Origin of the sequence: Meiothermus sp. QL-1 (genome assembly GCF_003351145.1) — a bacterium.
In the GTDB taxonomy this organism is placed as follows: Bacteria; Deinococcota; Deinococci; order Deinococcales; family Thermaceae; genus Meiothermus.
Genome location: NZ_QQSV01000001.1, coordinates 164452 through 387110, shown reverse-complemented (window position 1 = coordinate 387110; position 222659 = coordinate 164452). Strand labels below are relative to the sequence as shown.

The following is a 222659-nucleotide window of genomic DNA, read 5'->3' as shown; positions in this document are numbered from 1 at the left end:
TGCCCCTCGAGCTCCACCGGCTCGAAAGGGCTCCCCGAGGCCACCAGGGCCCTGCCCCCCGTCCAGCGCAGGAGGTCCTCAGGTATGGCCTCCGAAGCGCTGGTAGGGTTGGACAGAGGAAAAATAATAGGCCGCTCGGTGTGGGCCTGCATGGCCTCCACGATGGGCCTTGTGAACGAGCCGGGCTGCCCCGAGAGGCCCAGCAGCACCGTGGCCCTGGCCCCCACCACGGTCTCGTAGAGGCTGGGCACCTCCCCCGCCACCGACCAGCCCTGGATGCGCGCGGGATCCTGGGCAAAACCCTCCTTGTAGGCCTCCATCCTCCGCCCCCGCAGCAAAAGCCCTTTGGAGTCCAGCACGAAGATGCGCTCCTGCGCCTCTTCCCGCGATAGGCCCTCTCGGAGCAGGCCGTCGAGGAGCGCCTGGGCCACCCCTATCCCCCCTGCGCCCGCCCCGTAAATCACGATGCGCTGATCGGCAAGGCGCTCTCCTTTCAGGCGGCAGGCCGCCATTACCCCGGCCAGCGTGACCGCCCCGGTGCCCTGGATGTCGTCGTTGAAGGAGGGCAGCACCTTGCGGTAGCGCTCGAGCACTGCAAAGGCGGTGTCCTTGCCGAAGTCCTCCCACTGCATCACCGCATTGGGGTAGCGCTTGCGGAAGGCCTCCACGAAGCGGTCCATAAAGGCAAAGTACTCCTCGCCCGTTAGCCGGCGGTGGCGCACCCCCAGGTAGAGGGGATCGTTGATCAGGTCGGCCCGGTTGGTGCCCACGTCCAGCTCGATGGGCAGGGCCTTGTCCGGGCCAAGCCCCCCTGCTGCGGTGTAGATGGTGAGCTTGCCGATGGAGATGGCCAGCCCGCCAAAGCCCTGGTCGCCGATGCCCAGAATGGCCGAGGAATCGGTGGCCACCGCCAAGCGCACGTCGTTCAAAGGCACGTTCTGCAGGGCCTCCTCGATGGCGTGAATGTTGTCGGTGGAGGCGGTAAAGCCCCGGGGAAAGCGATAGATGTAGGAGAACTGCTTGACCGCCTCGCCCACCGTGGGGGTGTAGAGAATGGGCAGCATCTCGGCCATGTGCTCGACCAAAAGAGCGTAGAAAAGCACCTCGTTGCGGTCCTGCAGGTTGCGCAGAAAGATGTGCTTCTCCAGATCGTTCTCGATAAGGCGGTAACGCCGGTAGTTGCGCTCCTTCTGCTCCTCCATGGTGGTCACATGGGGGGGCAGCAGCCCCTCCAACCCAAGCATCCGCCGTTCCTCGTGGGTGAAGGCGGTCCCCTTATTCAAAAGCGGCAGGCCCAAGAGGAGCGGGCCGGTCACAAAAGGCTCCAAGTAGCGCTTGCCGCGCTCATCCCGTTTGACGTCGTAGTAGCGGCTGACGGTCATATGCGACATGCTAAAGCCTAAAAGCCCCGAGGACAAAATCGCTTGTTTTTACCCCCGGGGGGTGCTAGGCTACTTTCGGTTCTTTGCCCTGGGGCAAGGCGAGGAGGCACCGTGGATGTGAGGGTCGAGGATTCAGCCCGGTGCCCCCCACCGGCTAGTTCTCGGCAACCGTGTGCGGAGCTTCCTTCCGCGATTCGGCAAGGGCCGAACACCGAAGGAGGCCTTCCATGTACGAGAGCGCAACCCCGGCTGAGCTCGAGGCACTCAAAAACGCCCTGGCTGAAAGCGATGCCTTCAAGGTCAAAGCCGCCTTGGAGGAGCTCTACCCCGCCCAGATTCTGGAGCACTGGTCCGAACTGGCCCCTGAGCATCGGCTGCCCATCCTGACCCTGCTCTCCCCCGCCGATGCGGCCGAGGTCTTCAGCCACCTGAGTGAGGCCGAGCAGGCGGAGCTTCTGGAGGCCCTACCTCCCTGGAGGGTCAAGGAGATTCTGGAAGAACTCTCCTTGGACGACCTGGCCGACGCCATCAACGCCGTAGAAGAGGAGAAGAGCCCTGAGGCGGCCGAGGCCCTCCTGCGCCAGCTCGACCCCAAGACCCGGGCCGAGGTGGAGGAGCTCACCGAGTACGAGGAGGACCAGGCCGGGGGCATCATGACCCCGGAGTACATCGCGGTGCGGGACACCATGCGGGTGGAGGAGGTCTTCCGCTTCCTGCGCCGCGAGGCCCCCGACGCTGAGCAAATCTACGTGATCTACGTGGTAGACGGCGAGGAGCACCTCAAAGGGGTGCTCACCCTGCGCGACCTGATCGTGGCCGACCCCAAGACCAAGGTTTCGGAGATCATGAACCCGGATGTGATCTACGTGCGGGACGACACCGACCAGGAGGAAGTCGCGCGCATCATGGCCGACTACAACTTCACCGTGCTGCCGGTGGTGGACGAGGAAAAAAAGCTGGTGGGTATCGTCACCATTGACGACGTGGTGGACGTCATCGAGGAGGAAGCCACCGAGGACATCTACCGGCTGGGGGCGGTGGAGTCGCCCGAGCTGGTCTACAGCCAGTCCGGCGTCCTGGCCCTTTGGAGCGCGCGGATACGCTGGCTCATCATCCTCATCCTGACCGGCAGCATCACCAGCAGCATCCTGCAAGGCTTTGAGTCGGTGCTGGAAGCGGCGACCGCCCTGGCCTTTTACGTGCCGGTGCTGGTGGGCACCGGCGGCAACACCGGCAACCAGTCCAGCACGCTGATCGTGCGGGCGCTGGCCACCCGCGACGTGGGGCTTTCCGACTGGGTGCGGATTCTGCGCAAGGAAGTGGGGGTGGGGATGCTCCTTGGGCTCACCCTGGCGCTTTTGCTCGCCCTTAAGGTTTTGCTGGACGGGCAGGCCCACCTCCTGCTGGTGGTGGGGGTTTCGCTGGGCCTGGTGGTCCTGCTGGCCAACGTGGTGGGGGCCATGCTACCTCTTCTGCTACGCCGGCTTCGGCTCGACCCGGCCCTCATCTCCAACCCCCTCATCGCCACCATCACCGATGTCACCGGGCTCATCGTGTACCTGAGCGTGGCCAGGCTACTCTTGAACCTATGAGGCTTCGCATGATTGTGGAGTGGAGCCTGGGCAGCCCCCAGCGCTTTCACTGGGACGGCCAGAAGCTGGTGCCGCACGACCCCCCCTGGCAACCCGGGTGGGGCCTACCCCCGGTGAACTACGGCCTGGTGCCGGAGTACCACAACCCGGCCGACAACGCCGAGCTGGACGCGGTCTGGGCTGGCCAGGTGGCCATCCCCGCAGGAACGGTGCTCACCGGGGAGGTGCTGGGTATGGTCTGGCTCGAGGACGGCGACCACAAGCTAATCCTGGGCGAGCCAGCGCAGCCGTGGGAGATGGATCTCGAGGGGCTTTTGGCCTGGTTCGCTGGGCGCGGGCCCCGCCTGGCCAGCAAGGAAGAGGCCGTAGGTTTCGTTCAAAGCCTGCCCCGCCGCCCTACGGCCCCTCCAGGGCTAAGGCGTTGAAAAGGTCGAAGAGCAGAAGCCAGGCCCCCTGCACCACCACCGCCCAGCCCGCCCCCTGGCGGGTGGGGTCTGGTTGGGAGGCCAGCCAGAGCCCCCCAGCGATGTAGAGCAGGTCCAGCCCGGCGTTCAGGTAGAGCAGCTCGCGGAGCTGGGCCTTGCTGGGCTCGGGCGCCAGAAGCCCCGCCAGGGCGACCCCGCTGTTGACCGAGGTCCAGGCCGCGCTGGTAAGCCAAAAACCCCGCGTCCAGGGGTCCTGGCTGGCAAGGCCCATCACAGCGCCCGTCAGCGTCCAGGGCACGCTCCAGGCCAGAAGCCGGGTGGAGAGGGCCAGCCCCCGGTAGCCCTCGGGAGCTGGACCAAAGAGGAGGCGCTCCCAGGAGGGCTTTTCCGCGGCCCATGCCCCGCTTGAAAAGGCCCGTTCCTCATTCCAAGCGGGTGCCTGCCCCAAGGCCCCTCCCGAAAGGAGCAAAAGCAGCAGAAGAAGATGCCCGCGCACCCCTCCAGCATCGGCGCCTAGCCTGGCCTCGAGTGCGGCTCGGGCAACACTTTCCCCGGGTTGAAAAGGCCCTCGGGGTCGAAGGCGCGCTTGACCTGCCAGAAGGCCGCCAGGGTCTCTGCATCGAGGGCCTCGAGCATGAAGTCGCGCTTCAAAAGGCCAATCCCGTGCTCCCCCGAGAGCACCCCCCCGTGGCGCAGGGCGACCCGGGCAATCTCGTGCAGCAACGACCAGACCCGCTCTTCCGAGTCCACCCTAGGGTCAAAGAGCACGTTGGGGTGCAGGTTGCCATCACCTATGTGGCCGAACTGCACCACCCTCAGGCCGTACTCCCGGGCCAGGGCCTCGATGGCCCGCACCACCGCGGGAAGGCTCGAGCGCGGCACGGCAATGTCCTCGTTGAGCCGCTTGGGCTTGATGGCCCCGATGGCCGGGGAGATGGCCCGCCGGGCCCGCCAAAGCGCCTCGCGCTCGGCCTCATCCCGGGCTACCCTCACCCGCCCCCCATGCTGCCGGCAGGCCTCGGCCACCCACTCGAGCTCCTCCTCTACCACCAAAGGGTCGTCGCCGTCGGTCTCCACCAGCAAAATCGCCGCTGCTTCGCGGGGCAGCCCCAGCCCCAGATAGTCCTCCACCGCCTGGATGCAGCCCTGGTCCATGAACTCGAGCTTGGCCGGAACCGCCCCTGCCGCGATGGCCGCCGAGACCGCCTCCGCTGCCCGGCCCACCTCGTCGAAGGCGGCCATCAGGGCGCGGGCGTAGCGGGGGGCGGGCACCAGGCGTAGCTGGGCCTCGGTGATGAGGCCCAGCGTTCCCTCCGAACCCACCAGAAGCCCCACCAGATCGTAGGCCTTCCGCTCCACCCGGTGCACCCGCCCCTCAAAGTCCACAAACTCCAGCCCCTCCACATAGTCCCCCGTCACCCCCCACTTGAAGCACATGGGCCCGCCGGCGTTCTCGGCCAGGTTGCCCCCCAGGGTGCTGGTGCGGAAGGAGGCCGGGTCGGGAGGATAGGTGAGGCCGTAGGGCCTGGCCGCCTCGGCCAGCCGGGCTGTGACCACCCCAGGCTGAACCACCGCCCGGCGGGCTTGGGGGTCGATCCGAAAACCGGTCATGCGGGTGAAGGCAACCACGATGGAGGCCCCCAGGGGCACCGCACCCCCGGAAAGCCCGCTGGCGGCCCCCCGGGCCACCAGGGGAAGCCCCACCTGCCGGGCAAAACGCACCACCTCCACCACCTCAGCGGTGCTCCTGGGCAGCACCACCAAGGCCGGGATGGCCCCTACGACGATGCCGTCGTAGGCGTAGTTGCGCCGCTCAGCCAGCCCTAAAAGCACCCGGTCTTTTCCCAGGCGGCGCTGAAGCTCCAGGGCACTATGGGCAGGCTCGGTGTATGCTTTGCGCAGGACAGGTTTGAGGGGCTTTCGGAAGTTAAACGTCACGCCCTCAGCATAACAACTAAGGCAGAGCCCTTATGCGCGTCTTCGCCATCGCCGACATCCACCTCTCTAAGGCCCAGCCCAAGCCCATGAACATCTTTGGACCGGAGTGGGCCGGCCACCCCGAGGCGGTCTTCGAGGAGTGGCGCAGGGTGGTGGGCGAGGACGACCTGGTGATTGTGGCAGGGGACATCTCCTGGGCCATGAAGCTGCCTGAGGCCATGGCCGACCTGGAGGACCTGGCCCGGCTTCCTGGGCGCAAGGTCCTGCTGCGCGGCAACCACGACTACTGGTGGCCCTCCATCAGCCGTTTGCGCCAGGCCCTCCCCCCCCGGATGCATGCCCTGCAGAACGACGCTCTGGTCATCGGGAACCTGGCTGTGGCCGGCAGCCGCGGCTGGGATACCCCGGGCAGCTACCACTTCACCCCGGAGGACGAAAAAATCTACAAGCGCGAGGTAGAAAGGCTGCAACTTTCGCTCAAAAGCCTCAAAAACCAGCACTACGACCACCTGGTGCTGGCCATGCACTACCCCCCCTTTGGCCCCACCGGCGGCCCCACCGGCTTCACCGAGCTCATCGAACGCTACCGGCCCACCTGCGTGGTCTACGGACACCTGCATGGGGCCGACCCCACCCGGCTTCCTCCGAGCTGGGACGGCATTCCCCTGCACTTCGTCGCTGCCGATGCGCTGCGCTTCAGGCCCAAGCTCGTTTTGGAGACCGCCCACAACCCCCAGGGCTAGGGGTATCATCCAGGCATGATCACCGCGTTCGTGCTTATCCAGACCAGCCGCGAGTCCACCGCCGAGACCGCCGAGGCAGTGGCCGAAATCCCCGGGGTGGCGGAGGTCTACTCGGTCACCGGCGAGTGGGACCTGGTGGCCATTCTGCGCTTCAAAGACTTCGAACAGCTCGACGATATCGTGACCCTGGGGCTGCGCAAGCTTAAGGGCATCGAGCGCACCCAGACCCTGCTGGCCTTCCGGGCCTACTCGCGCAGGCTGCTCGAGCAGGGCTTTAATATCGGCAACGGAGGACTTTGAGGCCCCTGTATGTTCCGCCTCATGCTCCTCGTCCAGGGCGGGCTGCTGGGCTTTGGCGCGCTCTGGATGGGGCTGGCCGGCTACCCTTTCCTGCGAAGCCCCGATCCTTTACGCGACAGCCTGGCCTTCTTGCTGCTTTTTTACGCCCTGATGGGCCTGGAGGCCGCCTTTGCTCGGCTTTTCCCCAAGAGTTTCCGCGCCTCCGAGGCCCTGCACGCCCAGCTCGGCCTGCTGATGCGCAGCCAGGGCATCACCCACCACCAGGCGCTGGTGCTGGCCCTGGCCTCGGGGGTGGCCGAGGAGGTCTTCTTCCGAGGCGCTGTTCAAAACGTGCTCTTCGGCGGCTGGATGGGGGTGGTTTTGCAAGCCGCGGTCTTCGCCGCCTTCCACCCGGTGCCCGACCGCAAGGCCTGGGTCTATCCCCTCTTCATTTTCTGCGGGGGGCTTCTGTTCGGGGCGGCCTACCACCTCACCGGCAGCCTGATCCCGGGCATCCTGGCCCACTACCTGCACAACGCCCGAGGCTTCTACCAGCTCCTGGACCGTCCCCGCTGAATCAGCCTTCCAGCCGCAAAATGCCCCGCTCGAGCGCCACCGTCACCGCGGCGGTGCGGTCGTCGACCCCCAGCTTGCTGAAGGTGTGGAGCAGATGGGTCTTGACCGTGGCCTCGCTGATCTTGAGCTTTCGGGCAATCTCCTTGTTGGAAAGCCCCTTGGCCACCAAGGAGAGCACCTCGATCTCCCGCACCGAAAGGTTCTCCTCCACAGGCCCCCGCATCCGACCCAGCAGGCGCGCGGCCACCGGGGGCGAGAGCACCGACTCCCCTCGAGCGCAAAGCCGCACCGCCCGGAAAAGCTCCTCGCGGGGAACGTCCTTGAGGAGGTAGCCGGTAGCCCCGGCCTCGATGGCCCGCAGAATGTCGCGGTCGGTGTCGTAGGTGGTGAGCACCAGCACCTCCACCTGGGGAAAGCGGGCCCGGATCTGCCGGATGGCGCTCACCCCGTCGAGCCGGGGCATCCGCAAGTCCATCAGCACCACCCGGGGCGCAAGCCGCTCCACCGCCTCCAGCACCTCCTGTCCATCGGCCGCCTCCCCCACCACCTCAAAATCGGGCTGGGAGGAGAGGAGCCCCAAAAGCCCAGCCCGCACCACCGGATGGTCATCAGCCAAGAGGATGCGAATCCGGTTCATACCAGCTCCGCCTGCTCGGTCCGGGGAAAGAGCGGAAGGCAGAAGGCCAGGGTGGTGCCGTGGCCCGGCTCGCTCTCCACCGTCATCTGACCCCCCAGCGCCTCCACCCGTTCCCGCATGAAGCGTAGGCCAAACCCCCCCGCCGAGGCGGGCAGCAGGCCCACCCCATCGTCCTGCACGTCCAGCAGAACCATGTCCCCCAGGTACGACAGCGTCATGGTGACCTGGCGGGCCTGGGCGTGTTTGCGAACATTCGCCAGCGCCTCCTGGGCGATGCGCAGCAGACTCACCTCCAGCGCGGAGGGAAGGGCCTTGGGCTCCCCGGAGAAGTTGAACTGGGCCCTAATACCGCTCTCCTGCTCAAAGCGCCGCACCAGGCGGTGAAGGGCCTCGAGCAAGGTGCTGTTCTCCAGGATCTCCGGGCGCAGGGCATGGACCATGCGGCGGGCCTCGGAAAGCCCCTCGCGGGCCGCAGCCTGGGCCTGCTCGAGGTAGGGGCGCACGGGGGCCTCCCGCTCGGTGGCCATCTCGGCGGCCTCGAGCTGCAACACGATGCTGGCGAACCCCTGGGCCAGGGTATCGTGAATCTCGCGGGCCAGCCGCTGGCGCTCCTCTAGAACCCCCGCCTGGCGCGAGGCCTCCTCCAGCTCCCGTCGGGTGCGCTCCAGCTCCTCCCGGGCCCGGGTCTCCCGAATGAGCATCTCCAGGGTGAAGAGGGCGTACCCCGCATACAGAAGGGTGATGAAGACGAAAAAAGCCAGGGCCAGGTTGGGGTACTCCGCCGGGGTCTGCACCGCGCTCCAAGCCGCATTGCCCTGGGGCCCTTCGCTCGAGAGAATCTCGAAGGTAATCTGCAAGGGCTCGTGCCGGGCCCACCAGACCGAAAACCCCACCAACCCCAGCACCAACCCCATCACCGCCCACAAGGGCAGCCAGTACCGGGCCACCACCGGGATGAGGCCCAGAGCCAGGAAGGGCAGGTAGTTCTGGCTAAGCCAGACCACCACCAAAAGCCCCACCCCTCCCAAAAGCAGCCCCTCGCCCAGCGTGCGCCGCCCCGGGCGCAGGGCCCAAAGCACCAGGCCCATCAGCCCCAGCGCCGCCCCCACCCGCCAGGCCACCTGAACCGGGTCCTGCCAGGGCAGCTCCGGGGGCAGGGTGATGGGGCGTGGGGGCACCAGCAGGGTGAAGATGAGAACCGTGAGCAGGTTAAGCGCGGTCAGCACCGCCACGGTGCGGGCTACCGGGCGGTCGGCCCAGAGGCGGAACAACCCCGCGCGCATTGCGTAAATTGTAGCCCAGCTTGATGAGGAGGAAGCATGTCCAAGGTTACCCTAGCCCACCGCTACACCGCTGCCAACGCTCGGTTCAAAGCTGCTGCCATCGAAGCTGGCTGGCTTTCCTTCCAAAACAGGGCCGTCACCATCCGGCTCTACCTGCCGCGGCTTACCCGGCTCGAGCAGAGCTTCCTGATGCGCGAATGGCTTCTGGCCCTGGGCCTGGTTGGACTCTTTGTGGGCTTTACCAGCCTCCTTCTGCGCTCGCTGGGCTGGCTCGACCTGCCGGCGCTGCTGCGGCTCAGCCCAGGGCTTTTGGAGTATGGCGCGCTGCTGGTTGGGGGTCTGGCCCTTCTGGCCTACTTCCTCTTCCCCATCCGGGTGCTCTACCTCTACGACGGCCACAGCAACCCGCTTTTGGTGACGGGCAGCCGCAAGGCCATCGAGGAGCTGGGCCAGACCCTGTGGCGCCACCTCGAGGCCTTGCGCAAGGAGGGCAGCCTACATGTTCTCGATTAGGGCCCGGCCAAACTCGCTGCACTTCAGAAGGGTCGCCGGCCGCCCCTCGGCCTGCATCAGCCGGTGGAAGTCATAGGTCACCCGGCCCTGGGCGATGGTCTTGGTCATGGCCTGGATGATAAGGTCGGCGGCCTCGGTCCAGCCCAAGTAGCGCAGCATCATCTCGCCGGAGAGAATTACCGAACTCGGGTTAACCTGGTCCTTGCCGGCGTACTTGGGGGCCGTGCCGTGGGTGGCCTCGAAGACCGCATGCCCGGTGGCATAGTTGATGTTGGCCCCAGGGGCGATGCCAATCCCCCCCACCTGCGCGGCCAGGGCATCGGAGATGTAGTCCCCGTTCAGGTTCAGGGTGGCAATCACGCTGTACTCGGCCGGGCGGAGCAGAATCTGCTGCAGGAAGTTGTCGGCAATCATGTCTTTTACCACGATCTGCCTCCCGGTCTTAGGGTTGGTGAAGGTCTGCCACGGCCCCCCGTCCAGGTCCACCGCCCCGAACTTGCGCCTGGCCACCCCATAGCCCCAGTCGCGGAAGGCCCCTTCGGTGAACTTCATGATGTTGCCCTTGTGCACCAGGGTAACCGAGGGCAGGTCGTTGTCCACCGCATACTGCAAGGCCGCCTCTACAAGCCGCTCGGTGCCCTCCTGCGAGACCGGTTTCACCCCAATACCCGAGGTCCCGGGGAAGCGTATCTTTTCGAATTCCTTGGGGAACTCGGCCCTAAACCACTCCAAAAAGCGCTTTACCTCCGGGCTGTCCTTGGGAAACTCGATGCCCGCGTAGATGTCCTCGGTGTTCTCGCGGAAGATGACCATGTTGACCAGCTCCGGATGGCGCACCGGGCTTGGCACCCCCTCGAACCACTGCACCGGCCGCACGCAGGCGTAAAGGTCGAGCTCCTGCCGCAAGGCCACATTGATGGAGCGAATCCCGCCCCCCACCGGGGTGGTCAGGGGCCCCTTGATGGCCACCAGGTACTCCTGAATGAACTCGAGGGTCTCCTCTGGCAGCCAGATGGGCTCCCCGTAGACCTGGTTGGCCTTCTCGCCTGCATAAATTTCCGTCCAGGCAATTCGCCGTCGACCCCCGTAGGCCTTGGCTACCGCCGCATCGAGCACCGGCTGGGCTGCTCGCCAGATATCCGGTCCGGTTCCATCGCCCTCGATGAAGCCGATGACGGGCTGGTCAGGCACCTGGAGTTTGCCGTTTTGGATGGTGATCCTCTCGCCCCTTGCTACCTCAATCTTCCTGTAGGCCATAGCTTCCAAAGCATAACAAAAGGCCACAAGAGGAAGGAAACGCCCCGCACGAGGAGCTATGCTTGGGGTATGCGCCACTGGCTCATCAAGTCAGAACCCCACACCTACAGCATCCATGACCTTGAAAAGGAGGGCACCGCCCTTTGGGACGGGGTGCGCAACTACCAGGCCCGCAATTACCTGCGGGCCATGCAGGTGGGCGACCTGGCCTTCTTCTACCACTCAAACGCCCATCCCCCCGGGATCGCGGGGCTCTGCCGGGTGGTGGAGACCGGCCTGCCCGACCCCAGCCAGTTCGACCCCGCCTCGCCCTACTTCGACCCCAAGAGTCCACCGGAAAGCCCGCGCTGGTGGACGGTGCGGGTGGCCTTCCTGGAAAAGTTCGAGCCCCTCATCCCCCTGGCACGGCTGCGAGAGCAGTTCACCCCCGAGGAGCTTCCCATCCTGCGCCGGGGCAACCGCCTTTCGGTGATACCGGTGGAAGCCCGGGTGGCTGAGCAAATCCGGCGGATGGTCCAGGGGGGCTAGGTACATTTATCCGCCCGCTTTCTGGCATACTACCGAAAAGTATGGAGCCTCTCCGACCAATTTGGCTGCTACTCGGCTTCTCCTTCGCTGGCCTCGGTTTCCTGGGCGCCGCGGTACCGGGCATGCCCTCCACGGTCTTCTTCATACTGGCCGCCTACTTCTTTTCCAAAAGCAGCCCCCGCTTCCTCAACTGGGTCCTGAACCTGCCCAAGGTAGGGCCCATGGTGCGCGACTACCGCGCAGGCCTTGGAATGCCGCGAAAAGCCAAGGTGCTGGCCCTTTGCATGCTGAGCTTCTTCGCCCTTACCAGCGCCATCTTCCTCGTGCCGGTGTTCTGGGTCAAGGTGGTGGTGCTGGTGGTGGGGGCCGTGGGCTTTTGGTTCATCCACAGCCGGATTCCCACCAAGGAGCTGGTGCTGGCCCAGCACAAGGGCAACGCCTAGCGCGGCACCACAAAGGTATCCGCCACCATATCGTGCAGGGCCTGCCGGTCGCGGTCCCAGAACATAAGCAAAAGCCCCAGGTTCAGCACCATGGCGTTGAGCCAGCGGCCCAGGCTCTCCCGCAAAAAGGCCTGGGCAAAGGTAGGGTTCTGCCGGCGGTAGTTGACCACCCGCAGGCCCAGCATCTCTTTGCCTATGGTGGCCCCGGTGCGCACCAGGGGCAAAACCGCGTAGGTGAACCAGGCCAGGGGCGAAAAAATACCGAACAGAATGAGTCCTTCTATGGAGAAGTGATGGCCGGGGTAGCTGGGAGGAAAAAGGGCGTTGATCGAGCGGACCAGGCCAAACTGCAGCCCGGCCATCACCACCAGGTCCACCACCCCCGCCATCAGCCGGCGACCAAAATAGCTCAGGGAAGGATACACGCCACTTTTAATCTAGCGCCTTGGGGCTAGGCTGGCAGTGTGCCGAACCGCCTAATTCACGAGACCAGCCCCTACCTGCTGCAGCACGCCCACAACCCGGTGGACTGGTACCCCTGGGGGGAGGAGGCCTTTGCCAAGGCCAGGGCCGAGCACAAGCCCATCTTCCTCTCGGTAGGCTATGCCACCTGCCACTGGTGCCACGTAATGGAGCGGGAGAGCTTTGAGGACCCGGAGATCGCCCAGATGCTCAACGCCCACTTCGTGCCCATCAAGGTGGACCGAGAGGAGCGGCCCGACGTGGACCAGGTCTACATGACCGCCCTGCAGGCCATGACCGGCTCGGGCGGCTGGCCGATGAGCATGTTTTTGCTTCCTGACCTGCGCCCGTTCTTCGGCGGCACCTACTGGCCGCCCGAGGACCGGCATGGTCTGCCGAGCTTCCGCCGGGTGCTCATGGGCATCCACCAAGCCTGGCTGCACCAGCAGAAGGAGGTGCTGGAGAACGCCGAGCAGCTTACGGCTTTCCTGCAGGGCCAGCTCAGGCCCAAGGCGGGGCCCCTGCCGGAGGGCCTACACGGGGAGGCTCTGGCCCGGCTGCTCCAGGCCGCCGACCCGGTGCACGGAGGGTTCGGCGGGGCCCCCAAGTTCCCCCAGGCCCCTCTTCTGCTCTACCTGCTCAGCCTGGCCTGGCTGGGCCACTCCCCTGCCAGGAGCCACCTGAAACTCACCTTAGACAGAATGGCCCAGGGCGGGCTTTACGACCAGGTGGGGGGTGGGTTCCACCGCTACGCGGTGGATGCCATCTGGCGGGTGCCCCACTTTGAAAAAATGCTCTACGACAACGCCCAGCTAGCCCGGCTTTACGCTGCGGCCAGCCTGTTTTTCGGAGGGGAGGAGGGCCGGTTTTACCGGCGGATTGCCTGCGAGACCCTGGAGTATGCGCTGCGCGAACTGCAGGGGCCCGGGGGCGGCTTCTATGCCGCGCAGGACGCTGACTCGGAAGGGGTCGAAGGACGGTTCTACGTCTGGTCGCTTTCGGAGTTCCGCGAGGTGCTGGGGGCCGAGGCCGAGGCGGCGGCCCGGCTCTTCGGGGTCTCTGAAGCAGGCAACTGGGAAGGGACGAACGTGCTCGAGCGCCGCTACCCCGAGGCCGTGCTGCGACAGGAGCTGGGGCTAGGGGAAGCGGCCTATGAGGCCTGGGTCGAGGAGGTACGCCGAAGGCTGTTCGAGGCCCGCCGGCGGCGCGTGCCCCCCCTCACCGATGACAAGGTGCTGGCCGACTGGAACGGGCTCATGCTGCGCGCGCTGGCCGAGGCGGGGCGCTGGCTCGAGGAGCCCCGCTACCTCGAGGCTGCCCGCCAAAACGCCCGGTTCGTGCTGCGCGAGATGTGGCAGGACGGGCTGCTGCGCCATAGCTGGCGCCAGGGCAGGCTCAGGCCCCAGGCCTACCTGAGCGACCAGGCCCACTATGGGCTGGGTCTTCTGGCGCTTTTCGAAGCCACCGGGGAGGTCGAGTGGCTCGAGGCCGCCCGCCGGCTGGCCGAGGCCATCCTGGGCCACTTCCGGGAAACGGGGGGCGGGTTCTACGACTCGCTGGACGACACCCTGCCGGTGCGGGCCAAAGACCTCCACGACGGGCCCTACCCCTCGGGCACCGCGGCCGCGGCCGAGCTTTTGCTCCGCCTCTCGGCCCTCTACGAGGAGCCGGGCTGGGCCGAGGAGGCTATGCGGGCCATAGAGCTTTGCGCCCAGAACCTCCTGCGCTACCCCCTGGGCCATGCCGCTCTGCTCCAGGCCCACCTGGTGGGCAGCCAGGGTTCGGAGCTGGCCGTCGTGCTGCCCTCGCACCTGGCCGGGGCCCGGCGCTGGTTCCTGCCCCTGACCACCCTGGCCTTTGGGCCGCCCGGGGCCCTGCCCGTCCTTCGGGGCCGCCAGCCCGGGCTGGCCTACCTCTGCCGCCGGGGGGCCTGCCGCCTGCCCACCGAGGACGAGGCCAGCCTGAGGGAGGAGCTGCAGGCCCTCTACCCGAAAAGCCAACCGGTATCATAGGGCTCGGCCCTATGCGCTACTTCAGCACCCGCGACCCGCAAAAAACCCCCCTCAGCTTCGAAGAGGCCCTGCTGGGGGGCCTGGCCCCCGACGGGGGCCTCTACCTGCCCGAGGCCATCCCGCGCCTTTCGGGCCCCTGGCGCCGGGCCGCCTCTTTGGCCGAGCTGGGGGTGGAGGTCCTGAAGGGGTGGCTCCAGGACCCCCCCCTGGCCGAACTCGAGCCCCTGGTGCGGGAGGCCCTGGACTTTCCCGCCCCCCTGGTGAGGCTCGAAGAGGGCCTCTACGTGCTCGAGCTCTTCCACGGCCCCACCCTTTCCTTCAAGGACTTCGGGGCCCGCACCATGGCCCGCCTGATGCAGCACTTCCTGCGAAAACGCGGCGAGCGCCGCATCATCCTGGTGGCCACCTCGGGCGACACCGGCAGCGCAGTGGCCGACGGTTTCGCCGGGCAGGAAAACATCGAGGTGGTGCTCCTTTACCCCAAGGGCCTGGTGAGCGAGGTGCAGGAGCGCCAGCTCATCGTAAAGCGGCCCGGGGTGCGCACCTTTGCCGTGGAGGGCACCTTTGACGACTGCCAGCGGCTGGTCAAGAGCGCCTTCACCGACCCCGAGCTGAAGCACCTGCCGCTGAGCAGCGCCAACTCCATCAACATCGGCCGGCTTCTCCCCCAGGCCCTCTACTATCTGTGGGCCGCGGCCCAAGGCCACCTGGAAGCGGCCAACTTCTGCGTGCCGAGCGGCAATTTGGGCAACCTCACGGGTGGGGTGCTGGCGGCCCTCATGGGGCTGAGGGTCCCCCGCTTCCTCGCCGCCCACAACGCCAACCCCTATTTCCCCGACTTCCTTGCAGGCCGGGCCGAGCCCTTCCGCTTCCCTCCCACCGTTCCCACCCTGTCGAACGCCATGGACGTGGGGGCCCCCAGCAACTTCGAGCGGCTTTACCACCTTTTAGGCCCAGAGCGGCTGCGGGAATGGGTCTGGGGCACCACGGTGAGCGACCCAGCCACGCTGGAGCGCATGCAGCGCACCTACGAACAATACGGCTACCTGGCCTGCCCTCACACCGCGGTGGGCCTCGAGGCCGTCCACCGCTACCGCATGTACACCGGCGACCCCACCCCCATTGTGGCCCTCTCCACCGCCCACCCGGCCAAGTTTCCCGACGCGGTACGAAAGGCCTTGGGCATAGAGCCCCCCCAGGAGGCCCGCCTCGAGGCCCTCAAGGACCGGCCCGTCCAGGTAGAACCGCTACCCCCCCGGCTGGAGGCCCTCAAGGCCCGCTTGCTCTAGGTATTATTGAAGGGGTGCCGCATGGAAAAAAGCAAGGGAAAACCAAACAAGGAACCCTTTCCCGGGGCCTACTTCCTGGGCCTCGCCATCACGCTGGGGCTGCTGCTGGTGGTGGTGGCGGTGGGGGCCGGGCTCTCCCCCGCCCTCTCGGGCTTCCTGGTGGCCCTGATGCTGGGGCTCACCGTCAACCCGAAATACGCCATCGGCTTCCTCTGCGCCGGGGTCTTCGCCGCCCTGATGGGCTTCGCCGGGCAGGAGCCACAGGTGGCCTGGGGGGGGCTGGGGCTCATACTGGCCAGCCTCCTGGTCTGGCGCTTTGTGAAGGGGTAGGATGCAAGGCCGCCTGGCCCCCGACCGCCTGGCCCGCACCCTGATATACGCGGGCATTGCCGGCTTCGTGTGGTTTTTCTTCTTCCAGCCCAGCCACTTCGGGGCCACCCTGAGCGTAACCGCCATGGTGGGGGCCGGGATGGTGCAGTACCAGCCCAAGCCCCTGGTCATCCCCCTATACGCCTTCGTGCTGGCGGCCTTGGTATTGCTGCAGTTCGTGGCCCAGGCCCTGGGCATAGGAGGCGAGCCCACCGCAGCCCTGCTCGGAAGCCTTCTGGGGCTGGGCCTGCCCTATCTCTCCTACCGCATCAGGCCATGAGAGTCGCCCTGCTGCACCTCACCACCCGCGAGAGCCCAGAGGCCACCTTGGAGAAGGCCCTGGAGCTCTTAGAAGAAGCCCGCCGGCAAAAGGCCCACCTGGCCGTGCTGCCGGAACTCTTCCCCAGCGGCTACCGCTACGAGCTGGCCCCGCGCACCCCCTGGGTCCTGGCCGAGCTGGAAAGGTTCTGCGGCCAAAGCGGCCTGCGGGTGCTGGCAGGGGTGCTGGAGGTCGCCGGGGAGCGCTACGCCAACCGGGCCCACCTCATAGGGCCGGATGGCCTCCAGGCCACCTACACCAAGACCCACCTCATCCCGGCCTTCAACGAGCCGGCCACCATGACCCCCGGGCAAAGCCTGGTGCGGCTGGGGTTGGAAGGCTTCCAGGCCGGGCTGGCCATCTGCTTCGACCTGCGCTTCCCCGAGGTCTTCCGGGCCTACGCGGTGGAGGGGGTGGACCTCTTCCTGGTCCCCTCGGCCTGGCCCAGGGCCCGGGCCTACGCCTGGGAGCTCTTCTGCAAGGCCCGGGCTGCTGAGAACCAGGCCTATCTGGTGGCCGTCAACCACGCCGAGGCCCCTTTCGGCGCGCCCAGCCTGGCGGTAGACCCCCTGGGCCAGGAGATGCTTCGGCTCGAGGCCGAGGAGGTGGGGGTGGTGGAGCTCGAGCCCGGCTACCCCACCCGGCTGCGGCAGGAGTTTCCGGTCTTCCCCCAGCGCCGCCCGGAGCTTTACGCAGGCCTTCTGAAAAGCCCCACCAACAGGTAGAGCAAGGCCCCCAGCATCAGGCCCTCGCCCCAGGCTGGAAAATAAGGGCCTAGGAGGGAGAAGTTGAAGCGCCCCAGGAGAAGAAGCGGCCAGGGCAGGAGGGCCCAGGCCAGGCCGTACTGGCGGTATCCTGCGGCCAGCACAAAGAAAAGCCCCACCCCCCGCAGGTAAGCAAGCCAGCCCTGGCCCCACTCGTTTTGGTAGACGAACCAGGCCAGGTTGAGCCAGACCCCCACCGCCCCCCAGCCCAGGCGCCGGGCCAGGCCCAGGCCGGCCAGGGCCATGCCCGCCCCCACCAACACGTCGAGCCAGGCCATAAGGAGGCTTCAGAGCCCCGCACCCTTCTCGATGTGGGCCGAGACCTCCCCGGTCTCCTCGGCCTCGCGGCGCAGGATGGCGGCCTTGATGCGCTTGAGGGTGGTGACCTCCTCCAAGGCCCGCTGGTCGAGGGTGTCGGTGATGAACTTGATCTGCTCGTTGATCTCGGGAATCGAGATCTGCTCTAAAGCGTTCACCCGGCGGTTGGTCTTCTTGATCTCCTCGCCAATTTTGCGCAGCCGGTTCTCGGTGTTGGCCACCGCGATGATGGCCTCGGCCAGCGCGCGAAAGGCTGCGGCAGCCTCCAAGGTCTTGGCCCCCACCCCAATGGGGCTGAAGGCCAGCGCCCCGTTGCGCTCGGGCGGTTGGATGCGGGGCACCTTGACCCCGTACAGGCTCTCCACCTGTATCTGGACCTCGAGGGGGCTCCCCGAAAGCGACTCCACCGCCTCCGGGGTGTCGAAGGCCTTGGCGATGAGCAGGCTGAAGTAGGCCTCTTTGGCCGCCTGTTCCAAAGCCTCGCGCGCCTTCAGGGAGTCCTGCACCAGCGCGAAGAACTCTGCAATCAAGGCGTCGCGCTTGTTCTTCAAAAGCTCCACCCCCTGCAAGGCCAGGCGCCGCTGGTCGCGCTTGGCCAAGAGGGTGGAGCGGGTCGGCGAAACGGGCTCAGCCACGGGCACCCCCCTAGGCCCCCACCAGCTCCTCCAGCCGGCCCGTCTTCTGGTGGTACTGCTCGATGTACTCCCGGCGGATGCGCTTGAGCTCGGAGGCGGGGAAGTCCGCGAGCAGCGCCCAGCCCAGGTTCAGGCTCTCCTCAATGGAGCGCTCCTGCTGCCCTTGGTGGATGAACTTCTTCTCGAAGTTGTCGGCAAAGCGCAGGTATTTCTTGTCCATCTCGGTGAGGGCGTCCTCGCCGGTAATCGCCACCAAGCGGCGCAGGCTCACCCCGCGGGCGTAGGCGCTGAAGAGCTGGTCGGCCAGCTCCTTGTGGTCGGCCCGGGTCTTGCCCTTGCCGATGCCGTTGTTCATGAGCCGGGAAAGCGAGGGCTGCACGTTGATGGGGGGGAAGATGCCCTGCTGAGCCAGCTCACGGGAGATAAAGATCTGGCCCTCGGTAATGTAGCCGGTGAGGTCGGGGATGGGGTGGGTGATGTCGTCGCCCGGCATGGAGAGGATGGGAATCTGGGTCACCGAGCCCTTCTTGCCGTGCACCACGCCCGCGCGCTCGTAGAGCGAGGCCAGGTCGGTGTACATGTAGCCAGGGTAGCCCCGGCGGCCTGGGATCTCCTCGCGGGCCCCACCGATCTCGCGCAGGGCCTCGCAGTAGTTGGTCATGTCGGTCAGGATGACCAGCACGTGGTAGTCGTGCTCAAAGGCCAGGTACTCGGCCGCGGTGAGGGCCATGCGGGGGGTGAGGAGGCGCTCCACGGTGGGGTCGTCGGCCTTGTTCAGGAAGAGCACCGAGCGGGAGAGGGCCCCGGTGCGCTCGAACTCCTGCATGAAGTAGGAGACCTCGCGCTGGGTGATGCCCATGGCGGCAAAGACCACCGCGAACCCCTCGGCCTTGCCCAGCACCTTGGCCTGGCGGGCAATCTGGGCCGCTAGCTCGTTGTGGGGCAGCCCCGAGCCCGAGAAGATGGGCAGCTTCTGGCCGCGCACCAGGGTCATGTTCACGTCAATGGCGCTGATGCCGGTCTGGATGAACTCCTCGGGTTTCTCCCGGGCCACGGGGTTGATGGGCGCGCCGTTGATGGGCAGGCGCTTGTCGGCCACCACCGGAGGCAGGCCGTCGATGGGGCGGCCGGCCCCGTTGAAGATGCGGCCCACCATCTCCTTGGAGACCCCAAGCCGGGCCACATCCTCCACCAGCGAAACGGTGGTGTGCTCGAGGTTGAGGCCGCTGGTCTCCTCGAAGACCTGCAGCACGGTGTACTGGTCAGAAACCTCGATCACCTGGCCCCCGCGGATCCGACCGGTGCCGTCGTCGATGTTCACGATGGCGCCGTAGGCCAGGTCAGAGGCCCCCTCGAGGAACAGGAGAGGCCCCGAGATGTAGGTTACGGCGTTGTACTCCTTCTTGAGCATCCCAACCTCCTTACGCCCTGACCGTCCCCAGGAAGGCTGTCTTGATCATCTCGTCAAACTCGGCCTTGTAGGCGGGGAACTCTTCCTCGGGCACATAGCGGGCCCGGCCGATCTTCTCGATCACCGGGTCCGAGAGGAAATCGGCAATGGTAGCCCCTTTGGAAAGGGCCAGCTCTGCTTGCCGGTAAGCGGCCAGAATCATCTGCATGATGCCGTAGGCCTTGGCCATAGAGCAGCTCGCGTCCACAGGGTCAAAGCCGTTCTGCTGCAGGAAGTCCTCGCGGGTGATGCGGCCAATCTCCAGCGCCAGCCGCTCGTTGTCCTGCAGGGCATCGGGGCCCACGAGCTGCACCACCTGCTGCAGCTCGGCCTCGCGTTGCAGAATGGCGACAATCTGGGCGCGCACCTCGGGGTAGTCGGGGGCCACATTCTGGCGGTACCAGGGTTCCAGGATATTCAAGAAAAGCGAGTAGGAGCGGGCCCAGTTGATGGCGGGGAAGTGCCGGGCCCGGGCCAGCTGGGCATCCAGGGCCCAAAAGCCCCCGGTGATGCGCAGGGTGGACTGGGTCACGGGCTCGGAGAAGTCGCCGCCCGCGGGCGAAACCGCTCCAATCACCGAGACCGCCCCCTGCTCCCCGGCCAGGGTGATCACCTTGCCGGCCCGTTCGTAGAAGCTGGAGAGCCTCGAGGCCAGGTAAGGGGGGTAGCCCTCCTCGGCGGGCATCTCCTCCAGGCGGGAGGCAATCTCGCGCAGCGCCTCGGCCCAGCGGCTGGTGGAGTCGGCCATCAGGGAGACCTTGTAGCCCTGGTCGCGGAAGTACTCGGCCAGGGTAATCCCGGTGTAGAGGCTGGCCTCCCGGGCCGCCACGGGCATGTTGGAGGTGTTGGCCACCAGGATGGTGCGCTCCATCAGCGGGCGGCCGGTCTGGGGGTCTTCCAGCTCGGGGAACTCCACCAGCACGTCGGTCATCTCGTTGCCGCGCTCGCCGCAACCCACATAAACCACGATGTTGGCATCGCCGTACTTGGCAATGGACTGCTGGGTCACGGTCTTGCCCGAGCCAAAGGGTCCCGGAATGGCCGCCGTACCCCCCGCCGCCAGGGGAAAAAGCACGTCGAGAATGCGCATTCCAGTAAGGAAGGGCTCGTTGGGGTCGAGCTTCTTCAGGAAGGGCCGGGGTTTGCGCACCGGCCAGTAGTGGGCCAGGCGGAGCTTGGTGCCGTCCTCGAGCTCGGCGATGGTGTCGTCGATGGTGTACTGGCCCGGGCCCACGATGTGCTTGATGCGCCCCTTCTTGTCAGGGGGCACCAGGATCTTGTGGGTGAAGCCGAACTCAGGCACGGTACCCAGGATCTCCCCCCCTCTCACCTCGTCCCCCACCTTCTTCACAGGGGTGAAGTCCCACTTGCGGGTGCGGTCGAGGGAGGAAACCTCGATGCCGCGGCTGATGAAAATACCCGATACAGCCTGGATTTTATCCAGGGGACGGAGAATCCCGTCGAAAATGCCGTTCAGAAGACCTGGGCCCAGCTCCAGCGCCAGCGGCAGCCCGGTGGTCTCCACCGGCTCGCCCACCTTGAGGCCGTTGGTATCCTCGTAGACCTGAATAAAGCAGGTGTTGCCGTCCAGCCGGATAATCTCCCCTACCAGTCTTTCGTGCCCCACGCGCACGATGTCGTACATTTTCGCGCCCTGCAGGTTTTCAGCGATTACCGCCGGGCCTGCGATTTTTTTGATGGTTCCCATCCACCCTCCTTTGGGCTCAGACCTTTACATCAAAACCTATGGTATCGCGCACCAGCCGGCGCATGTAGGCCCGCGCATCCCCCCCTCCGCCGAGGGTATCCTGCAGGTTGGGCAGGGAAAGGAGCACCGGGACGCTGCGCCCCCGCATGACCCGTTCAGCGGCCTTGTTGGGGTCCTTGAGCAAACGCTCATCCACCGCAATCAGGGCGTAGCGGCCCGACTGGATCATCTCCACCAGCTTGCGCGCGGCCTCCTCGGGCGAAGCCACCTCGGCCTCCAGGCCCACCAGGCGAAAGCCCGAGGCCACCTCAGCATCGGTCAGCACGCCTATTCTCATGCCACCTCCCTGGCTACCGCCTCGGCCGGCAGGTTGAAGTAGGCCCGCCGGGCCAGCAGACGCACCCGGCTGGCCTCCCACTGCTTGCGCAGGATGTAGTCCAAGGCCAATCCTCCTCCCAGGCTATCCGTAGACCCTGCCGCGGCCTTTTCCAGCAGAATCTTGCGGGATTCCCGCTCGAGCTCGCCCAGGGTGCGCACCCCTACCAAAGGGGCCAGGGGGGTACCGTTCAGGGCCTCCATAGCAGCCAGGTCGCCCGCAGCTATGCGTTCAAAGACGGCGCGGGTGAGGTGCTTACCTCCAGGAATGAAGTACTCCTCCGCGCTGGGCTGGGATACCCCCAAGGCCTGGAGCTTGAACGCGGTGGCCAGGTTGGTCACATCCGCCTCCAGGGCGTAGTAAGCGGCCACCCGTCCCTGCCTGAGCCTCTTGGCCTTCTCAAAGCAAAGGCGGAAGAACTCCCGCTCGAGGGCAACCTCCAGCTCGAGGGGGCTCGGGTTCCCCACCAAAGCCTGGCGCAGGGCCCGCGCCAGGGGGTGGCCGGGTAGCTGGAGGAGCTGGGCCACGCTCTGCGCATCGGGGGCCTGCAACATAGCGTTGAGCAGGGTCTCCGGCAGGGTCCCCCCCACCAGGCTCCCCCGCACCTCCTCAGCCGGCCTGCCGGTGTGCTTGGCCCGCAGGATGGACTTCAGGTTCAAAAGGTCTGCCCGCAAAAGCGGCAGGCGCACCAGCTCCCGCAGCTCCCCGCTGACCAAAGTAGGGAGGTCGCCCACGGTCCGGGCCAGGTGGCGGGCCACCGCCCGGTCCACATCCTCCAGGCCCTCCCCCACCAGGTCGGGGCCGTAGACCGTCTCTCCCAACAGGCGCACGAAGTCAGGAAAGGAAAGCCCCAGGGCCTGCTGGAAAAACGACTCCGGCAGCATCTGGCTTCGCCGGGCGCGCAGGCGGGCGTTGAGGTAGGCAAAGGCGCCGCGCGACACGGCTACCCCCAGATGGCCCGCACAGCCTTGGCTGAAAGGGCGTCCCAGGCCCGCTCGAGCCGCTCGCTCAGGGCGTTCTCCACGAAGGCCCTGCCCCCTGCAGCCACCAGGCGCACCCCATTGCGAATGGCCGGGTCGGTGCGGAGCTCCAGGCCCTTGCTCTGGGCCCATTCGGCCAGCAGGGGGGCGTGGGCCGGGTTCACCACCACGGCCTCGGCTCCCCCCATGCCGGACAGCGCCTCCTCGGCGAGCTTTACTAACACCTCGCCAAACTGGGGCTGGCCCGTGAGCTCCTCCAAGGCGCGCAGGGCCTGGGCCCGCACCTCCTCCACCACCCTGCCCCGGGCCGCGATGCGCGACTGGTTCACCAGAAGCTCGGCCGCGCTCTCGGCCCGGCGCAAGGCCGCGGCGTGCTCGGCCTCGAGGGCCCGCTGCCGGTTGGCCTTCAAGGCCTCGGCCTGGGCTTGGGCGGCCTCGAGGATGGCCTTGGCCTTGGCCTCAGCCTCGGCGGCAATGGCCGCAATCTCGGCCGCCACCTCATTCTGCAAGATATCCTCTAGCTTCGACATTCGGCCTCCCCGCCAAGCACGGCGGCTTCAGTTGATAAGGAACGAGAAGGCCAGACCGAAGATGGCAAGGGTTTCAGGGATCAGGAAGAAGATCAGGGCTGTACCAAAGTTGCGGCGATCCTCGGCCACCGCGCCCACCGCGGCCGCCCCAATGGCGCTTTGGGCCATACCGGTACCCAAAAGACCCAGACCGATTGCCAGCCCCTTGCCAATGGGGGCCAAAGAAGCGACCGTAGCCCCTTCCTCGGCAGCGAAAGCAAGGGTAGCCATTACCACCACAGCGACAATCAAAGCAGCCTTGAACAGCTTGGCGTTCTTCATGGTTCCTCTCCTTATTCCAAGTGCCATAAAGCACACTTTGGACCAAGACCTAGGACTTTACCGACTTGAAGGGTTTGTAAGGACGGCCGCTTTCCTCGAAAAAGCCAAAGTTGGTGGAGAACTCAATCCAAAGAAGACGGATGGGCTGAATCACGTGACCCAGCGTTGTGATGATGATGATGGCGGCGATGAGCACCAACCCTACCAGGAAGCCGAACACACCGCCGACAAACCCGAAACGTTCGGCCAGGCTGAAGCCAACCTGGTTGGCTAGGCTGGCCAGCACACCTCCTGCCACGCCCACCGCATAAAGACGGATGTAACTCAAAATCTGCCCGCCTTTGCCTGGCAACTCAGCGATCATCAATAGCTCGCGGGAAAAGAAAACCCCCACCAGGAAAAGCGCCATGCCTACCGCGAATACACCGTTGAGAAGCGGGCTGTTGGCCTGGGTGAGGAAGTTGTAGGCGAAAGCCACCAGCCCCACCAGGCCCGAAAGGTAGCCAAACCCCTCCCAGAAATGCTTCATGTGGCCATGCTGAAGCCCCAGACGCATGCGCAGGAAAAAGGCGTAGAGCACCTGGATCACGCCGAAGGCGATGGCGAAGACCATGAGCCCGCTTGCCGTTTGGGAAAAGTCCAGGCGGTTGATGAGAATAGGGAAAAGCCCGTAGTACTTCTCCGGGTCGTATGCGGGGCCGGTGGGGTAGAACACCCGCCAGCCATCCTTGAGACCGAAAACACCGGGCAAGCGCAGCTTTTCCAGGAAGGTTCCGAAGAATTCGCCGTACAGAAAACCCCAGAAGACGGCCCAGCCTGCCATCCACTTGCCCACCACGGCCAGCTTGCCCAGCACATCCGGGCCAAAGGCTGCCCCTAGGAAATCGATCCGCAGGGTCTCGCCCCGGCGCGACTTGCCTGCCAGCCAGAGCGCAACCAGCAAGAAAAGCAGGCCGATCCCAATATCCCCCACCACAATCCCAAAGAAGAGGGGGAAGAAGACCGCAATCATCAGGGTGGGGTCGTAGCTGCCGTAGCGGGGGGTGTTGAGGAAGCCGTGGAGCAGCTCAAAGGGCCTGGCCCAGGCCGGGTTCTCCAGAGTGACCGGCACCTGGTGCCCCTCGTGGTGCTCATCCACCGGCTCAAAGGTGTAGACGACCTGGTCGCGCAACCGGGCCAGCGCCTCCTCCACCCGGCCCTTGGCCTTCTGGGGCACCCAGCCCATAAGGGCCACGCCGTAGCGGCCTGCCGCCAGGTCGGAGGCCGCCTTGTAGCGGGCCACCTCGTCCTTGGCCCGGGTCCAAAGCTCCGCCAGCACCCCTTTGGCCTCCCGGGCCAGCTTCTCTACCTCCTCGCGGATGCCCAGCAGCTCCTCGGGGGCCAGCTTGGCCCGCTCCTTCATCCGGGCCGCTGCCGCACCGATGGACAGGCTACCGTAGACCCCAGGGAAGCGCAGCTCGGCCAGGCCCAGGCGGGAGAGAACCGACCGGGCCGCCTCGAGCTCCGCCCGCCGGACCACCACCGCGGCCACCAGTTGGTTCGCCAGCGGCTCGGCCTCGAGCACGTACCGCCCCGGCAGAGCCTGCTCCAAAGCCTTGCGCACCGGCTCCAACTCTTCAGGCCTGGCCAAAAGGAAAGGAAGGACCGCCAGCCAGCGGCTTTGGTCCAGCCCCTGGACCAGCCCCGCCAGCCTCTCCGCTACCGGCCCGAAGAGCTCGATGGCCTGGATTTCTTCCTCCAAAAGGGCCCGCTCTTTGCCCAGGATGAGCGCGCGCTCGGCGATGGGGCGGAGGGTGGCCTCGGCCTCTTCCAGCGAGCCGGCGAAGGCCTCGGCCCCGGGGCCCACCGGCAGGCCGAGCACCGACATGGACTGCTCGGCCTGGGAGGCCACCGCCTCCCAGCGCCTGAGTTCGGCTTCCTCAGCAGGGGAGAGGCGGTACTCACCCAGCTCCTCGGGGCGCAAGGGGTCGATGTGCACCACCCCGGCCTTTTGCAGCTCGGCCAGAAGCGTCCGGGCCAGGCGCTTGGGGCCGGCCACGATGAGCTTCTCCATGGGGGCAATCAAGGCAGAACCTCCCGCAGGACCACCCCTACCGCCTCGGCCACCCGGGCCCGCGCAGCCTCCTCAATGGCCTGCGCCTCGGCCTCGGCCCGGGCCCGGGCTTCCTGCTCAATGCGGGCCACCGCCTCGGCCGTGCGGGCCCGGTACTCCGCTTCCATCGCCCGCACCGCTTGCTGGGCCTCTTCCAGAATTTGGGCGGCCTTGGCCTGGGCCTCCTGAACCCTGGCCTCGGCGGATAGCCTAGCCTCCTCGAGCTGCTTGGCCAGCGCCCGCTCACGCTCCGCCAGGCTCTTGATGAGTCCTAAACCAGCCACTTCCCCTCCTTTCCGCAAACGGCAGCAGAGCAAGTGAAAACTTGCTCAAAGTGAACCCTAAGAATCATAGCGGTTCCTCAAGATTCATGTCAACGCGAACCAGCATACACTACAAAGCCCCCCCTAGGGCTACAGGTGATAAACTCTCGGGGTGAAGGTGCTCATCTCCGCCCGGGGCGCGGGCCGGCTCATGGCCCGGCACCCCTGGGTTTACAAAAGCGACGTGGTCGAAGGGCCCCCGGCACCCGGGCTCTACCCGGTGGCGGGGCCCAAGGGAACCCTGGGGCTCGCCCTCTACAACCCCGCTTCCGAGATCAGCGTCCGGGTCTTCAGCTTTGAGGAGCTGGGCTCGCCCGAGGAGACCCTCTTGCATAACCTCCGCCAGGCCATCGCCCGGCGCAAGGCTGCTATCGCCGCCGAGCCTGAAGGGGCTTTCCGCCTGGTCCATGCCGAGGGCGACCTGCTGCCTGGGCTGGTGCTCGACTACTACGCCGGGCACGGGGTGCTGCAGGTGGGCTCTGCCGCGCTGGAGCCCATGACCGCGCTTTTGGCCAAGGCCATCCGGAACGAGCTGCCCCTGCAGGGTCTGCTGGCCAAGAACAATCAAAAATCCCGCGCGCTGGAGGGCCTGCCCCTGGAGGTCCGGCCCCTTTGGGGAAGGGTGCCGGAGCGGGTGGAGGTACGGGAGGGCCCCGTTCGCTACCAGGTGGACCTATGGGAGGGACAGAAGACGGGTGCGTATATCGACCAGCGCGACAACCGCCTGCGGCTCAGGGCTTTCCAGGGGAACATCGCTTTGGACGTTTTCAGCTACCACGGCTCCTTCGCTTTGCACCTGGCGCAGAGGTTCGAACAGGTGGTGGCTGTGGACAGCTCGGCTGCAGCCCTCAAAAGGGCTGAGGAAAACGCCCGGGCCAACGGGCTGGACAACCTGGTCACCCTCGAGGCCAACGCCTTTGAGTTTCTGCGCGCTGAGGAAAAGCGCCGAGCCCGCTACGACCTGATTGTGCTCGACCCCCCCGCCTTCGCCAAGGGCAAGCGGGACCTCGAGCGGGCCTACGCGGCCTACAAGGAGATCAACCTGCGGGCGCTCAAACTGCTACCCAGGGGGGGCATCCTGGCCACAGCCTCCTGCAGCCACCACCTCACCGAGCCCCTGTTCTACCAGATGCTAAGCGAGGCCGCGGCCGACGCGCACAAAAGCGTACGGGTGGTGGAGCGGCGGGGCCAGGGCTGGGACCATCCGGTGCTGCTCAACGTGCCCGAGACCCACTACCTCAAGTTCGCCATCCTGGAGGTGCTCTGAAGCTACCCGCTGATTCCCGCCATGAGCAGGCCAAGCCGCTCTTCGCTGGCCTCGTGGGGCATCAGCTCGCCTACCAGGCGCCCCTCAAACATCACCAAGATGCGGTCGGAAAGCGAGCGAACCTCGTTCAGGTCGGCCGAGACCAGCAGCACGGCCAGGCCCGCATCCCGAGCCTTCACAATGCTTTCGTGGATGAACTCGATGGCCCCGATATCCACCCCTCGAGTGGGCTGGGCGGCGATGAGGAGCCTGGGTCCTCGGCTCAGCTCCCGCCCCACCACGATCTTCTGCGCGTTGCCCCCCGAGTAGCGCCGCGCGGCCAGCTCGGTGTTGCGGGGACGCACGTCAAAGGCCTCCACCACCTGCTGGGCGTGGGCCTCCATCGCACCGGCATCCAAAAAGCCCAGAAAACCCGCGTAGGGCTTTCGGTAGTGGTCGCCCAAAATCAGGTTCTCGCGGGTGGTGAAGTCCAGCACCAGCCCTCGGGTGTTGCGGTCCTCAGGGATGTGGGAAACCCCCCACTCGCGCACCGCCCGGGCACTGGGCGGAAGGGGCTGGCCGCCATAGAGGATACGGCCCTGGTAGCTCCTAAGACCGGCGAGGGCCTCCACCAGCTCGGTCTGACCGTTGCCCTCCACCCCAGCGATGCCCACAATCTCCCCAGCGCGCACCTCGAAGCTGACCTTGTCCAGGCGGTGCTTCCTGTCCTTGCTGGGCACCGTCAGGTTCTCTACCCTAAGGACCACCTCCCTAGGCCGGGGCTCGCTCTTGCTCACCGAGAGAATCACCTCGCGCCCCACCATCATGCGCGCCAGCTCGGCCACGCTGGTCTCGGCGGTGTTCACCGTTCCCACCAGCCGGCCATCGCGGATTACCGTAACCCGGTGGGAAAGCTGCATCACCTCGGCCAGTTTGTGGCTGATGAAGATGACCGCGTTGCCCTGGGCCACATAGCGGCGCAAAAAGGCGAAAAGCTCCTCGGCCTCCTGGGGGGTGAGCACGGCGGTGGGCTCGTCCAGGATAAGAACCCGGGCCCGGCGATAGAGGGCCTTCAGAATCTCCACCCGCTGCTGTAGCCCCACCGGCAGCTCCTCGACCGGGGTGTCAAGGGGGAGGTCGAACTCGAGCTCCCGCATCAGGGCCTCTACCTCGGCCCGGGCCCGTGCCAGGTCGAGGCTGGCCCCCTGCCTGGGCTCGGCCCCCAGGACGATGTTCTCCAAGACCGTGAAGGGGTCTATCAGCATGAAGTGCTGGTGCACCATGCCAATCCCCAGGGCAATCGCGTCGGCCGGCCCGCTTATCTGCACCCGCTGGCCGTTGAACCGAATCTCCCCCTGGTCTGGCCTAACCAGACCGTAGACGATCTTCATCAGGGTGGACTTTCCCGCCCCGTTCTCCCCCACCACCGCCAGCACCTCGCCCCAGCGCACATCCAAAGAGATGCGGTCGTTGGCCAGCACCAGCGGATAGCGCTTGGTAATGCCTTTGAGCTCGAGGGCCACCGCGCCCTTTTCCGTGGGGAGGCTTGCCGTCTCCATGCCCCCCATCATACCGAAGCGCCCGGGGCGACCCCCGGGCGCGAGCAAAAGGGCTATTAGCGCCTGTCGGGCACCCTGAGGGCCCCGGAGATAATCTGGCTCCGAATCACCGCCAGCCGGTCAACCACGGCCTGGGGGATGAGGGCCCGGTTGTACTCGTCCAGGGCGTAGCCCACCCCGTCGTTGCTCAGGCCGAACTCGCGCACCCCACCCTTGAAGGTGCCCTCCTTGACCGACTTAATCACCTCGTAGGTGGCCACATCCACCCGCTTGAGCATGGAGGTCAGGACGTGGTTCAGGGTGCGAGGGTTGTTGTCGGTGTCGCCCAGGTAGTTCTGGTTGGCGTCCACGCCAATCATGAACATGGGCCGGGTGGTGTTGGCCGGGCAGGTCCGCTCGTAGCCGGCGTAGCGGGGCACGTTTGCGCCGTTGTTGGAGATGAAGCGCACGCCGGCGGGCAGCTCGTTTTGCCGGAGGCAGCGCTGCTGCTTCACGAAGTCCAGCACCCCAAGCCCCGAGGCCCCCGCCGCGGCGTAGATGATGTCGGCCCCCTGCTTGGCCTGGGCGCTGGCAATCTCCTTGGCCCTGCCGGGGTCGTTCCAGGCGGCTGGGGTGTTGCCCACATAGTTGATGAGCACCCGCGGGTTGTTGATGCCGCGCTCGCGCATGCCGGCGATGGCCCCGGCCCGGTAGCCCTGCTCGAACTTGTGGATGAGGGGGATGTCCATCCCACCCACGAAGCCCACCACCCCGGTGTTGGTCAGCCGGCCGGCGATGTAGCCCACCAGGTAGCTGCCCTCGTGCTCCCGGAAGACCAGGCCCACCGCGTTGTCGCACCTCCCCTCACAGGGCACCGAGTCGATCACAGCGAACTTGATATCCCTGAACTCGCGGGCGTTGCGGGTAATGGAGGGCTCGTTGGCAAAGCCCACCCCGATGATGAGGTCGAAGCCCTCCTCGGCGAAGCGGCGGATGCCCTGGCCCACCTGGCCCGGGTCGGCCGGCTCGAAGTCAAAGACCCGGACCCCAAGCTCCCGGGCGGCCCGCTGGGCCCCCTCAAAGGTGGACTGGTTGAAGCTGCGATCGTTCTTGCCGCCCGCATCGAAGGCCATACCCACGCGGATCTGTTGGGCGAGGCCAAAACCCAAGGCAAGGGCGGTCATGCCGAGCACTGCGAGTCTTCTCATCGAACTGCCTCCTCGGATGGCACTTAGCCTCCGGCATTATATTCCACCGGCTGCAGGGCTTGTAGCCGCCAGGGTGATAGCATCTCGGTATGTCGCCCAAGCAGCGCATTCTGGAGCTTAGGGAGCAGATCCGCTACCACAACTACCGCTACTACGTGCTCGACGACCCCGAGATCTCCGATGCCGAATTCGACCGGCTGATGCAGGAGCTGAAGGCGCTGGAAGCAGAGCACCCCGAACTCATCACCCCCGACTCCCCCACCCAGACCGTGGGCAGCAGCATCCTGGAACCCCCCTTCACCCCCGTGCCCCATCCCACCCGAATGTACTCTCTGGGGAACGCCTTCTCCCAGCAGGATATCGCCGAGTTTGAGGCCAGTATCGCCCGCTTTCTGGGGCGGGAAGGGCCTTTTGCGTACGTGCTCGAGTACAAGATTGACGGCCTTTCGGTCAACCTGGTCTACGAGGAGGGGGTGCTGGTGCGGGGCCTGACCCGGGGGGACGGAGTGGTGGGGGAGGACGTGACCCCCAACCTGCTGGCCATCCCCGACTTCCCCCGGCGGCTGCCCGAAGCCTGGGACCTGGAGGTCCGGGGCGAGGTCTACCTGCCCCTCCAGACCTTTCTGGAGCTCAACGCCAGGCTGGAGGAAGAGGGGGAGGTGCCCTTCAAAAACCCTCGCAACGCTGCTGCAGGAAGCCTGCGGCAAAAAGACCCCAAGATAAGCGCCCGCCGGGGGCTGCGGGGGCTTTTCTACGGGGTGGGGCGGCCCGAGACCCTGGGGGTGAGGACCCAGCAGGCCCTGCTGGAACGGCTGGCCGAGCTCGGCTTCGCGGTGGAGCCCCACCACCGCCTGGTCTCAGGGGTAGAGGGGGTGGAGGCGGGCTACCGGGCGATGCTCGAGCAGCGGCGCGCCCTGCCCTTCGAAGCCGATGGGATAACCGTCAAGCTCAACGAGCTCTCCCTTTGGGATGAGCTCGGCTACACCGCCAAGACCCCCCGCTTCGCCATCGCCTACAAGTTCCCCGCCGAGGAGAGGCCCACCCGGGTGCGGCAGGTGGTCTTCCAGGTGGGGCGCACCGGAAGGGTGACCCCAGTGGCGGAGCTCGAGCCCATCCTGCTGGAGGGCTCTACCGTGAGCCGGGTCACCCTGCACAACGAAAGCTACGTGCAGGAGCTGGGCCTCCGGGTGGGCGACACCGTGCTGGTGCACAAGGCGGGCGGGGTAATCCCCGAGGTGCTCAGGGTCCTCACCGAGGCCCCCCGGGGGCAGACCCCGGTGGTATGGCCCAGCCGCTGCCCCGAGTGCGCAAGTGAGCTGGTGCTTTCAGGCAAGATCCACCTCTGCCCCAACCCCCTTTGCCCGGCCAAAGCCTTCGAGGCCATCCGCCACTATGCCAGCCGGCGGGCTATGGACATCCAGGGCCTGGGGGAGAAGCTCATCGAGCAGCTTCTAGCGAGCGGAAAGGTGCGGGACGCAGCCGACTTATACCAGCTCAAAAAAGAGGACCTCGTCCCCCTCGAGCGCATGGGGGAAAAAAGCGCGCAGAACCTGCTAAACCAGATTGAAGCCAGCAAAAACCGGGGACTAGAACGGCTCCTTTTCGCCCTGGGCATTCCCCAGGTGGGCGAGAGCACCGCGCGAGCCCTGGCCCGCCGCTTCGGCCACCTAGACCGCATCCTGGAGGCGAGCGTGGAGGAGCTCGACGCGGTGCCGGATATCGCCGAGGCCACCGCCTCTGCCATCCACCAGGCCCTATCGCGGCCTGAGATGCGCCGCTTCATCGAGCGCCTGCGCGCAGCAGGGATGCGCTTTGAGGCCAGGGAAAAGCAGAAAAGCCAGGCGCTGGAGGGCCTGACCTTCGTCCTCACCGGCGAGCTTTCCCTACCCCGAGAGGAAGTAGCCCGGTGGCTGGAGGCCCACGGGGCCCGGGTGGCCAGCTCGGTGAGCAGGAAAACCCACTACGTGGTGGCCGGCGCGGGGGCAGGCTCTAAGCTGGCCAAGGCCCAGGAGCTGGGCATTCCCGTTCTGGACGAGCAAGGCTTGAGGGCCCTGCTGCGCGAAAAAGTGGGCCAGGAGCCGTAGGCTACCGGCAAAGCTCGCTGCGGCAGATGTCCAGCACCGCCCACTCGCGGCCCGCCCGCACCACCAGCTTGACCCAGAGCATCCCCCCTTCGCTCCAGTAGCGCTCCCCCGGGCTGGCCTCGAACTCGGCCCGGCTGCTGGCCTGCAGGAGCCGGTTGCGGTTGTCGATCCAGTAATCGCGGTAGATGTAGGGCTCGCCACTGTAGGGCAGGCCCACCAGCACGAAATCGCCGGGCTCGCTGTCGTCTAAGCGCAGCTTGAGCCGGGCCGGAATGCCCCCGGCGGCCTCCAGGGTGTAGCGGCGGCCCTTGATTACGGTGGCGCCGAAGAAGTTCAGGTTGTTGGGCGCTCCCCACATGCGGAAGACCGGGCGGGAGGCGTCCTCGCGGGTGAGGGCCACCGGGGCAATGCGCCCCCCGCTCTCGTTGAGGATGTGCAGCCGGGCATAGCCGTAGTTGCAAACCCCTGCGTTCCACTCCGCCCGCACCTCGCAGGCCGCGTCCAGCAGGAAGGGATGGTTGAGCACCACCGCATGGCCCCGCCGGCCGCTCACCGAGCCGTCCAGGTCCACAAACACGCTGCCCCTGTAGCCGTCCGCATTGCGGTTGCTGGCCACCTCCTCCGGGGTGGGCTCGCCCCGGGGGGGCAGGTAGACCGGCTTGGCGTTGGTGAACCTAGCACCTTCGGCAAAGTTGCGGCTGTCGATGTCGAAATCGGTGAAGCGCAGATAGCTCAGGGCCCCGGCCTCGCGGGTAGCGCGCTGGGTGCCCTGGGCGTTCTGCACCTGCAGGGGCTGGAAGTTGACGAACTCCACGTTGCGGAAACCAACCTTGCCGTCGTAGAACTCAAAGCCGCGAATAGGGAAGTTGTCCTGGATGGCCCCATTGCTGTTGGCCCAGGGCCTGGGCAGGCTGCGCCCGTCCACCCCACGGAACTCCCAGTCGCGCGGCCAGCCCTTGTTGTCGCTGTCGCCCACGACCAGGGAGTCCTCCAGGGTGGTGGCCCGCGAGGCGAAGGTCACCCCGATGGCGTTGTCGGCCAGCCGGGCCCCCACCACCTTGTGGTTGAGCCCTCTGAGCCAGATGGCGTTGCCGCGGTGCTTGTAGGCAGTAAAGTTCCGGAATTCGGCCACCACCGGTGGATTGCGGTTGTCGTTGTAGGCGTTTTGGGTATCAGACGGGTTGCTGCGGGGGTTGTAGACGGTGGCCTCGGGCTCGAGGGTGTCCGCCCTGGGGCCCCGGTCGACCATCAGGCCATCAAAGCTCGAGTGCGAGACGTTGCCGGAGAACTCCCCCAAAGGGGTGCGGCGGGGCCAGATGGTGGGGGTGGCCGAAGGGCCGGTGGGGTTCTCGGGCAGGGCGTACCAGAAGCCGATGCCGTCCGAACCGGCGGCCACGTTGTTGCGCACGATGTTATCGGGGTGGGCAATCCAGAAGGTGGCCGGGCTCCGGTCGGTGGGAATGACCGGCTGCTCCCCCCGGTTGGCGTCGGGACGGCGGGTCAGGAGGCCCAGGTTGCCCTCCAGAAGGTTCTTGTACTCGGCCCCGTCCTCCAAAAAGTAGCAGTGCCCCACCGCATCGTAGGCCACGTTCCCCACCACCTCCAGCCGCTGGGTGCCGTGAACGGTCACGCAGCGGTTGAAGCTCTCGTGGATGGAGGAGTGGCGGATGTACTGCCCTGCCGCATCACCCACCAGGTGCCAGTGAACGGGGTAGCGGGCCAGCCGGTTGCGCTGGCCCATGCGGTAGAGCTCCACCCCCGAAAGGCGCATCTGGCTGCCCGCCATGGCCATGATGTGCCCCCCCAGGCCGGTGCTGGCCGAGCTCTCATCGCCGCGAACCACCACGTTGCGCGAGAGCAGCCCCACCTCGCCGCGCTGGTCCACCCCGTAGGTTATCTCGCCGAAATGGGGGAACTGCAGCGGGCGGTCCAGGGTCAGGGTGTTGCCCGAAATAGCGGTGATGGTGCGGACCTCGGCCTGGCGGGGGTCGTAGTCGGTCGAGGCCAGCACAATGCGGTCCCCCACCCGCCAGCCGCTGGCCTCGAGCACGGTGATCTGCGTGGCACCCCGGGGAGCGGTCTGGGCCAGCTTGGTCCAGCCCTTGCGGGGCTCCCCGTGCAGCTCCAAAACCCCTCCCATCACCCCCAGCACCTTGGTGCCCATCCCCATCTGGTCCTCTTCGGGGTTGTTGCCGGTGAGGGTGATGATCGCCCGGTGGCGGAAGGGGTCCTGGGGGGTGCCCACCTCGAGCCGGCCGTGCACCATAATCCAGTCGGCCCGAAGCTCCAGGTCCTTGCGGTCAAAGCGCAGAACGCCGTAGATGTTGAGGCCCTTCAGGGGAGGCGGACTCACATCCAGCACCACCCCCAGGTCCCTCGGAATGTTCACCACCTCGTGGGCCCGGGGCACCTGGCCGCTGGGCCAGGTCCTGGGGTCCGACCAAGCGCCAAAGCGGGTGGGGCTGGGCCCTTCAGACGAAACAGGCCCGCTGGAACAGCCCAACACACCCCCCAGAAGAATAGGCCAGAGTACTCGAGGCCAGCCCTGCACAGTTGCACCCTACCCAAAAGAACCGGCAAGGCCCGTTGGGCCAGGGTTAAGGGGCCTTAACTTAACGGAAAGCCCCCCTCGCGGCCTGGCGAAGGCCGGTTCTGTTAGGATTTGGAGGGTATGCCGAGCTACGAGGAGATCCAAGCCGCGGTAAAGCACATCCAAAGCCAGACCGACTTCACGCCCGAGGTGGGCCTGGTGCTGGGCTCGGGCCTGGGCCCCCTGGCCGACGAGATAGAAACGGTAGCCAGCTTCCCCTACGCCGAGCTGCCGCACTTTCCCCGTTCCACCGCCCCCAGCCACGAAGGAAAGCTCATCCTAGGAAGGCTGGAAGGCAAAAACGTGCTGGCCTACAAGGGCCGGGTGCACGTCTACGAGGGCTACACCCCTGCCCAGGTGGTCTTCCCCTTGCGGGTGGGTTTCTTTCTAGGGGCGCGCACCTTCATCGTGACCTCGGCCGCCGGGGGGCTCAACCCCGCCTGGAACGCTGGGGAACTGATGCTGCACAGCGATTACATCAACTACGCGGCCCTCTCTCCCCTCACCGGTCCCAACGACGAGCGGCTGGGCCCCCGCTTCCCGGTGACCTTCGATGCCTACGACCCCACTCTGCGCGCGCTGGCCCACAAGGTGGCCCGGGCCCAAGACTTCCTTCTGCGCGAGGGGGTGTACGCCTGGTGGCCCGGACCGCAGTTCGCCACCCGGGCAGAACTGAAGGTGCTGCGCAGCCTGGGGGCCGACGCCATCGGGATGTCCACCGTTCCGGAGGTCATCGCCCTGCGCCACCTGGGTGCTAGGGTGCTGGGGCTTTCCACCATCACCGACATGGCCGTCCCGGAGCGCGACCACCACGCCACCGAGGCCGAGGTTCTGGCCACCGCGGCCCAAAGCGGGGCCCTCTTCCGCCGCTTTGTAAGGGGGATTCTGGCGGCCCTATGAGCCTCCCCGCCGTGCTAGCCCGCATCGAGCAGGCCTGCCAGCGCGCAGGGCGGGACCCCAGGGGGGTGCGGCTGGTGGTGGTGACCAAGGAGCACCCCGTGGCCGAGATTGAGGAGAAGGTCCTGCGCTACGGCCCATTTCCTCTGGGCGAGTCGCGCATCCAGGAAGCCCTGCCCAAGCTGGAGGCCCTGCAGGCCGAGTGGCACTTCATCGGTCCTTTGCAGCGCAATAAGGCCAAGTTCGCGGTGCGCTTTGAGCTCATTCACTCCATTGACTCCCTGCGCCTGGCCGAGGCCGTGGCCCGCAAGGCCCGCGAGGCAGGCAAGGTGCAGCGGGTGCTGCTCGAGGTCAACCTGGGGCGGGAACCCCAGAAGCACGGCTTTCTGGAGGAGGAGCTGGGCGAGGCCCTGGCCCGAATACGAGCGCTGGAGGGGCTTTCGGTGGAAGGCCTGATGACCGTGCCCCCCTACAGCGAAGACCCCGAGGCGGCGCGGCCCCTTTTCGCCCGGCTGGCCCACCTGGCCGACCGGTATCAGCTGCCCGAGCGCAGCATGGGGATGTCGGGCGACTTCGAGGTGGCGGTGGAGGAAGGGGCCACGCTGGTGCGGGTGGGCCGGGCAGTCTTTGAGCCCGAGTGAGGTTTTGGTAGTAGTCTAAGGCCTGTGGAAGACCGCAAGACGGGCGAGTTTCGCGCTGCCGGCGACCTGACCCCTCTGGATATCCGCTACCAGGAGTTCCGCCAGGGGCTGAGGGGCTACGTGGTGGCCGAGGTGCGGGAGTATCTAGCCCGCGTGGCCGATATCCAAAGCGCCCTGATTGAGGAAAACGAGCGCCTGCGGAACCAGATCCGGGCGCTCGAGGCCGAGCTGGCCAAGGCCCGGGAGGGGGAGGCCGAGCTCAAGCGGGCCGTGGTGGCTGCCGAGCGCATTGCCCGCGAGATCAAGGCCCAGGCCGAGCGGGAGGCCGAGCTTATCCGGCGTGAGACCGAGTCCGAGCGCCAGGCCGCGCTGCAGGAGCTTATCGAGCAGATGAAGCGCATGCGCGGCGAGATCGAACAGATACGCAACGAGCGCGACCTGTTTGTGAGCCAGTTCCGAGCTTTGCTGGAAAGCTATCTGGCCTCGCTGGACCGCTTCAAGCGCTAGGGCCTAGCAGGCGCAGCGAGAGGTACAGCAAGCGGCCAGGTCGTCGGCCCACATCCCGCGCGCCCTGTAGGGCTCCAGCGGCCCAGAATCGACCCCCAGGCGCTCAGCAATGGCGCTGGCCACCAGCGGGAGGCGGCCCCGGAACTTGTAGATGAAGCAAAAGGCCGTCCCCCGGTGCCGCACCCCAGGGCCTGCCAGAAAAAGACCCGGGGTGCGGGTGGACTCGTCGGCCGCCTCGCTTAGGATGGGGTGGCCCTTCTGCCAGGCAAAAAGCTGCTCTACTGGCCCAAGGCCCCCGCCAAACCCTGTGGCTAGGATGGGCGGGGTGGGGCTTTCCACCGCCCCCTTGGTGTGGTGGAGTATGAAGCTCCCCCCTTTTGCCTCCACCCTCCGCACCGCAGCGCGCACCAGCTCGAGCCGCCCCGTCGCCAACGCCTGCTGCAGCCGCTCCAGGGTGTAGGGCGAAACATCCACGCTGGGCTCGCCGGTGGCGCGGGCCCAGGGGGCCTTGGGGTCGAAGACCTGGACGCGCTTCCCCAGGGCCACCAGGTTGCAGGCCGCATCCAACCCGGACTCATACCCCCCCACCACCACAAAGCGCTCCCCCGGCAGCCGGGCCCAGCTTCGCACCTGCCCGTAGTGGAGCCCGGGCAGGGCCTGGCGAGGAAACTGGAACTCCCCCGTGGCCCAGACCAGGAAGCAGGCCTCCAGGGGACCCTGGGAAGTGGTGAGGCGGAAGCCCTCTTCTAGGGGCTGAACCTTCTCCACCGCCGTGCGGGTGGCCACCGGCAGGGCGTAATGCCGGACCAGGGCTTGGAGGTAGCGGGCGTAGTCCGGGCCACTGGGGTGCTCCTTGCGCAGGGTGAAGGCCGGCGAGGTCTCCGGGGAGACCGCGTTTAGGTCGGGCAGGCCAAAGGCGTTGGCGGTGAAGCTGGGGGTGATGAAGCGGGTCTCGGCCGGCCAGCGCCGGAAGGAGGCCCCCACGGTGTGGCGCTCCAGGATGCGGAAGCCAACGCCCAGCCGCTTGAGGGCCAGACCCACCCCAACCCCCGCCGGGCCGGCCCCCACGATGGCCACGTCCACCCGCTCCATGCCCGCTCAGTGCCGCTCCCCTTCCACCCAGAGCCAGGCCAGGCTGGCCGGAGCCCCGCCCAGGCTGAAACGGCGTTTTACCTGCAAGGGCTCCAGGGCAATCTCCAGCACCTCCCCGCTCGCAGGCAGGGCCACAAAGGCCAGACCGTCCCCCAGGGCCAGACCCGGTCGCAAGGCCCCCTCGCCCGTGGCGGCGATGGGCCCGCTCACCTGCAGGCTGGCCTGCACCCGGCCTGAGGCGGGCTCGAGGGTATGCAGGTAGCCGTCGGCGGTGAGCACCACCAGCACCCCGTCTTTATCAAAGCCGAATCGCACCGGGTTGGCCGGCAAAGGGATGGGGCGGATGGCCTCGTCAATCCGGGCCAGTCCCTGGCCAAAGTTCCCTATGAAGAAGGGGTGCTTGGCATGGGCCACCAGGGTACCCACCCGGGCCCCAGCAGCCCCGGCGGGGTTGCTGAGCTTACGGGCGACGAAGCCGCTGCCCCGCTGCTCCAGCAGCAGCACCCCATCCGCGCAACCAAACGCGATGGTGGAGCCCCGCACCGCCTGGCCGTGCAGCCTGGGGCAGCCGGCGAACTCCGCCACCTTGCGCCCTCCGTGGGTATAAACCTCTACAACCCCCCGGTTGAGGCTGCCGGCCAGCACAACTTGAGGCAGGGCCAAAGGGGCCCCGTGGTCGGGCGCACCGGTGGCAATCTCGCGAAACTCAGGCAAAAGCCCCAGCTTCCTGGCATCAAAGACCGCAACGGTGCCGTCGCCGTCGTTGTATATGGCCACCCAGTCGCCGTGGGCCTTGAAGTGAGTGGGCTTGGGGCCGGTGGTCACCGTGGCCCAGACGTAGGGGGTCTGGAGCACCAGGTCCTTGTGGTCGCCGTGGTCCTCCAACCCCAGGCCGCTATAGACGATGCTCACCCGATTCTGCTCGCGGTGGAGGGCAAAGGCATACTGCCCCCCCGGCGCGGGGTATACCTGGGCGGGCCCCGGGGCGGTAAACCGACCCACAACTTCCCCTTTTTCCAGGTCGATCACCTGTAGAAAGCCGCTTTTTCCGTCGGCCACCACCAGCCGCCCGGGGTGCTTTTCCCCGTGGGCCAGGGCTAGGCTGCCTAGGGCCAAAACCAGGAGTCCAACTGTGCGTTTCAGCATGGCTCTGCCTCCTAAAGATATTGATAAATCATTATCTTCTCAAGGGCAATCCCTCATCCCCGAAAGGCCTCGCACAGGGCGCGCCCGTTGTGCCGGAGCAGGGCCAGGTAGGTGGGGACCTCCCGGGTCAGGGTGTCGGAAAAGAGGGTCACCACCCGGGCCCCCGTGGCCTCGGCCAGCGCCCGGGCCTCGCGGGGGGCAAACTGCGGCTCAGCAGCGATAACCCGCACCCCAAGCTGCCGCATCTGCCGGGCCAGCTCCTCCAGGGCCCGGGGCCCCCGCTGCTGCCCGGCAAAGCTGGCCAGGCTCCCCACCACGCTAAAGCCGTAGTAGCGCGCCGCGTAGCGGAAGGCATCGTGCTGCACCACCAGCCGGCGCTGGGCCGGGGGAACAGCCTCGAGGCAGGCCCTCACCTCCTGGTCTACGGCTGCGAGCCGGCGCAGAAAATCCGCCCTGCGCTGGGCGTAGTAGGCCCTGCCCCTCGGGTCGAGCCCGGCCAGGGTGGCCTCGATGCGCTCCACATAAAGGCGGGCGTAGGTGGGCTCGAGCCACAGGTGGGGGTCGCAGGGACCGTGCCGGTGAACCTCGAGCCCCCGGGCCCGCTCGGCCCTCAGCTCCGCCTCGCTAAAACAGATGAGGTCCGGAGCCCCCTCGGCCAGAAGCACCGTGCGGGCTCCCGGAGGCAGGCCGGCCTGCAGCTTGGGCAAGAAGGTCTCCAAACCAAGCCCATTGGCAAAAAGCACCCGCGCGCCGCTCAGGGCCCGCAGCGTGGAGGGGCGGGGCTCAAAGCTGTGGGGGTCCGCCCCCATGGGCACCACCTGGGCCAGCCGCACCCGTTCGCCCCCCACCTCCCGCACCAGATCGGCCAGAATGGGGGTGGTGGCGGCCACCGGCAGGCCCTGCGCCAGCCCGGGAAGGAAGCCCATCAACAGCAGGAAAAACCAACCGCGCATAGCTTATTGATAGTCCTCTATCAAAAGAGGTGCGTTTGTGCTCCAGGCTGCATTGGCTCCACGGCACCCCGGGCTTTGGCTAAAATACCTCCCAATGGACGAGGTCTGGGCGATGCTTTGCGAGCCCTTTGCCGAGGAAGCCTTGGGCTGGCGGATAGAGGGCTTTTCGCGGGATAGAAAACGGGCCCTCGTGGCCCGCTGCGCCACGGTGGAGGCCGTGCTCGAGCGGCTGGACGAGGTGGTGGGCCCCCAGGGCTGGCAGGACAGCTACGAGCTCTTGCCCTCCAAAGAACGCCACGCGGTCAAATGCCGGCTCACCATCCTGGGGGTCTCCAAGGAGGCCTTGGGCGAGGGCGAGACCCTGCAGGCGGCCTTTGCCGACGCGCTGCGCCAGGCAGCGGCCAAGTTCGGCATAGGGCGGGTGCCAGCAGAGCGGCGCTGGGTGGAGCTCGACCCCGAGTCGGGCCAGCCCAGCCTGGGCAGGGGCGAGGAGGAAGCGGCGGCCAAGCCCGAGGCCCAGGTGCTCATAGACCGGCTGATGGAGCGCCTGAAGGCCGCCGGGCTGGGCAAACAGGCCGCGCAAATTGTGCTCAAGTACGGCGGCTATGGCCGGCACCCCGAGGAAACCCGTAAACTCTATGGCGAGCTCAGGGCCTTGCTCAAGGGGCACGTCTCGTGAAGGGTATGGTGTGATCAAGGTAATCGCAATCGGAGACCTGCACGCCGAGTTCCCCAAGCTCTGGCGGGCGCTAAAAAACTCGTACGCGGTAGGAGAGGACTGGCTGCCCTCCGACCCTTTGCGGCGCGGGGTCTACCGGGTGGTCTTGATGGGCGATCTGGTGCACCCCAAGCTGCTGGCCGACTACCGCCGGCTCACCGGGCTGGAGGACTACGACCCCGACAACCCCGAACACCTGCGCATAGCGGCCAAGGCCCAGATACGCGAGCTTCGGCGCATCAAGCGTTTCCAGGAGGCGGCCCCGGAGCACATCACCATCCTCATGGGCAACCACGACCATGCGGTCCTCACTGGGGAGATGGTCCTGGGCAACGCCCAGCTCGAGCACAAGGAGTTCCACCCCGAGCTGGGGGGCATCGAGCTGCCCGAGGAGCTCCGCGCCTGGTTCCGAACTTTCCCCAAGGAGATCAACCTCTACGGCGTCAACTTTGCCCACGTGGGCCCGGTACCCTGGCTCCAGACCTACGACGAGATGTTCTACAGCAGCCGCGAGGCCAAGGAGTGGTGGCTCTACAACGCCGATTACGTGGAGCGGATGGGGCACCGCTTTGGGGTGTATGGGCACACAGTGATGAAGAACGGCATCCTGGTCAAGGACCGCCTGGCCCTGATCGATGCCCTGGACCAGGAGCAGTACCTCGAGCTCATCCTGGACGAGGACCGGCTGGACTGGGAAATCGTCCAGATTCCCCCGGTGGGCGCTACCCTGTGAACCTGGCCTCGGCCAAGGTGGTGCGCGAACTCCTGCAGCGCTACGGCCTTTGGGCCGAAAAGCGCCTGGGGCAGAACTTTCTGGTCGAGCCTGCCTACTTAAATCGCCTGGTGGCAGCCCTGGAGCTGCGCCCGGGTGAGACCGTCTGGGAGGTGGGCCCCGGCCTCGGCACCCTGACCCGGGCGCTGGTCGAGGCTGGGGCCCGGGTGGTGGCGGTGGAAATGGACCGACGGCTGGCCCCCCTGCACGCCGAGACCCTGGGGGGGCTGCCGGTGGAGGTCATCTGGGGCGACGCCCTGCGCTTTGACTGGACAGAGGTCCCGCCCCAAAGCCTCTTCGCCGCCAACCTGCCCTACAACATCGCCACTCCCTTAATAACTGAAATCCTACGGGTGGGCCGCTTCCGCCAGATGGTGGTGCTGGTGCAAAAGGAGGTGGCCCTGCGCATGACCGCCCTGCCCGGCACCCCCGAGTACGGCCTTCTTTCCCTGCGGGTGCGCTACCATGCCCGGGCTGAGCGGCTCTTCGACCTGCCCCCCGGCGCTTTCTTCCCTCCCCCTAAGGTAACCAGCTCGGCGGTGTGCCTCTGGCCCAACACCAAACCCGACTGCCCCCCTTTGTTCCGCCTGGTGGAGGCGGCTTTTGCCCATAGGCGCAAGACCCTGGCCAATGCCCTGAAGGCCGCGGGCTATGACCCTAAGCGGGTGGGCCAGGCCCTGGAGGAACTGGGCCTGGCGGCCGGGGTGCGGGGTGAGGCCTTAGAGCTGGCCCACTTCGAGGCACTCCTGGCTAAAATCAGCTAGACTGCTTTGGTAGCGATTTCTCATGCTGCTGGGGTAGCCTGGCGTAAACCACCAACATGCCGATAAACTTAGAAACAATCCTGCGTGAAAGGGCTTGGAGGCCAAGATGCGCTTTTTCGTTGTAGGGGACGTGTCGGTTGATCTAATTTATTTCCTCGAGCGAATCCCCGAGACCGGCGAAGAGGTGCCTGCCCAGCGGGCCCTAATGAAGCCGGGGGGGGCTGGAGGGACCCTGGCAGCCCATCTGGCCAGCCTGGGCAACAAGGTCTACCTGGCCAGCCGGGTGGGCAACGACCCCTTCCGCAGCGTGGCCCTCTCGCAACTGGAAAAGGTGGGGGTGGACCTCAAATACCTGCAAACGGACCCCGAGCAGACCACCTCCTCGGTGCTGATCCTGCTTTTGCCGGGGGGCGAGCGCTCCATGGTCTCGGCGGGCGGGGCCAGCCGTTACCTGGACGCTGCCGAGTTCAAAAGCCGGATGCTCGACCCCATCGATGCGGTGGTGCTTTCGGCCTACGCCTTTGTGGGCGGCCCCCAGCGGCAGTACGCTATCAACGTCCTGGACGCGGCTCGCAAGCGCGAACTGCCCATCTTCGCCGACTTGGGCACCGGAGCGGTGCGGGCGGCCGGCCGGGCCCTGCTAGACCTGCTGCGGGGCGTGCCCTACCTCCTCATGAACCAGGTGGAGCTCCTCACCCTCACCGGCGCCAGCTCCATTAGCGAGGGGGTACAACGGTTGAAGGCCTTTGACCTCGAGACGGTGGTGGTCAAGGTGGGGGCTTTGGGCTCGATCGTGGTCACCCCCAGCCGCCAGGAACTCATCGAGCCTTACCCGCTGGAGGAGGTGGTGGACACCACCGGCTCGGGCGATGCCTTCACCGCCGCCTTCGCCCACGCCATCCTCCAGGGCAAGGACCCCTTTACCGCGGCGCGGCTTGGCAACCTGGCCGGCTCGCTGGCCGCCACCGCAGTAGGGGGCCAGGGCCGGCTGGTCACCGAAGAAGACCTGATGCAGGCTCAGCGGTAAAAGCCCGGTTCGAACAAGCGGGCATACTCGTCCAGGGCGAAGCGGTCGGTCATGCCGGCGATGTAGTCGCAGGCCGCGCGGTGGATACCCTCTTCCTGTGCGGCTTTTTGCACCTCTCGTGGGAGAACCCTGGGCTCCTGGGTGTAAGCAGCGAAAAGCCGCTCCAACACAAAGCGGGACTTGCCTACCTGCCGCACCACGTAGGGGTGCTGGTAGAAGTTCTCGTACAAAAAAGCCCGGAGGTGCTCTAGCTGCTGGGTGAGGCCGGGGGAGTAGCCGGCCAGGGGGCCCGGGTGGTGGCGGACGGCCTCCGGGCTTTCGATCCGGTGGGCCTGCAGAATTTGGTGGGTGGCATGGATGGTGTCGGTGATGAGCAGGCCCAAAAGCTCCCGGATGAAGACCCGCCGGCCCAGCTCCTCCAGCCCCTCGGGCCGCAGGCCCAGCTCGCCCAAAAGATCGCGCAAAAGCTCCACCTCACCAAGCTGAGGGGGGCGCAGCAGCCCCGAGCGCAGGCCATCGTCCAGGTCGTGGGCGTAGTAGGCGATCTCGTCGGCCAGGTTAACAATCTGGGCCTCGAGGCTCGGGCGCAGGTGGGGCTCGTACCCCTCGGCCTCGGGCAGCGTATAGCGGGTCTCGTGCTTGATGATGCCCTCACGGCTCTCCCAGCACAGGTTGAGTCCGCGGAAGCCGGGGTAGCGCTTTTCCAGGTGGGTCACGATGCGCAAGGACTGCTTGTTGTGGTCAAAACCCCCGTGCTCACGCATCAGCTCGTTCAGCACCGCCTCGCCCGCGTGGCCAAAGGGGGGGTGGCCCAGGTCGTGGGCCAGGGCAATGGTCTCGGTGAGGTCGGGGTTGAGCCCCAAGGCGCGGGCGATGGAGCGGGCCACCTGGGCCACCTCCAGGGTATGGGTAAGCCGGGTACGGTAGTAGTCGCCCTCGAAGTTCACGAACACCTGGGTCTTGTACTGCAGCCGGCGGAAGGCGGTGGTGTGGTTGACCCGGTCGCGGTCCTTCTGGAAGGGGGTGCGGTAGCGGGACTCGGGCTCGGGGTAGGCCCGCCCCCGGGTCTGGCTCGAGCGAACCGCGTAGGGGGCCAGATGGCCGTCTTCCTGGGCCAGAAGGTCTTGGCGCGCGAAGAGCATGAGCCCAGTCTACGCACCTTGGGTAAGAACTCATGCATTTTGCCCCGGCTTGAGGTATCACCCTCTTTGGATGAGGCTGCTTTGGCTCCTCCCTCTTCTGCTCTCGGCCTGCGCCCCAGCCCTGGGCGAACCCCGCCGCTTCGACCTATTGGTGCAAAACCAGTGCACCGGGCCCAACCAGGCGGTCTTCTTCTACATCAACGGGGAGTTTGCCGGCATCGTGCGGGGCACCCGGGTCTTCCCCAGCCTGCGGGAGGGCCGCTACGAGCTTCGCGCCGAAGGTACCCAGCCCGGCCAGCCCGGGCACCTGCGCTTCGCGCGCACCCTGCACCTGAACCGCGACACGGTCTGGACGCTTTGCCCCTGAGAGAACCCCTATGATGGGGGTGTGGAGACCGACCTCACCCTGCGGCCCCGCAGCCTGGATGAGTACGTGGGCCAGACCCGGCTCAAGGAGAAGCTCCGGGTTTACCTGGAGGCAGCCCGGAACCGGAAGGAAGCCCTCGACCACCTCCTGCTCTTCGGGCCGCCGGGGCTGGGCAAGACCACCCTGGCCCATGTGGTGGCCTACGAGCTGGGGGTAAACATCCGTGTGACCAGCGGCCCGGCCATCGAGAAGCCCGGCGACCTGGCCGCCATCCTCACCAACAGCCTGGAGGAGGGCGATATCCTGTTCATCGACGAGATTCACCGCCTCTCCAAAGCCGCCGAGGAGCACCTGTACCCGGCGCTGGAGGACTTCAAAATCGACATCGTCATCGGCTCGGGCCCTGCGGCCCGTACCCTCCGCCTGGACCTGCCCCGCTTCACCCTGATTGGGGCCACCACCCGCCCCGGCCTCATCTCGGGGCCCCTGCGCAGCCGCTTCGGCATCATCGAACACCTGGAGTTCTACAGCGAGGAGGAGCTGGCCCTGGGGGTTACGCGCGACGCGGCCCTTCTGGGGCTGGAGATCGAGCCCGAGGCGGCCTTGGAGATAGGCCGGCGCAGCCGGGGGACCATGCGCATCGCCAAGCGGCTATTCCGGCGGGTGCGCGACTTCGCCGAGGTGGCCGGGGAGCGGGTGGTCGGGCTGGAGCGGACCCGCCAGGCCCTGGACGCTTTAGGGCTCGATGCTTTGGGCCTGGAGGCCCGCGACCGGCAGATCCTCACCACCCTCATCACCCGCTTCGCCGGGGGGCCGGTGGGCCTCGAGACCCTGGCCACGGCCCTGGCCGAGGACCCCGAGACCCTGGAGGAGGTGCACGAGCCCTTCCTTATTCAACTTGGCCTGCTTAAGCGCACCCCTCGAGGCCGCCAGGCCACCGAGCGGGCCTACCTCCACCTGGGATACCCCCTCCCCGAGCAAAGCCGCCTGCTGGAGTAGACGTTTGGGCGGCAAGGGAGGCCAGCGGATGATCCGGGCCAGGCTGGGCGAGGTCGAGCTGGGGGATCTGCTCAGGGCCCTGGAAGGGGCGCGCAAAAGCGCGGTGGTAAGCCTGGACTGCCCCCACCTAAAGGGGCGCATCTATATGCGCGAGGGCCAGATCGTCTACGTGCAGACCCAGCCCGGACCTCACCTGGGAGAGTACCTGGTGCGCTTCGACTACCTGACACTGGAAGAAGTCCAGGGGTTGGTGGGGCAGCAGGCCCGGGAAAACCCCGGTACCCCCCTAGGGGCGCTGGCCCTGCGGCAGGGCCTGCTTAGCGAGGAGGAGCTCAACCAGGCGCTGCACGCCCAGCTTCTGGAAGGCCTGGCCACCCTGCTGGCCCAGAGCGAAGGGGAGCTTCTGGCCACGCCGCTTCCCCTCGAGGCCTCCCAGGTCCTCCTGCCAGGCCTCAGCGACACCCGCACCCTTCTGATGGAGGCCCTGCGCCGGCTCGATGAGTGGCGGCGGGGGCAGGTAGACCCGGAGGCGGTGCTACGGCTGGTGGGGGATCCCACCCGCCATCCCCTTTCGCCCGAGGCCTGGGCGGTGCTCGAGGCGGTGGACGGGGTTAGGCGGGCCCGCTCGGTGGCCCTGGCCTGCGACCTACCCGAGGAACAGGTCTACCACCTGCTCTTCGAGCTCGAGAGCCGGGGGATTCTGGCCAGGGCCGAGGTGTGCCCGCAGGACCCCCTTCTTCTGGTGCTGGCCGACTCCGACCTCATCCGGCGGCTTCTGCTGGTGGCCCTCGAACGCCACCGCTACCGGGTGCTGCTGCCCTACGACTTAGAAAGCGCCCTGCGCATGCTAGCGCAGCACCGGGTCAGCGGAATCCTCTTGGAAGGGGAGCACCTGGCCCACAAGGTGCAGCAGATAAGAAGCACACCGGGGGGCCGCTTCCCCCCTATCTGGCTCATCGCTGAGGAGGCCCCCCGCGGTCTTTGGGTTCGAAGGGCCCGGGTGGGGCATGTTCCCAAACCCTTCGGCGAGGGCGAGCTGCTCAGGGCCCTTTCGGTCATCCGCCGACCCATCTGAGGGGCCTCGACAGGCGCCGGATAAGGGGTATACTCATTTGGTAGTGATTATTATTTCCAAATTTAGGAAATGGACGGGCAGCCCTCACCTCCCCGGCTGGCCGGCCCTCTTCCAGCACAACGAGGTGGCCCGCGGCTTCCTGCTCACCGGCCTCACCCTCGTCGGGACGGTGGGCGGCTTCATCCTCCCCGGGGTGTGGCTCCTGGCCTACCTCGCCGGAGGGGTGCCATCGGCCCTCAAGGCCGCTCGAAGCCTGTTTCAGGCGCGTAAGCTGGACGTGGACCTGCTGATGGTGGTGGCAGCCCTGGGGGCGGCCTCGGTGGGACGGGCGGGGGACGGGGCCATCCTGCTCTTCCTCTTCAGCCTCTCCAACACCCTGCAAAGCTGGGCCCTGCAGCGCACCCGGCAGGCCATCGAGGCCCTGATGCGCCTGCACCCGGAGGGGGCCACCGTGCTCTTGCCGGACGGGCAGGAGGTGTGGCGGCCCCTCGAGGCCCTAAGACCGGGGGATGTGCTGCTGGTGCGCCCGGGCGAGCGTTTTGCCGCTGACGGCACGGTGCTGGAGGGGTTTACCGAGGTGGACGAAAGCGCCCTCACCGGCGAGAGCCTGCCGGTGGACAAGGCACCGGGGGACGCGGTCAAAAGCGGCACCCTGAACGGGCACGGGGTGGTGCGGGTGCGGGTCGAGCGCCCCGCCGGCGAGAGCACCCTGGCCCAGCTTATTCGGCTGGTGGAGAGCGCCCGGGCCAGCAAAAGCCGCACCGAGCGCTTTGCCGAACGCTTTGAGGGGCCCTACACCCTGGCCGTCCTGCTCTCGGCCCCGGTCATCTTCCTGGTAACCCAGCTGGGCCTGGGTCTGGAGAGCGCGGAGGCCTGGTACCGGGCCATGACCTTCCTGGTGGTGGCCAGCCCCTGCGCGGTGGTCATCGCCACCCCGGCCGCAGTGCTCTCGGCCATGGCCGCAGGCGCACGGGCCGGAGCGCTCTTCAAGAGCGGGGCTGCCCTGGAAGCGCTGGCCCGGGCCCGCATCTTTGTCTTCGACAAGACCGGCACCCTCACCGAGGGGCGGATGCGCCTGGCCAGCCTCCAGGTGCTGAAGGGCAGCGAAGAGGAGGCGCTGGCCCTGGCCGCAGGCCTCGAGCGCTACAGCGAGCACCCGATTGCCCGCGCCATCGTGGAGGCCTGCTCGGGCCCCCTGCCCGAGATGCGCGAGGTGCGGGCCCTGCGAGGACGCGGGGTGGTGGGGCTGCTGAGCGACGGTCGGCAGGTCTGGATGGGCAACCGCCGGCTGGTGCAAGAGCTGGGGCTCGAGCTATCCCCGGGGGTCCAGCAGAAGATGGAAGCGCTGGAACAGGAGGGGCAGACCACCGCCGTGCTGGGGGTAGAGGGGCGGGTGGTGGCCCTCCTGGGCGTCGCCGATGCCCCCCGGCCCGAGGCGGCCCAGTCCATCGCGCAGCTCAAGGCGGGGGGCGCTCGGGTCATCATGCTGACGGGCGACCGCCTCGCTGCAGCCCGGCACCTGGCCGCCCGGCTCGGCATCGAGGAGGTGGAGGCCGAACTCCTGCCCGAGCAAAAGCTGGCGCGCATCAGGCAACTGGTGGAAGAGGGAACCGTGGTGATGGTGGGCGACGGGCTCAACGACGCCCCGGCGCTGAACGCGGCCCATGTGGGGGTCTCAATGGCCAGCGGTGCGGATGTTTCGCTCGAGAGCGCCGACTTGGTGCTGGTGCGAAACGACCTTTCGCGCCTGGTGGGGGCCTGGCGCCTGGCCCGGGCCACCGCCCGCACGGTCTACTTCAACCTGGCCTTCGCCCTGAGCATAATCGGGGTGGTAGGGGCTTTTGCCCTGGCCGGCTGGGTGCCGCTACCTCTGGGGGTGGTGGCCCACGAGGGGGGCACCCTGTTCGTGGTGCTGATGGGGCTGCGCCTGCTGGCCCACCGGGTGCAGGGGCAATAAAGGAACCGGGGCCTTACGGCCCCGGTCTTTTTGGTGGAGCTGAGGGGACTCGAACCCCTGACCTTCTGAATGCCATTCAGACGCGCTCCCAACTGCGCCACAGCCCCGAAGGCAGCCTAAAGTATAGGGGTCCGACCCTGGCTCGTCAAGCCCTGTTCTTCGTTGACACCCTCTTTTCGGCAAGCCTATAATCGCAGGGTAAAAAAGGTTTCTCCCGGGAGGGGTGTTGCGTTGAAAGGAGCCAGGATGGAGTACAAGGTGACGCTCTCCACCGAAGAAATCGTGCGCGGCCTCAAGCACTATCGGCGCATCGCCAAGCAGGATGTTCTTCGGGCCCCGGAGACGCCCAATCCAGAGGTTTTTCGCCTGCACGCTGAGGCCCGGCGCGAGGTTTACGCCAAGCTGGCCGAGGTGGCCGAGAACGAGGGGCCCGAAGCGGTGGTAAGCCGGGCCCTGGAGATGTACCAGCAGCTCCCCTTCGTCACCGGCACCGCCGAGGATGCCCATCCGGTCATCAAGGGGCAGGAGAACGCCCTGGAAAACTTCTTCCTGATGATTGGTCTCGACCCCAAAGTCCGCCGCGAGGCCCGCAAAGCCCGCAAGCCCATTGAGGAGTAGGGGCCGGACCCAACCATGACCCTCGAGCTGCTCGCAGCGCAGGCCCAGGCCTGCACCGCCTGTGGTCTATCCAAAAGCCGGACCCACGTGGTCTTCGGGGAGGGCAACCCCGATGCCCGGTTGATGATTGTGGGCGAGGGACCGGGCGAGGAGGAGGACCTGCAAGGCCGGCCCTTCGTGGGCCGTAGCGGACAGCTACTGGACAAAATCCTGGAGGCTGCCGGCATACCCCGCCAGAGCGTCTACATCGCCAACATCGTCAAGTGCCGGCCGCCGCAGAACCGGGTGCCAGAGCCCCTCGAGGCCAAAACCTGCACCTCGCTTTGGCTCATCCGGCAGATTCAGCTCGTCCAACCCCAGATCATCATCCCCCTAGGGGCCACCGCCCTGGAGTTCTTCGCCGGGGAGAAGCTCTCCATCACCAAGGCCCGGGGCAAATTTTTCGAGTGGCAGGGCATCCGGGTCTTCCCCATGTTCCACCCCGCCTACCTCCTGCGCAACCCCTCGCGCGCACCCGGCAGCCCCAAGCACCTCACCTGGCTGGACATCCAGCTTGTGAAGAAAACCCTCGATGAGCTGGGGCCCAAGCAGCGGGTAGAGATTAAAACCGTGAGCCAAGGAAGCCTGTTTTGAGCCCTTCCCTCTCCCGCACCGGCCTACTCCACCTGCTGGTGGTCTACTTGGTCTGGAGCAGCACCTACCTCGCCTTCAAGGTGGGGGTGAGCAACGGCTTTGCCCCTTTCTGGATGGGGGCCACCCGCTTTATACCCGCAGCCCTGCTCCTCCTCCTCTACGCCCGCTGGCAGGGTCTCCGCACACAGCTGAGCCCCGCCGAGGTAGGGGGGCTGGTCCTCTCAGGGACCCTGCTTTGGGTAGGCGGCAACGGCCTCATTCTGGTGGCCAGCCAGCACGTGCCCTCCGGCTACGTGGCCCTGATGATCGCCACCACCCCCATCTGGGCTGCTGCTCTGGAGGGCTTGCTGGAGCGGCGCTCGCCCCCCAGGCTTCTGCTCCTGGGGCTTTTTGCAGGCCTGGCGGGTATTCTCGTCCTGAACCTACCTGAGCTGCGCGCAACCTCCCCCGACCACCTGCTGGCCTTCGGGCTGCTGCTCGTCTCCCCCATGCTGTGGGCCAGCGGCACCCTCTACACCCAGCGCAGAAGCCCTCACCTGCCCCCAGAGGTGGTCTCGGGCTACCAGCAGCTTTTCGGAGGGCTGGGCTTCCTCGCCCTCTCCCTCTTCTTCGGCGAGCCCTGGGACACCCCCAACGCCCTGGCCTGGGCCGCCAACCTCTATCTTGTGGTCTTCGGTTCGCTTATCGCCTACACCTCTTACATCCTGGCTGTGCGGCTCCTGCCGCTGAGCCTGGTCACCACCTACGCCTACGTGAACCCGGTGCTGGCGCTCTTCCTGGGCTGGCTCTTCCTCGGCGAGCAGATTGGCATCTGGACCTTTCTGGGAGCTCTGCTGGTGCTTTTGGGGGTGGGGCTGGTCTTCAAAAGCCAGGCCGCCCTCGCCGGAAGCAGCGCCAAGCCCTGAGCCCGTTTCAGTGCTTGAAGTGGCGCGACCCGGTAAAGACCATGGCGATGCCGTGCCGGTTGCAGGCCGCAATCACCTCGGTATCGCGCTTGGCCCCCCCGGGCTGCACGATGGCGCTCACCCCCGCGGCCGCCGCTGCATGGACCACATCGTCGAAGGGAAAGAAGGCCTCGGAAGCCAAAACCGCCCCCCGCGCTCTTTCCCCTGCGTTCTGAATGGCCCGCTCCGCAGCCCAGATGCGGCTTACCGCCCCGGTGCCGATGCCCACCGTAACCCCTCCCCGGGCCAGCACGATGCTGTTGGAGCGGGCATGCTTGGCCACGTACCAGGCAAACTTAAGGTCGAGCAGCTCGGCTGGGGTGGGAACCCGCTCGGTCACGTAGGTCAGCTCGAGCTCCTCCCACCGCCGGGTATCCTGGTCCTGAAGCAAAAACCCCCCTCTCAGGAAGCGGTACTCCAGGGTGTCCGTCTGTTCCTGGACCGCCACCAGCACCCTGAGGTCGGGTTTTTTGGCCCGGAACCAGTCCAGCGCCTCGGGGCTCACCCCAGGGGCCACCAGCACCTCAAGAAAAGTCCCCCGGGTGGCCTGGGCCGTCGCCAGGTCCACCGGGCGGTTGAAGGCCACCACCCCCCCATACACCGATAAGGCATCGGCGTCCCGGGCCCGCTCCCAAGCGGTCTTGGGGTCGTCGGCCAAAGCCACCCCGCAAGGGTTGGCGTGCTTGACGGCCACACAGGCTGGCCGCTCGAACTCCCGCACCAGACCCCAGGCCGCCTCGGCATCGGCATAGTTGTTGAAGCCCATGGGCTTGCCCGCAAGGAGCTGTCCGTGAAGCACCGCCCCCCTCTGGCCCGAAAGGGCGTACAGCGCTGCCTCCTGGTGGGGGTTCTCCCCGTAGCGCAGCTCCACCCCTGGCAACCGCTCCAGCGCCAGAACCCGGGTCGGGGGAAACTTCTCCGAAGCCAAAAACTCGGCAATCGCGGCGTCGTAGGCCGCAGTGTGGGCGAAGACCTTTTGGGCCAGGCGTCTGCGAAACTCGCTGCTGATGCCGGTGCGGAGGGCCGCCAGAACCGCGCCGTAGTCAGCCGGGTCACAGACCGGGAGCACCGCTTCGTGGTTCTTGGCAGCGGCGCGCAGCATGGCTGGCCCCCCGATGTCAATCTGCTCGAGGCACTCCTCGAACGAAGACCCCCGGGCCAGGGTCTTCTGGAAGGGGTATAGGTTGACGCAGAGCAGGTCTATGCGGGGCAGACCGTGGGCCTCGAGCTCCGCCTCGTGCGCGGGGGTCTTGGCCGCTAGCAGCCCGGCGTGCACCCGGGGGTGAAGGGTCTTGACCCGCCCTCCCAATATCTCAGGAAAGCCCGTGAAGGCCGAAACAGGAAGCACCGGCAACCCGGCGGCCTCGAGGGCCTGCTGGGTGCCACCGGTGGAGACCAGCTCAAACCCCAGCTCAAAAAGCCCCCGGGCAAACTCCACCAGGCCGGTCTTGTCGGACACAGACAGCAGCGCGCGCATACCCGGCCCATCATACGCGCTAGACTGGAAGAATGAGCACCTCAATCTACGAAGCCATCAAAAAGGAGATCGTAGAGGCCATGAAACGCGGCGATGTCCAGAGCCGCGACTACGCCCGGGTGGTCAAGGCCGAGCTGGACCGCAAGGGGGACGGCCGCCCCTTGCCGGATGCCGAGGCGGTCAAAATCCTGAAGGCCCTGCGGGCCACCGCCGAGGAGAACCAGAACGCCTTCGAGATGGCCTTTCTGGACCGCTACCTGCCCCGCGAGATGAGCGAGGAGGAAATCGAGGCCTGGATCCGAGCCCACGTCGACTTCAGCCAGCTCAAGTCCCCCATGGCAGCCATCGGACTGGTGACCAGGGCCCTGGGGCCCTCGGCCCCTGGTGAGCGGGTGCGGCAGGTGGTGGAGCGCATGACCAGGGGCGCTTGAGGTAAAATAAAACCTGTGGGAAGGGGGCACGGTCGCGGGCGGTTGCGCCTGAGGAAAGTCCGGGCACCACAGGGCAGGATGCCAGCTAACGGCTGGGCGGGGTAACCCGACGGAAAGTGCAACAGAAAGCAGACCGCCGGGCTCACCGCTACGCGATGGGTCCGGTAAGGGTGAAACGGTGCGGTAAGAGCGCACCAGTCCCTCTGGTAACAGGGGGAGCTAGGCAAACCCCATCCGGTGCAAGTCCCGTAAGCCCAGCAGGGAGGGTTGGCCCGACCCGAAGGCACCGCTGGCAGGGACGCTTGAGGTGGCTGGTGACAGCCATCCCAGAGAGATGACCGTGGAAAACAGAACCCGGCTTACACCCCTTCCCACCCTCAGGGCCCGCCCCCAGGCGGGCCCTAATTTCATTAAGGGCATCTTCATGTACGTAAAAAACAAAGAACTTCTGCTCACAGCATAGAAAGACCCAGCCCAGCAATTCCAAAATTCGCCCATGGGGAAGGGAATTTCCCGGCCTACCCCCTGAAGTGGGAAATCGGCCCACTTTTTCCACCGAAGGTGGGAAAAAGTGGGAGCAGGGTGGGAACCGGTGGTAAAAAGTGGGAAATTCGTGGTAGATTACACTCCAGAGCGGCCCCTTGGGTGGGAAAGGGTTTCGAAAGCGGTTCAGTTTTACCCAGGAGCTTTCGCGATGCCCTTCGGTGAGTACCAGTATAGCCTCGACGAAAAGGGAAGGGTGGTTATTCCGCCACCCTTTCGCGCCTTCATCGAGGATGGCGTGGTGATCACCCGGGGCCTCGAGGGCTGCTTGTACCTCTACCCCCTCCACACCTGGAGCAACATCGAGCGCCAGCTCCAGAACGTCCCTCTCATCGACCGACCGGCCCAGCTGCTGGTGCGCTTCCTCTACTCGGGGGCCCACAAAACCCAGATGGACAGCGCCTCCCGCATCACCATCCCCCCCACCCTGCGCAAGTTTGCAGGCCTCGAGGAGTCGGGCGAGGCGGTGGTGGTGGGGGCCCCCACCCGGCTGGAGCTGTGGAGCGAGCCGCGCTGGTGGGAGAGCATCAACAAATTCCTGGAAAACCCCACCACCCCCGAGGCCCTGCGCGGCCTGATTGGATGAGGTATGCCTGCGACCATGGCCCACACCCCGGTGCTCTACCAAGAAGCGCTTTACTGGCTCGACGTTCGGCCGGGTGGGGTGTACGTGGACGCCACCCTGGGCGGGGCAGGTCACACCCGGGGCATCCTGGAGCGGGGGGGGCAGGTGGTGGCCTTCGACCGGGACCCCCAGGCCATTGCCCGGGCGCGGGCCCTGAACCTGCCCCGGCTCACCCTGGTCGAGGCCAACTTCCGCGGCCTGGTCGGTGCCCTAGAGCGGCTAGGCCTGGCGCAGGTGGACGGAATCCTGGCCGACCTGGGGGTTTCGAGCTTCCACCTGGACGACCCCTCGCGGGGCTTCAGCTACCAGCTCGAGGGCCCCCTCGACATGCGCATGGGCCCGGAGGGCCCCAGCGCCGAGGAGGTGGTGAACACCTACAGCGAGGAGGACATCGCCCAGATTCTCTACCGCTACGGGGAGGAGCCCCAGGCCCGGCGCATTGCGCGCTACATCGTGCAAAACCGCCCCATCAAGACCACCACCCAGCTGGCCGAGGTCATCCGCCGGGCCACCGGCTACCGCGCCGCGGGCCACCCCGCCCGGCGGAGCTTCCAGGCCCTGCGCATCTACGTAAACGACGAGCTGGGCGCCCTGGAGGAGCTGCTCAGGGGCGCCGAGCAGGTGCTGAGGCCGGGCGGGCGGCTGGTGGTAATCAGCTTCCACTCGCTGGAAGACCGGCTGGTCAAGCACTTCCTGCGCGCATCAACGGCGCTTGTAACCCTGACCAAGAAGCCCGTTGCTCCCTCCGAAGACGAAGCGCGCCGGAACCCCCGGGCCCGCAGCGCCAAGCTGCGGGCGGCCGAGCGCGGAGGTGGGCCATGAAAAGCGCCTTCCGTTGGGCCACGGTCTACATCGTCCTGCTGGTCGGCCTCACGGCCCTGGGACACTACAACCAGCGGCAGGCTGCTCATCTGCAGGCCTTGCTCAGCCAGGAAGCCGAGCTGGAGCAAAAAGAGCTGCGGCTTACCCAGGAACACTACCGCCTCACCGCTCCCCTGGCCCTCCTGGAGTGGGCCGAGGCCCGGGGCTATCTGCCCATGAGCCTGGGCCGCTGGGCCCCTCCGGAAAGGAGCGCCCCATGACCCCCTCCACCACCGCCACCCTGAGCCGGGGATGGGCCGTGCTGCTGGCCCTGCTGCTCTTTGCTGGGGGCCTGGGCTACGGCTTTTACCTGCTCTGGCACAACGCCCCCAGCCTGCGGCTGCGCCCACCGGCTGCCGAGTCCCCCCCTTTGCGGGGCCGGCTCGAGGCCGCCGACGGCACCCCTCTGGCCCTGAGCACCCCGAGCGAGGTCCGGCTCTACCCCCTAGGCCTCTCGGCCAGCCAGCTCGTGGGCTTCGGGGAGCGGGGGAGCGGGCGGGGGCTGGCGGGGCTCGAGTTCGACCTAGAACCCATTCTGGCCCAGGGCCAGAACCTGCGCCTGACCCTGCTGCCCCAGGTGCAGGCCCTGAGCGAGCGGGCCCTTTGGAAGGGGCTTCAAGCTGCCCGTGCCGACTGGGGGGCGGCCCTGGTGATGGAGACGGCCACCGGCCGTCTTTTGGCAGTGGCCAACGGCCCTCCCTTCGACCCCACCGCCCCCCGCCGACCCGCGGAGGAGGACATTGCCTGGCGCAACCACGCCTTCACCCAGGCCATAGAACCCGGCTCCACCATCAAGTCCCTCACCGCTGCGGTGCTGCTGGAGGAGGGGGTAGCCCGGCTCGACACCCGGGTCCACGCCCCGATGCAGCGGCGGGTGGGCGGGTGGACCATTGGGGATGCAGTCCCCCATCCCGAGACCCTCACCCTGGCCGAGGTGCTCAGGTACTCCTCCAACGTGGGCATCAGCACCCTGGCCGAGCGCCTGCCCCGCGCCACCCTCTACCAGTACTTCGAGCGCATGCACCTGATGGACCCGCGCCCCCTGCCCCCAGCCGCTGGCTATCCCCGGGGAAGCGCCCAGGTAACCGCGCCGGTGGTCCGTCCACTAAACCGCTGGGGGCCTGCCGAGTACGCCAACGCCACCTTTGGCCAGGGGTTCCTGATCACCCCCCTGCACCTGACCGCCGCCTACAACACCCTGGCTGCCGACGGCGTCTACCGCCCGCCCCTGCTATTCGAGGGCAGCAGCGGCCAGAGCTCCCGCGTCTTCCGGCCCGAGGTGGCCCAGCAAATCCGCCTTGCCCTGGCCCAGGGCCTGGTCGAGACCGCCCGGCTCAGGGGCTACACCCTGGCCGGCAAAACCGGCACCGCCCAGGTGGTGGTAAACGGACGCTACAGCCAAAGCGTCTTCACCGCGCTCTTTGCCGGCTTCGTTCCCGCCGACAAGCCGCGGGCCACGGTGGTGGTGGTGCTCTTCCACCCAAAAGGCCGCATCCACGGCGCCCAGGTGGCGGCCCCCATCTACCGGGAGATTGCTGCCGGTCTTCTGGCCCTGTGGGGCCTCCCACCCCGTCTGGAGGCTGAGGGGAGTAAACTGGTGAACCGGTGAGTAGGTTGTGTAAGTTGAGGATTATGCTCATTTGAAGCCATGGCCGCGCGGAAGACCAAGGAGCTAAGCGCAGAGTGGGTAGCCAGCCTCGTCGGGGGCAGGCTGCACCCCCCCACGGCCCCAGCCCACGACCTGCACTGGGACTCGAGGCAGGTGGGGCCAGGGGTGGCCTTCTTCGCCCTGCCCGGGGCCCGGACCCACGGCCGGCTCTTCGCCCAGGAAGCCCTGGCCAAAGGCGCCTCTTTCGTGGTGAGCGACCAGCCCCACCCCGGCACGGTCCAGGTCGGCCGGCCTGAACGGGCGCTGGTGGCCCTGGGGCGGGCCCTGCGCGAGGCCTTCAGCGGCCTGGTGCTGGCGGTGGGGGGCAGCTCGGGCAAGACCACCACCAAGGCCTGCATCGCCCAGGCCTTAGGCTGGCCCGCGCCCGAGGGCAACCTCAACAACGCCCCCGGCCTTACCCGGTTCTTCTTTCACCTGGAGGGGGCCGAGGGCTGCGTGGTGGAGCTGGGCATCGACCGCCTGCTGGAGATGGCCGAGCTGGCCTACCTGGCCAGGCCCGACTTCGCCGTGCTGACCGGCCTGGGGGCCGAACACCTGGAGGGGCTTGGGAGCCTGGAGAATGTCGTGAGGGAGGAAAGCTGGCTGCTTTGGGTGAGCCCCCTGCGCCTTGCCAGCGCACAGGCCGCCGAGCGGCTGGGCTGGCCGGGGCTCAAGACCTACGGCATCGGGACGGGCGACTTCCGGGCCGAAGGGCTGGAGCTTGGCCTGGACTACAGCCGCTTCCGCTACGCCCAGCACCGGGTCCACCTGCCCTACCCCGGCTACGGAGCCGTGCTGGGGGGGCTGGCCGCGCTGGCGGTGTGCGAGATGCTGGGCCGGCCCCTGAGCGAGGCCATCGAGCGGCTGGCCGAGCTTCGGCTGCCTCCGGGCCGGATGCAGCGGCTTCGGCGAGGCGGGATTGAGTTCATCCACGACGCCTACAACGCTAACCCTCTTTCTCTCAGGGCGGGGCTCGAGTTCCTCAAAACCCAGCCCGGCCGCAAGTGGCTGGTGTTGGGCCCCATGGCCGAGCTGGGGGAGGCGGCGCTGGCCTACCACCTCGAGGCAGCCCGCTTGGCCGCCCAGGTAAGCCCCCACCGCATCTTCATCGGTCCGCTGGCCCGGGCCCAGGCCGCCGAGGCCGGAGGCGAAGCCTTCGAGAGCCTGGAGGAGGCCGGGCAGTTCCTGGAACAAAAAGCCCAGCCGGGCGACCTGATCTACCTCAAGGCCTCGCGCAGCGCGGGCCTGGAGCGAATTCTGGAGCGCTGGCCCAAGGAGGGGGAATGCGAAGAGGTCTTCTGATGCTGGGCCTGGGCCTGGCGGCCTGCGCCCCCCAGCCGCAGGCCCCAGCGCCAGGGCCACCCCTGCTAATTGAGGGCGGGGTGGTGGTGGGGCGAACGGTGCGGGCCGCTGGCCTAACCCTGGCCCTGCCTGGCCCTCCCCAAGCCGTGGCCCGCAACGGTCCGACCCTTCTCGTGGCCTACCCCTTCCAGCTCCTCATCTACCAGGACGGCTTCCTAAGGGAAAGCCTGCCCCTGCCCGGGGTGCCCTCCTTCGTGCGGGCCAGACCCCTCCCCCTGGTCGGCCTTCCCGACCGCCTCTTCGCCCCGGGCCTAGGCACCCTCCCCTACCGGGCCAAGGACGCTTTGCGCACCACCCTCGGGGTCTACTGGCTGGGCGAGGAGGGGGTCTACCTGGAGCGCCGGCTCTTGCGCCAGGGCCGCTTCTCGTTCCTGGCCGCCAGCGAGTCGTACGTATACGCCTTTGGCGCGGAGGGCTGGCGGCTGCCGGATGGCCTGCGCATTCCCCTGCCCGGCCCTGTGCGGGCGGCGGTGGTGCTCGACGAGCTGTACGTGCTCGGTCCGGAAGGCCTCTACCGCCTCAGCCTGGAGGGGCTGAGGCTTGGCTTCCTCCCTGGAGGCTTCGAGGGCCTGGAAAGCGATGGCGACTACCTCTACACCCTTCAAGAAGGCCGCCTGCTGGTCCTGCGGCGCGACCTTTCCCTGGAGACCCCATGAACGTCCTGGCCGCCGCCCTTCTAAGCTGGTTCCTCACCGGAATCTGGATCACCCTGATGCAGGCCTTAGGGCTTGGCAAGCGGGTGCGGGCCGAAGGCCCCCAGAGCCACCAGTCCAAGGCGGGCACCCCCAGCATGGGGGGGGTGGCCTTCCTGCTGGCGGCGGCGGTGGTCTACGCCTTGGCCGGGGGGGACCGGTGGGCCGGGCTTTGGCTGCTGGTGCTGGGGATGGCCCTTCTGGGTCTGGCGGACGACCTGGCCGGCTCGCTGCGCCGGCCGCTGCGGGCACGGGAAAAGCTGGCGGTGCAGGCCCTGATGAGCCTGGTCTTTGCTCTGTGGGCCGTCCGGCAGGTGCAGTACACCCCCTACCCCTTGCTGGATGTCCTTCTCTTCACCCTGGTGGTGATAGCCGCCTGCAATGCCTTCAACTTCACCGACGGGGTAGACGGGCTTCTAGCCAGCATCACCGCGGTAATCCTGCTGCCTTTCCTGGGCCTGCCGCTGGCCCAGACCAACTTGGGAGCGCTGCTCGGCTTCCTATGGTACAACGCCCCACGGGCCACAGTCTTCATGGGGGACACCGGAAGCATGGCCCTGGGGGCCCTGGTGGCAGGGCTCTTCATCCTGGAAGGCCGGCTCTTTTGGCTTCCGCTGGTGGCCCTGGTCCCGGTGTTGGAGGTGCTCTCGGTGGTGGTGCAGGTGGCCTACTTCCGCCGCACCGGCCGGCGGCTTCTCAAGATGAGCCCCCTGCACCACCACTTCGAGCTTTCGGGGTGGAGTGAGGCCAAGGTGGTCTTCCGCTTTACCGGGCTCACCGCGCTCTGCACCGCCCTGGCGGCGCACCTTTGGGGAGGGGGAGGATGAGGCGGCTGGTCTACGGCCTGGGGCGCAGCGGGCTCGGGGTGCTGGGCTACCTCAAGCGGCACGGGCTGGAGGCCCGTTTCTACGACGATGCGCCCAAACCCGAGGAGGTGGCCCAGGCCCGGGCCCTGGGCTTCATCCAGGAGCCCCACCCCACCCCGGGACAGTACGACCAGGTGATCGCGGCCCCTGGGGTCCCCCTCGCGCACCCCCGTCTCAGGGCCCTGGAGGAGGGGGGGGCCGAGATTATCGGCGAGGCGGAGCTGGTCTACCGCCACTCCAGGACCCCCCTGATCGGCATCACCGGTACTGCGGGCAAGACCAGTTGCACCCTTTTCACCGCCCATTTCCTGCGGGCCCTGGGCTTCAAGGCGCGGGAGGGGGGCAACATCGACCCCCCCCTAGCGAGCGTGGTGGACGAGGCCGAGGTGGTGGCGACGGAGCTTTCCAGTTTCCAGCTCGAGCGCACCCACCGGTTCCGCCCTCGGGTGGCGGTCCTCCTCCTGCTGGGGGTGGACCACCTGGACCGGCACGGAAGCCTGGAGGCGTACCACGCGGCCAAGCTCCGGCTCATTCAGAACCTCACCCCCGAGGACGCCTTGGTCTACAACGCCCGCGACGAGAAAATCCGGGCAGCAGCGGCCCGAAGCCCAGCCCGGCTCTACCCCTTCGAGCCCGCGGCCACCCCCCGCGAGACCAACCTCAACGCCGCCTTGCAAGCGGCCCTGGCCTATGCCCATATCGTTTTGCGGGAAGACCCAGGCCGCCCCTGGCCCTTCGCCCCCACCCCAGAAAACCTCTGGCCCTTCCGCAAAAGCGCCCCTTGGCCCGAGGCCCGCTACCAGGTCTTCGCCCGGATTGGAGAAGTGGAGTTCATCGACGACTCCATCGCCACCCGGCTCGAGGCGGTGCGCACAGCCCTGGAAGCCGCGCCTGCCCCGGTGGCCTGGGTGCTGGGCGGGGTGGACAAGGGGGCCCCGGCCGAGGAGCTGGAGGAGGTGGTCGGGCGCAAGGTGGCCCTCATCCTGGCCATCGGCAGGGATGGCCCCAAGCTGGCCGCCCCATTCCAGCGGCTGGTTGAGGTGGTGGAAATCCGCGAGCCCGACGGGCGAAAGGCCCTGGAGCAAGCGGTGCAAATAGCCCTCGCCCGACTTTCGAGAGGAAGCGTGCTGCTGGCCCCGCTGGCCGCTTCCTTCGACCAGTTCAAAGACTACAAGGAGCGCTCCCGAATTTTTCGGGAGGTGGTACGCGCCCTGGAGGGAGGCCATGGATAGCATTCTCCTGCTGGTCCAGCTCCTTCTTTTCGCCCTTTCGGCCCTGGGGGTGGCCGCCTCCGACGGGATGCGGGGGGCAAGGGAGGCCCACAGCCTGGAGAACCTGCGCAACATACTCCTTTCCCTGAGCCTAACCCTCCTGGTGGCCCGGCTGCACCCCCGCTGGGCGCTCTGGGCGGCCAGACCCCTCTTTTTCCTGGCCCTGGTCCTGCTGGGGCTCAACCTGGTCTTCGGCTTCGGCCCGAGCGGCGAGCGGCGCTTTCTGGACCTGCCCTTTGTTCCCTTCAACCTCCAGCCCTCCGAGCTGGCCAAGCTCGCGGTTCCCCTTTATCTGGCCGCCTTCTTCCACCAGAAGCCCGCCGACTACCCCATCATCGGTCCGGTAATGGCCATCGTGCTGGCCTCGGGGCTGATCCTCATCTCGCCCGACCTGGACACCGCCTTGTTCCTGCTCTTCCTGGCGGGGTTTTTGCTCCTCACCATCGGCGTGCCGGCCCGACGCCTGCTGGCCATCATGCTCTCGGGGGGCCTGGTCTTGCTGGCCTTTTCGGGCGCCTTCCTGGAGCGCTTGCAGAAGGCCCGCGACCGCTTTGAAAGCTGGCAAACCTACGTAAGCGGCCGGGTGAACGAGCTAAGCCCGGAGCTTTTGCGGGGGCCCCTGTACCAGATTACCCAGGCCCACAAGGCCATCGTGAATGCCGGTCCCCTGGGCCAGGGCCTCAGCGCCCGCATGCCCCACATACCAGAGTCGCACAACGACTTCATCCTGGCCTCCATCCTCTGGGCTGGGGGATGGCTGGCCGGCGCCGTGCTGCTTCTGGCCTGGTGGCTATTGCTCGCCCGGGGCCTGCAGATCGCGGCCCACCTCGAGGGGGCCTACAGCGTGCTGGCCGTGGGCCTCACCCTTTACCTCACCCTACAAGCGGCCCTCAACATCGCCGCGGTGCTGGGGGTGATTCCCATCGGGGGCTCTCCCCTGCCCCTGGTCAGCGTGGGGGGCAACGCCATGCTTATGGCCGGGGTGGCCATGGGGCTGCTGCACGCCCTGGCCCGCGAGGCCTTCAAAAAGGAGGTGCGGCCGTGAAGACCGCTGGAGGGGGTCTATGGTGATCGTGACAGGGGGCGGGACCGGCGGCCACCTCTACCCGGGGCTGGCGGTAGCCCGGGCTCTTCGGGATTGCGGCCAGGCTGTGGCCTATGTGGGGGCCTACGGGGGCCTGGAGGAGCGGGTCCTGCCCAGTAGCGGCCTGCCCTACCGCCTTATTCCCGCCGGCAAGCTCAGCCGCGACGCCCTGCGCCCGGCCGAAGGGTTCAGGGTGCTACGGGGGCTGGGCGCGGCCCGGCAGGTGCTCCGCCAGCTCAGGCCCAGGGCGGTGCTCAGCATGGGTGGGTACGCCGGGTTTCCGCTGGCCTGGATGGCCGCTTTGGAGGGGGTTCCCCTGGTCATTCACGAGCAGAATGCCCGGCTGGGGCTGGCCAACCGGGTCCTGGCCCAACTGGCCCGGCGGGTGGCCCTGGCCACCCCCCTGGCCCTGCCCCCCCATCTGGCGGCCAAAAGCCAGGTGGTGGGCTACCCGGTGCGGGAGGAGCGCTATTCGCCCGAGGAGGCCCGCCTGCGGCTGGGGCTGGACCCCCACCGGCCCACCCTTCTGGTGCTGGGGGGCAGCCAGGGGAGCCTCGAGCTCAACCGGGAGCTGCCCGAGCGGCTTTACCCGCTGCTCTCCCACTGGCAGGTGCTGCACCAGTGCGGGCTGCGCTGGGAGGCCGAGATGAAGCCCAGGGAAAAACCCCACTACCACATCCGGGGCTACGTGGAGGGGCCCCTGGCCTGGAGCGCCGCCGACCTGGCCATCACCCGGGGGGGTGCGGGCACCCTGGCCGAGGCCGCCTACCACCGGGTACCGGTGCTGGGGGTGCCCCTGCCGCGGCACCTGGACGGGGGGGCCCAGTGGGCCAACGTGGGCTTCTACGCCGAGCGGGGCGCAGCCCGGCGGCTGGCCTCCTGGGGGGATTTTGAAAGGGAGCTTAATGCTTTGCTCGAGCCCTCCACCCGTGAGCAAATCCGCGCTAGACTTGAGGGGTTGTCCCCTGCCGGGGCTGCCCGGCGGTTGGTCCAGGTCTTGTTGGAGGTGATGTGAAGCACTATCACCTGATGGGCATCGGGGGTATCGGAATGAGCGGCCTGGCCCGCCTGCTGCGCAAGGATGGCCATCTCGTGAGCGGCTGCGACCGTCATCTCTCCGAGGTAACCCGGGCCCTGGAACGGGAGGGCATCCGGGTCTACCAGGGCCACAGCCCCGACCATCTGAAGGGTGTGGACGTGCTGGTGGCCTCCACCGCCATCGCCGAAAGCGAGCCCGAGCTGGCCGCCGCCCGCAGCCTGGGCCTTCCGGTCTGGCGGCGCATCCAGCTGGTGGCCGAGCTCCTCAAGGGGGGCCACAGCCTGGGGGTAACGGGCTCCCACGGCAAGACCAGCACCACCGCCATGCTCTCCAGCATCTTCCTGGCAGCCCATACCGACCCCACCGTGCTCCTGGGGGCGGAGTACAAACCCCTGGGGGGCAGCGTCCGGGCCGGTCGGGGGGCCTACCGGATTGCCGAGGTGGACGAGTCCGACCCCCTGTTCGGCCTCCTAGAGCTCGATGTGGCGGTGATCACCAACCTCGAGGCCGACCATGTGGCCCCCGATGGCCGGCCCCGCCCCAACTACTACCCCTCCTTTGCGGCCCTGCAGGAGACCATGCGGGCCTTTGCCCGCCGGGCCCGGCACGTGGTCTACCCCAGCGACCCCCGCTGGCGGATACTGGAAGAGCTGACCCAAGGCTGCCCCCGCAGCCGCTTTGGGCTGCTGGAGGGGGATTGCCACACCGAGGGGCTCGAGCTGGAGCCCTTCGGCAGCCGCTTCAGCCTGGTCTGGCGGGGGGAGACCCTGGGGCCCATAACGCTCCAGGTGCCCGGCGAGCACAACGTGGCCAACGCCCTGGCCGCCGCCACGGCAGCGCTGGTGGCGGGGCTCCCCTTCACCGCGGTCCAGCAGGGGCTGGCCGGCTACACCGGGGCCGCGCGCCGGTTCGAGCGGGTGGGCGAGCTCAACGGGGCCTTGGTGGTGGATGACTACGCCCACAACGCCACCAAGCTCCTGGCCCTGCTCAAGGCCGCACGCCGCACCGGGCTCAGGGTGCGGGCGGTCTTCCAGCCCCACCGCTACGGTCGCAGCGAACAGGAGTGGCCCCTCTACGCCCAGGCCCTGGCGCTGGCCGACGAGGCCATCGTGCTCGACGTGTACAGCGCCGAAGAACATCCCTTGCACCTCAGCGCTGCCCAAATCGCCCAGCGCATCGTGGAGCAGCTCAAAGCCAAAGGCCACACCGCCAGCCACTTAGGCTGGGAGGAGGCCCTAGCCTACCTGCGCCAGAGCGCCGCCCCAGGCGAGCTCATCCTGACCATTGGGGCTGGAAACATCTCCCGGCTGGGCCGGCTTTTGGTGGGACAGAAGGAGGCGGTATGAGGGTCGAGCACCTGCCTTTGGCCCGGCTCACCACCCTGGGGGTGGGCGGTATGGCCGAGGTCTGGACGGTGGAGAACCTGGAAGACCTGAAAAAGGCCACCCAGGCCCCCTACAGGGTGCTGGGAAACGGCTCCAACCTGCTGGTCTCGGACAAAGGGGTGCGCGAGCGGGTAATCCGGCTTTCGGGCGAGTTTGCCGCCTGGAGTCCCGACCTTTCGGGCTGGGTGGGGGCCGGGGCCCTGCTGCCCAGCCTGCTCCAGGCCGCAGCCCGGCTGGGCCTCAGCGGGCTGGAAGGGCTCTATGGGATTCCGGCCCAGGTGGGGGGTGCGGTGCGGATGAACGCGGGCACCCGCTTCGGCGAGATGAAAGACGCTCTGGAAGCGGTGGAGGTCTTCCACGATGGGGCCCTGCACCTCTACCAGCCCCACGAGCTGGGCTTTGGCTACCGGCGCTCGGCCCTGCCGCCCGGGGGCATCGTCACGCGGGTGCGCTTCCGCCTGAGCCCTACCTCCCCCGAGGCGGTGCAGGCCCGGATGGCCCTGGTAGACGGGGCCCGCAAGGGCCAGCCCAAGAGGAAAAGCGCCGGCTGCGCCTTCAAAAACCCACCGGGCGACTCGGCCGGACGGCTCATAGACGCCATGGGCCTCAAGGGCACCCGGGTGGGCAGGGCCATGATCAGCCACGAGCACGGCAACTTCCTGGTCAACCTGGGAGGGGCCACGGCCGCCGAGCTATTCGCCCTGGTCAAGCGGGTACAGTCCGTGCTTCCGCTGGAGCTCGAGTGGGAGGTCTGGGGCGAGGTAGAGGCGCCGGAGGTGAGCGTATGAGGGCTGTCCGTCTGGTTCTCGCCTCCCTGCTGCTGGCCTCGCTTGGGGTGGCCTCCTGGGTGGCCCTGCCGGTCCAGGCGGTGGAGGTGGTGGGCCACCGCCACCTCTCCCCCAGCTACGTGCAGGAGGTCACCGGCCTCAAGCCGGGCTCCCCCTGGCTGTGGGCCTGGCCCCACCGCCTGAAGCCCCTCCTGCAAAACCCCTGGGTTAGGGAAGCGCGGCTCGAGCGCCCCGCTTGGGGCCAGTTGCGCATCGTGCTGGAAGAGCGCACGCCCATCGCCAGCCTGGTTCAAAACAGCCGGCGCTACGGCCTTAGCGCCGATGGGGTACTCCTCCCCGGGGCCCCGCCCCGGACCCCCCAGATTCGGGGGCTGGGCGAGGCCCCGCTGGCCGAGCTCGTCCGCCTGGTGGAGCTTTTCCCGAAGGCCCAGGAGATCCGCTACGGCGTGGGGGGTTACCAGGTCAGGCTGGAGGGCCTTTGGGTCTGGGGCCAAAGTGTCAGGGAGTTGCAAGGTTGGGCCGAACTGCGCAGAATAGGCCCAAGTGCCTCCGGCAATCCTTTGGGTGCAGAACGCGTCTACGTGTATTCTTGGGGGGTGAGTGCTCGCCGATGATTCTCGTAGGCTTGGATGTTGGAACCACCAAGGTGACCGCCGTCATCGGTGAACTCTCGCCGGATGGCATCCTGGACATCATCGGCGAGGGCACCGTGCCTTCCCAGGGGCTCAGGCGAGGGGTGGTGACGAACCTCGAGCGCACCACCGAGTCGATCCGCCAGGCCGTCTTCCAGGCCGAACGGGTGGCCGGGGTCAAGGTCGAGCGGGTCTGGGTGGGGGTGGCCGGAGCCCACGTGCGCAGCGTCACCAGCCATGGCCTGGCCGCCATCCGCCGGGGTCAGCAAATTACCGCTGCCGACGTGGAGCGGGCCATCGAGCAGGCCAAAGCCTACCCCTTCGAGGGCGACTTCGAGCTCATCCACGCCCTGCCCCTCGACTTTCGGGTAGACGGCCAGGAGGGCATCCGCGACCCCATCGGCATGGCTGGGGTGCGGCTGGAGGTGGACGTGCACCTGGTGGCAGGGGCCAAGGGCCCCCTCACCAACCTGCGCAAGGCGGTGGAGGACGCGGGGCTCGAGGTCGAGGGCCTGGTCCTTCAGGCCTACGCCTCGGGGCTGGCGGTGCTCTCCCCCGAAGAGCTCTCCATGACCGTGATGCTGGTGGACATCGGCGGGGGAACCACCGACGTAGCGGTCTTCCGTCACGGCCGGCTGGCCCACTCGGCCGTGCTCCCCCTGGGGGGCGACCACGTCTCCCAGGACATCGCTAAACTCCTGCAAATCCCGGTGGAAGAGGCCGAACGGGTAGCCAAGAAGTACGGCGCCGCCCTGCCTGAGCTGGCCGACCCCGAGCTGGTGCTGGAGGTAAGCCAGGAGGGCGCCACCCAGGTCTCCTACCAGGCCCCCGAGCTGGCCCGCATCATCCGGCCTCGCCTGCGCGAAATCCTGCACCTGGCGCGCCAAAGCGTGGACGAGGCCCTGGGACCCCTGGAAATCATCGTGGGCAAGGTTGTTCTCACCGGAGGGGCCAGCATGGTAAGAGGGCTGGAGGAGCTGGCCCGCAAGCAGTTCAACCTGCCGGTCCGCCTGGGCAGGCCCCTAGGGGTGCAGGGGCTGACCGATGTGGTGGCAGCCCCCACCCACGCCACCGCGGTGGGGCTGGTGCGGCACGCCGCCAACCTGGCCCTTCAAGCCCCCCCCAAGGGGCACCGCTCTTTGCGCAAATCTTCCTCGAGCAAGCCCGCCGATGGCGGCGGCAACACAGCCAGCGGGCTATGGGAACGCATCAAGGGCATGTTCAAGAATTTCTTCTAGGGAGCTTATATGGGCGAGGTGCAGATCAAGGTCATCGGGCTGGGCGGTGCTGGCAACAACGCGGTCAACCGCATGATTGAGTCCGGGCTTACCGGGGTGGAGTTCATCGCCGCCAATACCGACGCACAGGTGCTGGCCACCAGCCTGGCCGAGGTGCGCATCCAGCTCGGCGAAAAGCTCACCCGGGGGCTTGGCGCGGGCGCCAACCCCGAGATTGGCGAGAAAGCTGCAGAGGAGGCAGAGGAGCTCATCGGCGAGTACCTGGAGGGCGCAGACATGGTCTTCATCACCGCGGGGATGGGCGGTGGGACCGGGACCGGCAGCGCCCCCATCGTGGCCCGCATCGCCCGGGGCCTGGGGGCCCTTACCGTGGGGGTGGTCACCCGCCCCTTTAGCTGGGAAGGCCCCCGCCGGATGCGGGCTGCGGAGGAGGGCATCAAGCGCCTGCGCGAGCAGGTGGACGCCATGGTGGTGATTTCCAACGACCGCCTGCTCTCCGCTCTGGACAAAAAGGTCTCCGCCAAAGATGCCTTCATGATCGCTGACCGGGTGCTCTACCACGGGGTGAAGGGCATCACCGACGTCATCAACCTGCCCGGTCAGATCAACCTGGACTTCGCCGACGTGCGCACCCTGCTCAAGGACGCGGGCCAGGTGCTGATGGGCATTGGGGCAGGTCGGGGCGAGAACAAGGTGGAGGAGGCCGCCCAGTCCGCCATCCAGAGCCCCCTGCTGGAGCGCTCGATCGACGGGGCCCGCAAGCTCCTCGTCAACGTGGTAGGGGACGAGGACATCTCGCTTCTGGAAGCCTCCTCCGTAGTGGAGCGCATCCGCGAGGCCACCGGGATGGAGGATGTGGACGTGCTCTACGGCCTCACCTACGACAACCGGGCCCAGGACGAGATGCGGGTCATCCTGATCGCCGCTGGCTTCAACGAGAGCGCGGTGGTGGCCAAACCGGGAGGTCGCCCCCTGCTGGACTTCCCCACCAACAACGTGGACCTGAGCAACTTCGAAATTCCTGCCTTCATCCGCTACGGCGATGGGGACTACCCCCCCAAGCGGGGCAACTAGCCGCCTCATGGTTGTACTCGGCGTCGACCCCGGCATTACCAACCTGGGGCTGGGGGTCGTGGAGCAGGTGGGGAAGAGGGCCCAGATGCTCCACGCCGAGGTGGTGCAGACCCGACCCGATGAACCCCCCCCTCAGCGGGTGGGGCGGCTTTACCAGAGGGTCTACCAGGTAGCCGCCACCTACCGGCCCAGCGCCATCGCAGTGGAAGAGCAGTTCTTCTACCGGCAAAACGAGCTGGCCTACAAGGTGGGCTGGGCCATGGGGGTGGTCTTGCTGGTGGCCGACCAGATGGGCATCCCCGTATACGGCTACGGCCCGCCCCAGGTCAAGCAGGCCCTGGTGGGCACCGGCCGGGCCGAAAAGGCGCAGGTGGCCTATATGGTGCGGGTCCTCCTGGGCCTCAAGACCCTGCCCCAGCCCTCCCACCTGGCCGACGCGCTGGCCATCGCCTTGGCGCACTGCTTCCATCACTCTGGGGCAAATAAACCGCTGAGCTAAAAAAGCCCGTGTAGAATCAGTGCGGCTATGCGCAGGACGTGGATCACCAGCGTTTTCGTTTTGCTAAGCAGTCTCTCGATGGCCCAAGGCGTGCGCAGCCTGGGCATGGGAGGTCTGGTGCTACCTGGCCCAGGGGCCGCCTATCTCAACCCCGCCTATGCCGCTTACCCAGCGGGCACCTATGGCTCGGACACGGGGTTTCAGCTCCCTATAGGCTTGCTGGGGATTCTGCTAAGGCAGGATAGCAACCCCATCCCCATCCTTCGCAACCCCCAAAGCCTCTCCGACCCCAACAACCCCTTCGACTTCCTGAGCTTCTACGACCAGCTTAGCCATCTCGACAGCTTCCTCTTCAACCCTGCCTCCTCCACAGCCTTCACCAACCCCAACACCGGCTACCCCGAGATCCAGATCAGCATAGCGGCCGGGCGCGTCCAGGTGACCGACTATCAGGGCCGGCCGCTCAACCTGGACCTGGGGTTTGGCACCCCCCGGGGGCTGGCTTCGAGCAAGGCCCTCACCCCTGCTCCCCTCCTTCGCCTGCCGCTGGTGCAGGAGGGGGGGCTTTTCGTGGAGCTGGGCTACTATGCAGGGGGCTTCGGCCTGAGCCTGAACCCCAACAGCGCCCTGCGCCAGGCCCTGGCTGGCGACCCGCTCCAGCCCAACACCGAGTACAGCGTGGTGCTGAACGGCAGCGCCCAAACTGGGCTAAGCCTGGGCTTCGGCTACGCCACCCGTCTGCCCGGGGTGCCCCTGCCCCAGGGGGGCCAGGTGCAGCTTTACGTGGGCGGCCGGGGCGAGGGGTTTTACGGTCTTGCCTACGCCGAAAGCGACCTGAGCGTGGGGGTGCGGACCGATGCCCAGGGCCAGATCGACCCCAACCAGCCCCCCATCTACCGCGGCAGCCTCTTCTACGCCCACCCTGGGGGCGGGAGCGGCTTTGGGCTGCGGGCCGACCTAGGGGTGGTGGCCGAGGTGCAGGGGGTGACGGTGGGCCTGGGCGTGCGCAACGCCCTGGGATACGCCCGCTGGAGCGGAACCGAGCTGCGCTTTAGCGGCAACGCCAACTTCACCTCGAGCCCAGCAGAACGAAGCAGCTTCGGGTTCGTACCCGCCTTTTTCCTCAACGCCGCCACCAAGCTGGACCTGGAGACGGGCAGCCTTATCGTGGGGGGCGACCTAGGCTACGACACCGCCCTATACGGCCACCTGGGTGGAGAGTATAGCCTGGGTCCGGGCCGCTTCCGCGCCGGGCTTGGCTTCGACAATGGCCTGCGCTTGGGCCTGGGCGCAGGCCTCGTGGGCCCGGGCTTCAGCGTGGATGCTGCCCTCACCACCCATCGGGCCCCCATCGTGGGCCACACCGTCTATGGCCTTGCTTTGAGCCTGGGCTTTAACTTCTAAAGGAGAGGACCCATGCGCAAGCTGCTCTTCCTGCCCCTGCTGCTGCTGGCGGCCTGCAGCGCCGCCACCCGCTACAACGTCAACGTGGATGTGCTGAGCTTTGTACCACAGAATCAGCGGACCCTTTCCATTCCCAGCGGGAGCTTCACCGGTTTTGCTCCCGGGAGCAACTTTGAGGGCCAGGCCGTATCGGTTCCTGTGGCCCTGGACATCGTGGAACGGGGCCGGATTCTGCTCCAGGCCAGCGTGACCAACACCGGGGCCACGCCCATGACCGGCAGCGTAGAGCTGCGGCTGGCCCCTGCGAGCGACACCAATCTGGTGGACAACAACGGGGGGGATATAGGGCTGGGAAACACCAACGTTAACATTCCCCCTGGCCAGACCCAAACCCTGGTCATAGACCTCACCCTGAGCTCTAGCCAAAACCAGAACGCCTTCAACATCGTCAAGACCGGCAACTTCCGGGTGGGCGTGCGGGCCGGCTTCAACAGCAACGGGGGCAACCTGGTGCTGAACGAGGCCAGAATCATCCTGACCGGCCGGCCCTTCGCCTTCTTGCGCTAAACTTGGGGTGTGGAAGCAGGCGTCAAGACCCGCAAGGCGTCCAAAACAGCGCCCCGCACCCCCCCTATGTACAAGGTGCTACTTTTGAACGACGACTACACCCCCATGGATTTCGTGGTGGAGGTGCTGATGCGCTACTTCCGCAAAAGCGAGCCAGAAGCGGTCCGCATCATGCTCCAGGTGCACCACGCCGGGGTGGGGGTAGCCGGGGTGTACCCTTTTGAGATTGCCGAGACCAAAGTCCAGCAGGTAGTGCAGGCCGCAAGGCGCGAGGGGCACCCTTTGCAGTGCACCCTCGAGCCCGAATGAGGCTGCCTTCGCAGTATCCACAGTGCCGGGCGTACAAACAGCCCCTCCAAGCCAGGATAGATTGGGGCGATGTACGCAGCACCCCACGCCCAATACTGGTACCGGGTGGCCTTCTGGCTTGCCGTTTTGACTGTGGTCTACAACCTGCTGGAAGGCCTGGTCTCGGTGGGGTTTGGACTCGCCGATGAGTCGCTCACCCTGTTCGGCTTCGGCCTCGACAGCTTCGTGGAGATGGTCTCGGGGCTGGGCATCCTGGCCATGGTGGTGCGCATCTGGCGCCACCCCACCGCTCCCACCAGCCGTTTCGAGAAGACCGCTTTGCGCATTACCGGCAGCGGGTTCTATGCCCTGGTGGGAATCCTGGGCGCCATGGGCGTTTACAACCTGGCCACCGGCCACCGGCCCGAAACCACCCTGGCCGGGGTGGTCATTGCCCTTATCTCCATCTCGCTCATGTGGCTCCTCATCCACTACAAGACCAAGGCCGGCCTGGCCCTGGGCTCGGAGGCCATCCTGGCCGATGCCAAGTGCGCGCGGGTCTGCATGTATATGTCGGGTTTACTGCTGGCCTCGAGCCTCATCTACGCGGTGAGTGGCATCTGGTTCGTGGATAGCCTGGGGGCTTTGGGCCTGGCCTACCTCTCCTACACCGAGGGCAGGGAGGCCTTTGCCAAAGCCAACGGCGTGACCTGCCACTGCCACGCCGGGTAGGTTTCCGCACACTCCCCCAGCCCCTCCTGCTACACTCGAGGTGCGGATGGAGACGCCCCTCACCCCAAGCCTGGAAAAGTCCATTCGGCGGGCGCTGGAGCTGGCCCTTTCAAACGAGCACGAATACGCAGGGCTGGAACACCTGCTTTTGGCCCTGCTGGATGACCCCGATGCCAAGCGGGTTCTCCTGAGCGTGGGGGTGGACCTCGCCCACCTGCGGATGATGCTGGAGGAGTCGCTGCGCCAGTTCGAGCGCATCCCCGGGGCCCGGCCCGAACCCACCACCGCCTTCCAGCGGGTCATCCAGCGGGCGGTGCTGCAGATGCGCTCGGCCGGACGCGACCAGGCCAACGGGGCCAACGTGCTGGTGGCCCTGATGGACGAGCGGCAATCGGCCGCCTGCGCCCTGCTGGAGGAGATGGGCGTGAGCCGGCTCGACCTGACCGCGGCCATCGCCCGAGGAGCCCTGCCCCGGGGCACCCGGGAGCCCGCCCCGCCGGTGCAGGTGGGTGAGGAGGAAGCGCAGGTGGCGCAGAACCCCCTCGAGGCCTACTGCACCAACCTGACCGAACGGGCCCGCCAGGGGCAGCTCGACCCCCTAATTGGGCGCGAGGCCGAGCTGGTGCGCATCCTCACCATTCTTTCTCGCCGCCAGAAAAACAACCCCCTCCTGGTGGGCGACCCCGGGGTGGGCAAGACCGCCATCGTGGAGGGGCTGGCCCAGCTCATCGTAGCTGGGGGTAGCCCCAGGCTGCCCCTGCCCGAGCGGCTCCAGGGGGCCGAGGTCTTCGCCTTGGACATGGGCAGCCTGCTGGCCGGCACCCGCTACCGGGGGGACTTTGAGGAACGGGTCAAGGCGGTGATGAAGGCCCTGGAGGAGCACCCCAACGCCATCCTCTTCATCGACGAGATTCACACCATCGTGGGGGCCGGGTCCACCACCGGCTCGGTGGTGGACGCCAGCAACCTGCTAAAACCTGCCCTCACCGGAAGGCTTCGCTGCATCGGGGCCACCACTTTTGCTGAGTACAAGCACTTTGAAAAAGACCGGGCCATCGCCCGCCGCTTCCAGAAGATCGACATCCTAGAGCCCTCCCCTGCCGAGGCGGTGAAGATTCTAGAAGGCCTTCGGCCCCGGCTCGAGGCCCATCACCGCCTCACCTACACCCGCGCTGCGCTCGAGCGGGCGGTGGAGCTCTCGGCCCGTCACCTCACCGACCGCCGGCTGCCCGACTCGGCCCTGGACGTGCTGGACGAGGCCGGGGCAGCCCAGGCCCTTCTGCCCCCCGCTAGGCGCAAAAGCCGCATCGGCGCGGCCGAGGTGGAGGCCACCGTGGCCCGCATGGCCCGCATCCCCCCCAAAAACCTGAGCCGCAGCGACGAGACGGTGCTGGCCAACCTGGAAAAGGAACTCAAGGCGGTTGTATTCGGGCAAGACCGGGCAGTAGAGGAGGTAGCGAGCGCCATCAAGCTGGCCCGGGCCGGTCTGCGCGACCCCCAGAAGCCCATCGGCTGCTACCTGTTCGCCGGGCCCACCGGGGTGGGCAAGACCGAGCTGGCCCGGCAGCTCGCGGCCTCGCTGGGGGTGCCCCTGCTGCGCTTCGACATGTCGGAGTACATGGAGAAGCACTCGGTCTCGCGGCTCATCGGGGCCCCGCCGGGCTATGTGGGCTTTGACCAAGGTGGCCTGCTCACCGATGCGGTGCTGCAAAACCCCCATGCGGTGCTGCTGCTAGACGAGATAGAAAAGGCCCACCCCGACCTCTTCGCCATTCTGCTCCAGGTGATGGACTACGGGCGGCTCACCGACCACAACGGCCGGAGCGTGGACTTCCGCAGCGTGGTGCTCATCATGACCACCAACGCCGGGGCCGCCGAGGCCAGCGAACGGCGGGTGGGCTTTATGGGCGGTACCCGCGAGGAGGCCAGCGAAGAGGCCCTGCGGCGCACCTTCACCCCCGAGTTCCGCAACCGCCTGGACGCCATCGTGCGCTTCAACCCTCTATCCCCAGCAATCATGACCCAGATTGTGCACAAGTTCCTGCGCCAGCTCGAGGCCCAGCTCAAAGAGCGCAGGGTCCGCCTCGAGGCCACCCCCGAGGCGGTGGCCTGGCTGGCCGAGAAGGGCTACGACCCCCTGATGGGGGCCCGCCCGCTGGCCCGGCTCATCCAGGAAACCCTCAAGAAACCGCTGGCCGACCTGCTCCTCTTCGGCCCCCTCAAGCAGGGCGGAACCCTGCGGGTGGTGCGCCAGGGGGAGGGGGTGGGGCTCGAGGTGGTTCAGCCGTAGCCCCGCCGGTTTTCCAGAGCCCGGGCCAGGGTCACCTCGTCGGCGTACTCCAGGCTGCCCCCCACCGGCAACCCGTAGGCCAGCCGGGTGGAGCGCACCCCATGGGCGGCCAGCCGCTCGGCCAGGTAGGCCGCGGTGGCCTCGCCCTCCACGGTCATCCCGGTGGCCAGGATTACCTCCCGCACCCCTTCCAACCGCTCAAAGAGCTTTTCCAAAAAAAGCTGCTCCGGGCCCACCCCTTCCAGGGGGTTGAGCGCCCCCCCGAGGACGTGGTAAAGGCCGCTGTACTCCCCGCTGCGCTCGATGGCCATCAGGTCGGCAACGCTCTCCACCACGCAAATCACCCCCCGGTCCCGCTCGGCATCGGCGCAAACAGGGCAAAGGGCCTCCTCGGCCAGGTTGCCACATAGCGGACAGGGGCGAAGGACCTCGGCCGCCTCCAGGCTGCCCTGAAGGGCCAGGCGCGCCTCGGGGTGCTGAACCAGATAAAGCCCCAGCTTCTGGGCCGTCTTGGGACCGATGCCCGGCAAGGTCGCCAGGGCCCGCACCAGCCTGAGGAGCTTTTCCGGGTAGCGCATGCTTCAAAGCATCTTCCCCAACAGGCTGCCAATGCCCCCCAGCTCGCGGCTCATCTCCTTCTCCGAAAGCTCGTGGGCTTTCTTCTGTGCGTCCTGAACGGCTGCCAGAATCAGGTCTTCCAGCGCCTCGAGGTCCCCCTGGCCCACCGCCTCGGGCTTCAGCTTGACCCCCAGGATCTGGCCGTGGCCGTTGGCCGTGGCCTCGACCAGCCCACCCCCTGCGCTGCCCACCACGGTCATCTGGCCGAGCCGCTCCTGCACCTCGGCCGCCTTGCGCTGGGCCTTCTGCGCCTCCTTCATGATTTTTTGCAGGTTCATCGTTTCCTCCCCGACAACGCCCTATTATTGCACGGCCTAGCGGGCCTCCTCCGCCATCCGCCGCGGGATGCCCCCCCGGAGGTAGACCACCACCACAACCGAAAAGACCGCCACCCCAGACCAGTACAGCACCGCCAGAACGCCCAGCCGGGGCTCGAGCAAGCCCGCCAGAAGGGTGCCCATCAGCACTGCACTTTGCATGGTGGCGCTGAAACCCGCCATCACCCGACCCCGCAGACCGGGCGGGGCAGCCAGCTGGATGATGGAGCGGGCCGGCACGATGAACAGGGTGTTGAGGAGGCCGAACATGAGCATGGCCACCCCCGCCCAGAGGGGATGGGGAAAGAGCCCAAGGGAGGCCAAGAAGAGGCCAAAAAGCCCTAGCGCAGCCAGGAAGAGGCTCTCCCGCGAGAAGCGCCGGATGAGGGGGGCGACCCCGAAAAGGCCTAAAAGGGCCCCTGCAGCGGTGAGGGCCTCCAGCAGCCCAAACCCCTGCACCCCAACCCCCAGGGCCTTCACCGCGTACACGATGCCCAAAGTCGCCTCCACCGAGCCAAAAGCCGCGGCCAGGGCCAGGGTGCCCACGGTGCGGGCCAGCACCGGGTTTTGCCACAAAGCGCGCAGCCCCGCCGCCACCGCGGCAAAGTAGCCTTCCTTTCCCGCCTTGCCCCGCAAGGGCGGCAGAAAGCCCAGCAGGGCCGCCGAGACCAGGTAGGTGGTGGCATCGATCCAGAAAGCCGGGGCCGGACCCACGTTGGCCACCAGCATCCCGGCCAGGGCCACAAAGGCCACGTCAGCAAAGCGGGCGGCGAAGGTCACCAGTCCGTTGGCGCTGTCCAGCGCCGAGGTGGGCACCAGCTCGGGAACCGAGCTTTGGCTGGCCGAGTGGTGCAGGGCCTCCAGCGCTGCCATGGCGAAGGCGATGAGCATCAGAAGCGGCATGAAGTACATGGCGAAAAGGGGAATACAGGCCACCAACACCCCCCGCAGCAGGTCGGCCAGAATCATGAGCGTCCGGCGGTCGTGGCGGTCGACCAGCGGGCCCAGCAGGGGCCCGACAAAAGCGCTGGCCACGAACTGGGCCCCCAGGATGAGGGAGACCCAGACCGCATTCTGGGTCTCCTGGTAGGCCACGAAGAGCAGGGCTATCCGGTGGATTTTGCTCCCCACCAGGGAAATCAGGTTGGCCGCGAATAACCAGCGGAATTCACGGTGGGCCAATGCTTGCCACATAGATGGCCCAATCATAAGCCCTTCAGGGCGGGCCCAGATATACCTCCAGCCTAGGCTTGAGGAAGAATGGTGACCAGGCGATAGGCCACCCGGGCCCCCTCGCGGGCCAGCACCAGCCCCCCTTCAGGCACCACCCAAACCAGAAGGTCGGTCAGCTTGCGGGGCATCAGGCCAGGGGCCGATACGTAGACCGCATCGTTTTGGTAGCGCAGAGAAAGCACCGTGCTCCCTGAGCGGACGGTGCTCGGGCCATCGCCTACGGTTAAGGAGCCCACCCCCTCCCCCAGGGTATCGCGCGAAGGAGGGCTGAAGCCCAGCCACTCCGAAAGCTCCAGGTGCAGCACCCGGGCGTAGTCCTCCAGCCCCAGGGCCTGGGCCACCTCGGCCAGGTAGGCGGCCCAGCCGGAGTTCTCCTCGATGCGCTTGCGCACCACCTCGAGCCCCTTGCGGGCAAAGTCTTGCAGGTTGTCCACCGGGGCTTCGGCGTACTTGCTGGCCGAGTCGGGCTGGAAATGGCCGTAGTGAACCGGCCCCTTGCAGCGCGCCGAAAACGCGCGTAAAAGCCGCAGGTAGGCGTAGTGGTTTTCCGGCCACAGCATATGGGCCAGAATCCGCCCCTCAGCCAGCAGGCTGCTCAGGGTAGCCGCCTGGCGGGGCTCGAGCCGCAGGTGGAGGTAGTCCTGGTAGCGCACCCCATGCAGCTCGGCATCGGAAAGGGGTAGGCTGAAGGCCGCCCCCTCCTCCAAGGTGCGCTCCTGCCCGTCCACCGCCAGCCCAAAGACCCGGCCTGCCTGGGTGATGGCAATCTCATAGCCCCCCAGGGTAAAGCGCAGGGGCATCAGGCGCAGGTTCAGCATCCGGGCATCGGGCGAAACCTGGGCGAGGGCATAGCGGGGGTCCGAACTGCCCAGGATTTTCTGGGGCATCTGGGGCCAGTTCCCCTCCCCTCTGGGGCTCGGCAGATAGCGGCTGAGCAGGGCGAAGACGCGCTCGAGCGCCGCCAGGAAACGGGTGCGGTCCTCCTCCACCACCAAAGCCAGCCGGCGCTCCTCTGCCGCCGCGGCTTGAAGCCGCTCCTCCAGGGTCCGGATTTCCTGGGGGCCGAGACCTTGCCGCCGCGCTTCCTCCAAAGCGCTGCGCAGGCTCTCCACGCTAGGCCCTCGCGAGGGAACGCGGAAGGCCCCCTCGCTTTCCAGAACCCGCCGGGCGAAGCGCCTCAGGTAGGGGAGGGTCTCCTCTGGGGGCAGCCTGAGTTTTTCCGCGATCGAGAAGGCCTCGCGGAAAAACTCCAGCAGAAGCCCTTTGGCCGTGGAGAAATCCTCCAGGTGCACCCTGGGGTCGGAGACCGTGGGGATAGGATGGGCCAGGGTAAAGCGGGATAGGTTGTAGTCCTGGGTAAAGAAGGGGGTTTTGGCGTAGGCCTCGAGGTTTTGCAAAAGGGTGTAGATGAGCCGCAGCTCGTCCCGCTTGCCCTGGTTGAGGGTCCTGGCCACCCGGTCCAGCTCGCGCTCGAGCCAGGCCCAGTAAAAAGCCTCGGTCAACCTCTCCAGCACCCGCTGCTCGGGGCTCTCCTCCTGGGGCTCCTCTTCCAGCAGGATGCTCCCCAGATCGGCGCCAGCCTCCTCCTCCACCACGGTGCGGTAGCCTGGGCGGTGGGCCTTGAAGCGGGCATCGATGTCGCGGAACTTCTTGGCCAGAGGGCCTGGCAGGTTGGCCTGGATCAGGGCCTGGCGCAGCCGGTTCAGCCCGGCCATCCCCCCCTTGGGTTCCTGCCCGGCCACCAGGTCGTCCACCTTGTACTCGTAGAGTTCGAGTAATTCAACCAAGCCCGGCTTCATTCAGGGGGTATTATAAGGTGTCATGCGGTTGGCCCGGCTTGAAATTGCCACAGAGTCCAACATTGGTCGGCGGCGGCGAACCAATGAGGACTTTCACCGGGTAGCCGTGCACCCCACGCCAGCGGGCAACCTGGTCCTGCTGGCAGTGGCCGACGGCATGGGCGGTGCCGAGGCAGGGGAGCTGGCCAGCAAGCTGGCCATCGAGGGGGTCAGTATGGCCGCTAAGTCCTACGCCGAACACGCTGCCACAGGCCGGCCGGGGGTGGGGCTCTCGCTGGTGATGGACAAGGCCTTCAAGCTATCCCAGCGACGCATCCTGCAGGAAAGCGAGCGGGTGCCCTCACGCAAGGGCATGGGCACCACCCTGACCGCCGTCTTGCTCACCGAGTGGAACCGCCAGGCGGTGATCGGCCACGTAGGGGACACCCGGGCCTACCGCTACTCCTCGGGGCGTTGGACCCTGCTTACCCAGGACCACTCCTGGGTGGCCCAGCAGGTACGGCAGGGGGTGCTGACCGCCGACCAGGCCGAAGACCACCCCTGGAAGCACATGCTCACCCAGGCCCTGGGCCTGGCCGACGTGCGCTACGACATCTTCTCGGTGAACTTCGCCCCAGGCGAGGTGTTGGTGCTGGCCACCGACGGCCTCTATGGGCTGGTGCCGCCTGAGGAGTGGACGATTGGCAACGACCTTCAGTCATCCCTCGAGAACTGGGTGGGCAAGGCCCTGATGCGGGGCGGAACCGACAACATCACGGTGGTTGCGGCGAGGTTCCGATGAGCTACCTCATTGCCCTTTTGCTGGTGGGAATCACCACAGCCCTTTTGCTACGCACCGGCCTCAACTGGGTGGCGGGTCTCCTGATGAGCGTTGTTCTGGGGGGGCTTTGGGCCCTGGGGGCCGTGCCTTGGGTCCTGGCAGTCCCGCTGCTTCTGGGGCTGGGGGCGATGTGGCTGCCCGACAGCGCCCAGGCGGGCTTCAAACCCCGCCCCAGACCGGCCAAAAAAGCCACCAAAGCCAAAGCAACCCCTAAGGCCTCGCTAAACAACGTGACGGGCCTCGAGGCCCTCTACGAGATCCAGGAAAAGGTGGGCATCGGGGGAATGGCCACAGTCTACAAGGCCCGCAGCAAGAAGGACGGCCGGTTGGTGGCGCTCAAAATCCCCCAGGAAAAGTACGTGGGCGACCCCCGCTTCGTGCGCCGCTTTCACCGCGAAGCCGAGCTTTTGGCCCACCTCGACCACCCCAACATCGTCAAGGTCTATGACCACGGCAACCAGGGCGAGACCCATTACATCGCCATGGAGTTCTTGGAAGGCGAGGGCCTGGACCGCCTCATCGAAAGCAGGCGCCTTTCCATCCGCAGCACCGTGGAGGTGATGATCCGGGTGGCCGAGGCCCTGCAGCACATCCACGCCCAGGGCATCATCCACCGCGATATCAAACCCGGGAACATCATGGTCCTTCGGAACGCCATCCGCCAGGACGGCAGCGTGGACCCTCGAGGGGTGCGGCTGATGGACTTCGGCATCGCCTCTGGCAAGGTCCTGACCCGCCTGACCATCACCGGGGCCCGCATCGGCACCCCGGTCTATATGAGCCCCGAACAGGCCAAGGGGCAGCGCATCGACCACAAGTCCGACATCTACAGCCTGGGGGTGGTCTTCTACGAGGCTCTGTGCGGCCAGCCCCCTTTTCAGGGGGCCTACGAGGCGGTCATCCACCAGCAAATCACCCAGATGCCACCCCCACCCAAGCAGGTTAACCCCGAGGTGCCCCAGGTGCTCTCCGACCTGGTCTACCGCATGCTGGAGAAGAACCCAGAGAAGCGGCCCGGGCTGGAGAGCGTACTGGAGGTGCTTCGGGGCCGGTGGCAGGAAGACCCCGGCCTGACCGCACCGCTTTACCTGGCCCTGGCGGTAGAAACCAAGAAGGGGACCTTGCGCCTGATGGACCCCAACGGCACCCTGGTGCGGATGTGGAGCGGGGTGGGCAGCGGGCGCGGCATGTTCCCCTCTCCTCCCCTGACGGTGGCGGTGGACGGCACGGGGGGGTTCTGGATCAGCCTGTTCGAGTACGGCGGGGGTGCGGTCCGGCTGGTGCATCGCTTCGACGTGGAGGGAGAGATCACCCACTCCATCGGACCCTACGGCATGAAGCTGGGGGAGCTGCTCTACCCCGTGGCCCTGGCCCCGCTCTCCGACAGCCTGCTAGTGCTGGACGGCGAGGCCTGCACCATTACCCGCTTCGACTGGGAGGGCCGTCCCATAGCCCGCTTTGGAGGGGCAGGGCAGGGCCGGGGCACCTTCGACACGCCCCGGGCCCTGCTGGCCAGCTCCCAATACCTCTTCGTGCTCGACTACGGCAACCGCCAGGTGCAGCGCCTTTCCCACGAGGGCCAGTACCTCTCGCGCTATGCCTTCCGCAAAAGCCGCGATTCGCAGGAGCTGCGCGTCCTGGGGGGCATCGGCCTCACCCCCAATGAGCAGCTTCTCATCTACGACGCGGACAGCCAAAAAATTCGCCACCTCTCCATAGAAGGCGAGGTGCTGTCCTCGCTGCCGCTGCCCGTAGCCGAAGGGGAGGATGCGAGCAGCCAGGTGGACATGGTGGTGCTGGAGGAGACCATCTACGCCATCCGCCGGGGCAGCAGCAAGATTCACCGGCTTCGCCTCGACGGGCAGAGCCTGCCGAGCCTCGAGGTCTATGCCCCCCTGCGCGGCATTGCCCTCTGGCGCAACACCCTGCTGACCGGGCAGAGCGAGAGCACCGGTCTTTCGGCCCAGGCCTTCGACTAAATTCTGCCCGGCGGCACACCCGCGAGGGGGGCTTTTTTTCATACTAAGGCCCATGCGACTCAAACCCGGCGACCCCGCGCCCCTCCTTCAGCTCCAAGATGCCCGCGGCCAGACCGTGGACCTGGCCGAGCTGGTGCGGCAGGGCTACTACGTGGTGCTGTGGTTCTACCCCAAGGCCAACTCCCCAGGTTGCAGCGCCCAGGGCAAACGCTACGCCGAGCTTTACGATGAGTTCACCAGGCTCGGGGCCCTGGTGTTCGGGGTAAGCCGGGACAGCGAAGAGGCCCAGTGCGGCTTCATGGAGCGACTGGCCCTGAAGGGGGGGATGATCCCCGACCGCTCGGGGGCTCTGGGCCGGGCCTTTGGGGTGGGCGGGTTTTTAGGGCTGGGCGGCCTGCTGGGCCTTTACAGCCGGGATACTGTCCTCATCAACCCCGAGGGGAGGGTGGAACAGGTCTGGCGCAACGTCAATCCCTTCCGGGACGCCCAGGTGGTGCTGGAGTACCTGAAGCGCCGCACCTGAAGCCTGGCCCACAGCTACCCGGGCAGGTTTGGGGCAGGCTATAGGCATGCGCCTCCTCTTTTGCCTCGTTTTCCTTCTTCCGCCCGCCTGGGCCCTGGGCCCGGGGGACCCGGTCAACCTGCCGCGGGTGCAGGACTCGTACGGCCAGCCGGTAGACCTGGCGGCCCTGGCCCGGGAGGGGCGGTACCTGCTGTTCTGGTTCTATCCAAAGGCCAGCTCCCCGGGCTGCACGGCCCAGGGTAAGCGCTACGCCGAGCTGTACCCGGAGTTCGAACGGCTAGGGGTGGCCATCTTCGGGGTGAGCGCCGACCCTGCTTCCGAGCAGTGCGCCTTCATCGAGCAGATGAACCTCAAAGGGGCCATGCTCCCCGACAAGGACGGCAGCCTGGCCCGGCTTTTCCGGGTAGGGGGCTTCCTGGGCTTCTACAACCGCGACACCATTCTGGTCAACCCAAAGGGCCGCATCGAGCGGATCTGGCGGAATGTCAACCCGTTCCGCGACGCCGACGAGGTGCTGGCCTACATACGAGCCCTCAGGCGCTAGCCATGCGCGCGGTGATCATAGGGGCAGGGGTGGGCGGCCTGACCACGGCCGCCCTGCTGGCCCGCGCCGGACTGGAGGTGGTGGTCCTCGAGCACCACACCTACCCTGGGGGCACCGCGGGGACCTTTTTCCACCGGGGCTTCCGTTTCGACGCCGGGGCTACCTTGCTGGCCGGCTTCGACGAGGCAGGGGTATTCACCCGGCTCGAGCGGGCTTTGGGGGTGCAGTTCCCGGTCCGGCAGCTCCGCCCAGGCGAGACGCTGATGGAAGTCTGGCTGCCGGAGGGCCGGGTGGTGCCCCGCCCTGTGGGAAGGGGCTTTGAGCTGGAGGCCCAGACCGAGGCCTTTGGCCCCAAAGTGAAGCCGTTCTGGCGCTGGCAGGCCCGGCGGGCCGAGGCTCTGTGGCGCCTGGCTCCGGGCCTGCCCTTTCCCCCTGCCGACGGGCGGGAACTGTGGGGGCTTCTGCAGACCGGCCTGCGCCGGACGCGCTGGGCCGAGCTACCCGGCCTCCTGGCCGACCTGGCAAGGCCTGCCGTAGCCCACACCCCCGACGACCCTCTCTTCCGCCGCTTCCTGGATGCGCAGCTCCTAATAGCAGCCCAGGCCGAGGCCCGGCGTACCTACGCACTGTTCGCCGCTGCGGCCCTGGACCTGCCCCACCGGGGGGCGGTCCTGCCCCTGGGGGGCATGGGGGTAGTGGCCGAGACCCTGGCCGAGGCCGTCCGCAAGCACGGAGGCCAGGTGCTCTACCGCCACCGAGCGGAAAGGCTTCGCGTAGCCGAAGGAAGGGTGCGGGCAGTGGAGATAGCCCTGGGGGGCCGCCGGCGGGGCGAGCGGGAGGTCTTGGAGGCCGAGGTCTTCGTGGCCAACCTGACCCCGCCCGACCTGGCCGCCCTGCTGCCAGGGCCGCAGGCTGCTCCACCCGCCGACGGCTGGGGGGCCTTCACGCTCTATGCTGCGCTGCCCGAGGCCGCCCTACCCCCCGGGGCCCCCTACCGCCAGTGGGCCGGGGAGGGCCCTTGGGTCTTCGTGAGCCTATCCGCCCCCGGTGACCCGCGCCGGGGCCCGCCGGGTTACCGGGCGGTCTCGGTCTCGGTCCACACCCCTCTGGCAGAGTGGCAGGGGCTCGACCGAGAAAGCTACCAGGCCAAAAAGGCCCGCTGGCAGGCCTGGCTGGCGGGCCAGGTGGAGAGGCTTATCCCCGGTTTTCAGGAAGCGGCCCTCTTCCTCCTGGGGGCCACGCCCCACACCTTCGCCTTTTACACCCGGCGAAAGGAAGGCTGGGTGGGCGGGTATCCGCAGGTGCATCCGCTGCGTACCCTGAGCCCCAAGACCCCCTTTCCCAACCTCTTTCGCGTGGGTGAGACGGTCTTCCCCGGCCAGTCGGTGCCGGCGGTGGCCATGGGGGGTGAGCGGGTGGCTGCGCTGGTGCTCTCCCGGCTAGGCGCTAGCGCGACGCCAGTTCCGAGCCTAGCCTCCAGTATGCGGCCATGACCTTGCGCACCGCCGGGAGGGCCACCCCGCTCCCCTCACCGCCGTTCTCGAAAAAGGCCACCACCACCAGCGGCGGCCGGGGGTCCGCAGGGTCGTAGGGCCCGTAGCCCATGTACCAGGCGTGCTCGAGGCCGGGGGTGAGGGTCTCATTCTGGGCGGTGCCGGTCTTGCCCGCGGTGGCCACTGGGAAGTCGCCCAGCACATGGCGCGCAGTACCCTGGGTAACCGTCTGCCGCAGTCCCTCCTTGAGCTCCCTCCAGTAGCGCCCTGGCACCTTGCTGGTGGGCCGTTTGACCTCCTTGTCGCCAATCCGGCGCACCAGATGAAGCTCGGGCTGCTGGCCGTCTTGGGCGATGGTGGCCAGCATCCGGGCAATCTGCACCGGGGTGGCTTTGTTGTAGCCCTGCCCGATCACTATAGAAAGCGTCTCCCCCGGCCACCAGCGGGGGTCATTGGGGATGTTCTCCCGCTTCCACTCCCGAGAAGGTACAACGCCCACCTGCTCCCCAATCTCCAGCCCGGTGGGGCGGCCCAGGCCGAGCTCGAGGGCCCGCCGGTGGAGCCGGTCCACCATCCCAATAGGGTCGAGCAGGGCCATCTGGTAGTACCAGGTATTGCAGCTTTGGGCGATGGCCTCCTTTACGGTCATGGGGCCCATGTCGTAGCGGGCCCAGTTGCGCCGAATGCCCCCGTAAACGATGTAGGGGCTGCAGCGAAAGGTGGTGCTCGGATTAACATACCCTGCCTCCAGCGCCAGGCTCGAGCTCACCAGCTTGTAGGTCGAACCCGGGGGGTAGGCGTTTATCGCGCGGTTGAGGGTGGGGCGATCCCTATCGGTGAAGAGTTCGCGAATTCTATCGCTGGGACGCGGGCGGCGACCAAACAGGTTGGGGTCGAAAGCCGGCGCAGTGGCCATGGCCAAAACCTCGCCGTTGCGCGGGTCCACCGCTACGATGGCCCCTTTGGCCCGGCGCACCAGGGGGAGCCCATTGCGCTGGCGGATTCGGTTAATGTCCACCACGGCCTCCTCCAAGGCCCGCTCAGCGGCCCGCTGAAGGGAAAGGTCAAGGGTAAGGTAAACGTCGCTCCCCGCCTGGGGCTCGCGGAGCTCCTGGTAGCGGACCCGCTGGCCCCGGGCGTTCACCTCGGCCAGCACCACCCCTTTAATGCCCCGCAGATGGCTCTCCAAAGCGGCCTCGAGGCCCGACACCCCCACCAGCTCTTCAGGGTCATAGCCCGCCCTGATCTGCTCCTGGTTGGGCAAAGCGGTGTAGCCCATCACCGGCCCTGAGACGGGGTTGGGGTAGACCCTTTCGATGCGCTCAACAAGCCTCAGGTTGGGTTCTATCGCCACCAGCTCGGCCAGGGTGGGCACCAGCGCCTCGGGTAGGTTGGCCATGAGCTCCACCGGCTCCCGCTCCACCCTGGGCAGCTCCTTCAACCCAAGCAGGGCCAAAAGGCGCTCCTTGAAGTGTAGCTGACCGCCCAAATAAATCAGGTCCACCGCCAGCCGGTTGGTGGCAAGAACCTGGCCGTTGCGGTCCAGGATTCGCCCCCTGGGGGCCAAGATGGTCTCGGTGCGCAGGTAGTTGCCCTGGCTGCGGGTGGCATACTGCTCGTACTGCAACACCTGGAGCTGCCAAAGCCGCCCCACGAAGACTAAAAGGAGCAGATAGAAAAGCCCCAGAAGAACCCAGACCCGGCTGTTCACCCTCCTCCCCCCTACGGCTGCGGCGCCCAACGCTGGCCAAGCCGGATGAACAGCGGGGCCACCAGCAGGGTAAGAAGCATCTCCGGCAGGATAACCGGCCAGAGGGTGAGAGGGTTGAAGACCTCCAGCCTGAGCCAGAAGGCCACCAGGAGGATGCCCAGCCACTTGGCGATGAAGCTGCCCCCCAGGATCACCACCTGGCCCACCAACTCCTCCCAGTGGACCAAACGCGAAAGCCGGTAGTAGGCGTAGGCCGCGAATAGAAGCCCCACCGCGTGCAGCCCAGGGTAACCGGCCGAGAGCAGGTCCTGCAGAAGGCCTAGGGCAAAGGCCAGGGGCAGCCCGGCCAGAGGATGGCTGCGGGCAGCCAGGAACAGCGCCCCTAAGTAGATGAAATCGGGCGGGGGAAGTTTGTCGCCCAGAAGCCCGGAGAAAAGGCCCTGCATAAGGAAGGCCAGCCCCACCATCCAAAGAGCGCGCATAAGCATCGGCTGCCGCCCCTGGAGGACTATAGGGGCTTCAGCACCTGCACCTCCTCCAAAAGGGAGAACTGCACCGCGGGCCGCACCAGCAAAACCTTCTTCAAAGCCCCCGGCGGGGTAGGTAGCACCTGCTCCACCACCCCCACGGTGATGCCCGCCGGGTAGAGTCCCTGCAGCGCCCCGGTGACCACCCTGTCCCCAGGCTTGACGCTCGTATCGGGGGCCATCTCCACCCGCAACCAGCGGGGTGGAGCCCCATAGGCAACGCCCCGCCCCGGCGCACTGGCCAGCCGCACCCCCACCCGCGACTCGGGGTCCAGGATGGTGCGCACCACCGCCTGGTTGGGGGCCACTTCGGTGATGATGCCCACCAGGCCGCCCGGGGTGGTCACCGGCATCCCTACCCGCAGGCCCTGGGCCGACCCCGCGCCCAGGAAAAGCCTCCGGTAGAGGCCCGAGACGTCCTCATCGATGACTGGGGCCACCGTAAGGACCGCCAAACCCTGGCCGGCCTGCACCCGCAAGGTGGCCTGGAGGCGCCGGTTTTCCAAAAGAAGCCGCTGGTTCTCCTGCCGCAACTCCTCCAGCTCGGCCCGCACCCTGCGCAGCTCAGCCCGCAGATCGCGCCGGTCGAGAAGGGCGGTCAGGCTGGCCCGCAGGTTCTGCCCCAAGCGAAAGGAAAAGCCGAAGAGGGGGGCCACGCGGGCTGAGAACTCCCCTGGCAGGGTGGGAGCAGCCTGTCGGGTGACGGTGGCCAGCACGATTCCCAAGAAGAAAAGCCCCACCAGCACTACTCGGCGCAACAGGGTCTCGCTCATCTCCCACCTGAAAAGTAGCCGAGCTCGATGAGGCACTGCCAAACCCGGCTCACCGGCAGGCCCATCACGGTGTAAAAATCGCCCTGAAGGCTCTTCAGGAAAACCATTCCCCGCCCCTGGGCCCCGTAGCCTCCGGCTTTGTCCAGCCCTTCCCCGCTTTGCAAATACCACTCGAGCTCCCAGGGGAAAAGCTGGCGAAAGGTCACCTGGGCCTCGGCCACCTCGCTGTGAAGCCTTCCCCCGGGCTGCACGATGGCAAAGGCAGTGTAAACGGTGTGGGTCCGCCCAGATAGGCGCTTTAGGAAGGCCCGGTTCTCCTCCAGATCCCGCGGCTTGCCCAGCGCCCGCCCGCCCAGAGCCACCACCGTGTCGGCGGCCAGCACCCACCGCCCCTCTGCCCTTACCGCCTGGGCCTTGGCCTCGGCCAGGGCCCGGGCCATCTGGAGGGGGGGCAGATGGGCCAGGCCCCCCTCGTCCAGGTGGGCCGGGCGCACCTCGAAGGGCAGGCCCAGCCGGGCTAAAAGCTCGGCCCGGCGGGGGCTCTGCGAGGCTAGCACTAGGGGAGGAAGCCCAGGGGCCTTCCCATACGCCATACCCGCTCCACCTCCTCCCGGTACCGCTCCGCCAGGTCCGCATCCTCCAGAATCAGCAAGTTCTCGTTGTTGCGCCCAAATGCGGAGTTGGTGAAGTTGTAGCTGCCCGTGATTACCCAGGTTTGGTCGATGACCATCACCTTGTGGTGCATGGTGTGGGGGTTGCCATCCTGGCGCACCTCCACCCCGGCCTGGGCTAGCGGCCCTAGATGGGAGTTGCGCAGGTTGCGGGTTTCCACCAACACCCGCACCGAGAGACCCCTCCGGTGGGCCGCCACCAGCGCCTCCACAACGCGGGCATCGGTCAGCACGAAGGCCGCCACCCACACCTCCTTGCGGGCCTCCTCGAGCCGCCGCAGGATAGCCTCCCGGCCCAGGCGCCCCCCCGCAGGGCTGAAGTAGACGGTGCCCCAAAGGCGGCCTATCTGGAAGCGGGCCGGGCGGCCCAGCCCTGTTTCCTGACCCGAGAAAATCGCATCGAACTCCGCCCGGTAGGCCTCGACCAGACCCGGCACCGGCAGCCAGAGGCTGTTCTCATCGTTGCGCTCGAAGGCATTCCAGGTCAGGTTGGTGCTGCCCGTCCAGACCCCCAGGTCGTCCACCAACACGAACTTGTGGTGCATTAGGGCGTTTTCGCGGGTATCGTAGCAAACCTCTACCCGGGCCAGATTCTCACAGCGGGCCTGGCTCTGGCTGCGCACCCCCAGGCTCTCGCGCAGCTCGCGGCGGTAGTCGGACTCGCCAAAAAACCGCACCCGCACCCCCCGCTGGGCGGCCTCGAGGAGGGCCCGTCCAATCTCGCGGTCCTCCAGCTCCAGCGCGGCCACCTCTACCCGGCGCTCGGCAGAACCAATCAGCTCGATCAGGCGCTGCTTGGCCTGCTGCCCCTGGAGAGGCATGAAGTAGACCTCCAGCCCCCCCTCCGAGCGGTACACCGGAGGCAGTGGGCGGAAGTAGTTCTGCCACAGGGTGTAGCCCAGCAGGATCAGGGCAAAAACAAGCCAGCCCAGCGAAACCGGCCGGTTTCGCCTGCGGCGGGGTCTGCGCAGCGGTCTCATGCCAGGTGTCTACTTTACAACGCTCCCGCCTAAAAACGTCTGATATGCTTTCAGGCGGCTATGGAGCGACCTTTGATGGTATTTAGTGGACAGTCCAATCCCGCGCTGGCCCGGGAGATTGCCGAGAACCTGGGGATTCCCCTGGGCAAAAGCACCACCGAGCGCTTTGCCAACGACTGCCTCTTCGTGCGCTATGAGCAGAGCCTGCGCGAGGGCGACATCTTCATCATCCAGTCCCTCACCCCCCCTGTGCAGGACCACCTGGTCGAGCTTCTGATGATGATCGACGCGGCCAAGAGCAGCAGCGCGGCCCGGGTCACCGCGGTGATCCCCTACTACGCCTACGCCCGCAGCGACAAAAAGGACGCCCCCCGCATCTCAATCGCCGCCCGGCTGGTGGCCGACCTCATCCAGACCGCTGGGGCCGACCGGGTACTGACCATGACGCTGCACTCGGCCCAGGTGCACGGCTTCTTCAAGGTGCCGGTCGATCACCTTTCGGCCGAGCCGGTCATCGCCAACTACTTCGCCACCCGGGTGGAGCGCCTGGAGAATGCGGTGGTGGTGGCCCCTGATGCCGGCGACCTCAAGCGGGCCAGCTCGCTGGCCCGCCGGCTGGCCCTGCCCATCGCCTTCATCGACAAGCAACGGCTTTCGGATACCGAGGTAACCTCGAGGGGCCTGGTGGGGGACGTGCGGGGCAAGACCGCCTTGATCGTGGACGACGAGGTCTCCACCGCCGGTACCCTGGCCCAGGCTGCGGAGATGCTGATGCAAAACGGGGCCGAGGCGGTCTACGCGGCCTTCACCCACGGGGTTTATGTGGGGCCGGCCATCGAGCGTATCGAGAAAGCCCCCATCGTGGAGGTGGCCGCCACCAACACCTGCACCTACCGGGCCCAGCCCAGCCAGAAAATCAAGCAGCTAAGCGTGGGGCCTCTCTTTGCCGAGGCCATCTGGCGCATCCACCGGGGGGAGTCGGTCTCCGCCCTCTTCACCTAGTTCCAGCCGGGGCGGCCTCCAAGCCCTCTGCTCGGGCCGGTTCAGGGGCCGGCTGGATGGCCTCCAGCACGAAGGCCCACAGCACCCCCAAAGTCAGCCCCAAAAAGGCCGCGATCAGGGTGAAGAGGGCGGGGCGGGGAAAGCTGGGGCGCAGGGGCTCGGCCGGGGGCACCAGCACCTGGACCAAAAGGGCCTGGCTGATGAGCCGGTTGATGGAATCGGGCTGCTGTAAAAGGCCGCTCAGGGTGGCGATGCGGGCCTCGAGCTGGGCGATCTGCGAGCGCAGGCGCGACTCGTCCAGGCTCAGGCTGGTGTAGGCTGGGTTGGAGGCCCGGGCCGCCTGGGGGTCGCTGCCCCGGGCCTCGAGGGCCGCTGCCAGCACGGGGTCCAGGCTGATCCGGTCCGGGGCCTCCTTGAGCTGGACCTGGATGCCCGCAAGCCCGTCGCGGGCCACCTGCAGGTCGAGCTGGGCCTGGGTCAAAGCGGCCCGCAGGTTGGCCTGGGCCCCTTCCAGCAGGTTGCGCTCCAGATAGCTGCGGGCCACCTGGAGAATCTGCTCGGCCCGCTGGTGGGCCTCCTCGGGGGTGCGCCCCTGGGCGGTGAGGGAGAGGAGGCCCCGCTTCTCGTCGAAGCGGGCCCGGTAGTAGCGGGTGGGGTCGTCCACCCCAAGCTGGTCGGCCAGCAGCCGGGTCTGCTGCAGGTCCACGAAGCCCTGGGCCAGGCCCGGAAGGGAGGGTAGGTTGTTGAGCAACCCCTGGTTCGACTGGTTGGAGAGCGAGAGGCTTACGACCACCTGGCTGGTGTAGGTCTTGGGCCAAAGGAGGCTCGCCGCCAGAGTGGCCAGGGCTAGGCCCAAGGTCAGGCCCAGAATCAGGCGGCTGCGGCGCTTGAGCACCAGGTAGATATCCCGGAGTGAGACCTCGTCCGTGGCCTGCGCTGCGTTCGACATCACCTAGACACTCTACTACAGTTTAAAGTGAGAGGGGTCGAAGAGCGTGGTAGACTCGAGCCCGAGCATGTCCCCCTTTGAGCTGTTCGAGCGGCACATCAACCCTGGCTTAGCCGGCCTCCTGCGCTTCACCGGGCTCGACCGGGTGGAGTCCCACGCCGAAGGGGTCTACGTGTGGGACACCGAAGGCAAGCGCTATCTGGACTTCCTGGGCCTCTACGGCACCCTCTCGCTGGGCCACCGGCACCCTAGGGTGGTGGAAGCGGTCAGACGGCAGCTCGAGCGCATGCCCATGTCGGTGCGGGTGCTGGTCTCCGAGCCCACCGCCCGGCTGGCCGCCCGGCTGGCGGAGCTGGCCCCGGGGCCGCTCTCCATGGTCTATTTCGGCAACTCAGGGGCCGAGGGGGTGGAGGCTGCGCTCAAGTTTGCCCGCTTCTACACCGGCCGGCCGGGCTTCGTCACCACCCAGGGGGGCTACCACGGCAAGACCCTTGGGGCCCTATCCGTCACCCCACGCGAAAACTACCAGGCCCCGGCCCGGCCCCTTCTGCCCGGGGTGACGGTGGTGCCCTTCGGCGACACAGAGGCCCTCGAGGCGGCCGTCGGCCCCGAGACCGCAGCGGTCATCATAGAGCCCATCCAGGGGGAAGGGGGAATCCGGGTCCCCCCTGAAGGCTACCTGCGCGAGGCGCGGCGCATCACCCAGGAGCGAGGGGCGCTTTTGATCGCTGATGAGGTGCAGACCGGCCTGGGCCGCACCGGGAGGCTCTGGGCGGTGAACTGGGAGGCCGTAGAGCCCGACATCCTGGTGAGCGCCAAGGCCTTAGGGGGCGGGGTGATGCCCATCTCGGCCACCCTGGCCCGGCCGGAGATCCTCGCCATCTACAAAACTGAACCCCTGGTCCACTCCTCCACCTTCGGCGGCAACCCCTTGGCCGCGGCGGCGGCCCTGGCGGCCCTGGAGGTGATTGTGGACGAGGACCTGCCGGGGCGGGCCCTGGAGATGGGGGCCTACCTCATGCGGGGCCTGCAGGAGCTGCAAAGGGCCTTCCCCGAGCTCATCGCGGAGGTGCGGGGCCGGGGGCTTATGCTGGGGCTGGAGTTCACCGACGCCGACATCGGGGCGGTGGCGGTGGCCGAGCTGGCCGCCCGAGGGGTCATCACCGCTTTCGGCCTCAACAACCCCAAGGTGGTGCGGCTGGAGCCCCCTCTGATCGTGGAAAAAGCCCACCTCGAGGAGGCCCTGGAGGCCCTCCAGGGCGCCCTGGAGGCTACCCGAGAGGCCTTTGAGGGGGTACTCTGAGGCAGGGCCGCCCCTATGCTCGAGCAGCGGATCTACGAGTTCCTGAAAAAACAGCCCAAGAAACGCTTCAGCCTGCGCGAGGTGGTGCGGGGGCTTCGGCTGGACAAGGACGAGGCCAAGGAAGCCCTGGCCATGCTGGTGGCCGAGGGCAAGGTGCTGGAGCCCCGCCGCAAGCTCTACGAGCTGCCCGAGGCCCAGACCGAAAAGGGCTTTGTGGGCCACCTGCAGGCCCATCCCGCTGGCTTTGCCTTCGTCGTCCCCACAAACCCGGCCCTGCCCGACCTCTACATCCCCAAAGGGCACCTGGGGGGGTCCTGGCACGGCGACCGGGTGCGGGCCGAGACCCGCCCCCCCGGGAAGGACGGCCGGCCCTGGGGGGTGGTGGTGGAGGTGCTGGAGCGGGCACTCCACCAGGTGGTGGGGCGGCTTTACTTCAAGAAGGGCTACGCCTGGCTCAAGCCCGACGACCCCCGCCTGCCCGCCCTCAAGCTCAAACCAGAGGGGCTGGAGGGCCTAGAGGCCGGGGCCCGGCTGCTGGCCCGGGTGGTCTTTCCCCCCAAAGGGGAGCCCTACGGCGAGGTGCAGGCCTACCTGGGCCAGGGGGAGGGCCCAGAGGTGGAGACCGAGGCCATCATCGCCAAGTACGGCCTGCAAAGCAGCTTCTCCCCTGAGGCTTTGGCCGAGGCCGAACGGGTGGCCCACCTGGACCCAGCCGAGGTGGCCCGGCGGGAGGACTTCCGCAGCCTGCGGGTCTTTACCATCGATGGGGCCGATGCCAAAGACTTCGACGACGCCATCCACATTGAGGTCCTGCCCAACGGAAACTACCGCGTGGGTATCCACATCGCCGACGTCTCTCACTACGTGCGCGAGGGCAGCCCCCTCGACCAGGAGGCCTATGCGCGGGCCACCAGCGTCTACCTGCCGGGGCGGGTGCTCCCCATGCTGCCCGAAGCCCTCTCCAACGGAATCTGCTCGCTCAAACCAGGGGAGGACCGGCTGGTGCTTTCGGTGCTGGTCGAGCTGTCGCCTGAGGGCAAGGTCCGGGGCTACCGCTTTGCCGAAGGGGTAATCCGCAGCGTGGCCCGGCTCACCTACGAGGCGGTGGAGGCCTTTGCCGAGGCAAAAGAGAAGGGTACTCCCCTACCCGAGGAAGCCATACCCCCCCTTTTGCACCCCGACCTATCCCTCCTTCTGGAATTGACCCAAACCCTGAAGGCCCGGCGCCTCGAGCAGGGCGCGCTCGACTTCAACTTCAGCGAGGTGCGCGTAGAGGTGGACCCTGAAGGCAACCTGCACCTCATCCCCCTGCGCGAGCCCCGGGCCCGCAGCCTCATAGAAGAGCTAATGCTTCTGGCCAACCGCATCGTGGCCAAGCACCTGGCCGAGCGCAACATCCCGGCCCTCTTCCGGGTGCACGAGGACCCCAGCCAGGAGGCCTACACCAAGCTGGTTAACGCCCTGGAGAAGCTCGGCTACCGCCTGCCCGGTGGCGAACCCAGCCCCAAGGCCTTGCAGGCCGTGCTGAAACAGGCCGAGGGCAGGCCCGAGGCCCCGGTGGTCTCCACCCTGCTTTTGCGCTCGCTGCGGCTGGCCCGCTATGCTGCCGAAAACCTGGGCCACTTTGGCCTGGCAGCGGAGCACTACCTGCACTTCACCAGCCCCATACGGCGCTACCCCGACCTGGTGGTACACCGGGTGCTGCGAACCCTGCTGCGGCGCCGCGCCACCAAGGCTCGCAAGGAGGCCTGGGCCCAGCGCTTTCCCCTGATGGCCCAGCACGTCTCCGAGCGGGAGCGGGCCGCCGAGAGCGCTGAGCGGGAGCTAAGCCGCTACTACCAGTGCCTCTGGGCTTTGCGCCACAGGGGGGAGGTCTACACCGGCACGGTCTCGGGGGTCACCAACTTTGGGGTCTTCGTTACCCTGCCCAACGGCGTGGAAGGCCTGGTGCGGCTTGCGGCCCTGCGCGACGATCTGTACCACTATCATGAAGAGCTGCTGGCCCTAGAGGGCCTGAAGACCAAACGCCGGATTCGCATAGGAGACGAGATGGAAGTGAAGATTGAGGGCGCCAACCCTTCCGCCCGGCAGATTGACCTCGAGCCTGCCGAAGCCAAGCCAAAAGACAAAAAGCCCAAGCGTAAAGTGGGGGCCAGCGAACCCAAGAGCCCCCCACCCCACGCCCGGGCCCGTCCCAAGCGGGTGGTCGGCCCCCCAGAGGAGCGGCGGGGCTTTGTCAAACCGGTCAAGGTGCGGCTGCAAAAGGTCTATTTCGGTGCCTGGGGCGAGAACAACCCGGTGGGAGACGCCAAAACCCCAAGCGGCAAGAAGCGCCGCAAGCGGCGGAAGAAGGCCCAGGTCGCCCCTGCCTGAGTCACAGGCCAAACCAGGTGAAGGGGTAGTAGGCCTCGAGCTCCTGGCGGTAGGCCTCGACCAAGCGCACATTGGCCGGAGGGGCCTCTGGCTTTTCCAGCGCCACCCGCGGGTTGAAGTCCCGGGCAGCTATCTGGCGGAGGACCTCGTTGGGGTCAAGCTGGGGTAGGCCCAGCCCCAAAGCCGCATAGACCTGCCGCCTGACCCAGGCGTACTCCTCACGAGAAAACCCCTCCTGGTTCAGCGCCTCCACCTGAAGGCGCTTGGCCTCCACCATAAGGGCGCTGGAGTCGCGGAAAAGGTCCAGGACAGCGCGGTAGTCCAGGTTGGGCAGCCCTGCTTGCTGGCGAGCGAGCTGGTTCAAGCGGGCCTCAACCTGGCGGTAGCGCTCCCCCAACCCCTCCCGCACCCGCTGCTGCACCCGCAGCAGACGCTCCACCTGGAGCTGGCTGAGCTGCTGATCAGCAGGCGGCCGGTAGGGGGTTTGGTTCTGGATACCCTCGTCCAAAACGATGATCTGGCGCAACTCCCCTACCAGATTCTGGGCTGGGCGGATCAGGAAGATATAAGCCCCCCAACCCGCAAACCCCAGAAAAAGGAGGAGCCCCAAAAGCCCGTAGACAAGCCACCGTGCCATAAAAAGAAGCATGGCACAAGGCCGGCCCCTGCGCAATCGGGGCTACTCCTCAGCATCGAGCCGCTTCAAAAGTTCCCTAAGCCGCTGCTTCTCTGCGCCTTCCTCCAAGCCATCGGCCAGCTTCTCAATGGCCAGGCGGACCACCTCCGACTTGGAGACCAGCTGCTCAGGGCTGGAGAGCTCGTAGGCCAGGCGGGTCAGCAACGCATCCTGCTCGTCGCTGATTACTACCTGGAGGCGTTTTTTCTCTTTCTTGGGCATATCCGCTGCGGCTGGGCTGCCGTTTGCGCTTCACCTCCAACTTTAGCACGGTATGCCTTTACTTGACAACACTTCTCTGACTAACTATCCTCATATTGAGTATTGTGTGTAAAGCGCGCAAGGCTGTAGAAAGCCGGAGGCAGACCCAGGTATGGACCGAACCCTCGTGATTCGCGGTGGCAAGCCCCTCCAGGGGGAGCTGCGCGTGCTCCCCGCCAAGAACTCTGCCCTCAAGCTGATGACCGCCAGCCTCCTTACCCCAGAGCCGGTCACGCTTCTGGAGGTACCGCGCCTGCGAGATATCGATGTTTTGCTCGAGCTTTTGGGCCACCTGGGGACCCGCCACGCCTGGGAAGGGCGTACCCTGCACCTGCATACCCCGGAGATCACCTCCACCCAAGCCCCCTTCGAGCTGGTCAGCCGGATGCGGGCCAGCTTCAACGTGCTGGGGGCCCTGGCGGCCCGTGCGGGCGAGGCCACCGTACCCCTACCGGGGGGGTGCACCTTTGCCGAACGACCGGTGGACCAGCACATCAAGGCCCTGCGGGCTTTGGGCTTCGAGGTGAGCCACCAAATTACCGAGCAGGGGGTGGCCTACACCGCCCGCCGCCTAAGGCCCGCCTCTGGCCGGGTGTTCTACGACCTGCCCACCCTGGGCGGCACTGAGCAGGCCCTGATGGCCGCGGCTTTGGGGGGCGAGGCGGTGTTGGTCAACACCCCGCAGGAGCCCGAAATCGTCGACCTGTGCAATTTTCTCGTGCAGATGGGGGCCGAGATCCAAGGCATTGGCAGCAGCACCCTGCACATCAAGGGAAAGCCCTACCTGCAGGGGGTACGCTACCGGCCGATTCCCGACCGCATAGAGGCCGGCACCTACCTGCTGGCCGCCGCTGCCACCCGGGGCAGCATCACCCTCACCCAGGTGGAGCCCTTTCACATGGATGCTCTCCTGGACAAGCTGGCCTATTCGGGCCACCGCATCACCACCGGCAAGGACTGGATTCACCTGGACTCCACCCCCCAGCCCCAGCCCTTCAACCTCGAGGCCCGCGAGTACCCCGGCTTCGTCACCGACCTGCAGCCCCCGGCCAGCGCCTACCTCTGCACCGTGCCCGGCACCTCTTTGGTCTCCGACCGCATCTACCCCGACCGCTTCACCCATGCCAGCGAGCTGGCCCGGATGGGGGCCGATATCACCCTCAAAGACCGCACCCTCATCATCCAGGGCCGCCCGCTCAGCGGGGCTGCGGTGGAGGCCCGCGACATCCGGGCTGGCGGCGGCCTGATCATCGCAGCCCTCGCCGCTGAGGGGGAAAGCCACATCAGCGGCCTGGAGCACATCGAGCGGGGCTACGAGGACATCGAGAACCGCCTGAGAAGCCTGGGCGCCCAGGTGGGCCTGCAAAGACCCGATCTAGCCCTGGCGGCCGACTAGATGGGAAAAGAGGCGGGCCCCCGCCCTACAGGGGCAGGGGCTTCGCAGGAGAGAGCCTAGCGCTTGCTGTACTGCGGCGACCGGCGGGCTTTGTGCTTGCCGTACTTCTTCCGCTCTACTTCGCGGGGGTCGCGGGAAAGCAGACCAGCGGGTTTCAGCTTGGCCCTGAGGTCGCTGTCGTAGTTCACCAGCGCCCGGGCAAGGCCGAGCTTGATGGCATCGATCTGCCCCGACTTGCCCCCGCCCCTTACCGTAATGTAGGCGTCGAAGCGGTGGGCGACGTCCACCCGGCGCAAGGGCTCGAGGGCCGAGACCGCCTTCACCAGGCCGCCGAAATAATCGGAAAAGGGCATGCGGTTGACCTCAATCTTGCCGCTTCCCGGGCGAAGGAACACCCGGGCCACGCTGGTCTTCCTGCGGCCCGTGCCGTAGTACTGCTCCATTACCCGACCTCCATCTTGACCGGTTTCTGGGCTGCATGGGGGTGCTGGGGCCCGGCGTACACCTTGAGCCGGCGGAACATCACCCGCCCCAATGGTCCCTTGGGCAGCATGCCCTTGACCGCGTGCTCCACCACCCTGACCGGCTTTTCGGCCAGCATCACGGCGGCCGGAATGCGCTTCAGGCCGCCCGGGTAGCCGGAGTAGCGGGTGTAGACCTTGGTGCGGGGCTTGGAGCCCTTGAGCACCACCTTATCAGCGTTGATGACCACCACGCAGTCCCCCACGGCCATGTTGGGGGTGAAGTGGGGCTTGTGCTTACCGCGCAGGATAGCGGCGATCCTCGAGGCCAACCGCCCGACGGGCTGGCCCGCCGCATCAATCAGAACCCAACCGGGCTCCTGGGGTTCGGGAACATAGGTCTTGAACACAGCCGTCTCCATTGGGCGAAGGCGCCTACCACCGCCTTCGCAGGGCACTTTCTGCTTTTATTGGGCCGGCTCGGGGCCACCGGTCCAAAAAAGCGCCAACGCGGAGTATAGCACGGCCCTTCCCCCCCTTGCAACATCAGCGGCAACGGTAGTCCGAGGCCCGGCCCTCGGGCACCTGAACCCACACCAGCCGATGGGTAGGCACCTCCGGGCCTGCTAAACATCCAGTAGCCCGGTCCAGCGCCAGGCTTTGGTACACAGCGGCATCGGCCACCGTTGGACCGAGCCGGCCCACATAGGTGGGCGGCGGGGCCTCGCGCAGCACCGCCGCTGGGCTCTGGGCCTGAACCCGCTCTGCCTGGCCGGCCGGGAAAAGAGCCACCACCCCGCTGGAACTCGGATTCCCGGTAAGCAGGTCGAAGCTGGCGGCCACTAACCCCGGCGGCTGGGGGAAGTCGCCCGCCGGACGGCCCCGCAAAGCCTCCTCCACGAAGTCGCGCCAAATGGGCGGATTGACCACCGAACTGCTGGGCTCTACCCCCCCCATACGCTGGGGCTTGTGGTCGTCGCGTCCCACCCAGACGGTGGCCACTAGACCCCGGGTGGCCCCAGCAAACCACAGGTCAATGGCCTCATCGCTGGTACCAGTCTTGCCCCCCACCACCCGTCCTGGAATCTGGGCCTGCCAAGCCAGGCTGCTGCGGAAACCTGGGGGTATGTCGTAGACGTAGCCCTTGAGCATGTCCCAGATCTGGTAGGCCACCTGGGGCGTCCAAAGCTGCACCTTTCGGGTTTCAGGCTGGTAGATAACACGGCCCTCGGCATCCTCAACCCTGAGCACCAAGCGCGGCTCTACCCAGTAGCCGCCGTTTACAAAGCTGGCGTAGGCAGCGGCCAAGCCCATGGGTGTAATTTCGGCGCCCCCGCCGATAGCGTTGGCCAGCACAGCCATGTTGCCCGTAAGACGAAAGCCGGCCGCCCGCAGCTTATCGCCCAGGCGCTGGATGCCAATGGCCTCCGCCGTGCGGATGGCCGGCAGGTTGAGCGAGCGATCGAAGGCATAGCGGATGCTCACAGGGCGATCCAGGTACTTGCCGTCGAAGTTCTTGGGCCGCCAGACCCCCCGAGGGGTGCGGTACTCGACGGGGGCATCCAGCACGGTGGTGGCCTGGGTCCAGCCCGCCTCCAGGGCCACCCCGTAGGTAAAGGGCTTGATGGCCGAACCAGGGCTGCGCCAGGCCTGGGTGGCCCGGTTGAACTCCCCTTCCGTGCCTGGCCGGGCCCCTACCATGGCCAGCACCTCCCCTGAGTTGGGCTCGAGGGCCACCAGGGCAAGCTGGGCCTGGTCGGGCAGCCGGCGCCCAGCAACAGCCTTCTCGGCGGCCGCCTGCATCCTCAGGTCGAGGGTGGTCACGATGCGCAGCCCCCCCTGGTTCCTGAGCTTGTCGACGCCGATCTTTTCCCTGAGGTAGCGTTGAACCTCGTAGACGAAGTAGGGAGCCAGCCGCACGTTGCGCTCAGGAATGACCCGCACGCTGGGGTCCACCAGCCTGGCCTCCTTCAGATTGCCCTCATCATCGTAGCTCACCTCCCACCCCCGCGGCACCAGCCTGTACCGCCAGGCTGCCTCGGCCTCGGCCGGACTCACCCAACCCTCGGCCACCATGTTGTTGAGCAAGACGCGCATGCGGCGGCGGGTGGCAGGGTAGTCGAGATAGCGGGTATTGGGCGCCGGTATTAGGGTTGCCAGGTAGGCCCCCTCGGCCAAATTGAGCTCGGAGGGGTCCTTGCCAAAGTAGGCCTGGGCCGCAGCCCATATCCCCTGGGCATTCCCCCCCCAGGGCACCACGTTCAGGTACAGCTCCAAGATTTCTTCCTTGGAGTAGCGCCGCTCGATCTGGATGGCCAGCGGGAATTCCTTGAGTTTGCGCTCGAGGCCGCTGATGCCCCGGCGCTCCAAAGCCAGCTCGCGCAGCAGGGTGTTCTTGACCACCTGGGTGGTAATGGTGGAACCACCCTGAAGATCGCCCCGCAAGGTGTAGTAAAGCCCCCCCAAAAGGCGGACCGGGTCAACGCCGTAGTGGCGGAAGAAGCGCTGGTCTTCCGAAACCACCACCGCTGCGATTGCTGCCGGCGAGACATCGCTCAAGCGCACCAACTGCCGGGCAATGGCCCGCCCATCCTCCACCGAGGCCAGGTCGGCGATGGGAACACCGTCGCGGGTGTAAAAGGTGGAGGTAGCGGTAAAGCGCAGGTTGTCCAGGGCCTCCAGGCTGGGTAGGTCCCGCAGCAAAAGCCAGACCACGTAGCCCCCCCCTGCCGCAGCGCCCACGAAAGCGGCGAGCAGCGCCACCCGCAGAATTCTGAATAGCCCTCGCACAAAGCCAGTCTAGCAGGCCAGGATTAGAGGGGCGCAGCAGATTCTCACCTCTGGATCGGCTGCTGCTGGGGCAAACTGCGAAGAATCTGTGCAAAGGCCTTTCGATCCAGAGGTTTGGAAAGCACGTGCTCTACCCGGGTAAACTCGGCGGTCAGCTTGGTGCGGTCATCGTTGTCGCTCAAAAGGAGCACCACCGGCACCTCCCGCAGGCGGCGGCTCATCTTGAGCCGGGTGGCGATGGAGAAGGGATCGATTTCTACAACGTCGTCCAGCACAATGGCCCGCGGCGTGTGGTTTTTCAAAAACTCCAACCCCTGCTGGGCCTTCTCATAAAAGACACCCTCCAGACCCTCCTCCTCCAAGGAAAGCTCCAGAAGGGCCCGCAGGGCTGGGCTGGGGGTAATCACCAGGATTTTTTCGCTTCTGAGCGCATCTGCCATATTGGCCCTGATATTACCAAACCCACCCCCCAGCCCCCCCGTAAAAAGTCACAGAAATCCCCCGGGCTAAACCGGGGGAGTTGGCTGGGGCACGTGGACTCGAACCACGACCGGCGGTTCCAAAGACCGCTGTCCTGCCATTAGACGATGCCCCAGCAGCAGGCAGCAAGGGTATTTTAGGGGGCCTGCTCTGCCCTGTCAAACTACAGGTCGTACCAGGGCGGAACCCCCCGGTAAAGCTCCAAAGGCTCTCCGAAGACCTCCTCCCGGCTGGCCTCGGTCAGGGTAATTACCTGAGGCGGGCAGCTCTCCACGCAGGCCCCGCAGCCCGTGCAGGCCGAGACCTCGAGCCTCAGCACGTACTCCTCCCCTCCCGGCGCGCGCTCGCGTTCCACCGCCTTGGTAGGGCACACATTGGTGCAGACCGGACAGAGCGTGCAGCCCTCCCCTACAGCAATCCTAGGCCAGCGCACCGCTTGTGCCCGGTAGGCCGCCACCCGGCGCAGGCGCAGTTCCGCAGGCCGTTCGGCGCGCTTCTCCTGGTAGGGCTCATCCGGCAACAACGGGAGGTTAGGCACCAGCTCCGCAGCCGAGCGCTTAGCTCCTCCCAAAAGGGCTCCAAAGAACTCTCGCCGGCCCACCTCAGCCCCCCGCAGAGGGGCTTGCTGGAGGTGCACCTCGAGCCCAGGGAAGTAGCGCCGCCCCTCCTCCACGGCCCACTGGACCCGCTCGAGCACACTGCTCCCCCCAATCCGGCAAGTAGCGCAGTCGCCGTGGGCCAGGGTAAGGGGGCCGAAGCGGGCCCCTGCCTCGGCCAGAAGCCCAGGGGTGAGCTGGCCTAGGCAGTGCACCTCGTCCCCCGCCCCCGGGGCCCGGGAACAGCGGAGCTGCCCCTTGCCCCGGTGTAGCTTCTCCTGGATGGAGCCCAAAGGGAACTCCAGGGCGAGGCCAGGGCAGGCCGCGGTACACAGACCGCAGCTTGTGCAGCGTACCTCGTCTATCTCAACGGTGAAGTTCTGCAGGGTGATGGCCTGATGGGGGCAGACCTGCTGGCACTTGTCGCATCCCCCCACGCTGTTGCGCTCTAGAAGACAGCGCGGCCCGGTGTAGTCGGGCGTGGGGTCGGTGAGCTTGAGAAAAGCCCCTACCAGGTTATCGAAGAGTCCCACGTTTAAGAGCCTACAGGGGCTGGGGCCGCCTGAACAATCAGACCCTCGCCACCCGGGGCATCAGGTCCTCGATGGCCCGCAGGAACTGCTCGAACTGGGCGAAGTCGAGCTGCTGCTCGTTATCGGAAAGGGCCACCTTGGGGTTGGGGTGCACCTCCACGTGCACCCCATCCAGCCCGGCCGCCAAAGCAGCCCGGGCCAGCGGGGCCAGCAGATCGCGCCGTCCGGCTGCGTGGGTCACGTCCACAATCACCGGCAGATGGGTGAGCTGCTTGGCCAGCACCGCGGCCGAGAGGTCCAGGGTGTTGCGGGTCCACTTCTCGTAGGTTCGGATACCCCGCTCGCACAGAATTACCTCCGCGTTCCCCTGCGAGAGGATGTACTCGGCGCTGTAGAACCACTCCTCAATGGTCTGGGCAAAGCCTCGCTTGAGCAAAACAGGCTTGCCAGCCCGCCCTACCTCGCGCAGAAGGGCGAAGTTCTGGGCATTGCGCGTACCTACCTGGAGGATGTCGGCGTACTGGGCCACCAGCTCCACATCCCGGGTGTCCATCACCTCGGTCACAAAAGCCATGCCGTAGGCGTCCGCGGCCTGGCGCCCCAGCTTGAGGCCCGGCTCACCCAGGCCCTGGAAGCCGTAGGGGGAGGTCCGGGGCTTGTAGGCCCCTCCGCGCAGCACCTTCACCCCATGCCCGGCCAGAAAACGCGCGGTGGAAAATACCTGCTCCTCCGACTCAATGGCGCAGGGCCCCGCCACCAGCACCTTGCCCTCGCCAAAGACCACCTCCTTGACCCGCACCTTGGTGTCCTCGGGTTTGACCTGGCGCGAGTAGAGGAACTTCTGCTTATCCTGGCGTTCTTCCAGGTCGAGGGAGGCCTTGAAAATCTCCTTGAAAAGCCGTCGGATGGTCTCGCTTGGGAAAGGCCCTGGGTTTTCCTGGGTCAGGTAGGCCAGCATCTCCTCCTCCCGCTTGGGGTCGTAGTGGGGCAGGCCGAGCTCGGTCTGCACCCGCCCAATCTCGCTGACCAACCGGCCCCGCTCGGAAAGGAGGCGGAGAATCTCGCGGTTGACGCGGTCTACTTCTTTGCGCAGCTCCAGAATGCGTTGGTCCATGACCATGGTATACCAAGCCGGCCGCCCCAAGGCAAGCCCGCGGCCTCAGGCCGGGCTGGCCTCCGCCTCTTTGGGTCGGCCGCGCTCAGCCCACTTGACCAGCAGAATGGAGATGCCGTAGAGCACCATCAAGGGCACCGAGACCAGGCTGAGGTTGACCACGTCAACCGTGGGGGTAATGATGGCCGCCAGGGTAACCAGCAGCACCACGGCTATGCGCCAGTTATCGGCCAGGAAGCGGCTGGTAAGAAGGCCCAGCCTGGCCAGCAGGTAGCTCACCACCGGCATCTCGAAGAGGATGCCCATCAGGGCCATAAAGGTGACCACCTGGCCCATGTACATCCCTATGGAGATCTGCGGGGTGATTACGTCGCCCAGGAATCCAAGCAGGAAAGGGACCGCGAAGGGCAGCAGCACGAAGTAGGCGAAGGTTACGCCCACCGCAAAGCTGAAGCCGGCCCCCAGGATGAAGGGCACCGCCAGGCGCCGCTCGTGGTCGTAGAGGCCCGGGGCGATAAAGGCCCAGATCTGGTAAACGATAAAGGGCAAGGCCAAGACCAGCCCGCCAAAGGCCGCCACCTTGAGGGCGGTGAGGAAGGGCTCGGTGATGTTCAAAACGATGAGCTCAGCCTTGACGGAGGCATCCTGGTTGTAGACGTCCAAAGGCCGCTTCAGGGCCTCCAGAATCTGCACGCGAAAGGAAAAGGCTACAGCGGTCATCACCGCCCAGGCCACGATGGACCAAATCAGGCGGTTGCGTAGCTCCTCGAGGTGTTCCATCAACGGGGCTTCCCGCATGGTGCACCCCTCCTAGGATTTGGCCTCGGGCTTCTTCTCCTCCAGCGGCTTGCTCAGCTCCTCTTTGATCTCCTTGAACTCCTTCACGTCCGCGGCCTTTTCAAACTCCTCGCGCACGTTCCGCACTCCCCGCTGAAATTCCCGGATGCTCTGGCCTAGGCTGCGGCCCAGCTCCGGCAGCTTGCGCGGACCGAAGAGCAAAAGGGCGATGAGCAGAATGATTAGAATCTCAGGCATTCCCAGGTTCATGGCACGCTCCTCACCCTTAGTTTACTCCCCAAGCTGAAACCGAACTGAAAGCCCAGGCTAGCCAGCCCCAGAGGTCTCCTGCTCGCGCCTGCGCCGGTAGCCCTCGATGTTTCGTTGGCGCTCACGCGCGATGGCCAAGGCCTCCGCCGGCACATCCTGGTTGATAGCGCTGCCCCCCGCCACAAAAGCCCCATCCCCCAGGGTCACAGGGGCTATGAGGACGCTGTTGGAACCCACGAAGGCCCGCTTGCCGATGGTGGTCTTGTGCTTGCGCACCCCGTCGTAGTTGGCGGTGATGACCCCCGCCCCGATGTTGGACTCCTCCCCCACCTCGGCATCGCCCAAGTAGGCCAGGTGCCCGGCCTTGGCCCGCCGCCCCAGGCGGGCATTCTTGACCTCGACGAAGTTGCCCACATGCGCCTCCTGCTCCAAATAGGCCCCCGGGCGCAGCCGGGCAAAGGGCCCCGCATCGGCTCCCTGCTCGATGTAGGCCCCCTCGCAGACGCTGTGGGACTTCACCTTGGCGTAGGGCTCCACGGTGGTGTCGGTGAGCACCGCGTAGGCACCCACCTCCACCCCCTCCCCCAGGCGGGTCTGGCCCCGCAAGACGACGCCCGGCCAAAGGACCACATCCGGGGCCAGCTCCACGCTGGGCTCGAGGTAGACCGTCTCCGGCAGCACCATCCGCACCCCCTGGGCCATCCAGTGGGCCCGCAGGCGACCGAGCAGCACCGCCTCCACCTGGGCGAGCTGGGCCCTGGAGTTGACCCCCAGGAGCTCCTCTGGGTCTTTGGCCTCGAGGGAGGCCACTTTCTGCCCTGCCGCGCGGTAGATTTGGATGAGGTCGGGCAGGTAGTACTCGCCCGCTGCGTTTTGGTTATCCACCCGCCGGAGCATTGCCCAAAGTGAGGCGTCAAAGCAGTATACCCCTGGGTTGATTTCCTGGATGGCCAGTTCCTCAGGGCGGGCGTCCTTTTGCTCCACATTGCGCAAAATCTCTCCCTTTTCGTCCCGCACAATGCGCCCATAGCCGGTGGGGTCGGGAAGCCTCATGGTGAGAAGGGCCATCCCGGCCTGCTCCCGCCTCAGCACCTCCACCAAACCCTTCAGGGTCTCGGGGCGGGTGAGCGGGGTGTCGCCCTGGGTAACCACGATGGGTCCGGGGAAGTCGGCCAGCACCGCCTCGGCCTGGGCCAGAGCGTGGGCGGTGCCGAGCTGCTCTTTTTGTTCCACAAAGACCAGCCGGGGATGGCTGGCAAAAGCCTGCCGCACCTGCTCGGCCCCGTGGCCCACCACCACCACCACCCGTTCGGCCCCACTTTGGAAGGCCGCATCGATGCAGTAGCCCACCAGGGGTTTCCCCAGCAGGGGGTGGAGCACCTTGGGCAGCTTGGACTTCATCCGGGTGCCCAGACCGGCCGCGAGGATTACCACCGCATGCGCCATAACCTAACCGATTGTATTGCGCCTTGAGAAGAAAAGCATAGGGCGCGCTTATGAACCCGCTGGCTGGGCGGGAGGGGGTTGGGGTAACATGCAGCTATGCTACAGTACGACCAACTAGCCCTAGGCGCCCCGCTGATTGACGCTGAGCTTCCCGACCTCGACGGCAAGCCTCGACGGCTTTCGGAGTTTTCCGAGCCCGTACTGGTGGTGCTATTCATGTGCAACCACTGCCCCTACGTGAAGGGCTCCATCAAGGAAATCGTGGACCTGGCGAAGAAGTACCAGGGGCAGGTGGCCTTCGTGGGCATAAACCCCAACGACTACACCCGCTACCCCGAGGATTCCCCGGAGGGCATGCGGACCTTCGCCAAGGAGCACGGCATCCCTTTCCCCTATCTTCTAGACGAAAGCCAGACCACCGCCAAAGCCTACAAGGCCCTGCGCACCCCCGAGGCCTTCGTATTCGACTCGGAGCGCAGGCTCCGCTACCACGGCCGGGTCAACGACCAGCCTAAAAACCCCGAAGGGGTGAGCGAGCATACGCTGGCGCTGGTGCTGGAGGCCCTTACCCAGGGGGCCGAGCCTCCTTTTACCCGGGCCGACGCGATTGGGTGCACCATCAAATGGAAACCCGGCAATGAGCCCACTGTAACCATCGGCCAGGGATAGCCCTTACTCCTGCTCGAGGCCGTAGGTCTCGAGGGCGTCGCCCCAGGCCTTGCTCATGCGGAAGCCCTCCCAAATCACCTTGACCGGGCACCTGGGCTGGGGGCGGCTGATGATCAGGCGGGCTGGGCGCTCGTTGCGCTGGGGGTACTGGGGAAGTTTGGAAGCGGGCTGCGCAGTGGTGAGAATGCTTTCCATAGCCCCTAGGGTAGGTGAATTTGTGTGGGCTTGTTCTAAGCTAGACCTCGCATCTCTACACCCAGCAATGCAGGTATACCAAATGGGTTACACCAGTGGGTTTGTACCTTTGAATGGGCTACACAATCTCAAAGGTAGGCTGGTGTAGAAAAGCTTGTAGCTATACCGCCTAAAAGAAAAAACCCGGGCCCGCCGGGTTTTTGGTGGAGCCGAGGGGACTCGAACCCCCGACCTCTTGAGTGCGATTCAAGCGCGCTCCCAACTGCGCCACGGCCCCAGGCATCGCTTAGTCTATGCCAGGAGCCAGCCGATGTCTAGCCTTCCTTTATCCGCACCTCGATACGCCCCCGCTGGTCGCGCACCTCGAGCTTGGCCTTGGCCTTGCCGCGGCGGTACTCGGCTTTGTAGCGCCCCTCCTCGGCCTGATACTTGACCCGGACCCACCCCCGGGCCACCAGGTCGCGGTGATGGTGCTCGTAAACCTCGGCCGCGCGGCTGCTCCGATAGACCACCAGAATTCCCTGGGGCTCGGGCACCCTTTCCACCACAACAACCCCCGGCACCAGCGTGACCCGCAGCTCAGCGCTCAGGGTTAGGGTAGGGGGAGGGAGCGTCTCCACGCTAACGCGAATCTGGGCCAGTGCCAACGAGGATACCAGCGCGAGGGCAAAAAGCCATTTCATACCGCCAACTCTAGGGCTAGGAAGGGGTTGAAACATGTGAAACAGCTAAAGAAAGCCTGCAGATAATCCCGCAGGAGCCCTAGCTCACAGCCCCCGCAAGCTGCACCACTCTGCAAAGCCAGGGTCTAGAACCTCCCCGCCATCTTGGCCAGAAGCTCCACCGCCTTCTCCAAAAGCAGGTCGCGTCCCTCTGCCAGCGCTCCCCAGTCCTCGGCCAGGCTCAGGTCGGGGATGACCCGGTCTTGGTAGTAGCTCCCGTCCCTGCGCTGGGCCTTGGCGGTGGTGACCTGCAGGCCCGAGCCGTCAAAAAGGCGCAGGAAGATGGTGGTGGTGTTGCCCACCCCGGCGGTAGGCTGCCCGATCACCGGGATTTTGCGCCCTTCCTGCAGGTCGAAGGTGAAGAACTCTGCGCAGGAAGCGGTGCGCTCGTTGACCAGCACCACCACCGGGCCCGTCCAGCGGGCAGGCTGCACCAGGTACTGCGGACGCTCTTGGCCACCCGAGCGGAAGTAGTAGTAGCCGTTTTTGTACCCCTGCTCGCTTGGGCGCAGGTTGTCCTCCAGCCGCCGGTAGGTCTCCTCCACAAAGGCCCCGGCCCCCACCAGGCACTCGCTCAGGAGGCCTCCCCCGTTGTTGCGCAGGTCCACGACCATGCCCCAGGCCCCCCCTGCCTGGGCCTGGCGCACCAGCTCATGGATGCGCGGCCCCACCTGCTGGTAACCGCTGAAGGAGGGGATGCGCAGCACCGCCACCCCATCGGGGCGCAGCACCAGGCTGGGAAGCTGGCGCAGCGAAATGACGCGGGGCTGCACCACCACCTCCAGGCGCCTTTGGGCCCGCTCTATGGTGAGGCTAAGGGGAAGCTCGCCCACCCGCTCGCGCAGGAACGCAAGGCGCTCCGACTCGGCCTCCGGAAGAGGCTCGCCGTTTATTGCCAGAATGCGGTCGCCCCGGCGCAGCCCGGCCTCCTCGGCAGGGCTTTCGCTCAGCACCTCCACCACCACAAGCCCAGCCAGCCCCGGCACCACCTGGAGCTGCACCCCAAGCTGGGGACGGCTGCTTTGCCCACCCGACAGCCGCCGCTGAATCTCGGCGTACTCCTCCGGGGTAAAAAAGCGGGTGTGGCGGTCACCCACCTCGGCCACCAGAGCCTGGATTACCGGGTGGGCCTTCTGGGTGGGGCAGGTTGCCTCCTGGGCGCAGGCCTTCTCCAGCTCCTGCTGGTACTTCTGCCTGAGCTCCTCAATCCTGAGTTGGGCAAAGCCCCCATAGTAGCTGGACAAAAGTCGGCTGGCCTCGTTGAACAGGTCCTGGGCCGGGCTGGCCAGCGCCAGCCCGAGGAGGAGGACCAGCCCCCACAACCCCCGTTTGAGCATGCTTCATTCTTACCCCTCGGGGCCTTTTTTTGGGTTGTCCAGGTCACATCAGGGCAACCGGAAGGTCTCGGGCCCCAGGGGAGGGTTGACCAGGGCCTCCCGCACCCTTACCTCGGCAAACAAAACCCCCTCGCTGTAAAGACGGGCGCGGAAGGGAATGCGAACCCCACCTACCACCCGCCAGTCGGCGTACAGGACCGTGAGCTGGCCTTGCTGGCTCTCGTAGCGCTCAGCTAGAAGGCGGTTTTGCCGGTCTACCAGGTAGGTGGTCTGGCTGCCCTGGGTGCGCACCACAAGGGCCCAGCCGGTGAGGTCGCCAAAGGTGCGCTGGCCCAGGAGCTGGGCCATCTCCCGCCCGCTGCCGCCCAGCCGCAGGCCATACCAGGTCTGGTGGAGGCCGCGGCGCAACTCCCGGGCGAAATCGGGCTCGAGCCGCCGCCTTCCCCCCTCCATGCTCCAGCTCTCCCCCCCCGAGGGCGTGACCTGGAGTATCTGGATGGGCCTGGTTCCATCCCGGTACTCCAGGCGCAGCCAGCCCCGGGTGAAGTCCACGTAGGAAACCACGGTCAGGCTCCGCTCCGGCGCTGGACCGGCAAAGGTGGTGAGGGTGGCGGTCTCCTGGTAGGTGCGCAAGCCCGCCAGCGCCGCCCCCCCGTGGGCCAGGCGCATCCTGTCCAGCATTCGAGCGGCCTCCGGCGCCACCTGGGCCTGGGCCCAGCTTCCCGCCAGCAGGAGCACCATCCCGTACCAACCGACTCGTCCCATGCGGCTAGGATAGCGCGGGAGTCTTTAGCCCGGGTAAGGCCGTGGCTCTAGTAGCATGGGGCCATGCGGATGGGGGTCCTGCTCACCCCAGGCTTTTTGGAGGCTGAGGCCGCGCTGGCCCTAGAGGTGGCCCGACTTCTGCAGTGGGAGGGCTTCACCCTGGCCCGCAGCCGCGCCTCCTTGGAGGGAAATGCCGGGGCGGTCTGGACACCCAAGTACACCCTGGCAGCCCGCCCCGGGCTCGAGCTGCTGGTAATCCCAGGGGGGTCCCAGATGCGCAGGCTGGGCCGGGAGGCAGAGCACCGGGCCTGGCTGGAGGAGGTTTGGGAAGGGCTTCAGGCAGTCTGGACCGGGGCCAACGGGGCCTTGTTCTTGCTCGAGGCCGGCCATCTCTCGGGCAAAGCCGCTGCCCATCCGCTGGCTCACGAGGCCCTTCGTGCAGCCCACCTGGAGCCGGTGGCGGCCCCCTATCACTGGCAGGGGAAGCTCTGCACCACCCAGGGCTACCTTGCCCTGCTGCAGGCCCTCTTGGACTGGGCCAACCCTGCAGCAAGCATCTGGACCCACCTGGGCCTTCAACCCACCAGGTAGAGCACCTCGCTCAAGGCCTGCACCACCCCGCGCCCCTGCAACCCCTTCTTGGGAATGCGGAAGCCCGGGGGATACTGGGTGGGCTCCACCCGGAAGGGCAGCTCGCGCAGGGCCTTGGCGTCGTAGTCGAAACCCGGCTTGGCAAAGGCAATCTGCAGGTAGATCAGGTCCTCGGTGATGGAAACCACCCCCCGCCCCTCGGCCAGAAGGCGCAGGCGGGTGAGGGCCAGGAAGTTCTCCACCTCCTCGGGGGCCGGGCCGTAGCGCTCCTTCAGCTCTTTGACCAGCCGGGAGAGCTGGGCCAGGTTCTTGCACTCGGCCAGCCGGCCGTAGTAGCGGCTGCGGGCTGCGGGGCTGGGGATGTACTCCGGGGTGAGGCGGGCCGAGAGCTGTAGGTCGAGGGTAACGTGCCGTTCGGGTTCCATTTCCTCGCCCCTGAGCTTGCGGATGGCCTCCTCGAGCAGCTCGGTGTAAACCTCCAGGCTCACCGCGCGGATGTGCCCATGCTGCTCAGGGCCCAGAAGGTTTCCCACCCCCCTTATCTCCATGTCCTTCTCGGCCAGAAGATGGCCCGAGCCCAGGTCCGAGAGGTCGGCCAGGGCGGCAAGCCGCCGCTCGGCCCCCTCGGTGAGGCGAAGGGGGTGGAAGAGGTAGGCCCAGGCCTCCTGGTCGCGCCGGCCCACCCGCCCCCTGAGCTGGTAGAGCGCGGCCAGGCCCAGCTTGTCCGCCCTTTCCACCAGGATGGTGTTGGCTTCGGGGATGTCGAGGCCCGACTCGATGATGGTGGTGGCCAAAAGCACATCGAAGGCCCCCTCGGCGAAGGCCAGCATGGTCTCCTCCACCTCGGCCTCGCCCATCTGCCCGTGCACCACCCCGATGCGGGCCTCGGGCACCAGGGTCTCTAGGTATTTGCGCCGGGCCGGAATGGTGGCCACCCGGTCGTGCACGTAAAAGACCTTGCCGCCCCGCTCGAGCTCGTCCATGATACCCTGCCGCACCAAAGCAGGGTCGAAGGGGGCGAGCACGGTGCGGATGGGCTTGCGGCCTGGGGGTGGGGTCTGGATGCTGGAGAGGTCCCTGAGGCCCACCAGCGCACTGTAGAGGCTGCGGGGAATGGGGGTGGCGGAGAGGTACAGGGTGTCCACCGCCTCCTTGAGCTCGCGGATGCGCTCCTTCTGGGCCACCCCAAAGCGGTGCTCCTCGTCCACCACCAAAAGGCCCAGGTCCTTGAAGCGCACGTCGGGCGAAAGAAGCCGGTGGGTGCCGATAACGATGTCCACCGTGCCTGCTTCCAACCCTTTCAGAATCTCGCGCACCTCCCGCTCGGGGGTAAAGCGCGAAAGCGCCGCCACCCGCACCGGAAGCCCTGCCAGGCGACTTTGGAAGGTTTCCCGGTGCTGCTCGGCCAGAAGGGTGGTGGGCACCAGAAGGGCCACCTGGGCCCCATGCCCCACCACCCGGAAGGCTGCGCGGAGGGCCACCTCGGTCTTGCCAAAACCCACGTCGCCCGAGATGAGCCGGTCCATGGGGCGGGGGGCCTCGAGGTCGCGCAGGGTCTCCTCCAAAGCCCTCTTCTGGTCGGGGGTGAGGGTGTGGGGGAAATTGCGCTCGACCAGGGGGTCCCACTCCGGCAGAGGGCCAAAGGCGCGGCCCGGGGTGGCCTCGCGCTTGGCGTGCAGCACCAGCAGGCGCTGGGCAAGCTCTAAAGCGTCCTTGGCCGCCCGCTCCCGGCGCCTTTTCCACTCGCCCTTACCTAGGGAGGAGAGAGCAGGCGGGTCGTCGGTGGTGCCGGGGTGGCGTTTGAGGAAGGGTAGCTGCTCGACCGGCAAATACAGCCGGGCCTCCCCCGCGTAGCGCAGCACCAGGTAGTCCCGCTTGGCCCCCAGCACCTCGCGGGTCTCTAGCCCCAGGTACTGCCCGATGCCGTGTTCGGGGTGGATCAGGTAATCGCCCACGGCCAAAGCCCCAGGATCGGCCACCTCACCCCCCACCACCCGGCGCCGCAGGGCCTCGCCCCCCCCGAAGGCGTAGAGGTGGGCCTCGCTCAGGTAGACCGTGCGGGCCTCCGGGTCCAAAAAGGCCCCCTCGAAGGGCGCAGGCACCAGGCTGAGGCTCCCTGGGCGGAGCTCGAGGACCGAGAGCGTCCGCAGCGGCAAGCCCGCCAGCTTCTGGCGCAGGTAACCCAGGCTTTTGGAGTGGCGGTAGAATAAGACCACCGCGTAGCCTTCCCCAAGCCAGCGCCCCACGTCCTCCACGAACCTCGAGACCCGCGCCCGGTAGGGAGGCAGGGGCTGGTAGGGCAGGTGCAAGGGGGGAAGCTCGGGCCCCCCCAGGCCAAAGCTGACCAGCGCCCGCCCCTCCAGAAGGGGCCACAGCTCGGCAGGGGCCAGGGCCGGGGTATCCAGGAAGACCGTTCCCGGAAAGTGGCGCAGCTTGTGGGATCCCCACCCTTCGGCCTTGCCCGGCCGGGGGGTGAGGAGATGGCGCGGCCGGGCCTCCCCTGCCACCCACAGGCCCTCCAGCTCATCGCCGTAGAACTCCAAGCGCACCTCCCCCAGCTCCAAAACCTCCCCCCGCACCTCGAAGTCCTCCCCCCGCACATACCCCATGCGGGCCAGCTGCTCCAGCAGGGCCTCGCGCAGGTAGCGCTGGCCCACCTGAAGGCCCAAGCGCCAGGCCGCGGGGTCCTCGGGAAAGGGGGCCAGGGCCTCCTCGTAGCTCATCACCACCACCTGGGCCTCGCCCCAGGCCTCCAGACCAGGGTTCACATAGGCCGGAACCCCCAAGGCCGAGAGGTCCTGGTAAAGGGCAAGCCGCTCGGGAGGGCACAGAAGCAGGCGGGAACCATTTGCTCGGGCAAAGAGCAGGGCCCGGGCCACCTGGGGCAGGCCGGGCAGGTAGCGGTTCAACAGTTCAGGCTCGGTAAGCGTCATGCCAACAGACTGGGCCCCTAGGGGCCCAAGGCCCTAGTCTACTCCACCCGGGCTTGACCTTTTGGTATACCAAAGTCTATACTCAGGCTTGATGTCGCACCGAGCAAAGCCACGCCGTCTAGGCTCCTAGGAGGGGTCCAGGCAGCGTGGAGCGGGACCCCGGGGCCTCTCTGGGGTCTCTCGGCATCCAGGAGAGCAAGATGGGAAAAAGCCTGTACGAGAAAGTCTGGGAGGCCCACGCCCTCCGCACCCTGCCCAACGGACAAACCCAGCTCTTCATCGACGTTCACCTGATCCACGAGGTCACCAGCCCGCAGGCCTTCGGCATGCTGCGCGACCTGGGGCTCAAGGTGCGCTACCCCGAGCGCACCTTCGCCACCGTGGACCACATCGTGCCCACCCACTCGCTTTTAGAGCCCTTCGAGGACCCCCAGGCCGACGAGATGATCCGCGAGCTGCGCAAGAACGTGGCCGAGCACGGGATCACCTTCTTCGATGTGGATTCGGGGCGGCAGGGCATCGTGCACGTAATCGGCCCCGAAAACGGCATCACCCAGCCCGGCATGACCATCGCCTGCGGCGACTCCCACACCTCGACCCACGGGGCCTTCGGGGCCATCGCCTTTGGCATCGGGACCACCCAGGTGCGCGACGTCCTGGCCACCCAGACCATGGCGGTGAGCAAGCTCAAGGTCCGGCGCATCAACGTGAACGGCCGGCTGGGCCCCGGGGTCTACGCCAAAGATGTGATCCTGCACATCATCCGCACCCTCGGGGTCAACGGGGGGCTGGGCTACGCCTACGAGTACGGCGGGGAGGTCTTCGAGCGCTTCAGCATGGAGGAGCGGATGACGGTCTGCAACATGAGCATCGAGGGGGGCGCCCGCATCGGCTATGTCAACCCCGACGAGACCACCTTCGCCTACCTGAAGGGCCGGCCCTACGCGCCCAAAGGGGAGGAGTGGGACAAGGCGGTGGCCCGCTGGCGGGCGCTGGCCTCGGACCCCGATGCCCACTACGACGACGTGGTGAACATCCGCGCCGAAGACATCGCCCCCACCGTGACCTGGGGCATCAACCCCGGCCAGGGCTGCGCCATCGACGAGCGGGTGCCGGACCCCGCCCACTACCCCGAGGCCCAGCGGGCGGCCATCGAGGAGGCTTTGGCCCACATGAAGCTGAAGCCGGGCCAGCCCATCAAGGGCGTGAAGGTGGACGTGGCCTTCCTGGGAAGCTGCACCAACGGGCGCATCTCCGACTTCCGCGAGGCGGCCAAATACCTCAAGGGCCGCAAGGTGGCCCCGGGGGTGCGGGCCATCGCGGTGCCGGGCTCGCAGCAGGTCGCCCGGCAGTGCGAGGAGGAGGGCATCGCCGAGATATTCCGCCAGGCTGGGTTTGAGTGGCGCGGGGCCGGGTGCAGCATGTGCCTGGCTATGAACCCCGACCGGCTGGTGGGGGACGAGCTTTGCGCCTCCTCCTCCAACCGCAACTTCAAGGGCCGCCAGGGCAGCCCCACCGGCCGCACCGTCCTGATGAGCCCGGTGATGGTGGTGGCCGCCGCGGTTACCGGCCGCATTAGCGACGCGCGGGAGGTCTTCGGGGCCGAGCTGGTAGGGGCCTAGGCCCCCTGTGCTAGCCTGGGGATATGGGAAACACACGCCCAGGAGGTGGGCTTGGCACCTAGGAAGCTGCTCTTGGGGGTGGCGCTGATGGCCCTCTCGGTCCTGCTCTCCATCGCCACCCTGGGGGTTTGGCTGGGCAACCTGGAAGCAAACCCCACCGCGGCCTGGCTGGTCTTTACCCTGGGCTTTGCCCTCTCGGCGGCCGCCGCCATCGTGGGCATCTGGAACATCATGGCTTTTTTCAGGGACAAGGAGGAGTAATGCTAGAACCCATCCGGCAAGTGAGGGGACGCGCCGTATACGTCCCCGGCGACGACATAGACACCGACCGCATTACCCCAGCCCGTTACTTGAAGGTGGTCACCTTTGACGGGCTGGGCGAGGCTTTGTTTCGCGACGAGCGCTACAACCCCGACGGCAGCCCCAAGCCCCACCCCCTGAACGACCCCCGCTTCCAGGGGGCCTCGATCATGCTGGTGGGGGCCAACTTCGGCTGCGGCTCCTCGCGCGAGCACGCCCCCCAGGCCATCTACCGGGCGGGCTTCCGCGCTTTGGTGGGCGAGAGCTTCGCTGAGATCTTCTTCGGCAACGCCACCACCCTCTCCATGCCCTGCGTGCGGGCAGCCAAGGCCGACATCCAGGCCCTGGCCCAGGCCATCGAGGCGGACCCCAGCCTGGAGGTCACGGTGGACCTCGAGCGGCTCGAGGTGCGCTATGCCGACCGCGCCTTCCCCGTCGAGATGCCCCCTGCCGCCAGGAAAGCCCTGGTGGAGGGCCGCTGGGACCCCATCGCCGACCTGCTGGAGGCTGCCGAGCTGATCGAGGAGGCCCACGCCCGGCTGCCCAAGGCCAGCCTCGGCTGAAAGGAGCGCCATGCCCAAGATCGCCCTGCTGCCCGGGGACGGTATTGGCCCTGAGGTGACCCACGCGGCGGTGGAGGTGCTCAAGGCCGCCGACGGGGTGTTCGGCCTGGGGCTGGAGTTCGAGACCTTTCCCTTTGGGGGCAACGCCATCGACGCCCACGGTGAACCCTTTCCCGAGATAACCCGCAAGGGCTGCTTAGAGGCCGACGCCATCCTGCTGGGGGCCATTGGCGGCCCCAAGTGGGACAACGTGCCCCGCCCCATCCGGCCCGAGACCGGCCTCCTGGCGCTGCGCAAGGCCCACGGGCTTTACGCCAACCTCCGGCCCGCCAAGGTGCTGCCGGGCCTGGAGCACCTCTCCCCCCTCAAGCCCGAGATTGCCCGGGGGGTGGACGTGCTGGTAATTCGCGAGCTCACCGGCGGCATCTACTTCGGCGAGCCCCGGGGCATGAGCGAGGCCGAGGCCTGGAATACCGAGCGCTACAGCAAGCCCGAGGTGGAGCGCATCGCCCGGGTGGCCTTCGAGGCCGCCCGCAAGCGGCGGGGCCAGGTCTGCAGCGTGGACAAGGCCAACGTGCTCGAGGTGGGCGAGTTCTGGCGCAAGACCGTGGACGAGGTGCACCAAGACTACCCCGACGTGGCCCTGGAGCACCAGTACGTGGACGCCATGGCCATGCACCTGGTCACCCGGCCCAGCCGCTTCGATGTGGTGGTGACCGGCAACATCTTCGGCGACATCCTCTCCGACCTCGCAAGCGTGCTGCCGGGCTCGCTGGGCCTGCTGCCCTCGGCCAGCCTGGGCGAGAAGACCCCCCTCTTCGAGCCTGTCCACGGCTCAGCCCCTGACATCGCCGGCAAGGGCATCGCCAACCCCACCGCGGCCATCCTCTCGGCGGCCATGCTGCTCACCTATGCGCTGAACCGCCCCGAAGCGGCCCGGGCCATAGAGGCGGCGGTGGCTCAGGCCCTGCGGCAAAACCCCACCCCCGACCTGGGCGGCACCGCCCGCACCGAGGCCTTCACCCGGCAGGTCGTTGCTGCCTTAGCCCAGGCAAGGGTGGGCTGATTCCCCGAGGTGACCATGCGCTCCGACATCATCAAAAAAGGCCCCAAGCAAGCCCCAGCCCGGGCCATGCTCCGGGCGGTGGGCATTGGCGACGAGGAGTTCAAGCTCCCCTGGGTGGGCATCGTCAACACCTGGACCGAGGGGATGCCCTGCAACTTCCACCTGCGGGAGCTGGCCGCCGACCTCAAGGCGGCCGCCCGGGAAGCGGGCTTCCAAACCTTTGAGTTCGGCGCCCCGGCCATCTCCGACGGCATCAGCATGGGCACGGTGGGCATGCGGGCCTCCTTGATAAGCCGCGAGGTCATAGCTGATTCCATCGAGCTCATCGCCCAGGGCTACCTCTACGACGGGATGGTGGCCCTGGTGGCCTGCGACAAGACCAACCCCGGGGGCATGATGGGGGTGATCCGGGCCAACGTGCCCAGCCTGGTGCTCTATGGAGGCTCGATTGCCCCCGGAGTCCTCCGCGGCAAGAAGCAGACCATCGTCTCGGTTTTCGAGGCGGTGGGCGAGTATGCCGCAGGAAAAATCAGCGAGGAGGAGCTTTTGGAGGTGGAGCGCACCGCGGTTCCCGGCCCTGGGGCCTGCGGAGGGCAGTACACCGCCAACACCATGGCCATGGTGCTGGAGGTGATGGGCTTCTCCCCCATCGGCTACAACGCCATCCCTGCCGTAGCCCCGGAGAAAAAGGAGGCCGGGCGCCGGGCCATGCGGATTCTGGCCGATGCCATTCGGCATGGCCGCACACCCAAAAGCTTCCTCACCAAGAAGTCCTTCACCAACGCCATCGCAGCGGTGGCCGCCACTGGGGGCTCCACCAACGCGGTGCTGCACCTTCTGGCCGTGGCCCGGGAGGCCGGCATCAAGCTCACTTTGGAGGAGTTCGATAAGATCTCGCGCAAGACCCCCGTTATCGCTGACATGCGCCCCTGGGGGCAGTACACCGCCTGGGAGCTTTGGGAGGCTGGGGGTATTCCCCTGGTCATTCGGCGGCTTATAGAAGGCGGGCTCATCGATGGCGACCAGATGACCATAAGCGGCAAGACCCTGTGGGAAGAGACCAAGGACGCCCAGGAGACCCCCGGGCAAAAAGTGGTCGCCACCGCCCAGAACCCCTTCAAGCCCGAGGGCGGCCTGCGGGTGCTGAAGGGCACGCTGGCCCCGGAGGGGGCTGTGCTCAAACTGGTCGGCACCGAGACCAAAGTCTTCCGCGGCCCGGCCCGGGTCTTCGACGGCGAGGAGGCGGCCATGAAGGCCGTGTTGAAGAAAAAGATCAAGCCCGGGGACGTGGTGGTCATCCGCTACGAGGGGCCCAAGGGAGCCCCGGGGATGCCCGAGATGCTCTCGGTGACCTCGGCCCTGGTGGGCGAGGGGCTTGGCCCCTATGTGGCGCTGGTAACGGATGGACGTTTCTCGGGGGGCACGAGGGGGTTGATGATTGGCCACGTGGCCCCCGAGGCCCAGGTGGGCGGCCCCATCGCCCTGGTCGAGGAAGGGGATATCATATCCATCGACTGCGACCGGGGAATTCTGGACCTCGAGGTCTCCCCAAAAGAGCTCGCCAAGCGGGCCAGGGCCTGGAAGCCGCCCAAGCCCCACTACAAAACCGGCCTGTTCGCCCGCTACGCTGCTCTGGTGAGCAGTGCTCGAGAGGGGGCGGTGCTCCTGAGGCCCGAGTAGGCGTAGGCTAGGGCCGATGGACTGGCTCAGAAACATCCGCGTCGTGCTGGTAGGCAGCCAGGAGCCCATGAACGTGGGGGCTGTGGCGCGGGCCATGCAGAACTTCGGCCTGGAGGACCTCTGGCTGGTAGCCCCCGAGCCCAGGGTGCTGGAGGACCTGGAAAAACCCCCCAAGGACTCCCTAGCCTACCGTTTGGCGGTGCACGCCGAGGAGGTGCTGGCGGGCCTGAAGGTGGCGACGCGGCTGCCCGAGGCAGTGGCCGAGGCCCGGCTGGTGGTAGGCACCACCGTGCGCGAGCGGGAGATATACACCGGCCCCCTGGTGGGGCCCAGGCCCATGGCTGAGGCAGTGGCCCGCGTAGCACCACAAGGGGTGGTGGCGCTGGTCTTCGGCCGAGAGACCTCGGGCCTTACCAAGGAGGAGATCGACCTTTCCCAGCTTATCGTGCGCATCCCTACCTCGCCCAAGCAGCCCAGCCTCAACCTGGCCCAGGCGGTGCTCATCCTGTGCTACGAGGTCTTCTGCCTGGCCCAGACCCCGCCCCCGCCCCTCCCCGACCCCCTGGCCGAGCGGGAGGCCCTGGAGCGCCTCTTCGAGGACCTGAGGGAGTACGTCTTGCGCATCGGCTTCACCGACGAGCGCCGGCTGCCCTACACCATGCGCCGATTCCGCCGCCTGCTGCACAAGGCCCACCTGACCCCGGGCGAGGTGCAGTTTCTGCGCGGCTTCCTCCACCAAAGCCGCTGGTACGCCGCCCACGGACGGCGCAAGACCGACCCCGAGGCCTAGGGTAAGCTCGAGCCATGCAAGCGGTGCCGAGCCTGTACCGGCTCATCCGGCTGTACCGGCTGGTGCTGCCGCTGGCCATTGTGCTGGTGGTGGTGCTGTTCGAGCTCTCCCTGGGGCCCTACGAGGGGCAGCCCGCGGCCTTCTGGCTGCGCCTGGGATTCTACGGCCTGGTGGGGCCTCTGGTTACCTGGATGACCCTGGAGTGGATCGCCCAGCAGGTACAGGAGCGCGAGGAGGCGCAGCGGGCGCTGGAGGAGGTCAACCGGCGGCTTCTTACAGCGGGCAACATCCTGCGGCGGGCCTCGGCTGCAGACAACCTGGAGCAGGCCCTGTCGGCCGCAGCCCAGGAGGTGGCCCGGGCCCTGGGGCGCGAGGTGGCCATCTCGCTCGAGGGGGTGCGGGCCACCTCGGCGGGCTTCGTTCCCACCCAGGTCTACGAGATGCCCCTGCCGGGGATGGCGGGGCGGCTCGAGGTCGCCCTTCCCCCACCCCTCTCCGCAGACGAGAAGAACTTCCTGGGGGTGCTGGCCACCGAGGTGGCCGGGGCGCTGGAGTCGGCCCGTTCCCGCAGCCGGGACCTGCTCACCCTTTACGAGGTCGACCAGGCGCTGCGGGCCGAGGCCAACCTGGAGAGGCTTTTGGAAAGACTTCTGGAGCGCATCCTGGACTGGGCCCAGGCTGGGGGCGGAGGGGTGCTGCTTTTGGACGAGGAGGGCTTTTTGCAGCCCCAGGCCATGCGCAACCTATCCCTCTCGCCCCACGCCTTCCTCCCCCAAGGCCCCTGGAAGGAGGCCCTGGAGGCCCCGGTCTTCGTGGAGACACAGCTTCTGGCCGTGCCGCTCAGGGAAAAAAGCGTGGTGGGCCTCCTGCTGATCCAGGGCGAGGCCGAGAACCTGCGCCAGCGGCTGCCCTTCCTGCGCTTCCTGGCTGCCCAGGTTACGCTGGCCGTGCGCAACGCCCAGGCCTACCTGAGGGCCGAGGAGCTGGCCCTGACCGAGGAGCGCAACCGCATCGCCCGCGAAATCCACGACGGGGTGGCGCAGGCCCTGGCCTTCATGGCCCTCAAGCTCGACCTGGCCGAGCGCCTGCTGGAAAGCGACCCCAGCCGGGCGCGGGAAGAGCTGCAGCAGGTCAAGGACACCCTGCGCGCCCAGATCCGCGAGGTGCGGCGGAGCATCTTTGCTTTGAGGCCCATTGACCTCGAGCGCTACGGCTTCCTGGAGTCGGTGCGGCGCTACGCCCAGGCCTTTGCCGAGCAGGCCGGTTTTCGCATCCGGCTCAGCCTACCGGAGAAAATCGGGCTTTCCCAGGCCTCGGAGCTGGTCCTTTTTCGGGTTTTGCAGGAGGCCCTGGCCAACGCGGCCAAGCACGGCAGGCCTAGCCTGGTCCAGATCACCCTCACGCCCCTGGGCGAACGGGGCGGGGTGCTGGAGGTGCGCGACAATGGCAAGGGGTTCAGGGCAGACCACACCCCAAACAGCATGGGCGGCTTCGGCCTGATGCAGATGCGCGAGCGGGTCGAGGCTCGAGGAGGGCAGTTTTGGGTGGAGTCCCTCGAGGGACAGGGAACCCTGGTGCGGGCCGAGCTGCCCTTCTGACCCTAGGGCGCCAAGGCAAAGCGGCCCTCCAGACCTGCTAAATCGGCCTCCAAAAAGCGCAGCACGACCGCCGCGTTCAGGGGCAGGGGCTGGGAGAGGGCTACCTGGGCGGTGAGGGCCAACTCCGGTAGGAGGAAAACCCCCTGTCCACCCCGCTTTTCCACCAAGACCCCCGGCCCCTCATAGCCCCTTTCCTTCAGGTAGAGGAGGGTCCAGTGGAGCTTGCTCTTGCGCTCCGCCTCCCGCACCAGATCGGCCACCGCCTCCGCCGCCCCCACCCGCTCCAGAAGCTCCCCTTGGGAAAGGGGCCTTGCCCCCTTGAGCCAGGCCCTGAGCTGCTGGTGGGCCACCAGGTCCAGGTAGCGCCTTAGGGGGCTCGTCACCTGGGCGTAAAGGGGCAGGCCAAGCCCCTTGTGGGGGGCGGGAACCGCCTTGAGCTGGGCCCGCCTTAGGGCCTTGCGCTGCTCCCACATGGCAGCCAGGCCCTCCCCCTCCACCCGGCGGCTTGGGGCCTCCTGGGTGGCGAAGGGGAAGGGAAGCCCCTCCCGCAGGGCCAGGTGCGCGGCGGCATACCCCGCCAGGAGCATGGCCTCCCGCACCCAGAGGCGGCTCTCGTAAGGGGGCAGGGGCGTGAGGCGCACCTCGCTCTCCTCCACCCGCACCTTCACCTCGGGAAGCTGGATGTCCAGGGCCCCTTGGGCAAGCCGCTTGCGGTAAAAGGCCTGGGCCACCGCCCTTAGGGGGGAAAGCGCAGGCACCCCCAGGGCCTCCCCGTAGGTGAGCCTTTGCACCCGCACCCAGCTCAGGTAAAGCCTTTCCTCCAGGAGCTCCCCCGCCTCCGAGACCCAAAGCTCAAAGGTGAGGGCGGGGGAAACCTCCCCCAGCCCCAGGCCCAAGGCCTGGGTGACGGCCAAGGGGAGCATGGGCACCGTGCCCTCGGGCAGGTAGAGGTTGGCCCCCCGGCGCATGGCCTCCTCGTCCAGGGGGCTTCCCGGGGGCGCCAGGGCGGCCACATCGGCCACGTGCACCAGGAGGCGGAACCCCTCCGCCACCTTCTCGGCAAAGAGGGCGTCGTCCGGGTCCTGGCTCCCCTCGTCGTCTATGGCGAAGGCGGGAAGGTGGGTGAGGTCCACCCGGTCCTCCTGGGGCAAGGGGGGCACGGGAAGCTCTGGGGGCGTGAGGGGAAGGCCCAGCCGGCGCGGATGGGGGTTTTCCCGAAGCCAAAGGCCAAGCCGGAGGAGGAGCCCGTGGGCGGCCTCCGGGGTCTCGGGCTGGCCCAGGGCCTTGAGCACCCGGCTTTCCCGCTTCTCCCCCAGGGCCAGGGCCTCCACCTCGGCGAGGAAGGGGCGGTCCTCGGGGAGAAAACGGCCGGTGCGAAAGCGCTCCAGGGCCTCCTGGAAGGCCCTCTCCCGCTCCTCCTTGCGCTTTCTGGCCTCCTCCAGGGCCAGGACCTCCTCCCGGGTGCGGACCCGCACCCCCTCCCCTTCTAGCACGAAGCGCTCCCCCGCCTGGGCCAGGAGGAAGGCCCCGTAGGCAGCCTCCGGGGTGAAGGCCCCATAGACCAGCTCAGCCAGCTCCCGAAGACTTACCCGCTCCCCCTGCAGAAGCTCCCAGGCGGCCTCGGCCTCCCCCTGGGGCACCTTCAGGTCCAGGGAAGCAGGCCCTGGGTGGAGGAGGAGCACGTCCTTGGGGCGAACCCTGGCCCGGCCCCCATCGGGGAGGAGGAGCTCCAGCTTGTCGCCTTTTTCCTCTGCCAGGGCAGGCCGGCCTTTGTAGATGACGAGCGCAGCCACGCCCCTAAGGATACCCCTAGGGTCTAATACCCATGGAGAAGCCCAAGCCGCTTGGCCCGGCCCACCGCTCGGCGGAAGAGGAAAAGCCCCAGGGCCAGGTAGAAGAGGCCGTTCAGGAAGGCAGGAAGGAGGGCGGTGGCCTCCAGGGGAGCGCCTCCTGCCAGCATCTCCCGGGCCAGGGCGGCCCCCGGGGCCAGGGGCAACAAGGAGAAGGGGAAGCCCCCTGGGGCCTGCAGGAGAAAGAGGAGGAGGAACTGGGAGAGGCCCAGAAGCTGCCCGATGCGCTTGTAGAGGAGGGCGAGGGCCCCCATGGCGAAGCCCAGCCCGTACCCCCCCAGGAGCACCGCCAAAAAGGGCAGGACCACCAGGGGGGCGAAGGAGAGCCGGGCCCCGGTGAGGGCCATGAGCACCAGGGCGATGAGGAAGACCAGAATCCCCTGGGCGAAAAGCCCCGCCAGGTTGCGCACCAGGAAGAGGGGGATGGGGCCATAGGGGGTGAGGAAGACCTGCTCCAGGGTGCCCGTCTGGGACTCCTCCATGAGGCCGAAGGAGAGGCTGTTGTAGGCGAAGAGGGTGAAGGTCCAGAGGAGGTAGCCCACCAAGACCGCTTCCAGCCTGCCGCCGAACTCCGCCCCAGGCCCGGCCAGGAAGCGGGCCCCCAGGAAGAGGAGGTAGAAGATGAGGCTCAGGGTGACCACCCCGCCCAAAAGCTCCATGGGGTAGCGGCGCAGGCTCAGGAGGTTTCGCCAGAATTCCGCCAGGAAAAGCTCAAGCATGGCCCACCACCTTCAAGAAGACCTCCAGAAGGTCCGCTTCCGCCCGGGCCACCCGCTTGAGGGGCAGGGGCCTTAGGGCTTCCAGCACCTGCCACAGGGCCTCCCCGTCCCCCCGGAAGAGGAAGGGCCCTTCCCCCTCCACCCCCAGGGCCCGGAGCCGGGCCAGGACCGCGGGAGGGGGAGGGGACTCCAGCTCCAGCACGTAGTGGTTCCCGGCGAAGCGGGCCAGGAGGCGTTCCTTGTCCTCCACCAGCACCACCTCCCCCCGGTGGATGATGGCCACCCGGTCGGCCAGGGCCTCGGCCACCTCCAGCTGGTGGGTGGTGAGGAGGAGGGCCTTGCCCGCCCGGGCCAGGGCCCGCACCTTCTCCTGCACCAAAAGGGCGGTTTCCACGTCCAGGCCCAGGGTGGGTTCGTCCAGGAGGAGCACCTCGGGGTCGTGGATGAGGGCCTGGAGGAGGGCCAGCTTCTGCTGCATGCCCCGGGAGAGGTGGCGCACCTCCACCTGGGCTTTGTCCAAAAGGCCGTACTCCTCCAGAAGGGCCAGGGCCCGCTTCCGGGCCGAGGCCAGGCGCAACCCCCGGGCCACCCCGAAGTAGACCAGGTTCTCCAGGGGGGTAAGCCGCCAGTACACGTTGCGGTTCCCCTCCAGCACCGCCCCCAGGTGGCGCAGAGCCCAGGGGTCCTTGAAGGGGTCTTTCCCCAGGAGGCGCACCTCCCCCCGGTCGGGAAGGAGGAGGCTGGAGAGGATCTTCACCGTGGTGGTCTTGCCGGCCCCGTTCTTGCCCAAGAAGGCCAGGACCTCCCCGGGGCGGAGGGCAAGGCTTACGTTCTTCACCGCCTCCAGGGCCCCAAACCGCTTGTGAAGCCCGTGGGCCTCGAGGAGGGCATTGTCCATGGGCTCATTCTAAGGGGCGCACCGGCCCGTGCCCGGGATACACCCACTTTGCCCCCCGGGCCCGCAGGAGGGCCCAGCTCTGGAGGGCCAGGGGGTTGTCCCAGGCCCCCTCCTCAGGAGGGAGGTCGCCGGTGAAGGCCCGGCCATCGTCCAGAAGCAGGCTTACGCAGTGCGCCGTGTGCCCGGGGGTGGGGAGGATCTCCCCGGGGATGCCCAAGGCCTCCAAAAAGGCCCGGCTTTCCCCAAAGCCCAAAATCCGGTTCCCCTGGGGCCGGATCTCCCGGTAGCCGTCCTGGGGCTTGGTCCAGCGCTTCATCTCGGGGATGGCCGCCACCTGGGTTTCCATGACCAAAAGGGTCATGCCCGCCTCCTTAAGCTCCTGGGCCAGGCCGGCATGGTCTATGTGGTAATGGGTGGCCAGGCCGTAGCCCACCGCCTCCAGGCCCACCCCGGCCCGGCGCAGGGCCATCCTCAGGGCCCCCAGGGTGCCGGGCCAGCCCAGGTCCACCAGGAGGCGCTTGGGACCCTCCCCCACCAGCCAGTAGTTGGTGGAGCGGTAGCCCACGTTCAGCACCGGCAGGGGCTTCATTCTTTTTTCGTCCAGCGCCCGCTATCCCGGGAGCGGTACTTGGCCATGGCCTTCAGGAAGGCCTCCTCCAGGTCAATCCCCTCCCGGTTGGCCAGGGAGAGGAGGACGAAGAGGAGGTCGGCCAGCTCCATGCTCAAGTCCCCTTCCTCCTCCCCGGGTTTGGGCTTCTTGCCGTGGCGGTGGGCCAGGACCCGGGCCACCTCCCCCAGCTCCTCGGTGAGGCGGGCCAGCATGAGGAGGGGAGGGAAGTAGCCCTCCTTGAACTGGCCAATCCATTCGTCCACCAGCCGCTGGGCTTCCTTGAAGGTGAGGCTGCCTTCCATGCCCACCCCCTAAAGCCGGGCCACGTAGGCAGCCAGAAGCCGCACCGCCCGCTCCACGTCCTTGAAGTCCACCATCTCCACCGGGGAGTGCATGTAGCGCAGGGGGATGGAGAGGATGCCCGTGGGGATACCCTCCCGCACCTTGGCCACCTCGTCTGCATCGGTGCCGGAGAAGCGCCCGTGGGCGTGGAGCACATAGGGGATGCCCTCCGCCTCCGCCGCCCGCCTTAGGCCCAGGAAGACCTCCCGGTCCACGAAGGGGCCGGTGTCCAGCACCACCCCCTTGCCCAGGGCCGCCTCCCCCACCCGGGCCTTGTCCATCCCGGGGGTGGTGCCGTCGTGGTGCACGTCCACCACCAGGGCCAGGTCGGGGGCCTCGCGGAAGGCGGCGGTGCGGGCCCCGAAGGCCCCGATCTCCTCCTGCACCGTGGCCACCGCCACCACCTCCGCCTGGGTGCGCCCCTGGAGGAGGCGGAGGGCCTCCAGCACCACGAAGGCCCCCAGGCGGTTGTCCAGGGCCTTGGAGACCAGCCTCTCCCCCAGAAGCCACTGGGGGGCCTGGTCCAGGACGCCCACCGCCCCCACCTCGAGGTGGGCCAGGGCCTCCTCCCGGTCCTTTGCCCCGATGTCCGCGAAGAGGTCCTCCAGGGCCACCGCCTCCTTGCGCTCCCTTTCCTTGAGCACGTGCACCGCCTTGCGGCCCACCACCCCCAGCACGTGCCCCCGTTTGCCCAAAAACCTGAGGCGCTGGCCCACCAGGACCTGGGGGTCCCAGCCCCCCAGGGGCTTGAGGCGCAGGAAGCCCCCCTCCTCCACGTGGCTCACGATTACCCCAATCTCGTCCATGTGCCCCAGGAGGAGCACCTTGGGCCTGCCCCCGGGGTTGAGGCGGGCGTAGGCGTTGCCGTGCCGGTCCCTTTCGGCCTGGGCGAAGGTCTTGGCCTTCTCCAGGAAGACCTCCGCCGCCTCCTCCTCAAACCCCGAGGGGCCCACGGCCAGAAGGAGGTTTTCCAGAAAGGCTAGGTCGGGCGCGTAGTCCATGGGGAGAGCATACAATCTCCCCATGAAGGCCCTGGCCCTCATCGCCCACGATGCCAAGAAGGCGGAGATGGTGGCTTTCTGCCAGCGCCACCGGGACCTTTTGGCCCGCTTCCCCCTGCTGGCCACGGGCACCACGGGGGAGCGCATCGCCGAGGCCACGGGGCTTCCTGTGGAGCGGGTGCTCTCGGGGCCTCTGGGGGGCGACCAGCAGATCGGGGCCCGGGTGGCGGAGGGACGGGTGCTGGCCGTCCTCTTCTTCCGCGACCCCCTCACCGCCCAGCCCCATGAGCCCGACGTCCAGGCCCTCCTCCGGGTCTGCGACGTCCACGGGGTGCCCCTGGCCACCAACCGGGGGGCGGCGGAGGCCCTCATCCCCTGGCTGGCGGCCCAGGTTCCCGGATAGCCCCTGGGGGAGGGCGGACCAGCGGCACCCCTTTCCGGTCCACCCCTTAATGTTGACCAAATGTGGTCATAACTTTTATCCTAGGGGGGTCTTCACCATGCCCAAGCCCAAGCATCTGGGAAAAAAGCTGGTCAGCATCGCCGAGGCCAAGGCCCAGCTCTCCCGGTTGATCGCCCGGGTTGAGCGGGGGGAGGAGATATGGATCGGCCGGTATGGCCGGGTGGTGGCCAAGCTGGTGCCGCCTGGGGCCCCCACCAAGCCCAAGCGGGTGCCTGGGGTTTGGAAAGGGAAGGTCTGGATGGCCCCGGACTTTGATGAACCCAATGCCGAGATGGCCCGGATGATGGAGGAGGGCTCGGTTGAACCTGCTTCTGGATAGCCACATCGTGCTGTGGTGGCTTTCTGATGACAAAAGACTCTCCCCCAGGGCCCGCAGGCTGATTGAGCGGGCCGATGAGGTTTTTGTAAGCGCTGCCACCACCTGGGAGCTGGCGCTAAAGGTTTCCCTGGGTAAGCTACGGATGCCGGAGGGTTTTCTGGAGGTGGTGGAGGAGCAGGGTTTTGTCCACCTACCCATCACCCCGGTCCACGCCATGGCCGTGCGGGATCTGCCCCGGCACCACCGCGACCCCTTTGACTGCATCCTGCTGGCCCAGGCCATGGTGGAGGGATTGAGGCTGGTGAGCGCAGACAGAGCCTTGGCCCCTTATGGCCGCCTAGTGGTTAGGGTCTGAGGGCAAGAACGGTTTGGTCCCTCCCTAGGAGCGGTAGGGCTCGGCCTGCAGCCGCCAAAGCTCGGCGTAGGGACCGCCCCGCTCTAGAAGGGCCTGGTGGGTTCCCTCCTCCACCAGCCGCCCCTGGCGGAGCACCAGAATCCGGTCGGCCATCTGCACCGAGCCCAGGCGGTGGGTAATGAGGAGCACCGTTTTGCCCCGGGCCAGCTCGGCAAAACGCCCGTAGAGGTGGGCCTCCTCCTTGGGGTCCAGGGAGGCCGTGGGCTCGTCCAGGATGAGAAGCTCTGCCTGACGGAAGAAAGCACGCGAAAGGGCCACCCGCTGCCACTCCCCCAAGGAGAGCTCGGTGCCCCCAAAGGAGCGGGAAAGGAGGGCCCCAAGGCCCAGCCGCTCCACCAACGCCCAGGCCCCACCGGCCTTGGCGGCCTCCTCCAGGCGCTGGGGGTCGGAGGGGTGTTCGGGGTCGGCGAGGGCGATGTTCTCCTCCAGGGTGAGGGCGTAGCGACCGAAGTCTTGGAAGACGGCGGCCACCTGCCGGCGCCAGGCCTTTAGATCCAGTTCCCGAAGATCCACCCCGTCCACCAGGATGCGGCCTTCGCCGAGGTCGTAGAAGCGGAGCAAGAGCTTGACCAAGGTGGTCTTGCCCGCCCCGTTCTCGCCTACCAGGGCCAGCCGCTCCCCTTTGCGCAAGGTGAAGGAGACCCCCTCCAGCGCTCGCCGGCCATCGGGGTAGCAGAACCCCACCCCCTCAAAACGGATCTCGGCAAACCCCGACACCGCCTGGGCGCTCTCGGACACCGCCAGGGTGGTAGGCCGGGCCAGAAACCCCTCGAGCCGTTCAAAGTACAAGAGGCTCTCGTAGAGCATCCCCCCGTCCTGAACCAGGCCATACAGGCTCTGCTGTAGGCTCCCCACCGACTGCAACAGGAGCACCAGGCTGCCCAGCCCGCTCGTTCCCAGAAGAACCTGGCGCAGCCCCAGGAAAAGCGCCAGGGCGGTGAAGAGGGCGCTCAGCAACACCAAAAGGCTGGCCCCCAGGGCCTGGCGGGTTCGGGCGCGGCGCAGGGTCTGGTAGAGGGTGTGGAAGGCCTCGAGGTAGCGCCCACGAAAGAAAGGCAACAGGCCAAAGAGCCGCACCTCCTTGGCCCCATCGGGGCTCAGGAGCACCTCGGCGAAGTAGCGCATCCGTCGGGCCTCCGGCGCCCCAAAAAGCAGAGCCTCCCATACCCCCTTCTGGAGCCGGAAGGTGAGCCAGGCCTGGGGCAGGGTGGCCAGCAGCAGCAGCAGAGGGAAGAAGGGGGCTAGGGTGAAGAGTAAAAACAGCACCCCGGCCACGGTGAGGCCTCCCCGAAAGGCGTTGCCCAGAAAGACCAGCAGGTTGAGGGGCTGGTAGGGGGCCTGGTCGCGCAGCACCTGGAGTTCGTCGTGGAAGCGGGGGTCTTCAAAGGGGGTGAGATCCGGTGTGCTGGCTACCTTCTCCATCAAGAGCAGGTGCACCCGGGCCGTGAGCTTCTCGTTCACCGAGCCCTGTAGGTAGGCCACCCAGGGTGTGAGGAGGAAGTCCAGGGCAAACAGCAGGGCTAGCCCTGCCAGTGGCCAGAGAAGGGCTGGAGTCAGGGAGCCGCCCCCCAGGGCAGCCACCAGGGTGTCCACCAGCAGGCGGGTCAGACCCAGCACCGCCACCGGCACCAACCCCCCCAGGGCCAGGAGGAGCAGCAGGAGGGTGCTTTCCCCGGGGGCGGCGCGAAAGATGTGCCGCAATGCCGGGAGCAACAGGGGCCAAAGGGGGCGTCTATCCAGTTGGAACCACCCTCCCCTCGAGATCGATGCTCACCACCTGGTCGAAGAGGGAATGAACGGCTTCTGGAACCACCCGCATATTTCCTGCGGTACGCTGCATGCTGAGTTGCATAACGACACCGGGGGTCTCGTGGGTCAGCAGGGGGGCAGAGATTCTTCCAGAGCGGCGAGGGTTTCGCCCTCACCCAGCGCCGGCAGGGTTAGGACGGTCGTCATTGCACCCCCCGCCTGGGCCTGCACGAGGACCTCGCTATAGCAGCCTCACCCCTATAGGGCGTCCATGAGGGGAGTATAGCAAGCTGCACGAGCTTTGAGAACGAATGCTGGGCTTTCGCTTGGTGCGGTTGTTGCGGGAACATGAACAACCAAGTTTGCCGAGACCCGCATCGGCAAAGTGGAACATTTCAAACCGTGGTACGATCGAGGCATGAAACACCCCGCGGTTCAGCAGGCTGTACAGCTAGGAGTCAAGGGCCGTCTGGTGCTGCCCGCTGAGGTGCGCCGGGTTCTGCGGCTGCGGGAGGGGGATCGCCTGCTGCTGCGGCTGCGGGACGATGGGGTGATCGAGCTGGTCAAGGCGGAGGAAGTTGTGATGGGGAATAAGGGCCTCTTGCAGCGCCTCTATCCGGCCCTGAAAGGGAAAGCCCTGGCCGAGGAGCTGATTCAGGAACGGCGCAGGGAGGCCCTGCAGGAATGAGCGTGGTGCTGGATGCCTCGGCCTTGCTGGCCTACCTCAACCAGGAGGCGGGGGCCGAGGCAGTGGCTGGGCAGATGGTCGGGGGTGGCTTCATTAGCGCCGTCAATCTGGCCGAGGTCTACAGCAAGGTGGCCGATTGGCGCCAGGACGCACGTCTGCTGGAGCAAGCCCTGGTGGAGCAGGGTTTGCTGGGGGGTGTGCTGGAGGTGGTGCCCTTCGGCCCCGAGGATGCCCTGCGGGTGGCTGCCCTACGCCCTTTGACTAAAGCCCATGGGCTATCCCTGGGGGATCGGGTCTGTCTGGCCCTGGCCATGCGGCTAAAACTGCCAGCCCTCACCACCGACACCGCCTGGAGCAACCTGGACGTGGGGGTTGAGGTGCGGGTGGTGCGTTAAGGCATACCCCGCCGGTAGGTCAGCGCCTCGGCCAGGTGCTCCTCTTGGATGTGTTCGGAGCCCGCCAGATCGGCGATGGTGCGCGCCACCCGGAGGATGCGGTCGTAGGCGCGGGCGCTGAGGGCCAGGCGCTTGGCGGCCGCCTGCAGGAGGGCCTGGGAGGCGGGGGAAAGGGCGGTGTGCTGGCGCAGGGCGCGGCCGAAGAGCTCCCCGTTGGGCCTGCCCTGGCGGGAGAGCATACGTTCCCGGGCGGCCAGTACCCGTTCCCGCACCACTGCGGTGGACTCCCCCTCCGGGGCGCGGGCGAGCTCCTCCGGGGTGAGCCGGGGAACCTCCACCACCAGGTCGAAGCGGTCCAGGAGAGGGCCAGAGATGCGGCCGGCGTAGCGCTGGCGGGTGCCGGGGGTGCAGGTGCAGGGGCGTTCGGGGTCCCCGTGCCAGCCGCAGGGGCAGGGGTTCATGGCCGCCACCAGGAGGAAGCGGGCGGGGAAGGTGAGGCTGGCCCGGGCCCGGGCGATGGTCACCACCCCGTCCTCCAGGGGCTGGCGCAGGGCCTCGAGGGCATCCCGGGAAAACTCGGGAAACTCGTCCAGGAAGAGCACCCCCCGGTGGGCTAAGGAGACCTCCCCCGGTTTGGGGATGGCCCCGCCCCCGATGAGGCCGGCGTAGCTCACCGTGTGGTGGGGGGCGCGGAAGGGAGGGGTGCGCATGAGCCCCTTTAGGGCCTGGCCGGCGGCGGAGTGGATGCGGGTGACCTCTAAGGCCGCCTCCTGGGCCAGGGGGGGCATGAGGTGGGGGAGGCGCCGGGCCAGCATGGTCTTGCCCGAGCCCGGGCTTCCCACCAGGAGGAGGTGGTGGTGGCCGCTGGCGGCGATCTCCAGGGCCCGCTTGGCCTTGGCCTGGCCCTTCACGTCCCGCAGGTCCAAGAGAGGGGCTTCCTCCAGAGGGTCCCCGGGCTTGGCCTGCTCCAGGGCCTCCTCCCCCCGCAGGAAGGCCACGGCCTCCCGCAGGTCCTTTGCCCCGTACACCGCCACCCCCTCCACCAGGGCCCCTTCCTGGGCGCTTTCCATGGGTAGGAGGAGCCCGCGCCCCTCCGCCAGGGCCCCCAGGGCCAGGTTCACCGCCCCAGGCACCGGGCGCAGGCTCCCGTCCAGGCCCAGCTCCCCGGCCACGGCCAAGGGGGCGAGGGCCTCGAGGGGCACCACCCCCTGGGCCGCCAGGAGGCCTAGGGCGATGGCCAGGTCAAAGTGGCTCCCCTCCTTGCGGAGCTCCGCCGGGGCCAGGTTCACCACCACCCGGGCCTGGGGGTAGGGGAAGCCGGCGTTCTTCAGGGCGGCCCGCACCCTTTCCCGGCTCTCCTCCACCGCCTTGTCCGGCAGGCCCACCAGGGCGTAGGAGGGCATGCCCTTTGAGATATCGACCTCCACCGTGATCGGCAGGGCCTCCAGACCAAACAGGCTGTAGGTGCGCACCTGGGCCAGCATACAGCCCCCCTAGCTTACTGCCTCGGGCTGCTATGCTTAGGAGCGATGCTGGAGGAAGCCCCCCCAAAGCGGCAGTTGGGCGAGGTGACCTACGCGCTGCTACTCTCCGCGCCGCGGCTGGTGGCCGAGGGTATTAGGGCCCGGCTGGAACAGAAGGGCATCCCGGTCCATCTCGAAACCCCCTTTCTGGGCCTTCCTGAAGCCTACCTGGGCGTCTACACCGGGCAGGTAGGGCTGTGGATACCCGAGGCCTTCTACCGGGAGGCGGTGCTCATCCTCGAGCGCGACGCACAAGGAGAAACACCATGAGCGTAGTGGGCATCGACCTAGGCGGGACCAAGATTCTGGCCGGGGTGCTCAAAGATGGGGCCATCCGCTCCCGAGTGACCGTACCCACCCCTGAGGAGGGGGGCAACGCTGTCGTCCAGGCCATGGCCGAGGCCGCCCGGCAGGCCATCGAGGCCAGCGGGGAGACAGTGAAGGCCATTGGCCTCGGTACCCCAGGCCCCCTAGACTTCAAGCGGGGCCGGGTCAAGTTCACCCCCAACATCGCCAACTTTACCGATTTTCCTCTGGTAGAGCGCCTGGAGGAGGCCACCGGCTACAGGGTCTACGTAGAAAACGACGCTAATGCCGCAGCCCTGGCCGAGCACCTGCTGGGCGCGGCCCGAGGGGCCGAGAGCAGCCTCTTCATGACCGTCTCCACCGGGGTGGGCGGCGGCTTTGTGTGGGGCAATCGGGTGCTGCGCGGCGCCCATGGTCAGGGGGGCGAGATTGGGCACATCACCGTGCTGCCCGGGGGCCCAACCTGCGGCTGTGGGCTGGATGGGTGCCTGGAGGCCCTGGCCACCGGGCCGGCCATGGAACGCATGGCCCTGGCCAGCTTCAAGCGCGAGGTGAGCACCTACGAGCTGTTCGCCCGCTTTCAGCAGGGCGACCGCCAGGCCGCCCGCATCGTCCTTCAGGCAGCGAGCTGGGTGGGAATTGCCCTGGCCTCACTGGTCAAGTGTTACGACCCCGAGGTGGTGGTGCTGGGCGGAGGAATCGCCCTCAACGCAGGGCCTGCCTATTTAGAAGAGGTTGAGCGCAGCTACCGACGCTACATGGAAAACTGGATTGCCCCGCCCATCCGCCTAGCCCAACTGGGCGGCGAGGCTGGCCTCCTGGGGGCAGCCCTTACCGCGGCGCTTGAGGTGGGCGAGGTCTGAGGCTCCTGCTATACTCCCCTTGGGTATGATCGTGCTGTATACCACCGCCTGGTGTCCCGACTGCCGTGCAGCCAAACAGGCCCTCGCCAACCTAGGCCTGCCCTTTACCGAGATAGACATCGAGCGCGAACCCGAGGCGGCTGAGCGGGTGATGCAGCTCAACCAGGGCAAGCGCAGCGTGCCCACCCTGGTCTATGGTCCCCACGCCATCTCCCTGAGCCGCTTTTCCCCGGCAAGGCTCAGGGGTTGGCTCGAGGAGGTGGGCCTGCACCCCCAGCCGAAGTAGCCTTAGGTCCGCCGCGCGGCTTCTACCGCACTACGAAAAAACTCGTACACCTCCACCACCGGGGCCGAGATAGCCTGGCTGGGCGGAGCAATGCGGTAGGAGATGGCCTCTAGGTCGATCAGGGCGCTCTCGGCGCTGCTGGTCAGGCGGAGGCTGGCCCCAGCCGGCACCCGGAACCAGACATCCACCTCCTCCGGGAGGGGTAGAAGCAGCGCGTTGTCGGCCAAGGCCCCGGCCCTCACCCCGGAGAGGAAGATGACCCGGGCCTCGCGGGGCTCCTGGATCTCGAGCATAAGGGGCGCAGCCCGACCCGAGATGCCTACCCCCAAAGGGTTCTCCACATAGGCGTGCCCCTTGAGGTGCAGGAGCGAGGGCTCATCGTGGCTGGCCCAGATGATGCCGGAGGCGGTGCCCATGGAAGGGGTGCGCACCCAGCGCACACGGCGGCCCTCGACCTCAAAACCGGGCCCAAAGCGGGCCTCTTCCAAAAGGGCCAGCTCAGCGCCCCGCGGCACCAGGCTGAGACCCGGCTCCGCCGAAAGGGGTTCATGCATGCCCAGCCAGGCCTTGAGCCCGTGGCGAGTCCAGCCCGGCAAAGCGTTTACAAAGCTGCCCCAGTCGGCGGTGTCGCCGGCCATCAGGCGGTGGTAGGCTTCGGCCATGCGCTGCTCCTCCATGGCGCACTGCAGCGCAGCCTGGCGGTGGTACTGCTGGCGGCGGCCTGGCTGAAGCCCCAAGTAGAGCACCCGGCGGCTGGCGTCATCGGAGAACTGCCACTGGCCGTTGTACACGAGCCAGCCGCGGCGCTCTAGCTCATCCAGATAAGGCGTGGCCTCCAGCGCATCCAGCAAACCCTGGCTGTAAGGGCCCGGGTGCACCGAGAGCCGCTCCAGCGCCAGCCTGGCTTCCAGCGAAAGCATGCGGGCCTCGAGCTGCACCTGGGCCCGCACCCGCTGGGGCAAGGGCGTCTCCCGCCCATTCTGGGGCACCGCTAAAAGCTCCCGCAGATGGCCGGGAGACCCCCCCGAGGCCAGGTAAAGCCGGGCAGCCTGGGCGAAGGGCAGGGTGGCCAGCAGGGAAGCCCGGGCCTCGGCCCAGGACAAGGGCGGTAGGGTGATGTAGCGGGTGCGCTCGGCCGGGTAGTGGCTCCTGAGCTCCAAAACCAGCCGGGGGTCCTCCCCATAGGCTGAGCGCTCCACCACCCAAAGCCCCTCCCGGTCGGTCAGGATGCGCTCAATAGAGACATCGTTGTAGGGGGGGCGAAGGTAGTGCAGGACCCGGCCTCCCCCCCGCGGCCCCTCCAGAAAAGGCATGCTCAGGGCCTTGGCCAAAGCCTGGGCAAAAGCCGTGCGGCCAGAGCCAGGGCGGCCCATCAGGATGAGCACCGCAGGCAGGGTGAGCTGCGCGGCTATCTCTTGCACCAGCCGCTCGCGGCCCACGGTACCGGAGCTGCTGGCCATAAGCTGTGAGCGTTGGCCCTCGAGCCAGGCCCTAAACTCCACCGAAAGCTCCTCCAGCCCCTCCATAGGCACCCCCGGCCCCGGCGTGCGGTCGAGGGTGATGAAGGGCGGAAGCTGCAGCGGGTCCTCCCCTGGCTTGAACAGGGTGTAGCCCAGCGGGGCCAGGGCCTGACCCAGGCGGTGCAACTCAACCCGCAGGTTCTGCGAGGCCGCCGAGTGGCCCCAGAGCAGGTCGGCCAGCACCTCGCGCCGGGTGGCACCCTCCAGGGCCAGGTAGTACAGGATGGCCAAGCCCTTGCGCTGCAGCTTGATCTCCCGGCCCTGGTACTCTAGCCGGGCCGGCCCCCAAAGCTTAAGCTGGATGGGACCTCCTCTCATAACGCACACTCCCTCCGAAATCCCTATAGGGCAGCCTGGCCGAAGCACCCCAAAGAACATCTCCCCCGGCCGGCTCCCCGGCAGAAAGACAAGCGAACAGGTTGGGCTTGCGTACTGGCTTTATCCAAACGTGAACTCCTCCGTTACACTAGGGTGAGGGTAACACACCCGCGCTCACACACCTGTGCAAAATGCACACCCCACCCGAAGGCTTTTCGCTTTGGGGCTTTGGCCTTAGGCTATATCTCGTGCCGGGAATCGCTATCATCGGGGCCCAGTGGGGCGACGAAGGAAAAGGTAAGGTGACCGACGCCCTGGCCGAAAGCGCCGACTTCGTGGTGCGCTACCAGGGAGGGGCCAACGCGGGCCACACCGTGGTAGCCCAGGGCAAGACCTTCAAGCTCAACCTCCTGCCCACCGGGGTCATCCACCCCCAAGCGGTGAACATCCTGGGCGATGGCATGGTGATCGACGCCTTTCGCTTCGCCGAGGAGCTGGAAAGCATCCGGGCCGAGGGACTGGAACCCAAAGTGCTGGTCTCCGAAAAAGCCCACCTGGTGCTACCCCACCACAAGCACGTGGAGTCGCGCAACAACTTCGTGGGCACCACCCGAAGGGGCATCGGACCGGCCTACTCCGACCGGGCCCGGCGGGTGGGCATCCGGGTGGGGGACCTCCTGAACGAGGCCGTCCTCGAGGAGCGGGTCGAGACCCTTTTGGCGGAGAAGCCCAACTCCACCCGCGAAGCAGGCTGGGATACCCCTGCGAAGGCCCTGGCCGACCTTCACCGCATGCGCGAGATCCTGGCCCCCCACATCGCCGACACCGGCCGCCTGCTGCGGGAAGCCATCAAGCACGGCAAGAGGGTGCTTTTCGAGGGGGCCCAGGCCACCATGCTCGACCTCAACTACGGCGACTACCCCTACGTGACCAGCTCCCACCCCACCGTGGGGGGCATCCTGGTCGGGGCCGGGGTCAACCACAAGGCCATCAACAAGGTCTACGGGGTGGCCAAGGCCTACGCCACCCGGGTGGGCAACGGCCCTTTCCCCACCGAACTGCACGGCGAGGAAGATGAACTCTTACGGCAAAAAGGCGGCGAGTTCGGCGTGACCACCGGCCGCGCCCGGCGCACCGGCTGGCTCGACCTGGTACTGCTCAAGTACGCCTGCGAGGTCAACGGCTTCGACGGCCTGGTCATCACCAAGCTGGACGTGCTTTCGGGCTTCCCGGTGGTCAAGGTGGGCATCGAGCACAGGGAGGACGGCAGCGTGAAGTATGTGGAAATCCCCGGCTGGGGCGACCTTTCGGGAATCAGAAGCCGCGAACAGCTGCCCAAAAGCGTCAAGCAGTTCATCGCCCTGATAGAGGACTACACCGAGACCCCGGTGGTGATGTTCTCCACCAGCCCACGCCGGGAGGACACCTTTGGCGCGGTGAGCTGGGTCTAGCGCAGAACCTCCCCCGGCTTCACCCGCAAAGCCCGCCACAAGGGCAAAAGCGAGGCCAGCAGCACCACCAGGAGGCTCATGGCGGAAACCCAGACGAAGTCTCCCGCCCTGATCTCCACCGGCAGGCGGGTGAGGAAGTAGAGCTCGCCCGGTATCTCGACCGGGCGCCAGGCGAAGTAGCGCGAAAGACCGTAGCCCAGCAGGTTGCCAAGGATAATCCCCAGCGTGCCCAGCACCAGCCCCTCCAGGGCGAACACCCCGGCCACCTGGGCGGCCCGGGCCCCCATCACCCGCAGAAGGGCAATCTCCGGGGTCTTCTCGATCACTGTGAGCACCAGCACGCTGGCCATACCCAGGGCAGCCACCACCACGATCAAAAAGACCACAATCCCAATCACCCGTTTTTGCAGGGCTAGTTGTTCAATGAGGGTACGGTTGCTGGCCTGCCAGGTCTGGGGAAAGTAGTGGCGGCCCGCCAGGGCCATCCCCACCTCGGGGGCTTTTTCGGGGTCGCGCAGGCGGAGCTGGTAGCCCGAGAGGGCTGCAGGGGCTTCCATCAGCGCGCGGGTATCCTCCAGGGTGGTGAAGGCAAAGCCTGCGTCGAGGAGGTAGTTTCCGGTCTGAAAGGTGCCCACCACCTCCAGCTCTATGCGCTTCTGGTTGATGGAGACCAAAAAGAGCCGGTCGCCCGGGTAGGCCCCCAGGCTCCGGGCCAGGGCACTGCCCAGCACGATGGTCCCGGGCCTGAGCCGCTTTAGCTCGAGCTCAGGGTAAACGCCTGCCCCCCCCGCCCCCAGGCCGATCAAGGTGGCGAAATCGGCCCCCGCGCCGCGGCCCGCCTCGGCCCGGCGGGTCAAGAGGGCCTTGGTGAGGAGTACTGGGGCCTGCGCCACCACCTCGGGGTGGGGTGAAGGCGGGGGGCTGTGCTCGGGGTCCAGGCTCTGCAGGTAGAGGTGGGGCACGGCCTTGAGGGTGGCCTCCACCAGCCCTTTGATAAAGCCGTTGGTGAGCGATAGGGCCGTGGTGAGAACCATGATGCCCACCGCCACCCCCAGGAGGCTGATGAGGCTCTGGGTGCGGCGGTGGCGCAGGTGGCGGAGGGCAAGAAACCAGACGAAGCGCATAGGGGGTTGGCTACACCCCCACCATCCTACCCCCGGCCCCGCTGAATTACGGTTACCCGCACGTTGCGCACCCCAAAGCGAATGGCGGTGCTGCGGTCGGGCAGCCACACGTCGATCTGCTCGCGCTTGCGGGGGTGCATGGTGTCCTCCACGACGAAGACCCGGTCGCGAAACAGGTAGTTGAAGCGCCCCCGACCCTTGCCGCTGGGGGTACCCAGGTCCTCGAGCATCACCTTAGAGCCGTAGGGCAACTCCCGCAGCATATCCCGGCTTACCGCGATGATGCCGATGCGGGTGCGCGCACCGGTGGCGGTGATGAAGGGGGTGCTATCGGTCTCACGCACCGAAGAGGTATAGGCCGTGGCCTTGAGCACGAACACCTTGGGGGCCTGGGCCCAACCCGCGCCAAAAATCAAAACAAGCCCCAGCAAAGCAGGAATGAACCAGCGAAATGCGCCTTTCATAACTCCCCAACAAGGGTAGGGGGGGTGTTCCCGGCTTCCCTTAGAAAGGGAGGCAACGATTCTCATTTTCTTCCCCGCCCCGCCCCGTACATAACCGCGGGGCGCGCCGACATCCCTGAAAGAACGGGCCTCGATTGAGGCCCAGGTTTATGAAAAATAACTAAAGCGTTCCTTTGAGTTTCTCATCATTCCTCTGACTGCCCCCTGACGCAACCCAAAGGGGGTCGTCCCTTACCCGACGAGAAAATTCCCGCGGAACACGCCTTTCTCAATCACGTCCGGGCACGCCAAATGCAACGCCGACGGGCCCCGGCAAGGGATGCCTGCCCGTCGGCAAAGGGCAGAGCGGACGCGGGCTCTGCTCAGCCCAGGCCTACTCCAAAACGGCCAGGTAGTCGTAAAGGTCGGGCGCGCCGGGGTGCACCTCGAGGCTATAGGCGGGGAAGGCCTCGGCCAAGCGCCGGGTCAGGGCTTCCAGGGCTTCTTTGGTTACCGCAGGTCCATAAAACAGGGTAAGAAGCTCAAAATCCCCATCCTGGGCGGCCAGATGGACCATATCGAAGAGAGCTTCCTCCGGGGTCGCAGCAGCCAAAGCCAGCTTGTCGTCGCGCAGGCCGATGGGTTGTCCCTCTGCCACGCTTACCCCCCCAATCTCCACGCTGCGGCTTGCGCGGGTGACCTCGAGCGTCACCACCCGCCTCGCCGCCTCCTCCATCTCAGGCAGGAGCTCCGCTGCCGGGCGCTCGGCCTGGTAAAGCACCGAGGCCGCGAGCCCCTGGCCCAGGGTGCGGGTGGGAATCACGTGGACCACCTTCCCCTGGGACAGCCGGGCTGCTTGCTCAGCCGACATAATCACGTTGCTATTGTTCGGCAGCACGATCACCTGCGGATTGGGAAGGCTCCTGATCGCGTCCAGAATATCCTGCACGCTGGGGTTGGCGGTCTGTCCCCCTGCCACCACGCGGGCCCCGAAGCCCCGGAAAGCCTTGACCAACCCCCAGCCGTTGGCCACCGCCACCAGGCCTGTGGGCGGAGGGGGCTCATCGGCAGCCCCGGCCATGGCGAGGATCTCGCTGTGCTGCTGCGACATATCCTCCACCTTGGTGCGGAGCATCCGGCCGTAACGGGCCACCCGGGCCAAGAGGCCGTCGGGGTCGTTGGTGTGGATGTGGCCCTTCACGTACCCCTCGGCCCCCACCACCAGCAGGGAATCGCCAAACGCGGCCACCTCCGCCCGAATCTTCTCGATGGGCTCCTGCACCCCATCCATCAAAAACTCGGTGCAGTAGCCAAAGTTCTCCTCCTCGAAGACGGTCTGGGCGTACCGCTCCACCTTGGGAGGCTCTGGCAAAGGTTTTTGCAGCAGATAGCCCTGCAGCCCCTCCAAGAAGCGCAGCAGACCCACCCCCCCCGCGTCCACCACCCCGGCCTGCTTCAGCACCGGCAGCAGCTCGGGGGTGCGGTCGGAGGCCTCGCGCCCCTGGCGCAAAGCCTGCTCCAGCACCTCCTCCAGGGTCTCGGCCCCCGCCTCCACCGCCTGGCGGGCCCCCTCGGCCACCGCCCGGGAGACGGTGAGGATGGTGCCCTCCACCGGCTTCATCACCGCCTTGTAGCCGGTGCGGGAGCCCTCCTCCAAAGCTTTGGACAGCAAATTGGGGGAGATCGCCTGGGCCTCCTTGATGGCATCGGCAAAACCTTTCAGGATCTGCGAGGTGATCACCCCCGAGTTGCCTCGAGCCCCGAGGAGCGAGCCGTAGCTGATGGCCCGGGCCACCTCCCCCATCTTCTGGGTGTCCACCAGGTCCAGCTCCCGCCGCACCGATTGGAGGGTGAGGTGCATGTTGGTGCCGGTATCGCCGTCGGGCACCGGGTAGACGTTGAGGGCATTGATCTCTTCCAGATAAACCGCAAACCAATCGGTGGCGTAACGGAAGGCCTGCGCCAGCTCGGCAGGCAGAAGCGCCCTAGCCACGGCTCACCCCCACCACGTGCACCCGCACCGAGGAGAGCTCGGCACCGGCTAGGCTCCTGGCCGCCCAGCGCACCCGCTCGGCAATGCTGTCCACCACAGCGGGTATGCGGGCCCCAAAGGCCACCACCACGTACAGGTCTACCTGATACCTACCGGGTTCGGCAGGGTCGGGCTTGACCACCACCCCCTCGCTGGCCTCGCTTTTACCCAGGATGCGGCTGATGGACTCCCGGATGCCCGCCGGGCTCATACCCACTACCCCCGGCACTTCGTGCGCCGCCAGGCCTAGGATGGTGGCCAGGGCGCCTTCGGTCACGGTGATGTTGCCTCTCAAGGTTGGCCTCCAGCTAGTTACTTTACCCTAGAGGAAGCCTGGGACCCCTAGCTGCCATTGTCCTCCAACAACACCGCCTCCAGACGCCCGAAGTCCCGCCCAAACACCAGCCGAACCAGGGTACGGCGCGCGTTGGAACGGTACCAGGCCTCGATATAGACATCGTCGCGGGCAAAGCGATAGCCCATAAGGCCCCTACCCTGCAAAACCTCGAGCCGCCCCTGCACCATCTGGTAGTAGTCCACCACCCTAACCTGCCGGATTTCGGGGTAAAGGCGCAGGTAATAGAGAAGGGCCAGGCTATCCAGAACGTCCTCGTGGGGGCTTTTCCAGGTGGTCTCCTTGCCATCGGGGTGGACGACCGTGGCCCAGCAGCCCTTCCCATCTTGCTGCTGAAAGAAAAGCCGGGTGGTTCCCCGGAAAGGCTCGGAGAGGGTCTGGCGAAACTGGGTGGTGAAAAGTTCAGGCCCCACCCGGCTTTCGGCCTCGAGGCCATAGCCCAGCCACCGGGCTGGCCCGGTGGGCTCGAGGCGGAAGCGGAAACGCCATCCCTCCCCCGCCTCTTCCGCCACCAAATACACCCGACCCACGTCCACACCCTGCCAAGAAAGCCGATAGGCCAGCTGCTCTGCCGGCGCCCAGGGCACCGCCTGGGCCAGGGACAAACCGGCCACTCCCAAAAGAGCAAGCCCACGCATAGACCCCAGGGTAGCGCACCCCAGGCGGAAAGCAGCCCTCAAAATACCCGCTCAGGCACGGTGTAGGGCAGGGCAAAGGCCTCCGCCACCCCCCGGCAGGTAAGATGCCCCTGGTGGGTGTTGAGCCCCTGGAGGAGCGCGGGGTCCTCCTTCAAGGCCTCCAGCCCCTTTTCGGCCAGCCGCAGAAGGTAGGGTAGGGTCTGGTTGGTGAGGGCAAAGGTGGAGGTGCGGGGCACAGCCCCAGGCATGTTGGCCACCCCGTAGTGCACCACCCCGTCCACCACATAGGTGGGGTTGGCATGGGTGGTGGGGCGGATGGTCTCCACGCAGCCGCCCTGGTCCACTGCTACGTCCACAATAACCGCCCCCTCCTTCATGGTGGCGAGCATCTCACGGGTGACCAGCTTGGGGGCTTTGGCCCCCGGAATCAGCACCGCGCCTATCAGCAGGTCGGCGTGGCGAATGGAGGAGGCTATGTTGGCCTCGGTGGAGGCCAGGGTAATAAGCCGCCCGCCGAACACGTCGTCCAGGTACTGGAGGCGCGACTTAGAAACGTCCAGAACAGTCACCTGGGCCCCCATGCCCAACGCAATCTTGGCGGCGTTGGTCCCTACCACCCCCCCGCCCAGAATCACCACGCTAGCCGGGGCTACCCCCGGCACCCCGCCCAGCAACACCCCCCGGCCCCCGTGGGGCTTCTCCAGGGCCCAGGCCCCCACCTGGGGGGCCATCCGCCCGGCCACCTCGCTCATGGGCACCAAAAGGGGCAGGGTGCCGTCCGGAAGCTGCACCGTCTCGTAGGCGATGGCGGTGGTGCCGGCCTGCAACAAAGCCCGGGTCAGGGCCTCATCTGCAGCCAGGTGCAGATAGGCGAAGAGAATCAGGTCCTTGCGCAAGTAGCGGTACTCTTCGGCAATAGGCTCCTTGACCTTGACCACCAGGTCGGCGCTCCAGGCCTCCGCCTGGTCCACCAGCTCAGCCCCAGCCCTCTCGTACTCCGCATCGGGAATCCCCGAACCCAATCCAGCCCCGCGTTCGACCCAAACCCGGTGTCCCCGGCGCACCAGGCTGGCCGCACCCCCGGGGGTAAGGGCCACACGGTTCTCGAGCGTCTTGATCTCCCTGGGTACCCCAATCGTCATGGTTCACCCCTCGCTTTCCTCAAGCTTAGGCGCAGGACAGCTCAAAAAAAAGCAAGGTTCAAAGGAAATTCCGCAATCAGAGTTGACATTCCTAAGCCATAATGAACCTTATGGCTAACAAACTGCTAGACCCATTCAACCGCGCCATCCTGCGCGCGCTGCAGGAGGATGGGCGGCTTTCCTACAGCGAGCTGGGCCGCCGGGTAGGGCTTTCCACCCCTGCAGTGAGCGAGCGGGTTCGCCGGCTGGAGGACGCGGGCATCCTTGTTGGCTACGGGGCGCGGGTCAACCCCGGAGCCTTGGGCTATAGCGTCACCGCCCTGATCGAGGTGGCCACCCCACCCCACCGCTATGAGCAGATGCTGGAGTTTGCCCGCAGCACCGAGGAGGTGCGGGCCTGTTATTTCGTTACCGGGGAGGCCTCTTTTGTGGTCAAGGTGATGGTGCGCAATGTAGAGGAGCTGCAGGCCCTGATTCGCCAGATTGGCATCTACGGCAGCACCCGCACCATGGTGGTGCTCTCCCAGCCCATCCTCAAGGAGGTGTTCGCGCTCTAGTCTTTGAACACCCGGCGGATGCGCAGTTTGAACCCATCCCCCTCGGCTATGGCAATCAAACGGCGCTTGGGCCCCAGCAAGGCCACCAGCCCCTTGGCCGGAATGGGCAGGGGCATCCCCTCCATCACCCGCCGGGCCTCGGTATGGGAGAGTTCCACGCTGGGGCAGGAGAGGACCTCGAGCACCTCCAGCGTCCGCCCTGCATCCAAACTTTCCAGCTCCTGGGCCAGCTCCAACCCTACCCTTCCCACCCGGGTGCGCACCAGGCCCGACAAAAAGGCCTGGGTGCCAAGCCGGTGGCCCAGGTCGCGGGCAAAGGCCCGCACGTAGGTGCCAGGGCCCACCACCAGCCGGATGACCGCGGTGGGGTAGGGGCCCAGGGGCTTGGGCAGCTCCACCCGGCGGCCCCGCTCGGCAGGCTGCCAGCCGGCGGCCGAGGGGGCGATGCGGTGGGGCACAGGGGCAGGGTCAAAGGCCAGCAGGGTGGCCTCGAGGTACCTCACCGGCCGGGGCGAGAGCTCCAGGGGCGCCCCCTTGCGGGCGGCCTCGTAGGCCTTTACCCCCCCCACCTTGACCGCAGAGTAGGCCGGGGGAATCTGCTCGGTGAGGCGCAGGAACTCTGGGAGAACCGCTTCGATCTCGCGCGGGGTGGGGCGATGGGGGCTCTCCTCCACCACCGGCCCTTCGGCATCCAGGGTCGGGGTGGTGGCCCCGAAGGAGACCCAGGCCAGGTACTCCTTTTCCTCCGCCGACAAAAAGGGCACCAGCTTGGTAGAGGCTTCCGTAGCCAGCACCAACACCCCAGTCGCTAGGGGGTCCAGGGTACCGGTATGGCCCACCCGGCGGGTGCCCAAAAGCGCCCGCAGCCGGTCCACCACGTCGTGGGAAGTCTGGCCCAGGGGCTTGTTGACCGCGTAAAGCGCCATGCCAGCGGATTTTACCCGAGAAATCCAGCCTCCGGTAAACTCGGGGCATGGACTGGACCCAGGGCTACCAGCGGCTCAAATTCGCCCACCCGAGCGAGGGGGTGCTCGAGCTCATCCTCTCCAACCCCGGCCGTCTAAACGCAGTGGACCACGCAGCCCACCGCGAGCTGGCCTACGTGTGGCGCGACATAGACCAAGACCCGCGAATCCGGGCGGTGCTGGTACGGGGCGAGGGGGGGGTTTTTAGCAGCGGGGGCGACTTCGCCATGATCGAGGAGATGATGGCCGACTACGGGGTGCTCCTCCAGGTCTGGAAGGAAGCCCGCGACCTGGTCTACGGAGTGGTCAACTGTGGGAAGCCCATTGTCTCGGCTATTCAGGGACCGGCGGTGGGGGCCGGGCTGGCGGTGGCCCTGCTGGCCGATATCAGCGTGGCCGGAAGAAAGGCCCGGCTGCTGGACGGCCACCTGCGGCTGGGGGTGGCCGCAGGCGACCACGCGGTCCTCATCTGGCCCCTGCTGTGCGGCCTGGCCAAGGCCAAGTACCACCTGCTCCTGAACGAACCCCTTACAGGCGAGGAGGCCGAGCGCATCGGGTTGGTCTCCCGGGTGGTGGACGATGAAAAGGTCTACCCCGAGGCCCTGGCCCTGGCGCAAAAGCTGGCGGCAGGGGCCCCCAGCGCCCTCCGCTTCACCAAGTATGCCCTCAACAACTGGCTGCGGCTGGCTGGGCCCAGCTTCGATACCTCGCTGGCGCTGGAGTTCCTGGGCTTCCTGGGACCAGAGGCCCGAGAGGGGCTGGCCTCGCTCCGGGAAAAACGCCCCCCTAGCTTCAAGCAGGAATCCCCCCTGTAAAAAAGGCTCCGCTGTGCTATACTCACAAGGCTGCCGAGTTCACAAGCCCTCTGCGGAGGCACTTGGGCAGCAAGGAGCCGAGTATGCCAAAGATGAAGACCCACAAGGGCGCCAAGAACCGTGTTAAAATCACGGCTTCGGGCAAAGTTATCGGCAGAAAGCCGGGCAAGCGCCACCTAAACTGGCAAAAGTCGGGCAAGAGCGGGCGGATCAAGGGGCGTCCCTTCACCTTTGCCAAGGGAGAGGAGCGCCGGGTACACCGGCTGATGCCCTACGATGTGTAAGGGGGTAGAGCATGCCACGGGCTAAAACCGGAGTTGTCCGCCGCCGCCGCCACAAGGCCATCCTCAAGCAAGCCAAGGGTTTTTATGGGCTGCGCTCCAAAAGTTTCCGCAAGGCCCGCGAGACCCTTTTCAGCGCGGCCATGCGCTCCTACGACGACCGCCGCAACCGCAAGGGGGATATGCGGCGGCTCTGGATTGTGCGCATCAACGCCGCGGCCCGCCAGCATGGGCTGAACTACAGCACCTTTATGCATGGACTGAAAAAGGCCGGCATCGAGCTCGACCGCAAGATCCTGGCCGATCTGGCCGTGCGTCAGCCCGAGGCTTTTGCCGAGCTGGTCAGCCGGGTGCGCTAGGCCCTTCTATAGGGAAAGGGCCCTCCTCAAGGCCTCCGCGAAGGCCTCGGGCTGGTCAATCCAGGGATAGTGGCCGGCCCCCTCGAGCACCTCGAGCCACCCTCCGGTGAGGTCGGCCACCACCTGGGCCTCGGGATAGCTGCTGTGGTCCCGGGAGCCCAGGAGGACGCGGGGGGGGATTTTCACCTCCAGCAGGTAGGGGGTATAGTCGAGCCGCCAGAGCCCGTTTAGAACGAACATCTGCCCCGGGGTCTCGGCCCCCAGGCCGGGGTGGCCCTCGGCCAGCCACTCGTACTCCAACCGGCTATGCTGGGAGGGAAAGAGCAGCGCATCGAAGAGCAGCTTGGGCTCCACCTGGGCCAAGGCCTCCCTGAGCAAGGCTGTGCCGTCGGCGGGGGGCTCCAGCTCCACCCCCTCCAGCCCCCTCAGCGCCAGCGAGGCCCGGTAGAGCTGGGTGGCCAGCCAGGGGAAGTTGGTCCAGGGGTTGATCAGCACCAGGCCCTGGGTGGTGGCGGGCGAGCGGCGGGCATACTCCAGGGCCAGCAGGCCGCCGAAGCCATGGCCCAAAAGGGTCCAGCGGGAAAGACCCAGGTGGGCTCTTAGGGCCAGCAGGTCATCCACCAGCGCGTCTATGGTAAAAAACTCTGGTTTTTCGGGCAAAGCGGGGCTGCGGCCCCCACCCCGCTGGTCCAGGTACAGCACCCGGTAATCTTCCAGCCACTCCCCCAGTCCCTCACGCAAAACATAGCTGCTGCCCCCTGGCCCTCCATGCAGCACCAGGATGGCCGGAGCTGAGAGGGGGCCGGTGTCTTCGAGGTAGACCTCCACCCCCCCATCCAGCCTTACCCAGTCGATCTCCTCCCGCACGGCCTAGCTCACCCTCTGCCCTTCCTCCAGAAGCTCAAAACTCCAGGCCCGCACCCCCTCGAGCCCCGCCGCGGCCGCCTCCACCTCGGGGGTGTAGGCCCAGACCTCGAGCAGGTAAAGCCCCTGCTCTGGGCGGTAGAACAGACGGTAGGGGTGGGGAAAACTGCGGGCCAGCCGGCGCAGCGCCTCCCCGTCCTTGCCCTCGACGAACAGCACCCTCACCGCGCTCCCCCCCGCCAAAGGCGCTCCAGGAAAAGCACCTGGCAGGCCTCCTCCAGGCTGGTCATGAGGGAATAGGCCTGGAGCAGGGCCTTCTCGGGTTCCTCCAGGGTGCTCCTGGTAAAGGCCCCGTGCCCCCGCACCACGCAGGCCGGGTGGGTCTGCAAGGCCTCGGCCACAGCCAAAGCGGCCTCCTCGCTGGCCGAGGCCACCTTGGGGGCCACCACCGGGATCTGCGGGAAGTAGTACTGCCCCTCGAGGTCGATGGGCACGATGGTGTCCAGGTGGAAGGAGAGGGCAATCGCGTGCCGCGGATGGGCATGCACCACCGCAGTGGCCTGGGTCCTCTGGTAGACCGCCCGGTGGATCACCCGCTCTACCGAGGCCCCCTGATCCCGCTCGGGGTCAGGCGCCAGCGGCAACCAGAGAAGGTCCTCAGGGGCCAGATGGGCCTTCTGCACCCCTGAGCGGGTAATCCACAGGCCCTCCCTATCGCGCACCGAGAAGTTGCCTGAGGTGGCCGAGGCCAACCCAGCGGCAAACAGGTCGGCCCCTACCTGCTGAAAGGCCAGGTAAAGGCGGGCCTTCATACCGGGAGTCCCACCGACTTCCTACTCCCGCAGCACCGACTCCGGCCGGGCAGCCCGCCGGCTGGGGGCCACCGGCACCTCGGCCGGCCGGCGGGCTTCCTCCAGGTGCTTGAGGGTCTTCTGGTCCACCACCTGGGTGTTGCGCACGTGGTCGGAGCCGGTGCCCGCGGGGATCAGCTTGCCCAGAATCACGTTCTCCTTGAGGCCGATCAGCTCGTCCACCTTGCCGGCAATGGCCGCCTCGGTGAGCACGTGGGTGGTGTGCTGGAAGCTGGCCGCCGAGAGCCAGCTCTTGGTGGAGAGGGCGCTCTTGGTCACCCCCATCAGCACCGGCTTCCAGCTCGCTGGGGTTTTCCCCTCCCCCATCAGCTTCTCGTTGGTGCTCTCCACATCCCAGCGCTCGATCACCTGGCCCTCCAGGTAGCGGCTGTCGCCGGGGTCGGTGATCTCCACGTACTTGAGCATCTGCCGCACAATCACCTCGATGTGCTTGTCGTGGAGCTTCACCCCCTGGGCCCGGTACACGCGCTGAATCTCGTCGGTCAGGTAGCGCTCCACCGCCTCGGGGCCCTTGGCCTCCAGAAGCTGGTGGGGGTCGATGGCCCCGCGGGTGAGGGGCTGACCGGCCTCCACCGTCTCCCCTTCCTTCACCAGGATGCGGGCCTCCTTGGGCACCTTGTACTCCTTGGAGAAGCCCTCGCTGCTCACAAAGATGCTCACCTTGTCCTCGTGCTCCTCCAGATGGACCACCCCGTCGATCTCGGCGATTACCGCCTTGGCCTTGGGCCGCCGGGCCTCGAAGAGCTCGATCACGCGGGGCAGACCCTGGGTGATGTCGGTGCCGGTGGCCACCCCGCCGGTGTGGAAGGTGCGCATGGTGAGCTGGGTGCCGGGCTCGCCGATGGACTCCGCCGCCACCACCCCCACGCTCTCCCCGATGGAGACCAGCTTGGCCGCCGAGAGGTCCCAGCCATAGCACTGCTGGCAGACCCCGTAGCGGGTGCGGCAGGTGAGGGGGGAGCGGACCGGTACTTCCTCGATTAGGCGCTCCTCGGCAGCCTTCACGATGAAGTTGACGTCCTCCAGGCTAAGCTGGTAGCCCTCAGCGAAGACCCTCCCCCCTACCTCGAACTCGCGGGCCACCGTGCGCCCATAAAGCCCTGACTCGATATCGCTCTTCTTGCGCAGGCGCTTGCTGCGGAAGGCCTCGTCGAACTCCAGGAGGGGCACCGAGATGTAGTCCGGGGTGCCGCAGTCGGCCTCCCGCACAATGACCTCGTGGGCCACATCATGCAGCTTGCGCGTAAGGTAGCCGGAGTCGGCGGTGCGCAGCGCGGTGTCGGCGCCACCCTTGCGGGCCCCGTGGGTGGAGATAAAGTACTCCAGCACCGTAAGCCCCTCGCGGAAGGAGGCCCGCACCGGCACCGGGTAGGTCTCGCCCGAGGGCTTGGCCATGAGCCCGCGCATCCCGGAAATCTGGCGGATCTGCTGGGGGTTGCCCCGGGCCCCCGACTGGCTCATGACGTAGAGGGGGTTGAAGGGGTAGTTCTCCTCGAAGTTCTTGAAGACCGCCTTGGTCACCTTTTCGGTGGTCTCGCTCCAGAGCTGGAGGATCTGGCGGAAACGCTCCTCCTCGGTCAAAAGCCCCATCTCGAAGGCCTGCTCGATCTGGGCCAGCTTGGCATCGGCCTCCTGCAGGTACTGCTTCTTCTCGGCGGGAATCACCGCGTCGTCGATGCCGATGGTCACCCCGCTGGTGGTGGAGAGCACAAAGCCGTAGTACTTGAGGGCATCCAGGAGCTTGGCGGTCTTCTCGATGCCCAAAAGCAGGAAGCTCTTGTAGACCAGGTCCTTGAGGGAGTTCTTCTCCTGGGCCACCTCGAGGTTGACCAGCTCCTGGGCCTTCTCGGGGTCCTCGATGGCCTCAGCCACAATGCGCAGGAAGAGCATCCGCCCCGGCGAGGTCTCCAGGAGTTTATCCCCCACCCGCACCGTGACCACATCCTGGTGGTCCACCACCCCGCTCTGCACCGCCAGCAGGGCCTCGTCGATGCTGCTGAAGACGAATTTCAGCCGGCCCACGCTGGTCTCCTTCCCGGCCACCTTGATGGGGGCGTTGAGGGCCACCTTCCCCTCCTCGTAGGCCCGAATGGCCTCCTCTGGCGTGTCAAAGGCCATCCCCTGGCCCTTCTTCTCGCGGCGAAGCTGGGTCAGGTAGTAAAGCCCCAAAATGATATCCCGCGCCGGCTTGGCAATCGGCTCGCCCGAGGCCGGGGAGAGGATGTTGTGGCTGGAGAGCATCTGGATGCGCGCCTCGGCCTGGGCGTAGCTGGAAAGGGGCACGTGCACGGCCATCTGGTCGCCGTCGAAGTCGGCGTTGAAGGCCTCGCACACCAGGGGGTGGAGCTGGATGGACTGGCCCTCCACCAGCACCGGCTGGAAGGCCTGGATGCCCAGGCGGTGCAGGGTGGGCGCGCGGTTCAGGAGCACCACCTTGCCGTGGATCACCTCTTCCAGCGCGTCCCAGACCTCGTCCTTGATATCGCGCGAGCGCTCCAGCATCTTGCGGGCGGCCTTGACGTTGTTGGCGATGCCCTTCTCCTCCATGCGCTTCAAGAGGAAGGGTTTGAAGAGCTCCAGGGCCATGCGCTTAGGCAGACCGCACTGGTGCAGCTTGAGCTGGGGCCCCACCACGATCACCGAGCGGCCCGAGTAGTCCACCCGCTTGCCCAAAAGGTTTTGGCGGAAGCGGCCCTGCTTGCCCGAGAGGATGTCGGTGAGGGAGCGCAGGGCCCGGTCGGAGCCAGGGTTGGTGACCGGGGTGCCGCGCCGGCCGTTGTCCAAAAGGGCGTCCACCGCTTCTTGCAGCATCCGCTTCTCGTTGCGGATGATCATCTCCGGGGCCCCCTGGGCGAGGAGCTTCTTCAGGCGGTTGTTGCGGTTGATGAGGCGGCGGTAAAGGTCGTTGAGGTCGGAGGTGGCAAAACGCCCCCCATCCACCTGCACCATGGGGCGCAGGTCGGGCGGCAGCACCGGGACTGCTTCCAGGATCATCCACTCCGGGCGGTTGCCGGAGTCGCGGAAGGCCCGCACCACCTCCAGGCGCTTCCTGGCCTTGGCCCGCCGGGCCCGGGAGGGGTGCTTCATCTCCTCCACCAGCTCGGCCTCGAGCACCCCCAGGTCGATTTCCTTGAGCAGCTCCTGGATGGCCTGGGCCCCCATCTTGGCATCGATGTCATAGGACTCAATCACCCGCACCGCCATGCGGATGAAGTCCACCTCCACCCGGCCGTAGATTTCGGAGACCACCTTCCCCCCGTCGGCCAGCACGTCCCCCGGGCTCACCCGGTCGCCGTTGGTGACCTCCACATCGTCCTCGAAGGGGTAGAGCTTGGCCTTCATCACCACGATTGAAGCCGGCTCGTGCAGGTGCACCACCCCGTCCGCCTCGGCGTAGACCTCCTCCTCGGGGTCGATGGCCCCCACCAGCTTGTCGCCCTTGCGCACCTTGGCCCCCTCGGCCACCAGCACGTGCATGTGGGGCTGGAGGGGATAGCTTTTCTCCAGGGTGCGCTCCAGGGTGAAGGAGAGGTGCACCTCTTTCTTGTGCACCTCGGCCTCGAGGCCCACCACCTTGAGGCCCTTGGGCATCCTGAGCTGCCCCTTGCCCTGGGCCAGCACATCGCCGTTCCCCACCAGCTCGCCCTGGCCCACCTTGAGGTGCATGCCGGCGGGAATCAGGTAGACCCCGCCCACCTCACCGGTGTCGGGGTCGAGGACCTTGAGCAAGGCCCCCTCGCCCAGCTCCTCGATCTCCACCGCCCCCGCATCCTCGCTCACAATCTGGTAGGAGGCCTCGAGCTCGGCCAGCGGCTCACCCGGCTGGTAGCGCTCCTGTTCGATCCAGGCCGCCTTGGGCAGCACCAGGCTGGCCCGCTCCTTCAGGGCGTAGGCCACCCGGAGCCGGCGAGGGAAACGGAAGAGGGCCAGGCCATCCATCCGGCTCACAATGCCGGGGGCTAGCTCCTGGCCCTTCTTCACCTCGTCGCCATCTTTGACCAGCGCATCCACGCCCGGGGGAATGGGGTAGGTCTCCTGCTTGCCGAAGCGCAGCTCGCGGTACTCCTCATCGGTGAGAAGCTGCCGCTTCTGGACCGGCACCCCGTTCAGCACCGCCCCCTTGGGGTCGAGGGTGATGTACTTGGCGAAGTAGAGGACCTGCTCGAGCTCCTGCGCCGAGAGGTCCAGCAGGGTGCCGATCTTGCTCGGCACGTCCTTCACATACCAGATGTGGGCCACCGGGGTGGCGAGGTCCACGTGGCCCATGCGGTAGCGCCGCACGATGCTCTTGGTTACCTCCACCCCGCAACGTTCGCAGACCTTGCCCTCAAAGCGCTGGCGCTTGTACTTGCCGCAGGCGCACTCGTAGTCCTTCTGGGGCCCGAAGATGCGCTCATCAAAAAGACCATCCCGTTCGGGCTTCAGGGTGCGGTAGTTGATGGTCTCGGGCTTTTCGACCTCGCCGTAGCTCCACTCGCGGATCTTTTCCGGTGAGGCCAGGCTGATGCGTACCTTGCGAACCTCTCGTCTCGTCATTGTTCCCTCGTCCGCCAACGAAAACGCAGCGGGAAAGCCTACCCTTAGCGCTTAGAGGCCAGCCCCTCGAAGATATCCAGGTGCTTGCCGTTCTCGTCGTAGGTCTCCACGTTGAGGCCCAGCGACTGCAGCTCCTTCACCAAAACCCTAAAGCTCTCCGGCACGCTGGCTTCGGGCACGTCCTCGCCCTTCACCACCGCCTCGTAGGCGGCGTTGCGACCCTCTATGTCGTCGGACTTGATGGTGAGAATCTCCTGCAGGGTGTGGGCCGCCCCGTAGGCTTCCAGGGCCCAGACCTCCATCTCGCCAAAGCGCTGCCCCCCAAACTGGGCCTTGCCGCCCAGGGGCTGCTGGGTGATGAGGGAGTAGGGGCCGGTGGAGCGGGCGTGCATCTTGTCCTCCACCATGTGGTAAAGCTTCATGATGTACATCAGCCCCACCACAATCGGGGCCTCGATGGGCTCCCCCGTGCGCCCGTCGTAAAGCACGCTCTTGCCCTGCTGGAAGACCTGGCGAAGCTGCTCTACCAGGCTCTTTTCCCCATCCACCAGCCCCAGCTTGGCCGCTCGAGCCAGCACCTCGCGCTCGCGGTTGTCAATGCCAAAGCCCGTCTTGGTGCGAAGTTCCCACTTCTTGTCGAAGGCCTGCCCCAGCAGAGCCTTGATCTCCTCCTCGCTGATCCCGTCAAAAACTGGGGTGATGAACTTGAGCCCCAGCTCGTAGCCCGCCAGGCCCAGGTGGGTCTCCAGGATCTGCCCCAGGTTCATCCGGCTCGGCACCCCCAGAGGGTTGAGCACGATGTCCACCGGGGTGCCGTCGGGCAGGTGGGGCATGTCCTCGGGGGGTAGAATCTTGGCCACCACCCCTTTGTTCCCGTGGCGGTTGGCCAGCTTGTCCCCTACCTGGAGTTTGCGCTTCTGCGCCACATAGACCCGCACCACCTCCCGCACCCCGGGCTTGAGCTCCACCCCGGGGTCGCCCCGGCGGAGCCTGAGGGTGCGCACCACGATTCCCCCCTCCCCCGGCGGCACCCGCAGGGAGGTGTCCTTCACGTCGCGGGCCTTCTCGCCAAAGATGCTGCGCAAAAGGCGTTCCTCGGGGGTGGGCTCGGTCTCGCCCTTGAAGCTGGTGCGGCCCACCAGGATGTCCCCCGCCTTAACCTCGGCCCCGATGCGGACCACCCCGTCCTCATCCAGGTCGCGCAAAGCCGCTTCGGAAAGGTTGGGGATGTCCCGGGTGATGCGCTCGGGGCCCAGCTTGGTGTCGCGGGCCTCAATCTCGTAGCGCTCGATGTGCACCGAGGTGTAGAAGTCCCGCCGCAGCAGGTCTTCCGAAATAACGATGGCGTCCTCGTAGTTGTAACCGTCGAAGGGCATGATGGCCACCAGCACGTTCTGACCGAGCGCCAGCATCCCCTCCTCGGCTGCGGGCCCGTCGGCCAGCAGCTCCCCTTTCCGCACCCGTTGCCCCTTGCTCACCCGCGGGCGCTGGTCGAGGGCAGTGCCCTGGTTGGAGCGCACGAAGCGGCGCAGGGGGTACTCGTAGAGCGCGCGGTCGTCGCCCCGCAGCACAATCCGGGTGCTGTCCACGTACTCCACCACCCCATCGGCCTCGGCGTAGATGGAGGTCAGGGAGTCGCGCACCACCCGCTCCTCGATACCGGTCATGACCACCGGGCTTTGGGCCCGGAGCAGGGGCACCGCCTGGGCCTGCATGTTGGAGCCCATCAGGGCCCGGTTGGCGTCGTCGTGCTCCAGGAAAGGAATCAGGTTGGTGTTGACCGAGAAGATCTGCTTGGGCGAGACGTCCATGTACTCGACCTCCTCGGGCCGCACCACCATGGGCTCCCCCTTCTTGCGGGCCACCACCTGCTGGGTGTCGAAGTAACCCTCAGGGGTGAGGGGGGTGTTGGCCTGGGCAATCACGTAGCGGTCCTCCTCGGTGGCGCTCATGTACTCCACCTGGTCGGTAACCCGCCCGTTCTCCACCTTGCGGTAGGGGGTGAGGATGAAGCCCAGGTCGTTGATGCGACCGTAGGAGGCCAGCGACGAGATAAGGCCGATGTTGGCCCCTTCGGGGGTCTCGATGGGGCAGATGCGCCCGTAGTGGGTGCGGTGCACGTCGCGCACATCGAAGCCGGCCCGCTCCCGGGTCAGGCCGCCCGGGCCCAGCGCCGAGATCCGCCGCTTGTGGCGCAGCTCGGAAAGGGGGTTGGTCTGGTCCTTGAACTGGCTGAGCTGGCTGCGGCCAAAAAACTCGCGGATGGCCGCCACCAGCGGGCGGTTGTTGACCAGCTTGGCTGGGGTGGCCGACTCGGGTGAGCCCAAAAGCATCCGCTCGCGCACCCCGCGCGCGAGCCGCGAGAGGCCCACCCGGAACTGGTCGGCCAAAAGCTCACCCACGGTGCGGATGCGGCGGTTGCCCAGGTGGTCGATATCGTCCGCCTCAAAGCCCGGTTCGCCCGCCTGCAGGGCAAAGAGGTATCTGAGCACCGGCAGCAGCCCCTCGTCCTTGAACTCCCCGTTCTCGAAGCGGATGAGCATCCGACCCGAGAGGGTGATGCCCAGCTTCTGCTGGGTCTTGTAGCGGCCCGCCTCGCCCAGGTCGTAGCGACGCGGGTCGGAGAGGAGGGAGTGCAGATAGGCCACGGCCTTGTCCCGCTTGGGGGGGTCGCCGGGCCGCAGCTCGGTGAAGAGCTTCAAAAGGGCCTCGTCCGGGCTCATCTCCAGCACCTTGGTGCCGCGGTACTGGGCCTCCAGAAGCCCCGGCAGAAGCTCGCCGTACTGGCCCAGCTCCCTAACCAGGCCCTCCGGGGTGTAGCCCAAGACCCGCAAAAGCAGGGCCAGGGGGAACTTCTTCTTGTTGACCTTCATGACCACGATGCCCGACTGCTCGAACTCGAGGTCAATCCAAGGCCCCCGCTTGGGCAGGGGAATCACCGAGGCCACATAGCGCCCCGGGCGGGTCTGGTCGGGGGTGAAGTAGACCCCGGGGGAGCGGTGAATCTGGGAGACGATCACCCGGTCGGCCCCGTTGACGATGAACGAGCCGTCCTCGGTCATGAGGGGAAGGTCGCCCAGGAAGACCTCGTCCTCCTTGATGAGGCCGGTATCGCGGTGGATGAGCTGAAGCCGGGCGTAGAGGGGGGCCTGGTAGGTCAGGTCTTTCTCACGGCACTCATCCTGATCAAAGGGGGGCTCGCCGATGCGGTACTCCAGGAAGTCCAGCACCAGCCCGCGCCCCTTCTCGCCTTCCTCAATGGGAAAGGTCTCCTTGAAAGCAGCCTGCAGACCGACGTTCTCCCGCTTAGAGGGAGGGACATCGGCCTGCAGGGCTTTTTTGAAGGACTCGACCTGGATTTCGGTCAGGGGCGGGAGGGGAATAACCTCTTTGATCCTACCGTACCGCTCTATCTTCATCCAGCACCTCGCAACCCGCAGGCTTTTCCCCACGCCCTGGGGGCGTGGAATAGGTGTCCATGGGTCGTATGGGGATTTCCGTAAGCTAACAGGGTTCTTCCGCAGGCGAGCACTCCCTGCGGCGGCTGGCTCTTACGTGGTTTGTGGCGCACGGGCCACAAAACATAGACCGTATGTTAGCACGCACCTCCACACAAAGGCAAGAGGTACCCCGGCGCCCAAGCTTTGGGGCGATTGTAGCACAACCCAAAGACTCCAGGCTAGGCTGCCTGCGGACGGGGCTTGGCCCCCAGGTAACGCCCCGCAGTCCAGACGAGCACCCCGGCGAAAACCAGCCGCAGCCAAAATTCGGGGAGCTGGTTGGCCACCGTCCCCCCCAGGAAGGCCCCCAGCAGAATGCCGAGCACCAGCCCCGGCAGATGGGCCTGGGCCAGGTAGCCGTGGCGGAAGTGGGTATAAGAGCCCACCACCGCCGGAGGAACCATGGCCAGGAGCGAGGTGCCCTGGGCGGTGTGCTGTTCCAAGCCCAGCCCGAGCACCAGAATGGGCACAATGATGGTGCCCCCGCCCACCCCCAGCAGCCCCGAGGCGAAGCCTGCCGCGGCTCCGGTCAGGGCAAGCAAAACCAGCCGCAGCCCTCCATCCAGCGGCTCGCTTACATGGGGGATGTAGGGTTTGAGGATAAGGCTCAGGGCCACCAGCACCAGGTACCACCCAAAGACCCGCTTGAGCCGCCACTCGGCCAGGCGGTGGGCATAGCGGGCTCCCCAGCCGGCAGTGAGCATGGCGGTGGGCACGATGAGAAAAGCCCCCAACCAGTCCACCCTATTCTCCAGGGCATAGGTGAGGGCCCCGACCATCCCCGTAAAGACCACCATGACCAGGCTGGTGGCCACCGCGCTGTGCTGGGTAAGCCCCAAAAACGCATTCATCAGGGGAACCGCCAAAACCCCTCCCCCGAGGCCCACCAGCCCCCCGAAAGCGCCCGCCAGCAAACCGATGAAGAGCCCAGAAAGCTTCACACCTGTTTATACCACGACCCCTCAGGCAGGCAGCGCACGCGCCAGCCAGCCGAGCCAGTTCTCCCCCAGCACCCCGGGCCGGTGGGGCTCGGGCACCCACCCGGCCAGCTTGCCGAGGTCAGCCGGCCCTTCCAGACCCAAGGGGGCTTCGTGTAGCCCGAAGCCGCCGTCGAAGTCCGAACCCAGGCCCACCCTTTCCCAGCCCACCTGGGCCGCAACGTAGGCCAGGTGCCGCCCCACCACGGCCAGAGGCAGGCGGGGCTGGCCGCGCCGCCAGGCGGGGTCCAGGAAGAGGTTGTACAGCACCACGCCCACCACCCCCTCCCGGGCCCCCAGCGCCCGCAGCATGGCATCGCTCAGGTGGCGGTTGGCCAGGGGGTTTGCCTCCCCCCCCAGCAGCGCCCGGGGGTTGCTGTGGGTGGCGCACAAAGCCCCCCCGAAGACCGCCAGGGCCTGCCAGAAGGCCGCCTCGTCCAGGTGGGAGCAGTCCAGGGCCACCCCCTGGGCCTGCATGGCCCAAAGGAGCTCCTGGCCCAAGGGCGTGAGGCCCCCGGGCTCGCGGGTTCCCCCTGCATAGCGGGTGCGGTTCCAGGCCGGGGCAATGAGGCGCACCCCATGGCCCCACCAGAAGGCCACCTCCTCAGGTACCCGCACGCACTCGGCCCCCTCAATCAAAAGGACCAAAGCCGGCGCCCTGTCCTGCTGCCACCGTACCCGATGCTCCACCAAATCCGCGCGGCGACGCAGGATGCGCACCCAGCCGGCCTCCTCCCAGCGCAGGTAGAGCTCGAGCTGGCGCAGGGCTGCCCGGTGCGCCTCTTCTGGCGTGGGGTAGCGGCGAGGGTCTACCCAGAGGGTGGCGAAGACCACCCCCACCCCTGCCTCCCGCAAAGCGGGCAGGGTGACCAGGGGCACCTCGGAGCAGGTGTCCCGCCGGCGCAGCTCGGCCAGGGGCAGGGTGAGGTCGCGGCCCAGCTCGAGGGCGTTGTAGGCCAGATCGAGGTGGGCATCCACCATCATCGCACAGGCTCCTGCGGGGCGACCGGCACCACCCGCACAAAGCGGTCCTTGCCGCGCTGGAGCACCCTGGGCCGGTCGAGGGTTACCTCGGCCCTGGGGTCGGTCAGCACCTCCCCGTCGAGCCGGAGCCCCCGCTGCTCAATAAGGCGCCGGGCCTCGGCGTTGGAGGGGGTAAGGCCGGCCAGGGTGAAAAGTCTGGCCACCGCAATCCGACCCTCCTGCAAGGCCTCGGGGCCAAGCCGCACCTCGGGCATCTCCTCGGGGATGCCCCCCTGGGCAATGCTGCGGTAGCGGGCATCGGCGGCCAGCACCCGCTGGGCCACCTCGTGGGCGCCAGTGGCCTCGAGCCGCACGTCGTGCCCTTCGTAGTGGAAGACCAGGCCCAGCGAGCGGGCGAAGGCCAGGTCAATCCGGGCGGGAATGCGGGGCAGGGCATAGGCCGCGCTGAGCAAAGCCGCCAGCACCCGATGGGCCCCCAGCATCCCCCCCTGGGCCAGCACCTCCTCCACCTGGGCGGCCTCGAGGTCGGTGCAAAGCTCAAAGTACTGCCGCAGAGCGCTATCGGGCACCTTCATCAGCTTGGCGTAGAAGGTGGGGGTCTCGTCGTAGATGCCCACGTAGTTGTCCAGGCTCTTGGACATCTTTTCTACCCCGTCCAGCCCCACCAGGATGGGCATGATGAAGGCCACCTGCCGCTCCAGGCCATAGGCCGCCTGTACCTCGCGGCCCACCAGCAGGTTGAAGCGCTGGTCAGTACCGCCCATCTCCACATCGCAGGCGATGGGCACCGAGTCGTAGCCCTGGGCCAGGGGGTAGAGGAACTCGTGCAGCGAGATGGGAACCTGGTGGGTGTAGCGGTTTTTGAAGTCCTCGCGCTCGAGCATCTGGGCCACGGTGAGGAGCGAGGCCAGCTTGATGAGCTCCTTGAAGCCGAGGTTCTCCAGCCACTCCGAGTTGTAGCGCATCTCAAAGCGCTCAGGGTCGTCGGTGATGAGAATCTTGCCCACCTGCGCCACGTAGCTTTGGGCGTTGGCCCGGGTCTCCTCCAGGGTGAGGGGGGGGCGGGTCTTGCTGCGGCCCGAGGGGTCGCCAATCATGGCGGTGAAGTCGCCGATGATGAGCACCACCTTGTGCCCCAGCTCCTGAAAGAGCCGCATCTTGCGCAGCACCACCGCGTGGCCCAGGTGGATGTCGGGCCGGGTAGGGTCCAGGCCCAGCTTGACCACCAGCCTCTTCCCTGACTCGAGCTTGCGCAGCAGGTCTTCCTCGGGGATGACCTCGACCGCCCCCCGCTTGAGTAGTTCCAGCGCCTCTCGGGCCGTCATGCCCCCAAGTATACGGGCTCAGTACACCTGGAACCCCCTGAGCCCGGCGGCCTCCCCCCACTGGACCTCGAGGCCCTCCACCCGGGCCTCCCTGGGGCCCTGGCGCAGGTGGTGCAGGAAGAGCTCCAGATGGGCCTCCTCCCCTTCGGCCACCACCTCCACCCGGCCGTCCGTCAGGTTCTCGGCATACCCCGAAAGGCCAAGCTCCAGGGCCTTCTGGCGGGCAAAGTAGCGGTAGCCCACCCCCTGTACCCGCCCGCGCACCAGGACCGTCACCCGCCGCACGGCTCCAATCTAACCCACAGGCTAGCGACCCGCCACAGCCTGGGCCTGCACCCCGGGCTGGAGGAAGTCGTTGGTGTAGAAGGCCGTGGGGGGAAGCTCGGTCTGGACCCGCCCGGTCTGCTTCAAAAGGTTGAGGCTGCTCGCCCAGGCTTCTGGGCTCGAGAACCCCAGGCCCATCCGGCGGGTATAAGGCGACTGGTAAAGCCGCACCGAGGCCCTGAGCACCGCCATGCGCTCCTCGCCCAGGTTGGGCACGTAACGCCGGGCCGCCTCAAAGCCCCGCCTGGGGTCGGCCAGGGTGCGGGCCAGCCCCTCCTGCGAAGCAGCCAAAAAACGCCGCACCAGCTCGGGGTTTTCCAGCACCCTGTCGGTGGTAATGACCCCGTTGCCGGGGCTTTTGTTGTAGGGGCCCGCAGGAATCACGTTGAGCCTTACCCCCCGGGCCTGCAGGAAGACCGGCTCGTTGTTGATGAAGCCCATGGCCGCATCCACCCGGCCCGAGACCACCGCCTCGGCCTGGGTAAAACCGATCTGCACAATGCGCAGGTCGCTTTCCTTCAGGCCCGCAGCCCGCAGCATGGCCTGCAGGGAGGTGAGGGAAACCCCAAACATCCCGGGCATCCCCAAAGTCTTCCCCCTGAGGTCGCGCACCGAGCGGATGTTCTTCTCGGCCAGCGAGAAGATGGCGTTGGGCACCGACTGGTACATGGCCATCACGTACTTGAAGGGGGTGGCCTGGGGGTTCTGCGCCCGGAGGACGATGACATCCTCAGCATCCCCCACCACAAAGTCGAGCCGCCCCTGGGCCAGAAGAGGGTAGAGCTCGGTCACAAAGCCGTGCTGGAACTCCACCTCGAGGCCCCGCTGGGCGTAGAGCCCCTCCACCACCCCCAGGTAAAAGGGGGCAAACTGCACATCGGGAAGGTAACCCAGCCCCACCCGCACCTTCTGGGGCTGGGCCAAAACCAGCGAAAAGAGCAAAATCAGGACAAAGAAGTACCTTTGCATGGAAACCACCCCAACTACGCTTCGCCGGCGCAGGTGCGCCAGCCGCCTTTATGCCTTGGGCTACCAGGACCTAGCTTGTGGTGGGGATTTTTCAGGAAGTGTCGCTCACCTCTTGCGCCCGGGCACAGGGCACCCGGACTTCACTCCTTCTCCCATCCGGACTTTAACCGTCGGCTTCGGATTTTCACCGAATCGGGCCTGGAGCAAGATTTCCAGGCTTCGCGGGCTTGGGGACATGCCCCTCACCGCCGGTGGGGAATTCCACCCCGCCCTGAAGGAATGGGCCTTTAGGCCCACACCCAGTTTATTCCCAAGCCCTTTGCTTGCAAAGTAAGCTAGACTAGCTGGAAAGGAGGTAGGGCAGTGGCAACCCTGAGCGAGGCAGAGCTGCAGGAAGGCTTGGAGAGGCTGGCTGGCTGGCAGGTGGTGGAAGGCCGGCTGGAGAAGACCTTCGCCTTCAAGACCTACCCTGAAGGGGTGGCCTTTGCGGTGAAGGTGGCCCTTCTGGCCGAGCGCACCGACCACCACCCGGACAGCCTGGAGGTCCGGTGGGGCCAGGTGCGGGTGGCCTACGTGACCCACTCGGCTGGGGGCATCACCCGGCTCGACCTCGAGGCCGCTGCCCAGGTAGACGCCCTGGTCTAGGGGGAACACCTCACACGTTTTATCATCTGGGTAGAGGGTAGACTAGGAAGCCGTGAGTATGGAGCACACCCTCGACAGTTCCAACCTGGCCTACCTCGAGGCCCTCTACCAGGCATACCAGGAGAACCCCAGCGCCATCCCGCCCGAGTGGTCGCGCTACTTCCAGGCGGTACAGGCCGAGCCCTACAACGGAACCGCCCGACCATCCGAGGCCAACTTATCCGAGCTGGCCTCGTTTTTTTTGCGCGCGGTGCGCTTCTTGCGCACCTACCGAGAACGGGGGCACCTCATCGCCCAGATCGACCCCCTGGGCCGCACGCGCCGCACCCCGCCCGAGCTCGACCCCAGCTACTTCGGGCTGACCGAGGCCGACCTGGACCGCCCGGTTCCCCCTGAGCTGGGGGCCCCCACGCTGCGGGCGGTGCTCGAGCAGTACAAGACCCGCTACAGCGGCACGGTGGGGATTGAGTACGGCCACCTGGACGATCCCACGGTGCGCACCTGGATCGAGGCCCGCCTGAGCGCCGGCTTTGCCCGGCCCACTCCAGAGCAAAAGCGCAGAATCCACGAACGGCTGATGCAGGCCACCCTCTTCGAGGAGTTCTTGCAGAAGAAGTACCTGGGGGCCAAGACCTTCAGCCTGGAGGGCACCGAGGCCCTGATTCCCCTCCTCGACCTGACCCTGGAGGCCGCCGCCCGCCAGGGGGTGGTGGAGGTGGTGATGGGCATGGCCCACCGCGGCCGGCTCAACGTGCTGGCCAATGTGGTCAAAAAGCCCCTGCGGGACATATTTTTGGAGTTTGAGGAGCACTTCCCCGAGGGGTACCAGGGGGATGTGAAGTACCACCTGGGCTACTCCAGCGACATCGAAACCCCCTTCGGCAAGGTCCACCTCTCGCTCAACTTCAACCCCTCCCACCTGGAGTTCGTGGCCCCGGTGGCCCTGGGCCGCACCCGGGCCAAGCAGGACCGCTTCGGTGATACCAAGCGGGAGAAGGGGATGCTCCTTCTGGTTCACGGGGACGCCGCCTTCATCGGCGAAGGCATCGTGCAGGAAACCCTCAACATCTCGGGCCTCCCGGCCTACACCGTGGGCGGTGCGGTGCACATCATCCTCAACAACCAGCTCGGCTTCACCACCGAGCCCCACGAGTACACCTCCGGCCGCTACGCCACCGAGATTGCCAAGATGGTGGAGTCGCCCATCTTCCACGTCAACGCCGAGGATCCCGAGGCCCTGGTAGGGGTGGTGGAGCTGGCCATGGAGTTTCGCCGGGCCTTCAAGCGGGACGTCTTCATCGACCTGGTGGGCTACCGCCGGCGGGGGCACAACGAGACCGATGAGCCGAGCTTCACCCAGCCGGAGATGTACCGGCTCATCGCGGCCAAGAAGCCCCTCTACCAGACCTACCAGGCCAAGCTGCTGGCCGAGGGGCTTTGCACCAAGGAGGGCTGCGAGGGCTTGGCGCGGCAGTACCAGGAGACCCTCGAGGCCGCCTTCTCCGGGGCCCGGCGCGAACCCACCCCCACCCGACCCCCCGCGGGCGGCGGGGTCTGGAAGGGGTATCTGGGCGGGCCCGAGGAGGGGGTGCCCGACCCCGAGACCGGGGTGCCCCTGGAGAAGCTCCAGGCCCTGATGGAGGGCCTCACCCGGCTGCCCGAAGGGTTCACCCTGCACCCCCGGCTGGTCAGGTTCGTGGAGGCCCGGCGGGAGATGGGCCAGAACAAGCGCCCTTTGGACTGGGCGGCGGCCGAGATGCTGGCCTTCGCCTCGCTCGCCGTGGAGGGGCACCGGGTGCGGCTTTCCGGCCAGGACGCGGTGCGGGGCACCTTCACCCAACGCCACGCCGCCTTCGTCGACTACCGCACGGGCGAGCGCTACTTCCCCGCCAGCCACCTGGCCGAGGGACAGGCCCCGGTGGAGCTCTACAACTCGGCCCTCTCCGAAGCAGGGGTGCTGGGCTTTGAGTACGGCTACAGCCTGGACATGCCCGAGGCCCTGGTGGTCTGGGAAGCCCAGTACGGCGACTTCGTAAACACCGCCCAGGTTATCATTGACCAGTTCATCGCCTCGGCCGAGGCCAAGTGGAGCCGGCTCTCGGGCATCGTGCTCCTCCTGCCCCACGGCATGGAGGGAGGGGGCCCAGAGCACAGCAGCGCCCGGCTCGAGCGCTTCTTGCAGCTCGGCTCCAACGACAACATGCAGGTGGTCTACCCCACCACCCCCGCGCAGTACTTCCACCTGCTGCGGCGGCAGGTCAAACGCCCCTGGCGCAAGCCCCTCATCGTCATGACCCCCAAGAGCCTGCTGCGCAACCCTGATGCGGTATCTCCCCTGGAAGAGCTCACCCGCGGCCGCTTCCAACGGGTGCTGGCCGGGCCGCCTAGACCGGAGGCCAGGCGGGTTCTTCTGTGCTCGGGCAAGGTCTACTACGACCTCGAGGCCGCCCGCCGCGCAGCCGGGCAGGAGGATGTGGCCCTGGTGCGCCTCGAGCAGCTCTACCCCTTCCCCGAAAAAGAGCTTTCGGCAGCCCTGGCCGCCTACCCCAAGGCCACCGAGGTGGTCTGGGTACAGGAAGAGCCGGCCAACATGGGGGCCTGGTGGTTCATCCGGGCCCGCTTCGGCGACCGGATTTGCGGCCACCCCCTGCGGGTGGTGGCCCGGCCCGAGTCCAGCAGCCCCGCGGTGGGCTCTAAGAAGGTGCACGACAAGGAACAACAGGCCCTGGTACGACAGGCCCTGGGGCTTTAGGCTTTAGCCCGGGAGGAAACGGATGATAGAGCTCAAAATCCCCCCCGTGGGTGAGTCCATCACCGAAGTGGAAATCGGCCAGTGGCTCAAAAAAGAGGGCGATACCGTGCAGACCGACGAGCCGGTGGTGGAGCTGGTCACCGACAAGGCCACCCTGGAGCTACCTGCCCCTGCCACGGGCGTGCTGAGCAAGATTCTCATCCCCAAAGGCCAGGCCCGGGTAGGGGACGTGGTGGCCCTGCTGGAGGAAGGCGAGGCCCAAAGCACCCCGAAGCCCCAGGCCGCCACCCCACCACCCCCTCCCAGCGAGAAGGTCATGCCCGCTGCCGCCCGCCTGGCCGCCCAGAGCGGGGTGGACCCCACCCGCCTTACGGGCAGCGGCCCGGGCGGACGGGTGCTCAAGGAGGACGTGCAAAGGGCCCTCACCCCCCCACCCCCCACCCCGGTAGCCCCTCCGGCTCCTTCTGCCGAGCGTCGGGACGAGGTGGTGCCCATGACCCCCCTCCGGCGCCGCATCGCCGAGCGGCTCCTTTTGGCCAAGCAGAGCACCGCCATGCTCACCACCTTCAACGAGGCCGACATGGGGGCGGTGATGGAGCTGCGGCGGGAGTTCGGCGAGAGCTTCCAGAAGAAGCACGGGGTCAAGCTCGGTTTCATGAGCTTCTTCGTCAAGGCGGTGGTGCAGGTCCTGCAGGAAATCCCCCAGCTCAACGCTGAAATCCGCGGCACCGACATCGTCTACCACCACTACTACGACATTGGCATCGCGGTGGGCGGCGGCGAGGGGCTGGTGGTGCCCGTAATCCGCAACGCCGACAAGCTTTCTATGGCCCAGATCGAGCAGACCATCGCCGACTTCGCCCAGCGGGTCAAGGAAAGGAAGATCAAGCCGGAAGAGCTCCTGGGCGGCACCTTTACCATCACCAACGGGGGCATCTACGGCTCCTTGAACTCCACCCCCATCCTGAACCCTCCCCAGGTGGGCATCCTGGGCATGCACGCCATCGTGGAGCGCCCGGTGGCGCGGGGCGGGGCGGTGGTCATCCGGCCCATGATGAACCTGGCCCTTTCCTACGACCACCGCATCGTGGACGGGCGGGAGGCGGTAACCTTCCTCCGGCGGGTCAAGGAGCTGATCGAGAACCCGGTGCGCCTGGTGCTGGAAATCTGAGCCCGGCAGCGTGCGAGGTCTTATGCCCAAACATCAACTCGTGGTTATCGGTGCAGGGCCGGGCGGCTATGTGGCCGCCATCCGGGCAGCCCAGCTCGGGCTGAACGTGGCCTGCGTGGAAAAGGAGGCCGCCCTGGGCGGCACCTGCTTGCGGGTAGGATGCATCCCCTCCAAGGCCCTTCTGGAAGCCAGCGAGCGGATCCATGCCGCTTTGCACAACCGGCTCGTGGGGCTCAGGATTAAGGAGGCCGAGCTGGACCTGGCCGCTTTGATGGCCCACAAGGACAGGGTGGTCCGGGCCAATACCCAGGGCATCGAGTACCTGTTCAAGAAGAACGGGGTGGTGCGCTACCACGGCCACGGGCGGCTGCTGGACCCCCACCGGGTGCGGGTGGAAGGCCCGGAAGGGGTGGTGGAGCTCGAGGCCGAGCGCATCCTGATCGCCACCGGCTCCAAAGTGGCCCCCCTCAAGGGGGTGGAGCTCGACTACGACATCGTGGGCACCTCCGACCAGGCCATCGCCTACCCCCAGGTGCCCGAGCACCTGGTGGTCATCGGGGGAGGGGTGATCGGGCTCGAGCTGGGCTCGGTCTGGCACCGGCTGGGGGCTAGGGTTACGGTGCTGGAGTACCTGCCCACCATTCTGGGCGGCATGGACGGGGAAATCGCCCGCACCGCCGAGAAAATCTTCAAAAAACAGGGCCTGGACATCCGCACCGGGGTGCGGGTCACGAGGGCCTATGCCCAGGATGGAAGGGGCATCGTAGAGTACGAAGGGGGCGAGCCCCTGGTGGCCGACCGGGTACTCCTGGCCACCGGCCGCATCCCCAACACCGAGGGGCTGGGGCTGGAAAACGTGGGAATCACCCTCGATGAGCGGGGGCGCATTCCCGTAAACGCCCACTACCAGACCGCTGTGCCCCACATCTATGCCATCGGGGACGTCATCGCCGGCCCCATGCTAGCCCACAAGGCCGAGGAGGAGGGCTACGCCGCCGTGGAGCACATGGTGAGCGGATACGGCCACGTGGACTACAACGCCATCCCCAGTGTGGTCTACACCCACCCCGAGGTTGCCGGGGTGGGCAAGACCGAGGAAGAGCTCAAAGCGGCCGGCATCCCCTACAAGAAGGGCACCTTCCCCTTCTCAGCCAACGGCCGGGCCCGGGCCATGAACGACACCGAGGGGCTGGCCAAAGTGCTGGCCCACGCCGAGACCGACCGCCTCCTGGGGGTGCACATCGTCGGTCCTCGGGCGGGCGACCTCATCGCCGAGGCGGCTGTGGCCCTGGCCTTCCACGCCTCGGCCGAGGACCTGGCCCGGGCCTCCCACGCCCACCCCACCCTGGCCGAGGTCCTCAAGGAGGCTGCCCTGGCGGCCTGGGACCGCCCCCTCCACATCTAGCCCCGGCCCCGAACCAGCAGGTTGGCAAAGCCCAGAGCCAGAACCAGCACCATGCCCAAGGCCCAGAGGGGAAAGGCGGCTGGAATCCAACCCTGGCTCTGGGCCAGGTACAAAAGCCCGGCCACCAGCAAAGCAATCAGGGCCCAAAGAGCGAACGACTTCAATCCTTCCATAGCTAGGCCTCCTTACAACGGTGGAGATGGTAGTAAACCTCGTTGGGCACCCAACCCAGAGCGTTGGCCAGGCGGTTGGTGAAATTGAACATCGCCGCCACCTGGGCCGCCTCGAAGATGGCCTCATCGGAAAGCCCTGCCGCGCGAAGCCTCTGTACCTCGGCGCTGGACATGGTCTCGGAGCTCACGGTCATCTGGTAGGCGAACTCCAGCAAAGCCTGCTCACGGGGGGTGAGCCGGGCGCGGCGGAAGTTGGCCGCGAGCACCTCGGGCAGCACCGGGTCGCCGGTAATCTCACGCAGATAGGCCGTGTGGGAGGCTAGGCAGTACTCGCAACGGTTGGTGGCCGAAACCACCACCGCAATCATCTCCCGCTCCTTGCGGGAGAGATGCCCCTCACTCCGCATGAGGAAGTCGTAGTAGCGGAACCAGCGCAAAAAGTGCTCCGGCAGCAGGGCAAAGTTGCGGGCCACGTTGGGCACGAACCCGGTCTTCTCCACGAATTTAGCGAAAAGCTGCCGCACCTCCTCGGGCAGCTCGTGCTCCTCCGGCACCCGCAGCCAGGCAGTGGCCGCGCGTTTCTCCTCTAGCTCCATACCTCACTCCCTCTGGGCAGCCCACCGCTCGGGCACCCGCTGGCGCAGAAACTCCACGATGTCCTGGGTGCTGGTGCCAGGGCCAAAGACCGCCGCCACCCCCATGGCCTTGAGGTGGGGCACATCATCGTCGGGAATGATTCCCCCCCCAAAGAGTAGGATGTCGTCCACCCCCTGCTCCCTAAGCAGCCGGCGCACCTCGCTGAAGTAGTGCATGTGGGCCCCCGAAAGGATGGAGAGGCCCACCGCGTCCACGTCCTCTTGTAAAGCGGCTGAGACGATCATCTCTGGGGTCTGGCGCAACCCGGTGTAGATCACCTCCATCCCCGCGTCCCGCAGGGCCCGGGCCACCACCTTGGCCCCCCGGTCGTGCCCGTCCAGCCCCGGCTTGGCGATGAGCACCCGGATTCTTCTATCCATAGCCCCATCTTATAGCGGCTAGGGGTTGGCCGTGCCCGCCTGGGCCAGGGCCCTATCCAGGATCTCCCGCCAGCTTTGGTAGGGGCGCTGGCCGGTGAACTTCTCCCCGTTCACGAAGAAGCTCGGGGTGCCGGTAAGCCCCAGGTCAAGGGCCAGCCTTTGATCGGCCAGCACCCCAGCCCGCTTCTGCCCCGAACGCAAACAGTCCAGCATGGTGGCCGGCGCAATGCCAATCTGCCCGCCCAGGTCGGCAAAGTAGCGGTCCAGCGCCTCCCCACCGAGGCCCGCCCACTGGAGCTGCCCCCGGAACAAAGCCTCGTGGTACTCCACGTAGAGGTTGTGGTCGGCCGCGCAGGCCGCGGCCTCACCGGCCCGGATTACATTTTCCTGGCCGGTAAAGGGGAAGTCGCGGAAGACATAGCGGATTTTACCGGTGTCGATGTAGTCCCGCTTGATGAGGGGAAAGACCTCGCCCGCGTGGTCGCGGCAGTGGCCGCAGAGGTAGTTGGAGAAGTCCACCACCACCACCTTGGCCTCAGGGTTGCCAATTGCGAAGCGGGCGCCCCTGGCTGCATCTAAGGCCCCAGAAGCAGGCTTGGGGCGCAGCACCACGAACAGGACCGCCGCCACCACCAGGGCCACGGCCGCCACCGCAAAAAACAAGGTTCGCTGCATAGGTTGCATTTTACGCGGCCCCCCGCATGAAAATGGTGCTGGATTACTGACGGGCCTGGCCCTGGTCGGTGAGCCAGAAAGGGGCGGCGTCGCGCGAGATGATGGTCTCCTGGGCGATGGCCTCTTTGAGGTCCTTGGGCAGCACGAAGAGGGCCTCGAGGTAGGCAGCGTCCAGGTGCCTTAGGGCCAGCCCCCGCTCCAGGATGCGGGCCTCCAGGGTGCCCTCGCTCAGACCAGCGATGTCCACCGCGTCCGAGGCCACGATGAAGCCGAAGTCGAGCATGAAGCCAGGGATGAAGTTGTGGTAGCTGCGGGTGTGGCGGAAGACCTGGCGGACGGTGTGGTGCGCCACCGGGTGCATGCGGTGGTGGGTGAGAAGGATCATGCCGGCCTGCATGGCCATGAGGCCGCCCGGGTTGAGCCGGCGCTTGATAATCTCGTAAAACTCCACCGTGTAGAGCATCCGGGCCGGGTTGTCCTCGCCCACCGGATCGTTGAGGTCGACCAGGATTACGTCGTAGGTCTCGGGGTGCTGCTCGAGCCAGGCCCGCGCGTCGGCGTGAACCACCTGGGCGCGGGGGTCGTCGAAGGCCCCCTGGTGCCACTCCGGCAGGTGCTGCCGGGCCATGGCCACCAGCTCCTCGTCGATATCGCACATCACCGCCCGCTCCACTGTGGGATGCTTGAGCACCTCGCGCAAAGTGGCCCCCTCACCGCCCCCCACGATGAAGACCGAGCGGGGCTTTGGGTGGGCCAGCAGGGCCGGGTGCACCAGGGTCTCGTGGTAGATGTACTCGTCGCGCTCGGTGGACTGCACATCCTTATCCAGCACCAGCACCTTGCCGAAGGCCCTGGTCTCGAAAATGAAGTAGTCCTGATAGCGGGTGCGCCCGGAGGCCAGCACCCGTTCCATCCGGCGCAGGATGCTTTCGTAAGGGGTTACCCGCTCGAGGTAGTACATGCCGTAGTCCATAGCCACAAACCTCCTGAAACCGCCCCGGACTCACTGCCTCCTACGCTTTATCTCCCGCTCGCCCCCCCGCCAGAAGCGGAAGGCCGACTCCTCACGGGCCCCAAAGGCCCGGGCCAGCCCCCGCAATACCGAGTCGGGGTCCACGTCGGGCTTGTAGAAGTAAAGGTCCAGGGTGGCCGAGGCGTTGTCCTCGGGCCAGGTGTGAATCATCACCGCGGCCACCGGGGAAAGCACTGCGGCCGAGAGGCCTTGGGGGTAGAACTTGTAGACCGTGGACTGAACGCTGTTGGGCGGTGCACCCAGCTTCAGGACCGCGTCCTTCAGCGCCACCTCGACCAGCCGAGGGTTTTCCAGAACCTCCAGGTTGCAGCCGTAAATCTCGGCGACCCAGCGCCCCCCCGAGACCGTCGTCACGGCTTTTTATCCTAGCACATACTCAGGACGCGGGGGCCTCCGCCTGCCAGCGCACGGCCAGGACCACCTGCACCAAAAGCGCCAATAGGATCAAAACCCCGACCGCATCGGCAGGCTGGGGGTCGCCCAGCACCCAGCCCACCGGGCTCGGGGCGGGCAGCCCTGTGGTGTGGGTCAGGACATAGACGAGGGCGGTAAAAAAACCAAGCCCCAGCGCCAGGCGCACAAAGGGCCGGGCCTGGCGCCGGGGAACGGCACCGTTGTGCATAAAACCAAGCATAAGGATGAGAAACCCGTTGGCCATCAGCAGGGCGATGCCCCAGAGCATAACCTGGGCGTAGAAAAAGGCCTGGGGCTGCTCGAGCAAAAGCCTCCCCGTGTCCGAGGCCAAAGGCCCGCAGGGCCCCCCACCCAGCGGCGTGCCGGCCCAGCCCAAAAGCTGCAGGACAAAGGGAACGAACAACAAGCCCACCAAAGCGCCCAAGCATCGGTCGCGAAGGCCCAGCATGGCACCATGCTGGCAGCTTACGTGGAGGCAGGGTAGAGATAAATATCCTCAAGCGGCGCGGAAGTAGCGGAGGACGGCCTCGAGGAGCCTAAGCCCGCTCGCCCCGCTCTTCTCGGGGTGAAACTGGGGGGCCACCAGGTTATCCCGCAGGAAAAGCGCGGTGAAGGGGGTGCCCGCGTACTCGCCCTGACCCACGCTGCCCTCCCCCGGTGGGGCATAGTAGGAGTGCACGAAGTAGAAGAACTCCCCCGACAAAGGGGCAAAGGGGCCGGTGTAGGCCACCTGGTTCCAGCCCATCTGCGGCACCCGCCGGGCCTGGAAACGCGCAAGGCGGCCCTTCACCAAACCCAGCCCCGCCACCCCTGGGGCCTCGTCCGAGCCCTCGTATAGGATCTGCATCCCCACGCAGATGCCCAGAAAGGGCCGGCCCGCGGTAATGTGCTTTAGGACCCCCTCCTCAAAACCCGAGGCCCGGAAGGCCCGCATCACCTGGCCAAAGTGGCCCTGCCCCGGCAAAACCAGGAGGTCGTGAAGGGGCACCTGACGGGGGTCAGCGGAGACCGTCACCCGGTAACCGGTGGCCTCCAGCGCCTTGGCCGCGCTGCGCAGGTTGCCGGAACCGTAGTCGATTAGAAGGGCCTTCATAAAAGCTCCTTGGTGCTGGGCAGGTCCTCCCGGGTGCAGCGGGTGGCCTGGTACAGGGCCCGGGCCAGGGCCTTGAAGCTGGCCTCTATGACGTGGTGGGCCTCCCGCCCCGAAAGAAGCCTGAGGTGCAGGGTAAGACCGCCGTGGTTGCAAAACCCTCGCAAGAACTCGCGCAGATGGTAGGCATTCATGCCCCCAGCGCTCCCCTCGATGCCCAGCTCCTCCGGGGCAAAGGCCAGGTGGCTCCGGCCCGAAAGGTCGAGCACCACCTGGACCAAAGTCTCGTCCATGGGCACCGTGGCCTCGCCGTAGCGTTCCAGGCCTATCCCCTCCCCCAAGGCCTGGCGCAGGGCCATGCCGAGCGCAATGCCCACGTCCTCCACCAAATGGTGCACGTCCACTTCCAAATCGCCCCGGGCCTCCACCTCGAGCCCCAGCCGGCCATGGCGTTGCAGGGCCTGAAGCATGTGGTCGAGGAAGGGCAGCCCAGTGGCGATGCTGCCCGCCGGCGGACCATCGAGGGCCAGCCGAAGCCGAACCTGGGTCTCGGCGGTGCGCCGCTCCACCGTGGCGCTACGCATGGGGCACCTCGGCCAGGGCGAAGGCGGCCTCCAAGAACCGGTCGTTCTCCTCCCGGGTGCCCACCGTGACCCGGATGCAGCCCTCGAGCATTGGGTACTGGTCCTGCCGGCGCACCAGAATCCCCCGCTGTAAAAGACCCTGGAAGGCCTGGGCTGCCTCTGGGGTGCGAACCAGGAGGAAGTTGGTCCAGCTCGGGTAGGCCCGCCAGGTGGGGTGGCGCTGGAGGGCCTCCAGCAACCGATTCCGCTCGGCCACAATGCGGGCGACCGCCTCATCCACATAGCCGGGCGCTTCGAGCACGGTCAGCAGCACCGCCGCGGTGTGGGCCGGCAGGCCGAAGGGGGGGATGAAGTTCTGCACCACCCGGGCCACCTCCGGGGCGGCCATCAGATACCCAGCCCGCACCCCCCCCAGCCCCCAGGCCTTGGAGAAGGTGCGCAGCAAGGCCACCTGGGGGTTGCGGCGGGCCAGCCCGGCCAGGTCGGTGCCGGAAAACTGGTGGTAGGCTTCGTCCACCACAAAAATCCAGCCGGCGGCCCGGGCCTTTTCCGCCAGCTCCTCTAGGTCCTCTTCGGCAAAGAGCTGGCCGGTGGGGGCGTGGGGGTTGGGCAGAAAGAAGACCCCGGGGGGGCCGTCCAGGGCCTCGAGCAAAGCCTCCTTGGGCAGGGCAAACCCGGGTTTGAGCCGCACCGCCTGGTAGGGGGTGCCGGCCATGCGGGCCGAGAAGGCATAGTGAGGGAAGGCAGGGGCCGTATCCAGCACCCTCGAGGCCGCCTGGGCCAGGGCCTGGATGAGCAGGTTGGAGCCAGGGGAAAGCACCAGCCCCTCTGCAGGCCAGCCCAACCAGGCCGAAAGCCGCGCCCGCACTTCCTCGGCGTGCAGGTCGGGGTAGCGGTTGAAGGCCAGGGCCTGAAGCCTGCGGAGCACCTCTGTTTTCAGCTCGGCCGGCAGCTCGTAGGGGCTTTCGTTCTGGTCGAGCTTGACGGGGGCCTCGACTTTCCGGTAGGGGTAGCTCGGCAGGCCCTGCAGATGGGGTTTGAAGGCCTTCATCCCCCAGATTCTCAGGACTCCCGCAGCCCGCCGTCAAGGGCAACGTGCCCAAAGCCGCAGTGCCCCGCCCCGCCTGGGCTTAGCCTTAGGCCATGCGAATCGGCATGGTCTGCTACCCCGGCCTCGGCGGAAGCGGAATCGTGGCCTCGGAGCTGGCTGACCGGCTGGCCCGGCGGGGGCACCAGGTCTTCCTCTTCGCCACCGAGCCGCCCCTGAGGCTGCCGACCGACAGCCCGGTGCGCTTTGTGCCGGTGGAGGTGCCCCACTACCCGGTCTTCCCGGCCCCCCTCTACACCCTGGCCCTGGCGGGAGCCCTCGAGCGGGCCATCCGCGAGGAGGGCCTGGAGCTTATCCACACCCACTACGCCATCCCCCACGCGGTGGCCGCCGAGCTGGCCGCCGAGGGGCGCATCCCCCTGGTGCACACCCTGCACGGCACCGACGTGACCCTCCTGGGCCGGGACCCTGCCTACCAGCAGCTCACCAGCCGGGCCCTCAAAAAGGCCGCCGCGGTCACCGCGGTCTCCCACAACCTGGCCCAGCAGGCCCAGCGCACCTTCGGGGTCTCCCCCACCGTCATCTACAACGCGGTGGATACCGAGCGGTTCCGCCCCAACCCCACCGCCAAGCGCTTCTATGCGGCGCTGGACGAGTTCTTGCTGGTCCATGCCTCCAACTTCCGTGCGGTCAAGCGGGTGGGCGACATTGTGCACGTCTACGCCAAGGTCCGCCAGCGGCTCAAGGCGCGCTTGGTGCTCCTGGGCACCGGTCCCGAGCGGGCCGAGGCCCTATCCATCGCCCATAACCTGGGGGTGGACGATGGGGTGACCTCGCTGGCCACGGCCAAAAACCCCGAGGAGGTGCTAGGGGCCGCCGACCTTTTCCTGCTGGCCTCGGAGTACGAGGGCTTCGGGCAGTCGGGGCTGGAGGCTCTGGCCTGCGGGGTGCCGGTGGTGGCCACCCGGGTGGGGGGCATCCCCGAGTGGCTGACCCCGGAGGTGGGGCGCCTGGTGGAGTTCGGCGACCTGGAGGGCTTCGCGCAGGCCGTGGTGGAGCTCCTCACCTCAGAAAAGCTGCCTGCCATGCGCGAGGCGGCCCGCGCCTACGCCGAGGCCCACTTCCACCCGGAGGTGATCACCCAGCAGTACGAGGCCCTGTACCAGGCCGCTTTGCAGGGCTGGCCCTATCCCCATGATAGATTGAGCCCAGGTCGCCGAGGCGGCCCTGTGGGAGTGTGACTATGCTCGAGGGGTTCAGGCAGTTCATCCTGCGCGGCAACGCGCTTGACCTGGCTGTGGGCGTGATGATCGGTGGGGCCTTCGGCGCCGTTTTGAACTCGCTGGTGGCCGACGTGCTCACCCCCCTTATCGGGATGCTCTTTAGCGTGCCCGACTTTTCGGCCCTCAAGCTTGGCCCGCTGAACCTAGGTAAGTTCATCAACGCGGTGGTGAGCTTCCTGATGGTGGCCCTCGCCCTCTACTTCCTGGTGGTGCTGCCCATCAACCGCCTGCAGGCGCCCAAGCAGAACCCGCCGGTCCCGGAGGAAATCCGGCTTCTGCAGGAAATCCGCGACGCGCTGAAGAACCGCTAGGAATCCGCTAGCATAAAGGGCATGACCCTCAAGGGCCAAGGCCCTGGCCCCCTACCCCCCCTGCTCGAGCAGTACGTGGCGCTCCGGGACGCCTACCCGGAGTACCTCTTGCTTTTTCAGGTGGGCGACTTCTACGAGACCTTCGGCGAGGACGCCGAGCGGCTGGCCCGGGCGCTAAACCTCACCCTGACCCACAAGACCGCCAAGGACTTCACCACCCCTATGGCGGGGATTCCGGTGCGCTCGGTGGACGTCTACCTGGAAAGGCTGCTGGAGCAGGGCTTCCGGGTGGCCCTGGCCGACCAGACCGAGCTGGCCGAGGAGGCCGAGGGGCTGGTGCGGCGCGAGGTGACCCAGCTCCTCACCCCAGGCACCCTGGTGCGGGAGAACCTGCTCAAGCCCGAGGCCAACTACCTGGCTGCCCTGGCCACCGGCGATGGCTATGGTCTGGTGGTGCTGGACGTCTCCACCGGGGAGTTCCGAGGCACCCTGCTCTACAGCAAAAGTGCGCTTTTCGACGAGCTTTTCCGCTACCGCCCGGCCGAGGTCCTGCTGGCCCCCGAGCTCTACCACCAGCCCACCTTTCGCGAAGAGTTCCAGCGGCGCTTTGCGGTGATGCTCTCTGAGGGCTTCGACGACGAGGCGGGCCGGCGGGCGCTGGAGGCCCAATTCGGCGCCCTGCCCCCAGGGCTGGAGGCCCCGGCCCTGCGGCGCGCGGCTGGGGCTGCGCTGGCCTACGCGGCGCGGGTGCAGGAGCGGGGGCTGCCGCAGGTCAAGGGCTTTGTGCGCTACGACCCGGGCGCCTTCATGCAGCTTTCCGAGGCCACCTTGCGCACCCTGGAGGTCTTCGAGCCAAGCGCGGTGGGCGAGCGCAACCCAGAGCGCACCTTGATGGGGGTGCTGAACCTGACCCGCACCGCCCCGGGCCGCCGGCGGCTTATGGCCTGGCTGCGCCATCCCCTCCTGGACCCGGGCCCCCTGGAAGCCCGGCTGGACGCGGTGGAGGCTTTGATGCGGGACGGGGTGCTGCGTGGGGCGGTGCGCCGGCTGCTGTACCGCATGCACGACCTGGAGCGCCTCTCGGCCCGGCTCATGGCGGGCCGCGCCAGCGCGCGCGACCTCTCGGCCTTAGAGCGCAGCCTGGCCCTGCTGCCCGAGCTGGCCGGGCTTCTGCAGGGCCTCGAGCCCCTGGGCCACCTGGCCGGGCGGCTGCCTGCGCTGGAGGAACTGCGGGAGCGCATTGCGGTGGCCCTGGTCGAGGACCCCCCCCTGAAGCTCACCGAAGGGGGGCTGATCCGCGAGGGGTTTGACCCCGAGCTGGACGAGCTAAGGCAGCGGGCCGAGGCCGGGCGGGCCTACATCGCTCAGCTTGAAGCCACCGAGCGCGAGCGCACCGGAATTCCCAACCTCAAGGTGGGCTACAACGGGGTCTTCGGCTACTACCTGGAGGTCACCCGCCCCCACTACGCCCTGGTGCCAGAGGACTGGCGGCCCCTGCAGACCCTCAAGGACCGCATGCGCTTCTCCACCCCCACCCTCAAGGAAAAAGAGCGGCAGATCCTCCAGGCCGAGGCCGAGGCCAGAAAACGCGAACACGCGGTCTTTCTGGCGCTGCGGGAAGAGGTGGCGGCCCAGGCCGAGGAGGTGCGGCAGGCGGCTTTGGTGCTGGCCGAGGTGGATGTGTACGCGGCCTTAGCCGAGGCCGCGGTGGCCTACGGCTATGTCCGGCCCCGCTTCAGCGACAGGACGCTGGAAATTCGGGCCGGACGGCACCCGGTGGTAGAGCGCTACAGCCCCTTCATCGCCAACGACCTCACCCTGGGCCCGGAGAACCGGCTCCTCATCCTCACCGGTCCCAACATGGCGGGCAAGTCCACCTACCTGCGCCAGACCGCCCTCATCGCCCTGCTGGCCCAGATCGGCTCCTTCGTACCAGCCGAGGCGGCCACCCTGCCCCTTTTCGACCGTATCTTTACCCGCATCGGGGCCGCAGACGATATCGCTGGGGGGCGCAGCACCTTCATGGTGGAGATGGAGGAACTGGCCACCATCCTGCAGCAGGCTACCTCCAAAAGCCTGGTGCTCCTGGACGAGATTGGCCGCGGCACCAGCACCTACGATGGGCTGGCTTTGGCCTGGGCCGCCGCCGAGCACCTGCACAACGAGGTGCGGGCTTACACCCTCTTCGCCACCCACTACTTCGAGCTCACCACCCTGCCTGCACAGCTCGGCGCCGCCCGCAACGCCCACGTGGCGGCCAAGGAGGAGGCCAGCGGCCTGGTTTTTTACCACCAGGTGCTCCCCGGGCCGGCCTCCAAAAGCTACGGCCTCGAGGTGGCCCGCCTGGCCGGCCTGCCCCCGGCGGTGCTGCAGCGGGCCAAAGCGGTGTTGGAGGGGCTGCAGGCCCGGCAGCAGGGCCTGGCCCAGGGGGTACTGGAAGAAATTCTGGCCCTCGACCTCACCCGCCTCACCCCGCTGGAGGCCCTGCTCTTCCTGCAGAAGCTTCAGGCCCGGCTCACCGCCCTGGAAATGGCCCCGCAATGATCCGCAGGCTGCCGCCCGAGCTCATCCGCGAGATTGCCGCCGGCGAGGTGATTCAAAACCCTGCCGACGTGGCGCGGGAACTCCTGGAAAACGCGCTGGACGCAGGGGCCAGCCGGATTCAAATCGAGCTGCAGGAGGGCGGAATCTCTAGCCTCGTGGTGAGCGACAACGGGACCGGCATCTCCAAGGAGGAGCTGCCCCTGGCCGCCGAACACCACACCACCAGCAAGCTCACCGACCTAAACCGGATAAGCACCCTGGGCTTTCGCGGCGAGGGGCTCTGGGCCATCCGGCAGGTGGCGCGGCTCAGGCTCACCTCGAGGCCCCCCCACCAGCTCGGCGGGGCCACCTTGTGGGCCTTTCGGGACGAGATTCGCCTGGAAGAACATCCCGCACCTGCCGGCACGCGGGCCGAGGTCCAGGCCCTCTTCGAGGCCCTCCCCGCCCGCCGCAACGCCCTGGAAGGCCCTGTGGTCGAGGGGCGCAAGGTGGTGCAGCTCGTGGGGCGCTACCTGCTGCACCACCCCCACCTGGCCTGGCGGCTGGTGCTGGAAGGGGAGGAGAAAATTCTCCACGCCGGAGGGGGTTTTAGCGAGGCGGCCAAGCTGCTTTGGGGCCCGGTCATAGCCAACCGGCTGCTGCCCCTGGAGGCGGCCGAGGGGCCCTACCGGCTTTCGGGCCTCCTCTCCCGCCCCGAACTCTCCCGCCCTCGGCGCGACCGGCTCCTGCTGGCCATCAACGGCCGCCCGGTAGAGTGGCCCGAGGCCTTGCTCAGAAGTATTCTGGAGGCCTACCGGGAGCTTTTGCCCGCGGGGCAGTTCCCGCTGGGGGTGCTGAACCTGGAGCTCCCACCCGAGGAGGTTTTGGTCAACACCTCCCCCGACAAATCGCGGGTGCGAATCCCCCGGCTCGAGCCCGTCCTGGCCTTCGTGGGCCAGGCTATCCAGCACCTGCTGCGCGCCCACCCTCTCGCCCGTAGCCTGCCCGAGCCCACCCCTCTTTCAGGCCCGCTTCCCCCGCCGCAAAGCCGCCTGCCCCGCCTGCGCTACGTGGGCCGCTTCCGCGAGCTTTACCTGTTGGCCGAAGCGGAAGAAGCCCTTTACGTGGTGGACCAGCACGCCGCCCACGAGCGCATCCTCTACGAGGAGCTCTCCCGCCGCTACCGCGCCGAGCCGCCCGTGGAACTGCCCCATGCCGAACTGGTCACCCTGAGCCTGGGCGAGGAGATGAGCCTGGCCGAGAGGAGCCCGGAATTGGAGGAGGCCGGGCTAAGGCTGGAGCCCTTCGGCCCGGGGCGCTACCGCGTGCGCACGGTGCCGGCCTTCCTGGCGGGACACCCCACCCTGGTGGCCGAGGTGGTCCGGGGGAGCCTGGCCCCCCCCAGCTTCGCCGAGGCCTGGCGCAGGGTGCTGGCCCGGCTGGCCTGCCTGCCCGCCCTCAAGGCCGGCCACCCCCTGGCCGAGGCCCAGGCCCAGGCCCTTCTGGATGCTCTCGCCCAGTGCGAGCTGCCCTGGGTCTGCCCCCATGGACGGCCCACCGTGCTGGTGCTGAGCGAGCTCGAGCTGGCCCGCCGTTTCGGAAGACGGGGGCCCCGGGTGCTGGAGCGCTCCAGGGCCAGATAATCGGGATGACCACCGATTCAGCGCAATACCCTTATTGAGTATCCTTGTTGTGTGTTGTATTATGCCCTTGCTTCAAAACACCAAGGCTCGTAAAGCTGGCGTCATTTAGGCTGTCTGCAACACGGAGGAGCTGGGCATGAAAGGAGAAATGAACCGTCGAACCTTCCTCAAACGGACCGCAGCCACCGGGGCCGCCTTGGGCCTGATGAACCTGGGCCTCTCCCAACAGCAACCCACCGCCGACCAGCTCGTAAGGGGCAAGAACCCCAAGCTGGTGGTTCTTTCCTCCCGCCCCATCGTGATGGAGTCCACCCTGGAGCTTCTGGGCTCCGAGCCCATCACCAGCAAGGCCAACCTCTTTATCCGCAACAACATCGACCTGCCCGGCCTCAACACCACCGAGCCCAACGTACAGCCGGGCTGGGAAGTCGAGATCACCGGCCTCGTGGACAAGCCTTTCAAGATCACCGTAGATGAGCTCTCCAAGCTGCCCCAAACCGAGGTCACCTCGGTGCTGCAGTGTTCGGGGAACGGGCGCTCCTTCTTCAACCCCCGTCCCTCGGGCAACCCCTGGACCTACGGGGGCATCGGGCACGTGACCTGGCGGGGGGTGCTGCTCAAGACCCTGCTCGAAGCCAAAGGGGTCAAGGTCGACCCCCGGGCCCGCTTCATCACCATGAACGCCTCCACCCAGGGCGGGGCCCAACCCTACGAGAAAAGCTACCCCATCAGCGTGATGGAGTACAACAGCGCCATGCTGGCCCTAGGGATGAACGGCGAGCCCCTGCCGGCGGTCCACGGGGGGCCGGTGCGGCTGGTGGTGCCGGGCACTTTCGGCGCGCCCAACGTCAAGTGGGTGGTCAAGATTGAGTTTGCCGCCAACGAGAGCAGCGGGGCCGAGCAGGTACCCCGCTACCGGGTGCCCATCCTGCCCGGGTGGAACCTGCCCATCCTGCCCACCGAGCCCGGCAGCCGCTACAACTACACCCTGGAGAACTCCCGCTCCAACTGGGGGGCCAACATCAACTCCTTCATCCTCTCGCCCCTGCCCGGGGCCACTGTTCGGGGCCGGCTGGTGGAGATCCGCGGCGTGGCCTGGAACGATGGGCTGGCCCCCATCGAGAGCATCGAGGTCTCGCTCAACGGCGGCACCACCTGGCGTAAGGCCATCATCGAGCGCAACCACGGCAAGTTCGGCTGGTACCGCTGGGTCTCGCCCCAGCTCCTGGCCCCCGGCCAGTACGAGGCCATGGTCCGCGCCACCGACGCCGTGGGCCGCTCCCAACCCCTCAACGGCAACATCTGGTGGAACGAACGCGGCTACGAGTGGAACGGGGTGATGCGGGTCCGGTTCACCGTGACCTGAGCCCCCTGGCCCGCTCGACCGGCGATACCCCCCGCCGGTCGAGCTTTAAAGTGTCCTTTAGATTTTTTTCAAAAATGCAGCCTACGCAGAATGTCCTCCTGGGGCGCTGTGCTAGGCTGTAAGCCATGGGAGGAACGATGAAGCGGAAATACCTCATAGGGGTAAGTCTGCTGGCCGGTGGAGCCCTGTGGTTCGGCCTAGGGCAAAGCGCCCTGCCCGAAGGCCCCGGGCGCGACCTGGTGCTGCAGAAGTGCCAGACCTGCCACGAGATCGGCTTTGTTACCCGCGAGCGGCAGACCCGCGAGCGCTGGGACGCCATCATTACTGAGATGCAGGCCTACGGCATGCGCATCACCCCTGAGGAGCGGGCCATCATCCTGGACTACCTGGCCACCCACCTGGCCCCAGGCGCCCAGGCCCCAGCGCGTCCGCCCGCGCAAGCCCAAGCCCAGGCGGGTGTGAGCGGGGCCCAGGTTTACAACAACTGCGTGGGCTGCCACCAGGCCAACGGGGCCGGCATCCCCGGGGTCTTCCCTCCGCTGGCCGGGCACGTCCCCAACATCCTGGCGGCCCGGGGCGGCCGGGAGTGGCTGGTGCAGATGATGCTGTACGGCCTGCAGGGCCAGATCACGGTCCGGGGCAGCAACTACAACGGCATCATGCCGGCCTACGCCCAGCTCAGCGACGCGGAGATTGCCGCGGTACTCAACTATATCAGCACCCAGTGGGGCAACGCCTTCCCCAGCGGCCAGGGCCCCTTCACCGAGGCCGAGGTGAGGGCCCAGCGGGGCAAGAACCTCTCGCCCCAGCAGGTGCACGCAGCCCGGCAGCAGCTGGGTCTTCGGTAATGCGGGTGCTCTCCCTGCACGCTGACCCCGGCACGAGCCTGCCCAAGGCCAGGGTGGACTGGGTTCGATTGGTAGAGGGGATGGGGGTGGAGGGCGACCGGCACTACGGCAAGAACCCCGACCGAGCGGTGTTGGTGGCCGGGCAGGCCGCCTACGACCACGCGGCCCAAGCCGGGCTTATCCTGCCGCCCGGCGCCTTGGGCGAGAACCTGCGGGTAGACTTCGACCCCCACGCCCTGGGGGCTGGGGCGCGGTTGCAGGTCGGCCCGGCGGTCCTCGAGCTCACCGCGGTCTGCACGGTCTGCAGCTCGCTTTCGACCTTCGACCTGCGCCTGCCCAAGCTCCTCCTGGGCCGGCGGGGGATGTACGCCCGGGTGCTGCGGGGCGGGGTGGTGCGGGTAGGGGACCCGGTGCACCTCCTCACCCCCCAGGCCATGGGATAGGCTTAGGGCATGCGCATCCTCTCTGCGGAGGAAACGGAAGCCCTGCTGCCCTATCCCGCTCTGGCCCAGGCCATCGCTGAGCTCCTGAGCGAGGGGACCGAGACCCTGCAGGCCCCCGAGCGATTGGTGCTGCCCCTCCCGAAAGGGGGCAGCTTGCTTTTGATGCCGGCCGCGGACCCCCACCTTGCCGTCACCAAGCTGGTCACGGTCCACCCCCAGTCCCGCCCCAGCGTGCGGGCCGAGCTCTGGGTGGCCCGAAGCGAAAGCGGTGAGCGGCTCGCCCTGCTGGAGGGCTCTGTGGTGACGGCCCGCCGCACCGCCGCCCTCTCGCTCCTGGCGGCCAGAACCCTGGCCCCTGAACCTGGGGGAGCCCTTCTAATCATTGGAGCAGGCACCCAGGGTCGGGCCCACCTCGAGGCCTTCCAGGCTGGCCTGGGCACCAGCAAGGTTTACATCCACTCCCGCACCCCTGCGCGCGCCGAGGCCCTGGCCGCCTACGCCCGGCGGCTGGGGATGCTGGCCCAGTCGGTGCAAAGACCCGAAGCGGTGCTGGAGGAAGTGCGGCTGGTGGTGACCGCCACCACCAGCCCTACCCCGGTGCTGCACTGGGTGGCCGAGGGCAGCTTTGTGGCTGCGGTGGGCGCCTACCGGCCGGAGATGGCCGAGGTGGCCCCGGGGCTGGTGCGGCGGGCGCGGTTGTACGTGGACACCCTGGAGGGGGCCCGGGCCGAGGCCGGCGACCTGTTGCAGGCCGGGGTGGACTGGGGGCAGGTGACCCCCCTCAAAGAGGCCCTGCGCCAGCCCCGCCCCCACGCGCCCGTGATCCTGTTCAAGAGCGTGGGCCACGCCCTTTGGGACCTGGCTGCAGCCCGGCTGGCGCTCAGGGAGCCTGGAATGCTGTAGCCTGGGGCCATGAACCTGGTGGTTCTCTGCACCGTGCCCAACGCCGAGATAGGTCTTTCCATAGCCCGCACCCTGGTGCACGAGGGGCTGGCGGCCTGCGTCAACCTGCTACCGGGCCTTACCTCGGTGTACCGCTGGGAGGGCCGGGTGGAGGAAAACCCTGAGCACCTGCTCCTGATTAAAACCCGGCAGGAGCGCTATGCGGAGCTCGAGCGGCGCCTCCAGGCCCTCCACCCCTACCAGGTGCCGGAGATTCTAGCCCTAGAGGTAAAGGCCGGCCTCCCGGCCTACCTGGCCTGGCTCGAGGCCAGCACCAGCTAAAATGATCCGGGCCAAGCAGCTTTCCAACGGGGCACCCGTCGGTCTTTTGGCCAGTGGGGTATGGGTGGATGTGGAGACCCCCACCCCCGAGGAGCTGGCCTTGCTGCAACAGCACTACCCCCTCGAGCCCCTGGCCCTGGCCGATGCCCAGGAGATCGGCCACTGGAGCCGCTTTGAGGAGTACCCTGCGCACCTCTTCCTCATCCTTCGCACCCTCGAAACCCCCCAGAATTCCAAAAGCCGCACCGAACGGGTCTCCTACTTCTACTTCCCCGAGGCCCAGGTGCTGCTCACCTACCGCAACGAGCCGGTGACCTATTTGGAGGAAATCTGGCAGAACTTCCGCGGGGGAACCGCCCTGCGGCTCTGGCAGCGCCTGCTCGACCAGGGGGTGCAGACCTTCTTCGCCTATACCGACGCCCTCACCGACCGGGTGGAGGACCTGGAGGAGCTGGGGCTGGACGGGCAGGAAAACCCCGAGGTGCCCCGCCGCATCTTCGCCGCCCGACGGGAGGTGCTCCGGGTGCGGCGGCTGGCCTCACAGGCCCGGGAGGCCCTTTTGCACCTGGAGCGGCTGCCCCTTCTGGGGAGCGAGGCCTATCTCTTTCGCGACCTCACCGACCGCATGGGCCGGGTTTATGAAGGGCTGGACGCAGCCCGCGACGAGCTTTCCAACGTGCTGGAGGTCCACCTATCGGCCCAGGGCAACCGGCTCAACCGGGTGGTGCAGGCCCTTACCGTCATCTCGGTGCTCTTCCTGCCCATGACCCTATGGGCTGGCATCTACGGCACCAACTTCGAGGCCTTCAGCGAGTACCAGTGGCCCTATGGGCGCCTCTACTTCTGGGGAGGGCTGGTCCTAATCGGCGGTAGCCTGGCCCTTTGGATGAAGCGGCGGGGCTGGTGGTAATAAATCAACACAAATGTTTACAAAATACGGGAAGCCTGCTATCCTCAGGTCGAGGAGTGCGCTATGCAAAGCGGCGTCTTGGATACCCTGACCTTTGACCCTGGCGAGATCATTCTCTACCCAGGGCAGCCCAGCCCCAAGGACGCCCTCTACCGGGTGCGGGAGGGGCTGGTGCGGCTCCAAAGCGTGGACGACGAGGGCAACGCCCTGACCCTGCGCTTTGTGCGCCCTGGGGAGTACTTTGGCGAGGAGGTGCTTTCCGGCACCGAGCGAGCCTATTTTGCCGAGGCGGTGACCGAGACCAAGGTAGACGCCCTGGCCCCCGGCCAGCTCGCCCCGCAGGAGCTCAACAGCCTGCTACAGGGGCTGGTAAAGGCTCTGGGCCAGACCTACCAGACCATCCAGCGCATCTCCGGCCAGCGGCTCAAGAACCGGATTGCCGCTGCATTGCTGGAACTCTCCCGCACCCCGGTGGCCTTCGTGGAGAAAAACGGCCGGGTAGGGGTGCGCGCCACCCACGACGAGATCGCCTCGGCGGTGGGCTCGGTGCGCGAGACGGTGACCAAGGTCATCGGCGAGCTGAGCCGCGAGGGCTACATCCGCTCCGGCTACGGCAAGCTGGTGCTGGAGAACATCAAGGGGCTGGAGCAGCTTTCCAAAGAAGCCGCCTAGGCCGTCTTTGAGTGGAACAGGGCCTGCGCTTTTCGCTCCAAAGCCGCCGCAATGAAGCCGCTGAAGGGCGGGGAGGCCCGCATGGGGCGGCTTTTTAGTTCGGGGTGGGACTGCAGCCCTATGAAGAAGGGGTGGCCGGGAAGCTCAATGGCCTCCACCAGCCCCTCCCCCCGGCCCGCCACCCCGGGGGTAACCGCCGAGACAACGAGCCCCCCCGCCACCAGGCGCTCCACGTAGGCCGGGTTCACCTCGTAGCGGTGGCGGTGGCGCTCCTGCACCAGCTCCTTGCCGTAAAGCCGGTGGAGCAGAGTACCCGGGTAGATGCGCATGGGCCAGTTGCCAAGCCGCATGGTGCCCCCGAGGCCGGGGGCCTCGAGCTGCTCAGGCATCAGGTCGATGACCGGGTGGGGGGTGTAGGGGTCGAACTCGGTGCTGTGGGCCCCTTCCAGGCCCAGGACGTTCCTCGCGTACTCGATGACCGCAATTTGCAAGCCCAGGCAGATGCCGAAGTAGGGAATGCGCTGCTCCCGGGCGTAGCGGGCAGCCAGAATCTTACCCTCTATCCCCCGGATGCCAAAGCCCGGCCCCACCAGAATCCCGTCCACACCTTCCAAAAGCTCGGCCGCCCGCTCCAGGTCGGTAATCTCCTCCGCATTCACCCAGCGCACGTTTACCCGCGCATCGTGGGCAATGCCGGCATGCCGGAAGGCCTCTAGAATGCTCAGGTAGGCGTCTGGCATCTTGACGTACTTGCCCACGAAGCCCACCGTCACCTCGTGGGCTGGCTGCTTTAGCTTGCGCACCGCCTGCTGCCAGAAACTCAGGTTGGGGGGGATGGGGGTGAGGCCGAGCCTTTTCTCCACCACCCGGCCCAAGCCCTGCTCCTCCAGCACCAAGGGCACCTCGTAGAGGTACTCCACGGTGGGGCTGCTGAAGACGGCCTCGGCGTGGACATTGGTGAAAAGGGCCACCTTCTTGCGCACCTCCTCCGGTACCCGCTTTTCCGAGCGCAAAACCAGCACATCGGGCTGGATGCCCACCCCGCGCAGGGTGGAGACCGAGTGCTGGGTGGGCTTGGTCTTGAACTCGTCCGAGCCGGGAAAGTAGGGCACCAGGGTGAGGTGGATGTACATGAGGTCCTGGTCGGCCTCGTCGAACTGGAACTGACGGATGGCCTCCAGGAAGGGCAGGCTCTCGATGTCCCCCACGGTACCCCCCACCTCCACCACCACGATCTCCGCGTTCTGCTCCAAAGCGGTGCGGCGGATGCGCTCCTTGATCTCGTCGGTGATATGGGGGATTACCTGCACGGTCTGGGAGAGGTACTCGCCCCGGCGCTCCTTCTGGATCACCGAGAGATAGACCTGGCCGGTGGTCAGGTTGTTGGCCCGCGAGAGGTCGACGTCCAAAAAGCGCTCGTAGTGGCCGATATCCAGGTCGGTCTCGGCCCCATCGCCAGTAACGAAGACCTCCCCGTGCTCATACGGGCGCATGGTCCCCGCATCCACGTTTACGTAAGGGTCGATTTTGATGGCGGTAACGCGGTAGCCGCGCCCCCGCAGGATGGCCCCGAGGCTCGAGGTCAGAATCCCCTTGCCCAGGCTGCTCACCACCCCACCGGTCACAAAGATGTACTTCACAAAAGCCCCCTCTTCGCCCCAAAAACCCGGGGCCAAAGCGCAGAAAACCGCTTAGAGCGGCTCAACTTTCACGGGACTCCATCGTACCATGCCAGCCCAAAGGAAGCCAACCTCTAGGCCAGGCCGCTCACCTTGAGAACGAAGAGGGCATAAAGCAGCAAGAATAACCCCCCCTCCCAGCTCGAGATGCGCTGGTCCTGGACCAGCAGGTAAAACAAAAAGGCAGCGCCTAGCGCAAAGGGCAGAGCAAATCCGGCGAGCTCTGGAGGCACCGCCACCCCGCCGTAAACCGCTCCCGCTCCCATTACCATCAACGCGTTGAAAACGCACGAACCCAGGATGTTGCCCACCGCCAAGGCAGCCTGGCCCTGCCGGGCTGCCATGAACCCCACCACCAGCTCGGGCAGGGTGGTGCCCAGGGCCAGCAGGGTCACCGCCACCACGGCGTTTGGAACGCCAAACCCCGCGGCCAGGGCCTGCAAGTTGGCCAAGGTTCCCTCAGCACCCAGGTAGGTCCCGAGCGCAGCCAAAAGCAAAAGGACGAATTCACGCAGGGCCAGTGGCAAGCGACCCGCCTCTTCGTGCTGCTTCCCCTCGCGCAGCAAATAGAACAGGTAGACGGCATAAAGCGCCAGCAAGACCATCCCCTCGCCCCGCCCTACCTGCCCATCCTGCGTTACCACCCAAAGCGCAAAGGCTGAGCCCACCAAAAAGTGCAGGTCTATGGCGATGTAGCCCCCGTTCAGGTGAACAGGGCGCACCCGCGAGAAAACCGCGCTCACCCCCAGCACCAAAAGCAGGTTGGAGACGTTGGCCCCCAGCACGTTGCCGCTCAGGACCTCCGAGACCCCCTCCCGCACCGAAAGCAGCCCCGTGATGAGCTCGGGCAGGGAGGTGCCCACCCCCACGATCACCACCCCCACCATAAAGGGGGAAAGGCCCACCGCCCGCCCAATGCGGCGGGCCGACGCGGTGAGCAGCCGGGCGGAGAGAAGCAGAAGGCCCAAACTACCAGCAAAGGCTAGAAAGGGCAGCAGCACTGTGTGATTTTACCGAAGCCAGGCTGCCAGAACCTGTTCCACCAGGCGCAACATGGCCGGGGTGGTCTTGTGCCCGAGGTCGGGATAGAGCACCAGGTGGTCCTGTTCAAAGGGGCCAAAACCGGTAAGAGGGCCGGCGCAGGCCCGGCGGCCGGCCAGGGGCTTGGTCCAGGGCTCCCCCTCCTGGGTAAGGGCCACCCGGTAGACCCTGCGCCCCATCCGCTCCCGCTCGGCGGCCAAACGGCAGCCCTGGGCCACCGGCACCAGAGGGTCATTGCCTGCCTGCAGGATCAGCAGCGGTGCTTCCAGGTTCCAAGCAAAGCGAAGGGGGTCCCGCTCGGCGTAGCAGCGAGGGCATGACTGGGGGGAGCCACCTATGAGGGCCTCGCGCCGTGCTACCGCCTCGAGCCGCCCGGCTGCCCGCAAAAGCTCGAGCTGCTCGGCCAGGTCGGTGGGCCCTAGCCCGTGGACCACCCCTGCTACCCAGGGCGCTTTCTGGGCGGCCCGGAGGGCCACGCAGGCCCCCATCGAAAACCCCACCAGCGCCGCCTTAGGCCCCGCTTTGTGGGCCTGCAAGAGGCGGAACAAGGGGGGCAGGTCGGCGGCCTCCTCGGCGCAGAGGGTGACCCTACCCTGGCTCTGCCCCTGCCCCCTTAGGTGGGGCAAGGCCACCAGATAGCCTGCTCCGGCCCAGGCCCGACAGAGCTGGCGCAGGCTCTCGGTGGGCCCCCACTGCCCCCCGTGCAACAGCAGAACTGTGGGAAAGGGCCCCGGACCCTCCGGGCGACAGAGTTCCACGAATATGTGCACATCCCGCAGCAGCCATCCCTGGTAGACGAGCACCGGGCCAGCCGCCACCGCTCTGAGCTCGAGCCGCTCCTCCCGCTCGCAGCCCAGAAGTCCCAGCAAAACGAGCAAAATCCAGCGGGGCCTAGCGACCAAACACCCACCTCGAGATCTGCGCCCAGCGCACCAGCCAGGCCAAGAGCAATGGAAGCCCCAGGGCCATCAGCGCATAGATGGCAAAGGCCGGGGCAAACCCCAACGGCTCAGGAAAATCGGGCATGCGCTCCAGCACGCGCATCACCAGAGGGTGCAGCAGGTATATCTGCAACGAGTAGCGGCCCAGCCCCCGCAGAACCGGGGCCAGCCGGCTCTGGCTCAGCCTTACCGCCAGCACCAAAAGCAGGAAGGCCATGCCTGTGGTGTAGAGCCAGTGCCCAAACTGGTAGGCCATGGTGTTCACGGGCAGACCTAGGCGGGCCTCGAGGGCATTGGGCAGGTAAAAAACCAGCCCCAGCGCCACCGCCCCCAGCGCCCAGGCCCGCTTCCGGACGATTTGCTCCAGCCGGTCGAGGTGCCCGGCCAGCCCAACCCCCAAAGCGATCGCCGGCAGGTACCAGAGGATCACGCTGGCGGGGTAGGGAAAACGGTACACCTCGCGGTTGAAGAAGTAGACCCCTACAGTAAGCAACCCGCCCAGCAGCAGCACCAAAAACAGGGGGGGACGGAGCCGCAGCAAGGGCAGGAGAAGGGGCAAAAGCAGGGTGAGCTGGATTGCCAGCAGCAGGAAGTAGAGGTGGAAGTAGGCCTTGCCCCAAAGGAGCTGGTGGGGGATGCGCGAGGGATCAAACCACTGGGGAAACTCGTGGTAGCGCCAGAGCAAATAGACGCCGCTCCACAAAAGATAGGGCCAGACCACCCGTAAAAGGCGGTTCTGGGCATAGCGCAAAGGGCGAAAACCCCGTATGAGCGCTGCCCCTAGCACCACCGTGGTCAGGAAGAGGAAGGCCGGAACGGCAAAGTGCAGCAGGCGGTTCAGGGTCGCCAGCAGCCACCACTCCGGGCTGCCCACCTCCAGCATCCGCAAAAACCGGCCCGAGAGGTGGTGGAGCAGGACCTCGAGGATGGCCAGCCCCCGAAACACCTCCACCCAGGGAAAGCGCTCTGGCTCGGTGGTTTGGCTCGACCCCGGCATCCCCTCAATGCTACGGCCTGCAGATTAGAGACGGTTTCAACGCAGGTGCCGCAGGAAAAAAGCCGTGATGTTCTGGTAGTTCCTCGGTGAGGTAAAGGCCGTGCCCCCGTGGCCCATGCCCGGGAAAACCTCCAGGCGGGCCTCCACCCCCTGCAGCTTGAGCTTCTGGTAGAGCTTCTGGCCCTGCTCTAAAGGCACCACCGGGTCCTCGGCCCCATGCTGTATTAGGAAAGGGGGATCGTCCGGGGTGACATAGTACAGGGGGCTGGCCTGGCGGGCCAGCTCGAGCCGCTCGTGCACCGGCCCACCCAGCAGAAGCTGCACCGAGCGGCGCCTCGGGTCCACCGAGGTCAGGTCGGTAGGGGCAAACCACACCACCACCGCCTGCACCCGGCTGGAATACCCTTTCCAACCCCCCGCGCCCTCGAGCCCCTCCACCCCCCCGCTCACCCCCAGAAGGGCTGCCAGGTGCCCCCCGGCCGAGCCCCCCCAGACCCCTATGCGTTCGGGGTTCAAACCGTAGCGATGGGCCTGGGCCCGCAAATAGCGGATGGCGCACTTCACGTCGTGAATCTGGGCAGGGAATTGGGCCTCCCTGCTCAGGCGGTAGGCAACGGTCGCGGTGAAAAAACCCGCCTGGGCCAGGGGCACCAGGTGGGGCCACCCCCTCCGCTTGTCCCCGCTGTACCAGCCTCCCCCGTGAATCCAGACCACCGCCGGCAGGCCCTCCGCGGGCCCCTTGGGCCGCAGGATGTCCAGGGTGAGCACCCGCGCCCCCGCCTGGCAGTAGGGAACGTCCTGAATCAGCTCCACCCCGGGCGGAAGGCCGGCCGCCTGGCCCCCACCTAACAAGAAGCAAAGCCCCAGCCAGAACCCGCGCACGCCCACGATTCTACCCCCAGTTGACCAAGGCCAGCCCCGGGGCGTAGGATGGCGGGCGGGCTTGGCCCCACACCTTTAACCCGATCCTGCGAGGTCGGAAAGGAGCTAGTGTGAACAACAAAGTCGCCCAAAAACCGCACGCCCCCACGGGGCGCGTTTTTTCTTCGCCGGCGCAGGGTAGGCTGGATGAGGAGGCCACGCCATGACCTTCAAATCCCGCATCCTGAACCAAGACGAGGTCCGCCGCGCCCTCATCCGCATCGCCCATGAGGTTATCGAGAAGAACAAGGGCACCGATAGGCTCTGCTTTGTAGGAATCCACACCCGCGGCATCAGCCTGGCCAAAAGGCTGGTGGAGCTGGTCGAGCGCTTCGAGGGCAAGCGGGTGCCCATGGGCATCCTGGACATCACCCTCTACCGCGACGACCTTTCGGAAATCGGACTCCAGCCCAAGGTGCGCGAGACCCGAATTCCCTTCGATATAAACGGCAAGGCGGTGGTGCTGGTGGACGACGTGCTCTATACCGGCCGCACCGCCCGGGCCGCGCTGGACGCCCTCATCGACCAAGGCCGCCCCAGCCGCATCTACCTGGCGGTGCTGGTGGACCGGGGACACCGCGAGCTGCCCATCCGGGCCGACTTCGTGGGGAAGAACCTGCCCACCTCCAGGGCCGAGGTGGTCAAGGTCAAAACCCAGGAGGACGACGGGGAAGACGCGGTGGAGCTGTGGGAGGTACCATGAGCTTTCCCAAGCACCTTTTGGACTTCCAGGGCTGGAGCCGCGCGCAGATCGAGAGCCTCCTTGAGACCGCGCGGCTCATGCAGGAGGTGCTGGCCCGGCCGGTCAAGAAGGTGCCGGCCCTCACCGGCTTCACCGTGGCCACGGTCTTCTTTGAGCCTTCCACCCGTACCCGCATCTCCTTCGAGCTGGCCGCCAGGCGGATGTCTGCCGATGTGGTGAGCTTTGCCGGGGCCACCAGCTCCACCGCCAAGGGCGAGACCTACCGCGACACCCTGCGCACGCTCGACCAGATGGGTATCGACGCCTACATCCTGCGCACCGATGCCGCTGGGGTGCCCCACCAGGCCCACCGCTGGCTAAAAAAACCCGTCATCAACGCCGGGGATGGCTGGCGGGCCCACCCCACCCAGGCGCTGTTGGACGCTTTCACCCTTTTGGAAAGGCTGGGCAGCCTGGAGGGCAAAAAGATTGCCATCGTGGGGGACATCCTGCACTCCCGGGTAGCCCGCTCAAACGCCGAGCTGCTGCCCCGCCTTGGCGCGCAGGTGGTGGCCTGCGGCCCGGCCACCCTGCTCCCCGCCCACCTGCCCGGGGCCAGCCTTACCACCAGGCTCCAGGAGGCCTTGGAGGAAGCCGACGCGGTTATGGTGCTGCGGCTACAGAAGGAGCGCATGGACAGGGGGCTTCTGCCCTCCATACCGGAGTACATAGCAGGGTACCAGCTCACCGAGGCGCGCCTGGCCTGGGCCAAGCCCGAGGCCCCCCTGCTCCACCCCGGCCCCATGAACCGCGATGTGGAGCTGGAGGGCACTCTAGCCGACTCCACGCGCAGCCTGGTCGAGCGGCAGGTGGCCAACGGCCAGGCTGTGCGGATGGCGGTGCTGTACCACGTGCTGGTAGGAAAACAATGATGAAGGGCGAGATTCTGATCAAAAACGTCACCCTGGTAGACAGCCAGGGCACCCATGGGCAGGCCGACGTGCTGGTGGGCGAGGGACGCATAATCTCGCTTGCCGGCGGGGAGGCAGCACAGGTGGTGGAGGCCGCCGGGCTCTACCTTTCACCTGGCTTCCTCGACCCCCACGCCCACCTGCGCGAACCAGGGCAGGAGGTCAAGGAGGACCTCTGCTCGGGCCTTACCGCCGCGGCCCGGGGGGGGTATACCGATGTGGTCTCGATGCCCAACACCACCCCGCCCATAGACCGGCCCGAGGCGGTGGCGGCGCTAAAGTCCAGGGCCCGCGCCATAGGCCAGGCCCGGCTCCACCCCGCCGCTGCCCTCACCCAGGGGCAGGAGGGCCAGCTTCTGACCGAAGCCCGGCTCATCAAGGAGGCTGGGGCGGTGCTGCTTACCGACGACGGCCGCACCAACGAGGATGCGGGAGTGCTGGCCCTGGGCCTGCGCTATGCGGCCTCCGTTGGGCTTCCCGTGGCGGTGCACGCCGAGGACGCCGGGCTTCGGCGGGGCGGGGTGATGCACGAGGGGGAGGTATCCTTCCGGCTCGGTCTGCCGGGCAACCCGGCCTACGCCGAAAGCGCCCGCATCGCGCGGGATCTGGAGGTGGTGCGCTACCTCACCGAGGAGCTTGGGGTGCGAGCGGAAGGGCATAGCCTGCTGCACTTCCAGCACCTGAGCACCCGTCGGGGCCTCGAGCTCATCCGCCAGGCTAAGCGAGAAGGCCTGCCCGTCAGCGCCGAGGTTACCCCCCACCACCTGACCCTAACCGACCGGTACCTGGAGCGCCTCGAGCCCCTCTACAAAGTGGCCCCACCCCTGCGCACCGAGGCCGACCGGAGAGCCCTCCTCGAGGGGCTGCTGGAGGGCAGCCTGGACTGCGTCGGCACCGACCACGCCCCCCACACCGCCGACGAGAAGGAGCTGGACCTCCTCAGGGCGCCTTTTGGCATCCCGAGCCTCGAGGTGGCCTGGCCCCTCCTTTACACCGAGCTGGTGGAGAAGGAAGGCTTCCCCCTGCCCACGCTGCTGGAGCGCTTTACCGACGGACCCAGGCGCCTTCTCGGCCTCCCCCCGATCCGGCTTGAAGAGGGGGCCGAGGCCAGCCTGGTGCTGTGGGCCCCTCGCCTGAAGCGCCCGGTGGAGCCCAGGACCTTTGCCTCCAAGGCCCGCTATAGCCCCTGGGCGGGCTGGCAGCTTCAGGGCTGGCCGGTCATGACCCTGGTGAAAGGGCGGGTGGTGTTCGCGGATTTGTTAGACTATCGCCCATGAAGCGTTTTGGCCTCGTCTTGCTCCTACTAGCCGGCTGTAGCAACGCTCCCATCACGGTGCCCATCCAGGACTTCGATACCGACTTTGCCGGGGTGCAAAGCAGCCAGGCCGTTTTCGCAAAAGGCGAGTTCAGGAAACCCCCGGTCAACCTCTCGAGCCTGGTCCTCGAGGGCACCCTCTACTACCCCCAGACCTCGGCCAGCTTTACCTTCTTTGTGAGCGATACCGAGCCCTGCGGCAACCGGGCCAACGGCTTTTACATCTGCAACCCCAACGCCTCCCACATCGAGCAGGCCGGCACCGCCAGCTTCCAAAGCGGAAGCCCGCAGCCCCTGCGGCTTTCCGCCAACCGGCTCACCAGCGGTATCAACAGCGGCAACCTCTGGATTGGGGTACGCCTCGATAGCGGAATCGCCACCGCCGGTACCCTGCAGTTCCGCAACATGGTGGCCAGGGTGGCCGTGCTGCCCTAGGGTCCAAGGCTGCTTATGGAACGCCTGCTGGTTGTGGAGGACGATCTCCACCTGGCCCGCCTGATCACCTCGGTGCTGGAGCGCGAAGGCTACAGGGTGGCCCTGGCCACCAACGGCCTGGACGCCACCCAACTGGCCCCCCAGGCCGACCTTATGGTCCTGGACCTGGGCCTGCCGGGGCTAGGGGGGCTGGAGGTCATCCGCGAGCTGCGCGAGGGCGGATGGAATCTGCCCATCCTGGTCATCAGCGCCCAGGGTAGCGAGGAAATACGGGTGAGGGCGCTGGAACTGGGGGCCGACGACTACCTCACCAAACCCATGGGCGTGCGGGAGATGGTCGCCAGGGTTCGGGCCCTCCTGCGTCGCAGCCGACCTGAACAGGAAATCCAGATTGGGGACCTGCGCATCTCCCTCAAGCGCCGCCAGGTATTCGTGCGCGAACGCGCCGTCGACCTCTCCCCCACCGAGCTGGAACTGCTTCTTACCCTAGCCCAGCACCCCGGCGAGGTCTGGAGCCGCGAGCGTCTGCTCCAACGGGTCTGGGGGGCCGAGCGGGGCAGCGCGGTGGACGAGCGGGTGGTGGACAGCTACATCGCTCTCCTGCGGCGCAAGTTGGGGGACAACCCCAGGGCCCCCCGCTATTTGGAAACGGTCTTCGGTCAGGGCTACCGAATTCGCGACAACCGCTAAATTGAGCGGTTTTGTATTTTTTATACCCCCGTTACGGGGGTTTTTCCCTTACTTTTCGGCCTAGAAAACCGGTTTTTCAAGAGTTTTGCAAATACCCCCCCAGGGAATCTGTGAAAAATAGCCAAAGCCTTTACAAAACTCCCGGCTAACATAGGAGACCGGGTTTTGTGACAAACCTTACCTTAGGCGCACAAAACCCCCGGGAGGAACGATGCACTGGAAAGGTTGGTTGGCTTTTTTCCTGGTCGCCCTGGGGGCCCTGGCCCAGGGAGAGCTCAGGCTCGACCTCAAGGCTTTTCGCGTGGTGAGCCTGGTACAGGAAGGAAAAACCGTAGAGCGGCTCGAGATGGCTACCGAGGCCCGGCCTGGAGCAGTTGTGGAATACCAGCTCGTGGCCACCAATCCCACCGATCGACCCATCAGGCAGGGCGCGCTAGTCATCCCCATTCCCCTGTCCACCTTCTACCAGGCCGAAAGCGCCGGTCCCCTTTCCTGGAAGGGGCAGGTCATCCTCCCTGAGTTCAGCTTCGACGGGGGGCAGAGCTACGGGCGCCCGCCCCTCAAGCGAACCCTTACGGTCATCGAGAACGGCAAGGAGGTCCGCAAGGAAGTAGAGGTCAGACCCGAAGAGTACACCCACGTCCGCTGGATTGTTCCTGAAATCGGTCCTAAGGAAAGCCTCACGCTCAAACTTCGAGCAATCGTGCGCTAAGGAGGTATATGCAGAGAATCCTTTTCGCGCTGGCGCTGGCCCTGGGGCTGGCCCTAGCCCAACCCACCCCGGCCGGCACCAGCATCACCAACCAGGCCTCAGCCCAGTACATCGACTCAGCCGGCCAGGCCCGCTCCACCACCTCCAACCAGGTCGTCACCGTGGTGCAGCAGGTCTACAGCCTCACCATCACCCCCAACGGCACGGAAGCAAGCCCTGGCCAGACCCGCACTGCCCTGGCCGGCGCCACCGTCTACTTCGCCTATGTGGTGAGCAACACCGGCAACGGCAACGACACCATCGCCCTCACCACCGCCCAGGGCTCTTCCGACAACTTCGACCTCGGCGGTGTCGCCATCTACCACGACCAAAACTGCAACGGCACCCTGGACGCAGGCGAACCCAGCATCACCAGCCTGGCGCTTACCCGCCAGGGCACCCTCCAGAGCTCGGCCTGCGTGGTGGTGGCCGCCACCATTCCCGCAGGCGCCTCAAACGGGCAGTACGGCAACCTGAACCTGGTGGGGACCTCCTCCGGGGGCCCGGCGGATAACGACAACTGGGCCCGGGCCACGGCCACCACCGCGGCTGCCCTCACCGCCATCAAGGCCGCAAGCCCCACAGGGGGCGTCAACCCCGGCGCCACCATCACCTACACCATCAGCGGGGCCAACACCGGGGGCAGCGCAGCCAGCGGGGTGAGCATCTCCGGCCTGGGCACCGGCATCCTCATCGCCGATGCCATTCCAAACGGGCTCACCGTCTCCTCGCCCCCCACTGGTACGGCTGGGGCGGGCACGGTGCAGATCGTCTACTCCACCGATGGGGGCGCCACCTGGACCACCACCTCGCCCCTTCCCCTCACCGGCAACGCCGCCGGCAGCAACCGGGTGGGCATGTTCATCAGCGGCAGCGGGGCTTTCTTCCCGCAGGGGGCTTCGTACACCTTCAGCTTCCAGGCCACCGTGCCCGCAGGCGCGGCCCAGGGCACCCAGTACACCAACACCGCCACCGTCCAGTTCAACGACGGCAGCGCCAACCGAACCGTCACTTCCAACGGCACCACCCATACCGTAAATGCAAGCTACAGCGTGGTCGTCGGACCCTTCGGCTTCCCCACGGGAGGGGCCTCGGGCACCTACAGCGCTGCTGGCTACACCATCACCCGTTCAGGCGACAACCAGAGCATCGCCTCGGTCTACAACGGCCAGAACATCACCTTCTATCACACCCTGCGCAACACCGGCAACATCGCCGACAGCTACACGCTCTCGGTAAGCGGTGCACCGGCGGGTTGGTCCTGTAGCTTCCGCCAAAGCGACCACCTGACCCCCATCTCGGGCCCCGTAGGCCCCATCGCCCCTGGCAGCAACTTCGACTTCGACCTGGTCTGCTACGTTCCCCCCACCTACACGAGCAGCTCTTCGGTTAGCCTCACTGTAACCGCCACCTCGACGGGGAACAGCGCTCAAAGCGATACCACTGCCGATACCATCGGACAGGTGGTCTCGGGCTATGGGGTGGACCTGGCAAGGCTGGGAAGCGCCGGGGATGGCAACCCCGCCAACGACAACCCACCCGCCCAAAACGCCAACCCCGGTACCCAGGTGAGCTTCCCCATCGAGATTGTGAACACCGGGGTCAACCCCGACACCTACAACCTGAGCGCCCCCACCCTGCCGGCAGGTTGGACCGTGCGCTTCTACCCGGACACCGATTGCAACGGGCTGATGGATAGCCCCGCGCCCTCACCCGTGACCAACTCGGGGCTCGTCAACCCTGGGAACGCTGGTAGACGCTGCTTCATCGCAGTGGTGGATATCCCGACCAACGCCGCGCCAGGAGGGTATTCAGTAAACTTCCAGGCTGATAGCGCTACCGACAGCGACGCGAACACGCCCGGCATCCAGCCCGTCTCCAGCGATACCATCAGCACCACCGTCAACGTCAACCTGGTGACCGGTTTCACCCTGAGCCCTGACCGCAGCGGCACCGTAACCAGCCCGGGCACCATCACCTACACCCATAACCTGACCAACAGCGGCAACGCCCAGGCCAGCGTGAGCATCTCCGCTCCCACCAGCGCCTACGGCTGGACCTACCAGCTTTCCAGCGACGGCACCAGCTGGCAAAGCAGCCTCTCTATCCCAAATTTACCCCCAGGCGGCAGCACCCCGGTGTACATACGGGTTCTGGTGCCTAGCGGGGAGCCCATCGGGCGGAGTGAAACGGTGACCCTCACTGCCTCCGCCAGCTACGCGGGAGGGGGCAGCGCCACCAGCAGCGTGCAGGTGACCACCACCATTGTGGGGGGCGAGCTCTCGCTCAGCAAGAGCGGGGTGAGCTATGTGGGGAGCAGCACCACCGTGCGCTCCAGTACCGCTGCCATTGCCTTCCCCGGGGACCAGATCGTCTACACCGTGGTGGGGCAGAACATTGGCACGGGAGATCTGAGAAACGTCCGCATCTCCGACCCGCTGCCGGCCTTCACCACCTTTGTCTCAGCCTCGGCCACCACCACTATTTCTGGCGGTACCATCCTCTACTCCACCGACGGGGTGACCTGGAGCACTACGGCACCCACGAGCCTTGCTGCGGGCCAGAGCCTCTACGTGGGCGTGGACACCAACAACGATGGCAACATCACCAACGCTGACGTGATGCCTGCAGGCAGCAGCATTACCCTCGTTCTGCGGGTGCAGGTGCAGTAAGTATGCGGGGGCTTCGCTGGCGCATTGGCAGGGGCGCACTAGCGCCGGCGAAGCCCCTCTTCTTTTCAGAAGCAAAACAGTGGATGCGCTTTTTGGTCTTCCTTCTACTCCTCCCCTCTTTGGCCTGGGCGCAGGTTGTGGAAAACCAGGCTCGAGGCGCTTTCGAGGGCGGGAGCCACTCCTCCAACACAGTAAGGACGGAAGTGGTGGATACGAACCGGCTCCGCCTGCAAAAGCAGCAGGACGTAGGGGAGAGAGCCGAGCCCGAAACCCCTGTCACCTACCGCCTCAGGGTGGAAAACCACCTGGGCATAGCACTTCAGGACCTAGTGCTGGAGGACCCTCTGGCGCCCGAGCTGGAGTTCGTTGCCGCCTCAGACGGCGGGGTCTACGACCCAGGCACCCACCGGGTGCGCTACAGCCTGGGCGTGCTCGCCCCAGGCCAGGTTCGGGAAGTCCGCCTGGTGGTGCGGGTAAAAGCCAGCGCGGCCGAAGGAAGCCTAGTGGAAAACCGCTTCACCCTGCAAAGCCGGGAGCTCGCAACCCCCCTTACCTCGCCCCCGGTGCGCTTCCGGGTGCAAACCACTCGGCTTCTCCTCAGCAAGGAGGTGGAGCGCAAAGAGGTGCGGGTAGGGGACCGGCTCAGCTACACCCTGAGGCTCACCACCCTGGGCCAGCCCCCCCAGAGCATCACCCTGGAAGACCTCCTGCCCGAGGGCACCCAGTACATCCCCGGCAGCGCCCAGCTCGCCTACGAGGGAAGCCCCCCGACGCCAGCAGAACCGCAGATAGAAGGCAGGCGGCTTCGCTGGGCCGGGCTCGCCCCGGGCCGCCTCGCCCTGAGCTATAGCCTCCGCATCACCCCAAGCGCCCCTGCCCGCCTCACGAACACCGCGGCCGCGAGGGCCTTCGGGCAAGGCGGAGAGGTGGTGGCCGAGGCCTCGGCCGCCGCCCTCACGCGGGTCCTGCTCGGGGTGCTGGCCCCGCCCAGTCTTCTACAGGGCCGGGTCTATCTGGACGTGAACCGGGACGGGAAGTACCAGGCCGGGCTGGATGTGCCCCTGCCTGGGGCCCGGCTTCTTCTGGCGAATGGGGCCCAGACCCTCACCGATGCCGAGGGGCGCTACACCTTCCGGGAGGTGTCCCCAGGGGTGCACGAGGTCTTCCTCGACCCCCTCTCAGCCCCCTTCCCGCCCCTGCCGCACCCTGAGGCCCTGGGCGAGGGCTGGCGCCACCGGGTGCGCGTGGACGGGCTCACCACCACCGACTTCCCGCTGGAAGCCCCCCGAGGGCTGGCCCAGGCCAGCCGTTCGACCCGGTTGGTCTTCGGTCCTTTGACTGTGGAAAAGAGGCTCCTGCCCCTGCCCTCTGGGGTACGGGTGGTGCTGGTGCTGCGCACAGACGAGCCCCTGCCCGACCTCACCCTGACCGATCCCCTTCCAGATGGGGGCAGCAAGACCTTCCACTTTGAGCTTTTGAAGGGCGAACAGACCCTGACCTACGACCTGCCCAAAGGGCATCTCACCGACCCGGAGGTGCGCTGGAGGTACCCATGAGAGGCCTGGTGCTCATCCTTCTGGCAGGGCCTCTAGCCCTGGCCCAGCCCCGCACCGACCTCAGGGGGGTGGTGCCGGGGGACGCCCTGGGCTGGGAGACCCACACCCTGAGGGCCTCGGTGGTGGTGCACAGGCCCACCCTGCTGAACCTGCAGATATACTCCCCTGGGTTCGACCCAAACGACTACCGCCGGGGCAAAGGCGAGCTTGGGGACGAGCGCTACGACCGCGGCAGGGGAAGGGTAGAGTCCACCTTCGCGTTCTACCAGGGCCCACGCACCCTGGCCGAGGCCCGCTTTGGGGTGGAGCCCCACCGCTGGGTGACCTTCTTCCGGGGAGAGCTCGCACCCGGGGTCTACACGCTGGAGAGCAAATTCTTTGGCAACGGCAAGAACGCCTTCCTCTACCGCATCCAGACTCGGGTGCCGGAAGCGGCCGAGCTTCTGCTGGACCCGGTCTTGCAGCTTTATGATGTGCGCAACCCAGACCCAGAAGCGCGTACAAAGCCCCTCGCAGGCATAACCGCTGTGCGCAGTAGAAGCTGGGTAGAGCCCTTTTCACTCCAAGTCGAACCCGACGCCCTACCCATACGGGTGGGCTTCTACGACGAGGATGGCCCCGCCGAGCTCGAGGCCCGGGTGCACTACGAGGGAGGAAAAATCGTGCCCCGAACGGTCTCGGAGGACCGAAGCTGGGCCTACTATGAGGTCCGCCAGCCGGGGCTGGTTCGATTTGGCTTTCGCCAACCCGAAGGAAGCCGCCAGTACTCCAATACCATCGGTTTCAAGGTGGAGGGGTGCTTGGAGGTGGCCCCAAAGGGGGCTCCGGCCCAATTCGTGCTCACCGGCCCCAGGCCCATCCAGATTGAGGCAGCGGATACCAGCGGGCGGCCCGTTGAGGTAAAGACCCGTCTACGAGGAGAACGGGTGCGAATCCTGGAGCTTTACGAAGTGCCGGCAGGCTATGCCCTCAAGGAGAGCCAGGCTCTGGGGGGAGAGGCCCTGGGGCCCACCACCCTGCGCTTCGGCTGCGCCGGCGGGGTGGCCCGCTTTTTCTTCACCCAAACTCCTCCTCCGGCCGCAGAGCCCGTCCCCACCCTCGACAAAGCCTGGCTGGAGGCCCAGGCGCTTCTGGTGACCCCTGAGGGGGAAAGGCCGGTGGAGCTGACGCTGGAGGCTGGAGGGGAAAACCTGCGGCTTCTAGAAGGCCAGGGAAGCCTGGAGCTTCCGCCGGGAAGAATCCCCCTCCGGCTCCGGGTGGAAGGGGCCCGGGTGGAGGGGCCAGAGGCGGTGGAGCTTAAAGCTGGTGAGCGACGGAGAGTTCTTTTCTGGGTCTACCCCCAGGTCAGCCTGGCGCTGGAGGCCCCCGAGCGCCTCCGGGTGGGCGATACGGTCACCCTGACCCTGCGGGCACGCACGGCCTTCCCAGCCCTTCTCCCAGGGGAGTTAGAGATTGCCTTGCCCCCCTGCCTGAGGCCCCTGGCCACCCCCCGGCTCACCGCTCCCCTGTCCGCGGGGCGTGAAGCGGTCCTCCAGGTACCCGTAGAGGCTCTTTGCCGGGGTGAGGCCTCTGTGGAGGGGACCCTCGCCCCCTGGGGGCTGCGCGAGACTGCCAGAATGCGGCTTTTCGAGCCGGCCAGGTTCGCCCTGCGGAAGGAGGCCTCCACCCCTGCTGCAGCCATCGGGGATGCCGTCGTCTACCGGCTGGAGGTCAGGAACACCGGGGACGAGGCCGGGACGGTGGTGCTGCGCGACCTCCTTCCCGAGGGCTTGGAGGGCCCCAGTCTCCAGGAGACCCTTCGCCTGGCCCCAGAGGAGGTCCAGGTGCGCGAGGTAAAGGCCTACGTTCGCCCCGGCGGCGCAAGGACCATAGTGAACCGGGCCCAGCTCCTGAGCCCCGAGGGTAGCCTCCTACAACAAGCCGAGGCCCCCCTCCAGGTCCTGCAACCGCTCGGGCGGCTCTCGCACAGCCTGGACAAACCGGTGGTGGTACCGGGCGAGACGGTGGAGGTATCTCTTCGGGTGGAAAACGCCGGCCAGGCCCCTCTTCGCTACACCCTGGAGGACACCCCGCCGGAGTGGCTGGAAGTAGAAGGCCCCCTGCGGTTTTCGGGCGAGCTTCCTCCAGGCCAGGCAGCCACCCACACCTACCGGGCGCGGGTGCGTTTTGGCAGCGAAGCAGAAGGGCGCTTCTCGGCCCTGCTGCGCTTTGAGGGCGGGCTCGTGCGAGCCGAGAACCAGATTCAGAGGAGGCTGGTGCCCCTCTTTCTGGAGCCCCGCCCACCCCGGGTGCTGGTGAGTGGGGAGGCCGGTTTTGCCCTGCGGGTGGAGAACCCCACCAATCGAACCCTGAGCCTCTCGCTGAAACTGGCGCCTGGCGAAGAGGCCCTGCTCCTTGGCCCGGGCGAGGTGCGGGAGGTCTTCTTCTCGGCCTCTACCGAGCGCCTAGGACGGCTCGAGCAGCAAGCGGTCGCCTTTGTGGGCGAGACCCCTGCCTCCCAGCCCGCCCGAAGCACCCTGGAGGTCCTCCCGCTTCCCGAACCCCGGCGCCTTTCGAACATCGAACTCCGCTTCCAAGTCGAAGGCCAAGGAGAGGGCCTCCTCCTCACCCACCCCTTGCCCGAGGGGGCCCGCTACGAACAGGGCTCGGCCCGGCTGGACGGTCTTCCCATCCCTGACCCCCGGGTGGACCGGGAAGGGCGGCTCTTCTTCGAGCTCCCCTACCGGGCTGAAGGGGTGCTGAGCTACAGCGTAGACCACCGCGGACCGCTCCCCCCGCTGGAAGAACCCACCCTCACCCTGCGGGTGGGCGAGCGAGAGGTATTTTTGCGAGGACGGGTGAGCTATAAAGAGCTGGAGAGAACCGCGGCAATGCGCGAAGAAGAGCGGCCAGGGTGGATCCGGGCGCCCCGCCCAGGCCAGGTCTTCCGCGAAGACCGCATCCCAGCGGTCCTGGAGCTTCCCTACGGCCTTACCTACCGGCTTCTCCTCAACGAAGAGGAGGTAGCCCAGACCCAACTAGGCGAGGCCACCTATGACCCCGGAAAAGGGGTGCAGACCCTCCGCTTCTACGGCCTTGCTCTCCGGGAGGGGAAAAACCGGCTCCGGGTGGAGACCCCCCAGGGCAGCGACGAGGTGGAGGTGTTCCTGCAAGGGCGCCCCGTGCGGGTCGAGATCCGCCCCCTGCGGGTCTTGGCCGACGGGAGAAGCCCCCTGGAGCTCGAGGTCCTGGCCCTGGACAAAGCCGGCCTCCCAAGCGGCACGGGCCCCCTCACCGTGGAGACCAGCCCAGAGCCCCTTACCCCCGACGCTTCCCCTAAGGAGGCGGGCCACCAGCTCATCCTGCAGGAGGGCAGGGCCCGCCTCAGCCTGAAGCCGCTCTTCACCGCGGGCGAGGTGCGGGTCCGGGTGAGGTTCGAGGACCTCGAGGCCGAGGCCCACTTCTTCGCCCTGGGGCCGGGAGCCGGCCTGTGGCAGACCCAGGGAAGCCTAGGGGTTCACTTCGGTCAGGAAGTCCAGGCCTTCGGCCTCTTCCGGGGCTACCTGGAAGCCCCGCTGGGCGAGGGCCGGCTGCAGGCTGCAGCCGACGGACAGCTTCGTCCGGGAGGAGGCCTGGAGAGCGGCCTGAGGCCCCCAGCCGACCCCCTGGAGCGCTTCCCCCTCACCGGCGCAGGCACCGAGGCAGCCCTCCCCCTCTCCTCCGACGACCCCCTGGCCCTGCGCTTCGACACCCCCGACCTCAGCTTGGGCTACCACAGGGGTGAGCTTGGCCTCCCCGGGGTGAGGGGGCTCCCCCAGGCCACCGCCTTCCGCCTTCAGACCCGGGGCGACCTTGCGCTGCAGGCCTTTGCCGGCTGGCTGCCCCAGAACACCCGGACCGAGCTCATCGTGCCCGATGGCACCCGCTTCTACCGGCTCCCCACCCCCGCCGAGCCCGGCAGCGAACAGGTGTTCTTGCAGATAGGAGGCAGTGAAAAACGGCTAGAGCGCTACAAGGACTATACCCTGGACGCCACAGGCACCCTGACCCTGGCCCGCCCCCTCTGGCCCACCTCCACGGACTTCCAGCCCGTGCGCCTGCGGGTGGTCTACGCGCCTTCGGAGGGCACCCGGGCGCTTGGCTACGGGGCCGGGGTGCGCTACCAAGCTGGGGGCCTCAGCCTGGGCGGGGGGGCCGCTTATCTGGCCGGGACGGGCTGGCAGTGGGGTCTGGAAGCAGGTTTCAGGCAGGAGGGCTTCGGCCTGCGCCTGGGCTACGGCCGTGGGAGCCGGGAAGCGCTCGAGCTGGAGGCCATGGGCGAGGCAGGCCCGCTGGAGACCAGCGCCAGCCTGACCCTTCAGGAAAAACTTCAGGGCCAGGCCCGCCTGGGCTACCGCGTGGATGAGAATGCCCGGCTCTCCCTCGAGCACACGGCTGCCCAAAACAACCAGACCGGCCTTCTCCTCATCACCCAGCTCTCCCAAGGCTTTAGCGTGGGCGCAGGCCTGGGCTACACCTGGGAGGCTGCGGCCCTTGCGGCCCTGGGCCGGGTGGGCTTCCAGGAGGGCAGAGCGAGGGCCGAGCTCACCCACAGCCAGCCCTTCACCGCTCTCACCCCGGCCCTGACCCAGCTCAGAAGCAGCCTGGCGCTGGACGCAAACCTCGCCCTAGAGGGGGAGCTTGCTCACACCTGGGGAGTGGGCCTGTCGGGCAGCCTGGGCCTCAGGCAAAAATTGGGGGGCGCCAATCTGGCCCTCTCCTATCAACTGCCGGGGGCCTCCGGCGAGGGCAACCGGGCCCGCTTCGGCCTGGAGGCCCCCCTGCCGCTCGATGAGCGCTGGAGCCTGGACCTCACGGCGGGCTACGAACAAAGCTTGGGGAGCGGGGCCAGCCAGGCGGCCTTTGGGCTTGCGGCACGCTACCGCAGCGAGGGCTTCACCGCTACCTTAGGAGGAGAGGCTGCCTTTAGGGAAGGCACCAAACTGGTGCTGCGCGGGGGGGCCACTGGGCAACTCGACCCTCAACAGACCCTTTCCCTCGACGCCACCGCCCAGCTTCTGCCCACCCTGGAGGGCCGTTTCACCCTGGCCTACGCCCTGCGGGGCAGCGACCTCACCCTCCTCACCTACCACCGCCTGGTCCAGGCAGGCGAGAGCACGTTGGAAGGAGCTTTGGCCGCAAGCTATTACCCCCAATCCTCCTTCCAGCTTCGCCCCAGCCTAGCCTACCGCCTGAAGCCCTCCGACCCCGAGGCCAGCACCTACCAGTTAGGCCTGGCAGGCAACTACCATCTCACCCCCTGGCTCGGCCTGGGGGCTGGCTACTACCACCTGTTCCAGCCCAGCACGGCCACAAGCGCACGGGCCTTCAGCCTGGAGGTGAGCTTCCGCCTCCTGGAAGGCCTTTGGCTGAGCGCAGGCTACACCCTGGAGGGGTTCTCGGGCCTCACCCCGGAGACCCGACCCGGCCTCTACTTGAGGCTTGATCTTCTGGGAGGCAGCCGGTGAAGAAGCTGTTTTTCCTCTTGCCCCTGATTCTTGCTCCCGCCTTGAGCCAGGTCACCACCCCCTTTCAGGCTCGTTATGGGCCTGCGAACGAGCCAGGTAACATCGTCCTGGTGGGCAACACCCTCATGTGCGCCGGCTCAGGAAGCGCATGCAACACCGGCCAGATGAACAGCCCCAGCGCCAGCAACAACCAGAGCATGATCTTCGCCAACTACGACCCCAGCGCCCCCACCTGGGGCCCAGGGCGGGGCGGCTCCAGCAGCGCCACCCTCACCCTGCCCACAGGGGCCCAGGTCCTCTGGGCGGGGCTCTACTGGGGGGCCAGGGCGAGCGAATCGGCCTCGGGAAGAAACCTTATTAGCCTAAAACCCCCCGGGGCCACCAGCTACCAGACCGTCACCGGCACCCTCCTGGGCACCATAACCAACCAGGGCGCCGCCACCACCCGCCCTTACGCGGCCTTCGCGGATGTCACCGGCGTCGTGCAGACAAGTGGCAGCGGCGCCTACTGGGTAGGGGGGATTCTAGCAAACACTGGAAATGACAACCTCGGGTTCTACGCCGGCTGGAGCCTGGTGGTGGTCTACCGCCACCCCAGCGAGCCCTTCAAGAACCTGGTGGTCTACGACGGCCTGGCGGTGGTTTCCGCTGGCAACAACGTGACCATCACCCCTAGCGGCTTCCTCACCCCGGCCACAGGTGCGGTTAACGCCCAAATCGGGGCTGTGGCCTTTGAAGGAGATGGGGGTATCAGCGGCGACCAGCTAATCCTGAACGGCACCCCGCTGAGCGATGCCCAGAACCCCAGCAATAACTTCTTCAATAGCTCCATCTCTCGCTTAGGAAACCGCTTCACCCAGAAAACCCCCGACTTTATCAACCAAATGGCGGTGGACGTGGACCTGGTAGACGCCACAGGACGCATTCCCAACGGAGCCACCTCCGCTACTTTGCAGTTCACCTCAACCCAGGACGTCTACTTCCCTGCGGTGCTCACCTTCGCCGTGAACATCTATTTCCCCAACCTCACCACCACCTTCACGAAAAGCGTTGAAGACCTCAACGGAGGCAATGTGGTGGTGGGTGACATTCTGGAGTACACCATTAGCTTCACCAACACCGGCCAGGACGGGGCCACCAGCGTGGTGCTGCGCGACCCCATTCCCGCCGGTACCCAGTATGTGCCCGGAAGCCTTCAGGTGGTGAGCAATGCCACCGGAGCCCCTACCGGCACCTTTACCGACGCCCCAGGGGACGACATTGCCGAGTACAGCAGCGCCTGCAGCGAGCTTTCGGGCAGTCCACCCTGCGTGCGCTTCAGGCTGGGCACCGGGGCCAACGCCAGCCAGGGCGGGCTGATCCTGCCCACCCAGGGGGCCAGCGTGCGCTTCCGCGTTCGGGTGCTGCCTAGCGCGGCAGGGCAGAACATTACCAACGCTGCCCAGATCAGCTATAACGCCCAGACGCTGGGAGGCGGTTTCACCCAAAGCGCAAGCGCCAGCGTCAGCACCAGCGTGCCCATTCCCCCTAGCTTGAACAAAACCTTCAGCCCCCCAAGCATCCTCCCCGGCCAGATCAGCACCCTGAGGATTACCCTTAGCAACCCCAACCCTGTGCCGGCTACCCTCACCGCACCCCTGGTGGACAACCTGCCCGCGGGCCTGGTGGTGGCCAGCCCGGCCGGTGTGAGCACCACCTGCAGCGGCGGCTCGGTGGTGGCCAACCCCGGCAGCTCCAGCGTGACCCTGAATAGCGGCCAGATTCTGGCCAACGATTCCTGCACGGTAAGCGTCAACGTTACCGGCAGCACCCCAGGCAGCTACACCAACACCCTGGCCGCAGGGGCCCTGCAAACCGACCTGGGCAACAATACCAGCGCTGCCACTGCTGTCCTCACCATCCAGGGGCTAAGCCTCTCGGGGCGCGTCTACGCCGACCGGGAACCCAATGGGGTTCGGGAAGCAGGGGAAGACTGGCAAGGCGGCCCCACCGTGTACGTCAATCTGATACAGGGCAGCGGCGTGGTGCAGTCGGTAGCGGTAAACGCAGGAACGGGTGCTTATAGCTTTTCTGGCGTAGCCCCGGGCAGCTATACCCTGGTGCTTTCCACAAACCCCACCGCCACCACCCCCCAGGCCCCTTCGGGCTGGCTCTTCATCAACCCGGCGGGGACTCGCCCGGTAACGGTGAACAGCGCGAACCTGGAGGGGCTGGACTTTGGTCTGTTCCAGGGCTACCGCATATCAGGCCGGCTCTTCCTGGACGACGGCCGGGGCGGAGGAACGCCCAACGACGCTCGGCAGAATGGGGGGGAGACTGGCCTGGGCGGGGTGGTGGTGGAGGTGGCCGGGAATAGCCAGAGCCGCTCCACCCTGACCGACGCCAGCGGGGACTACGTCCTCTACGTTCCCCACAGCTTTGGCAGCAGCGTCGCCCTGCGCCACTACCAAAGCCCTGCCACCGGCAGCAACATAGCAGGCGGAAGCGTGCTTCTTGCCACCTCGTACGGCGACCCTGGAGCCCAGACTCGAGTCCTGAGCGGGATGAGCTCAGGCCAGGTCTACACCGGCTACAACTTCGGCATCGTACGGCCTTCTTTCTTCCAGCCCGACCAGTCCGCTCAGGCCGGGAGCCCGGGGGCAGTAACCTACCGCCACTTCTTCCGCCCGGGCACCTTGGGAAGCGCAACCCTGGGCGTCTCTGGGGCCCATAGCTACCAGCTCCGCCGGGATGCCAACTGCGATGGGGTCTTTGACGCAAGCGAGGTCTTCCAACCCCCTCCCCTCAGCTTCACCGTGGACGCCGCCTGGCCCCGTGAAGCGGACGGCAGCCTCAGGGCCTGCGCCATCGAGGTGCGGGTCCTGCTGCCCGGGGGGCTGCCCGCTGGCCATACCGACATCGCCGCTCTGGGCCTGGAGCTTACCTGGACCACCAATCCAATCACCGAGCGTCGCACCCTCTACGACACCACCCGGGTGGTGGTGGGCGGCGACCTGGAGCTCACCAAGCGGGTGCGCAACGTAAGCCAGAGCACCCCCTTCGGCGAGTATGTGCAGGGGCGGCCCGGCGAGGTGCTGGAGTACTGCATCGAGTACCGCAACCAGGGGAATGCCTCCGTAAGCCAGGTGGTCCTCACCGACCCCATTCCCTTCTTCACCCTGTACCAGACAGGCAGCCTCCGCCTCAACAGCACCCCCCTCACCGACGCACAGGATGCCGATGCAGGCGAGGTCACGGGCGGGGTGGTGCGGGTGAGCCTCGGTGTGCTGGCCGCAGGGGCTTCGGGCAGCGTTTGCTACCGGGTGGTGGTGCGCTAAGTGAGGCGCTTAAACTGAGGAAGATGTTGCTTGAAGCACTGCACGAGGAGCAGGGGGTGCACTGGGGCCGCGAGGGCGAGGCCCGTGTACCGTGGCACTACAAGAGCATAGAAGAAGAGCTGGAAACCCTCTACCAGGGCGCAGCACTGCTCGATTTTTCCGAGCACGGCCTGCTGGAGCTCAGCGGGCCCGACCGCACCGAGTTCCTGCACAACCAGTGCACCTCGGATATTCGCCAGATGCCCAGGGAAACCTGGCTCGAGACCCTCTTTCTGAACGCCAAAGGCCAGATCGAGCACCTGGGCAGGGTGCTGCACCTGGGCGAGAGCCTCTGGGTGAGCACCCCCAACGCCGAGGCCCTGAGCCGGCGCTTTCGGCGCTACATCGTATTCGACCAGGTGGAGGTGGGCGCGCTCTCCTGGTCCCTTCTGCGCCTGCAAGGCCCGGCCGCGGGCGAGGTGGCCCAGCGGCTTCTTCCCCTGCCCGCCTACTGGAGCCTGAAGCGGGCTCCCGGGCTGGTGGTGGCGCGGGACGAGCTGGGGGTTTGGCTTTTTACCCCCAGTGAGGAGGCGGCCCACCTGGCCCGGCAGCTTCTGGAGAACGGGGCCAGCCTGGTGGGGCGCGCGGCCTGGCATATCTGGCGGGTCGAGCGCGGCCAGCCCGACCTGCCCGAGGCCATAGGCGAGCTGCCCCAGGAGGTGGGGCTGGAGGGGCGGGTGAGCTACAAGAAAGGCTGCTATTTAGGGCAGGAAATCATGGCCCGGCTCGAGGCCCGGGGGCAGACCCGCTACCAGCTCATGGCCCTGCTGGGCCAGACCCAGATCCCCCCCGGGGCCGAGGTTTTTCGCGAGGGCCGTCCGGTGGGCCGGGTGGGCACCGCGGTGGAGTCGCCGGAGTGGGGGGCGGTCGCCTTGGCCCTCCTGCGCAAAGAACTCCGGCCCGGCGACCAGGTACGGGTGGCGGGCTGGTCGGCCACCGTGGCCGCTTTGCCCCTGCACTAGCGCGCTTTGCGCCTCCCCTCCGTATGATGGAGGTACGGGGGGTCTTGGTTTTTTAAAGTTTTGCTGTAATATAGGAGACAGTTTATGTTTTTAGCAGAAATAATAGGGGTAGGGGATGAGCTGCTATACGGCGAGACGGTGGACACCAACACCGCCGAAATCGCCTCGAGCCTGCGCCCCTACGCCCTGGAGGTGCGACGCACCCTGCGGGTAGCCGACGACCTGGAGGCCCTAGCCCAGGAGGTGCGACAGGCCTGGAAGAGGGCCCGCCTGGTGGTGCTCTCGGGCGGGCTTGGACCCACGCCGGATGATATCACCCGGGAAGCGGTGGCCCTGGCCCTGGGGGAGCCCTTGGAGACCGACCCAGAGATGCTGGCCCGGCTGGAGGAGCTGTTCGCCGCGCGGGGTTGGCGGATGCCTGAGGCCAACCGCAAGCAGGCCGCCAGAATTCCCTCGGGCCGCTGGATCGAGAACCCCCGGGGCACGGCCCCCGGCTGGTGGGTGCACCGGGAAGGCAGAGACCTGGTCTGCCTGCCCGGCCCCCCGGCCGAGTGGCGGCCGATGTGGGCCAGCCTCCTACCCCAGCTAAACCTCCCTCCAAGGGCCTATCAGCAGGTCACCCTCAAAACCTTCGGCCTGGGCGAGTCGCGCATTGCTGAGCTTCTGGGGCCGCTTTTCTCCCGCAACGGGGCCGTCCAGGTGGCCACCTATGCTCACACGGATGGGGTGGCGGTGGTGGTGCGAGGGGAGCCTGAGGCGGTGCGCCAACGGGTGGAGGAGATCCGCCCCCTTCTGGGCCGGGCGCTGTGGGGCCAGGACCGGGACAGCCTCCCAGCCCTGGTGCTCCGGGCGCTGGAAGCCAGGGGCGCGACCCTGGCCACCCTCGAGTCCATGACCGGCGGGGCCCTAAGCACCCTGCTCACCGGCGTGGCCGGGGCCTCCCAGGCTTATCTGGGCGGCCTGGTGGCCTACCACCCCTCGGTCAAGGCCCGGCTGGAGCTGCCTGCTCCCGCGGTTTCGGCCTCTGCTGCCCAGGCCATGGCCATCTGGGTGCGCGAGCGGCTGGGGGCCACCTATGGCCTGGCCACCACCGGGGTGGCCGGACCCGATCCGGTGGCCGACCAGCCGGTGGGCACGCTCTACGTGGGCCTGGCCGGCCCTGAGGGTAGCCTATCCCAGCACCACCGGCTTCCCGGGGCCAGCCGCGAGGTGTTAAGGCAGCGGGCAGCCCATGCTGCGCTGGCTTTTCTGCTGGGGGAGTTGCGATGAGGCTCTTCTACGCCCTCTTTCCCCCGCGCGAGGTGCAGGAGGCCCTGCGCCCGGTGCAGGAACGGGTAAAGCCCTTCCGCGGCTGGAAGCCGGTAGAGCCCCGTCAGCTCCACATCACCCTCCTCTTTTTGGGCGAACAGCCCGAGGCAAGGCTGGCCGAGCTGCGCCAGGCAGGACAGGAGGTGGCGGCGCAGGTCCCGGCCTTCGAGGTGACCCTAGGCGGCACAGGATACTTTCCCCCCACGGGCTCCCCTCGAGTCTGGTTCATCAAGGCCGCCGGGGCAGGGCTGGAGCCCCTGGCCCAGGGGCTGCGGCAGGCCCTGGGGGTGCAGGACGACCGCTTCCACCCCCACCTGACCCTGGCCCGCAAAAAAGGCCCTGCCCCCCGGGTGGGGCCGGTGGTGATGAACCTGCGCTTTGTGGCCCAGCACGTCTACCTAGTGGAGTCAAAACTCGATCCCTCGGGCTCCAAGTACCGCATCGTCGAAGCGTTTGCGCTGAACGGGAGTGAATATGGACAAGGAGAGGCAGAAGGTTCTGGAAGGCACCCTAAAGACCATTGAAAAGCAGTTCGGCAAGGGGGCCATCATGCGCCTGGGGGAGGCTCCCCGCCAGCAGGTAGACGTGATTCCCACCGGCAGCCTGGGCCTCGACCTGGCTTTGGGGGTAGGCGGCATCCCCAAAGGCCGCATCACCGAAATTTACGGCCCGGAGTCGGGGGGCAAGACCACCCTTGCCCTCTCCGTCATCGCCCAGGCCCAGCAGATGGGGGGGGTGGCGGCCTTTATTGACGCAGAGCATGCGCTCGACCCGCTTTACGCCAAAAGCCTGGGGGTGAACATCGACGACCTATTGGTCTCCCAGCCGGATACCGGCGAGCAGGCCCTGGAGATCGTGGAGCTTCTGGCTCGCAGCGGGGCGGTGGACGTGGTGGTGGTAGACTCGGTGGCAGCGCTGGTGCCCCAGGCCGAAATCGAGGGGCAGATGGGCGACGCCTTCGTGGGCATGCAGGCCAGGCTGATGAGCCAGGCCCTGCGCAAGCTCACCGCGGTGCTGGCCAAAAGCAACACCGCTGCCATCTTCATCAACCAGATTCGGGAAAAGGTGGGGCAGATGTACGGCAACCCCGAGACCACCCCGGGCGGGCGGGCCCTCAAGTTCTACGCCTCGGTGCGGCTGGACGTGCGCAAGCAGGGGCAGCCCATCAAGGTGGGCAACGCAGCCGTGGGCAACCGGGTCAGGGTCAAGGTGACCAAAAACAAGCTGGCCCCTCCTTTCCGCGAGCACGAGATAGAGCTCTACTTCGGCAAGGGCATAGACCCTATGGCCGACCTGGTGAGCATTGCTGTAGCCACGGAGGTCATCAGCAAGTCGGGCTCCTGGCTTTCATACGGCGAGGTGCGGCTTGGGCAGGGCAAGGAAAAAGCCGCCGAGTTCCTGAAGGCTGAGCCCAGGCTGGCCCAGGAGATTCGTGAGAAGGTCCTGGCGCAAGCTGGTAAGCTAACGGTGCTGGCCGCCTCACCGGAAGCAGAGGAGCCGGCGGAAGCGGCCGAGGCTTGAGGGCTTTTGGCGGGGGTTCTCCCAGGATGAAGGGCCATGCAGCCATGGCACAGACCCAAAGCCCGCTGCGATACATGGTAGGTCTAGCCCCAAGGTCTAGGGATTCGCGCTAGACGCCACCCGACCCGAAACTGAGAGAACCTCCTTTTCGAGGAGGTAGCAGTGACTTTTACTCTTCTAGACGTAATCCTTGCGCTCATGGTGGTGGTGCTGGGGGTGGCGGTGGTGGTGCTGGCCCAGCGCAGCAACCGCCTGGCCGAGGCCGGCCGAAGCGAGCTCGAGGCCGCCCGGCAGGAGGCCCAGCAGATTCTGGCGGCCGCCCGGCGGCAGGCCGAGGCGGCTTTAGAGCAGGCCCGGGCCCAGCTCGAAGCAGCCCGTGAAGAGGCCCAGAACCTGCGTCAAAGCGCGCTTTTGGAGGCTCAAAACCTGCGCCAAAGTACCCAGGCTGAGCTCGAGCGGCTGCGCCAGCAGGGGGAGGAGCGGCTGCGCCAGCAGCTCAGGGAGGAGCGGGAGCGGCTCCAGGCCAGCTTAGAGGCCGAGCGGGCCTCGCTCAAAACCGAACGCGAACGGCTCCAGGCCGACCTTCAGGCCGTGCGGGCCGAGCGCGAGGAGCTCAAGCGCGAGACCGAGCGGCTGGCCAGGCGGGGCGAACAGCTCGACGCGCGGGCGGCCCGGCTTGATGAGCAGGAAGAACGGCTCGATGCTCTGGAGAAAAGCCTCCTGGCCCGCGAGGCCGCCCTCGCGGAGCGCGAGCGGCAGATTGACCTCAGGCTGCAGGAAGTGGCCCAGATGAGCCTGGAAGAGGCCCGGAATCTGCTCTTCTCTCGCCTCGACGCCGAGCTCGAGGAGGAGAAAGCCCTCCGCGTCAAGGCCAGCCTGGAGCGGGTGAGGCTCGAGGTCAAGCGCGAGGCCCAGAAGCTGCTGGCCCTGGCCGCCCAGCGCCAGGCCTCCGAGACCGCAGCCGCGCTGGCGGTCTCAGTGGTGCCCATCCCCTCCGACGCCATGAAGGGCCGCATCATCGGGCGTGAGGGGCGCAACATCCGCACCTTCGAGGCCCTCACCGGGGTAGACCTAATCATCGACGACACCCCCGAGGCCGTGCTCCTCTCCAGCTTCAACCCCATCCGCCGTGAAATTGCCCGCATGGCCCTGGAGCAGCTCGTGGCCGACGGGCGCATCCATCCGAGCCGCATCGAGGAGGTGGTGGAAAAAGCCAGGAACGAGATGAAGACCTTCATCTACGAACGGGGCGAGGAGGCCGCCCTGGAGGCGGGGGTGGTAGCCCTGAAGCCCGGGCTGGTGCAGCTCCTGGGCCGGCTCCACTTCCGAAGCTCCTACGGGCAGAACGTGCTCAAGCACTCCATCCAGGTGGCCCACCTCGCCGGCATCATGGCCGCGGAGCTGGGCCTGGACGCGGCTTTGGCCCGCCGGGCCGGGCTTTTGCACGACCTGGGCAAATCGGTGGACCGGGAGATTGAGGGGACCCACGTGGAAATCGGCATCACCCTGGCCACCCGCTTCGGCGAGCCCAAAGAGGTAATCGACGCCATCGCCCACCACCACGACCCCGAGAACGGCGAGACCCTCTACTCGGTTCTGGTCGCCACCGCCGATGCCATCAGCGCGGCCAGGCCCGGGGCCCGGCGCGAGAGCCTGGAAGAGTACATCCAGCGCTTAGAGCAGCTCGAGCGCATCGCCCTCTCCTTCCCCGGGGTGGACCACGCCTTTGCGGTGCAGGCCGGGCGCGAGGTGCGGGTAATTGTGAAGCCCGAGCGCATCTCCGACGCCAAAGCGGTGCTCCTGGCCCGCGAGATTGCCAACCGCATAGAGCGTGACATGAACTACCCCGGCCAGGTTCAGGTCACGGTGGTGCGGGAAAGCCGGGCGGTGGAGTACGCCAAGTAGGCCCGGATTTGTAGCCCCGCCGAAGAATCTGCCCCTGGCCCCAGGGTATTCTGCCCCATATGGCGCGAACCGCAGTGGTCATTGGAGCGGGCATCGGCGGCCTGGCCATGGGCATCCGGCTGCAGAGCCTGGGCTTTGACACCACCATCGTGGAAAAGCTGGACGGGCCTGGCGGGCGGGCCTACGTGAAGCGGGTAGACGGCTTCACCTTCGACATGGGCCCCACGGTAATCACCGTGCCCCACTTCATCGAGGAGCTCTTCGCCCTGGAGCGGGGCCGGCCCAACCTTCACCTGCCCGACTTCCCCGAAAAAGCGGAGGGCCTGCACACCCGCCGCTATGTGCAGTTGGTGCCCATCCTGCCCTTCTACCGCATCTACTTCGACGACGGCAGCTACTTCGACTACGACGGCGACCCCGTGCACACCCGCCAGCAGGTGGCCGCCTTGGGCGAGCCGGGCGACCTCGAGGGCTACGAGCGCTTCCACCAGGATGCCAAGGCCATCTTTGAGCGGGGGTTCCTCGAGCTGGGCTACACCCACTTCGGCGACCCCCTCACCATGCTCCGCATCGTGCCCGACCTGCTGCGCCTGGACGCGGTGCGCTCGCTTTTCAGCTTCACCGCCAAGTACTTCAAGTCCCCCAAACTGCGCCAGGTCTTCAGCTTTGAGACCCTCCTCATCGGCGGCAACCCCCTGGCGGTGCCGGCCATCTACGCCATGATCCACTTCGTGGAGAAGACCTGGGGCATCCACTTCGCCCTGGGGGGCACCGGCGCGCTGGTGCAGGCTTTCGTGCGGAAATTCGAGGAGCTGGGCGGGCAGATTCGCTACAGCGCCGAGGTCAAGAAGATCAACGTGGTGCGCCAGGGCCTGCGCAAGGTGGCCACCGGCGTCACCCTGGCCGATGGCAGCGTGCTTGAAAGCGACCTGGTGGTCTCCAACGCCGACTACGCCCACACCTACCTCAAGCTCATCGAGCCCCAGTACCGCTTCTGGAACGCCGACTGGGTGGTCAAAAGGCGGCGTCAGAGCATGTCCTTGGTGGTGATCTACTTCGGCTTCAAGGCCGACGGCAGCGAAAAAGAGCGGCTGCGGCACCACAACATCATCCTGGGCCCGCGCTACGAGGGGCTTTTAGAGGACATCTTCCAGCGCAAGGTCCTGGCCCGGGACTTCAGCCAGTACCTCCACATCCCCACCCTAACCGACCCCAGCCTGGCCCCCCCCGGCCACCACGCCGCCTACACCCTGGTGCCTGTCCCCCACAACGGCAGCGGCCTGGACTGGTCGCTTTTAGGGGAGCCCTTCACCCAGCGGGTGCTCGCCTTCCTGGATGAGCGAGGCTACCTGCCGGGCCTCCTAAAGCGCCTGGTGCACGTGAGCTTCATCACCCCCGACTACTTCGAGCACACCCTCAACAGCTATCTGGGCAACGCCTTTGGCCCCGAGCCTATCCTGACCCAGTCGGCCTTCTTCCGCCCCCACAACAAAAGCGAGGATATCCACAACCTCTACCTGGTGGGGGCCGGGGTGCAGCCGGGAGCGGGCACGCCCAGCGTGATGATGTCGGCCAAGATGACGGCCCGGCTCATCGCCAGGGACTTCGGCCTGGCCGGGGCACCCGACCAGGGTGAGCCCGCCCTGGGAAGGGCCTAGTCGGGCCACTCGCCTACCCGCTCCCGCTCGGGGTGGTAGCCTGCTTCCTCCAAAACCCGCCGGACCTCCTCGCCGTGGGCGGCGTCCCGCACCTCGAGGACCAGCTCCACCCCCACCTTGCCGAGCGGCGCCAGCCACAGCGCGCGGCGGTGAAAGATATCGATGATGTTGGCCCCGGCCTCGGCCACCCGCGAGACCACCCGGGCCAGCGCCCCGGGCCGGTCCACCACCGCCAGCTTGAGCAGGATATACCGCCCCTGGCGCACCATCACCTGCTCGATTACCCGCGAAAGCAGGTTGCCATCGATGTTGCCTCCACAAAGCACGGTGGCCACGGTCTGGCCCGGCGCCAGGGGCACCTTGCCCGCCAGCAAGGCCCCCATCCCCGCCGCCCCCGCCCCCTCCACCACCAGTTTGAGGTTCTGCACGCAGTGGACGATACCGCGGGCGATCTCGTCGTCGCTGACCTCCACCACCTGGTCCACGTAGTCCCGAATGAGCGGCAGGGTGAGCTCCCCGGGCCGCTTGACCGCAATGCCATCGGCGATGGTCTGGGCCACCGGGACGCTGATGGGCCCCCCTGCCTTCAGGGAAAGGTTGACCGGGGCGCAGCCCTCAGCCTGCACGCCCACGATGCGCACCTGGGGGCGCAGGCTCTTGACCGCCACCGCGATTCCCCCAATCAGCCCACCCCCTCCAATGGGCACCACCAGCACATCCAGGTCGGGCAGCGCCTCCAAAAGCTCCAGCCCGATGGTGCCCTGCCCGGCGATGACCTGCTCATCGTTGAAGGCGTGGACATAGGTGTAGCCGTGCTGCCGCTGCAACTCGTGGGCGTGGGCCACCGCATCGTCAAAGCTGGCTCCATGCAGGACCACCTCGGCCCCCAGCCGGCGGGTGGCCACCACCTTGGTCAGGGGGGCGTGCTGGGGCATGACGATGACCGCCCTGATGCCCTGCAAGGCAGCGGCCAGGGCCACCCCCTGGGCGTGGTTGCCCGCCGAGGGGGCGATGACCCCCCGGGCTTTTTCCTCCTCGGTGAGCGAGGCAATCTTGTTAAAGGCCCCCCGAACCTTGAAGGAGCCCCCCTTCTGCAAGGACTCGGCCTTGACAAAAAGCTGCACCCCCAGCTCCTCAGAGGCCAGGGGGTCGGGCAGGGTGGGGGTCGGGGCAACCACCCCCCGGATGACCTCCCGGGCTCTCTTGACCTCCTCCAACCGAACCGCCATGGGGTGATTGTATCGTTACCCCACCCTGGGCGGTGCACAGCTCCCCCGGCGAATGAGCCGCCCAGGGAAGCGCCGCCGCACCACCTTGTCCAGGGCCTTGTGTTCCACTGCATCCAGCACGATTTCCACTGCCGCCTGGCCCATCGCCTCTACCGGCTGTTCAATGGCATCCAACGGTGGGGTAACCAGCGACATCCAGGAGTAGTTGTCGAAAGTAAGCAAAGAGACGTCCTCGGGAATACGGAGCCCCAGCTCGCGCAAAGCGCGGAAAGCCCCTGCAGCCTCGCTGCCGTTGAGGGCAAAAAGAGCGGTGGGGGGCTCGGGCAGGCGCATGAGCTCGAGGGTGAGCTGGTAGGCCTCCGGCTCCACCAGCCGGATGACCCGCTGGTAGGCCTCGACCAAAGGCAGCCCTACTGCCTTTAGGGCCTCGGGGAAGGAACGGCTGCGCTCCTCGGGGTGGTGCACCGGGTCGTAGCTGCCCAAGGCCGCAATGCGCCGGTGGCCTAGCTCGTATAGGTACCGCACCCCCTCGAACACGCAGCCCTGGTTGTCCAACATCACATGGCTGAAGGGGCTTTCGGGGTAGAAGTAGTCGATCTCGAGGATGTAAGTACCGCGCTGGTGCAGCCGGTGCAGGTAGTCCAGGTTGGGCTCCCCATAGCCCGAGCGGATGATCAGGCCGCTCACCCGATGGCCGTACATCACCTTGAGGTTGGCACGCTCCACCTTGGTATCGTACTCGCTGTCGGTCACGATCAGGGCGTACCCCCGGGCCTGGGCGGCATGGGCCACGCTCCGGATTAGGCTGGCGAAGAAGGGCTCGATGATGTTGCCTACCATCAGTCCCAGGGTGCGGGTGCGGCCCCGCCGCAGCCCCCCTGCCACCAAATCGGGCTCGTAGCCAAGCTCTTCGATGGCCTTGCGCACCCGCTCGAGGGTGGCCGGGGCCAAAAGGTGGGGCTCGTTGATGGCCCGCTTGGCGGTGGTGGGGGCTACCCCTGCGCGCTTGGCGACGTCGAGGATACTGGGCACGTGACCATTGTAACAAAAAGGGGCTTGACAAATAGAGGGGGCTTATCTATCTTATGGACACGAGACCATAAAGCAGGCGAGCCTCTCATAGGCCTTCTACCTATGCCGTCTGCGTCGTAATGGTCACGTGACCATTCGTGGAGGTACGACTGCATGAAACCCCTGGTGTTGGGACTGGACTACGGCACCGAGTCGGCCCGGGCGATGCTGCTCGACCTGGAGACTGGGGCCGAGGTGGCCGGCGCCGTGGAGCCCTACCCCCACGGGGTGCTGCAGCAGGCCCTGCCCTCGGGCCGCCCCCTGCCCCCGCTGTACGCCCTGCACCACCCGGGGGACTACCTGGAGGTCACCCGGCGGCTCCTGGCGCAGATGGGCAGGGCAGCCAAGGGGGTTGGAAGCGTGATAGGCATAGGGCTTGATACCACAGCCTCGAGTCCCCTTCCGACAGACAAGAATGGCCTCCCCCTGGCCCTGAAGGAGGGCTTCACCGACGAGCCCCACGCCTACATAAAGCTCTGGAAGCACCACGCCGCCGAACCTTACGCCCAGGCCATCAATCAAGCAGCCCCTGATTTTCTTCGGATGTACGGGGGCAAGACCAGCGCGGAGTGGTCGCTGGCCAAGGCCTGGGAGGTCTTGGAGCAAGCCCCCAGGGTCTGGGAGGCCGCGGCCCGCTGGATCGAGGTGGGCGACTGGCTGGTCTGGCAGCTTACCGGCCAGGAGGTGCGCTCGGCCTGCCAGGCGGGCTACAAGGCCCACTGGCAGCCCACCGGCTACCCTGCGGCGGAGGCCCTGGCCGCGCTGCACCCCGCCCTGCCGAGCTGGCTGGAAAAGCTGGCCCCACCCCGCCCTGTAGGCGAGCAGGCCGGCGGGCTCAGGACAGAGTGGGCAGTGGAGGGGCTGGCCCCGGGTACGCCGGTGGCGGTGGCGGTAATCGATGCCCACGCCGCGGTGCCGGGGGTGGGGGTAAGCGCCCCTGGGGTGATGGTGGCCATCCTGGGCACCTCGAGCTGCCACCTGGCCCTCTCCCCTGATGCAAGACCCGCTCCCGGTATTGCCGGTATCGTGCCAGAGGGCATCTGGCCGGGGTACTACGGCTACGAGTGCGGCCAGCCCGCCACCGGCGACATGCTGGCCTGGTGGGTGCGCACCCTGGCCTGGGCGGGCGGAGCCTCCGAGGCCAGCCTTTTCGAGCGGCTCGACCGGGCCCTAACCGAGCGTCCGGCCCCTTCGGGCCTCTTGGCCCTGGACTGGTGGAACGGATGCCGCACCCCGCGCATGGATGCCGGCCTAAAGGGCGCACTGAGCGGCCTGCGGCTGGACACCGACCCGGTGCAGGTCTACCAGGCCCTGGTGGAGGCCAGCGCCCTGGGCACCCGGCTGGTCAAGGAAACCCTGGAGGCCGCCGTGGGCCCCCTCCCTCGGGTGGTGGTCACCGGCGGGCTTACCCGCTCGGCGGCCTTGTTGCAAATCTACGCCAACGTCCTGGGAATGGCGGTGGAGGTGAGCCCCAACCCCCAGGCCTCGGCCCGCGGGGCTGCCCTCTACGGCGCTTTGGCCGCCGGTTTCCCCTTACCCCCTGCTCCTCCACCTCGGCGCTTTGTACCCAACGCGTGGAGCGAGGCCTACCAGAAAACCTACCGTGAATACCTGGTCTTAGCCGAGTTCTTCGGCCAAAACCCCAAGGAGGTGACGCTGTCCTAAAAAACCGTCGGTATCGGCCCAAAGCCCTTTGTTGCAGGAGGTAGCATGATGCGTTTGTGGAAGTTTTTTGCCCTAGCCCTGGCCACCGGCTCGCTGGCCCTGGCCCAGACCACCATCACCATTGCCACGGTTAATAACCCCGACATGATCGTCATGCAAAAGCTGACCCCGGAGTTCGAAAAGGCCAATCCGGGCATCAAGGTCAACTGGGTGGTGCTGCCCGAGAATGAGCTGCGCCAGAAATTGACCACCGACATCGCAACCAACGCAGGTTCGTTTGACATCCTGACCATTGGCACCTACGAGGCCCCCATCTGGGGTAAGAACGGCTGGTTGGTGGAGCTAAAGGATCTGCCGGCTACCTACGACCTCGAGGACATCATCAAGCCGGTGCGGGCTGGACTTTCCTACCAAGGTAGGCTTTACGCCCTGCCCTTCTACGCCGAAAGCTCCATGCTCTACTACCGCAAGGACCTCTTCGCGGCCAGAGGCCTCACCATGCCGGCCCAACCTACCTGGAACCAGGTCATCAACTGGGCCAGAACCCTGCACAACCCTAGGGGCGGGGTCTACGGCATCTGCCTGCGGGGTCTGCCCGGCTGGGGCGAGAACATGGCCTTTATATCTACCCTGGTCAACACCTATGGCGGGCGCTGGTTTGACGAAAACTGGCGGCCCCAGCTCACCAGCCCGGAGTGGAAGCGAGCGATCGGGGTTTACGTGGACCTGGTCACCCGCTACGGACCCCCTGGCGTGACCGGGAACGGATACACAGAGAACCTGACCCTGATGGCTGAGGGCAAGTGCGCCATGTGGGTTGATGCCACTGTGGCCGCGGGCTACCTGGCCAACCCCAAGACCTCCAAGGTGGCCGACAAAATCGGCTTCGCCAAAGCTCCTGTAGCCGTCACCCCCAACGGCTCCCACTGGCTTTGGAGCTGGGCGCTTGCCATTCCACGCTCGAGCAAAAAGGTGGAGGCCGCCAAGACCTTTATCCTCTGGGCCACCTCAAAGGACTACATCGCCTTGGTTGGCCGTACCCAGGGCTGGGTCTCGGCCCCGCCGGGCACCCGCTACTCCACCTACAACAACCCAGAGTACCAGAGAGCCGCCCCCTTCGCCAAGGTGGTTTTGGACTCCATCAACACCGCCGATCCCACCAAGCCCACCGCCAAGCCGGTGCCCTATACCGGGGTGCAGTTTGTAGGCATCCCTGAGTTCCAGGCCATCGGCACCCAGGTGGGGCAGTTCATCGCCGGCATCGTGGCCCGGCGCACCAGTCTGGATGCCGGGCTGGCCCAGGCCCAGGCCGCGGTGGAGAAGATCATGAAGGAGGCAGGCTACCTTAGGTAGGAACCACACGGCCCACGGGGGGCACACCCCCGTGGGACTTCTCAAGGCGGGTTGCATGACCCAAACCCAAGCACTGGTTCGCTCAAAAACCTACCGCCTGCGGCCCAACACTGCTGCTCTCCTGGCCCCCGCCATCCTGCTTCTGGTGGTCTTTACCCAAATCCCCTTTGTCCTCACCCTCTACTACTCCTTCCGTCGCTTCAATCTGCTCAACCCTGAGCGGCAGGGCTTTGTGGGTCTGGAAAACTTCCACTCCCACCTCACCGACCCCATCTTCTGGACGGCGGTGCAGAACACCCTGGTGCTGGTGGGCTCGGTACTGGTCATCACAGTGCTGATGGGCCTGGCGCTGGCAGTGCTCTTCTACCAGGACTTCCCCGGGCGAGGGCTGGCCCGTACCCTGGCGATCTCGCCCTTCTTCGTGATGCCGGTGGTCTCGGCCCTGATCTGGAAGAACATGTTGATGCACCCGGTCTACGGGCTCTTTGCCTGGCTGGCCCAGCGGCTTGGGCAGGAGCCCATTGACTGGCTGGCCGCCTATCCCATGCAGTCCATCGTGTTGATGGTTTCCTGGCAGTGGACGCCCTTCGCCATGCTGCTCATCCTGACCGGGCTCCAGTCGCTTTCCAAGGAACAGCTCGAGGCTGCCAAAATTGATGGGGCCAACGCCTGGCAGGAGTTCCGCTACATTATCGTGCCCCACCTAGCCCAGACCCTCAGCGTGGTGGTGATGCTGGAGACCATCTTCCTGCTTACCATCTTCGCCGAAATCTACGCCTCCACCTCCGGGGGGCCGGGCCTGGCCACCACCACCCTGCCCTACCTGATCTACCTCAAGGCCTTCGGCGAATACCGCATCGGGGTGGCTGCGGCAGGGGCGGTCTTCGCGGTGATTCTGGCCAACATCGTGGCCATCTTCGTGCTGCGCCTGATCGGGCGCAACCTGCAGGGAGGCCGCACATGAGCACCCGCCGTCCGCGCTGGGAACTGACGCTTTTGGCCTATTTAGCCGCAGGGATAATGTTCTTCCCCATCTTCTGGCTCTTTCTGACCGGATTCAAAAGCGAAGCGGAAGCCATGGCCATCCCCCCCAGGCTCTTTTTCTCTCCAACCCTGGAAAGCCTCTATGAGGCGGTCACCCGCAGCGACTACGGGCGACACTTCCTCAACTCCATCATCTCGGCCCTGGGCTCCACCCTGCTGGCCTTGCTGCTGGCCGTGCCGGCAGCCTACGCCATGGCCTTCTACCCCACCCCCCGCACCCCAGGCACGCTCTTGTGGATGATCAGCACCAAGATGATGCCCCCGGTGGGGGTGATCATCCCGGTTTACCTGATCTTCCGCGACCTGCGCTGGCTGGACAACGTCTGGGCCCTGGCCCTGATCTACGCGGTGATGAACCTGCCGGTGGTGGTCTGGACGCTCTACGCCTACTTCCGTGAAGTGCCCCACGAGATTATGGAGGCCGCGCGGGTGGACGGGGCCAGCACCGCGCAAGAAATGCTCCGGGTGCTGCTGCCGGTCTCGGGGCCGGCCATTGCCTCGGCAGCTTTGCTGAGCATCATCCTGGCCTGGAACGAAAGCTTTTGGAGCCTGAACCTGACCGCAGCCCAGGCCTCCCCCCTCTCAGTGTACGTGGCTTCCTTCAAAACCGCCGAGGGCCTCTTCTGGGCCAAGATGTCGGCGGCCTCGATGATCGCCATCCTACCGGTCATAGTGATGGGCTGGCTGGCCCAGCGGCAACTGGTACGGGGCCTGACCTTTGGAGCCATCAAATGAGAGCAGCCGTTATCACCCAACCCAAAACCCTACAACTGGAAAACCTCGAGGCCCCCCAGGCCGGCTTCGGCCAGGTGCGCGTCCGGGTGGGGGCCACCGGGGTCTGCGGCACCGACCTGCACCTATATGAGGGCCACTTTCACGCCCGGCTGCCCCTGGTGCCCGGCCACGAGATTGCTGGGGTGGTGGATCAGGTGGGCCCAGGGGTAGCGGGCCTGGCAGAGGGTCAGGTGGTGGCCCTCGACCCGGTCATCGCCTGCGGCCAGTGCTGGGCCTGCCGCCGGGGGCAGCGCCAGCATTGCCTGCACTTCGAGGCCCTGGGAGTCACCCGGGCCGGGGGCTTCGCCGAGTACGTGGTGGCCCCGGCCCAGAACGCCTACCCGGTACGGGGCCTAAGCGTGGCCGAGGCCGCTTTTGCCGAACCCCTGGGCTGCGTGGCCTGGGGGATTCAGCGCCTAAGACCCGAGCCCGGCAGCCAGGCGCTGCTCTTCGGGGCCGGGCCCATTGGGCTCTTGCTGCTGCAGGCCCTTTTGGTCTCGGGGGTGACCCGGGTGGTGGCGGTGGATCCGGTGCCCGAACGGCGGGAGCTGGCCAAAAGGCTGGGGGCCTGGCAGGCCCTGGCCCCCGGCGAGCCGGTGCGCGACCTGGCCCCCCACGGCTTCGACATCGTGGCCGAGGCCACTGGAGTGCCTGCGGTAGTAGAGTCGATGCCCGCCTACGCCGCGGTGGGGGGTAAGCTCCTCATCTTCGGGGTGGCCCCGGAGGCAGCCCGAGTCCAGCTCAGCCCTTACGACATTTTCCAGCGCGACCTGAGCCTCATCGGGAGCTTCTCCCTCAACGGCACCCTGCCCGTTGCGCTCCAGTGGCTCGAGAGCGGTCGAATACAGGTAAAACCCCTCATCAGCCACCACCTGCCCCTCGAGGCCCTCCACCAGGCCCTGGCCTACAAGGAGCACCCCGGCATGGGGCAGGCTTTAAAGGTGCTGATCGAACCATAGGGAAGGATGCCATGGCAAGCGTTCTGGACAAATTCCGCTTGGACGAACAGGTGGCCGTGGTGACCGGGGGGGCCCGGGGCATTGGGCTGGCCATTGCCACCGCCCTGGCCGAGGCCAAAGCCAAGGTGGTGCTGGCCGACCTCGATGCGGATACCGGCGAGGCGAGCGCCGCCCGGCTACGCCAGCAGGGCCTGGAGGCCCATTTCTACCCCCTGGACGTGACCCAGCCGGCCCAGGCCGAGGCCTTGGCCCAGGCCCTGGTGGAGCGCTGGGGCCGGGTGGATGTGCTGGTGAACAACGCCGGCATCTGCCGCAACACCCCGGCTTTGGAAACCCCCGACGAGGAGTGGCGGCTGGTGTTCGAGGTTAACGTGCATGGGGTCTTCTGGTGTAGCCGGGCTTTTGGCCGCCGGATGGTAGCACAAAAGCGAGGGAGCATCGTGAACATCGCCTCTATGTCGGGGCGGATTGTGAACAAACCCCAGCCCCAGGCGGCCTATAACGCCTCCAAGGCCGCGGTGATCCACCTGACCAAGTCGCTGGCCGCCGAGCTAGCCCCCTATGGGGTGCGGGTCAACGCCATCTCGCCCGGCTACATCGGCACCGAAATGACCAAGCGGGGCCTGGAGACCCCGGCGTGGCGGCAGGACTGGCTGGGCCTCACCCCTATGGGCCGCTTGGGCGAACCCGCCGAGGTGGCAAGCTGCGCCCTTTTCCTGGCCTCCGAGGCCAGCAGCTACCTGACCGGCAGCGAGCTGGTGGTCGATGGGGGATACACGGTATGGTGAGAAGGCTGACCGTCGAGGCTCCGCACCGGCTGGGCTGGCTCGAGGAAGCCCCGCCCACCCCCGGCCCCGGCCAGGCCCTTTTGGAGCCGCTGGCCATCGGAATTTGCGGCTCCGACCTGCACGTCTACGAGGGCCAGCACCCCTTCGTGCGCTACCCGGTCTACCCCGGCCACGAGGTGGCAGCCCGGGTGGTGGCGGTGGGGCCGGGTGCCGACCCAGGCTGGGTAGGGGCGCGGGTGGTGCTCGAGCCCTCCCTTACCTGCGGCCACTGCCCCCAGTGCAGGAGCGGGCGCTACAACATCTGCCAGCACCTGCGGGTGATGGGCTTCCAGGCCCCAGGGGCCATGGCCCAGGCCTTTGTGGCCCCGCTGGAAAAGCTTTATCGCCTGCCCGATGGCGTTAGCGCCGAGGAAGGGGCCCTGGTGGAGCCCTTGGCGGTGGCCGTCCACGCTGTGGCATTGGGCCGGGTGGCGGGGCGAACGGTGGCGGTGCTGGGGGCCGGGCCTATTGGTCTTCTGGTGGCCCAGGTGGCCCTGGCCTATGGGGCAGCCCAGGTGGAGGTGGTGGACCCCCTGGAAACCCGGCGAGGGCTGGCCGAGCGGATGGGTCTTCGGGCCGTTCCCCCCGGTGAGGGCCGATACGAGGTGGTTTTCGAGTGCGTGGGGAGCGAAAAGGCCCTCGAGGCCGCCATCCAGAGCTGTCACAAGGGCGGGGGGGTGGTGGTGGCCGGGGTCTTCGGCCAGCCGGCCTGCATTAGCGCCGGGCTCGTGCAGGACTGGGAGCTCACCCTCCAAGGCAGCCTGATGTACACCTTTTGGGACTACCAGGAGGCCCTGCGCCTCTTGGCCCAGGGCCGGGTGCAGCTCAAGCCCCTCATCACCCACCGCTTTCCCCTGGGGGAAGCCCAGGAGGCCTTCGCCGCAGCCCTGCAGCGTGAAAAGGCGGTAAAGGTAGTGCTGCTGGGCAATCTGTTCTGAAAGTATCGCCTGAACCCCTTAGAATACGTGTGGCGAATGGACAGCAGGTCCTTTCTAGACCACCTTTTGGAAGAGCTTCCATCTCTGGAGGTCTACCGGTCCCTCGAGCTCCAGGCTAGAGCAAAACGCTACTTCGCCGAGCTATGCGAGGGGCTGGCAGCGGTCTACCCTGAGACCCCAGCTCTACTGGAACAAGTGGCCCGGGTCATCGGGCGCAACCTGGCCGAGCGCCCGCAGGAGCTACATGAGCTTGACCTTGTGCGCATCCACACCCCTGACTGGTTCCAACGCCCCGAGATGTGCGGTTACATCGCCTACGCCGACCGCTTCGCGGGGAACCTCAGGGGCGTGACCGAGCGCATCCCCTACCTCAAGGAGCTGGGCATCCGCTACCTGCACCTGTTGCCCCTACTGCTTCCCAGAGAAGGGGAGAACGACGGGGGCTACGCGGTGGCCGACTACCGCCGGGTGCGCCCCGACCTGGGAACCATGGACGACCTCGAGGCCCTCTGCACAGAGCTTCGCCGCGAGGGGATTAGCCTCTGCTTAGACCTGGTCTTGAACCACGTGGCCCGCGAACACCCCTGGGCCCAGGCGGCCCGCCGGGGCGACCCCAGGTACCGCGCCTACTTCTACGTCTACCCCGACCGCACCATCCCCGACCAATACGAGCGCACCCTTCCAGAAATTTTCCCTAACTTCGCCCCCGGCAACTTCACCTGGGACGAGGAACTGAAGGGCTGGGTCTGGACCACCTTCAATAGCTGGCAGTGGGATGTGAACTGGAGCAACCCCCGGGTGTTTTTGGAGTACCTCGACCTGATTTTGTGGCTGGCCAACCGGGGGGTAGAGGTCTTCCGGCTCGATGCCATTGCCTTCATCTGGAAACGCCTGGGCACCAACTGCCAAAACCAGCCCGAGGTGCACGCCCTCACGCAAGCCCTGCGGGCGGCGGTGCGCATCGGCGCCCCGGCGGTGGCCTTCAAGGCCGAGGCCATTGTGGCCCCGGAAGACCTGGCCGCCTACCTGGGCACGGGCAGGCACTACGGCAAGGTCTCGGAGCTGGCCTACCACAACACTCTTATGGTCCAGGTCTGGAGCAGCCTGGCCAGCCGCGACACCCGCCTCTTCACCCAGGCCCTACAGCGCTTTCCCCAAAAGCCCCCCAGCACGGCCTGGGCCACCTACCTGCGCTGCCACGACGACATCGGCTGGGCCATCTCCGACACCGACGCGGCAGCGGTAGGCCTGAGCGGCCCGGCCCACCGGCGCTTTCTGTCCGAGTTCTACAAAGGCGAGTTTCCGGGGTCGTTTGCCCGGGGGATGCACTTTCAGGAAAACCCAAATACCGGCGACCGGCGCACCTCGGGGATGGCGGCCAGCCTGGCCGGGCTGGAGGCCGCGCTGGAATCGGGCCATCCCCGGCTCATTAGCCTGGCCA

The 222659-nt window shown here is 66.9% G+C and carries 215 protein-coding genes, 3 tRNA genes, 1 other RNA gene and 1 riboswitch (2 of these 220 only partly in view); of the genes, 122 read left to right on the top strand and 97 right to left on the bottom strand.

Annotation, left to right across the window (positions count from 1 at the left end):
• Positions 1–1382, bottom strand: partial view of an NAD-dependent malic enzyme gene (locus DV704_RS01945; RefSeq protein ID WP_114797856.1) — the 5' portion only. It extends 349 nt beyond the left edge of the window; the window shows 1382 of its 1731 coding nt (coding positions 1–1382); it begins with the start codon at positions 1380–1382; its stop codon lies off the left edge, out of view.
• Between the two features lie 227 nt (positions 1383–1609).
• Between DV704_RS01945 and mgtE the strand changes: the two genes are divergently transcribed.
• Together mgtE and DV704_RS01935 are read left to right on the top strand one after the other, a co-directional pair.
• On the top strand, positions 1610–2974 hold the full coding sequence (gene mgtE, locus DV704_RS01940) for a magnesium transporter (protein ID WP_114797855.1): 1365 nt from the start codon (positions 1610–1612) through the stop codon (positions 2972–2974).
• A gap of 8 nt (positions 2975–2982) precedes the next feature.
• On the top strand, positions 2983–3399 hold the full coding sequence (locus DV704_RS01935) for a hypothetical protein (RefSeq protein ID WP_233498203.1): 417 nt from the start codon (positions 2983–2985) through the stop codon (positions 3397–3399).
• Here DV704_RS01935 and DV704_RS01930 read toward each other — a convergent pair.
• Together DV704_RS01930 and DV704_RS01925 are read right to left on the bottom strand one after the other, a co-directional pair.
• The gene (locus tag DV704_RS01930; RefSeq protein WP_199489917.1) at positions 3371–3895 is read right to left on the bottom strand and encodes a hypothetical protein; all 525 of its coding nucleotides are present in this window, start codon (positions 3893–3895) and stop codon (positions 3371–3373) included. The two genes, DV704_RS01935 and DV704_RS01930, sit on opposite strands and share 29 nt — an antisense overlap.
• Positions 3896–3912: 17 nt before the next feature.
• On the bottom strand, positions 3913–5265 hold the full coding sequence (locus tag DV704_RS01925) for an FAD-binding oxidoreductase (RefSeq protein ID WP_369910854.1): 1353 nt from the start codon (positions 5263–5265) through the stop codon (positions 3913–3915).
• A 104-nt stretch (positions 5266–5369) separates the two neighbouring features.
• Here DV704_RS01925 and DV704_RS01920 point away from each other — a divergent pair, with 104 nt between their 5' ends.
• The 3 genes from DV704_RS01920 to DV704_RS01910 are packed head-to-tail and all read left to right on the top strand — an operon-like array spanning position 5370 to position 6935.
• Positions 5370–6080: a metallophosphoesterase gene (locus DV704_RS01920; RefSeq protein WP_114797852.1), complete on the top strand. Its 711-nt coding sequence runs from the start codon at positions 5370–5372 to the stop codon at positions 6078–6080.
• A 15-nt stretch (positions 6081–6095) separates the two neighbouring features.
• Entirely contained in the window at positions 6096–6380 is a 285-nt protein-coding gene (locus DV704_RS01915) for an Lrp/AsnC ligand binding domain-containing protein (RefSeq protein WP_114797851.1), read from the top strand.
• A gap of 21 nt (positions 6381–6401) precedes the next feature.
• Positions 6402–6935: a CPBP family intramembrane glutamic endopeptidase gene (locus tag DV704_RS01910; protein ID WP_233498202.1), complete on the top strand. Its 534-nt coding sequence runs from the start codon at positions 6402–6404 to the stop codon at positions 6933–6935.
• A gap of 1 nt (position 6936) precedes the next feature.
• Here the strand turns inward: DV704_RS01910 and DV704_RS01905 are convergent, their stop codons facing one another.
• Entirely contained in the window at positions 6937–7572 is a 636-nt protein-coding gene (locus tag DV704_RS01905) for a response regulator transcription factor (protein WP_114797849.1), read from the bottom strand.
• Complete coding sequence (locus DV704_RS01900) at positions 7569–8855, bottom strand: sensor histidine kinase (RefSeq protein WP_114797848.1); 1287 nt, start codon at positions 8853–8855, stop codon at positions 7569–7571. The genes DV704_RS01905 and DV704_RS01900 overlap by 4 nt, the downstream gene beginning before the upstream one ends.
• Before the next feature lie 36 nt (positions 8856–8891).
• On the opposite strand from DV704_RS01900, the gene DV704_RS01895 reads away from it, so the two are divergent.
• Positions 8892–9368, top strand: a complete 477-nt coding sequence (locus tag DV704_RS01895) for a hypothetical protein (protein ID WP_114797847.1) — start codon at positions 8892–8894, stop codon at positions 9366–9368.
• Here the strand turns inward: DV704_RS01895 and icd are convergent.
• On the bottom strand, positions 9351–10625 hold the full coding sequence (gene icd / locus DV704_RS01890; protein WP_114797846.1) for an NADP-dependent isocitrate dehydrogenase: 1275 nt from the start codon (positions 10623–10625) through the stop codon (positions 9351–9353). The two genes, DV704_RS01895 and icd, sit on opposite strands and share 18 nt — an antisense overlap.
• 69 nt (positions 10626–10694) lie before the next feature.
• On the opposite strand from icd, the gene DV704_RS01885 reads away from it, so the two are divergent.
• Together DV704_RS01885 and DV704_RS01880 are read left to right on the top strand one after the other, a co-directional pair.
• Entirely contained in the window at positions 10695–11153 is a 459-nt protein-coding gene (locus DV704_RS01885; protein ID WP_114797845.1) for an EVE domain-containing protein, read from the top strand.
• Positions 11154–11194: 41 nt separating this feature from the next.
• Positions 11195–11596, top strand: coding sequence for a YbaN family protein (locus tag DV704_RS01880; protein WP_114797844.1), 402 nt, complete (start codon positions 11195–11197; stop codon positions 11594–11596).
• Here DV704_RS01880 and DV704_RS01875 read toward each other — a convergent pair.
• Entirely contained in the window at positions 11593–12021 is a 429-nt protein-coding gene (locus tag DV704_RS01875) for an RDD family protein (RefSeq protein ID WP_233498201.1), read from the bottom strand. The two genes, DV704_RS01880 and DV704_RS01875, sit on opposite strands and share 4 nt — an antisense overlap.
• A 39-nt stretch (positions 12022–12060) precedes the next feature.
• Here DV704_RS01875 and DV704_RS01870 point away from each other — a divergent pair, with 39 nt between their 5' ends.
• From DV704_RS01870 to DV704_RS01850, 5 genes are read left to right on the top strand one after another with little or no spacing between them, the layout of a single operon-like run.
• On the top strand, positions 12061–14070 hold the full coding sequence (locus tag DV704_RS01870; protein WP_114797843.1) for a thioredoxin domain-containing protein: 2010 nt from the start codon (positions 12061–12063) through the stop codon (positions 14068–14070).
• A gap of 11 nt (positions 14071–14081) precedes the next feature.
• Entirely contained in the window at positions 14082–15359 is a 1278-nt protein-coding gene (gene thrC / locus DV704_RS01865) for a threonine synthase (RefSeq protein ID WP_114797842.1), read from the top strand.
• A 21-nt stretch (positions 15360–15380) separates the two neighbouring features.
• Positions 15381–15689, top strand: a complete 309-nt coding sequence (locus DV704_RS01860) for a hypothetical protein (RefSeq protein WP_114797841.1) — start codon at positions 15381–15383, stop codon at positions 15687–15689.
• Position 15690: 1 nt separating this feature from the next.
• Positions 15691–16008: a hypothetical protein gene (locus DV704_RS01855; protein ID WP_114797840.1), complete on the top strand. Its 318-nt coding sequence runs from the start codon at positions 15691–15693 to the stop codon at positions 16006–16008.
• Positions 16005–16772 carry a nitrilase-related carbon-nitrogen hydrolase gene (locus DV704_RS01850; protein ID WP_114797839.1) on the top strand — a complete coding sequence of 256 codons (768 nt, stop codon included), beginning with the start codon at positions 16005–16007 and terminating at the stop codon, positions 16770–16772. Before DV704_RS01855 ends, DV704_RS01850 begins: the two co-directional genes overlap by 4 nt.
• Here the strand turns inward: DV704_RS01850 and DV704_RS01845 are convergent.
• Genes DV704_RS01845 through DV704_RS01800 form a run of 10 tightly spaced genes read right to left on the bottom strand, consistent with a single transcriptional unit; the run spans position 16736 to position 25505 of the window.
• On the bottom strand, positions 16736–17056 hold the full coding sequence (locus DV704_RS01845) for a hypothetical protein (RefSeq protein WP_114798012.1): 321 nt from the start codon (positions 17054–17056) through the stop codon (positions 16736–16738). The two genes, DV704_RS01850 and DV704_RS01845, sit on opposite strands and share 37 nt — an antisense overlap.
• Positions 17057–17098: 42 nt before the next feature.
• Positions 17099–17764 carry a V-type ATP synthase subunit D gene (locus tag DV704_RS01840; protein ID WP_114798011.1) on the bottom strand — a complete coding sequence of 222 codons (666 nt, stop codon included), beginning with the start codon at positions 17762–17764 and terminating at the stop codon, positions 17099–17101.
• 10 nt (positions 17765–17774) lie between these two features.
• Positions 17775–19175 carry a V-type ATP synthase subunit B gene (locus DV704_RS01835; RefSeq protein WP_114797838.1) on the bottom strand — a complete coding sequence of 467 codons (1401 nt, stop codon included), beginning with the start codon at positions 19173–19175 and terminating at the stop codon, positions 17775–17777.
• A gap of 10 nt (positions 19176–19185) precedes the next feature.
• The gene (locus DV704_RS01830; protein WP_114797837.1) at positions 19186–20922 is read right to left on the bottom strand and encodes a V-type ATP synthase subunit A; all 1737 of its coding nucleotides are present in this window, start codon (positions 20920–20922) and stop codon (positions 19186–19188) included.
• A 16-nt stretch (positions 20923–20938) separates the two neighbouring features.
• Entirely contained in the window at positions 20939–21259 is a 321-nt protein-coding gene (locus DV704_RS01825; RefSeq protein WP_114797836.1) for a V-type ATP synthase subunit F, read from the bottom strand.
• Positions 21256–22239 carry a V-type ATPase subunit gene (locus DV704_RS01820; RefSeq protein ID WP_255419439.1) on the bottom strand — a complete coding sequence of 328 codons (984 nt, stop codon included), beginning with the start codon at positions 22237–22239 and terminating at the stop codon, positions 21256–21258. The genes DV704_RS01825 and DV704_RS01820 overlap by 4 nt, the downstream gene beginning before the upstream one ends.
• A gap of 2 nt (positions 22240–22241) precedes the next feature.
• Positions 22242–22808, bottom strand: a complete 567-nt coding sequence (locus DV704_RS01815; protein ID WP_114797835.1) for a V-type ATP synthase subunit E — start codon at positions 22806–22808, stop codon at positions 22242–22244.
• 27 nt (positions 22809–22835) lie between these two features.
• The gene (locus DV704_RS01810; RefSeq protein ID WP_114797834.1) at positions 22836–23129 is read right to left on the bottom strand and encodes a F0F1 ATP synthase subunit C; all 294 of its coding nucleotides are present in this window, start codon (positions 23127–23129) and stop codon (positions 22836–22838) included.
• A gap of 49 nt (positions 23130–23178) precedes the next feature.
• Entirely contained in the window at positions 23179–25182 is a 2004-nt protein-coding gene (locus DV704_RS01805; RefSeq protein WP_114797833.1) for a V-type ATP synthase subunit I, read from the bottom strand.
• 8 nt (positions 25183–25190) lie between these two features.
• A complete protein-coding gene (locus DV704_RS01800; RefSeq protein ID WP_114798009.1) occupies positions 25191–25505 on the bottom strand; it encodes a V-type ATPase subunit subunit G family protein in 315 nt (104 codons plus the stop codon).
• A gap of 151 nt (positions 25506–25656) precedes the next feature.
• Between DV704_RS01800 and DV704_RS01795 the strand changes: the two genes are divergently transcribed.
• Positions 25657–26811 (top strand): class I SAM-dependent rRNA methyltransferase, encoded by a 1155-nt coding sequence (locus DV704_RS01795; protein WP_114797832.1) that lies wholly within the window; start codon positions 25657–25659, stop codon positions 26809–26811.
• Positions 26812–26813: 2 nt separating this feature from the next.
• Here DV704_RS01795 and DV704_RS01790 read toward each other — a convergent pair whose 3' ends face one another.
• Together DV704_RS01790 and DV704_RS01785 are read right to left on the bottom strand one after the other, a co-directional pair.
• Positions 26814–28349, bottom strand: coding sequence for an ABC transporter ATP-binding protein (locus DV704_RS01790; RefSeq protein ID WP_114797831.1), 1536 nt, complete (start codon positions 28347–28349; stop codon positions 26814–26816).
• A gap of 56 nt (positions 28350–28405) precedes the next feature.
• Complete coding sequence (locus tag DV704_RS01785; RefSeq protein ID WP_114797830.1) at positions 28406–29536, bottom strand: BMP family protein; 1131 nt, start codon at positions 29534–29536, stop codon at positions 28406–28408.
• 89 nt (positions 29537–29625) lie between these two features.
• Between DV704_RS01785 and ligA the strand changes: the two genes are divergently transcribed.
• The gene (gene ligA, locus DV704_RS01780; protein WP_114797829.1) at positions 29626–31620 is read left to right on the top strand and encodes an NAD-dependent DNA ligase LigA; all 1995 of its coding nucleotides are present in this window, start codon (positions 29626–29628) and stop codon (positions 31618–31620) included.
• 1 nt (position 31621) lies between these two features.
• Here ligA and DV704_RS01775 read toward each other — a convergent pair whose 3' ends face one another.
• Complete coding sequence (locus DV704_RS01775) at positions 31622–34171, bottom strand: G8 domain-containing protein (protein ID WP_233498200.1); 2550 nt, start codon at positions 34169–34171, stop codon at positions 31622–31624.
• A gap of 120 nt (positions 34172–34291) precedes the next feature.
• On the opposite strand from DV704_RS01775, the gene DV704_RS01770 reads away from it, so the two are divergent.
• The 3 genes from DV704_RS01770 to DV704_RS01760 are packed head-to-tail and all read left to right on the top strand — an operon-like array spanning position 34292 to position 36255.
• The gene (locus DV704_RS01770) at positions 34292–35110 is read left to right on the top strand and encodes a purine-nucleoside phosphorylase (RefSeq protein ID WP_114797827.1); all 819 of its coding nucleotides are present in this window, start codon (positions 34292–34294) and stop codon (positions 35108–35110) included.
• Positions 35107–35748, top strand: a complete 642-nt coding sequence (locus DV704_RS01765; RefSeq protein ID WP_114797826.1) for a YggS family pyridoxal phosphate-dependent enzyme — start codon at positions 35107–35109, stop codon at positions 35746–35748. The genes DV704_RS01770 and DV704_RS01765 overlap by 4 nt, the downstream gene beginning before the upstream one ends.
• A gap of 24 nt (positions 35749–35772) precedes the next feature.
• The gene (locus tag DV704_RS01760) at positions 35773–36255 is read left to right on the top strand and encodes a DivIVA domain-containing protein (protein WP_114797825.1); all 483 of its coding nucleotides are present in this window, start codon (positions 35773–35775) and stop codon (positions 36253–36255) included.
• A 3-nt stretch (positions 36256–36258) separates the two neighbouring features.
• On the opposite strand, the gene DV704_RS01755 is transcribed toward DV704_RS01760, so the two are convergent.
• From DV704_RS01755 to DV704_RS01745, 3 genes are read right to left on the bottom strand one after another with little or no spacing between them, the layout of a single operon-like run.
• Entirely contained in the window at positions 36259–37347 is a 1089-nt protein-coding gene (locus DV704_RS01755) for an NAD(P)/FAD-dependent oxidoreductase (RefSeq protein WP_114797824.1), read from the bottom strand.
• A gap of 6 nt (positions 37348–37353) precedes the next feature.
• Positions 37354–38493, bottom strand: a complete 1140-nt coding sequence (locus DV704_RS01750) for a hypothetical protein (protein ID WP_114797823.1) — start codon at positions 38491–38493, stop codon at positions 37354–37356.
• Positions 38494–38546: 53 nt separating this feature from the next.
• Positions 38547–39446, bottom strand: coding sequence for a metal ABC transporter substrate-binding protein (locus DV704_RS01745; protein WP_114797822.1), 900 nt, complete (start codon positions 39444–39446; stop codon positions 38547–38549).
• A 94-nt stretch (positions 39447–39540) separates the two neighbouring features.
• On the opposite strand from DV704_RS01745, the gene DV704_RS01740 reads away from it, so the two are divergent.
• The 4 genes from DV704_RS01740 (at position 39541) to DV704_RS01725 (ending at position 42727) form a co-directional block, all read left to right on the top strand.
• On the top strand, positions 39541–40125 hold the full coding sequence (locus tag DV704_RS01740) for a DNA repair protein Rad52 (protein WP_114797821.1): 585 nt from the start codon (positions 39541–39543) through the stop codon (positions 40123–40125).
• Positions 40126–40138: 13 nt separating this feature from the next.
• Positions 40139–40897 carry a metallophosphoesterase gene (locus DV704_RS01735; RefSeq protein ID WP_199489922.1) on the top strand — a complete coding sequence of 253 codons (759 nt, stop codon included), beginning with the start codon at positions 40139–40141 and terminating at the stop codon, positions 40895–40897.
• A complete protein-coding gene (rsmA, locus tag DV704_RS01730; RefSeq protein WP_199489915.1) occupies positions 40894–41700 on the top strand; it encodes a 16S rRNA (adenine(1518)-N(6)/adenine(1519)-N(6))-dimethyltransferase RsmA in 807 nt (268 codons plus the stop codon). Before DV704_RS01735 ends, rsmA begins: the two co-directional genes overlap by 4 nt.
• A gap of 106 nt (positions 41701–41806) precedes the next feature.
• Positions 41807–42727, top strand: coding sequence for a carbohydrate kinase family protein (locus DV704_RS01725; RefSeq protein WP_114798007.1), 921 nt, complete (start codon positions 41807–41809; stop codon positions 42725–42727).
• On the opposite strand, the gene DV704_RS01720 is transcribed toward DV704_RS01725, so the two are convergent.
• Complete coding sequence (locus tag DV704_RS01720) at positions 42718–43869, bottom strand: deoxyguanosinetriphosphate triphosphohydrolase (RefSeq protein ID WP_114797819.1); 1152 nt, start codon at positions 43867–43869, stop codon at positions 42718–42720. The genes DV704_RS01725 and DV704_RS01720 overlap by 10 nt on opposite strands.
• 70 nt (positions 43870–43939) lie before the next feature.
• Here DV704_RS01720 and DV704_RS01715 point away from each other — a divergent pair, with 70 nt between their 5' ends.
• Genes DV704_RS01715 through DV704_RS01700 form a run of 4 tightly spaced genes read left to right on the top strand, consistent with a single transcriptional unit; the run spans position 43940 to position 48267 of the window.
• Positions 43940–44236, top strand: a complete 297-nt coding sequence (locus DV704_RS01715) for a hypothetical protein (RefSeq protein WP_114797818.1) — start codon at positions 43940–43942, stop codon at positions 44234–44236.
• A gap of 21 nt (positions 44237–44257) precedes the next feature.
• A complete protein-coding gene (gene ruvB / locus DV704_RS01710; protein WP_114797817.1) occupies positions 44258–45235 on the top strand; it encodes a Holliday junction branch migration DNA helicase RuvB in 978 nt (325 codons plus the stop codon).
• Positions 45236–45263: 28 nt separating this feature from the next.
• Positions 45264–46310 carry a response regulator gene (locus tag DV704_RS01705; RefSeq protein WP_114797816.1) on the top strand — a complete coding sequence of 349 codons (1047 nt, stop codon included), beginning with the start codon at positions 45264–45266 and terminating at the stop codon, positions 46308–46310.
• 43 nt (positions 46311–46353) lie between these two features.
• Entirely contained in the window at positions 46354–48267 is a 1914-nt protein-coding gene (locus DV704_RS01700) for a heavy metal translocating P-type ATPase (protein ID WP_233498199.1), read from the top strand.
• 31 nt (positions 48268–48298) lie between these two features.
• Here DV704_RS01700 and DV704_RS01695 read toward each other — a convergent pair.
• Positions 48299–48374 (bottom strand) — tRNA-Ala (locus DV704_RS01695).
• A 139-nt stretch (positions 48375–48513) separates the two neighbouring features.
• Here DV704_RS01695 and DV704_RS01690 point away from each other — a divergent pair.
• Genes DV704_RS01690 through DV704_RS01680 form a run of 3 tightly spaced genes read left to right on the top strand, consistent with a single transcriptional unit; the run spans position 48514 to position 50423 of the window.
• Complete coding sequence (locus DV704_RS01690) at positions 48514–48885, top strand: hypothetical protein (protein WP_114797814.1); 372 nt, start codon at positions 48514–48516, stop codon at positions 48883–48885.
• Positions 48886–48900: 15 nt separating this feature from the next.
• Positions 48901–49518, top strand: coding sequence for a uracil-DNA glycosylase (locus DV704_RS01685; protein WP_114797813.1), 618 nt, complete (start codon positions 48901–48903; stop codon positions 49516–49518).
• Positions 49515–50423, top strand: a complete 909-nt coding sequence (locus DV704_RS01680) for an EamA family transporter (RefSeq protein WP_114797812.1) — start codon at positions 49515–49517, stop codon at positions 50421–50423. Before DV704_RS01685 ends, DV704_RS01680 begins: the two co-directional genes overlap by 4 nt.
• 7 nt (positions 50424–50430) lie before the next feature.
• On the opposite strand, the gene purH is transcribed toward DV704_RS01680, so the two are convergent.
• A complete protein-coding gene (gene purH / locus DV704_RS01675) occupies positions 50431–51939 on the bottom strand; it encodes a bifunctional phosphoribosylaminoimidazolecarboxamide formyltransferase/IMP cyclohydrolase (protein ID WP_114797811.1) in 1509 nt (502 codons plus the stop codon).
• A 32-nt stretch (positions 51940–51971) separates the two neighbouring features.
• On the opposite strand from purH, the gene DV704_RS01670 reads away from it, so the two are divergent.
• From DV704_RS01670 to clpA, 23 genes are all read left to right on the top strand, one after another.
• Complete coding sequence (locus DV704_RS01670) at positions 51972–52370, top strand: GatB/YqeY domain-containing protein (RefSeq protein WP_114797810.1); 399 nt, start codon at positions 51972–51974, stop codon at positions 52368–52370.
• Between the two features lie 16 nt (positions 52371–52386).
• Positions 52387–52748, top strand: an RNA gene (rnpB, locus tag DV704_RS01665) — RNase P RNA component class A.
• Between the two features lie 316 nt (positions 52749–53064).
• Positions 53065–53499: a division/cell wall cluster transcriptional repressor MraZ gene (gene mraZ, locus DV704_RS01660; protein WP_114797809.1), complete on the top strand. Its 435-nt coding sequence runs from the start codon at positions 53065–53067 to the stop codon at positions 53497–53499.
• A 3-nt stretch (positions 53500–53502) separates the two neighbouring features.
• On the top strand, positions 53503–54360 hold the full coding sequence (rsmH, locus tag DV704_RS01655; protein ID WP_369910825.1) for a 16S rRNA (cytosine(1402)-N(4))-methyltransferase RsmH: 858 nt from the start codon (positions 53503–53505) through the stop codon (positions 54358–54360).
• Positions 54357–54620, top strand: coding sequence for a hypothetical protein (locus tag DV704_RS01650; RefSeq protein ID WP_114797807.1), 264 nt, complete (start codon positions 54357–54359; stop codon positions 54618–54620). The genes rsmH and DV704_RS01650 overlap by 4 nt, the downstream gene beginning before the upstream one ends.
• Positions 54617–56008: a penicillin-binding protein 2 gene (locus DV704_RS01645; protein ID WP_114797806.1), complete on the top strand. Its 1392-nt coding sequence runs from the start codon at positions 54617–54619 to the stop codon at positions 56006–56008. Before DV704_RS01650 ends, DV704_RS01645 begins: the two co-directional genes overlap by 4 nt.
• A gap of 39 nt (positions 56009–56047) precedes the next feature.
• Positions 56048–57349, top strand: coding sequence for a UDP-N-acetylmuramoyl-tripeptide--D-alanyl-D-alanine ligase (gene murF, locus DV704_RS01640; protein ID WP_114797805.1), 1302 nt, complete (start codon positions 56048–56050; stop codon positions 57347–57349).
• On the top strand, positions 57331–58065 hold the full coding sequence (locus DV704_RS01635; protein WP_147279580.1) for a hypothetical protein: 735 nt from the start codon (positions 57331–57333) through the stop codon (positions 58063–58065). Before murF ends, DV704_RS01635 begins: the two co-directional genes overlap by 19 nt.
• On the top strand, positions 58062–58928 hold the full coding sequence (locus tag DV704_RS01630) for a phospho-N-acetylmuramoyl-pentapeptide-transferase (protein ID WP_114797803.1): 867 nt from the start codon (positions 58062–58064) through the stop codon (positions 58926–58928). The genes DV704_RS01635 and DV704_RS01630 overlap by 4 nt, the downstream gene beginning before the upstream one ends.
• Positions 58925–60199, top strand: coding sequence for a UDP-N-acetylmuramoyl-L-alanine--D-glutamate ligase (murD, locus tag DV704_RS01625; RefSeq protein ID WP_114797802.1), 1275 nt, complete (start codon positions 58925–58927; stop codon positions 60197–60199). The genes DV704_RS01630 and murD overlap by 4 nt, the downstream gene beginning before the upstream one ends.
• Complete coding sequence (locus DV704_RS01620) at positions 60192–61283, top strand: FtsW/RodA/SpoVE family cell cycle protein (RefSeq protein ID WP_114797801.1); 1092 nt, start codon at positions 60192–60194, stop codon at positions 61281–61283. Before murD ends, DV704_RS01620 begins: the two co-directional genes overlap by 8 nt.
• Before the next feature lie 19 nt (positions 61284–61302).
• On the top strand, positions 61303–62337 hold the full coding sequence (locus tag DV704_RS01615) for a glycosyltransferase (protein WP_114797800.1): 1035 nt from the start codon (positions 61303–61305) through the stop codon (positions 62335–62337).
• Positions 62334–63707, top strand: coding sequence for a UDP-N-acetylmuramate--L-alanine ligase (murC, locus tag DV704_RS01610; RefSeq protein WP_114797799.1), 1374 nt, complete (start codon positions 62334–62336; stop codon positions 63705–63707). Before DV704_RS01615 ends, murC begins: the two co-directional genes overlap by 4 nt.
• Positions 63704–64534 carry a UDP-N-acetylmuramate dehydrogenase gene (locus tag DV704_RS01605; RefSeq protein ID WP_114797798.1) on the top strand — a complete coding sequence of 277 codons (831 nt, stop codon included), beginning with the start codon at positions 63704–63706 and terminating at the stop codon, positions 64532–64534. Before murC ends, DV704_RS01605 begins: the two co-directional genes overlap by 4 nt.
• Positions 64531–65148 carry a cell division protein FtsQ/DivIB gene (locus DV704_RS01600; protein ID WP_114797797.1) on the top strand — a complete coding sequence of 206 codons (618 nt, stop codon included), beginning with the start codon at positions 64531–64533 and terminating at the stop codon, positions 65146–65148. Before DV704_RS01605 ends, DV704_RS01600 begins: the two co-directional genes overlap by 4 nt.
• Positions 65145–66404 (top strand): cell division protein FtsA, encoded by a 1260-nt coding sequence (gene ftsA, locus DV704_RS01595; RefSeq protein ID WP_114797796.1) that lies wholly within the window; start codon positions 65145–65147, stop codon positions 66402–66404. Before DV704_RS01600 ends, ftsA begins: the two co-directional genes overlap by 4 nt.
• Before the next feature lie 9 nt (positions 66405–66413).
• The gene (gene ftsZ, locus DV704_RS01590) at positions 66414–67478 is read left to right on the top strand and encodes a cell division protein FtsZ (protein ID WP_114797795.1); all 1065 of its coding nucleotides are present in this window, start codon (positions 66414–66416) and stop codon (positions 67476–67478) included.
• 7 nt (positions 67479–67485) lie between these two features.
• Entirely contained in the window at positions 67486–67977 is a 492-nt protein-coding gene (gene ruvC, locus DV704_RS01585; protein ID WP_114797794.1) for a crossover junction endodeoxyribonuclease RuvC, read from the top strand.
• A gap of 27 nt (positions 67978–68004) precedes the next feature.
• On the top strand, positions 68005–69381 hold the full coding sequence (locus DV704_RS01580; RefSeq protein ID WP_114797793.1) for a TetR family transcriptional regulator: 1377 nt from the start codon (positions 68005–68007) through the stop codon (positions 69379–69381).
• A gap of 12 nt (positions 69382–69393) precedes the next feature.
• Positions 69394–69948 (top strand): hypothetical protein, encoded by a 555-nt coding sequence (locus DV704_RS01575; protein WP_114797792.1) that lies wholly within the window; start codon positions 69394–69396, stop codon positions 69946–69948.
• Between the two features lie 9 nt (positions 69949–69957).
• Positions 69958–70257 carry an ATP-dependent Clp protease adapter ClpS gene (gene clpS, locus DV704_RS01570; protein WP_233498197.1) on the top strand — a complete coding sequence of 100 codons (300 nt, stop codon included), beginning with the start codon at positions 69958–69960 and terminating at the stop codon, positions 70255–70257.
• A gap of 69 nt (positions 70258–70326) precedes the next feature.
• Positions 70327–70968 carry a hypothetical protein gene (locus DV704_RS01565; RefSeq protein WP_114797791.1) on the top strand — a complete coding sequence of 214 codons (642 nt, stop codon included), beginning with the start codon at positions 70327–70329 and terminating at the stop codon, positions 70966–70968.
• 46 nt (positions 70969–71014) lie between these two features.
• The gene (gene clpA / locus DV704_RS01560) at positions 71015–73258 is read left to right on the top strand and encodes an ATP-dependent Clp protease ATP-binding subunit ClpA (RefSeq protein WP_114797790.1); all 2244 of its coding nucleotides are present in this window, start codon (positions 71015–71017) and stop codon (positions 73256–73258) included.
• On the opposite strand, the gene recR is transcribed toward clpA, so the two are convergent.
• The 4 genes from recR to DV704_RS01540 are packed head-to-tail and all read right to left on the bottom strand — an operon-like array spanning position 73249 to position 77225.
• Complete coding sequence (recR, locus tag DV704_RS01555) at positions 73249–73836, bottom strand: recombination mediator RecR (protein WP_114797789.1); 588 nt, start codon at positions 73834–73836, stop codon at positions 73249–73251. The two genes, clpA and recR, sit on opposite strands and share 10 nt — an antisense overlap.
• Positions 73837–73839: 3 nt before the next feature.
• The gene (locus DV704_RS01550; RefSeq protein WP_114797788.1) at positions 73840–74154 is read right to left on the bottom strand and encodes a YbaB/EbfC family nucleoid-associated protein; all 315 of its coding nucleotides are present in this window, start codon (positions 74152–74154) and stop codon (positions 73840–73842) included.
• Between the two features lie 36 nt (positions 74155–74190).
• Positions 74191–75387, bottom strand: coding sequence for an MFS transporter (locus DV704_RS01545; RefSeq protein ID WP_114797787.1), 1197 nt, complete (start codon positions 75385–75387; stop codon positions 74191–74193).
• Between the two features lie 50 nt (positions 75388–75437).
• Positions 75438–77225, bottom strand: a complete 1788-nt coding sequence (locus DV704_RS01540; RefSeq protein ID WP_114797786.1) for a hypothetical protein — start codon at positions 77223–77225, stop codon at positions 75438–75440.
• A gap of 22 nt (positions 77226–77247) precedes the next feature.
• Here DV704_RS01540 and DV704_RS01535 point away from each other — a divergent pair, with 22 nt between their 5' ends.
• Genes DV704_RS01535 through DV704_RS01515 form a run of 5 tightly spaced genes read left to right on the top strand, consistent with a single transcriptional unit; the run spans position 77248 to position 82584 of the window.
• On the top strand, positions 77248–78006 hold the full coding sequence (locus tag DV704_RS01535) for a PP2C family serine/threonine-protein phosphatase (protein ID WP_114797785.1): 759 nt from the start codon (positions 77248–77250) through the stop codon (positions 78004–78006).
• Complete coding sequence (locus DV704_RS01530; protein ID WP_114797784.1) at positions 78003–80024, top strand: protein kinase; 2022 nt, start codon at positions 78003–78005, stop codon at positions 80022–80024. The genes DV704_RS01535 and DV704_RS01530 overlap by 4 nt, the downstream gene beginning before the upstream one ends.
• Before the next feature lie 52 nt (positions 80025–80076).
• Entirely contained in the window at positions 80077–80547 is a 471-nt protein-coding gene (locus tag DV704_RS01525; RefSeq protein WP_114797783.1) for a peroxiredoxin, read from the top strand.
• Positions 80548–80593: 46 nt separating this feature from the next.
• Positions 80594–81091 (top strand): peroxiredoxin, encoded by a 498-nt coding sequence (locus DV704_RS01520; protein WP_114797782.1) that lies wholly within the window; start codon positions 80594–80596, stop codon positions 81089–81091.
• Between the two features lie 2 nt (positions 81092–81093).
• Positions 81094–82584 carry an NAD(P)/FAD-dependent oxidoreductase gene (locus tag DV704_RS01515; RefSeq protein ID WP_114797781.1) on the top strand — a complete coding sequence of 497 codons (1491 nt, stop codon included), beginning with the start codon at positions 81094–81096 and terminating at the stop codon, positions 82582–82584.
• Here the strand turns inward: DV704_RS01515 and DV704_RS01510 are convergent.
• From DV704_RS01510 to DV704_RS01490, 5 genes are read right to left on the bottom strand one after another with little or no spacing between them, the layout of a single operon-like run.
• Positions 82538–84295, bottom strand: a complete 1758-nt coding sequence (locus DV704_RS01510) for a penicillin-binding transpeptidase domain-containing protein (protein WP_114797780.1) — start codon at positions 84293–84295, stop codon at positions 82538–82540. The genes DV704_RS01515 and DV704_RS01510 overlap by 47 nt on opposite strands.
• An 11-nt stretch (positions 84296–84306) precedes the next feature.
• Positions 84307–84777 carry a rod shape-determining protein MreD gene (mreD, locus tag DV704_RS01505; RefSeq protein ID WP_114798005.1) on the bottom strand — a complete coding sequence of 157 codons (471 nt, stop codon included), beginning with the start codon at positions 84775–84777 and terminating at the stop codon, positions 84307–84309.
• A 26-nt stretch (positions 84778–84803) separates the two neighbouring features.
• Positions 84804–85595, bottom strand: coding sequence for a rod shape-determining protein MreC (mreC, locus tag DV704_RS01500; protein WP_114797779.1), 792 nt, complete (start codon positions 85593–85595; stop codon positions 84804–84806).
• Complete coding sequence (locus DV704_RS01495; protein ID WP_114797778.1) at positions 85592–86188, bottom strand: nucleoside triphosphate pyrophosphatase; 597 nt, start codon at positions 86186–86188, stop codon at positions 85592–85594. The genes mreC and DV704_RS01495 overlap by 4 nt, the downstream gene beginning before the upstream one ends.
• Positions 86152–87246: a phospholipase D-like domain-containing protein gene (locus tag DV704_RS01490; RefSeq protein WP_114797777.1), complete on the bottom strand. Its 1095-nt coding sequence runs from the start codon at positions 87244–87246 to the stop codon at positions 86152–86154. Before DV704_RS01490 ends, DV704_RS01495 begins: the two co-directional genes overlap by 37 nt.
• Positions 87247–87306: 60 nt before the next feature.
• On the opposite strand from DV704_RS01490, the gene DV704_RS01485 reads away from it, so the two are divergent.
• Positions 87307–88248, top strand: a complete 942-nt coding sequence (locus tag DV704_RS01485) for a ribose-phosphate pyrophosphokinase (protein WP_114797776.1) — start codon at positions 87307–87309, stop codon at positions 88246–88248.
• On the opposite strand, the gene DV704_RS01480 is transcribed toward DV704_RS01485, so the two are convergent.
• Positions 88241–89197, bottom strand: a complete 957-nt coding sequence (locus DV704_RS01480) for a Wzz/FepE/Etk N-terminal domain-containing protein (protein ID WP_114797775.1) — start codon at positions 89195–89197, stop codon at positions 88241–88243. The genes DV704_RS01485 and DV704_RS01480 overlap by 8 nt on opposite strands.
• A 67-nt stretch (positions 89198–89264) precedes the next feature.
• Here DV704_RS01480 and DV704_RS01475 point away from each other — a divergent pair, with 67 nt between their 5' ends.
• Together DV704_RS01475 and rnr are read left to right on the top strand one after the other, a co-directional pair.
• The gene (locus tag DV704_RS01475; RefSeq protein WP_114797774.1) at positions 89265–90500 is read left to right on the top strand and encodes an aspartate aminotransferase family protein; all 1236 of its coding nucleotides are present in this window, start codon (positions 89265–89267) and stop codon (positions 90498–90500) included.
• 15 nt (positions 90501–90515) lie between these two features.
• Complete coding sequence (gene rnr / locus DV704_RS01470; RefSeq protein ID WP_114797773.1) at positions 90516–92873, top strand: ribonuclease R; 2358 nt, start codon at positions 90516–90518, stop codon at positions 92871–92873.
• 1 nt (position 92874) lies between these two features.
• Here the strand turns inward: rnr and DV704_RS01465 are convergent, their stop codons facing one another.
• Both DV704_RS01465 and DV704_RS01460 read right to left on the bottom strand, forming a co-directional pair.
• Positions 92875–93510: a hypothetical protein gene (locus DV704_RS01465; RefSeq protein ID WP_114798004.1), complete on the bottom strand. Its 636-nt coding sequence runs from the start codon at positions 93508–93510 to the stop codon at positions 92875–92877.
• Positions 93511–93552: 42 nt separating this feature from the next.
• On the bottom strand, positions 93553–93771 hold the full coding sequence (locus DV704_RS01460; protein WP_114797772.1) for a transcriptional regulator: 219 nt from the start codon (positions 93769–93771) through the stop codon (positions 93553–93555).
• Positions 93772–93922: 151 nt separating this feature from the next.
• On the opposite strand from DV704_RS01460, the gene murA reads away from it, so the two are divergent.
• Positions 93923–95206 carry a UDP-N-acetylglucosamine 1-carboxyvinyltransferase gene (gene murA / locus DV704_RS01455; RefSeq protein WP_114797771.1) on the top strand — a complete coding sequence of 428 codons (1284 nt, stop codon included), beginning with the start codon at positions 93923–93925 and terminating at the stop codon, positions 95204–95206.
• 56 nt (positions 95207–95262) lie between these two features.
• On the opposite strand, the gene rpsI is transcribed toward murA, so the two are convergent.
• From rpsI to glmU, 10 genes are all read right to left on the bottom strand, one after another.
• Complete coding sequence (gene rpsI, locus DV704_RS01450) at positions 95263–95649, bottom strand: 30S ribosomal protein S9 (RefSeq protein WP_114797770.1); 387 nt, start codon at positions 95647–95649, stop codon at positions 95263–95265.
• A complete protein-coding gene (gene rplM / locus DV704_RS01445) occupies positions 95649–96089 on the bottom strand; it encodes a 50S ribosomal protein L13 (RefSeq protein ID WP_114797769.1) in 441 nt (146 codons plus the stop codon). The genes rpsI and rplM overlap by 1 nt, the downstream gene beginning before the upstream one ends.
• Positions 96090–96213: 124 nt before the next feature.
• Complete coding sequence (locus DV704_RS01440; protein ID WP_114797768.1) at positions 96214–98457, bottom strand: transglycosylase domain-containing protein; 2244 nt, start codon at positions 98455–98457, stop codon at positions 96214–96216.
• A 44-nt stretch (positions 98458–98501) separates the two neighbouring features.
• Positions 98502–98897, bottom strand: a complete 396-nt coding sequence (locus DV704_RS01435; protein WP_114797767.1) for a response regulator — start codon at positions 98895–98897, stop codon at positions 98502–98504.
• An 81-nt stretch (positions 98898–98978) separates the two neighbouring features.
• Positions 98979–99052 (bottom strand) — tRNA-Gln (locus DV704_RS01430).
• 48 nt (positions 99053–99100) lie between these two features.
• Positions 99101–100066: a 4Fe-4S dicluster domain-containing protein gene (locus DV704_RS01425; RefSeq protein ID WP_114797766.1), complete on the bottom strand. Its 966-nt coding sequence runs from the start codon at positions 100064–100066 to the stop codon at positions 99101–99103.
• 37 nt (positions 100067–100103) lie between these two features.
• A complete protein-coding gene (locus DV704_RS01420; RefSeq protein ID WP_114797765.1) occupies positions 100104–101180 on the bottom strand; it encodes a bifunctional 3-deoxy-7-phosphoheptulonate synthase/chorismate mutase in 1077 nt (358 codons plus the stop codon).
• Between the two features lie 45 nt (positions 101181–101225).
• The gene (gene tatC, locus DV704_RS01415; RefSeq protein WP_114797764.1) at positions 101226–101978 is read right to left on the bottom strand and encodes a twin-arginine translocase subunit TatC; all 753 of its coding nucleotides are present in this window, start codon (positions 101976–101978) and stop codon (positions 101226–101228) included.
• A gap of 12 nt (positions 101979–101990) precedes the next feature.
• On the bottom strand, positions 101991–102227 hold the full coding sequence (locus DV704_RS01410; RefSeq protein ID WP_114797763.1) for a twin-arginine translocase TatA/TatE family subunit: 237 nt from the start codon (positions 102225–102227) through the stop codon (positions 101991–101993).
• A gap of 57 nt (positions 102228–102284) precedes the next feature.
• The gene (gene glmU, locus DV704_RS01405) at positions 102285–103673 is read right to left on the bottom strand and encodes a bifunctional UDP-N-acetylglucosamine diphosphorylase/glucosamine-1-phosphate N-acetyltransferase GlmU (RefSeq protein ID WP_114797762.1); all 1389 of its coding nucleotides are present in this window, start codon (positions 103671–103673) and stop codon (positions 102285–102287) included.
• 96 nt (positions 103674–103769) lie between these two features.
• Between glmU and DV704_RS01400 the strand changes: the two genes are divergently transcribed.
• A complete protein-coding gene (locus DV704_RS01400) occupies positions 103770–104342 on the top strand; it encodes a thioredoxin family protein (protein ID WP_114797761.1) in 573 nt (190 codons plus the stop codon).
• 3 nt (positions 104343–104345) lie between these two features.
• Here DV704_RS01400 and DV704_RS01395 read toward each other — a convergent pair whose 3' ends face one another.
• The 5 genes from DV704_RS01395 to DV704_RS01375 form a co-directional block, all read right to left on the bottom strand.
• Entirely contained in the window at positions 104346–104537 is a 192-nt protein-coding gene (locus DV704_RS01395; protein WP_114797760.1) for a hypothetical protein, read from the bottom strand.
• A 201-nt stretch (positions 104538–104738) separates the two neighbouring features.
• Positions 104739–104814 (bottom strand) — tRNA-Ala (locus tag DV704_RS01390).
• 37 nt (positions 104815–104851) lie between these two features.
• Entirely contained in the window at positions 104852–105220 is a 369-nt protein-coding gene (locus DV704_RS01385) for a hypothetical protein (protein ID WP_114797759.1), read from the bottom strand.
• A 125-nt stretch (positions 105221–105345) separates the two neighbouring features.
• On the bottom strand, positions 105346–106596 hold the full coding sequence (locus tag DV704_RS01380; RefSeq protein WP_114797758.1) for a S41 family peptidase: 1251 nt from the start codon (positions 106594–106596) through the stop codon (positions 105346–105348).
• 48 nt (positions 106597–106644) lie between these two features.
• A complete protein-coding gene (locus DV704_RS01375; RefSeq protein WP_233498196.1) occupies positions 106645–107361 on the bottom strand; it encodes a hypothetical protein in 717 nt (238 codons plus the stop codon).
• Positions 107362–107424: 63 nt separating this feature from the next.
• Between DV704_RS01375 and DV704_RS01370 the strand changes: the two genes are divergently transcribed.
• The gene (locus DV704_RS01370) at positions 107425–107952 is read left to right on the top strand and encodes a DJ-1/PfpI family protein (protein ID WP_114797756.1); all 528 of its coding nucleotides are present in this window, start codon (positions 107425–107427) and stop codon (positions 107950–107952) included.
• Here DV704_RS01370 and mfd read toward each other — a convergent pair.
• Entirely contained in the window at positions 107937–110885 is a 2949-nt protein-coding gene (gene mfd, locus DV704_RS01365; RefSeq protein ID WP_114797755.1) for a transcription-repair coupling factor, read from the bottom strand. The genes DV704_RS01370 and mfd overlap by 16 nt on opposite strands.
• Positions 110886–111085: 200 nt before the next feature.
• On the opposite strand from mfd, the gene leuC reads away from it, so the two are divergent.
• From leuC to DV704_RS01330, 7 genes are read left to right on the top strand one after another with little or no spacing between them, the layout of a single operon-like run.
• Positions 111086–112507 (top strand): 3-isopropylmalate dehydratase large subunit, encoded by a 1422-nt coding sequence (gene leuC / locus DV704_RS01360; RefSeq protein WP_114798003.1) that lies wholly within the window; start codon positions 111086–111088, stop codon positions 112505–112507.
• A gap of 51 nt (positions 112508–112558) precedes the next feature.
• On the top strand, positions 112559–112768 hold the full coding sequence (locus DV704_RS01355) for a hypothetical protein (RefSeq protein ID WP_233498195.1): 210 nt from the start codon (positions 112559–112561) through the stop codon (positions 112766–112768).
• The gene (gene leuD, locus DV704_RS01350) at positions 112768–113370 is read left to right on the top strand and encodes a 3-isopropylmalate dehydratase small subunit (RefSeq protein WP_114797754.1); all 603 of its coding nucleotides are present in this window, start codon (positions 112768–112770) and stop codon (positions 113368–113370) included. Before DV704_RS01355 ends, leuD begins: the two co-directional genes overlap by 1 nt.
• Before the next feature lie 10 nt (positions 113371–113380).
• Positions 113381–114436 carry a 3-isopropylmalate dehydrogenase gene (gene leuB, locus DV704_RS01345; RefSeq protein WP_114797753.1) on the top strand — a complete coding sequence of 352 codons (1056 nt, stop codon included), beginning with the start codon at positions 113381–113383 and terminating at the stop codon, positions 114434–114436.
• 15 nt (positions 114437–114451) lie between these two features.
• Positions 114452–116116: a dihydroxy-acid dehydratase gene (ilvD, locus tag DV704_RS01340; RefSeq protein ID WP_114797752.1), complete on the top strand. Its 1665-nt coding sequence runs from the start codon at positions 114452–114454 to the stop codon at positions 116114–116116.
• 16 nt (positions 116117–116132) lie between these two features.
• Positions 116133–116906, top strand: coding sequence for an RNA methyltransferase (locus DV704_RS01335; RefSeq protein ID WP_114797751.1), 774 nt, complete (start codon positions 116133–116135; stop codon positions 116904–116906).
• 14 nt (positions 116907–116920) lie between these two features.
• Positions 116921–118504, top strand: a complete 1584-nt coding sequence (locus DV704_RS01330) for a sensor histidine kinase (RefSeq protein ID WP_114797750.1) — start codon at positions 116921–116923, stop codon at positions 118502–118504.
• Between the two features lie 2 nt (positions 118505–118506).
• Here the strand turns inward: DV704_RS01330 and DV704_RS01325 are convergent, their stop codons facing one another.
• Genes DV704_RS01325 through DV704_RS01300 form a run of 6 tightly spaced genes read right to left on the bottom strand, consistent with a single transcriptional unit; the run spans position 118507 to position 123924 of the window.
• Complete coding sequence (locus DV704_RS01325) at positions 118507–120297, bottom strand: RNB domain-containing ribonuclease (protein WP_114797749.1); 1791 nt, start codon at positions 120295–120297, stop codon at positions 118507–118509.
• Between the two features lie 23 nt (positions 120298–120320).
• Positions 120321–121073, bottom strand: a complete 753-nt coding sequence (locus DV704_RS01320) for an ABC transporter permease (protein ID WP_114797748.1) — start codon at positions 121071–121073, stop codon at positions 120321–120323.
• Complete coding sequence (locus tag DV704_RS01315; protein ID WP_114797747.1) at positions 121066–121971, bottom strand: ABC transporter ATP-binding protein; 906 nt, start codon at positions 121969–121971, stop codon at positions 121066–121068. Before DV704_RS01315 ends, DV704_RS01320 begins: the two co-directional genes overlap by 8 nt.
• Before the next feature lie 4 nt (positions 121972–121975).
• The gene (locus DV704_RS01310; protein WP_233498194.1) at positions 121976–122560 is read right to left on the bottom strand and encodes an MBL fold metallo-hydrolase; all 585 of its coding nucleotides are present in this window, start codon (positions 122558–122560) and stop codon (positions 121976–121978) included.
• A complete protein-coding gene (locus DV704_RS01305) occupies positions 122557–122883 on the bottom strand; it encodes a nucleotide pyrophosphohydrolase (RefSeq protein WP_114797746.1) in 327 nt (108 codons plus the stop codon). The genes DV704_RS01310 and DV704_RS01305 overlap by 4 nt, the downstream gene beginning before the upstream one ends.
• A gap of 9 nt (positions 122884–122892) precedes the next feature.
• Positions 122893–123924, bottom strand: coding sequence for a M20/M25/M40 family metallo-hydrolase (locus tag DV704_RS01300; protein ID WP_114797745.1), 1032 nt, complete (start codon positions 123922–123924; stop codon positions 122893–122895).
• 22 nt (positions 123925–123946) lie between these two features.
• On the opposite strand from DV704_RS01300, the gene mgsA reads away from it, so the two are divergent.
• From mgsA to DV704_RS01285, 3 genes are all read left to right on the top strand, one after another.
• Positions 123947–124327, top strand: a complete 381-nt coding sequence (gene mgsA / locus DV704_RS01295; RefSeq protein ID WP_114797744.1) for a methylglyoxal synthase — start codon at positions 123947–123949, stop codon at positions 124325–124327.
• Between the two features lie 97 nt (positions 124328–124424).
• Positions 124425–124706: a type II toxin-antitoxin system Phd/YefM family antitoxin gene (locus DV704_RS01290; protein ID WP_114797743.1), complete on the top strand. Its 282-nt coding sequence runs from the start codon at positions 124425–124427 to the stop codon at positions 124704–124706.
• Complete coding sequence (locus DV704_RS01285) at positions 124687–125061, top strand: type II toxin-antitoxin system VapC family toxin (protein WP_114797742.1); 375 nt, start codon at positions 124687–124689, stop codon at positions 125059–125061. Before DV704_RS01290 ends, DV704_RS01285 begins: the two co-directional genes overlap by 20 nt.
• Positions 125062–125085: 24 nt before the next feature.
• Here DV704_RS01285 and DV704_RS01280 read toward each other — a convergent pair whose 3' ends face one another.
• Positions 125086–126822: an ABC transporter ATP-binding protein gene (locus tag DV704_RS01280; RefSeq protein ID WP_233498193.1), complete on the bottom strand. Its 1737-nt coding sequence runs from the start codon at positions 126820–126822 to the stop codon at positions 125086–125088.
• A 466-nt stretch (positions 126823–127288) separates the two neighbouring features.
• Here DV704_RS01280 and DV704_RS01275 point away from each other — a divergent pair, with 466 nt between their 5' ends.
• Together DV704_RS01275 and DV704_RS01270 are read left to right on the top strand one after the other, a co-directional pair.
• Positions 127289–127558, top strand: a complete 270-nt coding sequence (locus DV704_RS01275) for an AbrB/MazE/SpoVT family DNA-binding domain-containing protein (protein ID WP_114797740.1) — start codon at positions 127289–127291, stop codon at positions 127556–127558.
• Positions 127555–127953: a type II toxin-antitoxin system VapC family toxin gene (locus DV704_RS01270; protein ID WP_114797739.1), complete on the top strand. Its 399-nt coding sequence runs from the start codon at positions 127555–127557 to the stop codon at positions 127951–127953. The genes DV704_RS01275 and DV704_RS01270 overlap by 4 nt, the downstream gene beginning before the upstream one ends.
• Here the strand turns inward: DV704_RS01270 and DV704_RS01265 are convergent.
• Complete coding sequence (locus DV704_RS01265) at positions 127950–129437, bottom strand: YifB family Mg chelatase-like AAA ATPase (RefSeq protein WP_114797738.1); 1488 nt, start codon at positions 129435–129437, stop codon at positions 127950–127952. The two genes, DV704_RS01270 and DV704_RS01265, sit on opposite strands and share 4 nt — an antisense overlap.
• Positions 129438–129482: 45 nt before the next feature.
• On the opposite strand from DV704_RS01265, the gene DV704_RS01260 reads away from it, so the two are divergent.
• Genes DV704_RS01260 through DV704_RS01250 form a run of 3 tightly spaced genes read left to right on the top strand, consistent with a single transcriptional unit; the run spans position 129483 to position 130931 of the window.
• Positions 129483–129746: a hypothetical protein gene (locus DV704_RS01260; protein WP_114797737.1), complete on the top strand. Its 264-nt coding sequence runs from the start codon at positions 129483–129485 to the stop codon at positions 129744–129746.
• Entirely contained in the window at positions 129743–130645 is a 903-nt protein-coding gene (locus DV704_RS01255) for an ROK family protein (RefSeq protein ID WP_114797736.1), read from the top strand. The genes DV704_RS01260 and DV704_RS01255 overlap by 4 nt, the downstream gene beginning before the upstream one ends.
• Before the next feature lie 25 nt (positions 130646–130670).
• A complete protein-coding gene (locus tag DV704_RS01250) occupies positions 130671–130931 on the top strand; it encodes a glutaredoxin family protein (protein WP_114797735.1) in 261 nt (86 codons plus the stop codon).
• A gap of 2 nt (positions 130932–130933) precedes the next feature.
• Here DV704_RS01250 and DV704_RS01245 read toward each other — a convergent pair whose 3' ends face one another.
• Positions 130934–132769, bottom strand: coding sequence for a transcriptional regulator (locus DV704_RS01245; RefSeq protein WP_233498192.1), 1836 nt, complete (start codon positions 132767–132769; stop codon positions 130934–130936).
• 248 nt (positions 132770–133017) lie between these two features.
• Between DV704_RS01245 and DV704_RS01235 the strand changes: the two genes are divergently transcribed.
• Positions 133018–134220, top strand: coding sequence for an adenylosuccinate synthase (locus tag DV704_RS01235; protein ID WP_114797734.1), 1203 nt, complete (start codon positions 133018–133020; stop codon positions 134218–134220).
• Here DV704_RS01235 and DV704_RS01230 read toward each other — a convergent pair.
• The 6 genes from DV704_RS01230 to ald form a co-directional block, all read right to left on the bottom strand.
• Positions 134217–135344, bottom strand: coding sequence for an ABC transporter permease (locus tag DV704_RS01230; protein ID WP_114797733.1), 1128 nt, complete (start codon positions 135342–135344; stop codon positions 134217–134219). The genes DV704_RS01235 and DV704_RS01230 overlap by 4 nt on opposite strands.
• 26 nt (positions 135345–135370) lie before the next feature.
• The gene (locus DV704_RS01225; protein ID WP_233498191.1) at positions 135371–135808 is read right to left on the bottom strand and encodes a 3D domain-containing protein; all 438 of its coding nucleotides are present in this window, start codon (positions 135806–135808) and stop codon (positions 135371–135373) included.
• 373 nt (positions 135809–136181) lie between these two features.
• Positions 136182–137780 (bottom strand): DAK2 domain-containing protein, encoded by a 1599-nt coding sequence (locus DV704_RS01220; protein ID WP_114797732.1) that lies wholly within the window; start codon positions 137778–137780, stop codon positions 136182–136184.
• Positions 137773–138114 (bottom strand): Asp23/Gls24 family envelope stress response protein, encoded by a 342-nt coding sequence (locus DV704_RS01215; protein ID WP_114797731.1) that lies wholly within the window; start codon positions 138112–138114, stop codon positions 137773–137775. The genes DV704_RS01220 and DV704_RS01215 overlap by 8 nt, the downstream gene beginning before the upstream one ends.
• A 47-nt stretch (positions 138115–138161) precedes the next feature.
• Entirely contained in the window at positions 138162–138812 is a 651-nt protein-coding gene (locus DV704_RS01210) for a DUF3108 domain-containing protein (protein ID WP_114797730.1), read from the bottom strand.
• A gap of 38 nt (positions 138813–138850) precedes the next feature.
• Positions 138851–139954 carry an alanine dehydrogenase gene (gene ald, locus DV704_RS01205; RefSeq protein WP_114797729.1) on the bottom strand — a complete coding sequence of 368 codons (1104 nt, stop codon included), beginning with the start codon at positions 139952–139954 and terminating at the stop codon, positions 138851–138853.
• A 110-nt stretch (positions 139955–140064) separates the two neighbouring features.
• Between ald and DV704_RS01200 the strand changes: the two genes are divergently transcribed.
• Positions 140065–140511 carry an Lrp/AsnC family transcriptional regulator gene (locus DV704_RS01200; RefSeq protein WP_114797728.1) on the top strand — a complete coding sequence of 149 codons (447 nt, stop codon included), beginning with the start codon at positions 140065–140067 and terminating at the stop codon, positions 140509–140511.
• Here DV704_RS01200 and truB read toward each other — a convergent pair.
• The gene (truB, locus tag DV704_RS01195) at positions 140508–141437 is read right to left on the bottom strand and encodes a tRNA pseudouridine(55) synthase TruB (protein WP_114797727.1); all 930 of its coding nucleotides are present in this window, start codon (positions 141435–141437) and stop codon (positions 140508–140510) included. The two genes, DV704_RS01200 and truB, sit on opposite strands and share 4 nt — an antisense overlap.
• Positions 141438–141484: 47 nt before the next feature.
• Between truB and DV704_RS01190 the strand changes: the two genes are divergently transcribed.
• The 3 genes from DV704_RS01190 (at position 141485) to rplT (ending at position 142931) form a co-directional block, all read left to right on the top strand.
• Positions 141485–142291, top strand: coding sequence for an enoyl-CoA hydratase/isomerase family protein (locus DV704_RS01190; RefSeq protein WP_114797726.1), 807 nt, complete (start codon positions 141485–141487; stop codon positions 142289–142291).
• Between the two features lie 83 nt (positions 142292–142374).
• Positions 142375–142575: a 50S ribosomal protein L35 gene (gene rpmI / locus DV704_RS01185; protein WP_114797725.1), complete on the top strand. Its 201-nt coding sequence runs from the start codon at positions 142375–142377 to the stop codon at positions 142573–142575.
• 11 nt (positions 142576–142586) lie between these two features.
• On the top strand, positions 142587–142931 hold the full coding sequence (rplT, locus tag DV704_RS01180) for a 50S ribosomal protein L20 (RefSeq protein WP_114797724.1): 345 nt from the start codon (positions 142587–142589) through the stop codon (positions 142929–142931).
• A gap of 6 nt (positions 142932–142937) precedes the next feature.
• On the opposite strand, the gene DV704_RS01175 is transcribed toward rplT, so the two are convergent.
• The 10 genes from DV704_RS01175 to DV704_RS01130 all read right to left on the bottom strand — a co-directional run bounded on the left by DV704_RS01175 (position 142938) and on the right by DV704_RS01130 (position 157282).
• Entirely contained in the window at positions 142938–143798 is an 861-nt protein-coding gene (locus tag DV704_RS01175) for an alpha/beta fold hydrolase (RefSeq protein ID WP_114797723.1), read from the bottom strand.
• A gap of 3 nt (positions 143799–143801) precedes the next feature.
• A complete protein-coding gene (locus tag DV704_RS01170; protein WP_114797998.1) occupies positions 143802–144020 on the bottom strand; it encodes a hypothetical protein in 219 nt (72 codons plus the stop codon).
• Positions 144017–144607 (bottom strand): class II aldolase/adducin family protein, encoded by a 591-nt coding sequence (locus tag DV704_RS01165; protein WP_114797722.1) that lies wholly within the window; start codon positions 144605–144607, stop codon positions 144017–144019. Before DV704_RS01165 ends, DV704_RS01170 begins: the two co-directional genes overlap by 4 nt.
• 21 nt (positions 144608–144628) lie before the next feature.
• On the bottom strand, positions 144629–149203 hold the full coding sequence (locus tag DV704_RS01160; protein WP_114797721.1) for a DNA-directed RNA polymerase subunit beta': 4575 nt from the start codon (positions 149201–149203) through the stop codon (positions 144629–144631).
• A gap of 44 nt (positions 149204–149247) precedes the next feature.
• On the bottom strand, positions 149248–152622 hold the full coding sequence (locus DV704_RS01155; RefSeq protein ID WP_114797720.1) for a DNA-directed RNA polymerase subunit beta: 3375 nt from the start codon (positions 152620–152622) through the stop codon (positions 149248–149250).
• Positions 152623–152882: 260 nt separating this feature from the next.
• Entirely contained in the window at positions 152883–153644 is a 762-nt protein-coding gene (locus DV704_RS01150; protein WP_114797719.1) for a sulfite exporter TauE/SafE family protein, read from the bottom strand.
• Between the two features lie 21 nt (positions 153645–153665).
• Entirely contained in the window at positions 153666–154664 is a 999-nt protein-coding gene (locus tag DV704_RS01145; RefSeq protein ID WP_114797718.1) for a dipeptidase, read from the bottom strand.
• Positions 154661–155989 (bottom strand): tyrosine--tRNA ligase, encoded by a 1329-nt coding sequence (gene tyrS, locus DV704_RS01140; protein ID WP_114797717.1) that lies wholly within the window; start codon positions 155987–155989, stop codon positions 154661–154663. Before tyrS ends, DV704_RS01145 begins: the two co-directional genes overlap by 4 nt.
• An 18-nt stretch (positions 155990–156007) precedes the next feature.
• The gene (locus DV704_RS01135) at positions 156008–156274 is read right to left on the bottom strand and encodes an acylphosphatase (protein WP_114797716.1); all 267 of its coding nucleotides are present in this window, start codon (positions 156272–156274) and stop codon (positions 156008–156010) included.
• Positions 156275–156295: 21 nt separating this feature from the next.
• Positions 156296–157282: an ABC transporter substrate-binding protein gene (locus tag DV704_RS01130; protein WP_114797997.1), complete on the bottom strand. Its 987-nt coding sequence runs from the start codon at positions 157280–157282 to the stop codon at positions 156296–156298.
• Between the two features lie 140 nt (positions 157283–157422).
• Positions 157423–157565: riboswitch (FMN riboswitch) on the bottom strand.
• An 80-nt stretch (positions 157566–157645) separates the two neighbouring features.
• On the opposite strand from DV704_RS01130, the gene DV704_RS01125 reads away from it, so the two are divergent.
• Genes DV704_RS01125 through lpdA form a run of 4 tightly spaced genes read left to right on the top strand, consistent with a single transcriptional unit; the run spans position 157646 to position 163255 of the window.
• On the top strand, positions 157646–157927 hold the full coding sequence (locus tag DV704_RS01125) for a 4a-hydroxytetrahydrobiopterin dehydratase (protein WP_114797715.1): 282 nt from the start codon (positions 157646–157648) through the stop codon (positions 157925–157927).
• A 58-nt stretch (positions 157928–157985) separates the two neighbouring features.
• Entirely contained in the window at positions 157986–160679 is a 2694-nt protein-coding gene (locus tag DV704_RS01120) for a 2-oxoglutarate dehydrogenase E1 component (protein WP_114797714.1), read from the top strand.
• Positions 160680–160701: 22 nt separating this feature from the next.
• Positions 160702–161850, top strand: coding sequence for a 2-oxoglutarate dehydrogenase complex dihydrolipoyllysine-residue succinyltransferase (gene odhB, locus DV704_RS01115; protein ID WP_114797713.1), 1149 nt, complete (start codon positions 160702–160704; stop codon positions 161848–161850).
• Positions 161851–161872: 22 nt separating this feature from the next.
• Positions 161873–163255, top strand: coding sequence for a dihydrolipoyl dehydrogenase (lpdA, locus tag DV704_RS01110; RefSeq protein ID WP_114797712.1), 1383 nt, complete (start codon positions 161873–161875; stop codon positions 163253–163255).
• On the opposite strand, the gene DV704_RS12200 is transcribed toward lpdA, so the two are convergent.
• From DV704_RS12200 to DV704_RS01065, 10 genes are read right to left on the bottom strand one after another with little or no spacing between them, the layout of a single operon-like run.
• Positions 163252–163428: a hypothetical protein gene (locus tag DV704_RS12200; RefSeq protein WP_199489913.1), complete on the bottom strand. Its 177-nt coding sequence runs from the start codon at positions 163426–163428 to the stop codon at positions 163252–163254. The genes lpdA and DV704_RS12200 overlap by 4 nt on opposite strands.
• Positions 163429–163430: 2 nt before the next feature.
• Entirely contained in the window at positions 163431–164024 is a 594-nt protein-coding gene (locus DV704_RS01105; protein WP_114797711.1) for a peroxidase-related enzyme, read from the bottom strand.
• 3 nt (positions 164025–164027) lie between these two features.
• Complete coding sequence (locus tag DV704_RS01100) at positions 164028–164444, bottom strand: cobalamin B12-binding domain-containing protein (RefSeq protein WP_114797710.1); 417 nt, start codon at positions 164442–164444, stop codon at positions 164028–164030.
• Positions 164445–164462: 18 nt separating this feature from the next.
• Positions 164463–165119 carry a thioredoxin domain-containing protein gene (locus tag DV704_RS01095; protein ID WP_114797709.1) on the bottom strand — a complete coding sequence of 219 codons (657 nt, stop codon included), beginning with the start codon at positions 165117–165119 and terminating at the stop codon, positions 164463–164465.
• A gap of 43 nt (positions 165120–165162) precedes the next feature.
• Positions 165163–166092 (bottom strand): polyamine aminopropyltransferase, encoded by a 930-nt coding sequence (gene speE / locus DV704_RS01090; protein ID WP_114797708.1) that lies wholly within the window; start codon positions 166090–166092, stop codon positions 165163–165165.
• Positions 166093–166122: 30 nt separating this feature from the next.
• Positions 166123–166506, bottom strand: coding sequence for an S-adenosylmethionine decarboxylase family protein (locus tag DV704_RS01085; protein WP_114797707.1), 384 nt, complete (start codon positions 166504–166506; stop codon positions 166123–166125).
• A gap of 22 nt (positions 166507–166528) precedes the next feature.
• On the bottom strand, positions 166529–167014 hold the full coding sequence (locus tag DV704_RS01080) for a hypothetical protein (RefSeq protein ID WP_114797706.1): 486 nt from the start codon (positions 167012–167014) through the stop codon (positions 166529–166531).
• A 48-nt stretch (positions 167015–167062) separates the two neighbouring features.
• Positions 167063–167659 (bottom strand): imidazole glycerol phosphate synthase subunit HisH, encoded by a 597-nt coding sequence (gene hisH / locus DV704_RS01075; protein ID WP_114797705.1) that lies wholly within the window; start codon positions 167657–167659, stop codon positions 167063–167065.
• Positions 167656–168240: an imidazoleglycerol-phosphate dehydratase HisB gene (hisB, locus tag DV704_RS01070; RefSeq protein WP_114797704.1), complete on the bottom strand. Its 585-nt coding sequence runs from the start codon at positions 168238–168240 to the stop codon at positions 167656–167658. Before hisB ends, hisH begins: the two co-directional genes overlap by 4 nt.
• Positions 168233–169291, bottom strand: a complete 1059-nt coding sequence (locus DV704_RS01065; protein ID WP_114797703.1) for a histidinol-phosphate transaminase — start codon at positions 169289–169291, stop codon at positions 168233–168235. The genes hisB and DV704_RS01065 overlap by 8 nt, the downstream gene beginning before the upstream one ends.
• Positions 169292–169383: 92 nt before the next feature.
• Here DV704_RS01065 and bshA point away from each other — a divergent pair, with 92 nt between their 5' ends.
• The 11 genes from bshA to DV704_RS01010 all read left to right on the top strand — a co-directional run bounded on the left by bshA (position 169384) and on the right by DV704_RS01010 (position 180511).
• On the top strand, positions 169384–170529 hold the full coding sequence (gene bshA / locus DV704_RS01060; protein ID WP_114797702.1) for an N-acetyl-alpha-D-glucosaminyl L-malate synthase BshA: 1146 nt from the start codon (positions 169384–169386) through the stop codon (positions 170527–170529).
• A 2-nt stretch (positions 170530–170531) separates the two neighbouring features.
• A complete protein-coding gene (gene mscL / locus DV704_RS01055; protein WP_114797996.1) occupies positions 170532–170882 on the top strand; it encodes a large conductance mechanosensitive channel protein MscL in 351 nt (116 codons plus the stop codon).
• 21 nt (positions 170883–170903) lie between these two features.
• Positions 170904–173426 carry a DNA mismatch repair protein MutS gene (gene mutS / locus DV704_RS01050; RefSeq protein WP_114797701.1) on the top strand — a complete coding sequence of 841 codons (2523 nt, stop codon included), beginning with the start codon at positions 170904–170906 and terminating at the stop codon, positions 173424–173426.
• Positions 173423–175048, top strand: coding sequence for a DNA mismatch repair endonuclease MutL (gene mutL, locus DV704_RS01045; protein WP_114797700.1), 1626 nt, complete (start codon positions 173423–173425; stop codon positions 175046–175048). The genes mutS and mutL overlap by 4 nt, the downstream gene beginning before the upstream one ends.
• Before the next feature lie 136 nt (positions 175049–175184).
• The gene (locus DV704_RS01040) at positions 175185–176414 is read left to right on the top strand and encodes a molybdopterin-dependent oxidoreductase (RefSeq protein WP_199489912.1); all 1230 of its coding nucleotides are present in this window, start codon (positions 175185–175187) and stop codon (positions 176412–176414) included.
• 137 nt (positions 176415–176551) lie between these two features.
• Positions 176552–177262, top strand: a complete 711-nt coding sequence (locus DV704_RS01035; protein ID WP_114797699.1) for a c-type cytochrome — start codon at positions 176552–176554, stop codon at positions 177260–177262.
• Entirely contained in the window at positions 177262–177705 is a 444-nt protein-coding gene (locus DV704_RS01030) for an MOSC domain-containing protein (RefSeq protein ID WP_114797698.1), read from the top strand. Before DV704_RS01035 ends, DV704_RS01030 begins: the two co-directional genes overlap by 1 nt.
• Positions 177706–177714: 9 nt before the next feature.
• Positions 177715–178608: a delta(1)-pyrroline-2-carboxylate reductase family protein gene (locus DV704_RS01025; RefSeq protein WP_114797697.1), complete on the top strand. Its 894-nt coding sequence runs from the start codon at positions 177715–177717 to the stop codon at positions 178606–178608.
• 9 nt (positions 178609–178617) lie between these two features.
• Positions 178618–178929: a divalent-cation tolerance protein CutA gene (gene cutA / locus DV704_RS01020; protein WP_114797696.1), complete on the top strand. Its 312-nt coding sequence runs from the start codon at positions 178618–178620 to the stop codon at positions 178927–178929.
• A gap of 1 nt (position 178930) precedes the next feature.
• The gene (locus tag DV704_RS01015) at positions 178931–179839 is read left to right on the top strand and encodes a magnesium transporter CorA family protein (protein ID WP_114797695.1); all 909 of its coding nucleotides are present in this window, start codon (positions 178931–178933) and stop codon (positions 179837–179839) included.
• A gap of 63 nt (positions 179840–179902) precedes the next feature.
• Positions 179903–180511, top strand: coding sequence for a helix-turn-helix domain-containing protein (locus tag DV704_RS01010; protein ID WP_114797694.1), 609 nt, complete (start codon positions 179903–179905; stop codon positions 180509–180511).
• Here DV704_RS01010 and DV704_RS01005 read toward each other — a convergent pair.
• The 5 genes from DV704_RS01005 to DV704_RS00985 all read right to left on the bottom strand — a co-directional run bounded on the left by DV704_RS01005 (position 180508) and on the right by DV704_RS00985 (position 186051).
• The gene (locus DV704_RS01005; protein ID WP_114797994.1) at positions 180508–182151 is read right to left on the bottom strand and encodes a CTP synthase; all 1644 of its coding nucleotides are present in this window, start codon (positions 182149–182151) and stop codon (positions 180508–180510) included. The genes DV704_RS01010 and DV704_RS01005 overlap by 4 nt on opposite strands.
• A 113-nt stretch (positions 182152–182264) precedes the next feature.
• Entirely contained in the window at positions 182265–183191 is a 927-nt protein-coding gene (locus tag DV704_RS01000; RefSeq protein WP_233498190.1) for a sodium:calcium antiporter, read from the bottom strand.
• A gap of 9 nt (positions 183192–183200) precedes the next feature.
• Positions 183201–184109 (bottom strand): S9 family peptidase, encoded by a 909-nt coding sequence (locus DV704_RS00995; RefSeq protein ID WP_233498189.1) that lies wholly within the window; start codon positions 184107–184109, stop codon positions 183201–183203.
• 13 nt (positions 184110–184122) lie between these two features.
• A complete protein-coding gene (locus tag DV704_RS00990; RefSeq protein ID WP_114797693.1) occupies positions 184123–185169 on the bottom strand; it encodes an acyltransferase in 1047 nt (348 codons plus the stop codon).
• A 36-nt stretch (positions 185170–185205) separates the two neighbouring features.
• Positions 185206–186051, bottom strand: a complete 846-nt coding sequence (locus DV704_RS00985) for an alpha/beta hydrolase (RefSeq protein ID WP_158539589.1) — start codon at positions 186049–186051, stop codon at positions 185206–185208.
• 202 nt (positions 186052–186253) lie between these two features.
• On the opposite strand from DV704_RS00985, the gene pyrR reads away from it, so the two are divergent.
• The 16 genes from pyrR to crtI all read left to right on the top strand — a co-directional run bounded on the left by pyrR (position 186254) and on the right by crtI (position 211358).
• Positions 186254–186793, top strand: a complete 540-nt coding sequence (pyrR, locus tag DV704_RS00980) for a bifunctional pyr operon transcriptional regulator/uracil phosphoribosyltransferase PyrR (protein ID WP_114797691.1) — start codon at positions 186254–186256, stop codon at positions 186791–186793.
• Complete coding sequence (locus DV704_RS00975) at positions 186790–187704, top strand: aspartate carbamoyltransferase catalytic subunit (protein ID WP_114797690.1); 915 nt, start codon at positions 186790–186792, stop codon at positions 187702–187704. The genes pyrR and DV704_RS00975 overlap by 4 nt, the downstream gene beginning before the upstream one ends.
• Positions 187704–189020: a dihydroorotase gene (locus DV704_RS00970; RefSeq protein ID WP_114797689.1), complete on the top strand. Its 1317-nt coding sequence runs from the start codon at positions 187704–187706 to the stop codon at positions 189018–189020. The genes DV704_RS00975 and DV704_RS00970 overlap by 1 nt, the downstream gene beginning before the upstream one ends.
• Positions 189017–189493 carry a hypothetical protein gene (locus DV704_RS00965; RefSeq protein ID WP_114797688.1) on the top strand — a complete coding sequence of 159 codons (477 nt, stop codon included), beginning with the start codon at positions 189017–189019 and terminating at the stop codon, positions 189491–189493. Before DV704_RS00970 ends, DV704_RS00965 begins: the two co-directional genes overlap by 4 nt.
• Positions 189494–189508: 15 nt before the next feature.
• A complete protein-coding gene (locus DV704_RS00960) occupies positions 189509–190183 on the top strand; it encodes a response regulator transcription factor (protein WP_114797687.1) in 675 nt (224 codons plus the stop codon).
• Positions 190184–190394: 211 nt separating this feature from the next.
• Positions 190395–190895 (top strand): hypothetical protein, encoded by a 501-nt coding sequence (locus DV704_RS00955; RefSeq protein WP_114797686.1) that lies wholly within the window; start codon positions 190395–190397, stop codon positions 190893–190895.
• 8 nt (positions 190896–190903) lie between these two features.
• The gene (locus tag DV704_RS00950) at positions 190904–193606 is read left to right on the top strand and encodes a DUF11 domain-containing protein (protein ID WP_114797685.1); all 2703 of its coding nucleotides are present in this window, start codon (positions 190904–190906) and stop codon (positions 193604–193606) included.
• 83 nt (positions 193607–193689) lie between these two features.
• Complete coding sequence (locus DV704_RS00945) at positions 193690–195162, top strand: DUF11 domain-containing protein (RefSeq protein ID WP_158539588.1); 1473 nt, start codon at positions 193690–193692, stop codon at positions 195160–195162.
• On the top strand, positions 195159–200648 hold the full coding sequence (locus DV704_RS12430; RefSeq protein WP_114797683.1) for a DUF11 domain-containing protein: 5490 nt from the start codon (positions 195159–195161) through the stop codon (positions 200646–200648). The genes DV704_RS00945 and DV704_RS12430 overlap by 4 nt, the downstream gene beginning before the upstream one ends.
• A complete protein-coding gene (locus DV704_RS00935) occupies positions 200645–203965 on the top strand; it encodes an SdrD B-like domain-containing protein (RefSeq protein WP_114797682.1) in 3321 nt (1106 codons plus the stop codon). Before DV704_RS12430 ends, DV704_RS00935 begins: the two co-directional genes overlap by 4 nt.
• Before the next feature lie 23 nt (positions 203966–203988).
• Complete coding sequence (locus DV704_RS00930; protein ID WP_114797681.1) at positions 203989–204966, top strand: folate-binding protein YgfZ; 978 nt, start codon at positions 203989–203991, stop codon at positions 204964–204966.
• An 84-nt stretch (positions 204967–205050) separates the two neighbouring features.
• Positions 205051–206235, top strand: a complete 1185-nt coding sequence (locus tag DV704_RS00925; protein WP_114797680.1) for a CinA family nicotinamide mononucleotide deamidase-related protein — start codon at positions 205051–205053, stop codon at positions 206233–206235.
• Entirely contained in the window at positions 206232–206798 is a 567-nt protein-coding gene (gene thpR / locus DV704_RS00920) for an RNA 2',3'-cyclic phosphodiesterase (RefSeq protein WP_114797679.1), read from the top strand. Before DV704_RS00925 ends, thpR begins: the two co-directional genes overlap by 4 nt.
• Entirely contained in the window at positions 206749–207795 is a 1047-nt protein-coding gene (recA, locus tag DV704_RS00915) for a recombinase RecA (RefSeq protein ID WP_114797678.1), read from the top strand. The genes thpR and recA overlap by 50 nt, the downstream gene beginning before the upstream one ends.
• Positions 207796–207957: 162 nt before the next feature.
• Entirely contained in the window at positions 207958–209700 is a 1743-nt protein-coding gene (rny, locus tag DV704_RS00910; protein WP_114797677.1) for a ribonuclease Y, read from the top strand.
• Between the two features lie 59 nt (positions 209701–209759).
• Positions 209760–211358, top strand: a complete 1599-nt coding sequence (gene crtI / locus DV704_RS00905; protein WP_114797676.1) for a phytoene desaturase family protein — start codon at positions 209760–209762, stop codon at positions 211356–211358.
• Here crtI and ilvA read toward each other — a convergent pair.
• Both ilvA and DV704_RS00895 read right to left on the bottom strand, forming a co-directional pair.
• Positions 211355–212587, bottom strand: a complete 1233-nt coding sequence (ilvA, locus tag DV704_RS00900) for a threonine ammonia-lyase (RefSeq protein ID WP_114797675.1) — start codon at positions 212585–212587, stop codon at positions 211355–211357. The two genes, crtI and ilvA, sit on opposite strands and share 4 nt — an antisense overlap.
• Before the next feature lie 15 nt (positions 212588–212602).
• Entirely contained in the window at positions 212603–213619 is a 1017-nt protein-coding gene (locus DV704_RS00895; protein WP_114797674.1) for a LacI family DNA-binding transcriptional regulator, read from the bottom strand.
• Positions 213620–213772: 153 nt separating this feature from the next.
• Here DV704_RS00895 and DV704_RS00890 point away from each other — a divergent pair, with 153 nt between their 5' ends.
• The 8 genes in view from DV704_RS00890 to DV704_RS00855 are tightly spaced (at most 55 nt apart) and all read left to right on the top strand, a layout consistent with a single transcriptional unit that may run on beyond the window.
• Positions 213773–215323 (top strand): ribulokinase, encoded by a 1551-nt coding sequence (locus DV704_RS00890; RefSeq protein WP_114797673.1) that lies wholly within the window; start codon positions 213773–213775, stop codon positions 215321–215323.
• A 48-nt stretch (positions 215324–215371) separates the two neighbouring features.
• The gene (locus DV704_RS00885; RefSeq protein ID WP_114797672.1) at positions 215372–216676 is read left to right on the top strand and encodes a sugar ABC transporter substrate-binding protein; all 1305 of its coding nucleotides are present in this window, start codon (positions 215372–215374) and stop codon (positions 216674–216676) included.
• Positions 216677–216731: 55 nt separating this feature from the next.
• Positions 216732–217640 carry a carbohydrate ABC transporter permease gene (locus DV704_RS00880; RefSeq protein ID WP_114797671.1) on the top strand — a complete coding sequence of 303 codons (909 nt, stop codon included), beginning with the start codon at positions 216732–216734 and terminating at the stop codon, positions 217638–217640.
• Entirely contained in the window at positions 217637–218455 is an 819-nt protein-coding gene (locus DV704_RS00875; RefSeq protein WP_114797670.1) for a carbohydrate ABC transporter permease, read from the top strand. The genes DV704_RS00880 and DV704_RS00875 overlap by 4 nt, the downstream gene beginning before the upstream one ends.
• Positions 218452–219453, top strand: coding sequence for a zinc-dependent alcohol dehydrogenase family protein (locus tag DV704_RS00870; RefSeq protein WP_114797669.1), 1002 nt, complete (start codon positions 218452–218454; stop codon positions 219451–219453). The genes DV704_RS00875 and DV704_RS00870 overlap by 4 nt, the downstream gene beginning before the upstream one ends.
• An 11-nt stretch (positions 219454–219464) precedes the next feature.
• Positions 219465–220241: an SDR family NAD(P)-dependent oxidoreductase gene (locus DV704_RS00865; RefSeq protein ID WP_114797668.1), complete on the top strand. Its 777-nt coding sequence runs from the start codon at positions 219465–219467 to the stop codon at positions 220239–220241.
• The gene (locus DV704_RS00860; RefSeq protein ID WP_114797667.1) at positions 220235–221218 is read left to right on the top strand and encodes a zinc-binding dehydrogenase; all 984 of its coding nucleotides are present in this window, start codon (positions 220235–220237) and stop codon (positions 221216–221218) included. The genes DV704_RS00865 and DV704_RS00860 overlap by 7 nt, the downstream gene beginning before the upstream one ends.
• A 36-nt stretch (positions 221219–221254) precedes the next feature.
• A protein-coding gene (locus DV704_RS00855) for an alpha-amylase family protein (RefSeq protein WP_114797666.1) crosses the window boundary here: on the top strand, positions 221255–222659 show its 5' portion. It continues 506 nt past the right edge of the window; 1405 of the gene's 1911 nt are visible here — the first part of the coding sequence; its start codon is at positions 221255–221257; the stop codon falls past the right edge of the window.

Coding starts and splice junctions, on each gene's coding strand:
- mgtE (WP_114797855.1), top strand. CDS start 1,610: ATGTACGAGAGCGCAACCCCGGCTGAGCTCGAGGCACTCAAAAACGCC.
- DV704_RS01935 (WP_233498203.1), top strand. CDS start 2,983: ATGATTGTGGAGTGGAGCCTGGGCAGCCCCCAGCGCTTTCACTGGGAC.
- DV704_RS01920 (WP_114797852.1), top strand. CDS start 5,370: ATGCGCGTCTTCGCCATCGCCGACATCCACCTCTCTAAGGCCCAGCCC.
- DV704_RS01915 (WP_114797851.1), top strand. CDS start 6,096: ATGATCACCGCGTTCGTGCTTATCCAGACCAGCCGCGAGTCCACCGCC.
- DV704_RS01910 (WP_233498202.1), top strand. CDS start 6,402: ATGCTCCTCGTCCAGGGCGGGCTGCTGGGCTTTGGCGCGCTCTGGATG.
- DV704_RS01905 (WP_114797849.1), bottom strand. CDS start 7,572: ATGAACCGGATTCGCATCCTCTTGGCTGATGACCATCCGGTGGTGCGG.
- DV704_RS01900 (WP_114797848.1), bottom strand. CDS start 8,855: ATGCGCGCGGGGTTGTTCCGCCTCTGGGCCGACCGCCCGGTAGCCCGC.
- DV704_RS01895 (WP_114797847.1), top strand. CDS start 8,892: ATGTCCAAGGTTACCCTAGCCCACCGCTACACCGCTGCCAACGCTCGG.
- icd (WP_114797846.1), bottom strand. CDS start 10,625: ATGGCCTACAGGAAGATTGAGGTAGCAAGGGGCGAGAGGATCACCATC.
- DV704_RS01885 (WP_114797845.1), top strand. CDS start 10,695: ATGCGCCACTGGCTCATCAAGTCAGAACCCCACACCTACAGCATCCAT.
- DV704_RS01880 (WP_114797844.1), top strand. CDS start 11,195: ATGGAGCCTCTCCGACCAATTTGGCTGCTACTCGGCTTCTCCTTCGCT.
- thrC (WP_114797842.1), top strand. CDS start 14,082: ATGCGCTACTTCAGCACCCGCGACCCGCAAAAAACCCCCCTCAGCTTC.
- DV704_RS01860 (WP_114797841.1), top strand. CDS start 15,381: ATGGAAAAAAGCAAGGGAAAACCAAACAAGGAACCCTTTCCCGGGGCC.
- DV704_RS01855 (WP_114797840.1), top strand. CDS start 15,691: ATGCAAGGCCGCCTGGCCCCCGACCGCCTGGCCCGCACCCTGATATAC.
- DV704_RS01850 (WP_114797839.1), top strand. CDS start 16,005: ATGAGAGTCGCCCTGCTGCACCTCACCACCCGCGAGAGCCCAGAGGCC.
- DV704_RS01845 (WP_114798012.1), bottom strand. CDS start 17,056: ATGGCCCTGGCCGGCCTGGGCCTGGCCCGGCGCCTGGGCTGGGGGGCG.
- DV704_RS01835 (WP_114797838.1), bottom strand. CDS start 19,175: ATGCTCAAGAAGGAGTACAACGCCGTAACCTACATCTCGGGGCCTCTC.
- DV704_RS01830 (WP_114797837.1), bottom strand. CDS start 20,922: ATGGGAACCATCAAAAAAATCGCAGGCCCGGCGGTAATCGCTGAAAAC.
- DV704_RS01825 (WP_114797836.1), bottom strand. CDS start 21,259: ATGAGAATAGGCGTGCTGACCGATGCTGAGGTGGCCTCGGGCTTTCGC.
- DV704_RS01815 (WP_114797835.1), bottom strand. CDS start 22,808: ATGTCGAAGCTAGAGGATATCTTGCAGAATGAGGTGGCGGCCGAGATT.
- DV704_RS01810 (WP_114797834.1), bottom strand. CDS start 23,129: ATGAAGAACGCCAAGCTGTTCAAGGCTGCTTTGATTGTCGCTGTGGTG.
- DV704_RS01805 (WP_114797833.1), bottom strand. CDS start 25,182: ATGGAGAAGCTCATCGTGGCCGGCCCCAAGCGCCTGGCCCGGACGCTT.
- DV704_RS01790 (WP_114797831.1), bottom strand. CDS start 28,349: ATGGAGACGGCAAGCCTCCCCACGGAAAAGGGCGCGGTGGCCCTCGAG.
- DV704_RS01785 (WP_114797830.1), bottom strand. CDS start 29,536: ATGAGAAGACTCGCAGTGCTCGGCATGACCGCCCTTGCCTTGGGTTTT.
- ligA (WP_114797829.1), top strand. CDS start 29,626: ATGTCGCCCAAGCAGCGCATTCTGGAGCTTAGGGAGCAGATCCGCTAC.
- DV704_RS01770 (WP_114797827.1), top strand. CDS start 34,292: ATGCCGAGCTACGAGGAGATCCAAGCCGCGGTAAAGCACATCCAAAGC.
- DV704_RS01765 (WP_114797826.1), top strand. CDS start 35,107: ATGAGCCTCCCCGCCGTGCTAGCCCGCATCGAGCAGGCCTGCCAGCGC.
- DV704_RS01755 (WP_114797824.1), bottom strand. CDS start 37,347: ATGGAGCGGGTGGACGTGGCCATCGTGGGGGCCGGCCCGGCGGGGGTT.
- DV704_RS01750 (WP_114797823.1), bottom strand. CDS start 38,493: ATGCTGAAACGCACAGTTGGACTCCTGGTTTTGGCCCTAGGCAGCCTA.
- DV704_RS01745 (WP_114797822.1), bottom strand. CDS start 39,446: ATGCGCGGTTGGTTTTTCCTGCTGTTGATGGGCTTCCTTCCCGGGCTG.
- DV704_RS01740 (WP_114797821.1), top strand. CDS start 39,541: ATGGACGAGGTCTGGGCGATGCTTTGCGAGCCCTTTGCCGAGGAAGCC.
- DV704_RS01725 (WP_114798007.1), top strand. CDS start 41,807: ATGCGCTTTTTCGTTGTAGGGGACGTGTCGGTTGATCTAATTTATTTC.
- DV704_RS01720 (WP_114797819.1), bottom strand. CDS start 43,869: ATGCTCTTCGCGCGCCAAGACCTTCTGGCCCAGGAAGACGGCCATCTG.
- DV704_RS01715 (WP_114797818.1), top strand. CDS start 43,940: ATGAGGCTGCTTTGGCTCCTCCCTCTTCTGCTCTCGGCCTGCGCCCCA.
- DV704_RS01705 (WP_114797816.1), top strand. CDS start 45,264: ATGATCCGGGCCAGGCTGGGCGAGGTCGAGCTGGGGGATCTGCTCAGG.
- DV704_RS01690 (WP_114797814.1), top strand. CDS start 48,514: ATGGAGTACAAGGTGACGCTCTCCACCGAAGAAATCGTGCGCGGCCTC.
- DV704_RS01685 (WP_114797813.1), top strand. CDS start 48,901: ATGACCCTCGAGCTGCTCGCAGCGCAGGCCCAGGCCTGCACCGCCTGT.
- purH (WP_114797811.1), bottom strand. CDS start 51,939: ATGCGCGCGCTGCTGTCTGTGTCCGACAAGACCGGCCTGGTGGAGTTT.
- DV704_RS01670 (WP_114797810.1), top strand. CDS start 51,972: ATGAGCACCTCAATCTACGAAGCCATCAAAAAGGAGATCGTAGAGGCC.
- mraZ (WP_114797809.1), top strand. CDS start 53,065: ATGCCCTTCGGTGAGTACCAGTATAGCCTCGACGAAAAGGGAAGGGTG.
- rsmH (WP_369910825.1), top strand. CDS start 53,503: ATGCCTGCGACCATGGCCCACACCCCGGTGCTCTACCAAGAAGCGCTT.
- DV704_RS01650 (WP_114797807.1), top strand. CDS start 54,357: ATGAAAAGCGCCTTCCGTTGGGCCACGGTCTACATCGTCCTGCTGGTC.
- DV704_RS01645 (WP_114797806.1), top strand. CDS start 54,617: ATGACCCCCTCCACCACCGCCACCCTGAGCCGGGGATGGGCCGTGCTG.
- murF (WP_114797805.1), top strand. CDS start 56,048: ATGGCCGCGCGGAAGACCAAGGAGCTAAGCGCAGAGTGGGTAGCCAGC.
- DV704_RS01635 (WP_147279580.1), top strand. CDS start 57,331: ATGCGAAGAGGTCTTCTGATGCTGGGCCTGGGCCTGGCGGCCTGCGCC.
- DV704_RS01630 (WP_114797803.1), top strand. CDS start 58,062: ATGAACGTCCTGGCCGCCGCCCTTCTAAGCTGGTTCCTCACCGGAATC.
- murD (WP_114797802.1), top strand. CDS start 58,925: ATGAGGCGGCTGGTCTACGGCCTGGGGCGCAGCGGGCTCGGGGTGCTG.
- DV704_RS01620 (WP_114797801.1), top strand. CDS start 60,192: ATGGATAGCATTCTCCTGCTGGTCCAGCTCCTTCTTTTCGCCCTTTCG.
- DV704_RS01615 (WP_114797800.1), top strand. CDS start 61,303: ATGGTGATCGTGACAGGGGGCGGGACCGGCGGCCACCTCTACCCGGGG.
- DV704_RS01605 (WP_114797798.1), top strand. CDS start 63,704: ATGAGGGTCGAGCACCTGCCTTTGGCCCGGCTCACCACCCTGGGGGTG.
- DV704_RS01600 (WP_114797797.1), top strand. CDS start 64,531: ATGAGGGCTGTCCGTCTGGTTCTCGCCTCCCTGCTGCTGGCCTCGCTT.
- ftsA (WP_114797796.1), top strand. CDS start 65,145: ATGATTCTCGTAGGCTTGGATGTTGGAACCACCAAGGTGACCGCCGTC.
- ftsZ (WP_114797795.1), top strand. CDS start 66,414: ATGGGCGAGGTGCAGATCAAGGTCATCGGGCTGGGCGGTGCTGGCAAC.
- ruvC (WP_114797794.1), top strand. CDS start 67,486: ATGGTTGTACTCGGCGTCGACCCCGGCATTACCAACCTGGGGCTGGGG.
- DV704_RS01580 (WP_114797793.1), top strand. CDS start 68,005: ATGCGCAGGACGTGGATCACCAGCGTTTTCGTTTTGCTAAGCAGTCTC.
- DV704_RS01575 (WP_114797792.1), top strand. CDS start 69,394: ATGCGCAAGCTGCTCTTCCTGCCCCTGCTGCTGCTGGCGGCCTGCAGC.
- DV704_RS01565 (WP_114797791.1), top strand. CDS start 70,327: ATGTACGCAGCACCCCACGCCCAATACTGGTACCGGGTGGCCTTCTGG.
- clpA (WP_114797790.1), top strand. CDS start 71,015: ATGGAGACGCCCCTCACCCCAAGCCTGGAAAAGTCCATTCGGCGGGCG.
- recR (WP_114797789.1), bottom strand. CDS start 73,836: ATGCGCTACCCGGAAAAGCTCCTCAGGCTGGTGCGGGCCCTGGCGACC.
- DV704_RS01550 (WP_114797788.1), bottom strand. CDS start 74,154: ATGAACCTGCAAAAAATCATGAAGGAGGCGCAGAAGGCCCAGCGCAAG.
- DV704_RS01545 (WP_114797787.1), bottom strand. CDS start 75,387: ATGTGGCAAGCATTGGCCCACCGTGAATTCCGCTGGTTATTCGCGGCC.
- DV704_RS01540 (WP_114797786.1), bottom strand. CDS start 77,225: ATGAAGCCGGGCTTGGTTGAATTACTCGAACTCTACGAGTACAAGGTG.
- DV704_RS01535 (WP_114797785.1), top strand. CDS start 77,248: ATGCGGTTGGCCCGGCTTGAAATTGCCACAGAGTCCAACATTGGTCGG.
- DV704_RS01530 (WP_114797784.1), top strand. CDS start 78,003: ATGAGCTACCTCATTGCCCTTTTGCTGGTGGGAATCACCACAGCCCTT.
- DV704_RS01525 (WP_114797783.1), top strand. CDS start 80,077: ATGCGACTCAAACCCGGCGACCCCGCGCCCCTCCTTCAGCTCCAAGAT.
- DV704_RS01520 (WP_114797782.1), top strand. CDS start 80,594: ATGCGCCTCCTCTTTTGCCTCGTTTTCCTTCTTCCGCCCGCCTGGGCC.
- DV704_RS01515 (WP_114797781.1), top strand. CDS start 81,094: ATGCGCGCGGTGATCATAGGGGCAGGGGTGGGCGGCCTGACCACGGCC.
- mreD (WP_114798005.1), bottom strand. CDS start 84,777: ATGCGCGCTCTTTGGATGGTGGGGCTGGCCTTCCTTATGCAGGGCCTT.
- mreC (WP_114797779.1), bottom strand. CDS start 85,595: ATGAGCGAGACCCTGTTGCGCCGAGTAGTGCTGGTGGGGCTTTTCTTC.
- DV704_RS01495 (WP_114797778.1), bottom strand. CDS start 86,188: ATGGCGTATGGGAAGGCCCCTGGGCTTCCTCCCCTAGTGCTAGCCTCG.
- DV704_RS01490 (WP_114797777.1), bottom strand. CDS start 87,246: ATGAGACCGCTGCGCAGACCCCGCCGCAGGCGAAACCGGCCGGTTTCG.
- DV704_RS01485 (WP_114797776.1), top strand. CDS start 87,307: ATGGAGCGACCTTTGATGGTATTTAGTGGACAGTCCAATCCCGCGCTG.
- DV704_RS01480 (WP_114797775.1), bottom strand. CDS start 89,197: ATGTCGAACGCAGCGCAGGCCACGGACGAGGTCTCACTCCGGGATATC.
- DV704_RS01475 (WP_114797774.1), top strand. CDS start 89,265: ATGTCCCCCTTTGAGCTGTTCGAGCGGCACATCAACCCTGGCTTAGCC.
- rnr (WP_114797773.1), top strand. CDS start 90,516: ATGCTCGAGCAGCGGATCTACGAGTTCCTGAAAAAACAGCCCAAGAAA.
- DV704_RS01465 (WP_114798004.1), bottom strand. CDS start 93,510: ATGGCACGGTGGCTTGTCTACGGGCTTTTGGGGCTCCTCCTTTTTCTG.
- DV704_RS01460 (WP_114797772.1), bottom strand. CDS start 93,771: ATGCCCAAGAAAGAGAAAAAACGCCTCCAGGTAGTAATCAGCGACGAG.
- murA (WP_114797771.1), top strand. CDS start 93,923: ATGGACCGAACCCTCGTGATTCGCGGTGGCAAGCCCCTCCAGGGGGAG.
- rpsI (WP_114797770.1), bottom strand. CDS start 95,649: ATGGAGCAGTACTACGGCACGGGCCGCAGGAAGACCAGCGTGGCCCGG.
- rplM (WP_114797769.1), bottom strand. CDS start 96,089: ATGGAGACGGCTGTGTTCAAGACCTATGTTCCCGAACCCCAGGAGCCC.
- DV704_RS01435 (WP_114797767.1), bottom strand. CDS start 98,897: ATGGCAGATGCGCTCAGAAGCGAAAAAATCCTGGTGATTACCCCCAGC.
- DV704_RS01420 (WP_114797765.1), bottom strand. CDS start 101,180: ATGGACCAACGCATTCTGGAGCTGCGCAAAGAAGTAGACCGCGTCAAC.
- tatC (WP_114797764.1), bottom strand. CDS start 101,978: ATGCGGGAAGCCCCGTTGATGGAACACCTCGAGGAGCTACGCAACCGC.
- DV704_RS01410 (WP_114797763.1), bottom strand. CDS start 102,227: ATGAACCTGGGAATGCCTGAGATTCTAATCATTCTGCTCATCGCCCTT.
- glmU (WP_114797762.1), bottom strand. CDS start 103,673: ATGGCGCATGCGGTGGTAATCCTCGCGGCCGGTCTGGGCACCCGGATG.
- DV704_RS01400 (WP_114797761.1), top strand. CDS start 103,770: ATGCTACAGTACGACCAACTAGCCCTAGGCGCCCCGCTGATTGACGCT.
- DV704_RS01395 (WP_114797760.1), bottom strand. CDS start 104,537: ATGGAAAGCATTCTCACCACTGCGCAGCCCGCTTCCAAACTTCCCCAG.
- DV704_RS01385 (WP_114797759.1), bottom strand. CDS start 105,220: ATGAAATGGCTTTTTGCCCTCGCGCTGGTATCCTCGTTGGCACTGGCC.
- DV704_RS01380 (WP_114797758.1), bottom strand. CDS start 106,596: ATGCTCAAACGGGGGTTGTGGGGGCTGGTCCTCCTCCTCGGGCTGGCG.
- DV704_RS01375 (WP_233498196.1), bottom strand. CDS start 107,361: ATGGGACGAGTCGGTTGGTACGGGATGGTGCTCCTGCTGGCGGGAAGC.
- DV704_RS01370 (WP_114797756.1), top strand. CDS start 107,425: ATGCGGATGGGGGTCCTGCTCACCCCAGGCTTTTTGGAGGCTGAGGCC.
- mfd (WP_114797755.1), bottom strand. CDS start 110,885: ATGACGCTTACCGAGCCTGAACTGTTGAACCGCTACCTGCCCGGCCTG.
- leuC (WP_114798003.1), top strand. CDS start 111,086: ATGGGAAAAAGCCTGTACGAGAAAGTCTGGGAGGCCCACGCCCTCCGC.
- leuD (WP_114797754.1), top strand. CDS start 112,768: ATGCTAGAACCCATCCGGCAAGTGAGGGGACGCGCCGTATACGTCCCC.
- leuB (WP_114797753.1), top strand. CDS start 113,381: ATGCCCAAGATCGCCCTGCTGCCCGGGGACGGTATTGGCCCTGAGGTG.
- ilvD (WP_114797752.1), top strand. CDS start 114,452: ATGCGCTCCGACATCATCAAAAAAGGCCCCAAGCAAGCCCCAGCCCGG.
- DV704_RS01335 (WP_114797751.1), top strand. CDS start 116,133: ATGGACTGGCTCAGAAACATCCGCGTCGTGCTGGTAGGCAGCCAGGAG.
- DV704_RS01330 (WP_114797750.1), top strand. CDS start 116,921: ATGCAAGCGGTGCCGAGCCTGTACCGGCTCATCCGGCTGTACCGGCTG.
- DV704_RS01320 (WP_114797748.1), bottom strand. CDS start 121,073: ATGCTTGAGCTTTTCCTGGCGGAATTCTGGCGAAACCTCCTGAGCCTG.
- DV704_RS01315 (WP_114797747.1), bottom strand. CDS start 121,971: ATGGACAATGCCCTCCTCGAGGCCCACGGGCTTCACAAGCGGTTTGGG.
- DV704_RS01310 (WP_233498194.1), bottom strand. CDS start 122,560: ATGAAGCCCCTGCCGGTGCTGAACGTGGGCTACCGCTCCACCAACTAC.
- DV704_RS01305 (WP_114797746.1), bottom strand. CDS start 122,883: ATGGAAGGCAGCCTCACCTTCAAGGAAGCCCAGCGGCTGGTGGACGAA.
- DV704_RS01300 (WP_114797745.1), bottom strand. CDS start 123,924: ATGGACTACGCGCCCGACCTAGCCTTTCTGGAAAACCTCCTTCTGGCC.
- mgsA (WP_114797744.1), top strand. CDS start 123,947: ATGAAGGCCCTGGCCCTCATCGCCCACGATGCCAAGAAGGCGGAGATG.
- DV704_RS01290 (WP_114797743.1), top strand. CDS start 124,425: ATGCCCAAGCCCAAGCATCTGGGAAAAAAGCTGGTCAGCATCGCCGAG.
- DV704_RS01275 (WP_114797740.1), top strand. CDS start 127,289: ATGAAACACCCCGCGGTTCAGCAGGCTGTACAGCTAGGAGTCAAGGGC.
- DV704_RS01270 (WP_114797739.1), top strand. CDS start 127,555: ATGAGCGTGGTGCTGGATGCCTCGGCCTTGCTGGCCTACCTCAACCAG.
- DV704_RS01265 (WP_114797738.1), bottom strand. CDS start 129,437: ATGCTGGCCCAGGTGCGCACCTACAGCCTGTTTGGTCTGGAGGCCCTG.
- DV704_RS01260 (WP_114797737.1), top strand. CDS start 129,483: ATGCTGGAGGAAGCCCCCCCAAAGCGGCAGTTGGGCGAGGTGACCTAC.
- DV704_RS01255 (WP_114797736.1), top strand. CDS start 129,743: ATGAGCGTAGTGGGCATCGACCTAGGCGGGACCAAGATTCTGGCCGGG.
- DV704_RS01250 (WP_114797735.1), top strand. CDS start 130,671: ATGATCGTGCTGTATACCACCGCCTGGTGTCCCGACTGCCGTGCAGCC.
- DV704_RS01245 (WP_233498192.1), bottom strand. CDS start 132,769: ATGAGAGGAGGTCCCATCCAGCTTAAGCTTTGGGGGCCGGCCCGGCTA.
- DV704_RS01230 (WP_114797733.1), bottom strand. CDS start 135,344: ATGCGCTTCGTCTGGTTTCTTGCCCTCCGCCACCTGCGCCACCGCCGC.
- DV704_RS01225 (WP_233498191.1), bottom strand. CDS start 135,808: ATGAAAGGCGCATTTCGCTGGTTCATTCCTGCTTTGCTGGGGCTTGTT.
- DV704_RS01210 (WP_114797730.1), bottom strand. CDS start 138,812: ATGCGTGGGCTTGCTCTTTTGGGAGTGGCCGGTTTGTCCCTGGCCCAG.
- ald (WP_114797729.1), bottom strand. CDS start 139,954: ATGACGATTGGGGTACCCAGGGAGATCAAGACGCTCGAGAACCGTGTG.
- DV704_RS01200 (WP_114797728.1), top strand. CDS start 140,065: ATGGCTAACAAACTGCTAGACCCATTCAACCGCGCCATCCTGCGCGCG.
- truB (WP_114797727.1), bottom strand. CDS start 141,437: ATGGCGCTTTACGCGGTCAACAAGCCCCTGGGCCAGACTTCCCACGAC.
- DV704_RS01190 (WP_114797726.1), top strand. CDS start 141,485: ATGGACTGGACCCAGGGCTACCAGCGGCTCAAATTCGCCCACCCGAGC.
- rpmI (WP_114797725.1), top strand. CDS start 142,375: ATGCCAAAGATGAAGACCCACAAGGGCGCCAAGAACCGTGTTAAAATC.
- rplT (WP_114797724.1), top strand. CDS start 142,587: ATGCCACGGGCTAAAACCGGAGTTGTCCGCCGCCGCCGCCACAAGGCC.
- DV704_RS01165 (WP_114797722.1), bottom strand. CDS start 144,607: ATGAAGGCCCGCCTTTACCTGGCCTTTCAGCAGGTAGGGGCCGACCTG.
- DV704_RS01160 (WP_114797721.1), bottom strand. CDS start 149,203: ATGACGAGACGAGAGGTTCGCAAGGTACGCATCAGCCTGGCCTCACCG.
- DV704_RS01155 (WP_114797720.1), bottom strand. CDS start 152,622: ATGAAGATAGAGCGGTACGGTAGGATCAAAGAGGTTATTCCCCTCCCG.
- DV704_RS01145 (WP_114797718.1), bottom strand. CDS start 154,664: ATGATGGTGGATGCCCACCTCGATCTGGCCTACAACGCCCTCGAGCTG.
- tyrS (WP_114797717.1), bottom strand. CDS start 155,989: ATGACGGCCCGAGAGGCGCTGGAACTACTCAAGCGGGGGGCGGTCGAG.
- DV704_RS01130 (WP_114797997.1), bottom strand. CDS start 157,282: ATGCAAAGGTACTTCTTTGTCCTGATTTTGCTCTTTTCGCTGGTTTTG.
- DV704_RS01120 (WP_114797714.1), top strand. CDS start 157,986: ATGGAGCACACCCTCGACAGTTCCAACCTGGCCTACCTCGAGGCCCTC.
- odhB (WP_114797713.1), top strand. CDS start 160,702: ATGATAGAGCTCAAAATCCCCCCCGTGGGTGAGTCCATCACCGAAGTG.
- lpdA (WP_114797712.1), top strand. CDS start 161,873: ATGCCCAAACATCAACTCGTGGTTATCGGTGCAGGGCCGGGCGGCTAT.
- DV704_RS12200 (WP_199489913.1), bottom strand. CDS start 163,428: ATGGAAGGATTGAAGTCGTTCGCTCTTTGGGCCCTGATTGCTTTGCTG.
- DV704_RS01105 (WP_114797711.1), bottom strand. CDS start 164,024: ATGGAGCTAGAGGAGAAACGCGCGGCCACTGCCTGGCTGCGGGTGCCG.
- DV704_RS01100 (WP_114797710.1), bottom strand. CDS start 164,444: ATGGATAGAAGAATCCGGGTGCTCATCGCCAAGCCGGGGCTGGACGGG.
- DV704_RS01095 (WP_114797709.1), bottom strand. CDS start 165,119: ATGCAGCGAACCTTGTTTTTTGCGGTGGCGGCCGTGGCCCTGGTGGTG.
- speE (WP_114797708.1), bottom strand. CDS start 166,092: ATGGACTACGGCATGTACTACCTCGAGCGGGTAACCCCTTACGAAAGC.
- DV704_RS01080 (WP_114797706.1), bottom strand. CDS start 167,014: ATGCTGGGCCTTCGCGACCGATGCTTGGGCGCTTTGGTGGGCTTGTTG.
- hisH (WP_114797705.1), bottom strand. CDS start 167,659: ATGAAGGCCCTTCTAATCGACTACGGTTCCGGCAACCTGCGCAGCGCG.
- hisB (WP_114797704.1), bottom strand. CDS start 168,240: ATGCGTAGCGCCACGGTGGAGCGGCGCACCGCCGAGACCCAGGTTCGG.
- DV704_RS01065 (WP_114797703.1), bottom strand. CDS start 169,291: ATGAAGGCCTTCAAACCCCATCTGCAGGGCCTGCCGAGCTACCCCTAC.
- bshA (WP_114797702.1), top strand. CDS start 169,384: ATGCGAATCGGCATGGTCTGCTACCCCGGCCTCGGCGGAAGCGGAATC.
- mscL (WP_114797996.1), top strand. CDS start 170,532: ATGCTCGAGGGGTTCAGGCAGTTCATCCTGCGCGGCAACGCGCTTGAC.
- mutS (WP_114797701.1), top strand. CDS start 170,904: ATGACCCTCAAGGGCCAAGGCCCTGGCCCCCTACCCCCCCTGCTCGAG.
- mutL (WP_114797700.1), top strand. CDS start 173,423: ATGATCCGCAGGCTGCCGCCCGAGCTCATCCGCGAGATTGCCGCCGGC.
- DV704_RS01040 (WP_199489912.1), top strand. CDS start 175,185: ATGAAAGGAGAAATGAACCGTCGAACCTTCCTCAAACGGACCGCAGCC.
- DV704_RS01035 (WP_114797699.1), top strand. CDS start 176,552: ATGAAGCGGAAATACCTCATAGGGGTAAGTCTGCTGGCCGGTGGAGCC.
- DV704_RS01030 (WP_114797698.1), top strand. CDS start 177,262: ATGCGGGTGCTCTCCCTGCACGCTGACCCCGGCACGAGCCTGCCCAAG.
- DV704_RS01025 (WP_114797697.1), top strand. CDS start 177,715: ATGCGCATCCTCTCTGCGGAGGAAACGGAAGCCCTGCTGCCCTATCCC.
- cutA (WP_114797696.1), top strand. CDS start 178,618: ATGAACCTGGTGGTTCTCTGCACCGTGCCCAACGCCGAGATAGGTCTT.
- DV704_RS01015 (WP_114797695.1), top strand. CDS start 178,931: ATGATCCGGGCCAAGCAGCTTTCCAACGGGGCACCCGTCGGTCTTTTG.
- DV704_RS01010 (WP_114797694.1), top strand. CDS start 179,903: ATGCAAAGCGGCGTCTTGGATACCCTGACCTTTGACCCTGGCGAGATC.
- DV704_RS00990 (WP_114797693.1), bottom strand. CDS start 185,169: ATGCCGGGGTCGAGCCAAACCACCGAGCCAGAGCGCTTTCCCTGGGTG.
- pyrR (WP_114797691.1), top strand. CDS start 186,254: ATGACCTTCAAATCCCGCATCCTGAACCAAGACGAGGTCCGCCGCGCC.
- DV704_RS00975 (WP_114797690.1), top strand. CDS start 186,790: ATGAGCTTTCCCAAGCACCTTTTGGACTTCCAGGGCTGGAGCCGCGCG.
- DV704_RS00970 (WP_114797689.1), top strand. CDS start 187,704: ATGAAGGGCGAGATTCTGATCAAAAACGTCACCCTGGTAGACAGCCAG.
- DV704_RS00965 (WP_114797688.1), top strand. CDS start 189,017: ATGAAGCGTTTTGGCCTCGTCTTGCTCCTACTAGCCGGCTGTAGCAAC.
- DV704_RS00960 (WP_114797687.1), top strand. CDS start 189,509: ATGGAACGCCTGCTGGTTGTGGAGGACGATCTCCACCTGGCCCGCCTG.
- DV704_RS00955 (WP_114797686.1), top strand. CDS start 190,395: ATGCACTGGAAAGGTTGGTTGGCTTTTTTCCTGGTCGCCCTGGGGGCC.
- DV704_RS00950 (WP_114797685.1), top strand. CDS start 190,904: ATGCAGAGAATCCTTTTCGCGCTGGCGCTGGCCCTGGGGCTGGCCCTA.
- DV704_RS00945 (WP_158539588.1), top strand. CDS start 193,690: ATGCGCTTTTTGGTCTTCCTTCTACTCCTCCCCTCTTTGGCCTGGGCG.
- DV704_RS12430 (WP_114797683.1), top strand. CDS start 195,159: ATGAGAGGCCTGGTGCTCATCCTTCTGGCAGGGCCTCTAGCCCTGGCC.
- DV704_RS00930 (WP_114797681.1), top strand. CDS start 203,989: ATGTTGCTTGAAGCACTGCACGAGGAGCAGGGGGTGCACTGGGGCCGC.
- DV704_RS00925 (WP_114797680.1), top strand. CDS start 205,051: ATGTTTTTAGCAGAAATAATAGGGGTAGGGGATGAGCTGCTATACGGC.
- thpR (WP_114797679.1), top strand. CDS start 206,232: ATGAGGCTCTTCTACGCCCTCTTTCCCCCGCGCGAGGTGCAGGAGGCC.
- recA (WP_114797678.1), top strand. CDS start 206,749: ATGGACAAGGAGAGGCAGAAGGTTCTGGAAGGCACCCTAAAGACCATT.
- crtI (WP_114797676.1), top strand. CDS start 209,760: ATGGCGCGAACCGCAGTGGTCATTGGAGCGGGCATCGGCGGCCTGGCC.
- ilvA (WP_114797675.1), bottom strand. CDS start 212,587: ATGGCGGTTCGGTTGGAGGAGGTCAAGAGAGCCCGGGAGGTCATCCGG.
- DV704_RS00890 (WP_114797673.1), top strand. CDS start 213,773: ATGAAACCCCTGGTGTTGGGACTGGACTACGGCACCGAGTCGGCCCGG.
- DV704_RS00885 (WP_114797672.1), top strand. CDS start 215,372: ATGCGTTTGTGGAAGTTTTTTGCCCTAGCCCTGGCCACCGGCTCGCTG.
- DV704_RS00880 (WP_114797671.1), top strand. CDS start 216,732: ATGACCCAAACCCAAGCACTGGTTCGCTCAAAAACCTACCGCCTGCGG.
- DV704_RS00875 (WP_114797670.1), top strand. CDS start 217,637: ATGAGCACCCGCCGTCCGCGCTGGGAACTGACGCTTTTGGCCTATTTA.
- DV704_RS00870 (WP_114797669.1), top strand. CDS start 218,452: ATGAGAGCAGCCGTTATCACCCAACCCAAAACCCTACAACTGGAAAAC.
- DV704_RS00865 (WP_114797668.1), top strand. CDS start 219,465: ATGGCAAGCGTTCTGGACAAATTCCGCTTGGACGAACAGGTGGCCGTG.
- DV704_RS00860 (WP_114797667.1), top strand. CDS start 220,235: ATGGTGAGAAGGCTGACCGTCGAGGCTCCGCACCGGCTGGGCTGGCTC.